This window comes from Paenibacillus sp. 1_12 (assembly GCF_900114475.1).
Taxonomy (GTDB): Bacteria; Bacillota; Bacilli; order Paenibacillales; family NBRC-103111; genus Paenibacillus_S.
The window spans coordinates 634,386-831,770 of the sequence record NZ_FOTE01000002.1; the positions used below are offsets into that span (position 1 = coordinate 634,386).

General features: G+C 43.6%; 146 protein-coding genes, 3 pseudogenes and 1 other annotated feature (1 of these 150 cut by a window edge). Of the genes and pseudogenes, 36 read left to right on the forward strand and 113 right to left on the reverse strand.

Features of this window, described 5'->3' with window-relative positions; genetic code table 11:
- Positions 1–655, forward strand: the 3' portion of a protein-coding gene (locus tag BM210_RS06785) for an AraC family transcriptional regulator (protein WP_177237668.1). The gene continues 182 nt to the left of window position 1, outside the view; only the last 655 of its 837 coding nucleotides appear in the window; the start codon falls outside the window, past its left edge; its stop codon occupies positions 653–655.
- 89 nt (positions 656–744) lie between these two features.
- Here BM210_RS06785 and BM210_RS06790 read toward each other — a convergent pair whose 3' ends face one another.
- The 8 genes from BM210_RS06790 to BM210_RS06825 all read right to left on the reverse strand — a co-directional run bounded on the left by BM210_RS06790 (position 745) and on the right by BM210_RS06825 (position 9,839).
- A complete protein-coding gene (locus tag BM210_RS06790) occupies positions 745–1,572 on the reverse strand; it encodes a sugar phosphate isomerase/epimerase family protein (protein ID WP_091165918.1) in 828 nt (275 codons plus the stop codon).
- 23 nt (positions 1,573–1,595) lie between these two features.
- Positions 1,596–2,786, reverse strand: a complete 1,191-nt coding sequence (locus tag BM210_RS06795) for a Gfo/Idh/MocA family protein (RefSeq protein ID WP_177237669.1) — start codon at positions 2,784–2,786, stop codon at positions 1,596–1,598.
- Between the two features lie 137 nt (positions 2,787–2,923).
- Positions 2,924–3,703, reverse strand: coding sequence for a phytanoyl-CoA dioxygenase family protein (locus BM210_RS06800; RefSeq protein ID WP_256223289.1), 780 nt, complete (start codon positions 3,701–3,703; stop codon positions 2,924–2,926).
- A gap of 82 nt (positions 3,704–3,785) precedes the next feature.
- Positions 3,786–4,667 carry a carbohydrate ABC transporter permease gene (locus BM210_RS06805; RefSeq protein WP_091165922.1) on the reverse strand — a complete coding sequence of 294 codons (882 nt, stop codon included), beginning with the start codon at positions 4,665–4,667 and terminating at the stop codon, positions 3,786–3,788.
- Positions 4,668–4,678: 11 nt separating this feature from the next.
- Complete coding sequence (locus tag BM210_RS06810; protein WP_091165925.1) at positions 4,679–5,653, reverse strand: ABC transporter permease; 975 nt, start codon at positions 5,651–5,653, stop codon at positions 4,679–4,681.
- Between the two features lie 147 nt (positions 5,654–5,800).
- Entirely contained in the window at positions 5,801–7,474 is a 1,674-nt protein-coding gene (locus tag BM210_RS06815; protein ID WP_177237670.1) for a type 2 periplasmic-binding domain-containing protein, read from the reverse strand.
- A 37-nt stretch (positions 7,475–7,511) separates the two neighbouring features.
- Positions 7,512–8,669 carry a Gfo/Idh/MocA family protein gene (locus BM210_RS06820; RefSeq protein ID WP_177237671.1) on the reverse strand — a complete coding sequence of 386 codons (1,158 nt, stop codon included), beginning with the start codon at positions 8,667–8,669 and terminating at the stop codon, positions 7,512–7,514.
- 288 nt (positions 8,670–8,957) lie between these two features.
- Entirely contained in the window at positions 8,958–9,839 is an 882-nt protein-coding gene (locus BM210_RS06825) for an AraC family transcriptional regulator (protein ID WP_143101003.1), read from the reverse strand.
- A 180-nt stretch (positions 9,840–10,019) separates the two neighbouring features.
- On the opposite strand from BM210_RS06825, the gene BM210_RS06830 reads away from it, so the two are divergent.
- Together BM210_RS06830 and BM210_RS06835 are read left to right on the forward strand one after the other, a co-directional pair.
- The gene (locus BM210_RS06830; protein WP_091165933.1) at positions 10,020–10,865 is read left to right on the forward strand and encodes an AraC family transcriptional regulator; all 846 of its coding nucleotides are present in this window, start codon (positions 10,020–10,022) and stop codon (positions 10,863–10,865) included.
- Positions 10,866–10,890: 25 nt separating this feature from the next.
- Positions 10,891–11,694, forward strand: a complete 804-nt coding sequence (locus BM210_RS06835) for a sugar phosphate isomerase/epimerase family protein (protein WP_091165937.1) — start codon at positions 10,891–10,893, stop codon at positions 11,692–11,694.
- Between the two features lie 80 nt (positions 11,695–11,774).
- On the opposite strand, the gene BM210_RS06840 is transcribed toward BM210_RS06835, so the two are convergent.
- The 13 genes from BM210_RS06840 to BM210_RS06900 all read right to left on the reverse strand — a co-directional run bounded on the left by BM210_RS06840 (position 11,775) and on the right by BM210_RS06900 (position 29,333).
- A complete protein-coding gene (locus BM210_RS06840; RefSeq protein ID WP_091165939.1) occupies positions 11,775–12,674 on the reverse strand; it encodes a helix-turn-helix domain-containing protein in 900 nt (299 codons plus the stop codon).
- A 42-nt stretch (positions 12,675–12,716) separates the two neighbouring features.
- On the reverse strand, positions 12,717–13,610 hold the full coding sequence (locus tag BM210_RS06845; RefSeq protein WP_177237672.1) for an NAD(P)-dependent oxidoreductase: 894 nt from the start codon (positions 13,608–13,610) through the stop codon (positions 12,717–12,719).
- Positions 13,611–13,847: 237 nt separating this feature from the next.
- Complete coding sequence (locus tag BM210_RS06850) at positions 13,848–15,131, reverse strand: glycoside hydrolase family 18 protein (RefSeq protein WP_091165943.1); 1,284 nt, start codon at positions 15,129–15,131, stop codon at positions 13,848–13,850.
- 101 nt (positions 15,132–15,232) lie between these two features.
- Complete coding sequence (locus BM210_RS06855; protein WP_091165946.1) at positions 15,233–16,366, reverse strand: hypothetical protein; 1,134 nt, start codon at positions 16,364–16,366, stop codon at positions 15,233–15,235.
- Between the two features lie 40 nt (positions 16,367–16,406).
- Entirely contained in the window at positions 16,407–18,689 is a 2,283-nt protein-coding gene (locus BM210_RS06860) for a helix-turn-helix domain-containing protein (RefSeq protein WP_177237673.1), read from the reverse strand.
- A 34-nt stretch (positions 18,690–18,723) separates the two neighbouring features.
- Positions 18,724–20,277: an extracellular solute-binding protein gene (locus BM210_RS06865; protein WP_091165950.1), complete on the reverse strand. Its 1,554-nt coding sequence runs from the start codon at positions 20,275–20,277 to the stop codon at positions 18,724–18,726.
- A 66-nt stretch (positions 20,278–20,343) separates the two neighbouring features.
- A complete protein-coding gene (locus BM210_RS06870) occupies positions 20,344–21,225 on the reverse strand; it encodes a carbohydrate ABC transporter permease (RefSeq protein ID WP_091165951.1) in 882 nt (293 codons plus the stop codon).
- 28 nt (positions 21,226–21,253) lie between these two features.
- Positions 21,254–22,186, reverse strand: coding sequence for an ABC transporter permease (locus BM210_RS06875; protein WP_256223329.1), 933 nt, complete (start codon positions 22,184–22,186; stop codon positions 21,254–21,256).
- A gap of 365 nt (positions 22,187–22,551) precedes the next feature.
- Complete coding sequence (locus BM210_RS06880; protein ID WP_091165953.1) at positions 22,552–23,823, reverse strand: rhamnogalacturonan lyase family protein; 1,272 nt, start codon at positions 23,821–23,823, stop codon at positions 22,552–22,554.
- A 10-nt stretch (positions 23,824–23,833) separates the two neighbouring features.
- Positions 23,834–24,715, reverse strand: a complete 882-nt coding sequence (locus BM210_RS06885) for a carbohydrate ABC transporter permease (RefSeq protein WP_091165954.1) — start codon at positions 24,713–24,715, stop codon at positions 23,834–23,836.
- A 19-nt stretch (positions 24,716–24,734) separates the two neighbouring features.
- Positions 24,735–25,679: an ABC transporter permease gene (locus BM210_RS06890; protein WP_256223330.1), complete on the reverse strand. Its 945-nt coding sequence runs from the start codon at positions 25,677–25,679 to the stop codon at positions 24,735–24,737.
- 49 nt (positions 25,680–25,728) lie between these two features.
- Positions 25,729–28,080: an AraC family transcriptional regulator gene (locus BM210_RS06895; RefSeq protein ID WP_256223292.1), complete on the reverse strand. Its 2,352-nt coding sequence runs from the start codon at positions 28,078–28,080 to the stop codon at positions 25,729–25,731.
- 98 nt (positions 28,081–28,178) lie between these two features.
- On the reverse strand, positions 28,179–29,333 hold the full coding sequence (locus tag BM210_RS06900) for an oligogalacturonate lyase family protein (RefSeq protein ID WP_256223293.1): 1,155 nt from the start codon (positions 29,331–29,333) through the stop codon (positions 28,179–28,181).
- A 251-nt stretch (positions 29,334–29,584) separates the two neighbouring features.
- On the opposite strand from BM210_RS06900, the gene BM210_RS06905 reads away from it, so the two are divergent.
- Positions 29,585–31,111, forward strand: a complete 1,527-nt coding sequence (locus tag BM210_RS06905; RefSeq protein WP_091165959.1) for an extracellular solute-binding protein — start codon at positions 29,585–29,587, stop codon at positions 31,109–31,111.
- 97 nt (positions 31,112–31,208) lie between these two features.
- Here the strand turns inward: BM210_RS06905 and BM210_RS06910 are convergent, their stop codons facing one another.
- The 15 genes from BM210_RS06910 to BM210_RS06980 all read right to left on the reverse strand — a co-directional run bounded on the left by BM210_RS06910 (position 31,209) and on the right by BM210_RS06980 (position 51,582).
- The gene (locus tag BM210_RS06910) at positions 31,209–32,066 is read right to left on the reverse strand and encodes a carbohydrate ABC transporter permease (RefSeq protein ID WP_256223294.1); all 858 of its coding nucleotides are present in this window, start codon (positions 32,064–32,066) and stop codon (positions 31,209–31,211) included.
- Positions 32,067–32,080: 14 nt separating this feature from the next.
- Complete coding sequence (locus tag BM210_RS06915; RefSeq protein WP_091165961.1) at positions 32,081–32,968, reverse strand: carbohydrate ABC transporter permease; 888 nt, start codon at positions 32,966–32,968, stop codon at positions 32,081–32,083.
- A 138-nt stretch (positions 32,969–33,106) separates the two neighbouring features.
- A complete protein-coding gene (locus BM210_RS06920; protein ID WP_091165962.1) occupies positions 33,107–34,453 on the reverse strand; it encodes an ABC transporter substrate-binding protein in 1,347 nt (448 codons plus the stop codon).
- A 155-nt stretch (positions 34,454–34,608) separates the two neighbouring features.
- Positions 34,609–35,811, reverse strand: coding sequence for a response regulator transcription factor (locus tag BM210_RS06925; protein WP_091165964.1), 1,203 nt, complete (start codon positions 35,809–35,811; stop codon positions 34,609–34,611).
- The gene (locus BM210_RS06930; RefSeq protein WP_091165965.1) at positions 35,793–37,493 is read right to left on the reverse strand and encodes a cache domain-containing sensor histidine kinase; all 1,701 of its coding nucleotides are present in this window, start codon (positions 37,491–37,493) and stop codon (positions 35,793–35,795) included. The genes BM210_RS06925 and BM210_RS06930 overlap by 19 nt, the downstream gene beginning before the upstream one ends.
- Positions 37,494–37,649: 156 nt before the next feature.
- Positions 37,650–40,649: a glycoside hydrolase family 2 TIM barrel-domain containing protein gene (locus BM210_RS06935; protein WP_371263438.1), complete on the reverse strand. Its 3,000-nt coding sequence runs from the start codon at positions 40,647–40,649 to the stop codon at positions 37,650–37,652.
- A gap of 251 nt (positions 40,650–40,900) precedes the next feature.
- Positions 40,901–43,042 (reverse strand): alpha-amylase family protein, encoded by a 2,142-nt coding sequence (locus BM210_RS06940; RefSeq protein WP_091165968.1) that lies wholly within the window; start codon positions 43,040–43,042, stop codon positions 40,901–40,903.
- Between the two features lie 28 nt (positions 43,043–43,070).
- Positions 43,071–44,117, reverse strand: coding sequence for a hypothetical protein (locus tag BM210_RS06945; protein ID WP_091165970.1), 1,047 nt, complete (start codon positions 44,115–44,117; stop codon positions 43,071–43,073).
- Positions 44,092–44,946: an aldo/keto reductase gene (locus BM210_RS06950; protein WP_177237674.1), complete on the reverse strand. Its 855-nt coding sequence runs from the start codon at positions 44,944–44,946 to the stop codon at positions 44,092–44,094. The genes BM210_RS06945 and BM210_RS06950 overlap by 26 nt, the downstream gene beginning before the upstream one ends.
- 29 nt (positions 44,947–44,975) lie before the next feature.
- Positions 44,976–45,968 (reverse strand): Gfo/Idh/MocA family protein, encoded by a 993-nt coding sequence (locus BM210_RS06955; protein WP_091165972.1) that lies wholly within the window; start codon positions 45,966–45,968, stop codon positions 44,976–44,978.
- 12 nt (positions 45,969–45,980) lie between these two features.
- A complete protein-coding gene (locus BM210_RS06960; protein WP_256223297.1) occupies positions 45,981–46,736 on the reverse strand; it encodes a carbohydrate ABC transporter permease in 756 nt (251 codons plus the stop codon).
- Positions 46,737–46,835: 99 nt separating this feature from the next.
- Positions 46,836–47,714 carry a carbohydrate ABC transporter permease gene (locus tag BM210_RS06965; protein ID WP_256223298.1) on the reverse strand — a complete coding sequence of 293 codons (879 nt, stop codon included), beginning with the start codon at positions 47,712–47,714 and terminating at the stop codon, positions 46,836–46,838.
- An 18-nt stretch (positions 47,715–47,732) separates the two neighbouring features.
- On the reverse strand, positions 47,733–49,064 hold the full coding sequence (locus BM210_RS06970; protein ID WP_091165975.1) for an ABC transporter substrate-binding protein: 1,332 nt from the start codon (positions 49,062–49,064) through the stop codon (positions 47,733–47,735).
- Positions 49,065–49,090: 26 nt separating this feature from the next.
- Positions 49,091–50,431 (reverse strand): ABC transporter substrate-binding protein, encoded by a 1,341-nt coding sequence (locus tag BM210_RS06975; RefSeq protein ID WP_177237675.1) that lies wholly within the window; start codon positions 50,429–50,431, stop codon positions 49,091–49,093.
- Between the two features lie 59 nt (positions 50,432–50,490).
- Positions 50,491–51,582: a mandelate racemase/muconate lactonizing enzyme family protein gene (locus tag BM210_RS06980; RefSeq protein WP_091165977.1), complete on the reverse strand. Its 1,092-nt coding sequence runs from the start codon at positions 51,580–51,582 to the stop codon at positions 50,491–50,493.
- Positions 51,583–51,791: 209 nt separating this feature from the next.
- Between BM210_RS06980 and BM210_RS06985 the strand changes: the two genes are divergently transcribed.
- Together BM210_RS06985 and BM210_RS06990 are read left to right on the forward strand one after the other, a co-directional pair.
- Positions 51,792–53,600, forward strand: coding sequence for a sensor histidine kinase (locus tag BM210_RS06985; RefSeq protein ID WP_091165978.1), 1,809 nt, complete (start codon positions 51,792–51,794; stop codon positions 53,598–53,600).
- A complete protein-coding gene (locus BM210_RS06990; protein ID WP_091165979.1) occupies positions 53,581–55,197 on the forward strand; it encodes a response regulator in 1,617 nt (538 codons plus the stop codon). The genes BM210_RS06985 and BM210_RS06990 overlap by 20 nt, the downstream gene beginning before the upstream one ends.
- Before the next feature lie 58 nt (positions 55,198–55,255).
- On the opposite strand, the gene BM210_RS06995 is transcribed toward BM210_RS06990, so the two are convergent.
- The 8 genes from BM210_RS06995 to BM210_RS07030 all read right to left on the reverse strand — a co-directional run bounded on the left by BM210_RS06995 (position 55,256) and on the right by BM210_RS07030 (position 72,479).
- Positions 55,256–56,236, reverse strand: coding sequence for a 2-hydroxyacid dehydrogenase (locus BM210_RS06995; RefSeq protein ID WP_091165980.1), 981 nt, complete (start codon positions 56,234–56,236; stop codon positions 55,256–55,258).
- A gap of 57 nt (positions 56,237–56,293) precedes the next feature.
- Positions 56,294–57,499, reverse strand: coding sequence for a hydroxyacid-oxoacid transhydrogenase (locus tag BM210_RS07000; RefSeq protein ID WP_091165981.1), 1,206 nt, complete (start codon positions 57,497–57,499; stop codon positions 56,294–56,296).
- Positions 57,500–57,520: 21 nt separating this feature from the next.
- Positions 57,521–58,957 carry an aldehyde dehydrogenase family protein gene (locus tag BM210_RS07005; protein ID WP_091165982.1) on the reverse strand — a complete coding sequence of 479 codons (1,437 nt, stop codon included), beginning with the start codon at positions 58,955–58,957 and terminating at the stop codon, positions 57,521–57,523.
- Positions 58,958–58,994: 37 nt separating this feature from the next.
- A complete protein-coding gene (locus BM210_RS07010; protein WP_091165983.1) occupies positions 58,995–59,666 on the reverse strand; it encodes a GntR family transcriptional regulator in 672 nt (223 codons plus the stop codon).
- Between the two features lie 418 nt (positions 59,667–60,084).
- Positions 60,085–60,624 carry a glutathione peroxidase gene (locus BM210_RS07015; protein WP_091165984.1) on the reverse strand — a complete coding sequence of 180 codons (540 nt, stop codon included), beginning with the start codon at positions 60,622–60,624 and terminating at the stop codon, positions 60,085–60,087.
- Between the two features lie 3 nt (positions 60,625–60,627).
- Positions 60,628–61,077, reverse strand: coding sequence for a MarR family winged helix-turn-helix transcriptional regulator (locus BM210_RS07020; RefSeq protein ID WP_091165985.1), 450 nt, complete (start codon positions 61,075–61,077; stop codon positions 60,628–60,630).
- Between the two features lie 103 nt (positions 61,078–61,180).
- Positions 61,181–62,866: a glutamine--tRNA ligase/YqeY domain fusion protein gene (locus tag BM210_RS07025; RefSeq protein WP_091165986.1), complete on the reverse strand. Its 1,686-nt coding sequence runs from the start codon at positions 62,864–62,866 to the stop codon at positions 61,181–61,183.
- A gap of 68 nt (positions 62,867–62,934) precedes the next feature.
- Positions 62,935–63,188 (reverse strand) — a binding site (T-box leader).
- A gap of 216 nt (positions 63,189–63,404) precedes the next feature.
- Positions 63,405–72,479: an S-layer homology domain-containing protein gene (locus BM210_RS07030; RefSeq protein ID WP_177237676.1), complete on the reverse strand. Its 9,075-nt coding sequence runs from the start codon at positions 72,477–72,479 to the stop codon at positions 63,405–63,407.
- A 437-nt stretch (positions 72,480–72,916) separates the two neighbouring features.
- Between BM210_RS07030 and BM210_RS07035 the strand changes: the two genes are divergently transcribed.
- Positions 72,917–74,605: a methyl-accepting chemotaxis protein gene (locus tag BM210_RS07035; RefSeq protein ID WP_177237677.1), complete on the forward strand. Its 1,689-nt coding sequence runs from the start codon at positions 72,917–72,919 to the stop codon at positions 74,603–74,605.
- 30 nt (positions 74,606–74,635) lie between these two features.
- On the opposite strand, the gene BM210_RS07040 is transcribed toward BM210_RS07035, so the two are convergent.
- The 7 genes from BM210_RS07040 to BM210_RS07070 form a co-directional block, all read right to left on the reverse strand.
- Entirely contained in the window at positions 74,636–75,508 is an 873-nt protein-coding gene (locus BM210_RS07040; protein ID WP_091165989.1) for a cupredoxin domain-containing protein, read from the reverse strand.
- Between the two features lie 30 nt (positions 75,509–75,538).
- On the reverse strand, positions 75,539–76,489 hold the full coding sequence (locus BM210_RS07045) for a TIGR03943 family putative permease subunit (protein WP_091165990.1): 951 nt from the start codon (positions 76,487–76,489) through the stop codon (positions 75,539–75,541).
- 36 nt (positions 76,490–76,525) lie between these two features.
- On the reverse strand, positions 76,526–77,596 hold the full coding sequence (locus BM210_RS07050; RefSeq protein WP_256223301.1) for a permease: 1,071 nt from the start codon (positions 77,594–77,596) through the stop codon (positions 76,526–76,528).
- 15 nt (positions 77,597–77,611) lie between these two features.
- Entirely contained in the window at positions 77,612–78,826 is a 1,215-nt protein-coding gene (locus tag BM210_RS07055; RefSeq protein ID WP_091165991.1) for a HupE/UreJ family protein, read from the reverse strand.
- Positions 78,827–79,003: 177 nt separating this feature from the next.
- Positions 79,004–80,098, reverse strand: a complete 1,095-nt coding sequence (locus tag BM210_RS07060) for a Ger(x)C family spore germination protein (protein WP_091165992.1) — start codon at positions 80,096–80,098, stop codon at positions 79,004–79,006.
- On the reverse strand, positions 80,095–81,156 hold the full coding sequence (locus BM210_RS07065; protein WP_091165993.1) for a GerAB/ArcD/ProY family transporter: 1,062 nt from the start codon (positions 81,154–81,156) through the stop codon (positions 80,095–80,097). The genes BM210_RS07060 and BM210_RS07065 overlap by 4 nt, the downstream gene beginning before the upstream one ends.
- Positions 81,149–82,480 (reverse strand): spore germination protein, encoded by a 1,332-nt coding sequence (locus tag BM210_RS07070; RefSeq protein ID WP_091165994.1) that lies wholly within the window; start codon positions 82,478–82,480, stop codon positions 81,149–81,151. The genes BM210_RS07065 and BM210_RS07070 overlap by 8 nt, the downstream gene beginning before the upstream one ends.
- 263 nt (positions 82,481–82,743) lie before the next feature.
- Here BM210_RS07070 and BM210_RS07075 point away from each other — a divergent pair, with 263 nt between their 5' ends.
- Genes BM210_RS07075 through BM210_RS07090 form a run of 4 tightly spaced genes read left to right on the forward strand, consistent with a single transcriptional unit; the run spans position 82,744 to position 86,664 of the window.
- The gene (locus tag BM210_RS07075; protein WP_091165995.1) at positions 82,744–83,406 is read left to right on the forward strand and encodes a helix-turn-helix transcriptional regulator; all 663 of its coding nucleotides are present in this window, start codon (positions 82,744–82,746) and stop codon (positions 83,404–83,406) included.
- Entirely contained in the window at positions 83,403–84,536 is a 1,134-nt protein-coding gene (locus BM210_RS07080; RefSeq protein WP_091165996.1) for an alanine racemase, read from the forward strand. Before BM210_RS07075 ends, BM210_RS07080 begins: the two co-directional genes overlap by 4 nt.
- 31 nt (positions 84,537–84,567) lie before the next feature.
- The gene (locus tag BM210_RS07085; RefSeq protein WP_091165997.1) at positions 84,568–86,175 is read left to right on the forward strand and encodes an N-acyl-D-amino-acid deacylase family protein; all 1,608 of its coding nucleotides are present in this window, start codon (positions 84,568–84,570) and stop codon (positions 86,173–86,175) included.
- A gap of 24 nt (positions 86,176–86,199) precedes the next feature.
- Positions 86,200–86,664: a RidA family protein gene (locus BM210_RS07090; protein ID WP_091165998.1), complete on the forward strand. Its 465-nt coding sequence runs from the start codon at positions 86,200–86,202 to the stop codon at positions 86,662–86,664.
- Positions 86,665–86,728: 64 nt separating this feature from the next.
- On the opposite strand, the gene BM210_RS07095 is transcribed toward BM210_RS07090, so the two are convergent.
- Positions 86,729–88,081, reverse strand: coding sequence for an NAD(P)/FAD-dependent oxidoreductase (locus tag BM210_RS07095; RefSeq protein ID WP_091165999.1), 1,353 nt, complete (start codon positions 88,079–88,081; stop codon positions 86,729–86,731).
- Positions 88,082–88,332: 251 nt separating this feature from the next.
- On the opposite strand from BM210_RS07095, the gene BM210_RS07100 reads away from it, so the two are divergent.
- Positions 88,333–89,055, forward strand: a complete 723-nt coding sequence (locus tag BM210_RS07100) for an MBL fold metallo-hydrolase (protein WP_091166000.1) — start codon at positions 88,333–88,335, stop codon at positions 89,053–89,055.
- Positions 89,056–89,171: 116 nt separating this feature from the next.
- Here BM210_RS07100 and BM210_RS34675 read toward each other — a convergent pair whose 3' ends face one another.
- The 7 genes from BM210_RS34675 to zwf form a co-directional block, all read right to left on the reverse strand.
- On the reverse strand, positions 89,172–89,330 hold the full coding sequence (locus BM210_RS34675; protein ID WP_177237678.1) for a hypothetical protein: 159 nt from the start codon (positions 89,328–89,330) through the stop codon (positions 89,172–89,174).
- 237 nt (positions 89,331–89,567) lie between these two features.
- The gene (locus BM210_RS34230) at positions 89,568–89,756 is read right to left on the reverse strand and encodes a dockerin type I domain-containing protein (RefSeq protein WP_177237692.1); all 189 of its coding nucleotides are present in this window, start codon (positions 89,754–89,756) and stop codon (positions 89,568–89,570) included.
- 3 nt (positions 89,757–89,759) lie between these two features.
- Positions 89,760–89,969: an FIVAR domain-containing protein gene (locus BM210_RS34680; RefSeq protein WP_091166001.1), complete on the reverse strand. Its 210-nt coding sequence runs from the start codon at positions 89,967–89,969 to the stop codon at positions 89,760–89,762.
- Positions 89,970–90,336: 367 nt separating this feature from the next.
- Positions 90,337–91,677, reverse strand: a complete 1,341-nt coding sequence (locus BM210_RS07110; protein WP_091166002.1) for a glucose-6-phosphate isomerase — start codon at positions 91,675–91,677, stop codon at positions 90,337–90,339.
- Between the two features lie 42 nt (positions 91,678–91,719).
- Positions 91,720–92,388 (reverse strand): fructose-6-phosphate aldolase, encoded by a 669-nt coding sequence (gene fsa / locus BM210_RS07115; protein ID WP_091166003.1) that lies wholly within the window; start codon positions 92,386–92,388, stop codon positions 91,720–91,722.
- 103 nt (positions 92,389–92,491) lie between these two features.
- Complete coding sequence (gene tkt, locus BM210_RS07120) at positions 92,492–94,486, reverse strand: transketolase (protein WP_091166004.1); 1,995 nt, start codon at positions 94,484–94,486, stop codon at positions 92,492–92,494.
- A complete protein-coding gene (gene zwf / locus BM210_RS07125) occupies positions 94,464–95,990 on the reverse strand; it encodes a glucose-6-phosphate dehydrogenase (RefSeq protein WP_091166005.1) in 1,527 nt (508 codons plus the stop codon). The genes tkt and zwf overlap by 23 nt, the downstream gene beginning before the upstream one ends.
- A 124-nt stretch (positions 95,991–96,114) precedes the next feature.
- Between zwf and BM210_RS07130 the strand changes: the two genes are divergently transcribed.
- The 3 genes from BM210_RS07130 (at position 96,115) to BM210_RS07140 (ending at position 99,749) form a co-directional block, all read left to right on the forward strand.
- Positions 96,115–96,990 carry a LysR family transcriptional regulator gene (locus BM210_RS07130; RefSeq protein WP_091166006.1) on the forward strand — a complete coding sequence of 292 codons (876 nt, stop codon included), beginning with the start codon at positions 96,115–96,117 and terminating at the stop codon, positions 96,988–96,990.
- A 324-nt stretch (positions 96,991–97,314) separates the two neighbouring features.
- Complete coding sequence (locus tag BM210_RS07135) at positions 97,315–97,857, forward strand: DUF302 domain-containing protein (RefSeq protein WP_091166007.1); 543 nt, start codon at positions 97,315–97,317, stop codon at positions 97,855–97,857.
- A 173-nt stretch (positions 97,858–98,030) separates the two neighbouring features.
- The gene (locus tag BM210_RS07140) at positions 98,031–99,749 is read left to right on the forward strand and encodes an alpha-keto acid decarboxylase family protein (RefSeq protein ID WP_091166008.1); all 1,719 of its coding nucleotides are present in this window, start codon (positions 98,031–98,033) and stop codon (positions 99,747–99,749) included.
- 204 nt (positions 99,750–99,953) lie between these two features.
- Here BM210_RS07140 and BM210_RS07145 read toward each other — a convergent pair whose 3' ends face one another.
- Together BM210_RS07145 and BM210_RS07150 are read right to left on the reverse strand one after the other, a co-directional pair.
- On the reverse strand, positions 99,954–100,880 hold the full coding sequence (locus BM210_RS07145; RefSeq protein WP_091166009.1) for a phosphotransferase family protein: 927 nt from the start codon (positions 100,878–100,880) through the stop codon (positions 99,954–99,956).
- Positions 100,881–100,978: 98 nt separating this feature from the next.
- A complete protein-coding gene (locus BM210_RS07150) occupies positions 100,979–101,917 on the reverse strand; it encodes an AraC family transcriptional regulator (RefSeq protein ID WP_091166010.1) in 939 nt (312 codons plus the stop codon).
- 232 nt (positions 101,918–102,149) lie between these two features.
- On the opposite strand from BM210_RS07150, the gene BM210_RS07155 reads away from it, so the two are divergent.
- A complete protein-coding gene (locus BM210_RS07155; protein WP_091166011.1) occupies positions 102,150–103,175 on the forward strand; it encodes an aldo/keto reductase in 1,026 nt (341 codons plus the stop codon).
- An 8-nt stretch (positions 103,176–103,183) separates the two neighbouring features.
- Here the strand turns inward: BM210_RS07155 and BM210_RS07160 are convergent, their stop codons facing one another.
- From BM210_RS07160 to melA, 10 genes are all read right to left on the reverse strand, one after another.
- Positions 103,184–103,705, reverse strand: coding sequence for a P-loop nucleotide/nucleoside kinase family protein (locus tag BM210_RS07160; protein ID WP_177237680.1), 522 nt, complete (start codon positions 103,703–103,705; stop codon positions 103,184–103,186).
- A 219-nt stretch (positions 103,706–103,924) separates the two neighbouring features.
- Positions 103,925–105,415: a glycoside hydrolase family protein gene (locus BM210_RS07165; RefSeq protein WP_177237681.1), complete on the reverse strand. Its 1,491-nt coding sequence runs from the start codon at positions 105,413–105,415 to the stop codon at positions 103,925–103,927.
- 235 nt (positions 105,416–105,650) lie between these two features.
- The gene (locus BM210_RS07170) at positions 105,651–107,312 is read right to left on the reverse strand and encodes a type 2 periplasmic-binding domain-containing protein (protein ID WP_091166014.1); all 1,662 of its coding nucleotides are present in this window, start codon (positions 107,310–107,312) and stop codon (positions 105,651–105,653) included.
- A 52-nt stretch (positions 107,313–107,364) separates the two neighbouring features.
- Entirely contained in the window at positions 107,365–108,240 is an 876-nt protein-coding gene (locus tag BM210_RS07175; protein ID WP_091166015.1) for a carbohydrate ABC transporter permease, read from the reverse strand.
- A gap of 15 nt (positions 108,241–108,255) precedes the next feature.
- On the reverse strand, positions 108,256–109,110 hold the full coding sequence (locus BM210_RS07180) for an ABC transporter permease (protein WP_091166183.1): 855 nt from the start codon (positions 109,108–109,110) through the stop codon (positions 108,256–108,258).
- Between the two features lie 299 nt (positions 109,111–109,409).
- Positions 109,410–111,641, reverse strand: coding sequence for a helix-turn-helix domain-containing protein (locus BM210_RS07185; RefSeq protein WP_091166016.1), 2,232 nt, complete (start codon positions 111,639–111,641; stop codon positions 109,410–109,412).
- 214 nt (positions 111,642–111,855) lie between these two features.
- Complete coding sequence (locus tag BM210_RS07190; RefSeq protein ID WP_091166017.1) at positions 111,856–114,990, reverse strand: beta-galactosidase, LacZ type; 3,135 nt, start codon at positions 114,988–114,990, stop codon at positions 111,856–111,858.
- A gap of 319 nt (positions 114,991–115,309) precedes the next feature.
- Positions 115,310–115,441 carry an RICIN domain-containing protein gene (locus tag BM210_RS36180; protein ID WP_218184897.1) on the reverse strand — a complete coding sequence of 44 codons (132 nt, stop codon included), beginning with the start codon at positions 115,439–115,441 and terminating at the stop codon, positions 115,310–115,312.
- Complete coding sequence (locus BM210_RS07195) at positions 115,441–117,012, reverse strand: glycosyl hydrolase family 28 protein (protein WP_091166018.1); 1,572 nt, start codon at positions 117,010–117,012, stop codon at positions 115,441–115,443. The genes BM210_RS36180 and BM210_RS07195 overlap by 1 nt, the downstream gene beginning before the upstream one ends.
- Before the next feature lie 496 nt (positions 117,013–117,508).
- Positions 117,509–118,825, reverse strand: a complete 1,317-nt coding sequence (melA, locus tag BM210_RS07200; protein WP_091166019.1) for an alpha-galactosidase — start codon at positions 118,823–118,825, stop codon at positions 117,509–117,511.
- Positions 118,826–118,969: 144 nt separating this feature from the next.
- On the opposite strand from melA, the gene BM210_RS07205 reads away from it, so the two are divergent.
- On the forward strand, positions 118,970–119,803 hold the full coding sequence (locus tag BM210_RS07205; protein WP_218184898.1) for an AraC family transcriptional regulator: 834 nt from the start codon (positions 118,970–118,972) through the stop codon (positions 119,801–119,803).
- Positions 119,804–119,859: 56 nt separating this feature from the next.
- On the opposite strand, the gene mgrA (BM210_RS07210) is transcribed toward BM210_RS07205, so the two are convergent.
- The 18 genes and pseudogenes from mgrA (BM210_RS07210) to BM210_RS07295 form a co-directional block, all read right to left on the reverse strand.
- Positions 119,860–120,849, reverse strand: coding sequence for an L-glyceraldehyde 3-phosphate reductase (gene mgrA, locus BM210_RS07210; protein ID WP_091166021.1), 990 nt, complete (start codon positions 120,847–120,849; stop codon positions 119,860–119,862).
- 33 nt (positions 120,850–120,882) lie between these two features.
- Complete coding sequence (locus BM210_RS07215; protein ID WP_091166023.1) at positions 120,883–122,022, reverse strand: DUF6807 domain-containing protein; 1,140 nt, start codon at positions 122,020–122,022, stop codon at positions 120,883–120,885.
- A gap of 40 nt (positions 122,023–122,062) precedes the next feature.
- Positions 122,063–123,154 carry a Gfo/Idh/MocA family protein gene (locus tag BM210_RS07220; protein WP_091166024.1) on the reverse strand — a complete coding sequence of 364 codons (1,092 nt, stop codon included), beginning with the start codon at positions 123,152–123,154 and terminating at the stop codon, positions 122,063–122,065.
- Between the two features lie 36 nt (positions 123,155–123,190).
- A pseudogene (gene mgrA, locus BM210_RS07225) lies at positions 123,191–124,180 on the reverse strand (L-glyceraldehyde 3-phosphate reductase).
- 23 nt (positions 124,181–124,203) lie between these two features.
- A complete protein-coding gene (locus BM210_RS07230; RefSeq protein ID WP_091166026.1) occupies positions 124,204–126,246 on the reverse strand; it encodes a hypothetical protein in 2,043 nt (680 codons plus the stop codon).
- Positions 126,247–126,303: 57 nt separating this feature from the next.
- Positions 126,304–128,091: a sensor histidine kinase gene (locus BM210_RS07235; protein WP_091166028.1), complete on the reverse strand. Its 1,788-nt coding sequence runs from the start codon at positions 128,089–128,091 to the stop codon at positions 126,304–126,306.
- Positions 128,078–129,526 carry a response regulator transcription factor gene (locus BM210_RS07240; protein WP_091166029.1) on the reverse strand — a complete coding sequence of 483 codons (1,449 nt, stop codon included), beginning with the start codon at positions 129,524–129,526 and terminating at the stop codon, positions 128,078–128,080. Before BM210_RS07240 ends, BM210_RS07235 begins: the two co-directional genes overlap by 14 nt.
- A gap of 145 nt (positions 129,527–129,671) precedes the next feature.
- Positions 129,672–131,372: a type 2 periplasmic-binding domain-containing protein gene (locus tag BM210_RS07245; RefSeq protein ID WP_091166031.1), complete on the reverse strand. Its 1,701-nt coding sequence runs from the start codon at positions 131,370–131,372 to the stop codon at positions 129,672–129,674.
- A 159-nt stretch (positions 131,373–131,531) separates the two neighbouring features.
- Complete coding sequence (locus tag BM210_RS07250; protein ID WP_091166032.1) at positions 131,532–132,416, reverse strand: carbohydrate ABC transporter permease; 885 nt, start codon at positions 132,414–132,416, stop codon at positions 131,532–131,534.
- Positions 132,417–132,459: 43 nt separating this feature from the next.
- Positions 132,460–133,377, reverse strand: coding sequence for an ABC transporter permease (locus tag BM210_RS07255; RefSeq protein WP_256223308.1), 918 nt, complete (start codon positions 133,375–133,377; stop codon positions 132,460–132,462).
- Positions 133,378–133,857: 480 nt separating this feature from the next.
- Positions 133,858–134,577, reverse strand: a complete 720-nt coding sequence (locus BM210_RS07260; protein WP_091166034.1) for an amino acid ABC transporter permease — start codon at positions 134,575–134,577, stop codon at positions 133,858–133,860.
- Between the two features lie 12 nt (positions 134,578–134,589).
- Positions 134,590–135,291 carry an amino acid ABC transporter permease gene (locus tag BM210_RS07265; protein WP_091166035.1) on the reverse strand — a complete coding sequence of 234 codons (702 nt, stop codon included), beginning with the start codon at positions 135,289–135,291 and terminating at the stop codon, positions 134,590–134,592.
- Positions 135,292–135,315: 24 nt separating this feature from the next.
- Positions 135,316–136,191, reverse strand: a complete 876-nt coding sequence (locus BM210_RS07270; RefSeq protein ID WP_091166038.1) for a transporter substrate-binding domain-containing protein — start codon at positions 136,189–136,191, stop codon at positions 135,316–135,318.
- 28 nt (positions 136,192–136,219) lie between these two features.
- A complete protein-coding gene (locus BM210_RS07275) occupies positions 136,220–136,972 on the reverse strand; it encodes an amino acid ABC transporter ATP-binding protein (protein ID WP_091166040.1) in 753 nt (250 codons plus the stop codon).
- 46 nt (positions 136,973–137,018) lie between these two features.
- Positions 137,019–138,317 (reverse strand): LLM class flavin-dependent oxidoreductase, encoded by a 1,299-nt coding sequence (locus BM210_RS07280; protein ID WP_256223333.1) that lies wholly within the window; start codon positions 138,315–138,317, stop codon positions 137,019–137,021.
- 53 nt (positions 138,318–138,370) lie between these two features.
- On the reverse strand, positions 138,371–139,348 hold the full coding sequence (locus BM210_RS07285) for an MBL fold metallo-hydrolase (RefSeq protein WP_091166043.1): 978 nt from the start codon (positions 139,346–139,348) through the stop codon (positions 138,371–138,373).
- Between the two features lie 13 nt (positions 139,349–139,361).
- Positions 139,362–140,561, reverse strand: a complete 1,200-nt coding sequence (locus tag BM210_RS07290; RefSeq protein ID WP_091166044.1) for an aminotransferase-like domain-containing protein — start codon at positions 140,559–140,561, stop codon at positions 139,362–139,364.
- A 13-nt stretch (positions 140,562–140,574) separates the two neighbouring features.
- Positions 140,575–140,847: a YciI family protein gene (locus tag BM210_RS07295; protein WP_091166046.1), complete on the reverse strand. Its 273-nt coding sequence runs from the start codon at positions 140,845–140,847 to the stop codon at positions 140,575–140,577.
- 521 nt (positions 140,848–141,368) lie between these two features.
- Between BM210_RS07295 and BM210_RS07300 the strand changes: the two genes are divergently transcribed.
- The 3 genes and pseudogenes from BM210_RS07300 to BM210_RS07310 form a co-directional block, all read left to right on the forward strand.
- Complete coding sequence (locus BM210_RS07300; protein ID WP_091166047.1) at positions 141,369–141,746, forward strand: BlaI/MecI/CopY family transcriptional regulator; 378 nt, start codon at positions 141,369–141,371, stop codon at positions 141,744–141,746.
- Positions 141,743–143,947 carry a M56 family metallopeptidase gene (locus BM210_RS07305; protein ID WP_091166049.1) on the forward strand — a complete coding sequence of 735 codons (2,205 nt, stop codon included), beginning with the start codon at positions 141,743–141,745 and terminating at the stop codon, positions 143,945–143,947. The genes BM210_RS07300 and BM210_RS07305 overlap by 4 nt, the downstream gene beginning before the upstream one ends.
- Positions 143,948–144,019: 72 nt before the next feature.
- Positions 144,020–144,415: pseudogene (locus tag BM210_RS07310) on the forward strand (YdeI family protein); the annotation flags it as partial.
- Between the two features lie 114 nt (positions 144,416–144,529).
- On the opposite strand, the gene BM210_RS07315 reads toward BM210_RS07310, so the two are convergent.
- The 5 genes from BM210_RS07315 to BM210_RS07335 form a co-directional block, all read right to left on the reverse strand.
- A complete protein-coding gene (locus BM210_RS07315; protein ID WP_091166052.1) occupies positions 144,530–145,351 on the reverse strand; it encodes a carbohydrate ABC transporter permease in 822 nt (273 codons plus the stop codon).
- On the reverse strand, positions 145,351–146,217 hold the full coding sequence (locus BM210_RS07320; RefSeq protein ID WP_091166054.1) for a carbohydrate ABC transporter permease: 867 nt from the start codon (positions 146,215–146,217) through the stop codon (positions 145,351–145,353). Before BM210_RS07320 ends, BM210_RS07315 begins: the two co-directional genes overlap by 1 nt.
- Before the next feature lie 70 nt (positions 146,218–146,287).
- Positions 146,288–147,550, reverse strand: a complete 1,263-nt coding sequence (locus tag BM210_RS07325) for an ABC transporter substrate-binding protein (protein WP_177237684.1) — start codon at positions 147,548–147,550, stop codon at positions 146,288–146,290.
- 222 nt (positions 147,551–147,772) lie between these two features.
- Positions 147,773–148,783 (reverse strand): LacI family DNA-binding transcriptional regulator, encoded by a 1,011-nt coding sequence (locus tag BM210_RS07330; protein ID WP_091166058.1) that lies wholly within the window; start codon positions 148,781–148,783, stop codon positions 147,773–147,775.
- Between the two features lie 620 nt (positions 148,784–149,403).
- Positions 149,404–150,189 (reverse strand): alpha/beta hydrolase family protein, encoded by a 786-nt coding sequence (locus BM210_RS07335; RefSeq protein ID WP_091166059.1) that lies wholly within the window; start codon positions 150,187–150,189, stop codon positions 149,404–149,406.
- Positions 150,190–150,555: 366 nt separating this feature from the next.
- On the opposite strand from BM210_RS07335, the gene BM210_RS07340 reads away from it, so the two are divergent.
- Positions 150,556–151,179, forward strand: a complete 624-nt coding sequence (locus tag BM210_RS07340) for a nitroreductase family protein (protein ID WP_091166060.1) — start codon at positions 150,556–150,558, stop codon at positions 151,177–151,179.
- A 618-nt stretch (positions 151,180–151,797) separates the two neighbouring features.
- Here BM210_RS07340 and BM210_RS07345 read toward each other — a convergent pair.
- On the reverse strand, positions 151,798–152,286 hold the full coding sequence (locus tag BM210_RS07345; protein ID WP_177237685.1) for an NUDIX domain-containing protein: 489 nt from the start codon (positions 152,284–152,286) through the stop codon (positions 151,798–151,800).
- 451 nt (positions 152,287–152,737) lie between these two features.
- Here BM210_RS07345 and BM210_RS07350 point away from each other — a divergent pair, with 451 nt between their 5' ends.
- From BM210_RS07350 to BM210_RS07375, 6 genes are all read left to right on the forward strand, one after another.
- A complete protein-coding gene (locus BM210_RS07350) occupies positions 152,738–153,622 on the forward strand; it encodes a PEP/pyruvate-binding domain-containing protein (RefSeq protein ID WP_256223312.1) in 885 nt (294 codons plus the stop codon).
- Between the two features lie 46 nt (positions 153,623–153,668).
- Positions 153,669–155,297, forward strand: a complete 1,629-nt coding sequence (locus tag BM210_RS07355) for a PEP-utilizing enzyme (RefSeq protein WP_091166064.1) — start codon at positions 153,669–153,671, stop codon at positions 155,295–155,297.
- Positions 155,281–156,609, forward strand: coding sequence for an MFS transporter (locus tag BM210_RS07360; RefSeq protein ID WP_256223314.1), 1,329 nt, complete (start codon positions 155,281–155,283; stop codon positions 156,607–156,609). Before BM210_RS07355 ends, BM210_RS07360 begins: the two co-directional genes overlap by 17 nt.
- Before the next feature lie 643 nt (positions 156,610–157,252).
- Positions 157,253–157,660 carry a cytochrome-c oxidase gene (locus tag BM210_RS07365; protein WP_091166065.1) on the forward strand — a complete coding sequence of 136 codons (408 nt, stop codon included), beginning with the start codon at positions 157,253–157,255 and terminating at the stop codon, positions 157,658–157,660.
- Between the two features lie 420 nt (positions 157,661–158,080).
- On the forward strand, positions 158,081–161,113 hold the full coding sequence (locus tag BM210_RS07370; RefSeq protein WP_091166067.1) for an ATP-binding protein: 3,033 nt from the start codon (positions 158,081–158,083) through the stop codon (positions 161,111–161,113).
- Between the two features lie 29 nt (positions 161,114–161,142).
- Positions 161,143–162,279, forward strand: a complete 1,137-nt coding sequence (locus tag BM210_RS07375) for a response regulator (RefSeq protein WP_091166068.1) — start codon at positions 161,143–161,145, stop codon at positions 162,277–162,279.
- 234 nt (positions 162,280–162,513) lie between these two features.
- Here the strand turns inward: BM210_RS07375 and BM210_RS07380 are convergent, their stop codons facing one another.
- The 4 genes from BM210_RS07380 to BM210_RS07395 all read right to left on the reverse strand — a co-directional run bounded on the left by BM210_RS07380 (position 162,514) and on the right by BM210_RS07395 (position 164,905).
- Positions 162,514–162,762 (reverse strand): 2OG-Fe(II) oxygenase, encoded by a 249-nt coding sequence (locus tag BM210_RS07380; protein ID WP_256223316.1) that lies wholly within the window; start codon positions 162,760–162,762, stop codon positions 162,514–162,516.
- Between the two features lie 13 nt (positions 162,763–162,775).
- The gene (gene htpX, locus BM210_RS07385) at positions 162,776–163,672 is read right to left on the reverse strand and encodes a zinc metalloprotease HtpX (RefSeq protein ID WP_091166070.1); all 897 of its coding nucleotides are present in this window, start codon (positions 163,670–163,672) and stop codon (positions 162,776–162,778) included.
- 17 nt (positions 163,673–163,689) lie between these two features.
- Positions 163,690–164,235, reverse strand: a complete 546-nt coding sequence (locus tag BM210_RS07390) for a LemA family protein (protein WP_091166072.1) — start codon at positions 164,233–164,235, stop codon at positions 163,690–163,692.
- 304 nt (positions 164,236–164,539) lie between these two features.
- Positions 164,540–164,905, reverse strand: a complete 366-nt coding sequence (locus BM210_RS07395) for a hypothetical protein (RefSeq protein ID WP_091166073.1) — start codon at positions 164,903–164,905, stop codon at positions 164,540–164,542.
- A gap of 387 nt (positions 164,906–165,292) precedes the next feature.
- Between BM210_RS07395 and BM210_RS07400 the strand changes: the two genes are divergently transcribed.
- Positions 165,293–165,973: a DUF421 domain-containing protein gene (locus BM210_RS07400; RefSeq protein ID WP_091166074.1), complete on the forward strand. Its 681-nt coding sequence runs from the start codon at positions 165,293–165,295 to the stop codon at positions 165,971–165,973.
- 240 nt (positions 165,974–166,213) lie between these two features.
- On the opposite strand, the gene BM210_RS07405 is transcribed toward BM210_RS07400, so the two are convergent.
- From BM210_RS07405 to BM210_RS07430, 6 genes are all read right to left on the reverse strand, one after another.
- Positions 166,214–167,653: an FAD-linked oxidase C-terminal domain-containing protein gene (locus tag BM210_RS07405; protein ID WP_091166075.1), complete on the reverse strand. Its 1,440-nt coding sequence runs from the start codon at positions 167,651–167,653 to the stop codon at positions 166,214–166,216.
- Positions 167,654–167,668: 15 nt separating this feature from the next.
- Positions 167,669–169,054: a (Fe-S)-binding protein gene (locus BM210_RS07410; protein WP_091166077.1), complete on the reverse strand. Its 1,386-nt coding sequence runs from the start codon at positions 169,052–169,054 to the stop codon at positions 167,669–167,671.
- Between the two features lies 1 nt (position 169,055).
- Positions 169,056–170,426 carry an FAD-binding oxidoreductase gene (locus tag BM210_RS07415; protein WP_091166079.1) on the reverse strand — a complete coding sequence of 457 codons (1,371 nt, stop codon included), beginning with the start codon at positions 170,424–170,426 and terminating at the stop codon, positions 169,056–169,058.
- Positions 170,427–170,481: 55 nt separating this feature from the next.
- A complete protein-coding gene (locus BM210_RS07420) occupies positions 170,482–171,393 on the reverse strand; it encodes a hypothetical protein (RefSeq protein WP_091166080.1) in 912 nt (303 codons plus the stop codon).
- Between the two features lie 294 nt (positions 171,394–171,687).
- Positions 171,688–173,700: an alpha-amylase family protein gene (locus BM210_RS07425; RefSeq protein ID WP_091166082.1), complete on the reverse strand. Its 2,013-nt coding sequence runs from the start codon at positions 173,698–173,700 to the stop codon at positions 171,688–171,690.
- Positions 173,701–173,788: 88 nt separating this feature from the next.
- Positions 173,789–175,375 (reverse strand): extracellular solute-binding protein, encoded by a 1,587-nt coding sequence (locus BM210_RS07430; RefSeq protein ID WP_091166083.1) that lies wholly within the window; start codon positions 175,373–175,375, stop codon positions 173,789–173,791.
- A 196-nt stretch (positions 175,376–175,571) separates the two neighbouring features.
- On the opposite strand from BM210_RS07430, the gene BM210_RS07435 reads away from it, so the two are divergent.
- The 8 genes from BM210_RS07435 (at position 175,572) to BM210_RS07470 (ending at position 186,421) form a co-directional block, all read left to right on the forward strand.
- Entirely contained in the window at positions 175,572–177,797 is a 2,226-nt protein-coding gene (locus tag BM210_RS07435; RefSeq protein WP_091166085.1) for a helix-turn-helix domain-containing protein, read from the forward strand.
- A gap of 30 nt (positions 177,798–177,827) precedes the next feature.
- A complete protein-coding gene (locus BM210_RS07440) occupies positions 177,828–178,796 on the forward strand; it encodes an ABC transporter permease (protein WP_091166086.1) in 969 nt (322 codons plus the stop codon).
- A gap of 27 nt (positions 178,797–178,823) precedes the next feature.
- On the forward strand, positions 178,824–179,702 hold the full coding sequence (locus BM210_RS07445) for a carbohydrate ABC transporter permease (RefSeq protein ID WP_091166089.1): 879 nt from the start codon (positions 178,824–178,826) through the stop codon (positions 179,700–179,702).
- A 57-nt stretch (positions 179,703–179,759) separates the two neighbouring features.
- Positions 179,760–180,755: a D-2-hydroxyacid dehydrogenase gene (locus tag BM210_RS07450; RefSeq protein WP_091166090.1), complete on the forward strand. Its 996-nt coding sequence runs from the start codon at positions 179,760–179,762 to the stop codon at positions 180,753–180,755.
- Between the two features lie 31 nt (positions 180,756–180,786).
- The gene (locus BM210_RS07455; RefSeq protein ID WP_091166092.1) at positions 180,787–182,832 is read left to right on the forward strand and encodes an alpha-amylase family protein; all 2,046 of its coding nucleotides are present in this window, start codon (positions 180,787–180,789) and stop codon (positions 182,830–182,832) included.
- A 66-nt stretch (positions 182,833–182,898) separates the two neighbouring features.
- Positions 182,899–184,467 (forward strand): type 2 periplasmic-binding domain-containing protein, encoded by a 1,569-nt coding sequence (locus BM210_RS07460; RefSeq protein ID WP_091166093.1) that lies wholly within the window; start codon positions 182,899–182,901, stop codon positions 184,465–184,467.
- Positions 184,468–184,581: 114 nt separating this feature from the next.
- A complete protein-coding gene (locus BM210_RS07465; RefSeq protein WP_091166095.1) occupies positions 184,582–185,505 on the forward strand; it encodes an ABC transporter permease in 924 nt (307 codons plus the stop codon).
- A 43-nt stretch (positions 185,506–185,548) separates the two neighbouring features.
- Positions 185,549–186,421, forward strand: coding sequence for a carbohydrate ABC transporter permease (locus BM210_RS07470; protein ID WP_091166097.1), 873 nt, complete (start codon positions 185,549–185,551; stop codon positions 186,419–186,421).
- Between the two features lie 150 nt (positions 186,422–186,571).
- Here BM210_RS07470 and BM210_RS07475 read toward each other — a convergent pair whose 3' ends face one another.
- The 8 genes and pseudogenes from BM210_RS07475 to BM210_RS07510 form a co-directional block, all read right to left on the reverse strand.
- The gene (locus BM210_RS07475) at positions 186,572–189,295 is read right to left on the reverse strand and encodes a hypothetical protein (protein ID WP_143101006.1); all 2,724 of its coding nucleotides are present in this window, start codon (positions 189,293–189,295) and stop codon (positions 186,572–186,574) included.
- A gap of 75 nt (positions 189,296–189,370) precedes the next feature.
- On the reverse strand, positions 189,371–189,766 hold the full coding sequence (locus tag BM210_RS07480; RefSeq protein WP_177237686.1) for a Rieske (2Fe-2S) protein: 396 nt from the start codon (positions 189,764–189,766) through the stop codon (positions 189,371–189,373).
- A gap of 18 nt (positions 189,767–189,784) precedes the next feature.
- A complete protein-coding gene (locus BM210_RS07485) occupies positions 189,785–190,834 on the reverse strand; it encodes an amidohydrolase family protein (protein ID WP_091166190.1) in 1,050 nt (349 codons plus the stop codon).
- 98 nt (positions 190,835–190,932) lie between these two features.
- Positions 190,933–193,587 carry a hypothetical protein gene (locus BM210_RS07490; RefSeq protein WP_091166100.1) on the reverse strand — a complete coding sequence of 885 codons (2,655 nt, stop codon included), beginning with the start codon at positions 193,585–193,587 and terminating at the stop codon, positions 190,933–190,935.
- A gap of 31 nt (positions 193,588–193,618) precedes the next feature.
- Complete coding sequence (locus BM210_RS07495) at positions 193,619–194,449, reverse strand: carbohydrate ABC transporter permease (RefSeq protein ID WP_091166101.1); 831 nt, start codon at positions 194,447–194,449, stop codon at positions 193,619–193,621.
- Between the two features lie 20 nt (positions 194,450–194,469).
- The gene (locus BM210_RS07500; protein WP_091166103.1) at positions 194,470–195,411 is read right to left on the reverse strand and encodes a carbohydrate ABC transporter permease; all 942 of its coding nucleotides are present in this window, start codon (positions 195,409–195,411) and stop codon (positions 194,470–194,472) included.
- 22 nt (positions 195,412–195,433) lie between these two features.
- A complete protein-coding gene (locus tag BM210_RS07505; protein WP_177237687.1) occupies positions 195,434–196,813 on the reverse strand; it encodes an ABC transporter substrate-binding protein in 1,380 nt (459 codons plus the stop codon).
- Between the two features lie 317 nt (positions 196,814–197,130).
- Positions 197,131–197,385, reverse strand: a pseudogene (locus BM210_RS07510) (group II intron reverse transcriptase/maturase); the annotation flags it as partial.

A 197,385-nucleotide genomic window follows, 5' to 3' on the forward strand; every position in this document is an offset into this window, starting at 1 on the left:
GACCTGTGGAGGCATAACTGTAGAGCTTGGGGAGAGTGATGCCTTTTGCTTATTTCCTGGGAAATCCTATGTCTATCAAGCGATACCGGACTCTGCAAAAGAACTGCAAATGGTTTGGATCGCACTGGATGGCCCACAGGTCTCCTTATTACTACTGGAATTGGGTTTAAAGGATGCATCGTTTCATCTTAAGCGTGCGCTGGACCATCGAGTGTGGGCGACAATCAGACAGTTCATCCTGTATTTTCAGAAAGGCAAGACCGATCCTATGCGCGAGCAAAGTCTCTTGTACGAGCTGCTGTGGAAAATCAAGCAAAACACCGACATCCAGCGAGCCTCGCCAAAGCGCCATTGGGTTGCAGAGGTCAAACAATATTTGGAGCTGCATTGTACTGAAAATATTAAGATTGACCATATTGCGCGGCATGTAGGTGTGCATCGGTCACATTTGTATACGGCTTTTATGAAGGAGTTTGATTGTTCCCCTATGCAGTATTTACAAAGGCTGCGCTTGGAAAAAGGTGCCCAACTTCTCAAACATACTGGTCTTTCAGTGACAGAGGCTGCCCTGTCCCTTGGATATCCTGATTTGTTCTCCTTCACCCGTGCTTTTACAAAGATGTATGGGATATCTCCCAAGGGTTACCGGGGATAAATAGAAATGATCTTAGATGCACGTAAAAAAACAGGCTCTCTCTCGAATAGTTCGAGCTGAGAGCCTGCTTGAGTCCATTTATCGATATGCTATTCCCAATCCTGATCTACCTTTTCGAGTAAACCTTTTAATGCACGGATAGCAGTTATGACGCGTTCTGAATCACTTGCTTCGGGCAAATAAGGCTTTAAATGAGGCTCAACCGATAGGAAACCATCATACTGGCGTTCCTTTAATTTTACGAGCAATTCCTCAAGTTGACCTTCACCGACTCCCGCCGGTACGAATTGACGCGGCTCCTGTACAGCATCCTTGATATGAACATAGTCCGTATAGGGAGAAATCTTGGGATAAGCATCCCGCATCGGCTGAACATTGTTCATGACGTAATTTCCGGGGTCAAATGCGGCACGCATGTGCTTGGAATCGCAATGAGCAAGAATGTCCAGGCAGCAGTCGTCGGTCGAACCGTACAAATTGCTATCATTCTCCAGGATCAGAATCACGCCGCTACGGCTGGCGGCCTCTGTCAGCTGCTTTAGCCTGTGCAAGACTTCGTCACGATATGCCTCAACGCTCCCGCCTTCCGGCAGCCGATATGAAAAAATACGAATATACGGAGTTTCAAAAAATTGTGCCGCATATGTAGCCTTATCAAGAGCCTCAAGCTGTGGTTCAAAAGGGTCCGTTATTAAATATTTACCGATTGGTGAAGCAATCGACGAAATACGGAAACCACGCTTTTGTAAAACAGCTTGAATTTGATTTAGCTCATCCTCATTCAGCTCAAGCACATTTTTGCCCCATACTCCGCGCAATTCCAAATATTTCATACCTTCCTGCTCAAGAACATCCAACTGTTCATCTAAATCGGAGCTTATTTCATCTGCAAAACAAGTAAGCTTTACTTTACTCACAGAAGCGTCCCCTCTCCAATACCTTAATGGCTTCCAAAAGATTTGGTCATATCTTCATCAGGTGCTAGACTTACAGCCACTTTTTTAACGAATCTTGAACTGGCAATCAATTCCTTGAGCTTGGCTTCAAAGGCATCGGCATCAATGGGAACTTGAACCGTTTGTTTTTGGAACGAAGAAAGCATAATACCGTTCGCTAATGTTAATGCACCTATGCCCTCAACACCGTGAGCGATAAGCTCTCCGGTACCGTTAAGCAGCCGTTCGACAAATTTGGTTGTCACCACTTGATGTCCGGAAGGCTCGTTGATATCAACCTCAATCTCTATGCGCTCAACTTCCATTTTGCTGAACTTTTGTTCCGTTTCATTGGAATATTTCAGCATGGACATTGGATTCTTGTAAAGAACGAGCTTGCCTTCCTCCAGTACGAGCTTACCGTTCTCGCCAATAATTTCCATTCTGTTCGTTCCCGGCAGCTCAGCTGTAGTCACAATCAAATGTCCGATCATGCCATTTTGATGTTCAAAATAAGCCGTTACCTCATCTTCTACTTCGATATCATGATATTTGCCGATATGCGCATGTCCGGTAATACTAGCAGGTACCCCGAACAACCATTGATACACATCAAGCGTATGCGGACACTGGTTCGTCAAAATACCACCGCCTTCGCCTGCCCAGGTTGCACGCCAATCTCCACTGTTGTAATATGCCTGCGAACGGAACCATGCCGTATGTATCCAGGTTGCACGCGTTAGCTTACCGAGTTGGCCGCTTTCTACAATGCTTTTCACTTTACGGTAAAAAGGCAGGGTGCGCTCTTGAAACATGATTGCGAATTCCAAATTCGGATGCTGCTTTTTGGCGTTTTCGTAAGCATCGACCATACGCTTGGCATCATTAAGATGAACAGCGATCGGTTTTTCGCACATGACATGAACTCCGCGTGCAAAAGCATCCAAGGCAACGGTCGGGTGGTCATAATGCGGTACTGCAATAATGACGGCATCCAACCCCGATTGCTCCAGCAAATCTTTGTAATTGTAATAAGCTTTCGTATTCAGATCCTTAGCATATGAGTCCGCTTTCTCCTGAATAAGATCGCAAACACCTGCTATGTGAACATTGCTCATCTCCTTCAATATTTTGGCATGCGTGGAACCGATGTTACCAAGCCCTACTAATCCTATACTTATTTTCCGTTCGCTCATATCATCCATCTCCTCATTTATCTGTGATATTAGATTCTTCCTAATTGTAAAGGGTAGCAAATGCAACTTCCTCGTAATTTTTGATGAAAAAGTAGGATTTATTGACTTAACTCATGATGCATTTGCGTTGTCCACTATTACACGTCCACTAATTTCCCTTCATAATTATAATTTCTGAATAACGGATTGATACCATGGAGCATCAGCCCCTGCCCCCAATTTACATGTGTATCCTTTGTCGGCAGATCCTCGGGATCACGAACCTGAACAAGTACATTTCTGCGAGTTCGGTCACTTCGATTAATCGGCGATCCATGTATCGTTAAATAATTGAAAAATAATACATCACCCGCTTCAGCTAAACAGGGAATTCCGCTTTCAATCGGATATTCCTTATGGTTCAGATAGTAGCTTCCTACGTGCGGCAATGGGCCTTGTTTATGGGAGCCGGGTATCACATATACACAACCGTTTTCTACATTGGTTTCATCCAGATGGATGCTGGCCAGCATCATGCTGTGCTTGGTGTGCGGAAAATACGGATAGTCCTGATGCATAGGGAAGGCAGCACCCTTTTCGGGTGGTTTGACCATCATTTTGGTATGATGCAGTTGGACATTATCACCGATCAGCTTGGCGAATATACCGACCAGCTTCAATTGTGTGATCATTTGAGTAAATTGGGCATCATGGTACTGCACATCATGAAAGCCTTTAAGCACAAGCTTCTTTAATTGTTCCGGCGGCAGGTAATCTCCTCGCCAAGCGTGACTCCTGTCAAATTTGGAGGCGGCCGCACGCTTCAGGAAGGCTTCCACAGATTCCTGAAACCTTTCAACTTCTTCAGTGTTATATACACCCTTTACCAGTAAGTAACCATTGTCATGATAAAACTGCACTTGGTCCGCAGTAATCAAGGTTAACTCCTCTTTTCCATGATCATTTGGTATATCCGCTTCGAGCAGTATTCCTTTCCTACACCACATCATATGTTAATGACTATCCCTTCACCGCTCCTATCATAACCCCCTTCGTAAAGTATTTTTGCATAAAGGGATAAACGGCAATGATCGGTAAAGTGGCTATAATAATCGTGCAATATTTTACAATTTCGCTGACTGCCTCTTTGTCATTGCCACTGGAACCTGTGATCATACTGTCGGTGCTGCTGTTTATCAAAATCTCACGTAAAAACAGCTGCAAAGGATACGCATCTCTATTTCGCAAATAAATCATAGCGCTAAACCACGAATTCCAATGCGCCACCGCATAAAATAAAATCATAACCGAAATCACGGCTTGCGATAATGGCAGGACAATTTTAAACAAGATCGTGATATCGTTGGCACCATCAATTCTCGCGGATTCCTCCAGACTTTCTGGGATTGCTGCGAAAGAGGTTCTCATAATAATTAAATTATAGGTACTGATTGCTCCCGGCAAAATGAGTGCCCACATGGTATCAAACATGCCAAGGCTTCTCACTAATAAATAGTTAGGAATCAGACCTCCACTAAAAAACAACGTGAACACAATGATCATCATCATCGGATCGCGGAGCATGACTCCTTTCCTGGATAATACATAGGCTCCAAGAGCGGTCATAAAGACATTAATAATTGTTCCCACGACTACATAAATGATGGTATTCGTATAACCCGTTATAATATTAGGATTTTTAAAAACACTGATATAACCGTCAATATTAAATCCCAAAGGCCAGAGCAGTATACCGGAATGACTGGCTAGCGAAGACGGATTACTTAATGAGGCAAAAGCAACATACAGAAATGGATATAACGTGATTAAAGTCAGGAATAGCAAAAAACTAATATTAAAAAAACCGAATATGATTTCTGCTTTGCTTCTCTTTACAATCATTGTATCCACCCCTACCAAAGACTGGTTTCGTTCACTTTTTTGCTGACTTTGTTCGTAATGACGAGAAGCACAAAATTGATAACCGAGTTAAATAAACCTACGGCAGCACTGAAGCTATAGTTCGCTTCCAAAATCCCTTTTCGGTACACATAGGTTGAAATAACATCCGACGTCTCATAGGTGATCGGATTGTATAAAAGAAATATTTTATCAAATCCAACATTCATCATACTGCCCATTCTCAAAATAAAAAGAATAATAATCGTCGGCATAATTCCTGGCAGCGTAACATGGAGCATTTGCTTAAACCGTCCCGCCCCGTCAATTGTCGCTGCTTCATACAGATCCTGGTCAATTCCGGCTAATGCAGCCAAATAGATGATAGATCCCCATCCTACCTCCTGCCAAATATTAGAGCTCACATAAATCGTTCTAAATAATTCAGGTTTAAGCAGCATGGTTATTCTTTCCATTCCCATAAAAGCCAGCAGATCATTAATGATACCGTTTCTTGCAGTGAAATCTACGATCAGACCGCACAATACCAGAACAGAAATAAAATGCGGCAAATAAGTAACCGATTGTACAAACCTCTTAAGCGCATTTTTTCTCACTTCATTTAATAACAGCGCTAAAATGATAGGTGCCGGGAATCCAAATATAATATTATATACACTGATTAAAAGCGTATTGGTTAATATCCTCCCGAAATATACATCCTTAAAAAAATCATTAAAATGCTGCATGCCCACCCAAGAGCTTCCCAAAATTCCCCTCATAGGGGAAAAATCTTTAAAGGCGATGGATGCACCATACATGGGGACATATTGAAAAATAATATAATAGGCCATAACCGGCAATGCCATCATATAAATCATTCGGTTTTTATATATATCTCTTTTAAGTCTGTGCATAAAACCGGTTTGTTTCTTCGTCTGATAAGCACTTCCGGAAAGTGCCGCGTCACCAACCTTAATCTGATCCATAGTTCCCTCCCATTGGTAACAGTCCTTCAACAGATATAAGAGCTTCAAAGAGGAATTCAAGGCTGCCTTTGTTATCACATGCAAGGAGGGGCCGGCAAATGCCGACACCCCTGGACATTGCTAATTAAAATGGGTCAAAGGTAAAGCTTATTTTCTTGCCACATATCTTTCATATGCAGCCTGCTGAATTTTGATGGCGTCTTCGACTCCCATGCCCTTCAAAGTCTTTATATAGTTATCAAACTCACTAATAGGGGTCTGACCCATAACCATCTTAAGGAATTGTTCATCCTTATAAGTATTGACCGCAGACATTACGGATGCCATTTTGGTCGATTCCTCAACGGTTGGTGTTACGGGAGGCATGATTCTATCGTACGAACCTGCTTTCCATAAGCCGATAATTTGCTGTTGTTCAGGTAACGACATGCGTTGGTGCCAGATCTCAGGTGTCATGACATACGCTAAGCCGCCAGAACCTCTAGAATATTTGGATAATGCTTCATCAATAGACAAACCCTTTGGATTATTGGTGATCTCAGGGAGCAATTGAGGAGAGCCATTCACCATCTTATAGCTTTCGCCTTCGATACCAAACGTATTGAGCAATGCTCCTTCAGGACTATAGCCGTAGTCCAACCACATCGCTGCTTCCTTGGCATACTTACTTTTGGCGGATATAGCTACCCCAATGCCATTAGCAACCTTGATTTCATCTGCATTAAAATTGTAGGATTTGGTCCCTTTGACGTATGGCGGAACCGTTCCCAATAATTTTACAGAAGGGTCCTTGGCTTTCATCAATTGAACAAATCTGCCAAAGGTTCCCGATGTAGCCCCCGTCCAGGCTCCTGCACGGTTACCCGTTACCTTGGTATCGAATTGTTTGGCGTCTGTTAATCCAAAATCAGGGTCAATCAACCCTTCTTTATACCACTTGGCTAACGTCGTAAGCGCTTCCTTATATTCAGGAGTATAAGGTCCAAATTTAACGGTATCCCCATCGTGATAAAAACCGTAATTGATCCCCCAAGCCCTTACCCAGTTCTGTAAATCCCCTGCTCCTTTAGGCGCCAGAGGAATCTCGTCATTTTTGCCGCTGCCGCTAGGATTTTTCGTTTTAAAAGCGGTTAACACCTCATACCAGTCATCAATCGTTTCAGGCGACTTTAATTTCAGCTTTTCCAGCCAATCCTGACGTATTTGCCAGCCAAAGGTCTGGAACGCAGGATTGGGGTTCGGGTTTACCTTGGCGAACTGATCCGGCGACTGTGCCTCAGGGAATACATAGAGCGTGCCGTCGTCTGTACGAAGTTGTTTATTCGCTTTGGGGTCGGAACTCATAAATTTCTTGAGATTGGGTGAATATTTATCTACCAAATCATTGAGCGGCAGGATGATGCCATCCTTGATAGCCTTATTAGGACCACCGTTAAAATCATTGATCCAGTTATAATAAATCAGATCAGGCAAGTCGCCTGACGCTATCATCAGATTGAACTGTTCTTTGATTGCCGCCGCGTCCATAGATGCAGGATGAATAAAATCGATATGTATGCCGGTTCTTTTTTCCAATTCTTTGAACTGTGCGATTTCATTATAATTTTTCATTGTTGCCGCTACCTTGGGATCCATGGAGACAAACATTTTTAAAGTAATAGGTTTACTTACAATAGGAAGTGGGATTGACGATATAGCTTCCTCGTTTTTTGACGGCGAATTCGTTGGCTGCGTTGCACTCGAAGTACAGCCTGCTAACAGGCTTGTGAGTAATGCAAAAGACATGACATAAGCTGACGTCTTACCGAGTTTACGATTCATTGATAAATCCCCCCATACATTTTTGAAATGCCCTAACCTAACCCTTGGAATAGCTGATATCCATAGCCGCATCTTTATTAACCGTCTTTTCATATTTAGAGCTTCTAATCAGTTCTTCAAGCTTCTTCTCATATTCGTCTGCATCTATAGGAAGCTTGATGGTTTGGTCGTTAAACGAAGAAAGTAGTATCGCATTGGCAATCGTCAGTCCGTTAATACCCTCAGGTCCATGTGCGACAAGCTCCCCTCCGCCATTCAATATGGCTTCAATAAATTTGTCTGTAACCACTTTATGCCCTGAAGACGCATTCACATGGACAGGAATTTCGGTGTACCAATTTTCAACATTCCCCATCCTGCTTTGAGATTCTTTGATAAAACGAAGCATGGACTCGCGAGTTCTATAAAAAACAATTTTTTCATCCTCAAAGATTAATTTTCCGTACTCTCCCACAATCTCCATACGGTTTGATCCAGGAGTTTCTGCGGTGGTTACTATAAAATGTCCAACCATTCCATTCTCATGCTCAAAGTAAGCCGTCACTTCATCCTCGACTTCGATATCATGATATTTGCCAATATGAGCAAAACCATTGATGCGCGCCGGCATTCCAAATAACCACTGGTAGAGATCAAGATTATGCGGGCATTGGTTTGTCAGAATCCCACCTCCTTCTCCAGCCCAGGTTGCACGCCATTCGCCACTATCGAAGTAAAGCTGGGATCTGAACCATTTTGTATTTATCCATGTCGCCCTTATTAATTTCCCCAGCTCGCCTCCATCAAGGATATCTTTTATTTTTCGGTGTAAGGGGTATGTCCTTTCTTGAAACATGATACCAAACATAAGATTCGGTTGAAGTTCCTTTGCTAACTCATAAGCAGCAATGGTTTTCTTGGCATCATTGACATGAACAGCAATAGGTTTTTCACATAGAACATGGATTCCTTTATTAAACGCAGCAATTGATATCGGTGTATGATCGTAATGAGGAACTGCTATTAATACCGCCTCAATACCAGATTTTTCAAAAAGCTCTGTATGATTGTAATAAGCTTGTGAATGATATAAAGCTGCAGCTTTGTCTGCCTTTTCCTTTACAACATCACAAATGGCGGTAACTTCGACATTCTCCATCTGACTCAGGTACTTAAGATGACTGCTGCCCATTCCACCTACACCAATTAAACCCAATTTCACCTTACCCCTTGTACTCATACATTAACCCTCCATGTATAGTGACCTGAAGAAAAACGAAAGCGCATACAAAAAATTAAGGCATCCTTTACAGATAAGGGAGCTTAAGGATAAACCTCCTTACACTGCTATTCTAAAATATTATGAAACATATATCATAGTTTTTTGTGATTAAAATATTGTTTTTTGTGCACTTTGAGACCTCATAAAAAAATGCAGCCATCTCCTTAAGAGACTGACTGCATTTTATTGGTTAGCTTCATTGTGGATTCCACAGCAAGCGGGTTATCCCAGAACATTTTTTTGATAATCCCGTGGTAATATCCCTACTTTTTTCTTGAACATCCGTAAAAAACTAGTGTAATCGTTGAATCCGCTGACCATACAAGCCTCAGTCACACTGCTGCCCTCTGCAAGTAATTTTTTGGCCAAGGAAATACGTTTATAGATGATGTATTCATGAATGGTGTTTCCGGTATACTTTTTAAAAAGCTTGATCAAGTAATATTTGTTTATAAAAAACTGTTTTTCCAATTGGTCTAGACTAAGATCCTCGCCCAAATGCATTTCAATATAGTCCAGAACGGGAGACAGTTTATGATGCAAATCAAGCCCTTGATCTGTAATCTTCTGCTCTTGAAATAGACGGTTGATATGCACCATGATTTCCATAAAACAACTCATTTTCATAACGGCGTTTCCTAAGGAAGGATGGTTTTTTAAAGCATCATATTTCATAAATAAACTGAGTAAAGCTGCTGAATCATTGCTGGTTAGAGAGAGCTTATTTTTTTTACCTATGGGTCTGTCATAAAAGCAGGATAAAGGATTAAAATCCTCCGTTTGATATTGGGCAGCAATTTGGGGATCAAATTCAATGGTAATTCGCTCATACATCACATCTGACGAAAAAGACGGTTTATGAATTTCGTGTTGATTCGTAATTATCAAATCGCCGAATTGCAGTGGATACACGGTTTTTTCCACAAAATATTTGACATCCCCTTGAAGGAGAAAATAAATTTCACAGCCTTGATGCAGATGAAAATCGACACTGTGGCTTTTCCGCTGCACATGTAAAAATTTGATATAATGATCGATTTGGTCTAAATAAGTAATAGGCAGTACAATCCCTCCATGAATCATCAATTTAGTCCATATTTTCATCAAAAATTACAATGAAATTGCATTTCTTATATAATACTCTATTCTTATCATGAAAGTCATACGTACCGCAACCACGAATCAAGGAGGCGATATCTCATCTCAACGGTAGAATCCGTCTAGCAAAGATAATTGTTAATTTCGGCCTAAAACATTTGTGTAAGATAAAGTGAGGTCATATGGATGAACTTAGCCTATGGAAATATCGATGAATGCATTCGTTATGAGCATAAACTCTTAAATCCTAACCCATATAATGTTAACTTTCATTTGCATGAAGAGTTTGAAATTTACTTTTTAATCTCAGGTGATGTGAATTACTTCGTTGAAAAAAGTATGTACCCTTTAAAGTACGGCGATATCATGATTACCAATAATCAGGAAATCCATAAACCGGCTTTTCGAAATGATAGATTATATGAAAGAATAACGCTACAATTTGCACCGCACATCGTCCGAGCTTTCAATTCGCCACGGCTTGATCTTCTGAACTGCTTTCTCAACAAACCGAAGGGTCAACAAAACAAGATTTCTCTTAGACCGAGTCAAACTAAAGAAATACTGCGGCTATTTCATCAAATGGAGAATCTTAAGAACGATGCTGGCTATGAAATTTTAAAGCTGAATTATCTCGTTGAAATACTGGTCTTGATTAATATTGTATTTATGGATGTTAATCGCTCCGACAGCGTTTCTACAATGCCTGAATTATTAATTTCATTGCTGGACTATATCGATATGAATTTGGACAAAGATCTTACCCTTGACTCTCTCTCCAAAAAGTTTTATGTGGATCGATTTTATATGGGAAGAATTTTCAAAAAAAATATCGGCAGCAACATTCATGAATATATTTTGTTTAAACGAATATCCAAAGCAAAAGAAATTCTTACTGAAGGCTATAACGTTACCGATACGTGTGAAAGATGTGGATTTAATGATTACTCCAATTTCTTGAAAATGTTTAAACGAACCGTTGGTATTTCTCCTGGAAAATACAAGGGTAACATGCAAAGTAATGTTCTATAAATTTGATATATGAGGAGAACAACCGATGAAAATAGCATTTCAAACACTGGCAAGCCCGAATTGGAGCTGGGAGGAAACTCTGAATGCAGCCTCACAGCTTGGCTACGACGGTATTGAATTAAGAGGCGTGGAGGGCGAGATGTACCTTTCCCGGGCGCGTCCGTTTTTGCCTGAACATATAGAGCAGACTCAGTTGGATTTGAAACAAAAGGGATTGGAAATTTGCTGTCTGGATACTTCCTGCTCCTTTCACAATGAGGAGAAATACCGGGCTGCCATTCAAGAAGGCAAGGATTGTATCGATCTTGCTATAAAGCTCCAATCACCGTACATCCGGGTATTTGGAGATATCATTCCGGAAGCGTCTTCTGAAGCGGAAATTATACAACAAATTTCTGCCGGGCTGACTGAACTGGGACGTCATGCTGAAGGAACCGGCGTTACCGTCCTATTGGAAACTCACGGAGATATTAACAATCATCGCATCATCAAAGAAATTATGGAGCGAACGGACAGCAGCAGTGTTGGAGTCCTATGGGACTTTGAGCATCCTTATTTGCATGGAGAAGAGCCTGAAATTACATATAGCGAGCTTGCTCCTTTTATCAAGCATACCCATGTTAAGGACGCGATTAAAAGCGTTGACGGTAAAAAGCTTTGTCTAATCGGAGACGGTGATGTGCCTGTCCCGAGAATTGTCAGCATTCTTAAGGAGAATGGCTACGACGGCTGGTTGTCGCTGGAATACGAGAAAAAATGGGCCCCCTATTTGGAGGAACCCGAGGTTTCACTGCCTGCTTATATCTCTTATATCAAAAAGCTTGTCTAGCATACAACGCCAAAGTCCGGTTGCTTCCCTGTTGGGAGAACCGGACTTTTTTCATCCATAATTGAAACATCTATCCAGCACTACTTGTTATTCAAATGTGTCCGGTAAAAAGCGCGACGAAACTCCGTGGGCGTCATCTGCTGATGCTTGCGAAATACTTTCATAAAATATTTCTCATCATCAAATCCTAACCGCTGAGCAATTTCTTTAATGGTAAGATCAGTCCGACCCAGCTCGTCCTTCGCACGGTCAACCTTAACCTTTTGAATATATTCCTGCATGTTCATGCCCATTTCCTTTTTAAACAAACGAGACAAGTAATCCGGATTGTAATTGAACTCGCGTGCGGCATCATCAACCGATATGGGTTCGACTGCATGAATCCGAATCCACTCCAGCACATTCATCATCCGTTGATGCTTCGACGTCATTTCCCCTTGAGGGCTCGCATAAGCAGCCATCGACTGCTGTGACAGCTCAATTAATAAAGAAGTCAGCATGTAGTCGGCTCCCTGCCGGGTGTAATAGCGAGATTCCACAATGTGCAGCAGCTGACGGAACAAAATGCCTGCTTTATCCACCTCATGGGGTTTAAAAAATGCCGGCAGCAGCACGAATGGCATGGCTCCATCCAGATAAGGATTATGCTTGTAACGTGCAAGTTCTGCCTCCGCTTGCTTCTCATCCATGAACTCCATGTTCTGTTCGGAACATTGAAAATGAAGCCAGTAAAAAGAAACCTGCGGGTCCGAATATGCATAACCCCAGTGGGTCTGCTCTGGCAAAAGCAGCAAGACACTGCCTGGGGTTACCTCAAACTTGTCATCTTCCTGCTGAATATAAGCGGTATCGCGCAGTCCCAGAATGATTTCAAAACTGTTCATGGAACGCTTTCCGTGAATCCACGGATAACCGGCAGTGAAATGTCCGGCAGATATGAATTCTATCGGCTTTTCGATCGCTGCTTTCCAATAATACATAGTCGGTTTTTTCCACCTATCCAGAAAACTTATCTGATATCACTACACTTGCTTGCTCCCGCTTTTGCCCCAGTCTTCATAGCATTTGACAATTGCACTCATATCTTCATCGCCATATCCGTCATTGCAAGCCATTTGAAAGAGTTCCTTGACAGCTGATAAAGCAGGAACTGGAAGATCAAACGATTCCGCCAATCCGCGGGCGAGCTTCAAATCCTTCAGCATCAATCTTGTCATAAATTGCGGTGAGAAGTCGCCGCTAAGTATTTTGGGTCCTTTCATCTCAGCCATGCCACTACGTGCTCCACCACCCGCTACAACCTCAAGAAACAAAGACGGATCAATGCCAGCTTGGCGAACGAGCGATATACTTTCAGAAAGTCCTGCCAGTGTAATGGCAACAAGTGCGTTATTGGCAAGTTTGGTTTGCGAGCCTGTCCCCTGTGCTCCCATATGGACCGCTTTTTTCCCCATAGCTGTGAATAGAGGCAGACAGCTCTCGAATAGCTGTTTATCCCCTCCAACGATAAATGTCAACTGCGCTTCTTTAGCTTGAGGCTCGCTGCCCGTAACCGGTGCATCCAGCATCTGTGCGCCAATTTCTGATAAGTGGGCAGCCAACTGTAAGCTGGTTTCTGGAGAAATCGTGCTGCAATCGATAAAGGTCCGAGCACCAGGCTGCTGCTGGAGCGCCGGAACAATCCCGCCTTCACCCAAATAAACTTCTTTTACTGCACGGTCATCTGAGATCATCGTGATCACGATGTCCGCTCCTAGGGCCGCTTCACCTGGGGAGTCGACAACGCGGACAGATGGACCGAGACCTTCTGTTTTTCGCCGATCTCTATTGTAAACGCTTAATTTATATCCGGCCTTTAATAAATTTACTGCCATGTGCCGCCCCATCGTTCCCAAACCTACAAATGCTATGTCCACTTGATTGCCTCCCTGAATGCTAGTATGATTACCCATTTATTATAACGCAAACTTACCGCATCGCAAAAACATAATTACGGAGTGGCTATACGACTCTGAAGGAATGGAGCCAAATCATGAGAATTAGTTATCCAATATAGATAAATTCAACATTAATAAGCCTGCCAATAAGGCAGGCCAACTTTTAGGTAATATTCATAACTTCAGCGAATTGAAGCAGATCAGACGTGGGTACCGTTATTTTTTAATAACATTAAAGTTATCCTCAATGAGCAGCCAGTTCTGAGGAAAGCTTAATCCGAGCTTCCAATAGCTGATGCCTCGAAGGTTTAATTCTTTTAATAAATCAAATTTGGCTTGAATGGATCTTGCATCCTCAAACCATACGATGTGGGTTTTACCATTATCGTCCCAATATGTGAAATGCGGAGCCTGCGCAGCATAATCGTACTGAATGGCAGCTTGCCGCTCACGAGCCAAATCGATAGCTTCCTGCGGACTTAAAGCCCTTGCATATGCTCCACCGGCCACAAAAGGCAAGGTCCAGTCATATCCGTAGAGGTTTTGTCCCATCATGATCTTGGAAGCAGGTATTTCCGTTAGCGCATATTCCAATACTTGCCGTACTGGACCGATCGGGGATACGGCCATGGCTGGACCACCGCTGTATCCCCATTCGTAGGTCATAATGATAACAAAGTCGGCAATTTCTCCATGCGCCTTGTAATCATGGGCCGTGTACCATGCGCCAGTTTGCGCTGCGCTGGTTTTGGGCACAAGTGCCGTCGACATCAAGAACCCCTGTTGATGAATGATGTCCGCTGCTTTACGCAAGAAACGATTATAGGCCTCTCTATCCTGGGGTCGCAAATGCTCCATATCAAAATGAATATCTTTGAAATCAAGTCGCTTGGCCGTCTGGATAATCTCTTTCATTAAGGTATCCTGCAGCTGCTCGTCATTTAACAAGGCGGCTCCAAGCTCTGCACTGAATTGTTGTTCCAAATTGGTTACAACCATCATAAGGGTCACGTTGTTATTTCCAGCTACCGTCTGGAGACCACCCAGAGGAGGAGCTTTCAAAGTGCCATCGCGTTGGATGCGAAAGCTAAAGGGTGCAAGGTAGGTGAGATGAGGCGCTGCTTCCTGGGCTGCATGGATCAGTGGGGGTGCAACGGTTTCACCGCGGGGCTCGATGTAAGCATTGACCTCGATATTCTTGCGCGGCCTTGGTGGAATATATAACCTCAGGCCGACGTTTAGTGGCTGGTTTAAAGTTAATCCATTTACCGATGCCAGCTCCTGCGGGGATACCCTGAATTTATGAGCAATGGTATACAGGCTATCGCCACTCTCTACCCAATAATATTGACCTTGAATCGGGATCACTAATGCCTGTCCCACCACCAACGATTTAGCCGGTGAAAGCTCATTTGCAGCCGCAATGCTTTGAATACTCACACCATAAGCCTCTGAAAGCTGATAGAGCGTCTGGCCTGGCCTCACCACCTGGATCTGCATGACGTCCCCCCTTAAACCTTCCTTATTAAACGTATATTCAACTTCATCCAATAATTGTTCGTTTATAAAAAAAATATTTGGTCCATGATCTGAACACAGCCTTATGAAGTTCTCTCTATAAGTTCAGCTACCGGTACCAAAGCAAAATCGAGGCCGCCCCTGACGGTGGTCGTATAGGCAATATATTCGTCATCTAATATAAATTGTGGGTGCGGGTGGGCATGAAAGAACGCACGTTTGGTCACCTCAGGCGGTGCAGGCATGCTGCTGGCTATAGCGACCTCCTTCTTTGTTACCGTATTGAAGAAAGATACAAGGACTGGTCTCTGGTCCCATTGATAGGTGCCGATATCTCCGACAAGATATTTGTCATCTGTAGATGCGTGTGAGTGGCACGTACCATTCGGCCAAATATTTGTATGTTCCCCGGTTGCCAGATTGTAGTATTCCGTACCATGATCATAGTCCACAAACCAAATGCCTTTGCCGTCCTTAGCCCACCATTCATGGCTGTGTCTGTGCATATTTTTGCCTGAGTCATCCGCAAATAACGGCTGTGCTTTCTCACCTTTGCGGATAAGCCATATCCGGTTCACATAATCGAAATGTTCGCCCGTTTTAATATCGTCCCAATGATCTTGACAGAGCATCATAACAGCAGGATCGACAGGACTGAATTGGGCATGTTTGAAGCAAATAGGAAAAGATTTCCATATATCCAATTTGCCAGTTGCGATCTCCATGGCGCATAAATGCCAAGTGTCCCCCGCAATCAAATCGAGGTTGAGGTATTTGCCATCAGCAGAGCGTGTGAGATGTGTCGTAATTCTGCGGATGCTGCTGCCAAATATAGATTTTGGAAAAAAGCCTAGCAATTGCGGTTTATCTTCCGCTTCAGGACCTCTCCTATAAATGTTTGAATCCACAGCCCAATATACCTCGCCCGTAACCGGATCGATCCAAGGGGCTTCTGATATAAAACGTGTCTCCGGGTAAATTCGAACTTCCTGTGTGGACATATCCACGATCCCCATACACTGGCCGGGTGAGGGAGGATACGCTGCATAAAACCAAACATAACGGCCATCTGACGTTACATTGTTATTAGTAAAATAGAACGCTTGCTGGAATGGTGCACTGCGTTCATTAAGAATGTAGCTGGTTACACCCGACTCCGGGTCGACCCAAGGAACAAAAAGCTTCGACTGCTCCGGTTTACAAAACGAATTACTCAAATCGAGCACCATCCTTATCGTTTTTTACTTTAGTCTGTAATTATCGTTGAGGGATCTTTTTACTCTCTTCCCGGTATTGACCAGGTGTCATTTCTTCAAATTTTCGAAAAGAGCGGATAAAGTTCTGAGCATTGGTATATCTAAGCTTCTCTGCAATCTCACTAATTTTCCATTCGGTATCTCTTAGCCAGGTTTTGGCGATTCCCATCCGATATTGAAATAAATAGTCACTGAAATTGCTCCCGGTCTCTTTACGGAATACTTTCTTAATATAATCGGGGTGATAGTTCAGACGATCCGCGCACGATTCCAGCGAAATATCCTTATCAAAGTCATGATGAATCAACAACAGCATTTGATTTGATATTTTTTTATAATGAAATCTGGTTCGTTCTTCAATAAAATGCATCGTTGGCATTACGATGGTATTACGTGCCCAGGATGCTACTTCATGTGACGTCTTTAACACGAAGGTATCTTCAAATAAGGTCCTCTGAGCTATATATAAAGTTTCATACAACTCCGAGGATTCATCTACTTCCTTCATAAAATCGATAATAAGTCGTACCATGAACATCTGGACTTCACGGTGTGACAGTTTTTCGTTCATTAATTCCGTCATCAGCTGATGGAAATATTCCTTGACAAGCGAAGCATCTGATAACTTAACAGCATCCATCAATTTTTTCACCGTTTCTTCTGGAAAGCGTACTTGGTTCAATCGACTTGGCTGCACCTGCTCAATAAATAGAATAGACGCTTCCCCAAAAGTGATGCGGTACTTTAAAGCCTCCTCCGCTTCCTCTAGTGCCTTCGGGATATTCTGGAAGGAATCATAAGTTCGACTGATCCCAATACTGACTTTCAGTGAAAGATACTGAAGGATATGATGTTGGATTTCCTCCGCCAGCTCGACCAACACTTTTTTCATTTTTTCTTCATTGGAAGCATCGATACCAATTATTGTCACTTGAGATGAGTTGTAAAGTATAGGTTTCAAACCATATTCTTGTGGCACTAGCTCGGTTACGATATTATTAATGGCAAACATCAACAAATCCAAATCTGATTCACGAAAGCGTGTATCTTCAATTGAATCCGTTTGCAGAGATAATACGGCGAACCGCTCCCACCGAGGGTACCCTAACCACGAAAGTTTTTGCTCCAGCGAAGCGGCATTCATATCTCCCTGCAGCAATTTAAAAACAAACAGTTCCTGCAATTGTGGAAGCTGCCCCTTTAATTCATTCTTCATTTGTGTTTGACTATTCGTTAATTTGCCGAAGCGGTCGATCATTTCTTCGAACTCATCACGAGTGCCGTGACGGGGGTCTGTATGAGATGCAACGGACTGGTATAGCCTTCGTATCGGAGAATACATCGTCTGGGAGCCTTGCAACGACAATAAGAACGTTGTAAAGCTGATCACCAGTGTAGCTATCAAGGTAAACCATCCGATATCATTAGAATCCTTAGTAATCTCATTGATCGCTATGTCCGATACATAAAGCCATCCATTGTATGTCGATTTACGCAGAATGATCATATGTTTATTCTGATTGTTAGTTAAGGTAAACGTACCTTCAAGTATATCTCCTGCCTGTTCAATAGGACTGATATCCACAAGATCGGAAAGCTTTTTGCCCAACATCTGAGCATCTTGATGTGCCAGTATCGTATAATCCGTATCTAATATCATTACGTTTCCAAGATCGGTTCCGCCCGAGATAAGACGGCTGAATTCGTAGGCAGGAATGCGAACAACCATCATTCCGATTGCAGGAGTTAAATTAATAGGCAGCTTCTTAACTAGACTGACATCATAAGCCGTTTGTAAGGGATCGTTTTTTTGTTTCAGCCACTCGGAACCAGGCACCATTCTCTTGTAGGTTGAAAGTAAATCGGAATTCATCATTTCATTTAACTCATATAATCCATTGTTTTTGATCAGCCAATTTTGATTAAAATTCATTAACTGGATATCTTGAACACCCAGATCCGGCTGCTGCAATTGATTCATGCTTTGTTGAAGGGCTTGAAACAAATCGATGCGAAATCCTTCTCTTGGCTGACTTAATGATTCAAAAACATGATTGGATGTGATAAAGGTGCTCATTGCCCGATCAACCGATATCAAAATATATTCGACTTTTAGCTGGCTTTGCTTCAAAACTTGCATACTGCTTTCATTCACTTTCTTTTGAATCGCAGTAGAGGACTTCCAGTAGGAGGATATGCCCAGGACAATCACAGGAATGGTTCCCAGAAGGATGCTGTACAGCAATAGCCGCTTCCAATATGAGGTTGGTGCTTTGATCGCCATGAGCATATTCTCCCTTCTCATAGATGACAGGATATCATTTTTTTGTTTTATCGTAAGCCGCACTCATCTCTTCGATGACTTTATTGCCGCCTTCATTGCGCCACTGTTCAATCGCTTTCATCCAACCGCTCTCATCGAGCTGTCCCATAATAAATTTGGTTCGTGCATCCGATATTATTTTGTCCAGACTTTGTCCCTTTTGCGAGTTTGTTTCGGATATCAAGGCTTCTGCAGGATTGGCTACTACGATCTTACTGCCCTCATCCACCAACTGCAAGTACTTAATGCTAAGTGGGGAATCCTTATCTGTCATCACAGGATCCGTTTCTTTGATATAAGAAATATCGTAAGCAAATACGTCAGCTTTCAAGTTGTTCCATGCCGTTGAATCAATGAGCCGTTTGGCCTTGCCATTTTCCAAGTCCCAATGCTTGCCTTTAATTCCGTAGAAAGCAAGGTCCGTTCCTTCCTGAGAAGCCAATTTATCGAAAGCGGCGAGTATTTGTTTCAATTCGGCCTCCGTTTTTACGGTGCTCTTAGGAAACATATAGGCTCCATAGTACCCGGGGTCCGAATTTATACGCTCCCCTTTAGGACCGCTAATACGATTTTGAATATCGAGCACAGCACTAGGCGTTAATTTATAAAGATCCGCATGCTTATTCTGGGAATCGCCAATGTTGCCGATATACATGCCTGCTTTACCTTTGTTTATATTTTCGAACATCTGATTGTTATTCGCTACCCCGAAATCCTGATTGATCAGCTTTTCATCAAATAATTTTTTATAAAATTTCATAGTCTCGAAGTATTCCTTCGTTAAAAAGTCAGGTGAAAGCTTATTATCCTTCACCTCCCACTTGTTGGGCGCCCCATGCCAAGAGGACATAGTGAGAAAGCTTAAGTCTGAATTGAGAAACAAACCGATGGTATCGTTCTTACCGTTCTTATCCGGATCGCCCTGCGTAAATGCTTTAAGGGTATTGTACAATTCGTCAAGGGATTTGGGAACTTGCAACCCGAGATTATCCAGCCAATCTTTGCGGAAGACGATTCCTCCCCTTGTCAAAGGCCGGCTGCGGTATAAGCCGTACGTTTTGCCATCAATCGAGCTGTTACTCAGTGCAATTGGATTCGCTTTATTCAAATTCGGATAATCTTTCAGCAATGGACCGATCTCCCAAAAGGCTCCCGAATGCACTGAATTTACAATAATAGGCGCCTTCATATCAAGAGCCAGCAATGCTTTAGGCATATTATTGGCAGCAATCGTCGTATTTAACTTGTCATTGTACGCGGCCGATGGCACCCATATTGTGTTGAACTTAACATTCATCAACCTCTGATATTCGACAATCAACTCATTATCTGGCTTTGGAGGCTCAGCTCCGAAATATACGGTAAGTACACTTAGATCTAGTGGACCTTTAGCAGCTGCTGTTGGATTCGACTTCTGATCCGTTGGAGCTGCAGATTGAGGAGTTCCGGCACTGCAGCCTGCAAGCAAGCCTACACCCATTACGGCTATACATCCTGAAGCGATAGAGCGTTTCCATAACTTACTTGTGGTGTTTGCCCCTAATTTCATTCGATTAACCTCCCAATGATTATCATCATTTTACTATATCAAAAAGTCAATTTTCAGCAAAGACAATCAACCTTTAACCGAACCCAATAAAACCCCTTTGGCAAAATGCTTTTGCAGAAACGGATAGACGATTAGAATCGGAACCGTGGCAACGACAATCACAGCCATTTTGATCGTTTGCACAGGGGGAAGAACAAAGTTAGGATCTATATTGGCAGCATCGCCGATTCCCCCCTGAGCCATAATGACGATTTGACGAAGCAGAACTTGTATCGGCCATTTACTGGAGTCGTTCATATAAATGAGCGCCTGAAAGTAGCTGTTCCAGTGACCGACCGCGTAAAATAACGAAAATGTTGCCAGCGCAGGAGTGGACAGCGGCAGAACGATCCGAAAAAAAATGCCAACATCGCTGCAGCCGTCAATTTTGGCAGACTCCTCCAAACCCTCCGGCAGCTGCTGAAAAAAGTTTTTGAGAATGATTAGATTGAACGCGCTAATGAGTCCGGGTATGATAAGGGCCCAAATCGTATCCAGCATATAGAATTGCTTCACGACCAAAAACGTTGGAATTAATCCGCCGTTAAACAATATCGTAAATACAATCATCAGCATGAAAGCGCGTCTGCCAAATAGTGTCTGCTTGGCGAGTGGATAAGCCATAAGTGAAGTGAAGAACAGGTTCATAAGTGTACCCAGAATGGTTAAATAGACAGTGAATAAGAGACTGTGAACCAGCGTACCGGTTGAGAAAATATAGCGGTATGCTTCCCATGAGAATACAGTAGGAAATAAGACCACCCCTCTCCTGGTTAGTTCTTCTGATGTCGTAATCGAGCCAGCTACGATATAAATAAACGGCAGGACCGTTATTAACGAAAATACGGTGAGCAGCGTATAATTGATACCGTCAAACACACGGCTGCCCAAGCTTTTATCCTGTACCATACAAATCGCCTCCTCATATGATGTCTTGTCAGTATATGCCTTCTTCGCCGGACAGCTTGGCTGCATAGTTGGCGGCCATGACAAGAATGAGGCCGATCACAGACTTAAATAAACCGACAGCCGTTGAATAGCTGAATTGTCCCTGGAGAATCCCTGAGGTATATACATACGTATCAAACACTTCGCCAATGTTGCGGTTCATGGCATTCAACATAAGGAAAATTTGCTCGAATCCGTTATCCAGGAAGTTGCCCAACCTTAAAATCAATAAAATGATAATCGTACTGCGAATCGCGGGCAATGTAATATGCCATAGTTGTCTCCAACGCCCTGCTCCGTCGATGCGTGCAGCTTCATAAAGCTGAGGATCAACGCCCGCCAGAGCGGCCAGGAAAATAATCGTTCCCCATCCTGTCTCTTTCCAAATCACCTGAGAGGTAATCATACTTCGAAACAAATCCTCGTTCATCAGGAAATTAATTTCCTTCCCGCCCAAGCTGATGATGAAATTGTTCACGATCCCCCCTTCTGTTGTAAACAAAATGTAGGCCATACCGACCACCACCACCCACGAAAAGAAATGAGGGATATAGATCAGCGTTTGCACAAAACGCTTAAACACTTCCTTGCGAAGCTCATTCAACATTAAAGCAATAATGATCGGCATCGGGAAAAAAAATACAAGATTGTACATGGCTAAGATCAACGTATTGCGAAACAGGAGCCAAAAGGACGTCTCATGAAAGAAACGTGTAAAATGCTGAAATCCAACCCACTCACTTTGCATAATCCCCAGGAATGGCTGATAATTTTTAAACGCAATCAGCAACCCCCACATGGGGAAATATTTCATAGTAACAAAATACAGCGCGCCTGGAAGAAGCATGAAGTACAACCATCGATCCCGGTAGATCATCTGTTTGGAAGGCCAAAATTTCGCTGCGTTCACATTGGGTCTCATTGCTCTTTGCTGCACAGCATCGTTCCCTTTCAAATTTCCCACCCCTTCTTGTTTGTTGCTGAATTCATCATAGGTGATGTCCAAATAACTATAAATAATCATCTAAGAGTTACCTCTATGCCAACTGACTTACTCGCTGCCTATTCTTTTTTTGTCAGGAATAATCAATGCAGGGGAATAAATGATCATTATAGGGTAAGGTATCCTTATTCCTTTAACAATCTATTTCCTACGAGCTCCTTGTTGCAATATCAAAAAGGACAGACGAATGATTGCATTCGACCTGCCCTTTTTAATCTTATGAAAGACTTCGATACCTGCGATTCAAAGGAACATACCGCTCCTAGACACTTGAGAATATGGTTTTAATAACATTCTATTTCCCCGCCTGGATAAAGCGTGGAACTATACAACCTTTTGCTTTGTGCCAGTGCCTTGCCTGATGCTGATGCGGACAGATCGATCATCTGGTTAGAGAAGATCGAGGCCGCATCATTATCATAAATGATGACCTGCTCCTGGTCTCCACCAAGCAAATCCGCATGGGTGACATACCCATCAACCGGAAACGTAACTACCGCATTCATATAACCGTCGTATAAAGTTGGAAATACCCCGCCGCCTCTGCGATAAGCTAATATATAATCCAACGGACCCTCATCCCAATTATGCAGTGTCTCGATGATCGTCAGCCATCCACTAGTTGTACGTTCTTCCTTCCAAATCTCTTGACCTCCCGCATCCAAAAGAAACATGCCGTCCTTGCCTTCAATCTGCTTAGCTGGATTACCACGAATAATACGATCCAAACCCGCTACCTGTAGTCCAGGCAGGTCCTCGCGAAATTTCCCCAGTGCCACATGCTGCGATTCGATCGATCCGTTATAGCGCCACAGCTCTTTCCCATACCGATTGTACATCACCGTTACGCTGCCTCCGATCACCAGCTCCGGCTTGCCGTCACCATTCACATCTCCGGTGAATATGCAGTCCGCATGATCCTCCAAATCATGACAGGACCAGAGGAGGTTTCCGTTATGATCCAACATATCGTACCCTGCCATCACCTCGTCGTAGCCATCTTTATTCCAATCATATACCCATGGAAAATGACCAGGATTCCCCTGATGCGTCCATAATAGGTTAAAATTTTGATCCAATGCCCACAAACGCGAATATCGGTCTTTTAAAATGATGTCGCTCGGTCGTTCACGCCCTGAAACGTTGGTAATGATAATGCAATCATGGGCTTCGGGAGAGGGCAGGTCATACGTTTTTTTGACTATACCGCTGCAACCGTCAAGGATAAGAAACTTATCGTCCATCACACATAAAACCTCCAACTGTCCGTCGCCGTCCAAATCGTAGATTTGCGCCGGATAATCAGCTCCCGGTCCGCCTGCCTCCGGATGTGGGGTTCCTTTTTGCCATAACAGATTTCCTTGAAGGTCAAAAGCTGTCAAGCACTGCACTTGATGGGGAATATATCGAACATCCTTGCGATTGCCTGGCTGAACTAGCAGAAGCTCCATTCGACCGTCTCCGTCCAAATCGCCGAGCAGCATTTTACAACGTGGACCTGCCGCGCTAATATCCACTTTACCTGCTAAATTAGATAACGACTCGTTTGCATTCATGAATAATCCCCTATCCTTTCAAGGCTCCTATTAATACACCCTTGGCAAAATGTTTTTGTAGAAAAGGATAAACCAGCATAATCGGCACGGTTCCCACAATAATGACCGCCATTTTAATAGACTGATCAGGAGGTTTCACAAAATTCGGATCCATATCTACCGTGCTGCCTATAGTTCCTTGTGATAATAGTACGATCTGACGCAATACGACCTGCAGAGGCCATTTGGTATTGTCGTCCAGGTAGATCATCGCACTGAAGAAGTCGTTCCAATGCCCAACTGCATAAAACAAAGCAAATGTCGCCATGATCGGCTTAGATAATGGCAGAACGATGCGCCACAATACACCCAAGTCACTGCATCCGTCGATTCGCGCCGATTCCAGCAGTTCAACCGGCAGCTCCTGAAAGAATGTTTTTACGATAATCATGTTAAAGGCGCTGATGGCTCCGGGAAGCATGACGGCCCAGTACGTATTCAACAGCCCTAATTCCTTAACCACTAAATAGGAGGGAATCAGCCCGCCGCTGAACAGCATTGAGAAGATGACTAAGTTCATGACCAAATTTCTTCCTGCAAGATAATTACGGGACAGCGCATAAGCCATAGTAAAAGTGAAAAACAGATTGACTCCTGTACCGATGACCGTAATGTAGATGGAAACAAAAATACTTCTGTACAGCATGTTTGTCGTAAAAATATAGCGGTATGAGTCCAATGAAATCGTCTTAGGTATCAACAAAAGCGGCCTGGCCATTAATTCGGCATCTGTAGCAAAAGAACCGCCGATAATATATAAAAAAGGAACAAATGCACAAAGAGAGAATAAACCGAGAAACAAAATATTGGCTGTATCAAACATTTTACCACTTAGGCTGTTGGTAATCTTCATCGAAATCCCCCCTTTTCATCTAAAATAACCCGGAATGTCCCGCGCGTTTTGCCAGTAAATTAGAGCTTACGATAAGGATGACACCCACCACGGATTTGAAAAGCCCGACAGCCGTACTATAGCTGAATGCACCTTGCGTGATACCCATAAAATACACATACGTATCGAATACATCAGCGACACTTCGATTTAACGCGTTGCTCATTAAAAGAATTTGCTCGAAGCCGCGGTCCATGAAATGCCCCATTCGTAGAATCAACAAGACAATCACGGTGCTTCGAATTGCCGGTAAAGTAATGTGCCACAATTGGCGCAGCCTGCCTGCGCCGTCAACTGTAGCCGCTTCGTACTGGTCGAGATCCACACCTGCCAAGGCAGCCAGAAAAATGATCGTTCCCCAACCGCATTCCTTCCAAATTGTCTGCGTGATGATCAGAGGGCGGAACCATTCCTCGCTTGCCAGAAAATCGATTTTAAGTCCCGTCAGTTGTTTGATTAATGCGCTCACGAGGCCGCTCTCTGGAGATAACATCAAGTAGGTGATACTAACGACGATAACCATCGAAATAAAATGAGGGATGTAAATCAAGGTTTGAACCAGTCTTTTATAGATCGATATCCGCACCTCATTCAGCAGCAAAGCCAAAAGAATCGGAGCAGGAAAAAAGAATACGAGGTCATACACAGCGAGCAGCGATGTATTCTTCAATAGTCTGAAAAAATCGGGATTTTGTAAAAAAACGACGAAATTATCCATACCTACCCATTGACTCTTAAAAAATCCGAGAAATGGCTGATAATTTTTAAAGGCAATCAGTACGCCCCACATAGGCAAATATTTAAATACGAGAAAATACAGCAAGCCGGGCATTAAAAGCAGGTACAGCCACTTGTCCCGCTTCATCCTCGTAAGCAGACTGGTTTGATTGCGTGCCTTTCGCAGTGGTCGAACTGTTTCTTCCATTAATGCTCTTTCCATGGCTAACACATCCTTTCGTGACCTTAATGCACAATTATTGGTTTTTGCTTATTTCCCGGTAATGGGTTGGCGTTACACCTTCTTGTTTCTTAAATATCCGGTTGAAATAGCTATGCTGGTAGCCTACTCTCTCCGCCACCTCATTAATTTTCCATTCAGTATCGCTGAGCAGCTCCTTGGCTTTTTCCAAACGCAGCTCGGTTAAATAATCGATAAAATTTTTGCCGACCACCCTTTTAAAGGTTCTGCTTAAATAATATGAATTCGTTCCAAATTGTTCCGCGCATTGATCAAGCGATAATTCGGTCATGTATTGCTCCTGCATATAAATCATCAGGCGTTCTACCATTCTTTTGTTCTCGTAGTCTGAACGCGCTTCCATTTCTCGAATATAAGGTTGAATTACTTTTAGATCAAACCATTTCGACATCTGATCTGGCTCTCGTATTTGCGACAATTCATCAAACATATTTAAATCCTTGTAGATACGGCCCGGATTCACCCCTGAGAGCATGATTGCATGATGAATACTTCCCAATAGGGTAAGCATCGCAGTCTGCACGTCAATTTCCAGAGCATTATTCTCTTGCAGCGCTTTCAAAAATGCCTTGACCGCAACTACCGCTTCCTCCTGCTCGCCTGTACGCATCTTTTGAATAATTTCTCTCTCCAATTGGAACGGATAGCGAAGCTCATAGGACACCTCGGTTTCCCCCAGTTGCTCTAAATCGATCATTTGGTTCTGATTCTCAAATTTACGGTAGCTTAAAGCTTGTATTGCTTGTTCAAAACTATCTGGAATGGACGCAATGGAGCTGCTGGATCGACTGATCGCCACCACGACCTGCATCTTTAGAATAAGGTTGATAGCTTGCGTAATTTCCTCCGTGAACTCGCGAAGATTTTGCGTATACGGATGATCTTCCGATGCAACCACCAGCATCCCAATGGTCATATCATGAAAATTAATCAGATCGGCCTGTTCAAACCGCTTTAACGAAAACTCTTGAATGATATTGGCTGCAACAAAAGTAACCAATCCCTCGTCCCCCTGAGAGAATCTGCCCTCAAGATTCGAAAAACCTGTTAAATGAATGTAGACCGTGAGGAACTGATGTTGATCCACCGTCCATCCAAAGTGCTCCATTCTGTCGATCAATTCCTGCTCGGAATAAGAATATAGGTACCCCCGAAATAATTGCAGCAGAAAGCTCTCTTTCATATGAGGAAGCTGTTCCTCCAGCTTATTTTGCAATGCCTTACTTTCCCGCGTTAGATGATGCCAGTTCGTCTCAATAATTCCAAACTCATCATTTTCCTGATCACCCGCAGCCGTATCTGATGAGAACAATCGCACCAACCGGTCTACGGGGGAATGAATACGTTTGGACGCAATCCAGGACAGCAGACCTACTAGAATCAACAATAACAGGCTGACACCCATGAGTAATTTGGATAAAAAAATAACAGGTGCCGTAATAGCATCGACAGGTACCGCCGATACGTAAGTCCAGGCTTCGCCAATTCTTGATAGATTGCCGTAAGAAACCGCGTACGTATCTTTTCCCCATTTATACAGAAAAGACCCATGACCTACAGGAAGGCTGCGCACCTTCTCTTTTAATGCACCCTCAAACTTCATCGATTCAGGGGAATTGTTCGCAGACACGAATATATTTCCGTTATGCTCCAGCAGAAAGGTTTCCCCTTGATCATAAGGAGTCAACGTCTGTAGTAAGTTGATGATCTTGTCACGGTTCAAATGAACGATCAGGGCTCCGAAGGGCTCTGGACTCCCGCCGTATAATTTGTGAACCAAAGTCAGATCGACATTGGCTGAAGTTGGCTCTTCGATAGGCGTCTGGATCCAATTGGTCCAGAAAAATTCCTTTACAGGACTAAGATTTTTTACATAAGGAAGAATGGCTTCCTGGTTCAACAGCAAATTATATTCCGGGTTAAACACAACAGGCTTAGGACGTTGAAGGTAAAGCTCAACCTTCTTGGCCAGTGGATGAGAGCCCTGCATCACCATCAACGTTTTGCTAATATCCCAGGCCTGCTGGTACGCCGAATTGAAATTAACATCCTTGAGATCACCATTAAACTTGGGATCGAAGGCCCAATGTGCCAACGACAGTTCTAAATAAGCAAATTGATCATCAACATTTTGTGCTCGCTTCTCAATCTGGCTGGCATGAAGCTGGTGCAATTCCCGTTCGATTCGTGTATCTCCTACCCAATATAGGATGAAACCGCTGATCATCCCAGGTAAGCTGGATACAGCCAAGATCCAAGCCAAACTTCTCCAATAAAATCTCCCTTTCTTTTTCCCCCATGATCCCAAGTATTCCCGGGAAACGATTGAATGAATGGACTTTAACATCCTGATCCTCCCTTCCGTTTAGGCCTCGTATATGTAGCATCCAATCTGGAAGTTCAGTGAAAAAGCCCCGCTCCGCTGTCGCGTCATGATTCCAACACTTATGGATTCATGAAATTCGGCAGCACCCTCGCATCCTCTGGGATATCCAATACATACAGGTTACCGTAACCATTCTTATCGCTTGTAAAAAGCAGCTTGGAACCATCAGGACTGAATCTGGGGTGAGCATGAACGTCTTGTGAATGAAAGCTGCAGCGGTGCTCACATAAAATTTTAGGCTGCGAGAAGCCGTTCTCCTCTTTTTTCCAATAAATCATAAGCGTAAGCGGCGCCCGGCCATCGACAACGACCTGTGAGAAATCGTTGGAATGGGCATGCCAGTTTCTGAAATTAAACTCTACTTCTTCGAGACCCGTATTATCGCTGTTGATTTTTCCGATGAATCCGGTACCATCCGCACGAAACCCGTGGAACCCAATGGTTAGTCCGTCCTCCATCCAATATTCGTGGCCCACCTTTTCCAAGGGCTCAGTGCGCTCCCGAATTTTCCATGTTCGTCCTGTATCCATATCACATCCCCAAATTCGGTGGTCCACCAGCTCCCAAGGACCTTCATGACAATAAGTCAAAAGCTGGGGTTGTGTCTGTGAAGTATTAATGTGCCCTACCCAATTCCGTTCCTCAAACACGACGTTCATTTCCCCGTCTTTCGTGGAGACCCGGATAATTTGGGAGAAAGGCTGCGCTTCCATAATCTCCCGGTGGCCGACATAGCCGTTCCCGAGATCAATGCGAATCCGATGCGATAAGTTTTCCGATAGTACAGTAATAACATGTTTCCCATCCGCCGTACAGCTAAGCTGTCCCAGATGAAACCCATTTGGCCCTTCATATAGAACCGTTTCTTCCAATGTAATTAAATCCAGTTTGGTTATCCGGTTGGCACGTTGATAATAGGCTTCCGTTCCACTCGGATTTAAACATACGTTTAACCCCTGACGTCCAGTCAGGTCTGTCAATTGAATAATCTCTCCGGACTCAACATGGACGCTATATAAATTGGTCGCATTATTTCTGTCGGAAATAAACAATACCCTTTGTCCCTCATCAAACCAACCATTATCTGTAAAGTATAAATGATGGCTATGGCTCGCATAATCTGTCAGCTGTTTAATAGGAACTCCCGATATGGGATCTTGGTATCTCCTCATCTCTGCTGCCCAAATCGCTCCTTTATTTCCTTGGTTCATCATGTAGTCCTCCTCATCATTTGCTTGATGTGCTGACTCCAATATATACATCTACGATCTTTCATACAATTGTATTTTTTTGTTTGTCCGCAATTCACCTTAGAACATTTTTGCAATCTTTCCACATTTCTGAGTTTCGACCTATTCTTTGCCTACAAAATTGTTCGATTGCCCGTAAAGGCCCCAAGTCTCTATAATAAGGTTCGTAAGCAGCAAGCAATAATCATAGTCATATTTGAAAAGGTGGGAAGCGTATGAAAAAACAAAAAAACAAAATGTTCTCCGCTCTGCTTGTTCTAACAACTGTTAGCATCTTCACAGCTGCGTGCAGCACGAAAGATGCCACCCCAGCCCAAACCATGCAGCCTGACAATACGAGTGCAAAAACTCCATTAAAGCTCTCTATGATGCTGCCGGGCTACTCAACCCAGCTGCCGGAAAAGAACAATTCGATTCTGACCAAATTAACGGAAGCGACCAATGTGGAGGTAACTCCGGTTTGGGTTCCATCCACGTCTTACGAGGACAAATTTAATATCACCTTGGCATCCGGTCAAATGCCGGAGGTTATGGTAGCGTTAACAAAATCGTCAACCTTCATTAACGCTGCTCGCAACGGCGCTTTCTGGGAAGTGGGTCCTTATTTAAAAGATTATCCGAACCTAAGCCAAGTCAATCCAATCGTTTTGGACAATATCTCGGTTGATGGGAAAATTTACGGTATTTACCGATCCAGAGCGCTCGGCCGCAACGGTATTGCTTATCGGAAGGATTGGCTGGAAAAAGTCGGCCTGCAGCCGCCCAAAACCATCGACGATTTCTATAACATGCTCAAAGCGTTCAAAACCAAAGACCCTGACGGGAATAATGCTACCGGTCTATTGCTCACTAAAAATAATGGGGCATTGGATATTATGCAAACGTGGTTTGGCGTACCGAATCAATGGGGTCAAGACGCGAGCGGTAAGCTAGTCCCCGCACATATGACGCCTGAATATATGAATGCGCTTCAATTTTTCAAGAAGCTGTACAGTGAGCAATTGATTAATCAAGACTTCCCGATTACAGATCCGGCCAAAGCCGAGGAATTTATGGGGAACGGTGTAGCGGGAGTATCTGTCGGGGTTACGGACACCGCACAAAGAATCGAGGAAAAAATTTGGACAGTTCGTCCAGAATTAAAAAACGTGAGTGTAATGGAGCCTCTCGGGGCAATTGAAGGCCCCGCCGGAATAAGGGTGCTGCCGACAGATGGCTATGCGGGTATGCTGCTTATTTCCAAAACCTCAGTCAAAACGGAAGGTGATTTAAGAAAAGTATTAACCTTTCTGGATAGATTGAATGATAAGGACATGCAAATTTTATTGTATAATGGCATAGAAAATCGTCATTTTACGATGGACAAAAGCGGAGGCGTCATAGGATCTCCCGATGCCAACATCACCGCGGAATTCGCCAGCTTAAATCAAATGTTAATGTTTATTCCGGAAGACCGCAATTTGCTGCCTGTACAAACACCAACCCGTAAAAAAGTAGCTGAAGTTCAAAAGGCTAACATCAAGCAAGTGATCGGTAACCCTGCGGCCTCGTTCATATCCAGTGTATATGCTCAAAAAGGACCTCAATTGGATAGTATTATCAATGATATTCGAATTAAATTCATCGTCGGCAAAACAGATGAGAATGGTTTCAAACAGGCTATTGAGCTATGGCGGAAGAGCGGCGGAGACGATTATATAAAGGAAATGAATGATCTATACGCGGCTAAAGCCAAAAAATAACTTTTCTACAAATGAATCAAACCTAAAGGTGGAGGTTACCCTGGATTGGGTATCCTCCACCTCTCTATGGGATCAACTCAACATTCGCCGATATCGATTATCCTTTGACAGATCCTTCAGTCAATCCGGAAATCAGCTGCTTTTGAAAAACGAGTACGACAATAAGCAGTGGTAAGACGCTAATAACCGAAGCAGCCATGATCAAGTGATACGGTGTATAATTGCTGTCTTCAAGTGCTTTGATGGCTACGGCAAGTGTTAAGTTCTCTTTGGATCTAAGAATAACGACCGGCCACAAAAAATTGTTCCACTGCTTAACGAACAAGATAATGCCCAAAGCTGCAAAAGCCGATTTCAAATTAGGCAGCACCACTTTTCTGAACAACGTAAATTCAGAGCACCCATCAATCCGTGCCGCTTCCAGCATCTCATCCGGCAGTGAACGACAGTATTGTCGCATAAAGAAAATACCAAACGCATTGGCAAGGTCGGGAAGAATGACGCCCCAAATATTATCAATTAAATGGAGCTGCTTGTAGATCACAAACAGCGGTACCATTGTCGCTTCATGAGGGATCATTAATGAAGCTAATACAAAAACGAACAAAATTTGTTTTCCACGGAATTCGTATTTGGCAAACGCATAACCACCTAAGCTGCACAGGAACAGCGTTGCAACAGTAAAGGTCGTGGAGAGCAGCACGCTGTTCCACGTAATGATGCCAAAGCTTCTTTTCGCAAACAGCTCCCCGAAATTTTCCCAATGCAAGGTTGCGGGAATCCATATGGGAGGATTAACAAATATTTCACTTACTGCTTTTAATGAAGAACTAAGCAGCCAAAAAAATGGAAATAACATAATGGCGGAAACAACAGTCATGATAATAAACATAAGAATTGTGTTTAATTCATTTTTACGATTCCAGCTGTAACTCTGTTTAGCCGAGGTCTGCACGTCCTTCTCCCCCCTTATCCATTTTTGTCATCAAACAGGCGTAATTGAACTAACGAGACCAGCATCATGAGAATAAAGAAACATACGGCAATCGAAGAGGCATAACCGAAGTTGAAATTTTGAAAGCTCTCGTTATACAGCATCAAAACAGGAGTTAACGTGGAGTTCAAAGGGCCACCCTTAGTTAAAATGAACGGTTCGGTAAACAATGAAAATGTGCCAATCGTGGACAAAATCGTACAAAAAAGTAAAATCCGTTTAACCAGAGGAATGGTGATCAGAAAGAAGCTTTGAATTTTGGTGGCGCCATCGACATATGCGGCCTCATACAAATCCTTGGGGATGCTTTGCAGTCCTGTGATCAGCAGCAGCATATTGTAGCCGAGCCACCGATACAAAACCATCATTGCGACAGTAAACCGAGCCCAGCTCGGTGATTCCAGCCACGGAATGTGGTTATCCACCCAACCCAAATTCATAAGCAGCGAATTCATAAGTCCATCCTGCGTGTTGAATATCAAAACAAATACGAAGGATACGGCAACAACCGATACAAAATTCGGGACGAACAACGCCATACGGAAAAACCCTTTGCCGACCATCCAGTTGGCATTAAGCAGACTGGCAAAAACAAGCGCCAAAAAAAGCATGATAGGCACGTAAATCACGTAGATGACAGCACTGTTCCATAAAGACAACCAGAAATGGTTATCATGCATTAAAGTCGTATAATTTTGCAATCCAATAAACGACTTCACTTTAGAACCGTTCCAATCCGTGAGGCTTATATAAAAGGAATAAATAATCGGATATAAAGAGAACAGGATAAATAACAAAAAGTATGGCGATACGTAGAAATAAGGAGCGAGTCGAAACTGCCACTTCCAGCTTGTGGTTCTCATAGCTTTCCTCCTAAAAGTTTTGCATAGCAAAACAAAAGGGGGCATCATCCCCATCGAACTCATGCTGATTCACATTCGTTCGAATGAACATGACTCTCCCTCAGTGGTTCCTGTCGATATTGAATAGTTATTTTGTACTTACTTTCTTTTCGTCTTTTGTCTAAGCTCGTCAGCCATGCTTTTTAAAGCTTTGTCGGAAGGTGTATTGTTTAAAAAGATTTGCGCCCAAACGTCCGTCATCATTTTATTGGCTAATGGAAAATCAGAAGTGTAAGCAAGCGGGAACGTCTGTTTTAACGACTCTGCATACATTTTCAGGACTGGCTGGTTGTTGAAATAGGCGGATGGCGCGTCCATATCCGAACTGCTGTACACCGTGTTCAGTGCTGGGAACAATCCTGCTTTTGTCATCATTTTTGCTTGAGAACTGTCCTTACCCAGCATAAATTCGATGAATTTCCATGCTTCCTCAGGATTCTTGGAATTTTTGTTGATAGCCATGTTGGAGCCGCCTTGGTTGGCACTCACATATTTATCATCCTTGGACCATTTAGGCATCATAGCAACGGACCATTTTCCCTTATCTCCAGGAGCATACTGCTGCTCGATGGTCGCATCATGCCAAGAGCCTCCGACCACGGTAGCAAATTTACCCTCTTTGATTGCATTACCCCAAGGGTCAGTATTAGCGCGAGCATCAAATACGAGCCCTTCTTTTTGCATTTTGACCAGAAAATCAGCTACTTCTTTTATCTGAGGCGAATCTACGGATACATTGCCCTGCTTATCGAAGTACCACAAACCGCGCTGCCACATCATGGATTCGAATACACGGTTGCTCGAATTTGTTTTCGAGTCTCCATACATCAGAACACCGGTTTTTTCTTTAATCAGCTTCGCCGCTTCATAGTAATCGTTCCAGGTCTGGATTTTTTGTGAAACTTCCTTTGGATCCGTAGGAAGGCCTGCTTTTGCAAACACATCATTTCTATAAAACATCACAACAGGGCCGCTATCCCACGGCATTGCATAGATTTTATTGTCCTTTGTCGCATCTTCCCATTTGTATGCATTCATTTTGTCCTTATAAGGCTGAACGCGGGAAGTTATATCCAGCAAGGAATCAATTTGCACCATTTGAGAAAGATTGGTAGATTCCAATGAAACAATATCCGGTACAGCATCTCCGGTGTTGGAAGCGATCAAATACTTTTGATACAAGTCCGATGACTTCATCAACTGAAATTCAACCTCAATATTCGGGTATTGCTTCTTAAATTCTTCCATGTTCAAATCAATACCGGTTTTGGCTGATTCCCATATCCAAACGACCAGCTTCGTTTTTTTACCCGTATCTGCAGCTTTGGCGGCTTCACCGGGCTTTGCGGATTCTGCATTATTGCTGCTTGAATTGGAACATGCACTGGCCATGATAGAGAAAAACATGCAGAGGACCAGCAGTAACGACCAACTTTTCTTTTTCATTTTTCATTACCCTCCTTATTTTGTTCTTCTTTATCATAGTTGGTCTGAAAGTGCTTTCAAACTGACGTTCGTTTGATTATAGTGTACTATTTTTGAAAAATAAAAAAACACTCCTGACGTTCAGGAGGTTGTCGTAATCTTGTTCCATCATTTCGTTATTTTGTTTGATGTCGGTATAGACTGGGAGTTTGAGCGACGCATTTTTTAAACCATTTGGAAAAATATTTGGCATCCTGAATGCCCACCTGCTCGGCTATTTCATCCGTTCGAAGATCGGTCAGACGCAGTAAATCTTTGGCCCGTTTGAGTTTACGGTCAGAAATAAATGTGATCAGGCTGCAGCCTACCTCTTCTTTGAATATCGTGCTGAAATAGCTTCTGCTGACGCCTATACGGTTAGCCAGATCGGCAGCCCGAATATCCAAATGCAAATGCTGATCGATAAAATCAATCGCCCTAAGCACATCATCCTTATGAATCCCGTTGCGTAATTCGATTTGCGTCTCGATTTGCCGAAGTCGATGCATTTTTTCAGTCGCCATCATCCAGCCCGACGCATCCTGGATATTCCCCTCGCTTCTCCAATGCAGCCAAGGCTTGTTCAATTTCATGGCTAGCAAATCATTTTTGCAAGCATTCAAAAGATCTGAACCACAAAACAAAAACAACGAGTCCCGTCCATTTTTTAGAAAAAGGATGCCCTCATCGTATACAATTGGAAAGGTTTGAATCACTTCCTCCAGTAAATTCAAATCTTTCTCGTCTTCATCATCAGCTTTGTTCATAAACAGATGGAATACATGTCCCCCGGAAACCGTCCATTTCCAATCCGTGTCCAAATGCTGTTTCAATTGAGCAGCGGCCGATTGTTTCTTTTCCATTAACCATGTTTGCAAAAGGTTATCTCTGCTGTCTTGATCTTTTTGCGTCAGGACAGAAGCGTGTTCTTGTTGGTGAAGAACCAATTCCTGACGTATTTTTGCCAAGCTTTCGTCCATCTGTGCATCATCAAAATTGGTTTTTACTATGTAATCGGAAATACCGAGTTGAATACCTTGCTTGGCAAAGCTAAAATCGCGGTGACAGCTCAAAAACAGTATCTTAGTCTCCGGATGAATCTTCAGGATTCGTTTGGCCAACTCGATTCCGTCCATCTCAGGCATCACTATATCGGTAATGACAATGTGCGGCCGATGCTTCTGGAATGACTCCCAACCAAGTAAACCGTTTGCAGAGTCGGCAACGACCGTCATCTGATGTTTTCCCCAATCCACGGTCATGCGCAGACCTTGTCTGACCAACTGTTCATCATCAACAATCATCACTTTTAAAACCGTGTCTACAGCAATTTCGGCCATGTGATCATCATCCTCGTTCCTTTCATTCTCTCTGATTCAATGTTCATCCTGTACTGTAAATCAAAATGCAGCTTAAATCGTTCGTCGACATTCCGCAAACCTAACCCGCCCTGCTTATCGGGAATTTTGTGACCGCTTCGGATATATTCCAGATGCTGTGGTTTAATGCCCAAACCGTCATCGGTAAGCTCCATGCAAATGTTCTGCCGTAAGGAAGTTATCGTAAGCTGCAATTGACCCCTACCATCTGTAAAAGCATGAAAAAAGATGTTTTCTAACAAGGGTTGAAGCACCATTCGAGGTATTAGGCAGTGCTCCAGCTCAGGCTCCACACTCAATACAACGTTGAAAACATCTCCATATCTGTACCGTTGAATTTCCAGAAAATGCTGTGCCACTTCAAGCTCCATTTTAAGCGGTACAAGCGACTGCTTAAAATTAAAGCTTGCCTCCAACACGGCTACTAAATGCACGAGCATATTTTGTATATCCGGCTGGTGGGCTAATCTCGCCTTCCACTGAATGCTGTTTAATGTATTGAATAGCAGATGAGGATTAATTTGATAATGGAGCGCTCTCAATTCAGCTTCACTTTTAAGTTTTTCTTTAAGGCTGATTTCGTGTACGGACTGTTTGATTTGTTCTGTCATCCGATTGAAGGCATCTCCCAGATATCCCAGCTCATCGGAGGTCGTAATCGGGGTTTGAACGGAAAGATCCCCTTGACCGAATCTCTTGATCGATTTAGCTAATTCTTTAATGGGCCTAGTAAACCGCGAAGAAAATATACCCGCCATAACCACAACCAATACAAGCGCAAGTAAAGAAACAAGCAACGAATATTTCAAAATGACACTGGAAGATTCATAAAATTGCTTATACGGCAATCTGGCTTCAATGATCCACCCATTCGTATCCAACTGATCCGACCATATGATATCGTTATCAGCAAATGAATAATCAGTAGAGGTTTGTAGCAAGACACCTCTGTTTTGATCAAGAATTTGCAGATGCGCTTTCAAATCGTGTTCAAAATTGCGAAATAACCCTAGGATTGAATCCGCTTTCATTTCGATTAAAATATGACTTCCTTCCGGTAGCCTGAATTGTTTTTGTATAGGTACAACTAAACTAATGACATAATTTACGGATGTGGACGAGTAATAGTCAGGATGATGAATAATAATCTTATTGCGTTTAATAGTAGGCTCCGATACATTATTCCATAAATTGGAATTCATAAGCTTCTGAGCATTAATCAAATCGTTCCCATAGATTTTCCCTGATTTTGTAACGATATTTACGCTTATGATATCCGAATTTGTATAAGATGCGAGCAGTCTTTTCAGATCTCTTTCATCTGTATATTGGCTGTAAGTCTGAATATCCTCATCCTCGATTACAATAGGTGTAGAAGTCAAATAAGCCAATATATTTCCAGTGATATTTTCCATTTGCTTTAAGTTGGTGTCCAGATGAAGCCTAAGCTGTTGTACGGCGTATAAGCCATAGTTCCCAAATTGTGAATTCACAACCTGGGATGACTTATTATAAGAAAAATAACCAAGAGTGATTAAAGGCAAAATTGCCACGATCAATAAAAAAATAATCAGCCTGGCTTGTACACTTTTGGATAATTGAAACCGGTAAGGGAGCTTTTCAGACGAAAATCGGTATTTCATACTTCACCTGCTTTAAGATCATGAATAGTTATAATGTAGTATAACGATTTATGTTTGTTGATTCCACTCTTAGTTTATTACATAAGGTTCATTTTCTAACAAATAGGGGTGATTCCCCCCAAGCTAATTGCTCAGGGAACATCACCACACCATTGTTTATTCATCCTCTTTGAAAATAGGCTTGATTCTAATTTCGAATTTGAACTCCTTTTCATCCAAACGATAAGGTTCCAGAAGCTCTGGTCCGCAGGAATTGGAGCCTACACCGCTTATCTTGTAATCAAGGTGAACTATCGTTTCTTGTCGTCTGACAAGCTCATAGTCATGGGCGGCCCTGGTAAGATCCTCTGGTGTATAATGCGCGGCATGAATAGAGAAATCATCCGAACCTGAGAATTTCAACCCCATTCCCTGTTCGTTGGACACGATTGCCCACTCGGTTCCATAACGCGATCCGTTCTCCTGAGGCATAATATAGTTTTCGAACATCTCGTCAACCGTCAGGAGATATTTCCCTTTTTTCACACTTTGACGTTTGTCGATGTAACTCTCATGCGGCCCCAGCCCGAAATACTCCACCTCTTCTGTTCCTTGAGGCATAGTAAGCTGCAGCCCGAAACGTGGAAGAAACACAAGACTTTCTCTTACAGTGATGTCTACTTGCAGTGAAATTTCACCTGTGCCATCTACTTTCCAGAGGGCAACGCCATGCAGAATAGGAATTTTAATATATCCACCTAAGGAAAATTTGACCTCGATCTCCACCGATGTATCCGTTTGGTTCGTGATCTCAGAGCTGTACACATGCATAGTCGCTCTGTCATAGCCCTCTTCCATCCAGCTGTGTTTAATCTTACGATCGTTATCGGTTGGAGCCCGCCAAATGTTAAATTTAACCGGAGAATCGATCATATCCAATCCATGCTTGGTTACCTTAATAAACACACCGTTGTACATGTCGAATATATGCTTGAAATCAAATCCCTCAATGCTCAACTGATGCCCACTACTGTTCACATGAATGGCCGGTATGGATTGAGCCTTATGCTCCTGCAGCCTATGGACGGGGAGCTCGAACTGACCAAAGCAAATTTCATGACCTGCTTCAGCCCATCGGGTATCCCACTTGGACCTGCAAGAAACCGTTAGGAAATAACGACTATGGGATTGTGAAGGTATCGCATAAGGTATGCTCACCTGTTGGGCAGTATGAGGTAAAGCATGAAGCTGGATCGGCTCTCCTTGATCCATAAGTTGTCCGTCCTTCTCGATCTTCCAAGTCAATTCCATATGGGATAAAATGGTAAAATCGAACAAATTCGTTACGGTTATCGCGCCTTTGCTCAGATCCTCGGCTTCAATACGGATCGGCGCAATGACCTGCTTTAATTCCAACAGCCCTGTATGTGGTTTCCGGTCTGGACCAACAAGACCGTCTATGCAAAAGTTGCCATCGTTAGGCTGATCTCCGAAATCGCCCCCGTAAGCAAAATATTGTGTGCCATTGGCGGACTGAGTCTTGATTCCATGATCAGACCACTCCCAAACACAACCGCCCATCAGCTTTGGATACTTGTAAATGATATCCCAATAATCCTTCAGATCTCCAGGTCCATTTCCCATGGCATGGCTGTATTCGCATAAAAACATCGGTTTCGTGCTGTTCTCATCTTTGGCATAATTCTCAATGTATGCAGGCGAAGAATACATCCGACTTTCTACATCGATGACCTCTGTGTTGGGGCTTCCTTTATGTCGCGGGTCTACGCCTTCATAGTGAATCGGTCGTGACGTGTCCCTGCCTTTAATCCATCTTGCCATCGCCATATGATTCATATCGTATCCAGACTCATTACCGAGGGACCACATCACGATGGAAGGATGGTTTTTGTCCCTTTCCACCATTCGGATAGCCCGCTCCAGAAAAGCATGCTCCCAATCCGGATTCCGGGTTAGCATATGATAATCGCCTGCATGCAGTACGCCATGGCATTCCAGGTCTGCTTCATCAATCAGGTAAAAACCATATGCATTGCATAAATCCAGAAAACGCGGATCGTTAGGATAATGAGAGGCTCGAATCGTATTCACGTTGTGACGCTTCATAAGCACAAGGTCCTTGATCATATGGTTAATTGGAATCGTTTGCCCAAGCACAGGATGTGAATCATGGCGGTTGACACCTTTTAGCTTCACAGCAGTCCCATTTATCCTAAACACGCCGTCTTTAATTTCAACTTTTCTAAAACCTACCTTGAATAGGAGCACTTCATCCCCGCTGTAAATATAAAGACTGTATAAATAAGGATTTTCTGCATTCCAAAGAACGGGCTCCAGAACCTCAAATTCCAGGCTTCCCTTACGGTCAATCATTGCTTTTCCTTCGTGTACAACGTCACCCTTGGCATTTCTTAACTGCGCATTAATCTCCAAAGGGCTCGTAGTTTGTAACTCACATCTGAATACAGCCTTTTGGCAATCATCCGATAGCTCCTGCTTGTTGAATACATCCACAATGTGATTCTGATCTCTTGCAAGTAAATAAACGTCTCTGAAAATACCAGAAAACCTCCAGAGATCCTGATCCTCTATATAGGTGCCGTCACACCACTTTAATACCATTACGGCCATTCGGTTCTTACCGCTTTGGATATAAGGGGAAATGTTGAACTCCGCTGGTACCCTGCTGCCTTGGCTGTAGCCTACAAATTCGCCATTGATCCAGAGATAAAAGCAGGAGTTGACTCCCTCGAACACGACATATTTTTCTTTTCCCTTCCAATTTTCAGAAATATTAAACTCCCTGACATACAACCCAGCTGGATTCTCATTAGGCACAAATGGAGGATCACAGGGAAATGGATAATTTACGTTCGTATATTGCAGTTGATCATACCCTTTTACCTGCCAGCAGGACGGAACCGTCAAATCGTCCCAAGCGCTTACATCCGTTGCAACGTCATAAAAGCCATTTTCAACATCCTTGACGCTGGATTGATATTGGAACTTCCATCGTCCGTTCAAGGTTTGGTAATAAGGGGAACGTCCACGTTTTCCGCTCAAAGCCGCTTCCGCTTCACCATAGGGAATATAGTAGGCTCTGGGAGCTTCCCTGTTTACCTGTAAAATTTTAAGATCTTCCCAGTATCGGGTCACATTAATCAATGGAATCGCCCCTAACGTTAATTAAGCTGCCAACAGTAGCCAGCTCCGTTTCATGCATGATCATTTTAAATCGATGCCAACGATATTGGAACCGACAGATGTTTGGAATAAGTGTATTTTTTAACAATCATGCTGAGCATACAAAGGCCATCTGATCGCTTTTCACTTTAGTTGGCTGTTGCACAGTTCAGAAGAAAAATCCCATCCCCATACATGCATAGGGACGGGATGAGAAGGAATGCCTATACCTCAAAGACGACAACGTCGTAATCCTTTAAAGTTTCCACGGTAACCTGACTTAAATCATTGCTTTTCCTAATCTCCAATGACTCTCCAGTAGATAATAAATAAGCTTTGACAACAGACGGCTCCTTGATGCCTACGGATAAGCCATGTAGAGGAACAAGTTCATTGAAAACCCTTCTACCACCCGTCAAGTTAATGAGATGCACCATGATCTTGTTACCCTTTTTTCTAAGAGAAACTTCACAGGTAACGGGTGCGGAAACTACAATAGGAACCTCTCCATGCATCGACCACAAAACAGCATTGACCAACAGCTGCTTCAAATCCGGGATACCCGTCTGCCAGAACAACCGGTCGATTCGGTGGGGAAAATACACTGTCCGTCCCTTCGTGTCATTTTCTGACAAAACCGCCATCGCTGCCCCAGTATCCGGTTCAACCGTATACGATAATCCCTCCGGAAACACTCGGAACGGCGCAGATAAGGTCAGTGGTACTACCGTCCGGTCTATGCTCACTTTGATTGTGCAGTAGTCATAAGCAATAGGCACAACACTCGTTTCTTCCAGTCCTTGAACGAGTGGATGTGTGCTGTCCTGAATGTTCATGTAGGCCTGCATGACTTCCCCAGTATGCTTTCCATTGACTTGGAGAGTGACTCCGTTGTATTCGGCTTGGAACACATCTTTCAGCAAAAAGTCGTTCCGTTTAGCCCCATCCAAATCGAACAAAGAAGTTTCACCCGTAGCGATAACGCCTCCGCCTCTCGCGGAGTAGCGACGAATCGCTTCGGCTTCCTGCTCGCCCATGCATGCCATGGACGGGAGAATAACCGTCTTATATTTATTCAACATTTCATCCGAGAGCGTTTGCGTAGAAATAATATCGAACGGGATGTGCGCTTCCAGAAGCGATTGCTCTACTCCGCGAATACATTCAACATAATGGTCGTGGCTATCGTGATTGCCCGGCTCGTAGAAGTTCAGCGTATCCGCTGAATAGATGATCGCTATGTTGGCAGCCGATACGTCCCCATCATAATAATCATTGTGCTTGTCATGGAATTCGAACAATTCCTTCATAGCGATAAAACCTCTTGGATCTTCATGTACCTTTGGCGGCCCTCCCGATAAATTCACCATCGGCATAGCGCCGTTGGCGGCGATTTGGGCCAGGTATACCTTTTGCTCGACAGGTGTCATCGCGCTCCTTCTCCACGGCCATGCCATGAAGTAGGATACGACAACCCAAATCGGTTTGTCCGTAACAGAGGACATATACCTTGCTTCTTCACCTGTCCAGCGGAGTGATTGCCACTGGGCTTGGCCGGACGCATCCAGCTTAAACCGAGTCTGAGCCTCCACTTGTATGGCGCTTTGATAGTTGGACATTTGTTCCACATCGAGTGAAGATCCTACCGTCCACTCGGGGTCGCCAAAGCAGACGCTGTTCCCGAATACAGGCATGTCGGGATCGACGCTTTTAACTACATCCATCAAATACTTGACACAAGCCGTCGTCTTCTTCAATTTCCAACGTGTAAATTGGGTCCAAACGGGACTCGTCCTGTCCTTAGCCGTTGGCAGGTCCAAGCCTGTGGATTCCTTAAAGTCTGTCCGGCAGTTGCGGCAGTAGCAAATTCCCGACGATTTAAAGCCGTAGCTCGCGCCTCCGAATTTGATTCCGTCTACATCGTACTTCTCGATGATTTCTCTTACGATTTGGACGGCATAGTCCTTTTGGTAGCCTCCGAGAGGACAGCTTACATAGAAACCGTCCGTAGACTCATACAGATTGCCGTTGCCATCAACCGAGCACCAATGCGGATTTTGCAAAGCAGCCTTTTTCGGTAAAATTCCCAGATCAATCATAGCAACCGCTTTGATGCCGTAGCGATGCGCGGCCTCAACAATCTCACCTGTGACATCTTTACCGTTTAAGTAAGGACTTTCTCTTTGCAGATCCAAATTTGTCGGATAGGTGCTTACGTAACCTCCAGCAAAAAAACTGAAGAACGATACATGCATCTCATGGAAATCCTTTGCCATCTGTTCAGCATCATAATTGTCGCAATCGATATCCCGGATAGTAAGATGGATGCCTCTTCCTCGTTTATTGAACCAATCTGTTTTACTCAAATGATTCACCTCAGCTTCAAAATAGTAGCTAGTAATTTTCCTTTAACAAGGCCCCAAGCAAGCTTTTGAAAAACTCATTAAATGGCCGTTCTGCGGCAAAATCCTCCGATTCCAGGTAACGCTCCAACAGCCGATAGTATAAATCGCCCGGAAGATCCAGTGTCGTATTCTGAATCAATGGAACCGTACGGTTCCTGATTCCTGCAAACTGCGATTGCAACCACTCTGGAATGGCAACATTTCCGGTTGGGGGTGCGGGCGTCTCGAACAGCAGCCTCTGCGCGTTCCCCGACCAAAAGGCTTGAAGGCGGGGATATACGGTCCCTGGAAGCAAATCCGATAACCATGAAGCACATTGGGAATACGTTTCATTGCGCCACAGATATACCGGAAATTCACTTCCCCACACGATACGGTCCCAACCGCAATGGGCAATGACGAATTCTACCCAGGTTAAGTAATCGGGATGAGGGTACGGCTCCGTGGTTCCATTGCCTCCTTGTCTGGACAATATGGCATAAAACCGCGGATGCTGAAGCAGCTCCAGGCAGCTGCTATCCAGCTTGTTCCTTTCACGCCAGCTGAAGCTGGTATTCAAAAAATGCGGCGCGGCGATAAAGGAATCAGGGTAGCGGGACAACCACGCTAAATAAAACTCTGCTGCCTCGGAGCTCCCTACAGGGTTGAGCGCGTAAATGCACCTTCCCTGATCGCCAAGCAGCTCCATGATGCCTGGGGTCGCCAAGCATTCCTCATAAGACAAGCGCATGCCGATAACGCCAGCTTCAACCTGAGTGCGGGTTAATTCCAAGCGCTGTTCGGCATCGGCTCCGAAGGGTATGCCCACTCCACGAATGCGATCGGGACGTTCTCTCATAGCTTGGAACAAGCTTTCCAGATCGGGAACTAAAGGGCCCAAAACAACGACCGCACGGGAAATACGGTAAGTATCCAAGGTGTGAAAAATATTCCGGACGGAACCGAACCTCGGTGTGCCGATATGCATGTACGCATCGATCTTATCCAGTGCTCCCTCGTTCAAATCGACATTAGCGGTAGTAGGTGAATAAGTCACGCAAATCCATCCTTCCGGATACATGCTCGCAAATTGCAGCGTTTTTCCTGACTTCCTCAGCGGTCCGCATCCCGATTAAGGCTACATCCACATAAGGATTGGACAATACGAACTGGATTAAAGCTTCTGTATAATCAAATGTATTGTGAGGGTTCGCCACTTGCATCCAACGGCTAAATAATCCCGAAGTTGTGGTGCGCATGACGGCAATGCCCATCCCTGCCTTCTCCGCTTCCAATATGCTGCCGAACGGCCTATTTGCATCGTAGGCATGCTGCATGAACAAATTGTAGCAAATTTGCATCATATCAAATTGTCCGCTTTGGATGAATTCGTATACGGCAGCATTATTGTCTTCGCTCGTGAAACCGATAAAACGGACTAACCCTTCCGCCTTCAATTGAAGCATTTGCTCCAGCATCCCCCCCTGAAGAATGGTGCGGACAGCATCATCGGTATAGCTGGTGCCATGAATTTGTAGAAAGTCGAGCTGGTCTGTTTGTAATCGAATCAAGCTGTTCTCGACGGAACGACGCAGCTCATCTGCTCCGCAAATCCCCGATTTACTGGCGAGGAATACGTTGGATCTATGGCCTTGTAGTGCATAGCCCAACATTTCTTCACTTTTTCCATTGCCATAACCCGGGGCCGTATCGAAATAGTTAATGCCTGCCAATAAAGCGGCGTCGATCGCGTTCAAGATTTGATTTCGATCTGTCTCGGCGTCAGGATCATAAGACTGCAGGTAATTTTTTAACCCTGCCGGTGCACCGCCAAAGCCAATACGGCTAACCGAAACGCCTGTCTTTCCGAAAGTACCATATTCCACTCCTATACACTCCTTATCTCCACTAGCCGTTATGAGCTTTGCAGCAAATCATTAAATTGATGAATCAACCTGATCGTTTTCATCGTATCTTCCATATGGACAACTGGCTCATTCCGTTCGGCTGCGGCTCGAATAAACTCTTTTAATTCCAGATCATAGCCTAAATAAGTAAAGCTTGTATGCAGGCCGTGATTGACATTCCAAATTAATGTATTGCCTTCACCTCTTAAAGATGCATGTTCATAACCACCATTCATTTGTCCGGGCCGGTTGTACTCGATATTTTTCAAATTATCGACAATCACATTACGTTCGCTGCCGATTAACTCCACCCGCTCCACAGGAATGGTCATATCCTGAACAGAAGCCGATTGAATATTTCCAATCGTTCCGAGCTCAGTAACGAACGTAATGTTGTAGCCAAATCGCCTGTTATCCAGCTCAAAATGCTCCGCATGTGTGATCCGCATATCTCCCAAGAAAAATCGGGCAAGATCCAGATGGTTGACAATATGATTGAATATAAACGAAGCTTGCGAGCCATAGGGAGATGCATGATATTTGGCTTGATACATATGCACCCCGCCAAATTCGGGAAGCTTAACAATATCCTTGGCCATTAGATAGGTAGTGGCAAAACGCCGATTAAACCCGACCATCGCATAACATTGTGTCTGTTTTTGAAGCTCCGCCAATTCTTCTGCTTGCGCCACGGTGCTACAAGGTGTTTTTTCAATGAATACATACGTTCCAGAAAGCATCGCCAGCTTGGCAACCTCATAATGCGTTTGCGCATCAACGGAACAGATGACAGCGTCCAGCTGTTGTTCTTGCAGCATAATCCGATAATCGGTATAGCTCCTTGGAATGAAAAACTTCTTTTCGACTAAGGAAATCCGCTCCGGGTTAAGATCACATACGGCGACAATTTCCACTGGCAGCACCAACAAACGCAATATCAAATTGCCAACCATATGACCACCAAGACCGACAAGCCCGATTTTAACTGTTTTTTGCGCCATTTCTTCCTCCTGTTATTTAATTCCAGACGTAGCAATTCCCTCAACCAAATATTTTTGAAAGAAGACGAAGATGGTGAACAAGGGAATCAAAGACAACATCGACATCGCAAACAGCTGACCGTATTCCGACTTGCCCTCTCCTGAAGAAATAAACAAACTAAGTCCTAAGGTGGCCGTAAACTCCTTAACTTCACTGATATAGATCAACGGGCCAAAAAAATCATTCCACGTATAAATGAATGTAAATATGGTCGTGGTTACCAAAGCCGGAAGCGATAAAGGTAAAATCAATCTCCAATAAATTTGAAATTTACCACAGCCGTCTACCGTAGCGGCATGATCGAGCTCCTTGGGCAAGCCCCTCATGAATTGGACCATCAAAAAAATATAGAAGGGGTCCAGTGCAAAAAAACGCGGAACAAGCAGCGGATAATACGTATTTATCCAGCCAAGCTCTTTAAACAAAATATATTGTGGAATAATTTGCACATGATGCGGCAGCATGATGGTTAACAGCATAATAGCGAACCAGAATTTGCGCAGCGGAAACTCCATCCTTGCAAAAGGGTAAGCGGCAAGTGAGCAGCTTATTAAATTACCTAAGATGGAAACCACTGCGATAAACAAGGAGTTCGTAAAAAATGTACCGAAGGAGGTTCCAGAGAACCCGATCCAGCCTTTTATATAATTGATGATAGTTACTTGCTTGGGCCATAAGCTCAGGTCTTGGAAAATAAGATCCTGGGGCTTAAACGAACTGCTTAGCATCCATAAAAACGGATACAGCATCCCAAATGAGCAAATGATGATAATTGTGTGATATAAGTAACGATTGAGTCCCCTTGAAGAGCTAATGGTCTGTCCCTCCTATTCCATGTAATGTACCCATCGTCTGGATGACCAGAAGGTAACCGCTGAAAAAAGCGCGATGAGCAGCAATAAAATCCATGCCATGGCTGACGCCGTACCCATCTGGTAATTTTGAAAACCTTGTTGGTACAAATAAAGCGTATAAAACAAGGTAGAATTGACAGGCCCGCCGTTGCCTCCGCTAATAATATACGCTGGTGTGAACGCTTGGAAGGAACCGATCAATTGCATAATCAGATTAAACAGAATAACGGGAGTAAGCAGCGGCAGTGTCACTTGAAAAAAGCTTTGTCTCCTGCCCGCTCCATCGATTTCTGCGGCCTCATACAATTCTTTAGGTATTTGCTTCAAGCCTGCCAAAAAAATAACCATAGGCGAGCCAAACTGCCATACCTTAAGAATGATTATGGTAATTAACGCTGTGCTCGGATTTGCAATCCAACTTGTACCGGCTACTCCGAACCATTCCAGCCCTTGATTGATTAAGCCGTCGCTGCCAAAGATTTGCCTCCACAGCAGCGCAACGGATACACTGCCGCCAATAAGAGATGGAATGTAGTAGATACCTCTATATACATTGACAGCTTTGCTTACGCTATAATTCAAAACAATCGCTAGTGTCAAAGCGAATATAAGCTCCATCGGCACACCAAATAATACATAGGTCAAGGTTACCTGAAGGGACTGAAAAAAACGTTTATCCGTAAATATATTATGGAAATTTTCCATCCCGCTCCATACTGGCGGATTGAGCATATCATAGGACGTAAAGGACAGATACAAGGATGCGGCAATGGGAAATAAGCTGAACACAAAAAGCCCGATTAACCATGGCGTTAAAAACAAATAAGCGGCTCCATAATCTTTTAGCTTCATTTCATTCCCCTTCATTCATTATTTCTTTAATATTTTCTGCGCTTCCACAAAGAAATCATCGACCGCTTGACTGACTGACTTTTGCTTAAAACCAATCGCTTCATTCGCGGTGCTGATTAACTTATTAACGGCATTGCTGCCAGTAGGATAAGCAACAGTAGGTAGCGCATTTTTGCTGACCGCTATTTGAAATTCATTTACTTTCTTTAAGGATGGATCTATAAATGGCTCAATGTCCTTCATAATTTTCGTTGAGCCTACAGGACCGTACAGCTCGCCAAACACTTTAGCCGCCTCCAGGTCGTTCACGAACAGATTAATAATTTCAGCCGTTTCCTTCGCAACCTTGGATTTGACGTAGATCGAAGAGTAAACACCCGCCAGCAAATCAAATTCGGTACCACCCTTGGTCGTCGGTACTCTCACAATACCCAACTCATCCTTCATGACATCCTGAAACAATTTCATGCGGTTGGAGGAACTCATCGTTGCAGCCACTTTTCCTGATGCCAGTATGCCCTCTACCTCGTTTTTGCCTGCATATTCAGCCGACACATCCGCAGGCGGTATCCCACCCTTCTGGCGCATCGTATCCCAGATGGTAAACCAATCGATCATATCGGCTTTCTCAAAGCCAAGGCTGCCATCCTCTTTATACAAATCTTTGCCTCTTTGCTTAAAGAAGGCCTGCATGAGGTTGCTTGTGCCTCCCATATCCTCGCTGCCCCAGACCGTTTTACCAAGAGCATCATGGATGGCAATCATCGATCTGGAATAGTCCTCCCAGGTCCAATCAAAGCTTGGCTCGCTAACACCCGCTTTCTTAAACATAGCCTTATTGTAATAGCTGGCTTTAATCGAATTGCCCTGAGAGACTGAATACAGCTTGCCGTTGACTTTTCCACTATCCACTATAGTAGGGTTAAAGCTTTTGATATCAATGACCCCTTGATCAACAAAAGGCTGAAGATCCAGCAGCTGATTGCGTTTGGCAAAATCATTAATATTGTCCAGCGTAAATACCATCAGATCCGGCGCATTGCCACCAGCCACTTGGGTGTTCAATTTGTTCCAATATTCAGCAGAAGAGGCGAATTCCCGAATAATTTTGATATGCGGAAGCTTCTTTTGAATGATGTCAAACGTGTCGTTATATACTTTCGTGCGGTTAGCATCTCCATACCAACTGACGCGTACTTCCTTAACAGCGGCTGGTGTTTCCTTCGTGTCCTTTTTTTCGTTTGCAGTCGGAGCCGGAGCTGTTTCTGCCTTCGGCAAGCTGCTGCCAGAGCATCCTGCAGACATCAAGGTCAAGCAAATAGCCAAAGAAGTGATCCATAGCTTTTTCATTCAACATGTCCCCTTTGATTCCGTTATTACTTCTTCAATATTTTTTGAGCTTCAGTAAAGAAGTCATCCACCGATTGAGCGACCGTTTTTTGTTTGAAAGCAACGGCGTCATTTTCAGTGCTAAGGAGCTTATTCACAGCGTTGCTTCCAGTCGGATAGGGAACGGTAGGCAGCACGTTTTTACTGACGGTTACTTGGAAATCATTAACCTTTTTCATGAGAGGATCAATACTCGGTTCAAGCTCTTTCATCACTTTACTGGAGCCAACAGGGCCATATAGAAGACCAAACGCCTTGGCAGCTTCCGAGTCATTTGCAAATGCGTCAATAATTCGGGCCGTTTCCTTCGGAAACTTCGACTTGGTGTAAATCCCCATATACACACCTGCCAGAAGATCAAATTGGGTTCCGCCTTTGACATTGGGGACGCGTACCATCCCGAGTTCATCCTTCATTACATTTTGAAACAATTTCAGGCGGTTGGAAGCACTCATCGATACAGCTACCTTACCAGCGGCCAATATGCTTTCCACTTCGTTTTTACCTTTATATTCCGCCGAAATATCCGCTGGTGGAATTCCACCTTGTTGTCTCATATTGTCCCAAAGTGTAAACCATTCAATCATATCTGATTTTTCAAAGCCCAGGCTGCCGTCTTCTTTATACAGATCCTTGTTTTTCTGTTTCAGAAAAGTCTGAAATACATTGTTGACCCCTGCCAAATCCTCGCTTCCCCAAACATTTTTGCCAAGAGAAGTATGGATCGCTATCATGGCTTTGGAGAAGTCGTCCCAGGTCCAATTCAGATCCGGTTCGCTGACTCCCGCCTTTTTAAACAAGTCTTTGTTATAGTAGCTTCCGAGTATGGAATTCCCTTGTGAAACCGTATACAGTTTACCGTCTACTTTACCACTGTTCACGATGGCGGGATTAAAATCATTCAAGTGAATAATTCCTTGGTCTGCAAACGGCTGAAGGTCCAACAGTTGGCCTCTTTTGGCAAAATCATAAAGTGTATCCAAGGTGAAAATCATCAAATCCGGGGCATTGCCGCCGGCCACCTGCGTGTTCAGCTTGGTCCAATATTCGCCCGAAGCAGCGAACTCCCTTACGAGCTTTAGATCCGGTAATTTCTTTTGGATAATATCAAAGGTGTCATTATAAATCTTCGTGCGATTCGCGTCTCCATACCAGCTTACCCGCACTTCTGTTACCTTCCCGCTGTCTTTTGACGTTGTGGTCGTTCCGGTTGCTCCAGGTAATCCAGTACTTGCTTCATTTGCTTTCGGCGCTGTGCCGCTGCCCGTACAGCCTACCGAAACAAGGCCCAAGCATACCGTCATCATCACGGTAAAAATCTTTTTCATATTAACACCCTTTCGCTTCATAATAATTGTGAAATACTCTATCCCTATTCCGTATCCAATTAGTCTATCTGACTGATCTTATAGTCTGCTTTTTCCAACCATTGAGGATTGATCGTGACTCCCCAGCCAGGGCCATCAGGAATGGCTACTTTACCATCCTTTACTTCAAGAACAGGATCAAATAAATTAACCGCCCACGGATCATGCTCAATGGTATATTCCATAAACGGACCGGCATTATCGATTGCGCCCAGCATATGCAGTGTGAATACGAGCGTCATCGTTAAATTTGCATTGTGAGGTGTGCACAGTAAACCGGCTTTGTCTGCCATCTTGGCTACTCTCAATGCTCTGGATAGTCCCCCCACATAAGAAATATTCGGTTGAACGATATCAACAGCGCGCATCTGAACCATCCGGTTCCAGTGGGATATGCAGGTGTCCTGTTCCCCTCCTGATACTCGTATATCCAGGGCCTGCGCCACTTCCGCTGTCCATTCCAGCTCTGGAAAAGGACACGGCTCCTCAAAATGCCAGAAATTAAGCTGCTCCAGCATACGTCCCACCTCAATGGCTCTCTTAGGTGTAAAGGCGCTATTTGCATCGGCGTGCAGTACGGTCTTGTCCCCAACAGCACGACGTACCGTCGAAATCAGTTCTTCCGTACGACCTGGCCATTGATCGACATCATTGCCAAAAACCTTTCCCACTCTCATTTTAAAAGCACGAAAACCATGTTTATCTTGTAGACGGATCATTCTTTCCGCCTCATCCTTGGGGGTAATGTCTCTGCGCATGCTTGAGCCGTAGGCATCAATGGTCTTGCGGGTTCCGCCTAAAAGCTGACATACGCTTTTCCCTTCCACTTTTCCTTTAAGATCCCATAACGCCGTATCCAGCCCTCCGATCGCTCGAGTTGTAAATGCACCTGGGAATTTGTATTCCTTTAAAAAACAACGCTCGACCAGTCCTTCAATATCAAGGGGATCGCTTCCGAGCGCGATAGGGGCAATCTGCTGATGCAGGGCAAGCGTAGAAATATTCGCGTTCCAGGCCGAAATCTGCCCGTATCCTTCCTGTCCTTCATCTGTACGAAGCCTTACAAAGCTGACCTCTTTCGTTGAAAATGTTTCAATACTTTTAATTTTCATGGTCTCATTCCCTTCGTATGTACCGGATTTACATTTTTACTATACAACATAAAAAACAGGCTGAAACTATGCTTATGTATCCTAAACTAGCACAAAATCGGATAAGATCGACTCCACCTGTTGCATGTAAGTTGATCCCCTCTTACAATGAAAGTGAGTTGAAAGATCCGAACGAATGATCCATTATCAACAAGAAGGAAGGATTCCAAATGAAATTTTTTCAAATCCGTTTGAAGCCTTTACTTTTCATGCTTCTAATTCTTTTATGCAGTTTTTTTATACTAAGCGTGAGTTTATTGAATTATCAAATCATCTCTAAGATTATTACTCGTGAACTTGGGGGCGCTAAGCTGGAGCTTCTGTATAACTACCAATCGCGGATTATGAATCTGGTTGAGAACATGGAAAGTACGGCATTAAATATTTCCATCCATGAAAAGCTCAGAGAAGCTCTGGAAAATGATTATTCCAATACGTATCAATATTTCACCATGCGCACAGATTTGGAGGATTGGTTAAATGGGATCATTTACTCCAACTCCAAAATCAGCAGTATCCATGTGTACAGTGACAAATTCATACCACGCCCCAAGGTTGGCAGCCACCTTCAAACGCTGGAGAGCATTCCTTGGAAAAAGGAATTAAAACGGCTAGACTCCTTCAACTCCATCTGGATCGAATCCCACACGGAATCCGATAAAAGCAATTCGCCCAACAAAAAGCAAGTATTGACCTATGTTACGCACATCTATAATCGCAGTGGAGAATCCATCGGTTATGTAGAACTGAATATGAATGTAGAATTACTGCAAAATGTGATACGTTCAGATACAAATAAGGATATGGGAGATCAGATGTTCCTTTTGTTGGACACCGAGGGAAGATTAATGACCGAGCTGAATCCTTTGCAAAATGAATACAAGCTGGATCAAGGGGATTGGACGCGAATCGTAGAGCTGTCACATCAATTAGATCGAGGTATTTTCCAAATCAATCTCGGCAAGAGGCAATCCCTTTATATCAATTTCCCGAATAAATATTCAAATTGGGGGATCGTAGAGATTATACCGTTTGATAATATGTACCAAATTCTGTTTGAGTTCCGCCATTACGTGATGCTTGTCGGCATCTCCGGCTTGCTCCTTATTTTTATCGTTGCTACCTTCTTGTCAGGACGTTTGATCTCTCCTATTGGAAATATATTGATGGGGTTTAAAAATATCGAAGCCGAAATTTATTCATCACCGAAAAAACAGCATTTTATATTTGAATTCAATCAGCTTCATATTAGCTTTAACAGGATGGCCGAGAAACTGAAGGAAAATATCAACAACCTTCATCATGAACACGCTTTAAAACGCGAGGCGGAGCTTCGTGCTTTGCAAAATCAAATTAATCCGCACTTTTTATACAATACGTTGGATATTATCAATTGCATGGCGGCTGAAAAAGGAATTGACGAAATCAGTCTTGTAGCCAATCGACTGGCCAGCCTGTTCCGAATCGGTCTGAACAAAGGGTACACCTTTGTAACGCTGCGGGAAGAATTGGAGCATTGTCTGGCTTATGTGGATATCCAACTCATTCGGTTTCCAGAGAAGTTTTCTTATGCGGAATCGGTGGATGCTGATCTGAAACGATGCTTAATACCCAAGGTTATTTTGCAGCCTTTTATCGAAAACTCTATTAAACACGGATTCATAGGATGGGCTGGTGAACGAGATTCCCAAATTCGCATTTATACACAAATAACAAGTCTTACTCATTATCAAATTATTATTGAAGACAATGGGCGCGGATTACACCTCCAATCAGACAGCGAAGAATGGAAACCCGGGATGTTGTCCAGCGGATATGGCGCTAAAAATGTCGATGAGCGAATTCGTTTGCATTTTGGTTCTGCCTTTGGTGTCGAGATGCGTAATCTTGCTTCCCAAGGAACTCAAGTGATCATCAACCTCCCGATTGTTTATTCTACCGACGAAAGGAACATTGTCCATGAAAGCTCTGCTAGTTGACGACGAAAGATTCAGCATTAATGCCCTTAAAAAAACGATTCCATGGGCTGATCTGGGAATTGATTCTTTGATCACAGCTGAGGATGGGCTGGATGGCTGGCAGCAATATCAATCTCATCATCCCGACCTGGTGCTAACTGATGTCAGCATGCCCAATCTGAACGGTCTGGAGCTGGTCAAAAAAATAAGGGAGGTGAACTCCCAAATCCCGATCATCATTCTTAGCGGATACGATGAATTCGACTACGCCAAAGAGGCTGTTCAATTAAAAGTATCTCATTATTTTTTGAAGCCAATCGTCCACTCCGAGATCATCCCTGTCATTCGACAAGTGCTGGAGGAATTCGTATTGGCCAAAAATCACAATCAATACTTCCAAGCTACACAAAAACAGCTGCAAGACGCTCTGCCTGTTCTAAGAGAACAGTTTATATTCGATATTGTGAGTGGTAAGGTCAAGCAGGGTGATGAGCTTCGGCAGAAATTGGACTTTTTCAATATCAATGCGGATATTACTCATGGCGGTATTATCATGACTCTGGAGCTGCACCGTTTGAACAATGAAAAAACATTTTCCGAGCACGATTGGTATTTATACAAATACGCTGTATCCAATATTGCACAAGAAGTTATTGCACAATACGGAAATGGGGGATATGTCGTAAGGTATGTTGATGACCGGCTGCCTCTGCTGATTTTTGGAAAAGAGGCTGCAGAAGTACGCACCAGGGCTTCCACTATCGCCTCGACCATTATAAAAAATATTGCTTTCTACTTGGAAATTCCATCCAATATCGGTCTTGGCGCCTATTCCGTGGATTTTAACCATTATGTGCAATCGCATAAACAATCCAAGCATGCCTTATTGACAAGCACGATGGTCGGTTTTGAACAAATATCCCACTTCGAAGATGTTGAAATGCATCCTCTTGGTTTCGAATCTTTTAGCGTGGAAGAAATTGAGGGTATCGTTCAAGCTATTCTCAAAGGGAATAAGCATGATGTTCTGAATGCCTGGAAGCCGCTCGAAAACCGTCTTGCCCATTCTCTTGACCAGTCCATATCTTATCTGCAAATGATTTGTTCGGGATTCCTGATCGGCATTATTTTGAAAATTGTTGAAGAAACTGAACGCGCTGCCGAGCTGCAATCGTTCATTCATTTACAGGATATTTATAATGTGCAAACGAAAGAACTGCTCATCGTTTCGATAAAAGAAAGGCTGCTTTGCCTATACGACTATTTGGATTCGAATCAAAGCGAGCATAAGTATATCGAAATGATCAAGCAGTATGTGGAAATGAATTATCATAACGATTTAACAGTCCATGATATCTCCAAACATCTCCATCTGTCCCGCACCTATATAAGCAAGCTGTTTAAACGGGAAACCGGGGACAGCATTACCGGATATATTATTAAATTTCGGATTCGCTTAGCTAAAAAAATGATGGAGAAACAGCCGGATTTATTGATTTATGAAATTAGCTCCAAAGTCGGCTATACGGATCAAAATTACTTTTGCCGTGTGTTTAAAAGCGTCACCGGACTCAAACCTTCCGAATACATGATCAAGGACAAAAGAAAATCAAAATAGCCGCCTTGTGGGCGGCTCTCTGTATAGTTACAATAACTTCTTCAACGCAGTTGGCTATTCAAGAACCCCTATTATAGACATCAGGGTTTACCGTATGAATTAATTTCGCACCACTTAGTCCCAACCGTATATTTTGGGCAGTCATTTCCGCCATTTCCATTCGGGTTGCTATGGTTGCGCTTCCGATATGCGGCAGTACGACCACGTTATCAAGAGCGATTAATGGATGGTTCGCATGAATCGGTTCGACTTCAAACACATCCAAACCGGCTCCCCAAATTTGCCGTTCCTTCAAAGCAGAGCATAGCGCTGATTCGTCTATATTGCTTCCTCGGGATGTGTTAATTAAAATAGCAGTCGGCTTCATTAAGGAAAGCTCTCTTTCCCCGATCATTCTGCGTGTTTCAGGCGTGGCTGGCGCCAGCATTACGACAAAGTCAGAGGCTTGAAGCAAATCGTTAAGCGTGCAGTATTCGACGCCCAGCTCCTGTTCAACATCCTCTCTTCGTCTTCGGTTATGATATAAAACCTTCATGCCAAATCCGGACGCCCTTCTCGCTACACCTTTTCCAATCGCTCCCATACCGATAATCCCCATTGTAGAGTTATATACATTTTGCCCGGTTAAAAGCATCGGACCCCAGCCTCTCCAGCTGCCTTCCTTTATGTAGTCCATAGCTTCTACCACTTTTCGCGCAGTTGCAAGCAGGAGAGCAAAGGTCAAATCCGCTACCGCTTCCGAAAGCACATCAGGCGTATGGCCGACGCAGATCCCCCTTGCCGTGGCTTCGTCGATATCAATATTGTCATATCCAACTGCCATTGTGCTGATCACCTTCAGGTTAGGAGCTGCTTGAAGCAGTTGTTTATCTATTCGATCAGATACATTCGTAAATAAAGCGTCGGCATCCTTGACTTGTTCCAGCAGAAGCTCATAGGGAATCGGCTCATTGTCTTCCTGCCACATATAAACATTGTAATCATTTTCCAACATCTGTTTAATGCTCTCTGGTATACGCCTAGTTATAACAACCTTCATGAAATCCTCTCCCTAAACTAATAGTTCGTGTTCAAAAGGGGACTTTTTGAACAACCTCTAATAGGCTTTTTCAAGCAGCTCAATGAAACCGTTAAGGGTTGCTGTACGTGGATTGTTGCGAATTAATCGATCGATTTTCAGGGCCTTTTCGGCAATTTCTGGAAGCTGCTCCTTCGTGATTCCGATAGAGCTAAGCCGCGTGGGCAATCCGATTTGCTGCAGCATATCCATAATATGCGCGACGACAGCTTGGGTCGCATCCACTGAAGATTGGTGGCTGGAAGCAGGAATCAGCAGGGCTTGAGACAACCTTCTTATTTTATCTTCCATCGTACGGGCATTAAAGTCTATGACGTAGGGAAGCAGAAGTCCTGTGACCTCACCATGAGGCGACTTGGCTATCCCTCCGATCGGATAAGCCAATGCATGGGCAGCAGCTGTGCCCGCATTGGAAAAGGCTAATCCTGCCAATAAGCTGCCTAGCAGCATGTTGGAGCGAGCTTCCAGATTGGTCCCTTGCTGGACTGCGGTAATCAGGTTTTTGGAAATAAGCTCAATCGCCTGCAATGCTAAGGTGTCACTAATCGGAGCTGAGCCCTGGAATAAAATCTCACCCTCTGCCTGGATATATTTAAAATCCTTGGCAAGGTATGCTTCAATGGCATGTGCTAAAGCATCGATCCCCGAGCAAGCTGTCACATATGGCGGAAGCTGGAGTGTCAATTCAGGGTCCAGCAGGGCAACTGCCGGTCTCAAATAGTTGTTCGAGATGCCCACTTTAATATTATTATCGGTATCTGTTACTACAGCTACCGATGTAACTTCAGAACCCGTGCCAGCTGTAGTAGGAATGGCAATCAAGGGGGCAATTGGCGAAGGAATCGCATTCTCGCCAAAATAATCCTGTGGCCGCCCACCATGCGCCACTAACAAGGCAACAACCTTAGCCAGATCAATACTGCTGCCTCCACCAAGCCCGATAATCACATCCGCATTGATTTGCGACTTCGCATATTCGTAGCATTCCAGGACAACGGAAATCGGCGGCTCAGGAATCGTAGCGTCAAACACCTTTACATTAAAATTGCCTTTTTCCAAAATACTCAGCACCAGGCTTAACATGCCGGACTGTTCGATTCCTTTATCGGTAATGAGGAATATATGCTGAGCCTTCATGCTTGTCAGCAACTCGCCCAGCTTATGGATTGCCCCGTTTCCGAATATTATTTTCCCTGATGGGAAAAAGCTCCATGTATCTCTCATATCCTGATCATCCCTTTTCCGCTAGATGTCAAAAACAACAAGCTTTTCATTGGTCATTTCCTGAATAGCGTACCTTGGACCCTCTTTGCCATAACCGCTGTCCTTGACACCGCCGTAAGGCATAATATCCGCTCTAAAGGTGGACACATCGTTAATAATAACACCGCCGAATTCCAGTTCCCTTGCTGCCCTGAAGGCCAACTGAAGATCGGAAGTAAAAATGCCTGCCTGAAGCCCATAATTCGAATCATTCGCTGCAAGGAATGCCTCATTAATATCGCTATAGGAAGTAATGCAGATCACCGGTGCAAAAACCTCCTGACACATCACCTTCATGGAAGCTAAGGTATTGGTTAAAATGGTCGGGACAAGAACCGCGCCTGTACGTTGACCGCCATGCGCAATTGTCGCTCCCTGCTGTACGGCCTCTTGAATCCACTGTTCTGCCCGCTCCGCTTCCTTGACGGAAATCATCGGGCCAATATCGGTTGCTTCCAGCTCCGGGTCTCCTACCAGAAGACTCGATGCCACCTCTATGGACTTGTCGACAAAAGCGGCATAGACATCTTCATGCACATAAATTCTTTGTACGGAGATGCACGCCTGACCTGCATTCACGAACCCCCTTCTCACACATAGCTCAGCAGCTTTGGCCAAGTCAGGTGCGTCTTTATGAACGATATTCGGCGAGTTGCTTCCGAGCTCCAAAGTCACCTTACGGATACCAGACGATGCTTTAATCTGCTTCCCTACCTCCGTACTTCCGGTAAAGGTGTACATAGAAATACGTGCATCCTCCATCAAATACTGCCCGATTTCTCTTCCCGGACCATTCACCACATTTAAAAAACCAGGTGGAAGACCAGCCTCCAGCAAGATTTCTGCCATTTTTGCAGCGATTTGCGGCGTCACGCCTGCCGGTTTAAGAATCACGGTGTTACCTGCAGCAAGGGCCGGCGCAACTTTGTGAGCTACCAGATTAAAAGGAAAATTGAAAGGCGTAATTGCACACAGGACACCAACAGGAACACGCAAAGTAAAGGCCATTTTATTCTCGCTGCCCGGCTGTCCTTGAATGGGCACCTCATGCCCCTGCAGTCTTTTCGCCTCTTCAGCAGAAGCAATGAAGGTTTGGATCCCCCGCTCAATCTCCATAAGGGCGTCCTTCAGAACCTTGCCCCCTTCCCGAACAATCGTCAGGGCAAGCTCCTTTTTACGTTGCTTGAACAAATCGGCTGCTTTCATCAAAATCTCATACCTTTGATAAGGTGTCAATTTAGCTGTCTTAAAGGTTTCTGCAGCATTCCCTATGGCATCGCTTACATCTTCTCGGGATGATTTGGTCACCTTCGCAATCACATCACCTGTATACTTATTGAAAACATCAAAGGTTTCCGTACCGGTTACCCATTGTCCGTTAATCAAATTACCCAACACTTCATCTGTTTGCTTGGACATTCTTAAACCCCTCCAGAATGATAATAGTAAAGTCAGTTCAACTTTCTGTATTCTTATCCAGCTTTTGCAATAGTCGATTTTTTGCATCCCGAATGTGGTTAGTCACGACTTCCTCAGCCCGGTATATATCTCGGAATTTTATCGCCTCCACAATGTCAAAATGCTCGGCAGCAGCCTCTCGTTGATCCACCTCACCTCGTACATGATAAAAGCGTGCAATGTGCAGATGACAATGCATTCCTCCGTAAGCGTCAGTAAGAAAGGAGTTTCCTGCTGCATGCACTAGCGTTAAGTGGAATCGGTGATCCAATTGATTAAATTCGAGAACCTCTTTGTAAGAAGAGCCCATTTTAATCGAAGAAATTTGATCATTTAGTCGGAATAATTCGTCTACAATATGCGTGTAATTCGAACGGATGACACAACGTATCGCATGCGTTTCTATTAAAATTCTAGCTTCAAGCATTTCCATCAACCTCTGGTCATCCAGTATTCCACTAACTCGATATCCTTTATTAGGCTCAAAAATAACCAGCTTCTCGGAATGGAAACGTGATAATACTTCCCTTAATGGAATAGGACTAATATTTAACTCCTTCGACAAAACATCAATATTGATCTTTTGTCCAGGCGATAGCTTCCACTCAAAAATCCGTTCCTTTATCAGATTATAAATATCCTCTTTGGCAACTCCCTTTTCTTTATTCATTCAATTCGACCTTTCTTGTCCGAGTAACCTCAATGGAATCCTGCTTAAAGTAAAGTATTTATAGTTAAACAATAAATTATCGTATATGATTTGTCAATAATTAAGTGTAATTATTTGTTAACTATTTAACGATATTTTTAATTTAACCTGTGAACAGAGTGAATTAATGAAGTGTTATAGTAAAGATATACAAATAACATATTAATTATTTTCAAAAATCATATATGATTAATATAGAATCAACCTCTTTTCTCAGCTACACCAAAGCTCCGGATCATATATGAAATAGACAGCTTACACAGGAAGTTCGATCCGTAAAATAACTACACATCTTAAATAGACCCATACGTTTGTGCCGAGCTAGGATTAAAAAAAGGCAGTTCGAATAATATTCGAACTGCCCTCTCTGAGGCTAAAGTTAAAGCAGTGCTTCAATGGCGGATGTCATATCCGAAGGCGACACCGTTGATTCAAAGCGCTGGACAGGATTACCTTCTTGATTAATAAGGAATTTCGTGAAATTCCATTTGATGTCGTTGCCCTCAATCGTACCCGCTTTAGTCAGCATGTTGTGCATCATTTTGCCAGTGCCATCGCTTTGGTCAAAGCCCTCAAACGGCAGAGATTCCGTCAAATAAGTGAACAATGGATGCTTGTTATCGCCCAATACATCGATTTTGTAAAAGAGCGGAAACGTAACGCCATAGTTGATCTGGCAGAAGGTGTCGATCTCTTCGTTCGTGCCTGGCTCTTGACCTCCGAATTGATCGCAGGGAAAGCCAAGGATGACAAGCCCTTGATCACTGTATGTTTCGTGCAGTTTTTGCAGTTCGGAATATTGCGGTGTAAATCCGCATTTGCTTGCGGTGTTCACAATCAGCAGAACCTTGCCTTTATATTGATCCAGCTGCACTTCTTGACCTCGAATGTTGGTTGCGGAAAACGAATGAACTCCCATAGTTTATTCCTCCTGTTTAATTTGATGGACCTGCTCAAGCAATTCGGTAATACGTTTCTTCAGTGAGACGACTTCTTCCGGAGCCATCCCGACTTGACAAAATACACGTTCAGGCACCTCGTACGCTTGTTCCTTAAGAGTTAGCCCCTGTTCTGTCAACCGGATGATGACATTGCGCTCGTCCCGAGGGTCACGGTTTCGACGAAGCAATTCCATGCCCTCCAACTTTTTCAGCAACGGTGTCAGGGTGCCTGAATCCAAATACAACCGGCTGCCCAGCTCCTTAACTGTTATGACATCCTGCTCCCAAAGCACCAAAAGCACAATGTATTGGGTGTACGTGAGTCCCAGCTTATCCAGTACCGGCCTGTATAGCCTTGTCATTTCTCTTGAAAACGCGTAGACTGCAAAGCAAAATTGATTATCCAGCTTCAATATTTCGTTCCTGTTCATAATCATCTCTTTTCATTTAATTAAATTGTATACAATTTAATTTCATAAAATCAATTTACCTTATCCTCAAGGAAATGTCAACTCGTATATATGCATATAAACCTCATCTTTTATTCCACGTGTCTTTCAACGGCACGATACGGTTAAATACAAGCTTGTCGCCCGTTGTTAGCTTGCTATCCACACAAAAATACCCATGACGAAAAAATTGAAATTTTTGTTCCGGTCGGGCATGTTGAACAAAAGGTTCCATCCAACCATTTTTTACGATAACAAGCGAATCTGGATTGATCGCATCCGTCCAGTCTCCACTGTCCTCCTTCGGATTGTCCTTCTCCAACAGCAGCTTCTCATACAAATAAATATCAGACTTATTCGCATGAGCCGATGAGACCCAATGGATCGTGCCTTTCACCTTACGCCCCGTATATCCTGTGCCGCTCTTCGTAATTGGGTCATAGGTACAACGAAGCTCGATAATTTCTTCTGTATCCGGGTCCTTTATTACTTCTTCGCATCTTATGAAATACGCACCCTTCAGCCTTACCTCAGTATTCAGGCTTAACCGGTGAAAGCCTTTGGGCGGATGCTCCATAAAATCTTCTCGCTCGATATAGATGACTTTGGAAAAAGGAACCTCTCTTTTCCCAAGCGCTTCGTTTTCACTGTTGTTTTCAATCATTAGAAGCTCCATGTCATCCTCCGGGTAGTTGGTAATAACGACTTTTAAAGGCTGCAAAACCGCCATGACGCTAATCGTTTGTGCTTTTAGATCCTGCCTGAGGGAATGGTCCAACATTGCGATATCTACCGTGCTTTGGGTTCGGATACTGCCTATTTCCTCAATGAAGCTGCGGATGCTTTCCGGCGTATAGCCCCTTCTTCTTAAGCCGCGAAGCGTAGGGAGCCTAGGATCATCCCATCCGTCTACATAACCGCCTTCTACCAGCTGCCTCAAAAACCGTTTGCTCGTCACAACACCTGTTAAGCTCAATCGGCCGAACTCCCTTTGCCGCGGAGGCTCTGGAAGCTCAAGCTCCTTGAGGACCCAGTCATACAAGGGCCTGTGATCTTTGAATTCAATTGAGCATAAGGAATAGGTGATACCTTCAATTGCATCTTGAATAGGATGGGCAAAATCATACATCGGATAGATGCACCAGTCTTTTCCCGTTCTATAATGCTCAGCATGGATAATTCGATAAATAATTGGATCACGCAGGTTTACATTAGGGGAGCCCATATCGATTTTGGCGCGAACAACCTTGGAGGCGGTCGGATAGTCGCCATTCTTCATTTTAGTAATAAGCTCTATATTTTCTTCCACTGATCGATTTCTATAAGGGCTGTTCCTGCCCCGTTCCGTCAAGGTCCCCCGATAATCCGTTACTTGCTCCGGCGTCAAATCACATACATAAGCCTTCCCAAACTTGATCAAGGTAACTGCGGCGTTATATATTTCGTCCGAATAGTCCGAGCCATAGTAGATATGGTTTCCCGGATCGTAACCGAGCCACTTGATATCCTCGATAATCGCGTTCACATACTCGATATCCTCCTTAAGGGGATTCGTGTCGTCAAAGCGTAAATGAAACGTTCCGTTAAACCTTTGGGCGATTGTATAGTTTGTGTGTATCGCATAGGCGCTTCCAATATGAAGATAACCATTGGGCTCGGGAGGAAATCGCGTGCACATGTCTCGTCCAAATGCGCTCGCCTCAAGCTCCTCACTAATCAGCTTAAATAAAAAGTTATCGCTTTCAGTTTGATGCTCCTTCTCGTTATTCAATGTCGACTCCTCCTAATGAACGTAATAAGTGGTCATACAAAAAAAACTTCACCTCCAAGACCTCAAGTCTTGGGGACGAAATTTTCGTGGTACCACCCCAGGTTCATTAATATGTCGCCATATTAACCTCTTCAAGTACGGCATTGCAGGCAATGCTTATACTCTAGCTCTATAACGGGAGCTCCCGTCACGTCATCCCTGTTAAAGGTTCCGACATGCTGCTCAGAGGCTTGGTTCGGGGATAAGCTCTTTACCCCTTTTCAGCTGCCGGGGCTCTCTGTGCAAGAACATTGTTCCCTACTCTTCTCATCATTGCGTTGAAATATTACTTATATGATAACAAATCATTCCCATTTATGTAAATGAGTATTCTTTACGAGTCAAAATAACCTTACCTGTTCCTATAGCCTTGTCGCATATAAGACTCTAGGCCTGCGATTCTAATTCCATACTGGAGTTAGAAGTCACAGGCCTAGACTTTTCATACATGCTCGTGGCCGTCAAGTTAAATTGGGACAGCTACCTTATTACGATCCATTTATTTCTTAATAGCTTTTAGAATAACGGTTGCTGCTTCAGCTCGTGTAGCATTTTCTTTTGGATTGAATGTTCCACTTGGGTAACCATTAACCAGATCGCTTGCTGCTGCAGTGGCCACTTCCATTTTGGCCCACTCGGAGATATCCAAGCTGTCCTTAAATGCGACTCCGCTCGTCACTGCTGGCAGCTTAGCCGCGCGGACAATCATGGCAGCCATTTGCTCACGGGTAATCAAGTCATCAGGTCCAAAGGAATTATCGCTATAGCCCGTAATGATCCCATGGGCAGCCGCGGTTTGGATTGCCTTTGTCGCCCAATGATTCGCAGTGTCCGCAAACGTCTTCCCGCTCTTTTCCTCAAGGTGGAACGCTTTTACTATGACGATAGCAAATTCGGCACGGCTAATCTTTTTATCTGGACCAAAGGTTCCATTAGGATAGCCGTCGATTGCGCCTGCTGTAATCAGTCCCCGTATACTATTTTCTGCCCAGTGACCTCTAATATCGCTGAGATCCACAGAAGCAGGTGTGGGCTCCGGTACTGTTGTTGGTGCAGCAGCCTCTTGATTATCAGTTGAGAAAACAGCAAACTTTGTAAAATGATTTACAGAATTAGTTACGACTGCATTTAAGATATCAACTTGAGGATTATCCAATGAAGTCCATTTTTTGGTTGTTTCATCGAACCAGTAAATTGATATTTTTGATTTCGCTAGATCAACATTTGTCTTATCGAACGGTATTGTAATTGATAAAGACTTAGTGAAATCATTTTCTTTGTCTTTCTTAATCTCATAGATGTCGCTAATCAATTTCATAGATGCATCCGCAGTTAAATCTGCAAATTTGGTTATATTATCTATGGTTACCATAAAATCAGTATTGAGAGCATCTACGGGAATTACGATCTTAACACCATTGATGGTGACCGTTCCACCAACAGATGGAGAGATTATAGCTGTGTTACTAACTGAATTGCTGCTACTGCTATTATCCGAGTTATTTCTAGGTGGAGTGATAGGAAGAACTGCGACATCCGTATAGCTGGCAAATTTGGTGAAATGCTTCGTCCAAATGACCAGATCGTTGCCTACATTAATTGTACCTTCGCCACCTGCTGCAAGTTTATCAGCCACTTCTTGAGTATCTGCGGTTATTTCATTTGTAATCGTTACAAAGACTCCATCCCTTACAAATCCAGCTAATTTACCCGCTTGGTTAGGTATTAGGAGCCTTACCGCTTTGTCAAAGGTTAAGGTTAGATCTGGTACTCCAACCTCGATAACTGCACTAACATTTCCGTTAGTTACAGTAACACTATTATTTGCCTGAAGCTCTGGCAATTTAATGGTTCCATCCCACGCAGCGGGTGCGGAAATGGACACTCCTGAAGGAATGAAGACATTAATCTCACCTATTGAAGTGGTTGCTCTCGCTTCCACCAAAGGCAGTGTAGCTTGTTTCGTATCTCCTGTTGTAGTAGGTGCAACTTGTATACTGCCAGTAGTTACCCCTGTTGGAACGATTAAACTCACAGGCTCAGTAGTAACTTGTATCGGCGTATCGGTTACCGTTTGGACAATAACTCTTTTTATGAGTACTGTATATGATTTTCTAGCTGTCGCATCCTTTGCCGTTACTGTAACCGTGATTGTATTTAATCCTTCTGACAAAACGATTTGTTTGCTGCTTGCTGCATCTCCGTTAATTTCCAGCGTAGCGCTTGAATCAACTGCGTCTGCCGTAACGGTTACGTTGTTTACACTATTTCCGACACTCAGCGTATAATCCGTTTTATCCTCAGAGAAATTAATCATCATACCGCTTAATTGCAGCGACTTCAAGTTAACGTTCGCCGCTGTTGGCGCTGACGGGGTTTTCGCCGGAACGATAACCGTAATGCTAGACGTATCTGCTGTCGAGCTGTCCGACATTCTTGTTACTGTAAATACGAGATTTACGCTCGTATCTGTCTCAGGTGGCGTAATCGTACTGTTCGTCGCGATGATGCCTGTTGGGCTCGAAGATTTAATCGCGATCGTATAACCGCTCTCTACGACTGGCAGCGTTAAGCTTGTCGCATCCTTCGCAGGTGCTGCTACCGTTGCGATCCCAGCTGCTACCTCTGCCGCTGTTCGCGCTGACGGGGTTTTCGCCGGAACGATAACCGTAATACTAGCAGTATCCGCCGTGGAGCTGTCCGACATTCTAGTTACTGTAAATACGAGATTTACGCTCGTATCTGTCTCAGATGGTGTGATTGCACCATTCGTCGCGATGATGCCTGTTAGGCTCGAAGATTTAATCGCGATCGTATAACCGCTTGGTACGACTGGAAGCGTTATGCTTGTTTCATCCTTCGCAGGTGCTGCTACCCTTGTAATCCCAGCCGCTACCTCTGCTGCTGTTGGCGCTGACGGGGTTTTCGCCGGAACGATAACCGTAATACTAGCAGTATCCGCCGTGGAGCTGTCCGACATTCTAGTTACTGTAAATACGAGATTTACGCTCGTATCTGTCTCAAGTGGCGTAATCGTACCGTTCGTCGCGATGATGCCTGTTGGGCTCGAAGATTTAATCGCGATCGTATAACCGCTTGGTACGACTGGAAGCGTTAAGCTTGTCGCATCCTTCGAAGGTGCCGCTACCCTTGTAATCCCAGCCGCTACCTCTGCTGCTGTTGGCGCTGTGAGCGTTGAAGCTTTTAACTCCCTCGTATCTCTCACTCGAATACGTTGACCATCGGCATATTTACCAGCAAGTCCAACCGCTTCAAGCGTGTCTCCAATTTGAAGCTTCGGAATAGGACCTGTTTGATTGATAATATACCCGTCTGCAAAAACTAATGCTTCTCCCGAACCATCATTAACCAAATAAGAATTATCATCCGGAATCGCTGTAACCTTCCCTGTCACTTTAAGTAATTGACCCTGGTTAGCTTCAGCATATGCATCTTGCGTGCTGACAGCTTTAGGTTCGACAGGAACTCCTGGAGAGGTATTGATTTTAACTATACTATTATCAAATTTATCAAACTCCAGCTCTGTATTATTCTCGAATATTTTAATGTGTCCATATATTCGAACGGTGTCTCCGACTACCAGACTGCCGGCTGGCACTTCGTTAAATGCCATGATTCCGCCTGTTTCATCCTGAACATAAACGGCGTCATAAAATGCTGTGGTCGTCACTTTTCCTTGAATAACGGCTTCCGTTCCTTCTGCCTTAGTACGAGCCTCACCAATAGGGCTCACTTTGGGTTCAAGGTGCGCTAACCAATTGATCGCGTTAAGCGCGAATGGATCGTTACCCTTCGGATTATACGTTTGATCCATTTGCTTATCATTGAAAATATTCATGCCTGTAACTATGACCCGGCTATTCCCAATGGTTTCAGAAGCGATTAACGGTATTTTCGATCCGCCGGATATGGAATCCAAAGCAGGACCATTTTTCCCATTAGAAGTGAATACACTGTAAGAAACGGTATCAGCTTTTACACTTGTCGTATCCTGGAATGTCGATTCATTCCCTTTTACGAGAACCGTAACCGAACTGCTGTCCGTAAGTGCAACTTTATTTCCTGCCCCGCCTTTCCCCGCTAAGCTTGCTCCACTGTAATATTCAATCGTAGGAACAAAATCCGTCAAATAATTATTTACAGGTGTTGGATGCAAACGGACGGAAAAATTAGAAGTCAAAGGAGTGCCCCAGAAGTTTCCTTCCTTGGTTTCATCAAATACGCCATCATTATTCACTTGAATGCTGGATCCGATTCCGGCCAACAAACTGTTTGCATTTTGATTTGAACCGCCGAAATTACTTTTTTCTGTAAGTAATAACGACCCGCCATTAGACATGTACTTATTAATTGCCGTGATTTCATTCGTCGTGTAGGCAGAAGCAGGATGTGTAACCATCAATATGTTCACACTACTTAATACTTGATCCGTAATCAGTGCCTTATTTTCGAGTATGGTATATCCTTGCTTTCTCATCATCACCGTAAATAATTTCAGATTATCTTTATAAGTGCCTGCATCTAATGTAGTATTCTCATTTTGATGGGTGGCATCAATTAAGATGATCTTACCGAGCGGTGCTTTAATTGTAAATTGTTGTTCAAATTTATTGCTCCCGAGATCATGCCCGTCTTTGGCCTCAAGCACAATAATAACCTTATGGTCTCCAGCGGTTGGATTAGACCATGTCACACTCGCAGAGCCTGAAGTATTAGCCGGAAGCGAATCTATCGTCGCATCTCCAATGTAATGCTGGGAATCCATGCTGTCGTAATAAAAATGAGCAACCAAATTGCTAACGTTAATACTTCCTTGATTGCTGATTCCTGCTTTTAAGTCAGCAGGGACTCCACCAATAATGGCTCCGTCAACTGCATTAATATTACTGACTTGTACAGCTAAATCTTGAGCCATAGACCAGATCGGGGCAGAATAAATGCGATCCCCGTCTTTTTGTGTAACTTTCACTACAAACCATTGTTGGCCGCCCATGACGGTAAAGCTTGGGTTCCAATTAAATGAAGTTGAGTCGGTGGTTGGCGTATAGCTATCTACAACTCTTCCACCATTCGTGATCAGTTCAACCTTTGAGATATTATCGTTGGACTTTGTTTTTAGATAACTGTATTTAGGATCTGCAGAAGATTCCAATACAGGGTCACTGCCGGTTATGTTAAAGTCCAATGTTTTGCTATCCACTGTCGAACCCATGTAATAGCCGCTTGCCAAAACATCCAGCTTAAAGTTAGGGTCCTCTGACATGTAAACACGCATTTTTTTCATAGCATCGAGCAGTGATTCCTGACTCAGATCATTAGCTACGATCACAGTACGATTTTTGGTTTGTCCCCAAGTTGCATCGTGATTGTCCTCGCCATAAGTTGGAGCCACATGCCAACCTAGATCAAGCGCGTTAAAAAACTTATCTTGAGCATTTGCATAAGAGTACTTGCCTGATCCGTTGCCTACTTCAAGCATCGTGAACAGCTTGTCTACCTTTTTATCGTAAGGAATAAAGTTTGCAAACGCATTTGCAGACATCGCCGGATGATTGAATTGGGCAACGATATTGTCATACGTCAAAACCCAGCTGTAATAATTTTTAAGATCTTGATACGTTCCGCCCTCTTCTACACGATCGATAAAGTTGTTAGTTCCGAACACATTGGAATGTCCCCATGTTGTTGAAGTCATTTCAAATGCCGGAAAAACTACAAAACTCCCGTTCTTCGTATACCGATTGGCCAAATCCTTAGTCAACTGCCAATTCGATCCGCCTGTTCGTTCTTTCATTCCGTTATGATCGACGGAATCTTTGCCGACAAGACTGGAATCAATATCGTGTGAATGATCGGAAAATGCAAACCAATCATATTCATATTTTTCCGCTGCTTTTAAAGCATCTTCTGGTGCTCCATCAGCGTCATGCGAAATATTGGTATGATTATGAGTCGTTCCCCGGTAATGGTTTCCTCCGGTAAATCTTTGTAATACTTGAAAGCTCCAAGAATACGTCGAAGCATTACCCAGTTTATCTTTGGCTGACACCACAACCGTGTGTATGCCTACAGCCAAATCTTGATCTGCGGTCAAAGTTAACTTGATCATTGTTTCAGAAATGACCGCTTTGGAAGTAAAATCATTTCCGTCGATCTTCATACTGACGGATGCCGTGTTAACACCGTTAGGGTCATCCAACGTTACAGAAATCACAGGGTGTCCCGTATCTACACTATCACCATTAGCAGGTGATGCATTCGCATACTCAGGTCCATCCTTGTCCTCCACAACATCAATGCTGATCGGAGCGTTAACGTCCCCGGAAGATAGTGTCTTTCCGTTCCCCTTGGCTTCAATGTAGTATAACAATTTGTTGTCAGGCACATTGGCTTGCGGTATTTTGCCGTTGTAATTGATTCCGTCTGCGGAACTCATGATAATCGGGCTAAAAGTCAGATCTGCTGTTCCTTTGTAATATAGGGTGATAGAATCCGCATTTTTAGCCTTAGCAGTAAATGAAACATCGATTCCAGTATAAGCTTTCGTCAATGGAGTATGAGTAAACTGCAATTCTCCTTTTATATCGGAAAGTGATCTTGGAAGTACATAATATCCGGTTGTAAAAGGAGATACACTTTTGGATTGACCGACGATGCCCTTAAAAGTATAACTATCGCCTTGCTCAATCACTCCTTTACTTACATCAATACCGGAAGTTCCCAATATACGTATAATAGACAAATTTCCTGTATCATCGGAGATGGATACGTCATAGTCTGGACCAGAAGCAGGTATGTTTGTAACTGTTCCTGAGATCGAAACTAGCTTGCCTTCCAGCGGTTCCGCTGTTGCGTAGCTATTTAACGAATTCAAACCGATTGCAAGAGGCTCGGGCATCTGATCCGGACCTACATAAGTAATCGTAGTCGGAACAAATCTAGTCATACCGGCAGTAAATACAACGCGCCCCTCGATTCTGAATTTGTTACCAGCCTGGATTGCGACCGTTGGAGCTTTGCCATCAATAATGTTGATCCCGCCAGTTGCATCTTGCAGATAAAAATGAGTCTTTTCGGATCCAAGTGCATTATTATTCGAAGTCGCAACACCTTCAATGGTAGCCGTATATCCCAAGTTCAATGGAAAACCCTTTACATCATTTGTGCGTAATTGATCAATAGGTGTAATCCCGACTGGATAACCTGTCACATCGACTCGGGAATAATTGCTTTCCATCGGTGTCGGTTCAGACGAATCCGTATGAGTCAAGTATATCGACTGATTATTGCCAGGATTGGAAAAGCTCAACGTGAACGATCCATTCGCAGCCGCAGTAGCTTGTTGAACGTTGGTAACTGTTCCACCCGTGTACAAATACGCTTTAACGGTAGAAGATCCTGGGACTGCATTCGCTTCACCCAAGACGGATGCCGTTCCGCCAGCTTGACTAAAGGTAATCTTCGTCGAGTCAGGAGTAAGCATGAATTTAGAGTTATGGATGATGACTTCGTCAGGCTTGGCAGGGCTCGACGGAGCGTTCATCACGAAATCCTTGGATGGGTCTTTCGTAAACCATCCGTTACCTAAGCCAAACGCGATCCTCGGGTCGGAGCCTGCATTTGTTTTACGCAGGAGGACCCCGCCTCCGACACCGGAGTTAAAGAAAGGAGAACCCCAGTGATCCGTTTTCGTTGCGAAACTAGCTGTAGTTCCATTGCCGAAAGTCACAATATCCATCGCTTTGGTATCATCCTGGCTGCTTAATCCTGTTACTGAATTAGCAAGCGTAAGAATACCTCCTGCAGAACCACTGGGATTCAGAGTGGTGGTTAGATCCGCTGTTACAGGAAGATCAAGGCCGCAAGCGATGCTTTTTCCTGCATCGTCTTTACAGGAAGAGCCGTTAGCCCCGGTCACCAAATAATATCCATGAGCCTTGATAACACCGCTCAATTTGTTACCTGCTCCAAAGCTGGTGCCAGTTGCCGAGGTATAAATAAGAGCCCATTCATTATTAAAATTAATATCTTGATTTGTCGTATTGTACAGCTCAAAAAACTTCGTTTTGTAGAAGGCTCCGCTGTTACCGCCATTCACATATAGCTGACTCAGCACTACGTCACCAGGTGAATAAGTTGCTCCTGGAACGGATGAGTTAACCGTAGTTTTATCGCTTTCGATTTTGCCGGTTTCTTTGGCAGTTACGTATACGGAAGTTTTGCCTCCTGGATTCGAGACGGTCAGATTAAACGAACCGTTTGCTGTCGCTGTCGCCGTGCCTGCCACTGAATTATCATCGAAATAAACGGTAATCTGCGCATTATTCGCAGCAGCTCCAGCAGACCCAATCACCGATGTAGAATTGGTAAATGCGATCTTGTTTGCATCCGGCTTCAACGTTTTGGGAATCGAAACGCTCACTTTATCGCTTTCGTCTCTGCCGCTTGCCGTCGCTGACACGAAAGCGGATGTTTGATGAGCAGCGTTGCTGATCGTCAAATTGAAGGATCCGTCATTTTGGGCAGTCGTTGTACCTGCAGGCGTATTGTCGGGTAAATAAACTTTCACCGCAGCAAGTCCATAAACGGCCCCTGCAACACCTTTAATTGTTGTGAAATCATCGATAAACGTGATTTTGCTTGCGTCTGGGTTGCTCGTTTTGGGAATAGCTCCAAAATCTACAGAAACTTTACTACTTTCGGTTTTTCCGCTCTCCAGAGACGTTATATACACTTTACGTTCTGAATTGGGATTATTAATGGTCAAATTGAAAGCACCGTTTGTGTCCGCTGTTCCCATACCTGCTACCGAATTATCGGCCAGATAAACCTTCACGTCAGCACCGCCATATACGGCTCCACTAACACTTGAAACGTGTGTCAACGTGTCAAATGCGATTTTATTCGCATCAGGTGCGGTACTTTGACTTTGGCCGATCTTCACGCCATTGATGACGATGTCGGCGATTCTGCTGGTACCTGAACTACCAGTCGCTGTACCACTACTAATAGGAACAGTTGAATAATTAAACCATCGAATATAGACATCAGTTTTATCATCCACTGCACTAGGCAATACAAGATTGTTCGGACCCAATGCAAGCGTTCCAGTTACTGCATATGACCCATTTGGAACATCGGTGAATGTAATACCATCCGTACTGTATTGAATCTTAAATTCTTTCGGACCTGTTGGAGCTCCCATATGCTTAGAGGAAAGAGTTAGTTGGGAGTAATCTTTTGTGCTGATTTGCGCCTGCCAATAGCCCCCGGCTACTTGCCAATTAGCAGTATAAATTGATGGGCTCGAGTATGTAACTGCACGCGCACCACTTACAGTAAGCTTCCCATTAGTCCGGTTAGCATTAGTACCACTAGTCGCAGGGATTGATACAGGGTCCGCAGCGTTCGCTGAAAAGGTCCATCCCGCAACCGTCTCTGGTGCAGCATAGGTCTTCTGAACTAAAGTGTTTGGAAAAATTATCGTTACTAACATCATGACAATCAACGTAAGGCTATACCATCTTTTATTTTTGTTAATAAAACCTGACATTCTTTGCACCTCCATTTAGCTTTGAAAAAAGTAAAACATGATTAGACTTATCTTTTTCAATTAAAACCATCGTCTAAGCTCCTAACAATCTGCAAACATTATATGCTAGTATTCATACCATTTTTTAACTATACGTCACTATTTTCCCCCTAAAATGAAGACTGTCCTATCGCCAGAGCTGCTGCTTTTTCCTTTCTAAGAAGTGTTTATCATGTCTGCTTGACCAATATAACAGCCGTTTGTAAAAAGAATGTTTTTGCAATGTTAAGTTTTTTTATTGTTCTTGTAATCTCTAATATTTGGCTTTCAGAATATTCCCTGTATCCACCATGCACGATTTAGCTAAATAATTGTTTATATCGAGGAATCTTGTAAAAAAATACAGCTTGTGTTAATGTCGGAATATGTCAGATATTATTTATGAGAAGAGGTGGCGTATGCGGTTTACAATTAGTAACAAAATGATAACTGGTTTCATAGTGATCGCGCTCCTGCTTGGATTGGTTAGCGCTTTTTCGCATTATTATTTACAGAAGGTCGACGATTCTTATTTAGATCTTGTAAATAGACGAACGAAAATCTTATCCAATTCAAAAGATATGAGATCAAGCACTCTGCAGCAAATGAGCAGTTTACGAGATTATCTATTAACTCAAAGCCAAGACGGATTGAATAGATATACTCAAGCAAATGCGAACCTAACGGAACAGATTACCGCCACTGTAAATATGGTAAAGCGTGATACAGACAAAACCGACTTAAACAAATTAAATACACTTAATCAACAACTTAAGAAAAGTGCTGACCAAGTGGCTACACTGGCTGTAACAAATAAGGAAGCAGCAGTAAAGTTGGCCAGTTCTGAAACTATTCTGATTGGTCGTGAAATGGAAACTCTGGCAAATCAAATTGCAGAAAACCAACAGAAATTAGTGGATGAAGGCAGCGCAGAAAATTCGTTAATGGTTGAATCCGTCAAAAGAACTGTTTTGATTATTAGTGTGTTCTCATTCATACTCGCGATTGTAATAGGCTATTTGATTTCTAGGATCATTTCCAAACCGATTGTATTTATAGCGAATGCGGCCAAACAAATAGCTTCAGGCGACCTCACACTTAAAGAGATTAAGGTGAAGAATCGGGATGAAGTCGGAGAATTGGCTGATTCCTTTAACCAAATGGTTACTAATCTTCGAAGTTTAATACTTCAAGTTCGAACTAGTGCCGAAAATGTGACGGCTTCCTCGGAAGAATTGACATCAAGTGCCCATCAGACCCATATTGCTGCTGAACAAATTGCTACTGCCATCCAGGAGGTTGCCGCCGGGGCAGACAAGCAAGTCCAAAGTGTAACGGAAAGCGTGCATGCCGTAAATGAAATGTCAGCTAGCGCTCAGCAAATTTCTATTCATGCTCAAAGTGTATCTTTTACTACATCTGAGGCTGCGGAAAAGTCGTTAGAAGGCAAACAGGCTATTCAAAAGGTAATTCATCAAATGAATTTTATACATCAAACCATCGAGAATTTATCAGGAATCATCAAAGGATTGAGTGATCGTTCTCAGGATATTGAAGAGATTGTCGAAATAATAACGGGGATTGCAGCCCGGACTAATATACTAGCTTTAAATGCATCGATTGAAGCAGCACGCGCAGGAGAGCAGGGTAAGGGATTTGCGGTTGTAGCGAGCGAAATACGGAAACTAGCCGAACAATCCTCCCATTCCTCGCAACAGATTGCTAACTTGATATCAACAATTCAACAAGAAACACATCAGGCTGCACAATCGATGGAAGCTGGGAGCAAAGAGGTAAATGAAGGCATGCTTGTCGTACATATAGCCGGAACCTCGTTCGAGCATATTGAACAATCAGTACTTAAAGTAGTAACCCAAATACAAGAGGTATCAGCGGCTGCAGAGCAAATGTCTGCCAGTACGGAACAAGTGGGTAACTCCATGAATTACATTTCCAAAATTGTCGAGGAATCTACTACAGAGATTCGACATGTATCGGCTTCAACGGAAGAACAGCTAGCTTCCATGGAAGAGGTTTTCTCCTCTGCCTCCTCCATGACCGAAATGTCTGAACAATTACAAAATCAAATCGTTAGATTTACGTTATAATGGCACCTACTACATACAGTGATGAACTCGTTACTTTTTCTGAGTAACGGTAAAACTTCCTTTGTATTCCCCCGATCCGAGCATAAATTCATATTTTCCGGGTTGGGGGTCATCGAGAAGAAATGAATTTTTCCCATTTTTTAATACCATGTCAATCTTTAAATCCTTGGAAACCAGCTTCAAACCGTTGCCTGTGTTGGAGTTTACATTGAAAATTACCTTGATCATCGTATTCGCCTTAAATTCAGTATTTTTAGGATTGAATCCAGCAGCGGTCACATCAATTATTGCTACCTGCAGATCGTTCTCTTCATCCATTGCGGTAACTTGGCTTTGTTTTTGACCTATTTGACCAATCACTATGTTATTTGAGTTAACGATAACACCTCCGAGCATAAGGCAAACTACCGAAGCAAGAAAAATAGTCGGGATATAAGAGTGTTGTCCAACTGCCTTAGTAGAGGTAATCTCCTGGGATTGCACCTTGTTGATTTGGCGGTCAAACACGCTCAGCAGCAAATAAATACAGACGATATAACCCAAATCCGTAATCATAATGGCACTGGCAGAGATGAATATCATAACGCCTGCAACAATACCGATAATTGCCCCCACAAATCCGGACAAAATTCCATTGACCACATCAAGCTTACGAAATGGTTTACCTGTGAGAAACCCGACTGCGATCGCAAACAATCCACTCATAACAGTGCTTGGGACGATCTGATATTCTAACGTTTGAGCGGACAAAATGCCGATGAATGCGCTGGAGAGGGCAACCATTGACATGCTGCTCAGCTTTCCGGCTGCACTTGTGATGAATCCCTTGTAGCGATGGATACGAACAATACAATATCCCGTTATGAGAAGAACGATGAATAAACTTCCAATGCTAAGCAGCAAAATAAACACCTCTTTATTTGTTAGCGAACGTTATAGTTTCGAAGCAAAATTCCAATCGGGATAAACATAAGGAACGCTTGGCTCTGCTGCGGCTTCCACTTTTTCTACCATGATTTTGATTACGGTTTGTCCATTGTATTGTGTTTTCCCTACTTTTCCGGTAACTGTGACCCATGAATCATTGGCCAAAGTGTTGGAATCTGGCGCTTCCGCGATAATTCCATAAGGAGATATATCGGCTATGCAATGGGTCATCCCCATTCTCCCGACAATAATTTGATTACCCGGTAAACCCGCTTCCCGATATACAAAACCTTTGATGCTAATCTCTTTGTTTTGGAAATTGTCCGCAAAGGTATTTAAAGCACGCAGTTTTTCAATAAACCACTCATCCTTCATTTCGATCAATGGCTGCTTGTAAATGAAAATGCCCAATCTTGCGTAATCCTGATCGTATACATTGGCTTTAAACAATTGCTTCAATGAAGGATCTTCGTTGCCGCCCAGTTCTACCATGTCACCTGAAGCAGGACGGTTCTGGATCGTGTAACCACCCAAATTCATACCCTTTTTATCGACCATAGAGCTGGCAATCGCTTTATTGGGCAAGCACGCCCCAAGAACAAGCGGAATAATAAATAAGCCGTAGATAACGACATTTTTCCATAAAGACTCTTCGATTGCGTGAGTATGATGATGCCCGAAAGCATGATCATGTGAAGGGTCTGATTCCTGATGATCGTGACCACACCCACACGAAATGGTTTGCTCCTTCAGGGATAGAAAAGCAATATAAAATTGAAACCCGGCAGTAATAAAAAGTACAATATCGGCACATTTTACGTAAATGACTAACTGTGGAACGATAAACTGAAGAATTTCACCCGACAATAACAAATACGCGGTATAAACGGCAAACCCGGTTAAAATCGCCGCTCTCAAGAAATGATGCACATGGATAGAGCTAATTTGTATACGCATACTGTCACCTTTCCTTGCGTTGAATAAAGGAACCGATTAATTCAAAATCCAATGAAGCACTAATGTACTTGCAAAAACAAACACAAATACTAGACAACCGAGTATAACGACAAATCTGGTTTTAAAAACAGCCAGCATCATCAAAAGCCCTTTTAAATTAAGCATCGGACCAAACACCATAAATCCGACCAGAGAGCTATTGGAGAATGTAGTTTGGAAAGATTGCGCCACAAAGGCGTCCGCTGTTGAACAAAGCGATAAAATAAAACCAAGTCCCATCATGATGAGGTGGGAACTTATGAAGTTTTCCCCCATTGATGCCAAGCCGTTTTGTGAAATGAAAACCTGCAGCAGCCCGACTAACATGGAACCAAATACCAAGTATTTGCCCATCTCAAAAAATTCACTTATGGTGTGGCTCATCACTTCCAGAAGCTTATTTCCTACAGGATGACTGTGGCTATGTTCTTTATGAGAATGTGGTTGCGCTGCTGGCTCAATGCTATTTCGTTCCTGGTCATGACCATGATTCGTGAGCAGCGTGTTCTTCAACTGATTCGGATTGACAAACCGATAAATAATAAGCCCAACGATGAGCGCCACAACAATCGCTACCCCCATACGGCTATAAGCAACTACTGGTTGATTGCGGAAGGCGGTTAGTGTTGATAAAAAAACGATAGGGTTCAGAATCGGTCCTACCAGTATAAATGTGGAAGCCACATACAAGGGCATGCCTTTTTTAATTAAATTGCGAATCGCAGGAACCATCCCGCATTCGCATATCGGGAAAATAATGCCAAGTACGCCTGCGGTCACGATCCCAAGGAACGGATTTTTGGGAATTAATCTCCTGATGGTACGTTCCGACACAAATACCTGCAGCAGGGCCGAAACGAACACGCCGATCAAAATAAACGGCAAAGCTTCGATAATAATGCTGATCAGCGTCATTTTAAAAACCTGCAGCTTGGAATTACTTAGTATAGCTCCAAAGTCTTTTAGTGTGGCAAGGTATAAGATCAATACGATTATTAAACAGACAATAATAAGCAAATTGCTGTTGGATTTCACAGGTGCATTCTTATGTGTAGATATGTTACGCAACGTATTCCCCTTCTTCTATGTTAAGATTCGTTCAGCCAACCAAATGCCTCCTAAAATAAAAGCAACCGAGGATATTGCGATAACCGCTCCTCTGGAATGGCTCCAATTTTGCATACGAGCGAGTAAAGGTAAACAGATAATGACGATTACAAGCTGTACAACTTCGATCCCGATGTTAAAACTGGCCAAATCGATTGCCAGCTCACTTGTAGGGATATTCATCTCCTTGAGAATATCGGCGAAGCCCATGCCATGGATCAAACCGAACAGGAACGTTAATATCCAACGGTTGTTCACATTTTTGCGGAATATGTTTTCCAGAGCGACATAACAGATGCTAAAAGCAATCGCAGGCTCCACGAACTGAGGCGATACATCAAGCCAGCCTAAAACAGATAACGTCAATGTCAAGCTATGGGCTATAGTGAAGGCGGTAATCACCTGCGCAAATTTCTTGAAGCTTTGTCTGGCGATAAGGAGCGCTAACAAAAACAATAAGTGGTCATAACCTGTAAGAATGTGATTAATGCCAAGCTTAAAAAATGACAACCAACCCGAGATCATCTCGGATGAATTCGTTGTCACATCCTGGGATTGCTTATCTGTGTCAGTACTGGTATTGCCCTGTGTCTTCAGGTCATCTTGTAATCCGGCATATGCGCTGTCCGAAAGCATCATGGACCACGTACGGTTTTTGCCTGATAGAGCTGAAGTGCTCTTTTGAGTTCCATAATGAATAGTAAGCAGATTCACATAATTGGTTTTAGTGTCAGTTTCATATAAACGATCTGTGAGAGTTACAGCCTGAGAGGCCAATACAGCGGGGTACACTACATTCAGTGTAAGTTGTGTGGCTTCCCCTTGTCGATTAAGTGTTATATAGTTCGTGCGCAGCCATGTCTGCGGTTCGCCGTTTATTTTTAAAGTAACGTTTTCCTTAATGACCGATTCAATCTGGTTCTGTACCGCTTTAAATTCTTCAGGATCCAGCATTCCGTTGTGATTCACATCACCATCAGTTAATTCGATAACCGACAATTCATCAATTACATAGGTCATTTCAGTCTGAGATTTTGTGAAATTTAAAGTTGTGTAACTTGCACTGTATGCGTGAGCCTGCACCGTTTGGGTGTTTGAAAAAATGAGTACGAAACCAAACAGCAAACAGTACAAATAAACATACAATCTTCGAAAAATTAATGATTTGGATTTGGCTTTCAGTCTGTACATAGATGTCCCTCCTGTTTATACACTTACTAGAATACTAGTTTAGTATAGCGACCAATTGTAAAATGAAAGATACGTTTTGATTAACGTAGAGTAAACGCACAAAAAAAGAACAGCAGCGGATGGAAATACCCTTGCCATTCTCCAGAATTGGTTTGTTTTGATGTTCGTGGATCCTCGTCAACTACCGGGGTTTGACTTCATTTTATTCGAAGATTTGAAATAAATATTGTTAAGAATCGTGATATCCACTGTGATTTCATGCTTCATATGCGGAAACCACTGGTTTTTCCAGTCTTTCATCTGACTCGGCGTCATGATTCTTCGAAAATATTGTCCGATGCCAAGGGAATCGGCTTTATAGGAATGCAGTCTTTGAATCAGCTTATCTCCTTTTTTTTCAATTTCTTCTTTGAGCAATTTGGCAATAACTTCGTCGGGTAAATTCTCCTTGTTCTCTGAAATCACCACGTCCAATTTCATCCGGCTTTTCATGCTTGGACCTGAAACTGTCCATTTGACCTTATGGCTAATGGATGCTTTCTTAATCAAGACACTGCTATTCTTCGCAACCTCTATCGTGCCTCCTGTGTACTTTCTTCGAAATGTATTGTAAATTACGTTTTCGTCCGGGGAAATTTCACCCACCATTTTATCCTTTCGCATAATCGCAGAGCCTTCAAAGTTATAGAGGGTGTCGGTTCCCTTACTGAGAATCGGTATAACCATATCCTGTGTATAAGAATTCGTATCTCGAAACGCTTCCCATAAACGAAGAATTGTAATATCGGGAGTCCACCCCGCCTGTTCACTGAAAAAATCATACGAGGACAGCTCCGGATTGGATTGGATTTTGTGGTGCATCGTCTGTTCGAAATCCCCTCTCACAATACCTACTAATCCTTTTACCGAAATATCGTTTGCCTGTATCCCATAATTGACAATGTCTTTGATATCTTTTTTCGTCAACTTTTCACATATTAGAAATAACCTTAAATGCAGCAGATCAACACTTTTTTCAGACTTCATACGGATTTCATCTATGGCTTTGTTAATCGTTTGCGCCTCACCCTCTAAATATTGAGAACCTTTCTTCTGAGGACTCGGAATCTGCAAAATAATTTTGTAGGGCTGATCTTCATTTTTACAAATCCCCATGACAACTGGCATGAGTCTTTTATTAATATCTTTGGTGTCCCAGCAGCTAGTGAGCATTCCCAAGCAGCCCAGACAGCACAGGAAGAGTCCGATACGGATGACGAAGCGAGGTATCACGCGGAATCCCTCCTATATTTTAAACTCATAATCCAAACCGTCAGCGGAATTACAATGATACTGTACAAACAAAAGATGGTATTCCATGCATTCATTGTATCCAGCCATTCCGTATTGACGATCATCGCACTAAGGACATAAGAAGCTATGCTTAATACAATGACTGCCCATCCTCTTTTTCGAAAAAAAAACAGCTTCTGCATGAGAGTTGTCATGATCCAAAATGACACTGCTGCTTCCACCATGGAAATAGCTATCGTAGAAATAATAAAAAAAGTAGGCAGCCAATCAAAGATAACCCATTCCATATCGACTGTATCCGAAGTTAACACGACGGGATAACGCAAATAAATAATGGATTCGGGTCCAAAAATGAGCAAGGGTACGTAAACGGCACATAGTGCAAAAAAGAAAAGCACCATTAAGACCATGATGGTATAGCGGATGCTTAACTTCATTTTGAGACCAATCATCCCAAGAAACAAAAAGCCGGAATGAGCGAAAAGCGCCGAATAGAATTCCGTTTTTGTAAAAAAAGTCATTCGTGCATCGAACAAAGGGAAAACTTGATGGAAATCAAAATTTTTAATGCTGCTCATTAAAGAAAACAAAATTAGAGGTACAGCGAAAATAGACACGACTACTGCACCTCGAGCAATAGATTGAATGCCTTTCCAGGCTACGTAGAATGGGATCGCATAAAGCAGCAGCAGAAACAACATGGGGGTTTTGGGCAGCAGCACGACATTAATCGAATCAAGCTCCATACGATGGACTATGCTGAAGTTCATAAATAGAAAAATAAAATACGGAATAAGGAGAACCCTTGCTACCCATCTTCCCGATATTCCAGTGAAAATGTCAATAATGTCCTTACATGGAAACATTGATATTCCTTTCAGATACACGCCTACAAAAAGTGCCTCTATCAAAAAACCGACCAGTATAGGTTCCCAACTGCCTTTATTTGCTGCTTCGATGATATTCACCGGATACATATAAAAAAACAAAGAAAGATGGACCAGAAAAAATAAAATGAAAACCAAATTTTTATTCATTAGATTCCCCTCTTTTTGCGGTAAAGCTTAAATAAGGGATTGAAAAGGTAGAAATGCTTCCCAAATAGAAGCACAGCAGTACGAGGGACGACATTAAACCTAATATTCCATAAAAAGCACTGAAAATAATAGCTACATATTTATACAATCGAATCGAAAGCGTATTTATATATGTACCCAATGAAAAATGTGCAATGGTTGTAGCCGCCACAATGATAATCAAAAAATTACTCATCAGTCTGGCCTGTACTACAGCTTCTCCCAGAATAATCCCGCCTACCATCGTGATCGTTGGACCGATACTTTTGGGAAGCCGAATACTCGCTTCTATGACCATTTCAATGATGATCAGCATGAGCAGGACTTCAATTAATACCGGATAAGGAACACCTTCCCTTGAATCTGTAATAGACACCGCCAGTTGAATTCTCAACAGCTCGGGATTTACGGCATTGAGGACCACATACAAGCCAGGCATGGAGATCGCTACTAACAATGCAATAAAACGTATGATTCGGTATAGAATCATAAACGGAAGCGGTTGATCTTGATCGGTCTTCACCGCCCAGAAATCCGTCACAATAGCTGGAAACGAAATCGCAAACGGAAAATGATCCAATAGGATCACGACTCGGCCATCCTGCAGGTAGCGCTTCGTCGCTACCGGAAGCTCAGAAGTTACATAGGTTGGAACTAGGCTGAAGCGAGGCTGCTTTAATGCTTTCAACAAAAGCTGAATATCGGAAATGTCCATCATTTTATTCTCATTTAAGCAATCCAAAATGAGCTTAACCATCTTCGGATTGGCCTGATCTTGTAGATAAAGAACCGACAAATCACGCGGATAATCACTCCCTAAGGAATGTGATTGAACAACTAAGTCTTTTGATCTCAGTTGATTGCGAATCAAACCTACGTTCATATTCATATCTTCCGTAAAAGCATCCATTGAGGTTTGGATGGGATTCTCGTTTTGAGGTTCCCCGATGCTTCTAGCGTTTTGAGGGTGTACGGGTTTGAATACGATATTCCCTATTCCATCCTGATCAAAAATAATCAGCATACCCCGCAATACGGATTGGATAAGCTCATCCAAAGACAGATTCACTCTGGCATTATAGGTCAAGGCCATATATGGAATCGGATCGATGTCATCTTCAGCTTGACTCAGTTGATTAACTATCAAATCCATCGTATTTTTAAAGTTAACTAATGATTGCAAATAACAAATATGTACTATTTTCTTGTTCAATATCGTTTCCGTGTAAATGAAATCGCCACTGCTCTCGAATATTTGCTTTAGTTGTATACAAGATACTGTCATGATCCCACCTCACCTATATATTGTGTTTTTTTCCATTTTTTTATTCACGACGAATAAGGCTAACTACCCAAATGGGCCTCAATTAGACGAAAGTTCAATCTATACGATTAGCGGCAGCAGTTCAAAATCAAGCAAGCAATCTAAATCATACTTTTTTTTATTCTAACTAAATTTATGTTTGAATTTTTTTTTGTTTGTGTTACTATTTTTGCAGGTGCTGCTTTTACATGAGTTACTTTTACATAAGGAGACCTTGATGAATAATGGAGTCTATTCGTGAAGATTTTGAGTTCTTTAGTGATTTGATTAAAGGTATTGCCGCTCAATTCGGGGATCAGTGCGAGGTCGTGCTGCATGATTTGACCGGAGATTATGAAAGCACCATCGTGGCCATTGAGAATGGTCATATAACCGGAAGGAAGGTCGGCGATCCCGGTACAAACCTGGGGTTGGAAATTTTGCGAGGCAGCCAAGTCAATGGAAATCGCTTTAATTACATTACACAAACCAAAGACGGCCGCATCCTTCGTTCTACTTCGTTGTACAAAAAAAACAGTGCAGGCACAACGATTGCAGCCATATGCATCAATTATGATGTGACCGATCTGATGATGGCTAAGCGAACGCTGGATTCGTTAACGACAGGTGGACAACAAGTAGATGTCAAAGAATCATTCGTCAGCAATGTGAGCGACCTGCTCGACGCACTGCTTCAGGAAGCCCAGGAGCAGGTCGGTAAACCTGTAGCCGCGATGACGAAAGAGGACAAAATGAGAATGATTCAGCTGCTGGACCAAAAGGGTGCTTTCCTGGTAAAGAAAAGCGGCGAGAAAATATGCAGCTATTTGAACATCTCCAAGTACACGCTTTACAGCTATCTGGAAGAAAGCAAATCTCAAGCTGAGAGGAATGAGGAGCAGGAATGAGCGAGGAAGCAAGCAAATCCATCGTAAACAACGAACCACAGACACCTTTTATTAGGATTGATAAGGCGATTATGGAGCGTAACATTCACAATATGGCCGAGGTTGCCCGCAGCAATCAGATTCAGCTTCGTCCCCATGCCAAAACACATAAATTGCCCTGGGTTGCTCATCAGCAGCTGAATGCCGGAGCTATTGGTATTACAGTAGCCAAAGTGTCTGAGGCTGAGGTCATGGCACAGCATGGGATTACGAATATTTTTATTGCTTATCCACTCGTCACGACTGATAAAATCGAACGCGCAATTCGACTAAGTAAACAAATCACATTGATTACAGCCGTAGACAGCCTAGTGGGTGCTGAACAAATGAACGAAGCAGCTGGACGCAGCGGGCATCAGCTTCAAGTCAGACTGGAGATCGACACCGGGCTGCGTCGGACGGGTGTACTGTATGATCAAGCACCGGAGCTGGCTGCTCGTATCCATAGCTTGGAGCATCTGCGGTTAACGGGGATTTACACGTTCCGTGGAGCGATTTACAACCAGAAGCCAACACTCGATTTGCAAACCGCAGGTGAGGACGAAGGCCAAATTATGGCCGATTTGGCTGCGCGGCTGCGTGCGAACGGCATTCCAATCGTCGATGTGAGTGTCGGCTCAACTCCAACAGGCATGTATGCAGCAGCCGTGAAGGGCGTAACCGAAATCCGTCCGGGAACCTATGTGTATCAAGACCGCATGCAAGCGAAGTTGGGCGTATGCAGCTTAGAAGATTGCGCTGGCAGTGTCTGGGTGACCGTCGTAAGTAGACCATCTGCGGATCTGGCTGTCGTCGACGGAGGCAGCAAAACTTTTGCCACTGATGTACAGCCTAATATCGAACCCCTGATGCTTCAAGGCTTCGGCCACATCGATGGCTTGGACGATGCCGTGCTGGAGCGGCTCTCTGAGGAACACGGTATGCTTCGCCTGGGTCCTAACTCGCAAAATGCCAACCTGCAGGTCGGCAGCCGACTGCGGATCATCCCAAACCATATTTGCAGCACTGTTAATCTGCATAATAAAGTGTTTTTCAGCGATGGCGCAGCCTTGCAGGAAATGACCGTGCTCGGGCGCGGGATGCTGGAATAGCCGCCGAATCTGATTATAAGGAGACGTTACTATGCTTGATCTCATATTGAAAAACGGTCGCATTGTGGATGGAACAGGAAATCCTTGGTTTCTAGGCGATATCGGCATTAAAGATGGACTGATTGCCGCAGTCGGTAGACTTGATCAAGAAGCACACAGCACGATCGATGTCCATAAGCAGGTCATCTCTCCCGGATTTATTGACGGTCACTGCCATTCCGATCTGATGATACTGGATCATCCCCATAGCGAAATCAAAATCCGGCAAGGTGTGACAACTGAGGTGGTCGGCAACTGCGGACTCGCCCCTGCCCCGTTTTTCCAACAGAATGCTGACCTGCTGCAAAGCTACGTCCAGCCTGTGCTTGGAAAAACCTCATGGGAATGGCCATGGGAAACCGTTCCCCAATATATGGATACACTCGCGTGTTCTGCTCCTTCGGAGAATATTGCTACATATGTCGCACATGGCTCATTGCGGATTGCCGTCATGGGCTTCGCCAAGCGCGATGCTACAGGGCAAGAGCTGCAGCTAATGAAGCAACTGCTTGAGGAAGGGCTTAAGGCCGGAGCTATCGGCTTCTCTATCGGACTGCTCTATGCTCCCGGCAGCTATACCTCCAAGGAGGAGGTTGCTGAGTTGTGCTCTGTTTTGCCCAAGTACAATGGGTTGTTCTCGACCCATATTCGCGGCGAAGGCAATAATTTGATCCCATCCGTTAAAGAAGTGATCTGGATTGCCGAGAAAACGGGCGTTTCCCTGCATATCAGTCACTTGAAAGCAGCGGGCAAGCGCAACTGGGGTAAGATTATGGAAGCGATGGAGCTGATTGAGCAGGCTCGTGCACGTGGACTTGACGTCACCTGCGATGTGTATCCGTATAACGCAGGCTCCACTACGTTAACGACTGTGCTCCCGCCATGGTCACTTGAAGGCGGCATAACCCGCGCTTTGGAGGTATGCCGAGACCCAGGTATGCGCAAACGTATTCGTGAGGAGCTAGGGCGCGAGCATGAGGATTGGGACAATCTGGTCTGCTCCACTGGCTGGCAAAGCATCTTCCTGTCAGCTGTTCATAACGAGAAGAACAAGCAGCTTGAAGGCAAGCATATGGAGGAAATTAGTGAAATAAGAGGCCTGCACCCCGTAGATTGCATGCTTGATTTACTGCTCGAGGAGGATGGGCGAATTTCGATTGTGTATTTTCACATGGCTGACGATGATGTGAAGCAAGTCGTTTGCTATGAACGGTCTCTCATCGCTTCCGACAGCCTGACGTGTGAAACCGGCAAGCCGCACCCGCGACTCTACGGCACCTTCCCAAGAGTATTTGCCAAATATGTGCGGGATGAAAAGGTATTGACTCTCGAGCAGGCAGTGCGTAAGCTTACTTCCTTCCCCGTGCAGCGCTTCAAGCTTGGCAAACGCGGCTTACTTGTGCCTGGATACGCAGCGGATTTGGCTGTGTTCGATCCGGACATCATCCAGGATCATGCCACCTTTGAAGACCCAAGGCAATATCCTGATGGGATTTCACAGGTTATCGTAAACGGCAAGCCAACCTTTGACCGCGGTCAGCATACGCACGCAAGAGATGGACAATTAATTCGAGCGCAGCACTGCTGCTTTCATCATTAATTTATATTTATGGAGGTCATTACAATGGCAAAGATTGAACAAAGATTACTGGAGCTTGGTATCATTCTCCCCCCGTCACCTGAACCACGATTTACTTATGTTCCCTGCGTTCAAACCGGAAACCTGATCTATTTGTCCGGTCAAGACTGCCGCATTAACGGCAAGCTGATGTACGAGGGCAAGCTGGGCAAGGATCTTACTGTAGAGCAAGGACAAGAAGCAGCCCGTCAGACGATTATCAATTGCCTGGCCGTAATGAAAGGGTATCTGGGTGATTTGGATCGTGTCGTACAAATTGTAAAAATGCTAGGTCTTGTCAACAGCGCACCAGGCTTCGCCGACCAGCCTTATGTAATGAACGGCGCGTCCAATTTACTGGTCGATGTATTTGGCGAAAGCGGCAAGCATGCAAGATCGGCTATCGGAACGAACGAGCTGCCCTTTCATACACCGGTCGAAATTGAAATCATTGCGGAAATACGCGATTGATAGGAGTAGGCTTCATTTTATTTGCTGCATCCTTTCATTTTGCATGTGCATGACTTTGTTGCTGTTAAAGTGTCTTTTCTTGGAGTAGGCTCTTGCCAACATGAATTCCGCTAGCAGCTGCTTGAGATAGAGAATGTGTTATGCCAGAGCAATCCCCGATCACATAGAGATGACTAACCTCCGTCTCAAATCGGGTATCCGTCTTGATTCTAGGCGAATAGAACTTTCCATCCAAGGCATAGAGCAGAGTATCCTCATCAATGGGTTGCTCCAATAGCTTTTCCAAAGAATCGAAAAAAAGTTGAACGGATTGAATGTAGAGATCAGGAACCTCCTGCCTTAAGCTGCCATAGTCAGCGGATAATGTGGGTGTAACTCTATTGTGAGACATCGTAGTAGCCGAGGTTGCCCTATTTTCCTGTAAATCTCCAAACCGCTGCGCCAAAATCCGATCTCCACCTTGATTAATGGCGCCGATTATGGAATGAACGTATTGGTTGGCTTCCTGTAGGGTTGAGAAATATCTCGGTACAAACAAAGTAAAATTCAGATTAGAAGACCCGTTTACCTGTTCCCGATAATTTTGGCCATCTGCCATGACCAGCCCGTCCTGATACTTACGGATAATTCTTCCCTTCGGATTCATACAGTACGTAGTAGCCGTAAAGCCTTCTCCAACATATTGCAGCTTCGTTTCAAATGAATCCTGAAGGATAGAATCGAGCTGATTACCAGGCATCTCTACACGAATACCGAGATCTACTCTTGTGAGATTTTGAAGGATACCTAAGGAAGCACATTGATCAGACAACCACTCGTTTCCGCTGCGGCCCGTTGCTAGAATGACTTTTTTTGAAAATATAGACTTGCTGTCGCCTGAAATGATTAATTCAAAATAATCGTCCTTTTTATGAATCCGACTCACTTCGGTTTGAAATCTAAAATCCATTGTAGTCTTTAATCGTTCGAACATTCGCTGCAGCACAGACTCCGACAGTCGAGTTCCCAGATGCCGAACTTTGGTGGAGAGAATCTCAAAACCAGCCTTTTTGGCCTTACGAACAAGGGAAGGATTTTCTGTGCTGTACATCACTGCTTGATCGCCGCCGTACTGACATAATGTATGATCTACCTCTTCCATCAGCTTAAGAGCGAAGTCATATCCCACCTTAGATTCAAGGTCACCTCCAAAATCATTGGTATAGTTATACTTCCCTTCAGACTTACCTAGTCCACCAAAACCTACATATTTGGCACAGGAATCACAATGACAACTTTCACCCCGATCTAAGGGACAGTCCCGTTCCTCCAAGCGTTTCCCAATGTCAATCATCAAGATGCGAAGATCCTTCTGTATCAAGGTGTGGGCAGCGAAGATTCCACTAACCCCGGCTCCAATAATTGTTATGTCGTACATAGCCGTCCCCCCTTTTTGTTTTATTTAATTTATAAGAATCCACATTGTATGGCCAACGGTCCCTTTCATTGAACACACTCAGTTTCTAACTTTAACAAATCGTTCTCATCTTAAGCAACATACGTTTTATGAAAGTCGGCGATCCATTCCAATTTGGAAAAGTATGCTACAATTATGGTAACGAAAGTATCGATGTTATATGTCAAAAAAGTACGTTCCATTCCAATTAACCAAAAGGAGATGCTAGTTGTATGCAGCTAATGAAACGTATTTACCAATTAAGTGGTGAGCCATATGGGCTTCATCCTAATGTGTATGCTGTATTGGGTGACGACGCGGTTGTACTTATTGATTGTGGAACGAACCATGTCGATCTCAAGGTTATAGACCAGAACCTACTAGAATGGGGGTTATCCGAATATCCGGTGAGCCAGCTTTTGCTTACGCATTCACATTTTGATCATAGTGGAAATGCTCATATTTTTAGTAAACGAGGTAGTGAGATTGTAGCAGGCTGTAGCGATGCCGAGGGAATTGAATGTGGTGACGAGCGGATTACATACTATTCCTACAATGATACATACATTACGTGCAAGGTCGACCGAAAAGTAAGCGAAGGTGATGTGATCCAAGCCGCCGGGTTGGAGTTTGAAGTCCTGCATGTTCCGGGGCATTCCCGCGGATCTATGGCTTATAGGCTGCGCATCGACGGCAAGACTGTTTTATTTACAGGGGATGCACTGATGGCAGGCCCTAATGGGAAGGCTAAATTGGGTGTGGCAGTAGGAGCGGATTACGATCCGGCACTCTATCTGGAATCGTTAAAACGTCTATCCCGAGTTGAAGCGGATGCTGTTCTGGGTGGACATTTTCACCCCTGCTTACGCAATGCTAATTTCTTATTGAAAAACGGTTATCGCACGGGTCTGTTTGAACTTCGAACTCTTACCACGCCAATCACCCCACATGTTTAAATAAAGAGTTGTGTACATATCTTATCCGTTCAAACGTTGAAAGGACAGACGAATTAAATTCGGCCTGTCCTCTCCTGTATAATTTCAGTATAAAGAACTCAACATTTTTCCGTTTGTTACTTCACGATTCCTCCAGAAACCAGTGGTACTTCTCCAAGTGCCCAGCTAATCATAAAATAAATAAACGGTGAGAAAATAACTATCCCCGTGAGAAGAATAAAAAGACCAAGTCCACTAAATTCCTTTTTCGATTCGGTATTTTTTGATAGTTCCATAGATCATACCCCGTTTCATTAATTATTAACTTTAGTTACTTATACGAATGATTATAGGTTGTTTAGTTGGATACGTATGTGATATACATCACTGTCGAGTGTTGTCACGCTTCATCCAACCCGCTGTTTCCAGTTGATGAACATCAAGCACTGATTCATTGTAAGAAAAACAAAAATACGGAAGAAGGCATTTTTGCCTTCCTCCGTATTCTTATTTAATAGGTGTCGTTTAACTTATTATTGAATCATACTCGCCAACTTAGCGAGGTCATTGATATCGATGATGCCATCGTGATTAAGATCCGCTATTTGGTATGTATTCCAGTTTGGATCGGCAGAGGTCTTTCCATAATACTTCGCCATAATGGCCAAGTCACCAATGCTGATCTTACCGTCTCCGTTCAAATCTCCCTCGATCCTTGAAATTTTCTAGGCGATGAATGTTTGCAAGGCTGCACTCAAATTCGTCTTGGCTTCATCCACTTGCTGTTGGGTGGACGTCATGTTGTTGGCCACCGCTTTAGCACTGTTAATAGCTGTCAGCAGCGTCGCTTTTGATCCTATCGGATAGTTGCCTACGTTAGTTCCTTCCACCGCCGTATCATGTTCGTTCTGGGCACTGGCAATAAGAACGTTCAAAGCTGCTTGGTCAACAACGATAATTTGTATGCTGCGGGAAACGTCGGTTAGTTGTGTTTCTACTCCATCCCCATTGGCGATAACCGTATTGGATAAGCTGATCGTTGTCGCCGCTGACGCAGCAATTGATTTGGCACGTAATAGGACTAGTAATCCACTAAATCCTCATCTGTGTTGTCGAATTTTTGACGATATAAACACAAATTAGGTAAAGAAAAACTGGCTATCACCGTCGATCATGGCAACATCGTAATCATAGCTAATTTCTACACAAAAAGGGCAGCACCCCAATGGAGTGCTGGCCCGATTCTTTGAATTGTTCGATCACGACGCCGATTTGTTGATTACTCAAGGCGTACAGCCACCTTCAAGATTTAGATAAACGTTGTAGAAGCTGCTCTCTTTGCTCTTCGTAGCCAGGTTTGCCTAACAACGCGAACATGTTGGTTTTATAAGCTTCTACTCCCGGCTGATCGAACGGATTGACACCAAGAAGTAATCCGCTGATTCCGCATGCCTTCTCAAAAAAGTATACCAGTTCGCCATATGAATATTCATTCAGCTCATCCATCTCGACCAGCAGATTCGGCACACCGCCGTCAACATGAGCAATCACTGTGCCTTGAGCAGCCTTTTTATTCACTTCATCCATCGTCATACCTGCAATGAAGTTTAATCCGTCCAAATTGCCTTCATCTTCCTGAAGCGTAATCTCCACACGCGGTTTCTTCACGGTAACGACCGTCTCGATCAGATCACGGCGACCTTCTTGAACGTATTGCCCCATCGAATGCAAGTCTGTCGTAAAATCAACGGCAGCCGGGAATAGTCCCTTTTGGTCTTTCCCTTCGCTTTCCCCGAACAACTGCTTCCACCATTCCGATACAAAATGGAGAGACGGCTCGTAGTTAACCAATAATTCAATCGACTTCCCTTTGCGATACAAAGCATTTCGCACAGCCGCGTATTGATAGCTCTCATTTGTGGAAAGATCGTCATTATTGTACTTCTGAGCTGCAGCTGCGGCACCTGCCATCATTTGGTCAATATCAAGACCCGCGGCGGCTATTGGAAGCAGCCCAACTGCGGTAAGTACGGAATAACGTCCACCTACATCGTCAGGAATGACAAACGTTTCATAGCCTTCTTCGTCAGCGAGCTGCTTCAAAGCGCCATGCGCACGATCCGTCGTAGCAAAAATACGTTCTCTAGCTCCTGCTTTGCCGTATTTTTTCTCCATGTAGTCGCGTAGTACGCGGAAAGCAATCGCAGGCTCCGTCGTCGTTCCCGATTTGGAAATCACATTAACGGAAATGTTCTTCCCATCAAGCAGCTCCAACAAATGAGTCAAGTAGGTGGAGCTTAATTGATGCCCGGCGAAATAAATTTGTGTTTTTCCGTCCATCTGGTTATGGAAGGTGTGCGACAAGGCTTCGATCGCAGACCTCGCACCTAAGTACGAGCCGCCGATTCCGATGACGATCAGTGCATCGGAATGGCTGCGAATTCGCTCTGCCGCTTGTTTGATTCTTGCGAATTCCTCTTGGTCGTAGTTGAGAGGCAAATCCACCCAGCCCACATAATCAGATCCTGGGCCTTCTTTGGCGTGAAGCATGCGATGAGCTTCTTTAACGAAGGGGCTGAAGTAATCAACCTCGTGTTTCTGCATAAAGGTTAACGCGTTGGAATAATCGAATGAAATTGTCATTTGAAAGCCACTCCTTTTAACCTGTGTTAGACAAAATGCAACTTACTGTTGGACTGTTTTCTTCCAATCGGCAGCGAATTTGTCCATGCCTTGATCCGTTAAAGGATGTTTGGAAATTTGTTCGATGACTGAAAAAGGAACGGTTGCGATATGCGCGCCAGCCATAGCCACGCGTGTAACATGATCCGGATGACGGACAGATGCCGCAATGATTTGTGCATCCAGGTTATGCGTACGGAACAATTCAGCGATTTTCGTGACAAGTAAAACGCCGTCTTCCGAGATATCATCCAAGCGGCCTAGGAACGGGGAGACATAAGTCGCGCCAGCGCGAGCAGCCAAAAGTGCTTGGTTCACGGTGAAGATCAGTGTAACGTTAGTTTTTACACCCTTCTTCGTCAAGTAACGGCAAGCTTCTAAGCCTGCTAACGTCATCGGAAGCTTAATGGTGATGTTTTTGTCATTGTTGTTGATTTTGATCAGTTCATTCGCTTGGGCGATCATATCATCAGCTGTTTCTGCTTCAGGCGTTACTTCGGCCGAAACGGATTCAACCTCAGGTACTTCGCGTAAAATTTCAGCGATGCGATCCTCGAATTTCACGCCTTCTTTGGCTACCAAGGATGGGTTTGTGGTAACACCGGACAAGATTCCTACTTTATAAGCCTTTTTGATATCTACCAGATTCGCAGTGTCGATAAAAAATTTCATTGTTATTTCCTCCGTTTTTATAATTATTATTTTTTTGTATAAACTACTTAACCTTGCAAAACATTCTGACTATGCAATAGCTTTTGTTCTTATTTCTAGCGTTTTACTTCAGTAATTCTTTTGTCAAACGAACCACATTATCTACAGAGAAGCCAAAGTATTCCATAACCTCAACACCTGGTCCTGAAGCTCCGAATGTATCGATGGACAATATATTGCCGTTAGGTCCCGTGTAACGCTCCCAACCGAGCGAGATACCGGCTTCGATAGCTAGACGCTTCGTGACGGCAGCAGGTAGTACCGACTCCTTATAAGCTTCGGATTGACGGTTGAACAGCTCACGGCTCGGCATGGCAACTACGCGTACAGAGATATGATCCTTCTCGAGCTCAGCTTTGGCGTTCACGGCCAAGGAAACTTCGGAACCAGTTGCGATCAGGATAACATCCGGTTGACTGTTACTTTCCGTCAGGACATAGGCTCCTTTGGCTACCGCATCGACATTGCCTTTGGTTGCATCATATATAGGCAGGTTCTGTCTGCTCAACACCAGGGCTACCGGACCTTCATTTTGCTGTAAGGCATAAGCCCATGCGCTTGCCGTCTCATTGGCATCGCTTGGACGAATGACCGTAAGTCCAGGAATGGTGCGCAGCGCAGCCAAGTGCTCAACAGGCTCGTGAGTTGGTCCATCTTCGCCAACAGCCACTGAATCATGGGTAAATACGTAAGTAACAGGCAGCTTCTGCAGTGCAGCCAATCGAATCGACGGGCGTAGATAATCACTGAACACGAAGAATGTACTTACGAATGGTTTTACACCACCGTGCAGCGCCATACCGTTGCCTGCAGCGCCCATTGCATGCTCGCGGACACCGAAGTAGATATTGCGTCCAGCATAGGATTCAACAGCAAATACCTGCTCTCCGCTAATATCGGTCATCGTCGAATGGGACAAGTCCGCGCTGCCGCCAAAAATCGAAGGCACGGATTTAACGAAATGATTGATCGCTTGACCGCTTGCTACGCGCGTTGAAATCGTCTTAGAAGAATCGAAGGTAAGGATGTCCGCAGCATCGATTTTGACGGAACCTCCGATGATTTGTTCAAGCTCAGTACCAAGCTCTGGATGCTGTGCTTTATAGGATAAAATCAGTTCGTTCCACGCTGCTTCTTTGGCCGCGCCATTTTGTTTAAGCTCTGCAAAATGAGCTTTGACTTCAGCCGGAACTGTGAATTCTTCTTCATACTTCCAGCCATAAGCTTCCTTGGTTGCCTTTGCTTCTTCTTTGCCAAGCGGATTGCCATGCGCTTTATTCGTTCCTGCTACTTTGCTTCCATAACCGATAATCGTCCGGATTTCGATAATCGTCGGCTGGGAATCATTAAGCTTGGCTGTTTCGATTGCTTTAGCAATTTGCTCAATGTCGTTGCCGTCTTCCACTCTTAAATAATGCCAATGTGCGGATTCTGCTCTTTTTTGGATATTCTCTCCGAAGGAAAGATTGAGATCTCCGTCCAAGGAGATGTCGTTGGAATCGTACAATACAATTAATTTGTCCAGTTTCATATGTCCCGCCATGGACATAGCCTCGTAAGAGATTCCTTCCATCAAGCAGCCATCACCGACAAGCGCATAAGTGTAATGATCGACGACAGGGAACCCGCTTTGGTTGAATTTCGAAGCCAGATGCGCTTCAGCCATCGCCATACCTACTGCCATCGCAATACCTTGCCCAAGAGGACCCGTTGTTGCATCTACGCCATCCGTGTGGCCAAATTCAGGATGTCCTGGCGTCAGGCTGTTCAGCTTGCGGAACTGCTTCAAATCTTCTATAGAAACGTTATAACCAGACAAATGCAGAAGGCTGTACAGCAAAGCCGAGCCGTGGCCTGCGGATAATACGAAACGATCGCGATTGAACCATTTTGCATGGGCAGGATTGTGATTCAGTAGTTTGCCCCATAGTGCATACGCCATAGGCGCAGCTCCCATTGGCAGCCCAGGATGACCGGAATTGGCCGCGTTAGTCGCGTCAATCGATAACGTACGGATCGTATCGACAGCGAGTTGATCAATTGTTTGTGTGGTAGGCATATTGTTCTCCTTTTATGGATTCGATTTCTTGTTCCGACTTGTCATCGAACCACCAATGATAGCCATCCTGTGACAGCAGCTCATCGGACTCGACTGGTCCGTAGGTGCCAGCTGCATAGTGATGAAGTGGCACTAGGTTCTCTTCGTATGCATCTAAGATAGGTTGAACCCATTGCCATGACAACTCGACTTCGTCCCAATGCGCGAAGAACGTAGAATCTCCGTGCAAAGCGTCGCCAATCAAATTCTCGTAAGCCTCGGGCACATCATCTTGACTCTCATGAAAGTCGATATGCATGGGCTTGAACTTCCCTTTTTCCAAAGGATCTCTTGTATTTAATTGGAGCGAAATTCCTTCGTGGGGATTGATTTCAAATACGAGAAGATTAGGCATTTTATTATCATGATTTGCTCCAGACTGCTTTAACGGTTCTTTGAACTCGATCACGATTCTCGTCGATTTGTCCTTCATTCTTTTGCCAGTTCGGATGTAAAAAGGAACGCCCCGCCAAAAATAATCATCAATTTGAAGCTTAACTGCGATAAATGTGTCATTTTTTGAGGTTGTGGCAATATTGGGTTCGGATGTATATCCGACCACCGATTTCCCTTGGATCGTTCCTGCTCCGTACTGCCCGCGGACAACATGGGATCTAACATCCTCTTTTTGCAGCTTCTCCAGGGAATCCATCACCAGCTTCTTTTTAAAACGGACATTCTCTGAAGTACTGTTGTTCGGGAGGTGGATCGTCAGCATCATGAGCAATTGCAGCATATGGTTTTGGAACATGTCTCTAACAGCACCAACATGATCGTAATAGCCAGCTCGTTCTTCAACTCCGACGATTTCGTTCGCGGTTATTTGAACGTTAGCAATGTAACGGCTGCTCCATAATGCTTGAAGGACAGGATTGTTCTGCTGCAGAACCGCAAGATTCTGTACCATCGGCTTGCCGAGATAATGATCAACTCGAAAAATTTCATCTTCTTTAAAAGCTTTGCTCAGATTCGTATTCAAATCCCGAGCCGATTGCAAGTCATGGCCGAAAGGCTTTTCGATCACCAAACGCTTCCAGCCATTTGCGGAACCAAGTCCGCTTTCATTGATGTTCGCCGTAATCGTTTCAAAAAATTCAGGTCCTACGGACAAATAAAACATACGATTCGGCACTGTAGCACGTTGCTCTTCTTCCTGCTGTTCAATCAGCTGCAGCAGCTTCTGGTAATCTTCTTTACGGCTCACATCGAGAACACTATAGCGGAATGCACGTAAGAAGCTTTTCACCATAACGGGATCTTTCGCTTCGCGTCTGGCAAACATAAGGATAGATTGCTCGACATTTGCTTGAAAGGCTTCATCCGATAATTCTCTTCTACCAAGACCGATCACGGAGAAGGACTGCGGCAGTTTCTGATCGATGAACAAATTATATATGGCAGGGTAAATTTTTCTTTTGGCCAAATCCCCCGTGGCTCCAAATAAGACAAACGTGGTAGCTTCCATTCTTCTTCTCCTTCCTGCAGAGCCTTTTTGGTTAGCACTGGTTTCTATTTCCTAAATCCACTATAATACGAATATCACCTATACAGGTAATTAATATATTTTACAGGAGATATAGACCACGTCTATGATCAATTACGAACTTTACAAGGTTTTCTATTGGGCCGCGAAGACCGGAAGCTTATCTAGTGCCGCCAAGTCGTTGTACCTCACCCAGCCAAGCGTCAGCCACGCCATCAAACAACTAGAAGAAAGCTTCGGTATCACCTTGTTTTATCGCAATTCCAAAGGTGTTTCCTTAACGCAAGAGGGCGTCACTCTCTATTCGTATATCGAGAAGTCGCAGATCCTAATCTCTTTGGCAGAAGAAAAGATGGCGGCGCTTAAAAATCTGGACAGCGGCGAGCTGCGGATCGGTGGCAGCGATTCGTTGTTCAAGCACTACTTGCTTCCTTTTCTGGAAAGTTATCATCAGAAGTATCCCGGCATCAAATTGCATCTGAATCATGGGACGACGCCAGAAACCATCGCATTTTTGAAAGAGGGAAAAATCGATTTGGGTGTCGTTCGTATGCCCATTGTCGATTCCCAGCTTGAAGTGATGATGGGCATTCAGCTGCAGGATTGCTTTGTAGCGGGGGCTCATTATGCTGATCTTAAGGACCAAGTACTCTCACTGGAATCGCTGCTTCAGTATCCCATCATCCTATTCTCACGTAATAGCCGGGTACGGATGGCCATCACGGAACTATTTCAAAGCTACGGTTATCAGATCAAACCTGAAATTGAAGTCGGAAGCGTGGATCTTCTTATCGAATTTGCGCGAAAAGGCCTCGGAATCTCTTACATAACCAAAGAATTCATTTCCAAGGAACTGGAAGAGGGTTCACTCTTTGAAATTCAATTAGATCTCAAGATGCCACCTTCCCAAGTGGGATTCATGATTATGCGTGATATGCCGCTTTCCAATGCGGCAAGCAAGTTTATTGAGCTCGTGAAATAGCATCCAAGTGTAAGCTTGCAAGTAACAAACAAAAAGCATCCGCTGCCCTGTTGAAACAGGCTGGGATGCTCTTCTTTTTTTGCCATTCATTCTATCCTCGTTCTATAAGCTCCGCAATTATTTGACTGAAAGTGAATTTGTCACAAGTATGAGAGAAAATCACTAGTCCTTCAAACGTCGTGCTTCAACGATCATTACGATTCAATATAACTGCTCGTTAGTTAATATAAAGGCGGTTGCCTCTAGTCCCTACATCGTTCTTGCAGATCATACCAAGGAATACAATGTTGGTAATGTATGATCAACAGGGAGGATTCCGATACAATGGCAAACAGCCCTTTTATTCCTTACAAAATGGTTTCGTGGCTAACGACCGTCCGCGAAGATATACCTTCAGGGTTGAGCTATGAAGCGCTCGTGACTGCGTTCGAGCGTGAAATGGGGCATTGGAATCAGAACGCTGAAACCGCGCTCGTTAAAGAGCATGCTTCCTGGGAAAAGGTACAGCAAGCATTCGCACAAATGGCTGGCCCCCACGGGTTAATGATCTTCTTCAAAATCGACCAAGGCCGGCTGGTCTCGCTCCATAACGGCATAAAAAAATGCGTTTTATATATCATCGGTAATGGGGTCGTAGCCGAACCGATCCTCACGATCGATATAAGAGCCAGTTTGTTTGTGCCGTTCCGGGTATCTCTTTATGATAACGGTAATCCCACTGGGGCCATAATTAGCTACGAGCGACCCTCGTCTTTTTTAGCGACATTGAATCATCCAGCCTTGTACCCTTACGGTTCTTTGCTCGATCATCGAATGAATTGTGTCGTGCAGCGTATTTTAAGGAACAATCAGAATCAAACACCTTAAAAAAGCAATATCTTTTGAAGTCGAAATAATGTCATCATTAAGTACTGTCTTTTTCTTTCCTTTTAGGACACACAGAACACTAGCATATCGAACATCCCTTAGTGAATAACCAGTTCAATGAAAAGGGTATCTTATACAAGGACAGATTTAAAAAGATAGGGAGTGAGCAAGAGATGGGAACCTTAACAGTGGTGGGAAGCTCTAACCCGCAAACTGAAACAGCTCAAAAAACACTTGGCCAGTATTTGTTCGATTGCCTGAAGCTGGAGGGTATTACCGAAATTTTCGGCGTTGCCGGAGACTATAATTTTACACTATTGGATACGCTGGAGCGATATAACGGCGTCCGGTTTATTAGTGGACGGAACGAATTGAACTCAGGTTATGCGGCGGATGGCTACGCAAGAATTAAAGGTCTGTCCGCTCTTATTACGACTTTCGGGGTCGGGGAGCTCAGTGCCTGCAATGCAATAGCGGGAGCTTACAGCGAGCATGTGCCGCTGATTCACATCGTGGGTGCGCCTCCCGATAAGGATCAAAAGGAACACAAGCTGATGCACCACACTCTCATGAATGGAAATTTTGACGTCTTCCACAAAGTGTATGAACTGATTACGGCTTATACCGCGGTACTGACGCCGGAAAACGCCGAGATTGAAATTCCTGCCGCCATTCGCATTGCGAAGGAAAAGAAAAAGCCGGTATACCTGGTTGTGGCTGATGATTTAGTGACCAAGCCGATCATTGCCAGGAAAGAGTCGATACCGCCGCGTCCAACGTCCAATCTGAAAACCCTTCAGGCAGCAACGGAACATGTCCGCCAGCTGCTGGAGCGTGCCCACCGGCCGGTCATTCTGGTTGATGTCAAAACAATGCGGTTCGGCCTAGAAAAAGCGGTTCGGCAGTTCGCCGATGCCATGAACGCACCTGTTGCGACAATGATGTTCGGAAAGGGGGCATTCGACGAAACCCATCCGAATTATATTGGGATGTATGGAGGCTCTTTCGGAAGTTCTGAAGTCCAAACCACGGTAGAAAATGCAGACTGTGTCATTGCGGTAGGCATGGTATGGGCGGACAATAACACCGGAAACTTCACCGCGAAGCTGAACCCACTAGTGACAGTCGATATTCAACCGGAAATGGTCAAGATCGCAGAAGCCGAATATCCGAATGTGTTCGCAGTCGACATGCTGCTTGCTGTGCAAAAGGTTGGTCACAAAGGCCATGGTTTAGCGGGAAAAGCAACATTCCCGTACGACCAAATAACCGGCAGTACTGATGAGCCACTAACTGCGGCCATTTATTATCCTCGTTTTCAGCAGATGCTCAAAGAAGGGGATATCGTGATTGCCGAGACCGGTACGTTGTACAACGGGATGGCGCAGGTGAAACTACCGCTCAATGTAACGTATATTGCTCAGGGAGGCTGGGAGTCCATCGGTTATGCCACACCCTCAGCATACGGTGCCAGTATCGCTGCCCCGAACCGACGGGTGTTGTTATTTACAGGTGACGGCTCCTTGCAGTTGACAGCCCAAGAGATCAGCTCCATGCTCTATTATGAATGCAAGCCCATTATCTTCGTCTTGAACAACGATGGGTATACGATCGAAAAATATTTAAATGTGAAAACAGAGGATCAGCAATATAACAAAATTCCGCGCTGGTCATATACCAAGCTGGCTGAAGCTTTTGGAGGCGATGCGTTTGCCGTGACTGTCCGGACCTATGGAGAGCTTGACCAGGCTATAACCCAAGCTGATAAGGAACGTGCCGGAAGACTCTGTATCATTGAAATGATCGCCGCGGATCCTATGGACGCACCCGAAAATATGCGCCGGATGCGCAACTATTTGGAGATGCAGGAGAAGCAGCGAAGCCAGAAATAGAATCAGCTGGACTCTTTCCTTTGTCTGGAGAAATCCCTCATCTTAATAATCACGATCAACAAAAACAGCGTTGCTGCAGCAACGCTTCTGTATCCCTTCGATGACAAATTCATCACTCAAGTACATCCGTGATTGAATCGCAACATAATCCCCGTCGACTAAAGTGCGCTTAAATGCTTACAGTTGCCAATTTCCTTTAAATGATCAAGTGTCCAAATTGAGAAGAAAATTACGTGTACTGTAATAGGCATCGTTCCACCCCATTTTTGCATAGAAACGAAGTCCATCCATCCCCTTAAAATAATAGGCTCCAATTAATCTCTCTTTGAAATCCGGGATAATAATTCCAACTTTTTCTTGGTAGTCTTGATAAGCATGAATTACTTCACGCCCTTCCATGTGTCTATCGAGAATTGCGAGATCGACAAGAAAATCGCCGTATGCAAAGTTGCCATCAATGACACCGGTTATACGTGAGCCGTCGGACAAAATATTCCATTGGTGAAAATCCCCATGAATAAAGTAACGGTGGGGTTCATTGTAGGACGAGTAAGCCATTAAACGTTTGTAGCATTCATCAAATACATCTTTTTCTAAACAAGAACTCTGAAATAAGTCATACCAATTCTCCCAGAAGTTCCCCGTCTGATCCTCAGCAAATGATGTAACCAAATAGTCCTTCCATGTTTGAAATGTTCCGTCACCATTAGGCCCGACCCATCCATATCCGCTTGTTAGCCCGAGATCTACATGGTTTAGACGTGTCAATATCCTTATAAGCTCTGGGAGTTGGTGGGTTTGCTGCTCAGCTGAGAAATCCGCTAGATTACAGCCATCAATCCGTTCCATTATGGAGTATGCTAGATGTCCGACTTTCCCTTGTCCAAGGCATCTTGGAAACGGTATCCCCTGGTTACATAGCAATTCCGAAATATAATGTTCTGTTTTATACGCTCCCTCCATGTCACTGAATTTAATCACGTATCCTTTTCCTTCATTGCTGAAGGAGAAAACAGTGCTCAAGTTACCGCCCACCAGTGGCGTTATCTCTACCACTTTTGAACCGAGATGAGTCCTTAATACTGCCTCTTCCTCACTTATGTCCAAGCTTGGTTTTTCATATGCAGTCATGGCTCACACTCCCCTCGTTTTGTTACAAGAGCCCTGAATATAAACATTTAACATCATGTATTGCGCTTGATTAATTTGTACCCTGCGGAAACTGCAGGTCACAGCTTTCTCAGGGGTTCATGCTCGGCCAACTGCTCGCCCTCATGGCGGGAACGGATATACTGCACGGGCGACAGCCCGAACAGCCTCTTATACTCACGGCTAAACTGCGTCGAGCTTTGGTAGCCCGTACGCAGCGCCGTTTCCGTTACATTGGCACCGTCAAGCAAAAGCCTACGCGCTTCCTGAAGACGAAGTTGCTTCTGGTACTGCAAGGGAGCCATGGCCGTCACTTCTTTAAATTTATAATGCAGGCTGGAGATGCTCATATTCCCCAGTTCAGCCAGCTCTTCAATCGTAATGGCACTGTCAAAGTTATGGGTGATCCAGTCGATTACCTTGCTGATTCCGGAAGCCTCCTGATGCCATAACATGTTGTAATAAAAGCGTGAGCCTTCCTCACCATCCAGCAGCCAGTAGATGATTTCCCGTTTTACTGCTGGCGCGAGGTATTTGGCCGCCTTGGGGTCTTGTGAAAGCCGCAGCAGCTTTTCGAAGCCCTCCAATACCTCAAGCTTGGGTTTGCCGACAAAAATACCCGTGTGAGGCCCGTCCTCCAGTTGGAGCTTCAGACCAGCTTCAGTTGCGACTGCGGCCACCTCACCGGGGGACAATTCGATCCGCAGCGCCAAATATGGCGCATCTGCCGCGGCCTCCAATATCTGGCCAGTAACCGGCAAACTTAAGCTTGTAGCGAGAAAATTCCCCCGCTTGTACTCGATTATGTCTTCTCCAAACTGCAAGCGTGTCTTCCCTTGCAAAATAATGCAGAGAGATGGTTTCAATGGCCCCTTTGACATTAATGTCGGGCTGTTTACTTTCAAGATATCAAGAAAAGGAACAGCCGCCTGCAGTCTGTTTGAATTTATAGGTATTTGTAAGCAAAGGTTCAATAACCGATCCAGAAGCTCCTGTATATTCACCTGGTTAATGTGCATGGCGTCTGTTCCTTTTTATTTGTAGTGTGCTCTTAGGCAATATTTAAACATATACCGGCTGGGAAAACAATTCGCTTTGGATAATCAGGCAGATATTCCGTATGATCGAACTATCTTTCAAGGAGAGAAAGACAGATAATTACGGATGTACCGGACAGTCGCATACAGCGTTCGCGAAGTGAGCGCTATCGTCATGGTATAGAATATCACGTATCTAAGGAGGCAATTTATAATGAAATATAAACAACTTGGAAATACAGGACTTTTAGTTTCGCAGCTTGCTCTAGGGACGATGACGTTCTCCAGTGGAAAGGGTTTTAATAGTATTATCGGTTCAATTGGACAAGAAGAGGCAGATCAGATGATACGGAAGAGTGTGGATATCGGGATCAACTTCTATGATACCGCTGATATTTATGGAGATGGTGAAAGTGAAATTACGCTTGGACAATCCTTCCGTAACCTTGGCATTGCAAGAAAGGATGTTGTGATTGCTACCAAAGCAGCTGGTAGGTCTGGCAAAGGACGTAACGATGTCGGCGCTTCAAGAGGACACATCATGGATGCAGTGGAAGGAAGCTTGAAGCGGCTGCAAACCGATTACATCGATTTGTATCAGATTCATGCCGATGATTTCCTGACGCCGGTTGAAGAAACCTTGGGCGCTCTGGATGATCTGGTATCACAAGGCAAAGTTCGGTACATTGGTGTATCGAACTGGCAAGCCTGGAAGATTGCCGACGCACTTGGTATTTCTGAGCGCAAGAATCTAGCCCGCTTTGAAACGCTGCAGGCGTATTATTCGCTTGCCAGCCGGGATTTAGAGCGGGAGCTGGCACCTATGATGGAGGCGAAGAAAATGGGACTCCTGGTGTGGGGTCCGCTTGCCGGCGGTCTGCTATCGGGGCGGTATGACCGGCACAATCAGAAAGCAGAGGATTCGCGCCGCTCGGCGGCTGATTTCCCGCTTGTGGATAAGGAACGTGCCTGGAATATTATTGATGTGCTTAGGCCGATTGCGGAAGCGCACGGAACGAATTCTGCTACTGTTGCCCTCGCCTGGCTGCTGACGAGACCCGTCGTAACCTCCGTTCTGGTTGGAGCAAAGCGGCTTGAACAACTGGAGGCTAATCTGGAAGCAGCGGAGCTGGAGCTGACGGATGATGAAATTCGCCGTCTTGACGAAGTGAGCGCACTGCCGCCGGAATATCCGGGCTGGATGGTTGAATTCCAGAAGCGAGACCGCCTGGAGCCTTAAGAGTCGCCTTAAGCATTCTGATTGATGTACTTGGTGACGTTACTAATAATTGAATCAAGTTCATCGGTCGTATCAACTACTAATTCGCCCTCTAACGGTTTAATGCTTAGATCTTTATAATATTGTTTTAATTCAATAAAATCGGTAATCAATTGGTTAGGCATAGGATTAACCTTTCTTTTGTTAAAGCGATCGGCCCAAATTTTTTCATTAGAGCAGATACAAAGTATGGATTTCAAGAAATAGTTATGTTCTTTTAACCAATCACTAAACCTCGTCACGTCTTCTTCTTGGTTAAAAGGGAAATCCAGAATAAAACGTCCATTCATTTTCTTGTTCGATTCTAGAATTCTGAATAAGATTCCATATGAAACCTTGTTCCTTTGATCATGAATATCGTTATAACTAGCTACCACATCATAAAAGTCATCTTTTCGAATAATAGGGATATTAAGTTGGGAACTTAATAGATCTGATATAGTCGTCTTTCCTACACCTGGACGCCCTCTGAATAAAATGATATCGGACAATATAATTCCACCTATCTCTATCATATAACCATAATATACCACCCATTGGTTTAGCTTGCTATTCTAGAATGCTTTAGCAATTAAAAATGCAGCTATAAATCGCCACGAAAACTAAAGGTACGGCCCCAAAAATTTGAGGAGCTGTACCTTTTCTCATGGAAAGTCAATATTTGATAGAGAGCTTGGAAACGTCGGTGGGTTTTATGGAAATAACGGCTTTCAAAAAGTGCTTGAAGTAGCTGTCACAGTTATCCCGGCTGCATAGCTGCCCTCCATTATCCGTCCGTCGGAGATATTCGTTATGGCATCTCCGCACATGCATAGATCGGTAAACGTTACATTTGTTACAGCATTCGTGTCACTTGAGCCATAGATATGTATGGGGTTAAAAGCTAATTTATCGAATAAAGTGCTTTCTATATTTACATTCGTTATGGGTGCTGTTTTCGCTTCTATTTCTATAGGAATACTTTTACCCATGGAAGTAAATACAAAGCTTTCCACTCTTGTATTTACAAAATGTATATCGTCCATCAACTGATTCCCCGAAGTTGCTTCTACCACGATTCCACGCCGTGCCTGAACGACGTCGTTATCTTCAAACCATACATCATACATAGGGCTCAACGACTGCAAACCTGCTTTGAGACCAGCACAAGACGAAAATACAATATTGTTCTTGAAATGTATGTTATACATGGCAAAGTCCATTATAGTCGATTTAGCACACAGGGCATCATCTACGGTCATGACAAAGTTTTTTTCCGCTATGGCATTCCTTGTTCCACATAGATCTATACCGTCATTCATGATTTTATACTGGTCTGCATTTTTGTGATTGATAATCTTGACATTTCTTACCGTAAATCCATCGCCACCTTGAATACCGTTAATTGTCCACGTTGTTGAGTCCTTTATGATGATGCCTTCTATCGTTACATGATTGGAAAAGTTACCTACAATAACGTTTCTTCTGTATCCGAGATAGGTTGATGATGCACGGTCCTTATCCATAATCTCTATACCACTGGCGTCCAACACACCGCGCCCCAGTATTTTGGCATTGGGTGCATGGTCTATCCTTATCATGGGTTCAATAAATATTTTACCCTCCCCACTGATAGTAGAATCATAAAGGGTTCTGTCCGGATTTGACTTTAGGACTGCCCCTCCCTGTAGGTAAAGGGTGACATTGCTCTTTATGTAGAGAATATCCTTAACTTTATATACACCTACAGGTACATACACGATTCCTCCGCCTGCGGCAGATGCATCATCAATTGCTTGCTGTATGATACGGGTAACATCGCTCGTCCAAGTGTTGTCTGCATGATAAGGAGAGTTTATTATATTATAAATACCTGTCCCGGAGGATGCCGGAGCATGGCTTTCCAAAGGGTCCGCCAGAACAACGAGCTTCTCCAGGCTATTAATCTGTATAACCAAATAGCATGGCTTTTCGGAATTACTGTCAATAGAAAAAGTCAATTGATTCCCGCTTACTGTCCCCGTAATCCCCAAACTGTGCGGGCTTATATCATAGCTTGTGATGGGCTGGCTTGCCGTGACCGTTAGTATGGATGTACCCGAGTAGGAAAAATGAGCATAATGGTAGTCCAAAAAATTTTCAACAAAGACAGTGGTGTCGTCTACATGTAAATGAAAAGCCGAGCTTGCTGTAGTATAAGCGGGTTTAGTGTAAGTAATCATGGTTGCCACACATCTCCTATTTATATTTAATATTTTTCTTAAGAAACAAACTATATAAGATGAACTAAACATCATAACAGCAGAGAGGCGCTGCGAAAGCAGACCCTTCTTCCAGTCGCTGTTCAGCCAGATTCTTTCGATTCTTAGCCCCCAAATAAAGCCGGTTGCACCCTTGACGTGGTGAGAACCGGATTATTTTCTGTCCAAAATACCTTAGCGTTGTAAATCTGCGTTTTTACTTCTGATCCCACATCTTAACGGCATTTTTTGTAGTCACGACCGTATCCTTGTTCTCCTGATACCATTTGGCCATGTACTCGTCCAGTTTCGGCCCTCCATTCTTCGCCCACACCGCCTTGGCATCCTCGAATGCCTGATCGATAGTGTAAGCCTTCCCTCCGATAATCGCCTTGTCCCAAATTGTCGCAAGATCTTTTTGAAGGCTGACGCGAATAAGGCTTAAATCATCGGAAACCACAGGATAACTGAGAAGAGGTTGTACAAACTCCCGATTGGGATCAATATAATCCTTTCTAGCCTGCAGCACCAAATCCTTAAATGATTTTTGAATAGGGTCCGCAGGATTAAGGAATGTCTCCGCGAAGGAGCATTTTGAATTCGGAACACCAGGCCCAAATGAAAGCATAGATAAATCTGAAGTGGTTTGTCCTCTCTCCTTTGTGTTTTTCTCTTGATCTATCGGAATCGCACAGCCGTTGGCATCCGGCTTATAATGAACATTTTCAAAACCGTCCTGTAACACGCTGGATGCTTCCGCTCCAACGAGAAAATCGACGTATTTCATTACAGCGACTGGATCCTTCGCTAGGATATTGATCGCTGCCCCGCCGGCATTAAACGGTGCAGCTATAATAGGATTTAATTTACCGAACGGTGTTTCGGGATAAGCCAGTGCAATTACTTCTGCCGTAGGAACATTTTTCTTCAGTGCCTGGAAGGCGGCAAGTGAGGCTGTATTATTTAAATTCCCGTTCAGCGTGTAAATGCCCAGTCTCCCGGAAATCCAATCTTGTTTTACTTTATCTGGCTTATTGACTAGAAAATCTTTATCAACCGCACCTGCATCGAACAATTTCTTTTTAAAATCAGCGGCAGCTTTAGTCGTTTCCAATCTTTTCACTAATTGTCCATTATAAACCGTATAACCGAACTGGCTATTCCAATCATTAAACATTTTATTGATTTGATCGGCCGCATCGCTTCCTTGAATGTTAATGCCATAGGTGTCCTTTTTTCCGTTCCCATCAGGATCCTGATCAGCAAAAGCTATGGCTACCTTTAGCCAATCATCGACTGTTTTTGGCACCTCCAGTTTTAATTTATCCAGCCAGTCTTTTCGTATGAGAATGGTGTCATTAATTCCCCCGTTCTGCACGGTTTTAAACATGTACATTTTGCCGTCGCTTGCTGTTGCCAGCTTCTTCATATCCGGATATTTTTGCAGCCACTGTTTGTATGTAGTGCTGTGTTTTTCGATCAAATCATCTAGCGGCATGAGCTGCTTGGTATTGTACCAATCCAGTAAATTTTGAGCTGTATATTCAAAAATTAAATCAGGGGCGCTTCCTGAAGCAAACAGCACGTTATATTTATCCTTTTGTTTCGAAGCATCACGTGCTACCGGAACAAACGTAACCTCGGCTGGGGCTTTTTCGTTAATCCATTTGGTCCACCGGTTATTGTCAACAGTTCCTTCTTCTTGCGGCACCGCATTGCGTTCAAAAACTGAGGATGTGATTTTCGGCTTCGCAACCGGACCAGTAGTAGTACTATTTTTATCATTATTTTGTGGTGTAGAACAACCTGCTAGTATCGTTGTTAAAGTCAAAGCTGTAATTACGCTTACAATCGCAGGCTTGCCAGTTAATTTGTTCATTCCAATACCTCCATAAATTTAATAATAATGGTTTTGCGAACTGTTGACTTACCTACCCTTTTACTGCACCAATCATAATACCTTTAACAAAATATTTTTGTATGAACGGATACACGAGTAATGGGGGGATCATTAAAATAATGACTCCGGCGGAACGAACCGATTCGGGTGTAATCAGATCGGCCAGCTGGGGTTCATTGGATGTCGCCTCTGCCAAGGCCGCTTGGTTTTGAATCATTTGCTGAACAAGAACGGTCAAATTATATTTTTTGGCATTCGTAATGTATAGCAGGATATTTTGAAACATGTTCCAATAATGAACGCCGTAGAACAAAACCAGCGTGGCCATGACTGGAATGGACAAGGGCAGAATAATGCCTCCGAGCAGCCGCCATTCACTGCATCCGTCCATACGAGCGGCTTCAACCAACTCTTCGGGGATATTTTCAAAAAACGTTTTCATCAGTAACATATTAAATGAGCTGACGAGTGAGGGCAGCCACAGCGCCCAGTAACTGTTCATCAAACCCAACGATTTCAGGAGCAGATACATAGGGATGATACCGCCACTGAACAGCAAAGTGAACACAATCGCAAGGCTGAAAAACCGTCTAGCGTAAAAATATCGCCTTGATAACGGATAAGCGGCTAATATGGTCATTAGCATACTCAAGGTTACCCCAACCAAGGTAATGGTCATGCTGTTTGTAAGCGCCCCGATCAGACGCGTTCCTTTAAATAGCGAATCGTAGGATCCGAATGTGAAATTGACGGGTAAAAAGGAAACCATACCAGACATGACCGCATGATTGTCGCTTAACGAGAGCGCGAGTGTATGAATGAGGGGGATGATACAGCTCAATCCGGCCACCGCAAGGACGATATAGTTCAAGGAGTAAAAGATCTTTTCTCCGGTACTGATTTTCATATGTATGGTTACTCCTTACCATAAGTTTTGTTTGAACCGTTTGGCGACCGAGTTGGCTGATAGCACGAGTATTAATCCGACTACAGATTCGAACAGGCCAAGCGCCGCCGTTAAACTGAACTGTCCGCTTTGAAGACCGACCTTGTAAATGTAGGTACTGATGACTTCTGAAACAGCACTTACCGTGGAGTTTTGCATAATATACACATGGTCGAACCCTACCTCTAGTATTCTCCCCATCGACAGAATCAGCAAAATGAAAATGGTAGGACGGATGCCGGGCAGCGTTATATGCCATACCTGCCTCCACTTGTTGGCGCCGTCCATGCTGGCTGCTTCGTACAATGAGCTGTCGATTGCAGTCAATGCGGCTATATAAATAATGGCGCTATAGCCTGCATCTCTCCAAATCCCCGATCCAACAAAAACGGCAATCCACGAATTTTCTCTATACAGGAACGGAAAGGGCTCCCCAAAAAGATAAGTAATGACATGATTGATCGCGCCCGTCTGCATCGAGAACATCGTCGTAATCATCCCACCGACAATAATCCAGGACAGGAAATGTGGAATGTAAAGCATTGTTTGGACACTTCGTTTAAACCAGCTCTTCCTTACTTCGTTCAGTAGAATAGCAATCACTATAGGAAAAGGGAAACTGACGAAAACTTGCAGCACACTTAATACTAACGTGTTTTTGATGACTGAAATTGTTTGTGAGCTGTGAAAAATCGTTTGAAAATGCTTGAAGCCCACCCAGGTGCTGCCCCAAAAACCATCGTGAAAATTGTAATTTTTAAAAGCAATGACCAGGCCGAACATCGGAACATACTTGAAAATGATGTAATACAAAATGACAGGTATAAACATAATTAACAAGGGTACGTTTTGGATAAATTTTCTTCGTCTTATTAACCGATTACTGTGGGCCCTGGTATAACTGCTATCCGAACGAACCGAAACCTCCCTCACTTCATCACTCCTCAAACTTATTTTGCTTTACGCTCTTACACAGTAAACCTAAGCCGCTAAACGGTCAATAAACCGTTTTCATTCTATAGATAGCATTCCTAAAACGCCCTTACCTCAGGCAAAAAGAGCCCTTTGAATCTCTTTGCAGGTTCAAAGGGCTCTTCATATACAGATTTCCGAAATAGATCGATTTCCACTCAAGCCTTATTTTTACGGTAGTCCCCTGGTGTTTGTCCGACGTATTTTTTAAATACCCTGATAAAAGAAATAGAATGCGTGTATCCTACCTTCACAGCAATATCCTGTACCGGATCCATCGTTTCCAGCAGCAAACTCTTGGCCTTCTCGACACGCACTTTGGTAACGTAATCAATAAATTTTTCGCCAAATTCTTCTTTAAATAATAAACTTAAATATTTCGCATTCACTTGAACCGTTTCACTTAATAACATCAGGGAAAGATCCGGATTGCCATAGTTCTGCTCAATATAAGTTTGAAGTCCCCTTATCAGCTTATGATTATTTTTCCGTTCTTTCAAAGCACGGATGGCCTGTTCGAAATCGGTTAAACCTTGATACATGCGACTTAGAATTTCCTGCGCCGAATGATTCGAGGACAGCATCAATTCCAGCTTGGGAGCGACTTCCTTATTCCAATACTCCCTTATGTCGGAGGAAAGCTGATTGATCTCTTCGTTCAGATGATAAATCACATATTCCAACATGTTTTTAATATGATCGGAAGTGAATAAATTGGTCGTCAGATGCATCCTCAATTGCTCAAATTGGCTATGCCATGACGGATCGTCCAAGCGGTACAACTGGGAAATCGTGCGTACCGTATTCAAATAAGGGAGAATTTTCCCCTGCTTGCGGCCTGCAATATCCCAAATCCCGATAATACGATCATGACCCATGCTTGATTTATACTTTAGAGACTCCTGTGCGTCTGCATAGGATTGCGGAATTTCGTCCATCTGCTCGCAAGAACTCCCAATGCCGATCGTTACGGTAAAGGCAACATTGTGCTTAAGCCATTCTATGTTGCGTTCGCACAATCGAACGACCTGCTCCTGGCTCTCCATGTCCGCACCTTGAAATATGATGCCTAATTGCATCGGATCCAGCCACTCCGACCATTGACAAATACCTGCTTCAGCCGATATTTCCTTAATGACATTTTGCAGCAAATATTTAAGCAGAGCCTGATCCCTCTGCGAATACTTGCTTATAAATTCTTGTTGCTTGTCAATTTCAAAAATACTTACAAACAACGAAACATTGTCTAACTGCAAACCCTGTCTCTGCCACTCTTCTTTTAATTCTTCCAAATCGGATTGGCTGTCGCCGTTCATTAATTGCCGGAACTGATGCTGACGGCGTAAAATCATACTTTCTTCATGCTGCTTTTCAAACAATAGCGATTGATCGATGATTCGATCTAAAGCGGTTTCCAAAAATTGAAGCTCATCCTTTCCACGATCACCTTGATGCTGCATCCGCTTGTGCAAAAGATAAGCATTGATTTTATCATTTATCGATTGGATCGGCGCATAATTACGTCTGACCACATACACAATCCAACCCATGCCCAATATGGTTAAAACAATACCGGCTGCAATAGAAACATAAGTAAACACAATTGCGGTATCCAGCATTTCTTCGTTAGCTGTGCCTACTGAAATTTTCCACTGTGTATAATTGGACACCTCTTCCGCAGAGTAAGAAGTCGATAACCTCTCTTTGCCGTTATCCACCCCTTGCCCGTAAATGCTTTGTCCTTCTTGACTCATCAACTCCACTTTACTGAATTCTGTCTTAGTCAGTCCGTTCAAAAATTTGGCAATCGTACTGACCCTTATATTAATGACCAATATCCCTTGACTGTTATCAAACGGAACCGGCTTTACCAATGATATAACGTTGTAAGACGAATCATTTTGATATGTATCCTTATAGGAGCGGAGGTTCGTCCAATGTACGGGCAAACCATTTTGCCGCACGCTCGTAATAAAATCTTTATCTCCAAACCTATCCAACGGAATCTTATATCCAGGAGTGAAGACCGTTCCATCCTTATTCCGAATTAAGTAAGCGGTATCAATAAAAGGGGAGGCCTCGGTAAATTCCGTGAGCTTGTTCACGATTTCCTTGGAATAAAGGTCCGGGAAATTGGAATCGGAAGCCGTACCGAAATATTTTAAAAGCGGATTAGTAATCAATTCTTTGGCAATCATTCCTTCCACATCCTGAAGGTTGCTGTCTACCATTTTCATGATGTAACTGGCGAGAGCGGCATTTGCGTTTGAAATAGCCCTTTGGGTAAGCTCACCTACCGATAAGTAAAACAACAAGCTTATCACAACCGTAAATACAAAAAAGACCGGAAGGAACGAAATCATTTGTCGATATAACCATTTGTTCTTCATATATGTATCTCTTCCCCTTTGTAGCTTATAACATCAAGTAAAGGGATCGCGCCTAGACACAATCGGCTGACAAGTATTTATCCTTAATAAGATACGCAGTTCATAAGGCGGCTGATATAGGAATCGAGTTTACTTGTTACTTCCCGCCAATTTCACAATAAGAAGCCCCGCATTCGGCGCAGAACCGAACTGAGGGGCTTTGTAATTACGGGTGTTAGCGTACCTGCGGCACACGCTTGGCAAGCTGTGCAGGTGAACCCGACCCAGAGGTTATCGGCGTTAGGCAGACCCTGAAGCAAAAACCTTCCGCTTTCAGCAAATACTGAGGGAGCACTCCAGGACCGCAGCTGGCACTGCCGATGCCGTTCTGCGCAAGATCAAGATGCAGGAAGACGCGGTCGCGTTCCTTCAACTCATACGTATGCTGCGCCCTCTCGAGATCCTCGCTCGTATAGCGTCGAGCCGTAAACTCGAACTGCGGCGAACCTGTCGCCAGCAGACCCGCTCCCAGCTCATTCGTCAACGCGAGCCAGCGCGTATCGACGCGGTTGCCATTTTCCTGCGGTACGATGTATTCGGTGAACAGCTCGCGCACGGTTTTCCGGTAGATGCCGAACCTTGCGGCCTGCTTCGAGTCAGCGTACGCTTCGCCAGGGCCTCTGCCGTACCATTCAGCCCGCTCATAATCGTTCGGCAGCGCCAACCGCAGCCCGATGCGGGGAAGCGTCTCCGGAGCGCCGTTACCATCAATCGATCCGTTCACGTCGACCATCACGTCGCCATTGGCATAAATCGTGTAGGTATACAGCGTGTCCACCGACCATTTTAGAATCGGCGGCGCCACACGTACCCTGCAGGTGACCGTTACGACCGTTCCGCTGCCATTACAGCACCAGTCCACGCTCATCACGCGGTGCTGCAGCCAATGCAGCCCACAATTTTTCCATACGACCGTTGCTCGTTTGTCATCTTCGATAGATGTCCTCCAGTCACCGATCGGTCGCATATCGTTGTCCGTCGGAGCGCGCCACAGATCGAGCCTAGGTCCTTCCTCAAGCAGACGGACGCCGGCGTGTCTCCAGTCTGCGATAACGCCGTATACACAATCGAACTGAAGCTCAAAATCGCCGCCTCGCACCTCCAGCATCACGCCATTCTCCGTCACGGACAACGGTGCGAAGGCGGACAGTTCAAGGGTAGGTTTCTGCTCCGATTTGTTCAGGAGTTCGAACTGGGCCCACGCAACCTCGAAGCCTGCTTCGGCCCAAGTCTTATCGGTGGCAAGCAGGAGGCTGACATTCAACCAGTAATCGGTTGCCGGCTGCAGCCGATCTGGCAGCGCATAGTTGATGTTCACGGTGCCCGTACAACCCGGCGCGATATCGGGCAGCTCGCTTTTGCCCGAGCATAGGACTTTTCCGTCTGCCATTACATTCCATACAAGATTCAGATGATCCAGATGCAGAAAATCGTATCGATTCGTAAGCTTCAACTGCCCAGCCTGCAAATCCAACGCTTCGATTACAACCGGCTCGATCACCTTTTTTAATTCCAACAATCCCGGAGATGGCACACGGTCCGGGTTAACGAGACCGTCGATGACGAAATTCGAATCGTTCGGGTGGTCGTCAAAATCGCCGCCGTAGGCGAAGAATTCCACACCGTCAGCCGTCCACTGCCGGATACCTTGATCGATCCATTCCCACACGAAGCCGCCCTGCAGCCGCTTATAGGCATAGAAGACGTCCCAATATTCCTTCAAGCCGCCCGGACCGTTGCCCATTGCATGCGCATATTCGCAAATGATGTGGGGCTTGCCGAGATCTTCACGCTGGCCAAGCTCGTGCAACTGCCAAATCCTGTTGTACATCGTGCTGAATACGTCGGCGGTCACGGCCTCCCTATCTTCCGCGTAGTGCACCAGACGTGTGGGGTCGTGCTCCTTGGCCCAGCGGTACATCGCCGCGTGATTACAACCGTAGTACGATTCATTGCCAAGCGACCAGAAGATGATAGAGGGATGATTCTTGTCGCGCTCGATCATCCGTTCGATCCGGTCTAGATAGGCAGCCTCCCAATCGGGGTCATCGCTTAATTGATTGGAGTTGTCTGTCTTACGGAAGCCGTGGCACTCCAGATCGGCCTCGTCAATGACGTAAAGGCCGTATTCGTCACACAGATCATAGAAACGCGGATCGTTCGGATAATGCGAGGTACGGACAGCGTTAATATTGTGCTGCTTCATCAGCAGCACGTCCTTTCGCATCCATTCAATCGGTACGCTTCTCCCAAGGTCGGGGTGATGATCGTGCCGGTTGACACCCTTGAACATAATCGGCATCCCGTTTACGAGCAGCAAGCCACCCTTCAGCTCCACGTAGCGGAAGCCAACGCGCACTGTCGTTACCTGCGTGGTATCGCCAATTACCCGGATCAACAGCTTGTATAAGTACGGGTCTTCGGCAGACCATTTCCTAGGGTTGACGACTGGAAGCGTAAACACTGTGGTGTGATCCTGCGTCAGTTCAACACTCGTTATGGTTTCCTCTGCATTGCCGCCTTCTACCGGCCCTCCGCATGCATCGAGCAGCTGCAACTCAACCCGCACGGCTTGGGCTGCTGCGTTCACGCTGCGCAAGCGCAATCTGACCCCGAGAGTGGCATCACGGTAGTCCGTATCGAGCAGCGTCCGAACCGTATAATCGTATAAGTGAGTTTGTGGCGCAGCTGTCAAATAAACGTCGCGGAAAATACCGCTTAGCCACCACATGTCCTGATCCTCGAGATACGAGCCGTCCGACCACTGCATGACACGAACCGCAAGGACGTTCGTCCCATCGCGGACAAGGTCGGTGATATCGAACTGCGCCGGCATGCGGCTGCCCTTGCTGAAGCCCGCTTCCCGTCCGTTTACCCAAACGAAGAATGCGCTGTCTACGCCTTCAAAATGCAGCGTAATGCGCTGTCCGTTCCAGCCAGCCGGAACCGTAAATTCACGGCGATAGGAACCGGTCGGATTATCGGTCGGCACAAGTGGTGGTACAATCGGGAACGGGTAAACGACGTTCGAGTAATGCGGTTGGCCGTAGCCGTGCATTTGCCAACAGGAAGGCACAGGAAGGTCATCCCAGCTGCTTGCGTCGAAGGCTTCTTGGTGGAAGCTCGACGGGGCGTGAGCAGGAGTCGGGGCATAGTTAAATTTCCAATTTCCATTTAACGGCACATAGTATGGGGATAACTCCCGTTCACCGCATAGAGCGCTTTCGTCATCGCCGAATGGAATGAATGCAGCTCTTGCCGGCAGCCGGTTCCGCTGCAGCAGCCTGTGATTTTCCCAGTCGTTCATCATATTCAATCAAACACTCCTATCCAAAATAAAAATCCCATATTTATAAATATGTAGATCGCTTCAGACCCTTTAAATAGCAAATCATATCCTGGGGTGAATGCCGCTATCTTCAAGCAGCCGCCCAGCTTTGATTGAATACGCATATTGTTTGCAATTATATTTACTATCCTACTGTATAGAAGCAGCAAGAAAAATGGATTAATTTCGTTTCTTTTATGTCCTATAATCGGTTACCTCTGCCTTTAACATGAACTGTATTCATGCAAAAGAGATGCCAAAGGCATCCCCTTCATAACCAACGCTTCATTAAACTTGTCGTCTACTGCGAGAATAACTGCCATTTCTGATTGGCTCCGCCATTATCTGTCCACTGAATGAGCCCAGCCCCATCTGCCGTCGAGCCACCGTTAACATCCTGAGATTGCGATGCTAATCTTGTATTTAGTGACATTAGTGAAAACTAATATTGGACGTGTTTGCACCTATATCAATTAACCCCTGGGAAGCGCTAGTGATCTTATTACCGTTCATCTTCAAATCGGTGATAGTTACATTGGAAACCTTGCTGGAGCTGTCGTAACCTTGAATGAAGGAATGAAAATTGTTGATATTCTCAAAGCTAACGCGGGTCAGTTCTATATTGCTGACGGGGCCAACCTCGCTACCGCTATATTTGGCCGTCCAGATGAGGATCGGAGCCGTCCTAAATTGGCCGGAAGTCCCATTATTATGGATCTTTTCCGTACGGATGTCGATAAAATGAATACCGTCCCATACGCCATTTCCTTGGTCATGATCCACACTGACGCCCCGATAGCCCTGAATCACGTCAATATTTTGAAACCAAATATCACTAACTGATGCATTTCCTTGCATGCCTACCTTGGTACCTGCAGATTCGGTAAAAGCAACCGAATTCTTGAATACGACATCCGTCATCGATTCTTCCGATGATGATTTTGCATCGTATACATCATCGCCGGTATAGGCGAAGCATTGATCCACAACAGCGTGGGAAGTATTGACGAGATCAAAGCCATCTCCATGGATCCAGTTGACGTTATTTATAATCTTTACATTTTTGATGTTGACATTAGTAGCATCTTGAATTCTAAAGTTCCAGGTTGTTCCATCTCTCAGGGTGATACCCTCGAAAGTCAGGTTATTCGGTTTTGTTCCTCCACCACTTTTGGAAGAAGAGATGATGTTCTCACGGTTCGGCCCGCTATCGCCTGTTGTAAGCGTAGACCCATTGGAGTCGATCATACCTCTACCTTTGATAGCTACATTCGATTTCCCTACGATGCGGATGTTGGCTGCGGGAAAATTGTCCCCGGAGAAATCATAATCGCTTAACGTCGATGATCCGCGAAGTACCGCACCAGCAGCTAAATATAGCGTGACGTTACTTTTCATCTCAAGTTGAGAGAACTTATAAATACCCTCTGGGAAATAAACCGTGCCGCCGCCGGAACGAGCGTTGGCATCATTGATAGCTTGTTGGATTTTGGACGTCATCAGATTGCCGCCCGTATTATCCACCGAATAATCATTGATGCTCTTTACGCTGCCGCCATTGGGTGATGGCCTGTCTGTTTCGATAGGGTCAGCCATGATAACAAGGTTCTCCAGGTTATTGATCTTGATCACTAAGTACCGCGATCCAGATTGGGGAAGGGAGAAGGTTAGATCCTTGCCGCTTTTAGTTGCCGAGATGCCGTAACTGTGAGGGCTGATATCGTAGGAAGTGATGTTATCTTTGGCTGTTACTTTGAATGTAGCCGTACCGGAATAAGCAAACTGGGCAAAGGAATAGTCAAACTGCCTGGCAACCCTGACAGTAGTCGAATCAACCCTCAAAGTGTAGTCCGAGCTTGTACCGAAGTGAGAAGGATAAGTCACTACGGTCGCAGCGGATGCAGGCTGGGCCATGTTAATAGAGAGACTTAAGATTAGGGCAGCAACAACGATCATTTTCACCAGCACATTTCCGATTCGCAAATTCACTTTACTAAAATGCATTAATATTTCGCCTCCTGTTTAATTGTAATCGCCTCACACTGATTCTCATATCCTTTCAAATAAGTTTCGTACAAGATAGATTAAATGGCACAACCTCCTCTCGTCTAAACGTTTGTATATGTGATTCTTCCTGTTTGCACGAAGACAGACCGGAAGATTGTCACCAGAAAATTCACTTCACAGACCGGCATCATTTTCAATTGATTGTGCGCCTACCTCGGACGAGCACATTAAACTGAATTTCACACGAATCTTTGCAAAGAAGATTCTGCGCAATCTATGCGCCCATTTGTTTGCGCTTACAAATTATTTCGTGTATACGGTAAGCAAGTTTGGCGGCTAAGTGGCGATAAGAAATTATGTAAAAGACCAAAGTGTCAAACAGGAGTATGTAAGGTAACACGAAGAGGCTATGGTGAAGTTCTAAAGCGAGCGAAGCGAGTAGGATAGATCCCCCGCAGCAAGCTGCGGGGAATATTCATTAAACAATATCTTTTTATAATTTAAACTGAGGCAGCCAATCTTTATTTTTTTCAAACATTTCATCTACCATTGATTTGATTTCATTAAGACTAAGCACTGCAGAAGTAAGTGGATCAAAACATATGGAGTGGAATACTTTTCTTGGATCCCCTTCAATCGCAGCTTCTACAGCTAGTTCTTCACATCTGGCATTCGTATTAATTAATAAAGCAAGTTGAGCAGGCAATGGTCCCACATGCATGGGATCAATCCCACGTTTTGAAGCGAGTACCGGAACCTCAACACAGCAACCTTCAGGCAAATTATCAATTAATCCAAAGTTTCTAACATTTCCATTAAACTCAAATAAGGTTCCATCCCCGATAGTTGCATTAAAAATGTAAGCAGCATATTCAGGTCCTCTTTCAAGGTCAATTTTATCTTTTTGTAACCACGCGTCTATTTCTGCTTTCCAAGAATGTTCTTTTTTCAAATACGACTCCAGAATGAATGCATGTTTTCCTGGGTTCGAACCTGTTCCATCTATACAATATTTCTCAATTAAATCAGGTCTTTTCCTAAACCATGGATTGTATTCTGAATTATGTCCACTTGATTCGGTTACATAATAGTCAAGATTAAAAAACATTTCATTTCTTACGATCTCGATATTATAGATCTCAGGGTTCTTCAAAGCTTCTCTTATAAGTGGATAAGCGTCTTTACCGTTCCATTTATACTCAAGATAGAAAGCTTGGTGGTTAATTCCCGCGCATTTGTATGTGATTTCATCCATAGGTGCGCCAATCCATTTAGCTAGCTTCCCTGCTGTTCCTTGAACACTGTGGCATAAACCTGTAACTTTTACTTTACTCATTCCCTGCATCGCTCTACAAAGCATAGCCATAGGATTGGTATAATTTAAAAATATAGCATCAGGACAGTATTTTTCGATATCCTTACAAATATCAAGCATGACAGGGATGGTTCTAAGCGCTCTAAAAACTCCAGCTGGACCTCTTGTATCACCACAATTGATATCCACACCATATTTCATTGGAATTTCAACATCATGTCTCCAGACGTTTACTCCACCGGCAAGAATCGTACATACAACACCATCTGCCCCTTCAAGTGCCTCAGCCCTACTCTTAGTTGCTATAACTTTTGCCGGATATTTCCCTTCCTCAATGATTCTATTTACTGCTTGGGTTATAGCAGTCAATCTCACATCGTCAATATCCATAAGTGCAATTGTACAATCCGATAATGCCGGAAATGTCAAAATGTCTTTTACTAGAGTCCTCGTAAACCCAAAACTCCCTGCTCCTATAAACGCAATTTTCTTCATATCATCGCTCCTTTTTTTGTTATTTAATCATTTATTGTCTCTCAATCTAAGTTTTATTATAAACTAGTAGGACTTTATTTAAATGGAGATATGCCATATAAACATGTTATAATGTCTTTAATCAAAAAAATAAAGGAGAGGGATATGGATAGACGACCAGAGAAGGTTATTGTAAATAGTTCAAGTTATATAGATTCAAATTTAGGTCTTACTCCATATTATTGGGGCTATCACACTTGTCCACCTGGTCATAAATACGGTCCAGCTACTAGAGATCATTATTTTATCCATTACATAATAAAAGGAAAGGGAATCTTTCAATTAAATAAAGAAACCTATTCTCTAACAGAAGGCCAAGGTTTTTTGATATGTCCAAATGATATTGCCTACTATAGAGCTGACGATAATGACCCTTGGGTATATACTTTTTGGGGTTTTAACGGAATTGATGCATTACAATATTTAAATCGCGCCAACTTAAATCATTCAAATCCTATATTCACGCATCATTATGATGACCAATTTTCAGAAATAATAAATAAAATGATAAATCTTAAAGATAGGATACAAAGTCGTGATGTTATGTTTACCGGCTTATTATTTCAGCTTCTTTCCATATTAATTGAAGATTCTAACAATGAAATCAAATCTGAATATACAAAAGATTTATATGTAAAAAAAGCTATAGACTACATTCACAGAAATTATTCAAACAAAACAAGTATTCATGAAATCGCAAATTTTGTTGGACTGGATAGGAAATACCTCTCAACTATTTTCAAAAGTGTTTCAGGTATCTCCCCTCAAGAGTATTTAGTCAAATACAGAATAAATAAAGCTTGTGAGTTAATGGCGAACAACGCGTTGACAATAGGAGATATTGCACGGAGTATAGGTTATACGGACCCGTTTCTGTTTTCTAAAGTATTCAAGAAGATAAAGGGTTGTTCGCCAAGAGACTTTAAAAACTCTTTGTAAACAGTCCTAATCGTACCTATAGAGGAGAAAAAAGGGGATTGCATGAAGCAGCTCCCCTATTTCAATATTTCCTCAATTCTCAGCAGCTCTTCCTGGCTGAAATCCAGGTTGTTCAATGCTGCAACGTTGTCTTCAATCTGGCTTACCTTGCTTGCCCCTATAAGAGCCGAGGTTACACGTCCTTCTCTAAGCACCCAAGCTATGACCATTTGAGAGAGGCTTTGATCGCGCTCTAATGCGATGCTGTTTAAACGTTTGATCTTGGACATTACCTCATCCGTGATGGATTGGACACTCAAAGATCGACTTGAGCCTGCAGCCCTCGAATCCGAAGGAATTCCGGTAAGGTAGCGGTTGGTCAGCAGTCCCTTGGCTAAAGGTGAAAAGGCAATGGAACCTATTCCTTCCTCTTTCAATACATCCTGCAGCCCGTTTTCTATCCATCTTTCAAACATAGAGTACTTGGGTTGGTGGATCAGACATGGGGTACCCAGATCTTTCAAAATGGTAGAAGCCTTTTGGGTTTGGTCGGCGCTGTAATTGGATAGTCCAACATACAAGGCTTTTCCCTGCCTTACGGCCAAATCCAGGGCATGCATCGTTTCTTCCATTGGTGTTTCGGGGTCTGGCCTGTGTGAATAGAAAATGTCAACATAATCAAGTCCCATACGCTTAAGGCTCTGGTCAAGGCTGGAAACTATGTGCTTCTTTGAGCCCCCGTCTCCATAGGGGCCTTCCCACATCCTATTGCCTGCTTTGGTTGATATGATCAATTCATCACGGTAAGCGGCAAAGTTCGCTTGTAGGATTCTGCCGAAATTCTCTTCTGCTGATCCTGAAGGCGGACCGTAATTGTTGGCTAAGTCAAAGTGGGTAATTCCAAGGTCGAATGCTCGGCGCAGCATTTCGCACTGGGTTTCCAATGCATTTACGCCTCCATAATTTTGCCATAGGCCTAGGGAAATTGCAGGCAGTTTGAGACCCGAGTTTCCACACCTGTTATACTTCATACTGGAATATCTTTCTTTTTCAGGCATATAGCTCATAAAATAACCCCCATCTCTTATTGATTATAGTGATCACACGAGGGTGATTATTTCCACCTGAGGAGGATGAAGGTAGTCCTGATATTTGTTAGCGACACTGCCCGCTCGGGTATCCCCTTCATGGAAATATACCCGATATTGATATCGTACCGTTTCCTTTGGCTTGATTAATTTGCCGCCGTTAAAGTAGAAATTGTTGGCAGCAAGCAAGCCGTAGTTGCGAATATGCCAATAGGTCGGAAATTGTTCATTGTCCGGATGGTCAAATGCGGCAATCCCCAGTGTATGTCCTCCCACTTCACCGAAGTAATCACACCATTCTGCACGTTTCCCCCAACACTCAGCTTCGCTGACAGATCCGTATGAGTTCACCATAGAACCTCCATTATTTACCTTCATAGATTCCGCTACACGGATGCCAAGCGGGCCGGCTTCTTTGGTAGCACCAAATTCTACCTGGCCGTAGCTTGCAGTAAACACTACATCCAAATCTATGATTCGTTCGCCCGCTGGTGTGTTGTATACAGTGATGGTACGAACTTCATCGATTTGCGGCTTTTTATTAAAACTCGTCCATACATTGTGTGATGTAATGACACCGCATACGGGTCCGTCAGTCACTTCAGCAAATTTTTGATGAAGCTGTCTGCCGTGCTGTTCCGCAGGTTCATTCCACATGTCAATTCCATTCACATCGCCGATAGCCAGCCAAAGTGAGCGGTGATGCTTGTGTTCCTTAGTTTCGAAATCGAGCCGGGTATAGCTCTCACCATAAGGTCCGATCATGGGTCCAAGATATGGCTTTGCGATGGAGGTATCATAGACGTAGGAGGTAAAATAGCTGCCGCCGACAAACACATCAATTTTCTGCGAAACTTCATGGATGAATTCCACACCGGAAGCCGTCATCTTTTGCCAAACTGCTCCGGATTCAATATTATACGTACGACATTCGCCTTTTGCTAGATGCTCGACTACGAAATGAATATGGTAGTAATCGCCGACCTCTCTTACTTGTACTGCGGTAACGCCGCCCTGTTCGTCCTTCATAACTAAAGAATTCAAGGCAGCACCTTGTAACAAAGCATTATTTTTATCCAATTGGAACACAACTGGACAATAATTACGGTCATGATTGCCTGCATTTACTTTAATTTGAAAAGATACCGACATGCTGTTTCACCCTCTTTTTAGAATAGAAGCCCTCTGGGGATTAACTCCTTGACAATGTTTTGGATTTGACCAACGGAAGGAACACTTCCTTACCCGTCCGTGCGGACTCATAAATGGCAAGAATAATTTCAACAGCTGCATAACCTTCTTTCCCTTGGATCATAGGCGGACGATTTTCTTGCACGGCAAAAATCATGTCCTGTATTTGCCCGGCATGTCCAGTTGTGGAAATTGCAGTAGGATCAGCGCTGCCGCTCATCTTCTCTTGCTTTCCATATTCACTTAGCACCTGAGCTTCTTCTATTCTTTCCGCGTCATCAGCGAGCTTGTATGTTTCAATATTTGAGTTGCTTGCATATATGGTTCCTGTAGTGCCATGAACTTGTAAAAGAGTCTCAAGGCCCGGATATGCGCAAGTTGTACCAATAAAAGTGCTGATCGCCCCGTTTTCGAAATGGATGACCGCTACTGCGGTGTCTTCGGTCTCGATGTTGTGATTGAAGGCTGCAGCTTTGGCAAAAACACTCTTGACAGGCCCCATCATCCACTGCATCAAGTCAATGGTATGTACGGATTGGTTCATGATGGCTCCGCCGCCATCCATCGCCCACGTTCCTCTCCATCCCCCGTTTTTTGCATAATATTCGTCGTTACGGAACCATTTCACATGAAAATTAGCCGTAATTAGCTTACCAAGTCTGCCGCTATCAATCGTTTCTTTAATTTTTTTGTTGCCGGGGCTCAAACGGTTTTGAAAAACACAACCTACATACTTCCCAGCTTTTTCAGCTGCAGCTAAAATGTCGTTGATCTTATCCAATTGGATTTCGAGAGGCTTCTCCACTAAGACATGCTTGCCTGCCTCCAACGCCTTTATGGCATCATCACGATGCATACCACTCGGTGTACATACACTCACAACATCGATGTCCGGCCGGTTTAACAGCAGTTCATAGCTAGTGTAACGGTTCTCCGGCGAAATGTTAAATTCATCACCTACACGATTGAGAACGCCTTCATCAAGGTCACAAATAGCAACAAATTCGCAACCCTTCGCTTTCACAGCACTCCTTACATGTGATTTACCAACACCCAATCCGACAACTGCATAGCCTACTTCATGATGAGTCATCCTGTTTTCCTTCTTTCGTTAAGTTTTTTTATATCCTCATTTCAATATTTCTTCAATTCTCAGCAGCTCCTCCTGGCTGAAATCCAGGTTGTTCAATGCTGCAACGTTGTCTTCTATCTGGCTTACCTTGCTTGCTCCTATAAGAGCCGTGGTTATGCGTCCTTCTCTAAGCACCCAAGCAATAGCCATTTGGGCGAGGCTTTGACCGCGCTCTAACGCCATGCTGTTTAAACGTTTGATCTTGGCCATTATCCCATCTGTGATGGCCTGGGCATTCAAAAACGGACTTGAACCTGCAGCCCTTGAATCGGAAGGAATTCCAGTAAGGTAGCGGTTGGTCAGCAGCCCCTTGGCTAAAGAGGAAAAGGCTATGGAACCTATTCCTTCCTCTTTCAGTACATCCAGCAGTCCGTTTTCTATCGATCTTTCAAACATAGAGTACTTGGGCTGGTGGATAAGACATGGTGTACCAAGAGCCTTCAAAATGACAGAAGCCTTTTGTGTCTGCTCGGCGCTATAATTGGATAGTCCTACATACAAAGCTTTTCATTGTCTTACTGCCAAATCCAGTGCACCCATCGTTTCTTCCAGTGGTGTTTCCGGGTCTGGCCTGTGTGAATAGAAAATGTCAACATAATCAAGTCCCATACGCTTAAGGCTCTGGTCTAGGCTGGAAATCATATACTTCTTTGAACACCAGTCTCCATAGGGGCCTTCCCACATCGTATACCCTGCTTTGGTTGATATAACCCATTCATCACGGTAAGCCATGAAGTCTTTTTTTAGGATTCTGCCGAAATTCTCTTCTGCTGACCCTGGAGGCGGACCGTAATTGTTAGCCAGGTCGAAGTGGGTAATTCCAAGATCGAAAGCTCGGTGCAGCATTTCACGTTGGTTTTCAAACGCATCTACACCTCCGTAATTATGCCATAAGCCTAGGGAAATAGCAGGCAGTTTGAGACCCGAGCTTCCACACCTGTTATATTTCATACTGGAATATCTTTCTTTTTCAGGCATATAACTCATTCCAATCCTCCGTCTTTTAATGATTATAGAAGTCCAGCTGTCTTACAAACACCATGGTAGGCTAATTCATGATAATAGGTACTATTCATGTCACAATTTAGTCTCCACTTGATATCGGTAATCAAAGCATAAGCATTTTTGGCCTGCTCCTGATCATGATCCCGAAGCAGCGTTACTTCCTTTTCACATCTTTTCATGCAATCCGTAAGAAGTTCATACCTATTTTCCGACTTGGTCATCATTAATAACCTATACCTAAAAAACATCTCAGTATGAACTTTAAACACTTTAACTGCTTGTATTTGATAGTCCATACATTTCTTTAGAATAGTATAGTCCTCTTCTGACAGATCATTCTTACATTGTTCCAGTATTTCACTCATTTTTTGAACATTTTGAATGGCAAGTTCCTTTTCATCCAATAGGAGTGTAAGATTTTCTTCACTAGGTTCTAAAATCCATTTTCTTTCCTTACAAGCCGTATTATAGGTATGTTCCATATATTGCAGCTGCCACTCATATCTTTCTATAGAGCCAATAAAAGAGGAGTGGAAATTATTCACTATGGATTCATTTGCATATTGGGCTTGTTCTGCTACTTTTTCTGACAATACAAAAAATTCCAGCATTTCATCAGGGAATCCGCTTTTCTTACACATTCTCCATACATCATCCAGTTTTATATTCATATCCCAACAGGTTTTGAAAAAAACATCATATTTAATAGACTGTAATCCCGTTAAAACTGCATAATCTCCAACAAATTTGGTGTATGGTCCCAATGAATAACCACGTATCCTACACATATAACCACTTATTCCCTTTTCGTAATAATACCTCATTCTATCGGGTATAAATTGAAGCGCGCAGGTGACCCATCCGCTCCAATCCCCTCTATATTCGCCTCCAAGATCAAACTCTACCCATTCCCTGCCCGGTGAAAGCCTGCCTGGGAGCGTCGCCGGAGAATGAAAACGATAAAAATCCTCAACCTGCATTTTACTTCTTGAGTCACACCGCTCAGGTAATTTACCCAAAATATCTTCATATATTTTTTCACAATCTGGATGATGGGTAAAACTAGAACAAATGATCCGTCCATCACTTCTTCCTGCTTCATCCATTGCCTCAAGGGCTTTATCATACATCGCAAGGAAAAGCTCTCCTATAGACCTTTTATCTGTGTCAGGACGATAACATTGCCATATTTCCATGGCCTCTCCTGTCCACAGTTCAATACCGGAAAGTGAAGGGAAGTCCTCCATGACCTCTTTGATTTTGGATTTGTAGAAATTCCAGGTATCTTCATTGTCTAATCTTAGTGCGAATAAACCATTTTTTGGATTTCGATAAAACAGTTCAGGGTATACCTTCAGCAGCTCTTCGGGTATATTGAACTCGGTGCAGGAAAGGTAAAAGTCCATTCCCCAATTTTTTGCCTCATTAATGATTTTACCCAAGCACTCTTTTGCAAGCTTAATCTTTCCAGATTGATCCTCTCTTTGTAGTCTGGCGAAATACCTGAAATCAAGAAATGCATACCAGCTCTTACTGATCCAATTATCAATCCACATCAGATGATTGATTCTTTTTCTTGCCAGAAGTTTGATCAGTTTGATATTCTCATCGATATTTTCCGTTGTTGTCAAAGAAGGCCCCCAATGTCTCTCGACACCTCTTTTTTTGATATCTGGCGTACTGGTCATATTTAATTGGGGTAACCGCACTTCATGATCCTGGATGTACGTCTGATCGAGAATTTCACATATTCCATATAAAATTGCCTTTTCACTTGCACCAGATAGATAGATATGATAATTTCCATCTTCAAAACCAGTATGAATAACAAATGTTTGTTCATTTTGGCCTTCCACTACTACAGGCTCGATGATTCGAATTCGGTTACCTCCACTATGATTCACTTTTAGCTGGAGATTTTGAATATGATACATATCTCTCCATTCGTCTATTAACAAACTAACGGCATTTTGCGTAATGATGCCACTGTTATAGCAAATCTCCAAACTCACATTACACATACCATTTTTTGTTATAAATAAATCCATATTTCAGATTCTCCTACCTGTCCTATTAAGTCTGAGTAACTACATTTCAACTGTATCTTAAGGTTCAATAACGGGTAGCCTTATGGTAACTTTGGTTCCCACAAATGCTTCGCTAACGATATCCAGACCATATTCCGGACCAAATTGCAGCTTGATTCTCTTATTAATATTTCCAAGTCCAATGCTTTGTTTATCAGTTCCAAATAGTTCCATATTTTCATCATCTCTAATACTTTTTAGTAATTCTGATAACTGCTCTTCATTCATCCCTACCCCATTATCCTCTATATCCATTTGCAAATAGCCGCTCTCTGATATGAATCCTTGAATCAACAGCCGTCCTTCCCCGTTTTTCATCTCCAATCCATGGTACATAGCATTTTCCACAATAGGTTGAAGTACCATTTTCAAAGTTTTATTCTCGAGTATTGACTCTTCAATATGGATCACGGTCTCAAATTTGCCATTATACCGGATGTCCATAATTAACAAATAGTCCTTAATACAGCTCATTTCGTCTTTGATACTCACCATGTCTTCCCCTTTTATACTATATCTAAATATTCTTGACATAGCCGAGGATATACTGACTACCTCCATCACATTATAGGCTAAACCAATATTGCTCAGGCAGTTCAAAGTATTATAAAGAAAATGAGGATTAATTTGACTTTGCAGAGCCGACAATTCAGCTTGTTTTTTCGATAGCTTGGCTTCATAGAGGGAAGTTTGATCCTCAACTATTTTACTAGTCATTGCCTCGACCTTATCTAACATTTGATTAATATTAGTAGCTATGATACCCACTTCGTTTTTTGACGAGATTCTTAATCTTTGTTTGATATTACGCTCACCAATTTGGGATAAGAATCTCACGATCAACATGACCGGACGCGTGGTATTATATATGAAACCGCTGCCTATAACAGTCAACAACACAATCATAATGATACCTAACCAGATTCCGAAGGAGACGATAGGCTTCATATCACTAGTTAGCTCTGCAATAGGAATAACACTGATTACCTTCCAATCTGTGCTTTCAATTTTTTTATATTGGACGATGGATTTTTGTCCCTCATAAAGAATTTCATCTTTTACCGTACTGCTTATTCCTTCCTGCCAAAAAATCTCCTCATAGAAGTCTCCTGCTTTAAGACCTTTATTGCTAACGATAACCCGATTTTCTGAATCAAGAATTAAAAAAAGTGAATTGTTAGTTAATTCTGCTGTATTTACTAATTTCTCTAACTCCCTAGTATCTAAAAGAAAAATACAGCTTCCGATTTTTGAATAACCACCAGTCATATCCAAAGAAGAAAATATAGGAGAAATATAGGAATAATAGTAGAAAGCATCACTGCTGTCTCTTACAATAGAAGAAAACACAGCCTTTTTAAACTCACTGCTTTGAAAATTATACATTTTTCCCAGACTTTTCAATATATCATTATTATAATGGAGGGAGTCTGAAATTTGCCTGTCTTTATTATTTAATAGAACAATACTATAAATATTTTGATTGGAAGATCTTGCATTAGTAAAAATTTCAGACACGAAGTCTTTTAAATCTGCATTCCTAATGATGTTGTCCGACACCAAAAGTTCCTGCACGTATTTGCTATAACTAATGGTAATTGAATCTCTTTCAACACTTTTTGCAATCGTATCCACATTTAGCGCTACCTGTCCCATGAGACCCTCTGCATACTTAGCAGCACGCTCACGAGTTAGTGAATTGAATAAAACACTATACATGCTCTGCAACAGGATCATCATAATCAGTGCTATCAATATAAGCAGTGATATTTGGTGTTTCAGCCTCAGATTATTAATTAAGCGCATTCAAATCTCCGCTCGTTTTACGATATTTGGAAGGTGTACACCCTAAATTTCGTTTAAACACCTTATTAAAATAAAAATAATCACTATAACCGACACTCTTACATACATCTGCTATGGATAAGGTACTATTTTGAAGCAGTTCACAAGCCTTTTTCATTCTCAAATCAGTCATATACTGTGAAAACGTCATGCCTGTAACCTTTCTAAACAGCTCACAACAATAGCTTATATTAATAAAAAATCGATTGGACAATTCCTTTAAAAACAGTTCCTCTTGATAGTGCTTATGGGTATAAAGCAATAGTTCTTTAAATTTATTATTGGCATCTCCAGGTTGATCGGGTTCAAGAAAGGAAAGCAGTTCAAATAAATATTCACTTAGCGTTTCTAAATTCATGAACTTTTCTTTAATCTCAATATAGTCTAGCAGCTCAAAGTCCATTAATCCGCTGCCTTTTTCACTATTTCCTGAAGTCTGCATAACCATTTCATTCCATAAAAGCACAGCATCTTCAATCCCCAAACGGTTTGCTATAAAAAAAGCTGTCATCCCTGATGTAATACCCTTCAGGTTCTTGTACTGAGCTCGTTCTAATGCTTCTGTTATCTGCTCAGCAAATTGTTTGACAAGCCTTTTGTTGCTCTTTCTATATTGTGAAATTGTCATTGACGTATTTACAAAACAATCATTACTAGCGATATCAGAAGTCTTTAAGAGCATGGCTAAATGGTCAGCCCCATCACTGGATAAACTAATCCCTGCCCTGTCGAGTAAACTTTCCTTTGCAGTAAGACTACTATAAATCAACGCGCTTTTATCTTCATCACTATTAATAATAAAAACACATTTTTGGGGGCCTAATTTCAAGGCAGTGAATTGTGCTTTATTCCCTAAATCAAATAAAACCACATCATCATATTCAGAGCTTTTAAAATACACCGTTACAACCTGATATCTGGAGTATGGGTTATGGTGCAGCTTGGTTTTCAAAAGTGACTGATGATCCCTGCTTTCTTCCAGCAAGGAAATGTAAAAACCTAAATCAGCTGTGCTGCGCTTGTTTTCCAGCTTTCTATATAGCTTTTCAAGCATTTCCTCCGCCTTTACCAAATCCAGAGGCTTTAATTGATAATCCATCGCACCTTCCTGCATCGCATGCTGCACATAGGAGAATTCTGCAAACCCGCTAATCACAATAAAATCAGCTTCTACCCCTTTTGCTCTCGTTTTTTGCATCAACTCTATACCTGAGATTTCAGGCATCCTGATATCTGTAAACACGACATCAGGTCGTTCTTTACAAATAACTTCCAATGCTTTGGCAGGTTCTGTCGTTTCGCAAATAATTCTAAATCTGTTGTGACTACGCTCTAATAATTTTCGAATTCCTATTAAAGCCCAAGGTTCATCATCAACAATGACCACACGATACATACAGCATCACCCACATTTCTAACGTTAGTATCTCAGGCTAACTATGACGTAGAAGAACCTAATCTTCAAATATTGTGTGTAAAGGGAACTCTTTATCGTACGACAAAGAGTTCCCTTTTTCAGTTCTTCTTTCAATATTATCCATTTATTTTATTTTAGAATTTTTCTTCGCAGAAGGCAACAATTCTGGTGTAAGTTTTAATTTTTCAAAATCTTCTGGAGATAACATCGTGGCTTTATTTTTTTGATAGTAATCATTGTAAAAAGCATCGACATCTTCGCCGCCAGCTTTCTTCCAAGCATCTTTAGCATCTGCAATAGCTTTCTCCGCAGTCATACTTGGTGTTGCAAGAGCTTTTAATAGAAGGTCATCTACTGCCTTTCCTCCATTTGTTTTCTTCAAGAAGTTATCAGAGGAAAGTGCCGGCATGCTTTGTTGCCATTTTCTTGGATCAATCGCACCAGGTTTATTGACAACTTGTGCCATCCTAAAAAACAAGTCTCCAAACTCTTGCAATACGGGGTCATTCGATTTTAAATACTGGTTATAATACTCATTTGCTAAAGGAGCATAGTTTGTAGAACCACCAGTTCCTAAAGCATTTCTTATAATGCTGTAATCTGAGGCATAGTCATATTCAACTTTATTCTTCTCCGGATCTACTACAACAACCGTACCTTCTGCATCTCTCTTTTTATAAACGCCATCAGGTCCATAAGTCAAATAATCCGAAACTTTAGGGTCATTTAACCAATTAATGTATCTGACCGCAGCATCAACATCTTTTGTACTTGCATTAATAAAAGCTGCATTGCCTGGACCCCCATTTATATATCCTGTAAAACTACCATACTTGGTAGCAGGCATTTCAAATGTATCCAGTTTTCCATTTGGATTATTCTTTTTGAAATTAGCAAAAGTTGGTGAATTAATTGAACTAAATTTTCCTGTAGCAAAGATTCCTATCTTTCCATTGGTGAAATCTGCTAGCGATTTATCGCCTTTGTCAAGTAAGAAGTCTGGATCTACAAGCTTTGCATCTACAAGTTGTTTTGAATACTTAAGCCAATCTTGCATTCTATCCCATACAAATGTCAGCTTGCCATCGACCACCGCATATTTTTCAGGATTGGCAAAACCAAACATGTGAGAAAGCCATCTTTGTGCATCAGTACTTAAGGATATTCCATAGGTATCATTTTTACCATTTCCATCGGGATCCTGCTCAGTAAATGCCTTTGCTACAGCAAATAATTCTTCAGGAGTCTTTGGCATTTGAAGATTTAATTTTTCCAGCCAATCTGTCCGGATGACCACAGCATGATTGGGTGCAACATTGGTTACCGTTCCTATTGTGTAAATCTTCCCGTTTACAGTTGTTAACTTTCTAAGTGCTGGATATTTATCCAAAATCATTTTATAATTAGGCATTTTGGCCAGCAAATCGTCTGTTATTTCTAAAGCTTGACCTTTTGATATGAATGGTAGGACCTCTTCATAGCTCGATACAACATCAGGACCCTCTCCAGATGCAAAAAGCATGTTCATTCTCTGTGTGGCTTCTGTTCTAGGCACCACTATAAACTTAACTTCTTCAAGCGGAGAATTTTCTTGAATCCATTTGGTCCAACGGTTATTTTCATAGGTGCCTTCTGAAGAAGGAATCGTTCCACGATCATAAACCATAACCGTAATTTTACCTTTTTTCGCTTTAGGATCGTTGGCATTGCTTGCACTGCCCACCTTTTTAGGTTCGTCTTGTTTAGAGCTGCATCCTGCAAGTCCAATAGAAACTGACATTACTAACGTTAATCCAACCGCAATTGCTTGAAAAGATTTGTTCATACTCTGTTGCCTCCCTTTTATGTTTATAATCACATCGAAAGTTCAAATCGCTTCCGATATCTATGTTTCAGACTGCGATATTTCTGCCGCAGCCCTTACATTTCCCAAATCATTAAAACGTTTTCATAAGACTGAAATATAATCGTCAATGTGTTTTTCTTAGCCCTTTACCGACCCGAGCGTAACACCTTTCACAAAATATTTTTGCAGGAATGGGTAAACGATGAGCATGGGTATGATCAATATAACAACACCGGCAGACTTAACCGATTCAGATATGACACTGCTTGCACCAGGTATCGCTCTTAGTTCAGTATTATTATCAACATTGATTTGGTTTATTTGGAAAACCATCTGTTGAATAAGCACGGGTAAAGTATAACCCTTGGAATCATTGATAAACATTAGCACTTTTAAAAACGAATTCCAATAAGTAACCCCGTAAAAGAGACACAAAGTAGCAAGGACAGCTTTTGAAAGCGGAAGATACATCTGAAGTAAGATTCTGAATTCGGAACAACCATCTATTCTAGCTGCTTCATCCAACTCTTCTGATATGTTTTCAAAAAAAGACTTCATGACTAACATATTAAATGGGCTAATTAGTGTCGTTAACCAAATGGACCAATACGAATTCATTAATCCAAGTGATTTTACCAGTAGGTACGTAGGTATCAAACCGCCACTAAACAGCATGGTGAAGACTACAAAAAACGTTATTTTTTTTCTGGCAAACAATTTCCTTTTCGATAACGGATATGCACATAATATCGTAAAAATCATACTAAGAGCAGTCCCAGCCCCCGTCACAACGATACTATTCATAACATATTTAAATAAATTAGTTGATACGATCAAGACTTGATAAGCTGCGGGTGTAAAATCAACCGGCCATAAATATACCTTGCCTGCTTCAATAGCTGCACCACTACTTAATGAAGTAGCAACAATATATAGGAGTGGAAGTAAACACGTTAACGATATTAAAAAAAGCACAATGTTATTCGTGAAATAAAATGCTTTTTCTCCAGTCGATATTTTCAATTATCTGTCTCTCTCCCTCATATGTCGAGTTTGTAAAGTGTGTTTAAAATAACGCATTCCCTGACATTTTAGCTAATTTATTAGCCAAAAGTACAAGCAACAAACTGATCACAGAATCGAACAACCCCATTGCGGTTGTCACGCTGAATTCCCCTGTGCGAATACCAACTTCATAAATAAATGTGGACACTACCTCAGATATGTTTTTGGTTACTGGATTTTGCAGAACATAAATTCGATCAAAGCCCACTTCCATAATCTTACCCGTAGCTAAAATAAACGTTAGTATAATCGTAGGATACAAACAAGGAATAGTTACCTTCGTAATTTGCTGCCACTTGTTAGCTCCATCTACTTTTGCAGCTTCGTAATACGTGGGATCTATACCCGATAATGCAGCTAAGTAGATGATGGCATTAAAACCACTATCTTTCCATATGCCACTTCCTAAAAATATGGACATCCATGCCGTGGGATTAAATAAAAACTGGTAGGGCTGCCCGCCCAATGATTCAATAATAAAGTTAATAGGACCATGTTTAACGGAGAAAACGCTAACAATAATACCACCAACGATTACCCAGGAAAAAAAATGAGGCAAATAAAGAACGGTTTGTGTTAATTTTTTATACCATTTCATTCTTAGTTCATTTAGCAGTATAGCTAAAATAATGGGGAACGGAAATGATACTAATACGGTAAGCAAACTAATGACAAACGTATTTCTAATAATTTCCAGTGTCTGCTTCTGTGCAAATATCAATTTGAAATTCCTAAGACCTACCCACTCACTCCCAAGAATTCCTTGAATAAATCTGTAATCTTTAAAGGCAATCACCGATCCAAGCATAGGAACATAAGCGAAAATAATAAAATACAGAAGTGGCAATAGCAACATTGCATACAAGGGTATATTTTGTTTAATCATTATTCTTCTGTGCATTCTTTCACTACTAGTCAATTTGTTTTACCTCCTGCTGCTTTAAATTCTGACTTTCGTTATTGATTTTATTTTCAACTCCCTTCCTTATATATAAAGTACATTTCAATTTAATCTATTTTCTCAAATATTGTTCATATATGGTATTGACTTTACTACCAAATATCATTTGATGTTGTTATTGTATTACATAAGTTCACGAAGAAAAATGTATTAATTTCGTTTCTTTTATGTAATATGTTCGTTAATGAAAACCCTCCTGCGATAGAAGAAATGACTTTCAGATCAAAAAAAAGCAGCTACGTTACGTAGCCGCGGACACCTCTGTATAGACGTCAGTATTCTGTGTGGAAAATGACATATGTTTCGTATGCGAGGACAACCTCATGTTTACTTAGATTGGGATAAAATGTAAAAAAACCTTGATATACAAGGCTTTTCACGAATCGCATATGTTTGTGTGTGGTGTATGGACTCCAATTTGTCAGTGCTTTTACACGCTTACCCTCTAGAAACAGCGCGATGTTTTTTCTGATTTGAAAAATATTTTTCTAAATATACAAATAACTGTTCAAATGCTAATATCAAAATCCAATAAACAATCGCAATGAGCACATACATCTCCAAGTAGCGATAAGTAGAACCAGCTTCCATCTTGGCAACTGCCATAATATCAATTACTTTTATCGTAAAAGCAAGTGACGTTTGCTTAAATAAAGAAATAAACAAATTTGCAAAATTCGGAATTGCGCTTACTAATGCTTGAGGAATAAAAATACGAATCAGCGCTTGTGGTAATGTCATCCCGACTGATAATGCAGCTTCCATTTGATTGTAGTCCACTGCACGAAGTGCGGAATACCAAACCTCTGCCTGGTATGCTGCTGTATACAGTGAAAAAATGAGAAGCGCAATAAACATCTTGTTAAACTCGGTAGGAAAAAATGTAACTGCAAAAGACTCATTTAAATGCGCAAATATATCCGGTAATCCAAAATAAACGAGGTACATTTGAACAAGCAAGGGTACGCCTCGGAAAATAGAAATGTACGCTGTGGCTAGTTGTGATAATACTGGTATTTTATAAGAGCGAACAATAGACAGTAAAAAGCCAATAATAAATCCAATAGCTGCCGATTCCAACACCAATAGCAACGTTCTTGGTATTGCATCAATAATTAATGGCAACTTGCTCAACATATAATCCCAATCTAGTAACATATTGAATCACCCCTATGCCTTTCTAGCCATAATCTTATATTTCCGTTCCGTACGATTTTGATAGATGGCAAGCAAACGGCCAAATAACATCGAACAAAACCAATAGATAAACGATACAGCTAAATATGTTTCAATCAGGGTTATCCCATATTTTCGTTGGGTTAATATTTGAGCTTGACCCATTAAGTCAACAACACCAACTGTAAACACCAAAGACGATTCTTTAAAAATCGTAATCGCATTATTCCCAATAACCGGAGCTGAAATACGAAGCATTTGTGGAATAATAATGCGTCGCAACGATTGGAAATACGACATTCCGACGGCACTCGCTGCCTCATACTGTGATTTCGGTATGGCTAAATAGGCAGATCGAATCACTTCTGACATAACAGCTCCACAATGCAATCCAAAAGCGATCACTGCAAACGTAAAATTACTCCATGAATTAATTTGGATGCCTACTTGAAGCAATAGCTTTGGTAATCCGTAAAAAATTAAAAATAATTGTACGATACCAGGTGTACAGCGCATAAAAGAAATATACACAACAATTAATTGAGAAAGCACTGGGATTCGAAAAATCCGAATCAGCGCCAAAACAAATCCCAGTAAAGTACCCCCAACTAATGCCATTCCCGTAAAGGATAACGTAAGGGGCAGTTTTGGAAGGAGCTTCCAAAACGCATCGATGACTTCTGCCAAATTAATCAATTGGTTGCCCCTCCGTTCAAAAAATTATTTAAATTTATATTGATCGTTCACGTCTTTAAGAGATTTGAACATGTTCACGCTAAACCATTTTTCAGAAAGTGCTGGCAATGTACCGTCTTCAATCATTGCTTTTGTTACTTCGTCAATCCGTGCTGCTAGATCTTTTTTCTCTTTGTTAAATAATACCCAAATCGGTTCTTTTGTTACATAAGCTGCTACTTTCAAAGGCAATTTCAATTGCTTATTTACGTTGTCAAATACGGTTGTATTTGTTAAAAACGCGTCATATTTACCGCTTGCTACCCATTGAACAGACTCTGCATCTGTTACTGCGTCGATATCTTCTGCAATAATAGGTGTGGCAGCATTTTTCTTGTTGTAATCAACGACCAACGTACGCAATCCAGTGGATGGGCTCATCGGAGTTAATTTTTTTCCTTTCATATCATCCAAGCTATGAATATCATCACGATCTTTTTTAACGATCAAAGAGTTCAAAGAATAACCATATTCTTGTGCACTGAACAAATATTTTGCTTCGCGTTCTGGGTTACGGTAGTAGAAGTTTGCTGCGAAATCATATTTACCAGTCTCTACACCAACGAGCATAGCTTCACGAGCGATTTCTTCATATTCGAACTTATATTCTTTGAGACGATCATCCAACAATTTCAAATACTCAACCGTGTACCCATCCATTACATTCTTGTCATTTAAAAAACTGAATGGAGGATTTGGTACTGCATTTCGTGCTACTTTAACCACAGTTACCTTTGCAGCAGCAGTTTCGCCGCCGCCTGTTGAAGGCGCTCCACTAGTGTTTTTGTTGGAACTAGAGCCGCATGCAGTTAACGCCAAAGCCGATGCAAGGATAACTGCTATAAAAGAAAACTTTTTCATTTCTCATACACCCTTTTCTATTAATTAATCAAATATTATATGTCCATTCTGAAATGCGACTACTAATAAACTCTTTGGTCCGCTGTTGCTGCGGATTAAAGAAAAGCTGCTTCGGTTCAGCTTGTTCTACGATGTTCCCTTTTTCCATAAAAACAACATGTGTAGAAATATCTCGAGCAAAACTCAATTCGTGCGTAACGATAATCATCGTTACCCCTTCTTGAGCTATTTTTTTGATGACATCCAGCACTTCTCCAACCAGTTCGGGATCTAATGCAGACGTTGGTTCATCGAATAAAATAACTTCTGGATCTAAAGCGAGTGCTCTCGCGATACCGACACGTTGTTGTTGTCCACCAGATAATTGAGATGGATAATGATCTGCTTTGTTTGCCAAGCCAACCTTTTCAAGTAGAGCCAAGCTTTTTTCTTTCGCTTCCTTTCTATTCATTTTCTTGACCACAATCAAACCTTCCATCACATTTTCCAGTGTATTTTTGTTGGCAAATAAGTTATACGACTGAAATACCATCGCTGTTTTTCTACGTAATTTCAAAATATCTTTGCGGGATAATTTCTCGGTATTGACTGATAGATCACCGATTTTAATCGCTCCCTTATTGGGTCTTTCCAACAAATTAATACATCTTAAAAGTGTTGTTTTTCCTGATCCACTTGGACCGAGAATCGAAATAACATCACCTCGATTGACCTGCAATGAAATTCCTTTCAACACTTCTTCCGAACCGAACTTTTTATGGATATTATCTAACTGAAGCATTTCTCCACCCCCAATTCTCGATGCTCAATCGATATCAGTGATCCTATCAAGATTTAGCATAACGATTAGGAACAAAATCTAGTCCCAAGTTTCCACGCAATGTTGTAGATTCATATTCTTCTCTAAACAATCCGCGTTCACGCAAAATCGGTAATACAAGGTCAATGAACTCACGTGTTCCTTCATTATATGGAGGCCATACGAAGAAACCGTCACATGCTCTACCCTCAAACCATTTTTGCATGCGATCTGCAATTTGTTCAGGAGTTCCTACAAACTCGGATTTTGGTGAACCATAACGGAATGCAGCTTGTCGAAGGGTTAGGCCTAATTCTTTTGCTGCTTTTTTAATACGATTTGCCATGTAGCTATAACCTTCATTTCCTTCATCTTGCAAATCAGGGAAAGGTGCATCTGGATCAAGTTTAAACAAATCCACATTTTTAAAGAACAGCTTTAGCTCTGTTAACGCTTCTTCATATGTGATATAAGAAAGAACTTCAGCAAATTTCGCTTTTGCTTCTTCTTCTGTTCTACCAATTACCGGATTCAAGCCAGCAAAGACTAGAATATCATCTTCATCACGACCCACTTTTACAACACGAGCTTTTAAATCTTCAAAGAATGTATGTGCCTCTTCATATGAAATTGGAGTTGTATATACACCTTCCGCATACTCCGCCGCGAATTTTTTACCTGCTTCAGATTGACCTGCTTGAAAAATCACGGGTTGTCCTTGTGGCGAACGATTGATGTTTAATGGACCACGAACTTTGAAAAACTCACCTTCATAGTTCAAAGCGTGTAATTTATTTTTGTCATAAAAGACATTGTTTTCTTTGTCATATACGAAAGCATCATCTTCCCATGAATCCCATAAGCCTTGCACAACATCCAAGTGCTCTTTAGCACGTTGGTATCGTTCTGCATGACCATAGTGTACATCACGGCTAAAATTTAAAGATGCTCCGCCTAAAGCTGTAGAAACAACGTTCCAACCAGCACGACCACCACTAATTTTATCGATCGTCATAAATTGACGTGCAACGTTAAAAGGCTCTGAATATGAAGTCGATAGTGTGGAGACTAGACCAATATTTTTGGTAATAGAAGCTAGTGCCGCAAGCAAAGTTATTGGCTCAAATTGATTCAATGACTTTGGAGCACTATGCTCATCAAAGTACAAGCGATCAGAGAAAAATACGAAATCAAATTTAGCTGCCTCTGCTTCTTGAACTTGACGGACATGCTCTTCAAAGTTTACATTGCCGTCCGATGGTACGTTGGGATGACGCCAAGATGTACGATAATGTCCAATACCGAATACACGAGCACCTAATTTCATTTGTTTATTACGTTTGTTAGTCACTGCTTTCTCCTCCATCCTATACAGTACGATCACACTTTTCTATATTTCACAATTCCATTTTGTTCTGTTTGTTCGATTAATCCTTCAGACAAAGCATAACGAACTCGAGATAATGTTTCTGTAAAATGAAATCGTTTTTGAATCAAAGCAGGTACAGGTTCAAATACGCCGTAATACGCTTCGTAAGCTGTTTTCCATTCTTCCGTTGTAAATTGATCCACCACTTTTTGTTGACGCTCAGCATTCAACTCCTTTAATTGCTCTAACCGCTCACCAAAATGTGCAAAGGGTTGATGATGACCAGGAAACGCCAATTGTACGGAATACGGCTTTAATTTATCTAACGATTGGATAAAACTATGAATTGGATTAGGATCAAACTCGTCTGACACATAACATGTATCTGGCAAGCTATCAGGCATCACTTGGTCACCTACAAAGATCACTTGTAAATCTTTACTGTACAATGCACTGTGACCAGCAGCATGACCCGGAATATGCAATACCTCGAACGTTGCATCTCCGATTTGTATCGTTTCGCCTTCATCCAAGGTGGTCAGTGTCGGATGTGGAAGCACTTGCTGCACATTTTTTTTCAAAAGTTCTCCTAACTGCTCAATCAAGTCTTCTGGAAGTCCATTCTTTTGATAGGTTTCTAAGAATAATGAAACTAGTGGCCTACCTTCTCCCCATAACCCTTCAATTTGTTTTTTCGCAATGGTAGATACGTAAACAGGTGCATGAGAATGCTGTTGAAACCAACCAGCAAGACCATAATGATCAGGATGATGATGCGTTACTATAATTTTACGAATTTGATCCCATGTAAATCTGATATCTTTACTGATTTCATGCCACAAAGCAATAATTGCTTCTGTGTTAAATCCAGGATCGATTAACGTGTATCCATTCCCATCGGGTAACAAATAACTGTTCATCCAAGGAGGGTTACCCATGGGGAGGCGAATTTGATATATCCCATGCGGATGCAGCGTATAGTGACTCATTTTATCCTCCACCTCAATCCTTAGTAATATCTTTTAATTGTTGGTACGCCTCATACAAACGCTGGATGCCAACCGCAATTCTTTCCTTAGAACAATACGTAAAACACAATCGAATTGTACTTCTTCCTTCGCGATTTGCATAAAAGGCACTACCATTCAGAATACTAACACCATGTTGTTCTGCAATCTGCGTTAGTTGAATGACATCGGTCAGTTGCTTAAAACGAACACTCAAGAAAAATCCACCCTGTGGTACTTGGACTTCTATAAGATCTCCAAATGTATTTACAAGCGCATCCACCATCGTATCTCTTTGATCCTTATAATGTGCATTAACACCATCCAAATACGCTTGAAAATCGTTGTTCTGCAAATAAGTAGATACGATCTCCTGCATGTATGGATTCGTTTGCGAACCACTCATAAATTGCTGCACAAATTTCAGTAATACTGGAGGAACGACTGCCCATCCTAAGCGAACACCAGGACCGATAATTTTAGAGAACGTCCCGATATGTATCACATGTTCTGGAGCAAATGTATGAATGGCAGGAAGATACTTGTTTGTATAGTTCAACTCAAGATACGCATCGTCTTCCAAAATATAAAATCCATACGTTTTCGCCAAATCAGCCAATTGTTTTCTGCGTTCTACAGACAAACAAACCCCCGTTGGATTTTGATAATTCGGCATCACATACAACAATTTAGGCAATGCCTCACCTGCTTGCACTCTTCTCTCCAATTCCACTTGCAAGGGTTCAATCAAAATACCGTTCGAATCGATTTCAAAGGGTCGAATTATAGTGGCACCCGCAAGACCAAACATACGAGTAGCACCAAAGAAAGTAGGATTTTCGACCCAAACTTCATCGTCTACATTACATAGAATACGCGCCATGACTTCGATCGCTTGCGCAGCACCAATCGTAATTTTGATTTGTTCAACTGGCACTTGAATCCCAATTTTATCCAGACGGCCACTTACCCAGCTTGGCAAATATGAAATTGCCGGGCCACCGAAATAATGAAGTGCATTCTTTCCTTGCTCGAACGTAGCTTGTTTTGCTGCCTCGGCGAGCTCTTGAATCGGAAACAAATCTGAATAGGGAAACCCAAATGATAAATGGACTTGATCCGGATTATCATTTTTCGTGCCACCCAATGTTCTAGTATTTTGCAAAAAGCGATTATATATAAAAGATTCGATCATGTTTATCGCTCTCCTAAATTTCAGGTCCCCATTTCGCTACCCATTCATGAACTTTAAATTCACGAACACCATGAATTGCGAAAGGAGAACGAGATAAAATGTCTTCTACTTCAGCTTGAGACTCGCCACGGAATATAATCAATCCTAAGGAACCATCCGCAAATTTGCCGTTTGCAATAATTGTTCCTTGATCGCGTAAATCATCCAAATACTTCATATGATCCGAAAAATATTGGTCTTTTTTTGAATTGTCCAATTCAGTTACAAATACAGCAAAGCTCGCCATTTCCCATCTCTCCTATTAATAATATTATTTCAAGTGGATTACTATGAATTAAAAATAGTATAGTATATGAAAATCACTTTTGCAATAAATTATTCGTGAAATTTCGACATTTTTCTTATTTTAAAGACGGAATGGGCAATATAGTTGGCCCATGAATAGAGAAGTCTGTTCACAAAATGATTAGCAAAATTACAATAAACGCTGATGTTTCAATAGAAATCAATTACGACTTCCAAAACACAATTAAAAAATACTAAATAATATATTGAGTCATTCAACAACAGAGTAGACAGACGAATTATATTCGGCAAAAATAAGCACTCTGCATTATGAAGACGACCATGGGAATTTTGCGACCTAGTGAACATAAAAGACAAGTATGACTACCCATACGTTGAATCATGTACGACTACGCGCAATAATGTGAGTTCACTTTCGACTTGACTTGTTACGTTTACGCTTGTAAACTATAATTAACGTTTACAGACGTAAACAATAATTATTGAAAAAAGGTGAAATCGATGCACGAGTCCCCCCACATTACAGAAGCCGAAAGCGAAATCATGAAGCTCCTCTGGCAACAAGAGCCCTTGTCCGCTAACGAGATTATTTCGAAGTTAACGCAGCAGATGCAATGGTCGGATCAGACAATCAAAACGTTCCTGAACCGATTACATAAGAAAAAGGCAATTCGATTCGAAAAGTCAGGTAGGAACTACTTGTACTATCCGCTAGTTTCGCACGATGAATTTTTAAAGGCTGAGAATCGATCTTTTCTGAACAGGATTTATAATGGGGCTGTCGGAATGCTGTGCGCAAAATTTATCCAAGAAGAGCAGCTTTCCAAGGAAGATATTGAAGAGCTTCAACAAATTTTGGAGAACAAGAAGAAATCATGAAGCTCCTAGAAACAATGTTTTCACTCTTGTTAACCGCGTCACTGGCATCGACGGTAATCCTGTTGTTGGTACTTCTGATTCGAAAACTGTTCAATAAGCATCTTAGCCCGAGAGTCGTTCATATATTGTGGTTTCTTGTATTGATTAAGCTGTTAGTTCCCATCGCTCCGCAGAGCGCTATCAGCTTGTTTAATCTGCTGCCGCAAGCTATGCAGGTTGAATGGAATTCAAATCAGAAGAATATGTCTCCCAATTATTCTTCCGATTCCGATTCCAGTACAATACGACCATTAAAAAATAACGAAGAAAACATATTGCTTTCCGAATCCATCCCTAACCGGACGGAGCAAACAGCCTCTGCTATCGTATCACCGTCCCCTCAAAATCAGGGCTATGAGAAAAATCAGCATGGACTAACTTGGCTAACGATCGCGTTACTTATCTGGTTTGGCGGGGTTCTATTTTTAGGCGGATATTACCTGTTTAGCGCTCTGATATTCAGAACAAGGGTTGGGGAATCCCGTAAGCTCGACAACCAAGAGATACTTACCGTTCTTGAAGCGTGCAAGAAGAAACTGAACATTAGAAGGCAGATTCACACCTATGAAACCAACCATCTTCGTAGCCCTTGTCTCTATGGCTTATGGAAGCCGAGAATTTATTTGCCCGAAGATATCGTCACGATCGCCGATTCAAGTCAGCTAACGCACATCCTGATGCATGAACTGACTCATTTCAAGCGCAAGGATTTATGGTGTAATTTCCTGTGGATGCTTTCCGTTGCCATGCATTGGTATAATCCTTTGGTTTGGCTGGCCGCGAGGAAGATGAAAGCCGACCAGGAGGTGGCCTGCGACGCGAGCGTTCTTGAAGTGCTGGGCGAGCGTGAAGCTTCGTCCTACGGCATGACCCTGCTCATGCTGTCGCGGTTATTTTCCCGAGGCACCTCGTCCCGGGTTAACCTATCCTATTTTGGAGACAACAAGAATGAAACGAAACGGAGAATCATGATGATCACCAAGTTCAAGAAGGGCTCGTACAAGCTATCCGCCGCAGCCATTCTCTTTGTTCTTGCCTTGAGCGTCATCCTGCTTACCAATGCGTCGGATAGCGAGTCAGATGTTACTACTCCAGCAGCAAACTCCAAGGGGGCACTTCCTTCCATATACAACGACTCGTTCATATGGTTTAATAGTCTCGATCGGGCACTCGATTTTCCGAAATATACCTTTAAAGTAGTTGACTACCTTCCTGAAGGTTATCAGATGAGGGATGTGTTATATTCTAAAAGTTTCACCAGATCCAACGACGCTGACCTTATTGATGTAACATCCATTACTTTTGTATCTAACTTTGGAAATAGAAATGAAAACACCATAACGGTGAGTACTGCTATCGGCAACGGCAATTTGTTGGAGCACAATCAATTGCTGGGAGCTCACTATCCCCAAGGGACAAACGAGACTCCTGAATATCAGCAGGAATTTGTTACGATTGGCAATGTCAAAGGCACTTTATTCACAGATACGAGGCGCTACAAGCAAAGGCCAGAAACGGGCAAGAGTTTCTACTGGCAGGATGACAGTGTATGGTACGCTATCGATTACTACAGCGAGTATATGTCGCAAGAAGAGTTAGCGAAAATGGTGGAATCCTTTGTTTTACCGCAGCAAGTTCAGCATGTCCGCTACGACGGAGCGGGAAACTCATTTCCTCTTTATGATGAGACGGATTTGATTGCAGCGAAGAATATTCTCGGCTTCAAGGTGAAGATCCCGCTCAACTTGAACGACACTGAGGTTGCGTTGAGGGACTTGACCATGTTGAGGGGGAATGATCAGAACACGGGGTACTCGTTTAGGCAAACCGAGGATGCTCTGTGGAGTACCTATAACGCACCGGTCGATTCCAATAATCGGCATGACCTGCTCATGCTTTACCAGAGCAAAGCTCCACTATTCGATGCAGCCAAGCTCTCGTTCTCTCGAAAGATAGAGATTAACGGCGTCGAAATGTCGGCATATGCCGACAAGGATCACGTCTACTTTGAACCTAGCCATGACGGCAACGGAAGAAAATTATTGAGTCTAACCTATTACTTGTGGAAGCAGGACGGTATTTATTATATTGCCGTTTTCAATGGCATGGACAAGTACCAGGAAGAATACCTGAAAGCTTTAGTTATGGCTCCCCTGCAATAGATTTACGACCGGTTAATTCGAAACCTCTCTCACCATGGATGGGGGAGGTTTATTATCCTACCTGTACTTGCAATTAGCAAGAAAATATCTGAAACCGAACTGGCGCAGAGACTGTCTCCTAGAAGCAAAAAAAGTTCATGGACTGAATTAAATAAAGAACGTGTCCGCCGCCTCGAAAAGTTGGGGTTAATGAGAGATGAAGGAAGAAAGGTACTTCCTAATATGGACTACGATTCTTTTAAAATAGATAGCGTTATAGAGCAAAGGCTACAAGAGGAAAGGCAAGTATATGAGAATTTTTTGGCATTTCCCGTTCTTTATAAAAGAGTTCGAATCGACACAATACAAAGTAATAAAAATCAGCTAGAAGTATTTAAGAGCAGATTAGACAAATTTATAATCAACACTAAAGAAAATAAAATGTACGGTCAATGGCATGATCATGGACGTCTTCTAGATTACCAATAAACCAAGAAGATAACTAAGAGGCCTCTCAGAAAACGCTGAGGGGCCTCGAGCATACAATTGTGGTCTAAATGAGATCAAGAAATCATTTTATATTCTGTCCTATTCCATTGCTTTTTACTTCACAGCACCTTGAGTAATTCCTTTAATAATCCATTTTTGCGCAATCAGATATACGATAACCATCGGGGCGAGAGCAAGCAGATAAGACGCAAACGCCAAGTTAAAATTCGTGCTAAATTGACCTTGAAATACATACTGCGCAAGAGGCAGCGTATATGATTCCGGCTTACCCAAAATAATGAGCGGCAGCATAAAATCATTCCACGTCGACAAGCAGCTTAAAATGGCGATGGTGGCATTAATCGGTGCAAGCAACGGAAAGATTACGCGCCAGAAGGTTCCATAGGTCGAAGCTCCGTCAACCGTAGCAGCCTCTTCCAATTCAATCGGTATCGTACGGATATAGCCAACATAGACAAAAATGTTAAAAGAGAGCCCATATACGATATAGAGGATAATCAATCCCGGGATGTTGTTCATATGCAAATCCGTTGTAAGCTTTACAATCGGAAGCATAATAATTTGGAAAGGAATAAACATCGCACTGATGAAATAAAAATACAAGCTTTTAAAAAACCTACTATTCATATTCCGCGCTATCGCATAGGAAACGAGCGAATTGGTCAGGAGAATAAAACCAACCGAACATGCTGTGATAACAAAGCTGTTCTTGAAAGCCGAGAAAAAATTAGTCGCCTCAATGGCATTCGTGAAGTTCTCAAAGTGTAATCCCGTCGGTAGTGAAAAAATCGATTTCGCCATTTCCTCTGGATTCTTGAGTGCGATAGCAACCGCCATATATAAAGGGAACAAAATCAGTAAAGATCCGAGAGCGATCAAACCCGTGATGACCCAGTTCGTGGATTGTTTTGTCATTATGCACCCATCTCCCGTTTTTGCAAAAATTTAAGCTGTATGACGGAGATAACCACAATCACGATAAAGTAAATAACCGCATTCGCGGATTGGTAGGCAAATTCTCCACCTTGGAAGCCACCTTGATAAATCAAGTATGCAATGGACTGTGTCGCGCGACCAGGTCCGCCTCCCGTCAATGCAACGATCTGGTCAAATACCATGAGGGAGCCCTTCATAGCCAGTACCATATTGATCGTGAAGAAGGAAGAAATCATGGGAAATGTGATTTTCCAGAACGTCTGCCATTTACCCGCTCCGTCCAAATTGGATGCTTCATAGATATCTTGTGGAATCGTTTGAAGTCCGGATATATATAGAATCGTGTTAAAAGCAATTCCTTGCCATACAGCTACGATAACAATTCCGATCCAAGCCCATTGTTCATTGCCAAGAATGTTGGTAGACAGAAACTCACTTCCAAGTTTCTCTCCCCACGTCGGAACAATATTGGCAAAAATATAGTTGAAAATATAACCTACAATAAGTACCCCAAGCACGTTAGGAAGGAAGTAAATACCCCGGAAAAAATTACGGAATTTAATACGTGAATTTAAACCCAATGCAATGAGCAAACTTATCACATTGATTAAAATAGTTACAACAATAGCATATTTAAAAGTGAACAAATACGAGTTAATGACATTGTCATCTTGAAAGAGGCTAATAAAGTTTTTGAAGCCGACAAAGTCGTACCCTTCACTGAATCCGTCCCAATTCGTAAAGGCGTAATAAATACCTTGTAAAGCAGGAAAGGTATGAAAAGCAAAAAATAAGAGCAACGCTGGTATAGCCATGCTGAAATACGCCGCTTTTTTTGAAACCATGGTGATCCTCCTTTAATAAATAGGGAGAGAGCGCCTTTCGGCGCCCTTCTTCTTCAGATTGCGGCGGCACTTACTTGCGGCTAGCAACTTTATCCCATTCGGTATCAAATTGTTTGACATAAGCATCAATATCTTTTTTCTGGAGGTAGCTTTGGATAATGGTGTCCGCTTTTACAGCACCAGGGATGTAGTGATCGGAGAAGTCTTCAATAGAACCGCTCGCAAACGAAGCGTTTAGACCTTGTACGCTTGCATCGGTTTGGTTCACGTTTTTAACGGCAGAGAAAGCTTTTTGCTCATCGATGTAGATTTGAACGTTCTCAGGTTTCAGCATGAATTCAATGAATTTCTTAGCTTCTTCGGCATGCTTGCTATTTTTAGAAATAGTCAGTAGTGTATCAACGCCGGACATCACTTTATTTTTGGATGGGTCGTTCGTAGCAGCAAATGGGAACACGCCTAAATCTATGCTCGGATTTGCTTTTATAATTTCTGGAATAGCCCATACGCCTTGCAGGTACATCGCTGATTCGCCCTTAGCGAAAGCGGCATTGCCATCATTGTAGCCCTTGCCCATCATATCCTTTTGACCAAAATCCAGAAGCTTTAATTGCTTCTCAGCTACTTCACGGAATTCTGGGCTGTCAAATTTAACAGAGCCTTTAGATCTTTTATCATAAAAATCAAGGCCAACAATGTTGGTCGACAAGGAGTTAAACGGGACTAACAAGGTCCACGAGTCTTTAATTGTCAGATAAAACGGCGTTTTGCCCGCATCCTTGACTTTTTGTGCCGTAGCGATCATTTCATCCCAAGTTTTAGGAACGCTTAAGCCTAGTTCTTTAAATATGGTCTTGTTGTAAATAACACCGCTGGCATTCGCTGTAAAAGGAATCGCATATAGTTGATCGGTACTTGTCAGCCTCTTCAACATGTCGATGTAGGAAGGCTGAATATTGGCTATAAGAGGGTCATTCGAAAAGTCAGCAAATAAGCCGCTTTTGGATAACTGAGCGAACGTATCATTGGCTCCAAGACCCATGACATCAGGTATGTCCTTTTTGGCTACACGCGTTTTCAATACAGTTTCCGCATCTGGCGGGTTAACTTGAGTCACTACGATGTTCGGATTTGCATCGTTAAACTTTTTAATTAGTGCATCGAAGGAAGCTTTAGCTTCAGTCTTATTTTGGAAAAACTCCAGTTTCACTTTTTCCCCTTTTGCTGCTGCCGTATTAGAAGAAGCTTCACTGTTCGTATTTCCGCCTCCGCAACCTGCAATTACCGAAAGTGCAAGGACGCTTGTAAAAATAGTTGTAGCTGTTTTTTTCATCGTGGTGACCTCCATTTTATAAAAGAAATATTGGTGAGACTGATTCTTATAAGTAGTAAACGTTTAACCTAATGAGGTAAAAAAAACCATGCAAATCGCTTAATATCACCACCCTTAAATGAGTAAACCATGGTTATTCCATCTATTACAAGGTCTTTTTTACTGGAAAAACATATTTTTCGGGTTAAACGTTTACTAAATTTCCCCAAAAAGAAGCCCTTTTCAGGGCTTGGATCGCACTGTTTGTCTTTCCACTAGATGATGACTTACAATACTGCTCGACACTTGCGTTGAACCTTCTTCGATTAGAGTAATTAATTTTTCCGATGCCATGCGCCCCATCATTGTCAATGGCTGATGAATGGTAGTCAGCGGCGGATAGATCATTCTTGCTAATTTTAAATCGTCGTAACCTATGATCGAGAGATCATCGGGAATCTTAAGTCCGTGTTCCATAGCCACACTCATTGCACCTATAGCCATCTCATCGCTTGCTGCAAACAAAGCTGTAAAAGGAGGCGCTTCTGCCAGCAGCTTTTTCATTGCTTTCCTGCTGCCCTCAAGTACAAAATCACCGTATGCTACTCGCGATTCGGTATATTCAATTCCATTGTCGGCCAATGCCTGACGGTACCCATCCAAACGTGGGAAGCCCGCTATCTGATCCTTAAGCGTACCGCTAATCATTGCGATTTCCCGATGACCCTTCTGAATCAGATAATCTGTCGCATGATAAGCCGCTTGACGATCATCTACCTTAACATAAGGTATCATATATTTCGGAGTCATCGTATTTACAAGTATGACTGGAACTCTCATTTCCTTAATCGCTTGATAGTACTCATCCTTAAGCACTTCACTCGTGAAGACAATACCATCTACCTGCTTCTCTCGGAGGACCTGTAAGTACTTCATAGTCCGCTTGCCTTCTTCAGCGGTGTTGCACACAATTACACTGAACCCTTTTTCTTGAGCAATTTCCTCAATACCATGAAGAATATCAGATGAGAAGCTGCTGGACACATCCGGAAACAGGACACCGATCGTCTGGGTCCTTTTATTAACGAGCCCTCTTGCAATCGCATTAGGTTGATACCCCAGCTCTTCCACCGCCCGCATGACCTTTTGTTTAGTCATATTTGAATAACCGGCGAGGTTATGAAGCACTCGGGAAACCGTAGCGACAGAAACATCAGCTGCCTTGGCCACATCTTTTATTGTCGGAGGATTCATAACATCAATTACCTTCTTTACATGACATCATTTAGTTACGTAAACGTTTAAGTAATCCTAGGATATCCTCCTGATCATAGTTTGTCAAACATTTTTCGAATCGCTTACACATAGCATCGGGGTGCCGCTATAAGAGGCTGTAATGTGACCTCGTTGTGTTCCTTATCCGTGCCGATGCTATAAGAAAGAATCTTTGAGCCTATATAAGATGGACTAAACATCATGACAGCAAAGAGGCGCTTCGAAAGCAGACCCCTCTTCCAATCGCTGTTGCAGCTAGATTCTTTGTATTCTTAACCCCATAGAGGTAAGCATCCGTCTGCAAAGGCGAACACTTCGTTTCTCCAGAAGGGTCCGCTTTCTCCGCACGGGCTGTGTGTTTCTTTGGTTCATCTTAGATAGACTAAGTAAGCAAATTTAGACATCGAGGAAAAGCTCCCCAATTCCTAAGCTATTAGCTGGAATAGCGTGAAAAAGGCAGCCGTTTATTGGTACCGGCTGCCTACGTTTATTTATTGAACTCTTGTCCTTTAGAGGAAGCTCATCTGTCAAAAGTTAACTTTCAAAATATAGGAATAAGATACCCCATTTTACCGGCATTCAACACAAACTGATCGAGGTTATTGCGGATAGGAATCTAATTTTGTTATGAAGCTATGCGTAACTTCTAATGCTTCCTCCAGATACGGGGTTGTGTGATGAAATGGATGCTCTCCTCCAAAAAAATGATCCGCATCGCGTATGCTGACATAGGTTTGATTGGGAGCTGCTTCCTTCAACAGCCGCTGCCCCTCAAGCAAAGCTTCCCGATCCTTGTTTCCTTGGATAATAAGCACTGGTGACGTAAGAGAAGCAAGAAGACGAGCTGTGTCGAATCTCTGCTTGTTATGCTCCACATCATCATTAATAAAGGGGTTCGGGTTTCCAGCAACTGCTTTAGGAGGAGGTCCGCCGTTCCAGGCAATAACAGCGCTAATATATGAATGCTCGGCGGCAAAGATGATGTTGCTTCCGCCTGCCCTACTGTGCCCAAGCAGGGTGATACGGTCTATATCGGCTTGCTCGGCTAATGGCAGCTTATGCTCTCTTAGATTAGCGAGTATAGCCCCCAAATCAGATAATTCTCTGGACACTGTGCTCAGTCTTTGAACGGAAACCTCATCGGCTCCACTGTTCTGGGCACCCACACGTGAAAAGTCAAAATGAACTACGTAGAATCCGCGTTCTGCAAACCACGCTGTGACATAAGGCCAGAATCCCCAATCTTTATATCCTCTAAACCCGTGGCTGATTACCAAAACCGGTTTTGCGATCTGTTCCTCAACAAGCGTAGCTTCTCCTCGAATAAATAATTCGTTTTCCAGATTAATCCGAAAATCCTTCTTCACAACAAGCGCATTTCCCAAATAGCTCACTCCTTCTTTTAAATCATTTAGATATAAAATAAAAAAAGACATTCTTTATGAAAAGAGAATGTCTCCGTTTAAACGGTGTCCACACATGCTATGGAATACCAAAAGTTTTTTAAAATAGGATCAAAATTCATTATTCCTATATGATTAATAAGAATATAACAATCCTTTGAGGAACTGTCAATTAAATATTTCCATTGACATTTATAATTACGATTGATAGTATTAAATTATTATTCACATGTGTTTACTGTGATTTTAATTTGATACACAGCAGTCGACCGTATTTTCGGAGACATCCTTTTTACAGGAGGTCTCTTTTTTTATTACATGGAATGAGAGAAAGGGCTGGGATCCAATATGACAGCAAATACGACTACCTATTTATTTACAGAAAGCATTTTACCAGAAGTTGACGCTACCCGTAAGGCTGATTACCCGGTTTATCCTTTGTTTTTAAATCGCTGGTCCTCGCGTTCTTATGAAACTCGTAATGTGCCGGACGATGTGCTGTATACAATTCTGGAGGCTGCCCGTTGGGCTCCATCGTCGAGTAATTTGCAGCCATGGCGTTTTATTGTCGCCAGGACACCAGAGCAGCGGAAACGATTTGAGGAGTTTATCAGACCGAACAACAGACTTTGGACTGACTTTGCCCCGGTGCTTCTATTATTGGCCTCTGATAAGCTTCGAGCTGATGGAGAGCCGAATCGTTCGCATGCCTTTGATACTGGGGCTGCTTGGGCGTCTATTGCTTTGCAGGCACGAATACTGGGTCTGACGACGCGTGCTGTGGGTGGCTATGATAAAGACAAGGCCCGTGTTGTTTTGGATGTTCCGGATGAAATCGAACTGCATGCGGTGATTGCACTTGGCTATCCTGGAACGAAGGAAGCACTTCATGAGAGCTTTCAGGATAAAGAACAACCGAATGGCCGTAGGCCCTTGAGTGAAAGTATTGTAGATGGGAAGTTTAATCAATAATCAGATGCAAAAAGCCTGGCCGTTCAACGAGTGCCATTGAAAAAAAGTATAATCCCCTCAATATATGAGGTTTTTAACTTCCGTATATTCAACTTGACAGTAAAGGTATTCAATAGTATGTTTCCAAAAAAATATGAATCCAATTCTAATAGTTGTAATTAATTCTTCCGGACAACCGGAGACCTGGCTTCGAGCCAAGTCTCCTTTTTTTTATCACCTATTCATCAAAAATCTTAATGAGATGAGTTCAATCATGGGAAAACAATGCACGTAAAAAATCCATTTAAATATCTTTTTGTCCGGAACCGGCCATCACGAAACTTCCTCGGCGAGGAGTCAAGGTCTGGAACTCTGTGCCCGTCTTGGTGAACTTTCGTTAGCCTATATAAAATGAACTAAACATTATGCCAGCAAAGAGCCGCTGCGAAAGCAGACCCCTCTTCCAATCGCTGTTGCAGCCAGATTCTTTCGATTCTTAGCCTCATAGAGGTAAGAATCCGTCTGCAAAGGCGAACACTTCGTTTCTCCAGAAGGATCCGCTTTCTACGCTCGGTGTGTGTGTTTCTTTGGTTCATCTTATATAGTTTTTGAAAAACTGTTTGTATAACACTTCAGGCATTACAAGGAGGTGTAAACATCATACTTAATGTATTTATTATTCGTTTGGATAGGGTTCTCAACTTTACTTAACCCAGAGTTTGGTAATGTGTTTGTGTATGTACGCAATATTTCCTGTGTTAAACTTATAACTTGTGAATCTTTAAGTACTTCATCAACGGGTCTAAACTGAACTTCTGAAATCTCTGAGCCATCAGCAAGTAAGTCACCAGATATCAATTCCATCTCAAAGATGAAATATATACCTAGCTCCAATCCGTTTTGAAGCTCTTTAGTTCCCGTTCTAACACCAACAAGCCTTTTAGGTCGAGCTACAATCCCTGATTCTTCTTTTACTTCCCTTATTGCTGCTTCTTCAAATGTTTCCCCTTCTTCAACAAATCCTCCTGGTATCATCCAGTAATCCTTATTTGCACCATATGCAATCTTCACAAGCAACACTTTGTTGTCTTTAACGATTAATCCCCCAGCAGAACAAGCAACTCTCATATACATCACTCCCATTCCATTTAATGGTATAATACCACGAAAGTTTTATTCATATTAAATATTGATATTCTATCTATATAAGATGAACTAAACATCATGCCAGCAAAGAGGCGCTGCGAAAGCAGACCCCTCTTCCAATCGCTGTTGCAGCCAGATTCTTTCGATTCTTAGCCTCATAGCTTGGCGCGAAATGACGATCTCAGGCGATTGCGCGTGCAAGAGAAATGAAGCTATTGGATTAAGTAGGATAGATAGATGATAAGCCAACAAATGGGACGGAAAGATGCCCCATTGTTGGTTTATTTTTTTGCGAGAAACTAACTTTCGTTAGTGTTCATAATTGTCAAGTAGGATATATACTTAATGCACTTTAAATTACTTTTATTAAGAAATTGTAAATATAAATTGAAAGGGGGTATCTTCATCTCTAATGTATACGGTGACGCTTAACATGGCTGGCCATGAACATATTCAAACAGTTGGATCGAAAGCGCTGCAGCTTGCAAAATTGACAGGACAAAGCGTTAAAGTCCCAGGTGGTTTCGTTATTACCTCGAATGCGTTGGAACGTTTTCTGGAAGCAAACGATCTGCGAACCCCCGAGCTCATAGGGGATTTTGAAAGTAAGCTAATCGAAGCACGGCTGCCAGAGGATGTTTATGACGAAGTAGCAGCATCCTTCGAGTCCATGCGTGGCCAGTCTGCGAGTGGGATGATGGCTGTGGCGGTGCGTTCCTCGTCCTCGGCGGAGGATCTGGAGGAGGCCTCATTTGCGGGGCAGTACGAGACGATTTTAAATGTAACTGACCTGACGCACTTGCTGAATAGCCTGAAACGTTGCTGGGCCTCTCTCTTTTCAGCAAGGGTTCGGGATTACGCGCAGCAAAAAAATGTGAGTTCCGATATGGGCAGCTTTCCTATGGGCGTATTGGTGCAGCAGATGGTGCAAGCGGACGTATCGGGCGTAATTTTCAGCTTGAATCCTGTGACGCACAATGAAGACGAGATCATCATTAATGCAAGCTACGGCTTGGGCGAGGCGATCGTTTCCGGTCTGGTCACACCCGATTCTTATGTCATAGGCAAAACCGACGGGCACATAGAAAAAGAGTTGGGATTGAAGGAAGTTAAAATCGTAGCAGCCGACAAAGGGACGGTGGAACTCACAACAACGGAAGAGGAGCAAAATCGCTTCTGTCTATCCGACGAACATGTCGCCGAGTTGGCGGAGCAGACACGTAAAATTGAAGTTTTCTACGGGATGCCCGTTGACATTGAGTTTGCTATAAAAGACGGACATATTTACATTTTACAGGCAAGACCGGTTACTACGTAACTATAGTCTGGCAAAAACACACCTAAACTGGAGGGCAAGCTACAATATGGCTATTACAGAAACGTTTCGAAGTGATCTTATGCTACATGAGGAAGATATCAAACAGGGGTTTTGGGTCCAGGACGACGTTCACCTGTCGCATGCGCTGACGCCGTTGTTCGCCTCATTTATGGTTCCGGCGGTGACGGAAGGCACAAAGGTGGCTTTCGAAAATCTGAAGATGCCTTTGTCCCAATTTCGTTATAAACTGGCAGATGGTCGAATTTATCAGTATACCGTTCCATATCCAGGCGACCTGCAGGAGCGATTGGAGGAGCATAAGAAAACCATTGGGGCGATCCTTCCACTGTTGAATCAGCACCTGAGAAACTATGTGGATCAAGAGTTTTTGCCGTTCTACCGGAGTCTGGACGAAGACAGCAAGCGTGCTTTAACAGTTGGGGAAGCGAAAGAGAAACTGCTTGGATTGTTCGATTTCTACCGCAGGGCCTGGCAACTGCACTTTGAGATTATCCTTCCGCGTACCGCCTTTATAGCCTTGGAGCAAATGTACGGCCAACTAACGGGAAGAGCAGATTCAGCAGTCGTATACGATATGCTAGCGGGGGTCATGAACAAATCGCTCGAAACCGACAGAGAGCTGTGGAAGCTATCAGATTGGGCTAAGCAGTCTCCGGTACTGGTGGCCGCTTTTGCCGAGGAAGCGACAGAAATGGGCTACAAGGTGCGTATCGAACAAACTGAGGAAGGCCTCGCACTGCTGAAACGCCTTCAGGATGTTTTGGAGATATATGGGCAACGCTCAACCAATTCTCACGAGTTTAACGATGAAATTTGGGCCGAGAACCCGGAATACGCGCTGCGCATTATCGCAAGGTACATCAAGAAGGATTATGACTTCGACCTTGAATTTGCGGAGACCGTGCGGCAGAGAGAAGCCAAGGCGGAGGAAGTGATCGCAGGCCTCCCGGAAATGGAATTGAAGCAGACCTTCGTTATGATGTATCAATGGGCTTTGGATAGTTGGGGACTGGATGAGGACCATCATTTCTACATCGATGCCATGCTTCCTGCTAAATCACGGCTATTTTTGTTGAATGTAGGCAGGTTACTGGTGGACCAGGGGGTCATGGAAGACAAAGGTGATATTTTCTTCCTCTATCTCGATGAGCTCTTGGCTATGCTGTCCAATCCGACACCGCTGCATGCTCAGATTGGACAAAGAAAAGCGGAATATGAAGAGAACAAACTGAAGCAGCCGACACCTTTCTACGGGACACCGCCCGAAGCGCCGATGGATCCGGCTCTGGAGCGAATCTTCGGCGGAAAGCCGCCCGAAATTCAGGAGCAGACGTTTACCGGTTATGCTGCTTCCCAAGGATCCTATACAGGTACGGTTAAAGTAGTCCGCGTTCCGGAGGACTTTTCCAAGGTTCAGCAGGGAGATGTACTGGTCTGCAAGACGACGACCCCACCATGGACGGTGCTGTTCTCCATTGTGGGAGCAATTGTGACTGATGCTGGCGGAATTTTATCTCATGCGGGTACGGTGGCCAGGGAATATAAGCTTCCGGCCGTTGTGGGCTCGAAGGTTGCGACGTCTCTGCTGAAGGATGACGACATAGTTACGGTGGACGGTACCAAGGGAGTGGTCCATTTTGGACAGCAGTCCTAGTTATCGGCTCAGCCTGCTGTCCATCTTGACGGGAACGTTTCTAGTTCCCGTCAATTCCACAATGATCGCTGTGGGGCTGCCGACGATAGCTGGCGCGCTGGACGTCAGTCTGGCGCAAGCCTCGTGGGTAATTACGATTTACCTCATCGTCATGGCAGCTATTCAGCCCATTGCAGGTAAAATGGGCGATTTGTACGGCAAGCGGACAATGTTTCTGCTGGGCATGATGCTCTTTCTTATCGCTTCAGCGGCATGCATGTTTTCCTTCAGTCTGCTGTGGCTTATCATGTTCCGGGCGGTACAGGCGCTTGGTGGTGCAATAGCAACTCCGAACGCAACCGCCTTGATACGCGACGTCGTTCCCAAAGAAAGGCTGGGTAAGGCGTTCGGAACGTTCGGCCTGTTGATGGGCCTCGGGGCCGCGATTGGGCCACTGGTCGGTTCCATACTGATCGGTGGAATAGGATGGACATCGATATTTTGGATCAACATCCCGTTCGCCCTCCTTAGCCTCGTGATGGCTTGGGTTTATCTTCCACGCACACTCCCAAGGAGCGGCGATGCGACCCTTGATATATTGGGGGCGGTTTATATGGCTGCTGGCTTTACCTTGCTGACCCTGATTGTGACACATCGCGAGTTTTTCAGCGCGTGGACCGCTGCCGAACTGGCGCTCATCACGATGCTTTTCATTCATCGGGAAAGGCGTTTCAAGGCGCCCTTGATCCAATTTTCACTCTTCAGGAACCGAATGTTCAGCAGCGCAAATATAGCTATCCTGTTAAGTAACGCGATCATGTACAGCACTATTCTGGTTGTACCCGTACTGCTACAGACGGTCTATCATTATTCCGTGCAGACGGTGGGGATGCTGCTGTTTGTATTCTCCCTGTCCATGTCTGCCTGTTCCTGGATCGGCGGATCGCTGACTGAGCGGCTCGGAAAAAGGCTTCTCGTGCTGCTGTCCTTTGCGGTCTCAGCGACAGCTCTGCTTGGTTACTTAGGCATTTACGTCTACCCGAATATCTCTTATATAGCGGCCGTTTTACTGGTCGGCGGGATCGGTTCGGGTATCGGTACGCCGTCCATGCAGGCCGCTTCGCTGCAAGCGGTATCGAAGGATATGTCGGGCCTTGCCGCGGGCATCTTTTCCACTTCCCGCTATATCGGCGGCATGGCGGCTTCCGTGATGGTCAGCGTGATGCTCGATTTTCATGTGCTGTTTTACTGCCTGCTTATTGTGGCTGCGGTGGGTCTGCCTCTGTCTGGTGGCCTGACGGAACGGACTGGCAGCTCGGCGAAGGCCGATTAGGAATGGCCAATAGCCGGCTGAGAACCATTCAAATTGTTTGCTACCACTTCGTATTACCTCCTTGTGAAATAAAAAAAGAACTGACGTAATAAGCGTAGCTCTTCATACCCACGCTTTTTTTTGTTTGAACGCAAAAAAAATCAGACCTATAGTACGGGATTTGAACAGATTCACATTACCCGCTTTGCCTGCTGCTGCATGTTGATTACGCGTCTGCATCAATATGCGAATTATCTAAGTATTTCAAAGCTCCGAAACTAATAACCACAGCATCAGCTTGTCTTACAAATGGTATATATTTCGCAGCCTTTGCACTGCATTCTAATTTCATAAGAACAGTAATACAATGATTTTGATATTCCATAAAAATATCAAAAAGATCTTATATGTTGGTATTTATCATTAAAAAAGGAGGTGATTATTGTGTCAAATGAACATGACAAGCCCATATATTATGACGGGAGTGATCTCCATAAACTACCAAAAGGAGACCCTAGTCATGATAAAATTGTATTTCTACCCATTGCTCAATCGGACCTGATTCAGTTCCCCGTATTTCCGTATGAACTTGAAAAGTAATGTACAAATTTTTCTCATTCATGATATTGCAGGTTAAGAATAGTCATTTTGAGGAGGTACGTCAATGGGAGCTACACTTATTAAAATCGCATCCATTTATTTTGTTGTAGGTGTCTGTTTCGGCATGTTTATGTCGATTACTCACAAATTTGAATTCGCTTCGGTTCATGCTCATATCAATCTTGTTGGTTGGGTTTCGCTTGCATTAGCTGGTTTGGTCTATAGTGTTTTTCCAAAAGCAGCGGACTCCCGATTAGGTAAATTTCATTTTTGGCTACATAATATCGGACTTCCTATCATGATGATCAGCTTATTTCTTTTAGTTAGCGGTGTTCCTAATACTGAACCTATAGTTGCCGTTGGGGGTACTGTAACCGCTATTGCTGTCGTATTATTTATGCTTAACGTTATCCTTAATGTCCATGCAACTAAAGAACAAGCGATTATTCATAATAAAACTACCTCTTTGTAATCATCGGACACCTCATCTTGATCTTCATCATGCTTTAGCCTATACGGGATAAAAAAGTCGGATACTCAACCTAAGGGTAGGAGTCGTCGGCTTTTTTGCTGTGATGCTGCAGGCGAACACTTCGTTTCTCCAGAAAGGTCCGCTTTCTCCGCTCGGGCTGTGTATTTCTTTTGGATCCCTCGAATAAATGAACCCGGAAGTATTTCCATATCCTATTTTAAAGGGTGCTCTTCACTGACTTATTGGTTTACATTGATCAAACCGGATTCCATACGTTAAAATAACAATACAATTTCTTCTGTATGGTGGATGAGATAACTTGGTTTAAGTTTTGTTAAGCGATTTTTATGTGATGATTGATAGAATAGAGGCCAAAGGCACGGAAAAACTGTCTACAACAATAGGAAAGGGGTTTCTTCGGTGCTTATCATATGGAAGGATCACTTTCTTCAGGGGATTTTTGCACTCACTCTGATCATCTTGCTGGTTGCACTGCAGCAGATAACCGGGGCTCGGGAGACACCCGCAGCAGAACATGGCGTGCTCGATTTGCGCGGCTGGGATCTTACAAAAACAGGGATTTTTTCATTGGATGGAGAGTGGGAATTTTATCCACATCAACTTCTGTCGCCTGCTGAGATTCATAATGCTCAGCTAAAGTCAGTGATGATTCACGTGCCTGGTAATTGGGAGAATGAGAAAATCAATAAAGGCACCAAAATGAGCGGCAAAGGCTACGGGACATATAGGCTGGTCATTCGGAACATACCTATTGATCAAACACTGGCGATTTCCAAACGGTATATCCGGTTTTCCGATGCTCTGTATGTTGACGGTAAGCTGCTTGGACAGTCTGGGATACCCGGAATCTCTCTCGAAACCTACGAGCCTCGCAACGTGCCGTATACCGTCTATTTCAGGAGTGATGCGGCAGAAATCGAAATTGTGCTGCAAGCAGCGAATTTTGATTTTCGAAGTGGGGGAATTTTCAGTTCTATAGAATTCGGTCTGGGTCCGCATATGGAAAATAAGAAAATCTTTCAGACTGGTCTCGAGCTGGTGGTCATGGGATTCCTTCTCCTCTTCGGATTACTGTTCTTATACTTGTTCTTTCACCTTCACCGTGACATACTCCAACTGTTGCACGCTTTTTTCTTTTTCAGTTTTGCTGTGATCGTGTTTACGAACGGGGAGCGAATGCTGCTGCAAATGTTTCCGGATCTGTCTTTCGAGCTTGCCTTTAAGATCAAATACATCTCTGTGTACATCATGCCTATGCTTGTCTTTTTGATTATTTCAAAGATTGTTACGAATCGAAGGATGCGAATAGGGCTGATGGTCATAAGCTCCTTTCATGCCTTATATTGTCTCTTGATCGCGATAACTCCTTTTAGATTCTATTCGAACGGACAAGAAAGCTTTTATGTCATGAGCCTGTTAACCTTTGTTGCAGCCTCTGCCTTCTTGTTTCATCAGTATGCTTCTGGGAAATATGGTTCAATCACCAAGCCTCAGTTCCAGCTGCTGATCGCATCCGTGTGGACATTATTTCTTTCAAGCATGCTTACGATCTTAAACACTTGGAATTTGATAAGCATAGCTCTGTCGAATATGACCGTGCTGTTTATTCTGATGGCGTTTGCTTTACTGCTTGTGTACCAATATGTTCGCGCCTATGATTCCATGCAGCAGCTTACCCGCAAGCTCCAAATTGCCGACCGGATGAAGGATGAGTTTCTGCTTCTTACCTCACATGAGCTGAATTCGCCTCTTCACAGCATCATTCACTTGTCCCGATCACTTCTTGAAACACCGGTGCGTAGGCCGAACGAGGCTGAGATTCGGGAAAAGCTACAAATTATTAGGAACACTGCTTACCGGATGTCCAACCTGGTGAATGACCTGATCGATATTTCGCGGTTTAAGGACGGTAGTTTGAAGATCATTCCTGGCATGGTTGATCTCGTGTCTTGCATCTCCGTGGTGATCGATGTGTTCGGTTTCCTGGCAACTGCGAAAGGGATCGTCCTCGAGCGTAGGATTGAACCGGAGGCTAGATATGTCATCGCGGATGAAAGCCGATTGCTGCAAGTTCTCTATAACCTCGTTTATCATATAATCGGTCTTCAGAACAACGGGGAGATCTTATTCGAATGTCGGCAGGATAACGGCTGCGTCCAGATAATGATCCGACACGATGCCCGCAGAGTGGTGTTGACACATAACGAGATGAAGGAATCTTCTACTTCCATGGACGTACACAGCGTGGCCGCAGGATTGTCCATTGCTACCGAACTCGTTAAATTAATGGGTGGCAAGCTTGTAATCAACGATAGTGTAGGAACGATGCAGATTGCTCTGCCTTCCGCAGCTCTCGAAGATACAGAAGCCGCTGCAACGGCTTTTCAGGAAGAAGGCCCATTGAAAGCTGGTTCGGACCTCGAAGACTTGTTAGGTAGTCCTTCGGCGACCATTTTGATCGCGACAACCGACTTGGTCGACATGGAGCAGTTGAACAGTCTTCTTACCACGGAAGGTTTTCGGGTGGCATTTGCCAGCTCCGATGTGGAAGTGCAAACAGCCATAACACAACGTGGAAGACTCGATCTGATCATTTTGGACGTTATGCTTCCATCCGTAACCGGCTTTGAAGTGTGCAAGCGAATCCGGCTCGATTTCAGCCAAGCTGAGCTGCCCGTATTATTTGTTAACACTCGCAGCACACCAGTGGATATTGAATCCTGCATCGCAGCAGGCGGCAATGATTTCATTACCCGTCCGCTTGATGCGGGGGAAATCCTAGTCAGAGTTCATACACTCCTTGGCATGAAACGGCTTGTTAAGGAAGCAGCTGACAATGAAATGGCGTTCCTCCGATCGCAGATTAAGCCGCACTTTTTGTATAACGCGTTGGGCACTATTATGTCATTGTGCTATACAGACGGCCCAAGGGCTGGCGAGCTGCTTGGAAGCTTCAGCCGCTATTTACGCATTCTTTTCCATCTGGATAATTCGGAGGAAACCATTCCGCTAAGCAAAGAAATGGAGCTCGTTCTGGCATATGTCGAGATTGAGCAGGAGCGCTTCGGCAAGCGGCTAAAAGTAGAGTTTGATGTGGACGAATCGCTCTACCACTGCAAGGTCATGCCGCTCATCATTGAGCCGTTAGTAGAGAATGCAATTCGCCACGGAGTCTCCAGAAAGGTAAACGGAGGCACCGTCCGATTGACGATCAGAGAGCACGAAGATTTGGTGAAAGTTGTTGTAGAGGATGACGGAGTTGGCATGACACAGGAGCAAGTAAGCTCATTGTTCGTGCGAAGATCTCAGGGACAAGGCATCGGCCTAAAAAATATGGCTAGGCGGCTAAAGCATCTGAACGGACAAACACCCATAATCAATAGTACGCTTGGCCATGGTACGAAGGTGACGATCATGTTTCCATATCAATAAACGAACATTAAGAAAGGGAGTGCGATACTATGCTGCAAGCGTATTTGGTAGACGACGAGCTTCATTCGCTGAATATGCTGGAAATATTCCTCGTTCGAACGGGAAAAGTTAACATCGCTGGGCGCTCAGCCAACGGTTTCGAAGCCATTAACGCCCTCCGGCACATTCGTCCGCATGTTTGGTTTCTAGATATCGAAATGCCGGGGATGACCGGACTTGAACTCGCTGAAAAGATACATGAGGTGGACCCAGATGCTGTAATCGTGTTTACGACGGCCTACGATCAGTATGCAATTGCGGCTTTCGAACTTGCGGCAATCGATTACATCCTGAAGCCCATTGAGTTCGGGCGCTTATCTAAAACAATCGAAAGACTGTCGAAAGATACAGCGTGGAGGCTTTCCTCCGAGCCTTCTTCCAATGACCCTGAAAGCTTCGGAGAACTGATCGTCCGTATGCTCGGAACATTTCATGTCGCCTCGATAAACGGTAAAAGTATGCATTGGCGGACGGCCAAGGAAAAGGAGCTTTTCGCGTACCTGCTGCTGCATGTCAAGAGTCCAAGTGCGCTACACCGTGACCAAATCATAGAACAGTTGTGGCCTGACGAACCGTATGAGAAGGCAAAAACTTATTTGCACACCTGCGTCAGTCTTTTAAGGAAGAACCTTCGGAAAATAGGTATAGAAAACATAGTAGCGTACGAGAAAGAACATTATATACTGGATACAGACCGAATCAGTGTGGACGCACACCAATTCATGTCGGGACTCCTCGGTTGGCATAATAGTACAGATGTTTCGATTGCAGAGATGGAACAAATGCTGCAGCTTTATCAGGGCGAGCTTCTCGCAAGCGAGGATTATTTCTGGGCCATGGAACTGTCTCAACAGTTGGAGAATACAACCGTGAAATGGCTGCTCAAGCTTTCCAAACAGTACCTTGCACAAGAAAACGGCAAAAAGGCAGCAGAAGCGGCAGAGCGTGCAAGCAGCCAGTCGCCGTATGATGAAGAAGCTTATCGACTCACGATGCAGGCGTATCTGTTCATGGGGAAGCACGATTATGTGTTACGCACTTATCGGCAGCTTGAGGAACGTCTGGGAGAGTTGAACATTCAACCCTCCGCTATCACTCGACAGTTGTATGAGCAGATTGAGATATGATCAAGAGGACATCACTGATGATGGGCGAAAACTGCAGATATACAGTTTGCATGAAAAAATTCATTAAGCGTTTACTAACTAACTCTTGACTAAAATCTTTTAATATTTGAATGAAATATATAGATATTAAATTGATCGCTCTGTCCATCTTAACTTTAGTACCCTTCTCGAATTCTCTGTTTACGCATCCATTGAGTAGCAACCCATTTTCCAACGCGGATAACAGGTTCACCACTATGCAGCGTTAGTTCGTTCGAAATAAACAGCAGAACCTTTAACTGGTTTAACAATAATCCCTAAGTTTGGAAATGTTGTTTTTCCTCTTTTTTCTACTTCATTTAAGTACATGACTAATGTACTTATTCGATTATTATGACTAGAAGGGTTATTGGGTCCAAAAGAACCATAATGTTCTTTAAATTCTTGTCCAGGTTCATAATGTAAATCTTGTAGTCCTTCTGCATGTGCAATTTGTACATGCATTAAATCTGCTTACCTACATCTGCTCCAAACGCTCAATACGGCTTTCCATCGACGGGTGAGTTGCAAATAAGCTGGCTTTTCCCTTACGATCTCGGCTAAAAGGATTAGCGAAATACATCGAAGCAGTCGCATCTTTCGCGCGTTGGACTTGTTCCGTATCGTGACTGATTTTAATAAGCGCATGTTTTAAACCAGCAGGATTCCTAGTAAATTCAACAGCAGAGGCATCCGCTAAATACTCACGGTTACGCGAGACTGCAAGCTGCACGAAATGCGCTGCAAGAGGTGCTAATATGATAAATACCAAAGCGATAATCATGATAACTGGATTTCCGCCTTTTTGATTATCCCGATTATTTCCTCTACCACTACGATAGAAGAGCATTCGTGACCCGATATCCGCTATGATGGCAATCACGCCAACGAGCGCAATACAAATAGTCATCAACCGAATATCATAATTGCGGATATGCGATAATTCGTGAGCGACTACGCCCTCCAGCTCTTCTCGGTTTAATTTCGCGAGCAGTCCAGTTGTAAAAGCAACTGCACCTTTCTCTGGCTTAATCCCCGTAGCAAAAGCATTCGGTGCCGGGTCGTCAACCATATAAACTCTAGGCATAGGGATGTGAGCGGCAAGCGAAAGTTCCTCAATGATATTAAACAACATCGGATTATCCGCTTTTTGTATTTCCGTTGCACCGGACATACTCAAGACTTGCATAGTCGCCGATAGATAGGTAATAGGAACATAAAAAACCAAAACAATCGCTGCCAGCACGATACCGAAAATGTAATCACCGTCTACCAAATATCCAACCGCCCAACCGACTAACAAAACTAACAAACTGAATAAAAGAATAAGAAAAACCGTTTTACGTTTGTTTTGCTCAATTTGCCGATAAAGCATACGGAATCTTAACCCCCTTAAAAGGTCACCTTAGGTGCTTCACGTTCAACATCAGGAGTGATTAACAGCTGTTCAGGTCCGAATCCGAACATTCCGGCGAGCAGATTTGTGGGAAAAGACTCGCGTCTGATGTTATAGTCGGCAACAGTTTTATTATAGAGCTGCCTCGAATAGGCGACTTTGTTCTCAGTTGAAGTTAGCTCCTCTTGCAAGGATAAAAAGTTTTGGTTGGCTTTTAATTCAGGATAAGCCTCCGATAACGAAAATATCGATTTCAGTGCGCCAGCCAGTTGGTTATCCGCTTCTATACGTTCCTGCGGACTGCCGCTCAAAAGCTGATTTCTAGCAGAAATAACTCGTTCTAATGTTTCCTTTTCATGTGACGCATAACCTTTAACGGTTTCCACTAAATTGGGAATCAAATCATGTCGACGCTTCAATTGAACGTCAATTTGGCTCCACGATTCTTTAACCCAATTTCGCAATTTAACTAATCCGTTGTAAGCAGCAATAGCGTAAAGCACAATCAGCACGACTATAACCAAGGTAATAATTAATGACACTGTACATTCTTCCTTTCAAAATTATATTTGAAATGCATGGGAATCCATAGATGATTATTACCATATGTATATTGTACCAAACTTAAGGATGTAGTTATAATGATAGTGGATTTCCAGGTGGAAAGACCTCTAAGGTACCGGCAGCAGTCACTTCAGACGGGGTCATATTAGTATCCACCAACCGACAAGCTTCTTCACTGGATATATGCACTTTTAGTTAAGCGAGAGTCCTTCCACTACTTAGCTTAGATACCATAGTTCTTATCCGAATGAAAAACCTTCCAATGTTCAAAAGGAAGGTTCTTTAGTATGTCCTTTTTTCAGTATAATGCAACCCCAACTGCTTCGATAATGGGTCGATGGAGATTTCGGGCGCAGGCAGCTTGTAGTTTCCGTTAGGCGTTTGGATTGTCAGCACGGCCTGCTTGTTTTCCAACGATTTAACCGCGTCCCCAGTCAAAATTAGCGTCACTTTGTCCGCGCTTGCCGTCACGGGAATGACAATCTCCGGTTTGTTTCCAACTTTGGTAAGCTGCGCATCCAATTGGAACGCATCCAACGTCACTGAAAACACAGTTCTTTCGCCCTCTTTGGACACGGCAGATACAGCGATTTGTTCAAGCTCCTTTCCTTCAACTAAAATTCGGAACTGTGTCGTATTGTTGGACATACCACCTGAGCTACCACTCGATGAAGATGGGATACCTGATGAATTGGAGTTATCGTCTGATAAATAGCTTCCACGCGTCACCGTGATCGTGTAAGTCTTCGTGGTGCCGTCTGTAATCTGACAAATCTACTCCTCCCATCGAAAATCCTATCGTTATCAGTTTGCTCTTCCTATCGAATTAACTATGGAAGGTAATGAATAATAGCACAGCACCTGTTTGAATAATTCAATAACTCCCATAATATTCCTGCATTAACACCAAGCTTTAACAAGATCACACTTAACAATAATTCAGCCCCCAAATGGAATATCTGTCCCTATTTTTTCTGACCTGTAGTATATGCCTTATTTTAGGTAATAATATTACATATATTGGAGGTCATAAACATGTCAATTATCGAAATTTTGCTTCGTGCAATCATTTCATTTGTTGGTTTAGTATTTTGGGCACGTATTATTGGAAAGAAATTAATATCCCATTTAACTTTTTTTGACTTTGTTGCTGGAGTCACGTTTGGTTCTATTGGGGGAAACCTCATTTTCAATCCAAGTGTATCCCTGCTTGTTGGTGTAATCGGCTTAACTATGTTTTCAATTCTTGTTCTTCTTTCCGATTATATTTCTTTAAAAAGTTTTATTGGAAGAAAGTTATTAGACAGTGAACCTCAGATCATCATCAGAGAAGGTCAAATCTTGATGGAAAACATGAAGAGAGTACGTCTAACTATCGATGAACTTCTAATGTTATTAAGGAAGAAAGATGCTTTTTATATAGATGAAATAGACTTTGCATTTATGGAAACCGATGGAACGCTATCCATCATGAAGAAAACTAACAGCATGTCCATCACCCGCGCAGATATGAATATCAAAGGTCATTCACGCGGAATTCCCCATGCATGTATTATTGACGGTAAAATTATAGAAGAGAATTTAAAAAATATTCAGAAAGACTCACAATGGATGAAAATATGGCTGAAAGAAAACAATGTGAAGCTTGAACATGTTTTATTAGCTCAAATCGATCAACAAGATGGTGTCTTTATCAATCTAAAAACAAATATGTAAAATTGATTTAAATAAGCAGGCAGTACAAAAAGATAAATTTTTTTATTTAATGGAATGGATTCCGTCGGATCATTCCCCAAGATGTTGTCAAGATTTAGCTGAAAAGCTTAGCTTGCCAATTCATTTAGGTTATGCACAAAAGCCACAGGAATTCGCTCAAACTTTAGAACAATTATTTGTTTAGTGTAAAATGAAATAACCGGTTGCTCAGGCAACCGGTTACGGAAGGCTCTATTTGGATTAGGAATTTGCATACGCGACTTTAGGCTGCTTCAATTCGACGCATCGAGCCGGTTTAGGGAATATCTTCCCGGGATTGCACAGATTATCAGGATTGAAAACGTCCCGTATTCGGATCTGCGCTTCCATTTCCTCTTCAGTAAAAATGAACCGCATATCCTCCATTTTTTCTACGCCGACTCCATGCTCACCGGTGATGGACCCGCCTACATCGGCACAGACCTTTAAAACCTCCGAGCCAGCTTGGATCGCACGCTGCGTCTCTCCGTCCATTTTGGAATTGTAGAGAATTAACGGATGCAGATTTCCGTCGCCCGCATGAAACACGTTTGCAATACGAAGGTTGTATTTTCGGCTGACCTCCCCGATTCTGCTAAGCACTTCAGGCAGCTTACTGCGGGGGATAACACCATCCTGTACTAGATAGTCAGGGGAAATGGTACCCATAGCGCCGAATGCCGTCTTGCGGTTCGCCCACCAGCGTGCCCGTTCCTCCGGATTTTTCGCTTGACGCACTTCACGAACCCTGTATCTACGGCACACTTCGATGACATGGTCAATTTGTTCCTGCAATCCCGCGGCGATACCATCCACCTCAACAATCAATACAGCCCCCAGATCACGAGGATACCCAACCGGGTAGTTTCCCGATTCCACCCCTTCAATGGCAGTCCGATCCATCATCTCCAAAGCTGCCGGAACGATTCCGGCGGCAATGATATCAGAAACGGCTTGACTTGCGTCATCAACTTCATCATACAAGGCAAGTACGGTAAGGATACCTTCGGGTTTCTTAAGAATACGCACCGTAATTTCAGTTACGATACCCATCGTGCCTTCGGACCCAGTAATAAATCCTAGCAGATCATAACCCGGAGCATCCGGAACGCCCCCGATCTGTACAATTTCTCCGTCGGGCAAAACTAATTCTAAACCGATAACATGGTTAGTGGTGACGCCGTATTTCAGGCAGTGCGCGCCTCCTGCATTCTCGCCCACATTGCCTCCAATCGTGCACGCGGCTTGACTGGACGGGTCAGGAGCATAGTAATAGCCTTTAGAGGAAATGGAGTTGGATAGCTTGAGATTAATGAAGCCCGGCTGTACCACAGCCCTCTTGTTAAGGTAATCCACATCAATAAGCTTGTTCATGCGGACTAAACTAATAATGACCTCACCGTTCAAAGCCGTTGCGCCGCCACTTAACCCCGTTCCTGCTCCTCTTGGAAGATATGGAATCCGGTTTTGGTACAAAATCTGGACCACTTCGGAAACTTCCTGTGTGGATTTAGGAAAAACCACAAGGGAAGGCACTCCTTTATGAACGGTGTATCCATCGCATTCATAGGCAAGAAGATCCTCGTAGCGGTGCAGGACAGCACGCGGACCAACAATTTGCTCGAATCGCTTGATTATAGATGCTTTTGTCTGCGAATCCATTGGGCAACTCCCTCCTTAAGACACTTCGGAACGTCCGACTTTGTCTGGTTGCTTCGATAACTTAACTCCCTGCTCCCGATAAGCCCAGTCCAAAAGCTGCACCGTGTGGAGGATTTGTTCGGATCGGTCATGACGCACAACGCCGACCATAAATTGCATCATGCAGCCCGGATTTCCCATAACCACAGCATCGCAGCCGCTTGGAAGGTCGGCCATTTTACGATCAAGCAGCTCTCCGGCCATCTCCGGATGCGTCAGATTGTAGATTCCGGCACTTCCGCAGCAGCGGTCAGAATCCGGCAGCGGAACGAGCTTGATGCCCGAAACGGATTCAAGCAGTCTCCGAGGCTCTACGCGAATACCCTGAGCATGGGCCAGATGACAAGCGTCGTGATAAGTGATGGTCATATCAAGCTCGCCCTTTGGCGGAATTAATCCAAGTTTGTCGAGGAAACTAGATACGTCAATAGTCTTTTCAGCAAAAAGGTGTGCCTTTCCCGCGTATTCCGGGTCCGATTTTAACAATTCTCCATATTCCTTCAAGGTGGACCCGCATCCTGCGGCGTTAATAATAACCGCGTCGATTTCCTCGGATAGGAAAGTATCAATGTTTTGCTTGGCCAACTGCTTAGCCATATCTCTGTCACCGGCATGTACGTGCAAAGCACCGCAGCAGGACTGGTTCTGGGGAATCCAGACCTCGCAGCCGTTATGACGAAGCACGTTGATGGTCGCTTCATTAATATCCGCGAATACTGCATCCATCACACAACCGGTAAGCACTGCGACTCTCGCTCTCTTAGTTCCGATTGGAGCCAGCAGTTCTTCGACTCTTCCCAAAACAGGCTTGGCTTTTAGATCAGGAAGCGCGCGTTCCATTTCCTGCAGATGCTTAGGTAGGATACGGAGCAGACTGGTCCCTCTTGCCAAATACCTTAGACCTGAACGTTGATAGAACCTCGTAAGGAATGATAGTATCCTCATTCTGGAGGCATAAGGAAAAAGTCCGCGTAAAAAGAGCTTGTTGATGAATCCCGAAAAGCCGGAGGGTGGGTCCGCTTTGTAAAGCTGTCCGCGTGCTTCCTCTACCAATGCGCCTACTTGTACACCCGATGGGCATGCCGTTTCACAAGCGCGGCAATCCAGGCAAGTATTGACAGGGTCTGCGAAAAAATCATTCAATTCCAGCTTCCCCTCCGCGACCGACTTGATCAAATATACTCTTCCGCGCGGCGAGTGGGCTTCGAGCCCCGTCTGCTGGTAAGTCGGACAAGCTTCCAGGCACATTCCGCAATGTACGCATTCGGAAAATTTGGCGGGATCCGGTGAGTCTTCCCAAACATAATTCGATTTCGGAAACATTATTTTTTCCGGGGTTATGGTTTTCGAGTGGTTTGACATGTTATAATCCTCCCATAATTCGGCTAGGATTTAGTATTTCATTCGGATCGATTGTCATCTTGATCCCTCGCATAATTTTTTGATCAGCGGTAGTCTCGTCCCAAATTGACATCTGATTGCGAATCGAACCGGGAGCGAAGTCTACAACAGTCCTCACACCAATATTTCTCATATCGCTTTGCATATTACGGATCCAAGTGGTGAGGCTCCTGTAAAGGTCTGCTTTATCTTCTCCTGCCGTTTTTACCGTCGCCCTAGCGATTCCACTTAAAGCTCCGCCACTAAATTTCAAGGATAAACCATACTGTGCAGCCCTCGCTTCGGCGGCCTCATACATCGCCTGCACATCGGTAAGCTTGCCCATCATCTTCATTGAGACTACCGATTCGCCGTCTTCCATAAGGTTAGAATTAGGCAGGATGTTCCGTAACACAGAAAGTGCGGACTCAAATTCCTCGGCTCCGCGAAGCTCTGACATTACCGTAGCCCCTAACTCCTGACATAGCTGCTGAACATGGCGAAATTGCTCATCAACCGAAGGCCATACATCAGCAAATCCAAGAAGGACGGCAGGTCCCTGCGTTTCGATTCCGATTAATTTGACGGTCTCTTTGTTCACCCATTCAAATACACATGGCTCAAGATGAGAATCCAACAGTATATTCTGGAAGGTTCGCAGCGTCTCGACATGGGCATTCCCTATAATCATCAGACACTGTCCCGCCGGAATAGGCCTGATTTTAAAAGTAAATTCGGTATGTACACCCAATGTACCCATTGATCCGATAAAGAGCTTATTCATATCGTAGCCTGCGACATTTTTCACTACCTTAGCTCCTGTACGGATGACTTGGCCATTCGGATAAACAATCCGGGAAGCGATGAGAAAATCACGAACGGAGCCATAACCGGCCCGACGGGGTCCCGAAGCACCGGAATTAACGATGCCTCCAATCGTCGATTGATCGTCCCATGCTGCATCCAACGGTAAAAACTGTCCGGCTGCTTTCAACGTCGCCTGTAGTTCCCGCAGAGTGGTGCCGGCAAGGACAGTAACCATTAAGTCGCCGGCTGAATGCTCCAGCACACCGGACATGGCTTTCAGGGAGAGCACCAAATCAATCGATTTAGCGGATTGACCATACGCATCTTTCGTGCCTCCTCCTTGAGGAGCAACCGATAACCGGTGCTCATCAGCAAAGCAAAGTATTTCAGCAACCTGCTTTTCGTTTTCTGGCAGCGCTTTCAGACGAGCGTTTATACGGTATTCCGAACGGTTACTGTCACCCGGTAAGATATTATTTCCACCGACTATCCGTTTCAAAGTTGAACTGATTTGTCCGTTTTCCAACTTAGCTTTGGTGCTATCCATTTGATAACCCTCCAAGTGCTTTTCAGATAAGTATTCCCTTAATAATGAGCATTCGTCAGCAATTGGGCCAAATCGTCTGATTGAGCTGCAAAATCCTCCAAGCTTCGAGGAGGGTACGTTTTCCGTTTGCAATTACAGAATGCGGGGATTCGTAGTCCATCGTTTTTACATTTAAAGAAAGCACACCTTGATTGCCTTCCCCTATGTAATCGAATTTATAAAGATTCCGTAAAAAATGCAACAGCTGGTCTGCATGAACAGCAGTGAACTGATTTCTTTGATGTGGCGTCTTACCCATTAATTGATTGTATCGACCTATCTTGCAGCAGTTTCCCATTCGGGAGTAGAGCAAATGTTTTTTTATATATTTCATATTCTTATCATTCATCTCGTAATTGACTGGTAGATGATCTAGATCGATCAAAAAACCAAATTGATCTTGCTCTATTCTAGGAAATTTTCCGGTAACACTATGAGACACTGTTGAAAAAGGAGGCCGATAAGCTACCTTCATAGTTCCTTTCAAAGCTGCATGACGATAGATTTCTTTAAAAGATTCATTTAAAGCTCGGACAGCGTGTTCATGAAAAAAGGCTTCAGAAATAAAATCATCCGAAATAGTAAATATTTCAGCATTCATCTCATAAGCCTCGTCAACTGCTTCTTTTATCATTTGTATGGCTGAATGCCTTTCGTGTTCAATAACACTCCCTAGATTGAGCGGTTTTGTTAATCGTTGCGGTATAGCATTAAAACAAACCATCATTCCGCCGCTCAACAAAGTTTGCTTGACTTCCGTCCGTTCGTTTGAATCATGAATGGATGTAATTTCTATTGCATCAAAGAAATGGTCACTCACGATGTCCGTTATCGATTCCAAAGTGCCTCCGGATTTCGAACCTGCTAAAGGAAATGCCGTATGATGAACAATTCCAATTTTCATATAAAGATGAATGTCCTCTTTCAATTTGCAACAACTCCTGAAAGTAATACTGGCATTTTTTCCGCTGCGGGAGCAAGCTTAAAATCTCCAATGGATTACTTACAATTCCAACATGATAATCGATTATATTTTCATTGTCCCTCTTTTTATTATTAGGTATCGCCCTCTTTTGTTCATTATTATGAACATTGTTCAATATGGGATATTAAGAATATATTCCCATAATGATAAGATTATGTCAATGTAAAAAAGTGTACCCGACTGCCGATTGTTGAAATTCAACAACATCATGTGGTCGGATACACCCTACCTTATGGGTTAGAGCGAAATCTTAATCGCATCGAACAATCCCAGCTTGCTTAGCTTAATCGTAAGCTGGCCATCGCGGTATTCATGCTCACAATCGCTTCCGTTAATTAAGCTTACAACGGATTGTGGGGCCTCGGCAGCCGGAAAGGTCACTTCTAGATCAGAAAGTGTAACCGGTTCATAAAAGGTAGCCCCGAAATGCCCGGTTCCATTCACCAGATGAAGCAGTGTGGAGTTACGGCCCTTCTGTTCAAACAACGTAGCCTCGACCATCGGCGGGAGATTTCCTTGAATAGGCTTTAATCCAGCCACATGCTCAAGTAGATCAGCCACGAATTCAATAGTATTCGTATAGCCTTGTCTATGGAACAGCTCACCCGGTTTCCACGGAATAAATATGCCGAGCCCCTTGCCGTATGCACTTACAGTAAACCCGGGATGATCGGTAACCTGAGTATAGTAGCAGCGCTCCGGTGGTCCGAACATATGAGGTGGAATCATTTTAAAGAAGGCTTCCGTCTGATCGTTGTACTCAGCGAATACGTAATGACTGTCCAAATAAATCAGATCACTGACCGGGAAGCGTGTAAATTGGTCTTTATGATCCACTTTGAAATATACCGAACGATTGTCCTCACGCACGGAGCTAATTTTATCAATGCCTAAGCTTTTTAACGGCGGAGTATTTCTGGCAATATAAGCTTCATTGGTGAAGCCACTGCGACATACCGAAATAACGACTCCCCCTGCGTGTGTGAACGCATCCAATCTAGCGGTAAATTCATCGCTAAGCGGCTGGTAATCGGGAACAATAATCGCCTTATATTTATCCCAAGAAAGATTCAATGCATTCTGAACGACTAAGGTATCGAAAACATAATGATTTTCCGTCAAGAAGCGGAACCAGCCACGGTATTCGGCTTGATTGGCTGAAGGCCCGTTCAATAAAGCAATCGTTGAATTGGAGCTGATATTCAGGTACTCCTCGCCATGCTCCGCGTGATAATGGAAGATTTCCTTGATCCCTTCATACCCGGATTTATCCTCTTTATTATCAAGACGTCCCATTATGTAGTAATCCAGACCTCCTCCATTCGCAAGATTTTGAGCCAAACGCAGCTTCTGCTGGAACGGTGAAACCGAAACATGCCTATGATAATAGTCGGGGAAATCGACCGTTGTGTTACTGGATACCATCTCAGGATAAGAACTTACCGCCCATTTGGTATTGTCGGATGCGCTATACTGCCAATGAGGCAGCGGACGATCCAAGGCCGTGTTGGACTCCTGCCGAATCATGCCCTCCTTTAATTCAAAATTATTGGCGATGCATATATCGGGACGTACCCCTAGAATCACCTGATGCATTTTAACCGCATAATCCTTCAGCGTTTTTTGTTTAAAGATCATATATTTTTGAAACAGCGGATCACTTGCATCCTCAACCTTTGGTAGCGGAGCGTCGAACATCTCGGCAAATCCCCGTTTGCAGCTGTCGCAGTGGCATATGCCATAATACCGGTAGCTGTAATCCTTTACTTGGTATCCGCCCATGTTAAAGAAGATACCGTCAAAATCGTGTGTCGTTATCGCTTCTTTAATTATTTGTGGAGCATAATGCTGTTGGTAATCTCCGTTCAAGCAAACGTGTACATCGCCGTTATAATCAATAATCTCACCCTTCTGACTGACATAGGCCCATTCGGGATGAGTTTCATAGATCGGCCGACGGACCTTGGAAAAGTCGGTTCTGGCAAAAACTTTAATATCTGCTTTATGGCAAGCGGCAATAATATCCTTCAAGCTGTCACCCGTTAAATATGGACTTTGAAAATGAAACGGCAGACTCGTCGGATAGCTGGCAATAATGCCTGCTGCATTGATCATCACAACATTAGCTTTGAATTCCTGTAGATCTGCAACAAATTGCTCGGCGTTAATGTCTAGCATATCGATCTCACGTAAATTCGTTTGAATTTCGCGCCATGGCCGATTGATCCACCATTTTTGTTGCTCACCCATATAAGCTTCGCCTCCGAATAAAAGTTATCATCCATGTATTAACTCCATCTAAGCGCCCATCCTATAGGAAGGGTTTAGCAGGGAAGTCTCATTTCCCAAACGTTTCTTTATAATCCTTAGCAAATTCTTGGTAAGACTTCTTAATGTTCGGATCATCGTTGATTTTTTTCACGTAAGCCTTATATTCATCCATGGAGATTTGGCCAACTATGGCTTTTACTGACATCGAGGTCCATTCCTGCTGAAATTTAGGCCAAGTGGCAATCCACGTACTCGAGTCAATAACGCTGAATGGACTAATAACACCCTTCGTCAAGTAACCCTGCGATTCAACCAGCTTGATTTTCGCATCGTTATATTCCTTTGGAGCTACCGGTGTGACTATTTTTCCAAACTTATCAAAGAATAAGGTAATAGGCTGCCACGGTGAGGTAGAACCCACTTCTTTCTTATGCAGATCCGTTAAGACGATTTCACCGTTTACCTTGTTATAATGAATACCTTCAATACCGTTGACCGAAAAATCGTAATATTCTTTGCTGTTTGTCAGTTCGAAGAAATCCAAGATTCGCCTGACTTTTTCTTCGGGAACCTTTTTCGAAATAAGAAAAGCTCCGTCCACTCCAGTCGAATAGCGAACAGCATATCCATTGAGTCCTTGAAGAGGAGGAACGGTATCTACAATAGCTTCAGGCTGTACTTTCTTAATCGTGCTCATAAACGAATAATCCCAACGAAAGCTTTCATTAATCAATGACGCAGCTTTACCGGCTTCAAAGAGCTCAACCGCCTGTGTAGGCTTCATAACTGCGAATTCCTTGGCCAGCACCCCATCTGAATAAAGATCCCTCAGCCAGGCGATCATATCGGCATACTGCGGAGTCAATTGCTCATAAATAAGTCCGCCATCCGGATCAAAGGTAGGTTTTCCCATGCCGAAGGCATCGCCAAATCCGCCGGCGCTTCCAGAAAACAGGCTAGCCTTGGATACAAGCCCTATCGTATCCTTCTTGCCATTGCCGTCAATATCGGCATCCACAATCTTTTTCAGAGCGATGCGGTATTCGTCCATAGTCTGCGGCATCGGGATACCCAACTTATCCAACCAATCCTTTCGAATTTTTGGACCACCGGACAGCTGTGGACGATTTTTGGGAATTGCATAATTTTTACCGATAATACGGCTGGTAATCCAGGAATCAGGAGCTGAATAATTTTTCAAATTCGGGTATTTGCTGAAATCACCCAGAATCGGCGTGAGATCCCAAAATGCCCCATTCCTGACCGCATTAACTACTGGCGGGTGTTTGAGGTTATTAATTACAAGGACTTCGGGAATATTTCCTGAGGCAAGAATCAGGTTTAATTTGGTCGTATAGTCGCCGTCAGGGATCCATTCAATGTTTAATTTGGTATTGGTTCGTTTCATAAACTCTTTCCAATAGGAGTTTTCCATATTGGGCGCTTCCTCGAACAAGCGCGCTGTCATTTGAATCTCCAGCGGGCTGGCTGGCTTCGTTTCAGGCGACTTACTGCTTGGCGGTTCTATTGGATTTGTCGGTATAGCCGTATTTGGACTGCCGCTGCAGCCTGCCAAGAGAAGCAGAGCCAGCGCGGAACTAATGGCTACCTTCATTGTCGGTCCACGCATACGTTTTGGATAATTTAGCCCCATTCGTTCATCCCCTCATTAATTAAATGTGTCAAGCATAACCTCATAGTAAACCGGAGGGGGCAGGCACTCAATAGACAAATTTTACGTTGTTGCAAGGATATCCTCATCACTGTAAGCACTTTCACTAATATCAAATATTGTCTATATCTGCCCACTCCATATCTTGTTATATTGATTGTACGGGAGATGATAGCTAATGAATATTCGGGATGTTCATGGAATGAAAGCTACTTATTTCTACCGATTTATTTGGTTTGGTTGCCTCTCGGTATGCGTGCCAATTATGTTGGCGGGTTTTGTGTATTACCAGTTCTCAATGAAAGGAGGAATTGAAAGTATTCAATCCGATAACCAGACATCACTAACCATGGTCGAGCAGTTTACAGAAAAGGTGATGCGCGACGTTGTTGACCGGTCATTTCATTTAGCGTTTGATTCCATGATCACGGATTCCTTCAATCTTCCAGATTATCAAACCAATTACGTGGCCCAAATGGAGCTGTTGAATAAAATATCACTAGAAAAATATCAGAACAATCTGATTGGAAATATTTATTATTATAACAATAACGCTCAGCTTGTATTGTCTACCGAAGCAGGTCACCAGCAAAAAGCAGATTTCAAGTATAAAAAAGATATCGAACAGCTGGAAAAAAACAATCAGCAGGGTCAATGGATTTATTTGCTCGAAAGCAAGCTTAATGGATATATTTCCTTTGCTATGAAGCTCCCAACGCTTTCCTCGGGGGAATCGCAAGGCTTGCTGGTTATACAAGTCGATGTCAGCCAGATTAAAAAATATGTTGCCGATGTATCCATGCTGGCCAAAACCGAGTCTATTATTGCTATTGACGAGCAGCACAGAGTACTTTTTCAAATTCAGAAAGACAGTGACACCCATTCCTACTTTAATGAAGCAGTCATACAGACGATCCTATCCGATCAACGCAAGAAAGACAGCTTCAAAGCTGAGGACTCCCACGGAGAACCACTCTATTACTCGTACATAAAGTCCACATCCGGCAATATTTACATATCGGTAAATCCCAATCAGGCTATTGCAAAAGAACTGGGATGGATCCGATGGATGACTATTTCCGCTGTGCTTGTACTGCTATCGGTCGGCATTTTGCTTACTGTCATTACCTTAAAACGAGCCTATAATCCGATTGGGCAATTGGTGGAGCATCTCCATATAGAGAAAAAGACGCTGGGCGAGCAGCTTGACCGCTCGATTCCGCCGCTTATGGAAAGGCTGCTGCAGCAGTGGCTTGCAGGCAATTACATCCACAGTCCGACGCTGTATGATGAATGCCGCAAATACGGAATTCCTGTGGATCATACCTATGTAGTCGTATTGCTGGTCAAGGTTGAAAAGCTGTTTAAAGAAGAGCGCTTTCGCCCAGAAGATAAGCCCATGATTACTTTCGCAGTAACCAATGTTATGGGAGAACTGCTTTCCAGCCACCCAACACTTCGAGGTAACGTTCTTCATGACCATCAGGGTCAAGGAACCGCGATTCTATATTTTGACAAGAACGCTTCTCTGAATTCGAACATCAATGAAACGAAGCAGTTTGCCGAATCGGTACGTGCTGCACTACTTAAGTATTTAAAGCTTCAGGTATCTGTTGGAATTGGGCGGTTTTATCCTCACATTGCGGATATTCGGGTGTCATACCGGGAATCCAAGCTCTCTCTGCAATATCGCTTATATAAAGAGGATGAGTCTGTCTTATATATTGCTGACTTGGAAAGTACACAGAAGCTGCTTCCATTCAGCTATCCACGCGCAATTGAAAGCTCTATTGTCGAGTCGCTTGCATTGGGTGATCTTATACAGGCGAAGTCATCTATGGAGGAATTTACTCATTCGTTGCAGCCGTCTGAATCTTACGCAATCAGCTCTCAAAGCTATCATATGCTGTTGGCTGCAATAATCGCTTCCATTGAGCACAAGGGCGGCGGTATACCTGATATGCTCGAATATGACCTTTTCGACCAGCTCAGAGTTCGGGAAACCCGGGCAGAAATGCGTGATTGGTTTAGTGAGTATCTGTTTCCTCTATATGAAAAAATCGCCAACGAAAACTACAATACTTCAGGCAAAATAATCGCTCAAAAAGTACGAAGGTATATTGTCGATAATGTATCTCGGGAAATTTCATTGGCGGAATGTGCCGATTTGTTTCATATTACACCCGCTTACCTGAGCCGTCTGTTCAAAAAAGAGTTCGGAGAATCGTTTATTGACTATGTAACGGAGTGTAAAATGAACGAAGCCCGGAGATTGTTAACAGCCACTGATCAAAATATTAGCCAAATTGCCGAGGCTGTCGGTTATTCGCATCGGACCTTTAATCGTGTTTTTCAGCGTCTGTTAAAAACATCGCCCAGCAATTACAGAACCAACTACCGGTAATTTGGTCTGTGGGATGAAAGGAGAAACACCATGAACCTGGAACAATCGACCAAACCATCGGGACTATCCTTCCCTTGCTCTTCGTCAACCCATAACAGAAAGGTTTGGCAGCGTCTGGTCACCGGACGGTATGTGTATATGCTGATCCTACCAGGTTTTATTTATTTCGCTATTTTCAAATTTTTACCCATGTGGGGTGTGCTCATCGCTTTTCAGAATTACAACCCATTTGTCGGAATAAGCGGAAGTGAATGGGTTGGATTTGAGCATTTTTCGAATTTATTTCTCGATAAGCACTTTTATATTTTATTGCGGAATACGCTGCTCATTAACTTGATGAGCTTGATCTTCTTTTTTCCGTTACCAATTCTTTTATCAGTTATGCTAAACGAAGTCAGACATGAGTGGTTTATGAAGCTAAATCAATCTATCGTATATATGCCGCATTTTCTGTCTTGGGTTGTCGTAGCAAGTATGACCTTTTTCACGCTATCCGTCGATGTTGGTTTTATTAACAAGCTATTGATTTCGCTTGGAATGGATTCGATTTCATTTTTATCGGAGCCTAAATTTTTTTGGGGCATCCTGACTTTGCAAAACATCTGGAAGGAAACCGGCTGGGGCACGATCATTTTCCTTGCAGCGGTTGCTGGTGTGGACCCGCAGCGGTATGAGGCGGCAGTCGTTGATGGAGCCGGGAGATTGAGGCAAATCTGGCATATTACGCTGCCCGCTATCCGGCCGACAATCGTGATTCTGCTTATTTTGCGGTTGGGGCATATGGCGGACGTTGGCTTTGAGCAGGTCCTGCTTATGATGAACCCCCTTGTGAATGATGTCGCAGACGTATTTGACACCTACGTATATTATCGGGGGATTCAGCAGGGTGATATCAGTATTGGCACCGCAGTAGGCATGTTCAAGGGAGTTGTGGGACTCATTCTCGTACTCATCTCCAATTATGTGGTCAAGAAACTCGGGCATGAGGGTATTTATTAGCAGCATCCGTATAGGGAGGAAGAACCCATGAGTTTTATTCACCAAAAATCAATGACGGTTGGCGATTGGCTCAATTATAGTCTACTAGGACTGATTGCTATTGTGAGTTTGTTTCCTTTTTTGTATGTGCTCAGCCTTTCGTTAACGGACCCTTCAACCTATACGCCATTGAAATTTTATCTACTTCCTGATAAGTGGTCTCTGGCCTCCTATGCGTATATTTTAACGACTGACAGCTTTGGCAATTCATTGAAAAGCACTGCATTTATTACGGTTGTAGGTACCGTACTCAACATTATCATTACGTTCACGATGGCATACGGTTTAACCAAAAAATGGGTGATGGGCCGTAATTTTTTCCTAGGCACTGTAATCTTTACACTCTTTTTCAACGCTGGGGTCATTCCTAATTATATCTTAGTTAAAGAAATGGGCCTGCTGAACTCCTATTGGTCATTGATTTGGCCCAGCCTTACCAGCGCTTGGAGTCTGATTGTTGTTAAGAGCTTTATGGAGTCGATTCACCCAGAATTGGAGGATTCGGCCAAAATTGACGGCTGTACAGATATAGGCGTATTCCTAAGAATTATCATCCCCCTTTCCCTTCCGGCAATCGCCGCATTTACACTATTTTTCGCAGTCCAGCATTGGAATACGTACTTCAATGCTCTCATTTATATATCGGATACAAAGAAATGGACGCTTCAGGTATTAATCAAACAGTTGGTTATTGAAGCTGATGCTTCTGGAGTAGGTCAGCAAGGCAGCTCTGATGAGGTTCTCGTCCCACAGGAAACAATCCGTATGGCTTCAATTGTATTAGCGATGTTACCTATTCTAGCCGTGTATCCGTTCCTGCAAAAATATTTTGCCAAAGGCGTCATGCTCGGATCTGTTAAAGGCTAGTCATGCAGCCGGGCTTTATCATATGGATTGCTAATAAACCAATTAAGGAGTGGAAAGATGACAAGTACAAGGGAAATTAAGAACGTTCTGGTAACAGTAGAATACACAGAGAGTCAAATGGCCCGACTTAAGGAAGCTTTATCTCCGGCCAATATCATTCATCTCAATACAAAGGATGCTACCGGCATCGAAGAGGCTCTCAAGATAGCCGATGTTGCGCTGCTTCATGGAGATTTGGATGATCGCTTTCTAAATGCCACCAACCTTCGTTGGATTCATTGCGACCATGCCGGTCTTAATAAGTCAGCTCGTCCAGAGGTATTCGAGAAGGGGATGATCGTAACCAGCTCCGCAGGTCGCTCGGGACCCGTGCTCGCAGAACACGTCATGTATTTTTCGTTGGCACTTACTTATCAATTCACCTCTTTCTATGCTGCCCAGCAAGTCCATCAGTGGGGAATTCCCGGTCAAAACAATCTGCGGGGCTTGTATGGAAAGACGATGGGAATTCTCGGCTTGGGAAATACAGGTAAAGAGCTTGCTTTGCGGGCGAAAGCGTTCAATATGCGGGTTCTGGGCTACCGCCGCAGCGTAAGCGAAATTCCGGAACATGTTGACAAGCTCTTCTGCGCAGACCGCGGTGATACACTTGATGAGCTTTTGCGTGAAAGTGATATCGTTGCTCTGGTGCTGCCTCTTTCGAACGAAACTCACCATTTGATTGGTAAAAGAGAGCTTGAATTAATGAAGCCCTCCGCTTTCTTGGTTAATCTTGCCCGAGGTGCTGTTGTAGATGAGAATGCACTGCTGTTGGCTCTTCGTGAAGGAACTATTGCCGGGGCGGGTCTTGATACATTTTCAGTCGAACCGCTTCCAGCAGACAGCCCATTATGGGATGCTCCCCATACGCTGATTACTCCACACTGTACGCCTGCAGTTCCTGACAGAAACGGGCGCTCGCTTGAATTCATCCGTCACAATATTCACGCCTATCGTACGGGAGGAGCTATGGTTAATCAATTGTCGGAAAGAGATGTTTACACGAAAGGCTAGGCTTTAAATAATAAAAAGGAGACAGGATGCAATGAAAATAAACAAGTGGTGGCTTGAAAAGCCGATGCGTTTAATTCAAACCAATCTTCGGGAAATTGATGTGCTGTCAGATCCCGATGAGTTTGTAAACAGCTTGAAGCCATTTTCGGCGGATGTGCTTTTATTAAATGTTGGCGGTATCGTGGCCAATTATCCTACGGAGCTCGATTTTCAATATCGCAATCCCCTTCTCGTCAACGACTTTGTCGGGGAAATCCTCGAACGTGTTCATGCCAATGGCATGCGGTTGATTGCCCGGTTTGACTTCAGCAGATTGAACGAAGCCATTGCTTTGAAGCATCCCGAATGGTTGTATAAAAGCGTCAAAGGCGAAACCATCAATTATAACGGTCAAGTACACACTGCATTTAACGGATGGTACCAGCAGGAAGGTTCGATCCAGATCATGACGGAGGCCGTCAAAAAATATCCGATTGATGGTGTATTCATCAATATGCATGGTTATGTCATTCATGATTACAGCTACAATCATTACGGGATTTGTCAATCCGACAGCGATCAGGCCCGTTTTCAACAATTATTTGGTCATCCTCAGCTGCCTCTGACAGCGGATAGCCTTGATCCCGTTTATCGAGATTATGAAAAGTTCAAGCAGCAAACGGTAGCCGAATTATTCAGGAGACGCGCCCAAGCGGTGAAAGACATAAATCCCAACGTTGCAATTTGCAATTATACTCCCGAGGGTACGGATATTTTCAGGATGGAATCCAACACCGGCATCGACCGTCAGCTTCCTGAATTTAATTACTCAGCCTCTCATCATGTCAACATGGTGATGAGCTCCTGGGAGCACATGGCGGTCAGTAATTCTGCGGTTCATTTTGTCGATTTTGCCATGCGCCATTCCGCCGTCTCTGCACACCATACCTCCGCCAGATTAGCGCAAGATTTAATCCATGGCGGATGGTTGGACTTTTATGTAATTGGAACCTTAAATAATCAGGATGACCGCTTGTGCATGGAATCCGTTAAGGAATTGTATGGCTTTCACCGGGATAACGAGCGTCATTATACCAACATCACATCACTCTCCGATGTATGCCTTATCTTCCCGCAAAACAGCAGCTATTACGGAAGTATTAAAGAGTTTCAGGGACTATTCCGAATCCTTTCGGAGCAGCACATTTTATTTGATGTCATTCACGACAGCATTCTGGAGGAACCATCGGCCTTGGATAAGCTGAGCCCATATCAAGCCGTACTGCTGCCGGATGCCCGCAATTTGAGCGGGACCGCATGCAGCGTACTGGACAGCTATGTGCAATCCGGGGGCAAGCTGCTAGCAACCGGTGGCTCCTCAACCTGCGACGAGAAAGGGACACCTTTCCAGAAATACCGTTTGGCATCGCTGGGTGTGGACCGTATAGAGCAGACCTACCCGCGCCAGCAGGGTACCTATTTCCGCATTAAACCGGAGGATAAAGAGCGACTGCAAGGCTTTGAGGATTTGGACATCATGTACTTGTATGATGAATTTTTTCAAGCTCGCTGTAAGGCACAATGCACGAGTTTTCTGAGGTACATCCCTCCCTGCATGTTCGGTCCTCCGGAAAAATGCTACTATACCATCGTTACCGATATACCGGGGCTTATCCACCATTCCTATGGCAAGGGCAGCACAGCCCTCATCCCCTGGACGATCGGCAAGCATTATGAGAAGCTGAGCAATCATGCTCACTCCAAACTGGTGCTCAGCGCCTTGATTGATCTGCTTCAGGTAGAGCGAAGTCTACTTGTCAATACTTATCCAACGGTCGAGGTAGCCTCTCACCTTAAGAAAGAGGACGGCAGCACCCTGATTCATCTGGTAAATTTAAGCGGACAATTGGGTACCGCCTTCCACCCTCCGATTCCTATTCAATCTATAGAGATTGAACTTGCTGTTGAACGGAAGCCTAGCAGCATCTATACCTTGAAATCAAAACGGTTATTAGATTTCACGGTATTGTCCGGGCAATCTGTCACTTTCAAGCTGCCAGAGCTGCAGTTGTTCGAAACGATTGTGATCGAATATTAAACCAAGCGATCACAGTTTTTACTGGTTCTGAACACCAATTCCCAATTTATCGGAGGTGTATTGTCCATGTCCCTTTCAAGCGAGGTGTTGGCGATGACCCAAAAATGGGCCAAATTCAGCCTGCCGTTATTTCTTAGCCTTCTGGTATTAAACGGCTGCAGCAGCGGAGCAAGCGACAGCGCAGGTCCCAGCACGGGAACAATAGAGACGAAAGGAACAGTTGCAGCGGACAAAAAAGATGCAGGTCCCTTATCCATTGATATGATGACGAGTTTTACAAATACCATACCCAAACTGGATAACGCTTTTTATACCGAATTGCAAAGGCTTACGAATACTAAGCTGAATATTACTTTCGTCCTAGATGGGAACGATTACAATGCCAAGTTGGATCTGGTGCTTGCCTCTGGAGACCTCCCAGAAGTTCTGAAGGCTGATTACACCCGCCCCACATTGGTCAATGCCATTAAAGACGGAGCCTTTTGGGATCTGACTCCTTTTCTTGGCGATTTCTCCAAATATCCGAATTTACGCGATAAAATGATACCTGGTTCTTGGAGCTACGTTAAATATGACGGAAAAACTATGGGTATTCCGCGAAGCAGAGCTCAAATCGACAATACGATTATGTTCCGAAAGGATTGGCTGGAAAAAGCAAATATTCCTGTGCCTAAAACTGTCGATGAGTTTAAAGATGCGCTAAAAGCTATTGTGAAAAGCAACCCAGCTGGCGGCAACGGTACAATTGGTTATGACATTGCTGATGCTACCGGCTCCCCTTCCCTGAACGCTGCCTTCGGCGTGCCTAATCCAACTTACGATGCGGAAGGCGGTCTGATGTACTCCTACTTAAATCCGCAGTTTACTAAGCTGGTTGAATGGTTCCGTGGACTTTATGCAGAAGGGCTGATTGCTAAAGAATTTTCCGCTCTGACCGTTACACAACAAAAAGATTTGTTCAGCTCGGGTCGGGCATTCGCCTATGATGCCAGCGCTTACTACAGCTTCGTTTATACGGATAATGTGAAGAAAACCCAGCCTGATGGTAATGTAGTGTCGTTTCAGCCGTTAAAAGGACCTGGAGGCGACGGAGCCATGCTCGATATCGGGACCCGTGGCGGCATGTATATTAGCAAGAAGGTGCCTCAGGAAAAGGTGACCAAAATATTGGATTTCTTTGAAAAAACCGCTACACAGGAAATTACCGATCTTGGCTATTATGGCAAGGAGGGTGTTCATTACAATAATGTGAATGGCGAGAAGGTTTTGACCGATCTGGGTAAACAAGAAATTACCGTTGACAGTATCGCTGCCATGACGCCCGCTTATTCCAAATGGGGAAAAGTAGCTTATGCCGGAGTCTCAAAGGCTGCTAACGAAGCGAAACAGAAAGAAATGGAAATTTACGGTCAAATAGGCAAAACCGACGTATTTGGGTATTTATATTCCCCTACATGGGTCGATGTATGGCCTACCTATGAAGCTGAATTGAAAAGTATGAGAATTAAAGCGGTTGTCGGCCAAATCACGATGGATCAATACAAGCAATTTGTGGATAAGGTAAATACCGATCCGAAAATAAAGAAAGCCTATCAGGAATTCGCCAAGGATTATAAATCACGTACGAATAAATAATCGCGGAATTTCAGGCAATATCAATTAAATCTCAGTAAAGGCTGGGCATTCGGGAGCCTCAGGATATCCTAATTGCCCAACCCTTCTTCTTATGGTTTGGAAGGGAGACATAATATGGCGCGAATAATGCCAACTAACAAACGCTGGGCCAGAATAAAAAGAAATCGCTACATATACCTGCTGATGTCGGCGGGAGTCATCTATTTTTTTCTCTTTAAATTTTTGCCTATATGGGGTTTACTGCTATCGTTTCAGGACTACAGCCCCTTCAAAGGTTTCTTTGGGAGCAGCTGGGTCGGATTCAAGCACTTTTCCAATTTATTTCAAAGCGAGCAATTTTATATGATGGGCAGAAATACGTTCCTTATCAGCATATTCAACCTCGTTTTTTATTTTCCTGTGCCTATTGTTCTGGCATTGATGCTTAATGAAGTTAGACATGAATGGTTCAAAAAAATAAATCAGTCGATCGTCTATCTCCCCCATTTTTTATCTTGGGTCATCCTGGTCAGTCTTACTTTCTTTGTATTCTCTTCGGATATCGGCATCATCAATAAACTAGTCGTTGCTTCCGGGAACCAGCCCATTCTATTCCTCTCCGAGCCTAAGTTTTTCTGGATATTGCTGACATTGCAAAATATATGGAAGGATGCCGGTTGGGGAACGATTATTTTTCTTGCAGCTATCGCCGGAGTCGACCCTGCCCGCTATGAAGCTGCCGTAATTGACGGAGCGAGCCGGTGGCGGCAAATCTACCATATTACACTGCCCGCTATTCGTCCCACCATTATCATTTTATTAATTCTCCGGTTTGGGAACATGGCGGATGTCGGGTTCGAACAAGTGTTATTAATGATGAACCCTCTAGTCACTTCCGTTGCAGATGTATTTGATACCTACTCGTATATGCAGGGTATTGTAGGCGGCAAAATCAGCGTTGGTATAGCCGTAGGGATGTTCAAAGGGATTGTCGGACTCATTCTGGTAGTCACTGCTAATCAAATCGTAAAAAAATTGGGATATGAGGGGATTTACTAGCTTGTACATTGATTGATTATTCATAACGAAGAAGGTGGCATGAATGAGTTTCGTTTACAGAAAAAGGCTGACGGCAGCGGATTGGATTAATTACAGTGCCCTGATTTCGTTATCCTTGATTTGTATGTTCCCGTTTATTTATATTTTCAGCGTTTCATTCACGGACCCTGCTGTTTACGTTCCTTTACAATTTTATCTGTTCCCACCCAAGTGGTCCCTAGATGCTTATAAATATATTTTGTCGACACAAAGTTTTTTGAATTCCATTAAGAGCACTTTTTTTATTACAGTAGTGGGTACCATTCTACAGGTAATCGTCACATTTACTTTGGCCTACGGCCTTACAAGAAAGGATCTCGATGGGAGAAAGCTCGTCTTGGGCTTCGTCATCTTTACGCTGGTGTTTCATGCAGGCATCGTTCCGAACTATCTGGTTGTGAAAAGTCTTGGACTGCTTAACTCGTATTGGTCTCTGATCTGGCCTAATTTGACCAATGCGTGGACGCTAATTGTTGTAAAAAGCTTTTTGGATTCGCTGCCTCCTGAGCTGGAGGAATCTGCACAAATTGATGGAAGCAATGACGTGGGCATATTTTTCAAAATTGTTATTCCCCTTTCGATGCCTGCCATTGCCGCCTTCACTTTATTTTTTGCAGTTTCGCAATGGAATATTTATTTTAATGCCTTGATCTATATATCCGATGCCAACAAGTGGACATTGCAGGTGCTGATCAAAGCGCTTGTCCTGGATTCCACGCCCCTCGGTGCTTCCGGGACGGCTGCAGATGGAATTCCGCCCTTAGAAACAGTCCGTATGGCCGCAGTAACATTTGCGATGGCGCCTATACTTATTGTATATCCCTTTCTGCAAAAGTATTTTGCTAAAGGCGTTATGCTTGGCTCCATAAAGGGATAGGAATAGAAAATATGAGCAGCGTTGCAGACAAAAAAAGCCGTTAAACCAAAATTACTGTGGTTTTAGCGGCTTTATCTGTTTCCGAAGTTACTTCGCTTATTCCGCAGATCTCCCCAGATAAGAAACGTCATCTTTCCACCCGTACCTGCCTCAGGTCGTACTTTGCCTACATTGAAGTAAATAATACGGCTGGTTGGACAGGTTTTTTTCAAACCCTGGAACCATCCACGCATCACCATTTCCATTTCTAACTTCAAAAAAATACTCAATACAATATGGCGAATTAGTGTACGATGCGGGGATCATGGCTTCGAAGCCTTGTTCCTGCTGATCCATTTCAAGGGTGATATATGACTCGGCTTGATTGACATGACGAAAATGTAGTTGTACTTGTAGCTCCGATAAAGCGCCAGTTAACATCAAATGCACAGCAATAGGCTGCCCTTTGATAAAGGACTCGGCTGGTGAATGCAAGCTATGAGGACGATCTCCTTTCTGGATAGGGGCCAGCATATCTCCCAGAGTACGACCCCCAACGGATTCCTTTACACGAATCTGATTATATATCCGTTCAATGACCAATATATCCTCTTCGATTTCCCCTAACCGATCTGACCAATGCCCACGTGAATAATGAGCGAGCCCGAAAGTAAGATCTTCTTTATAGATTCCTTTAGAAACGCCAACAACATGCTTCCAAGCCTCTCGGGCCTCATGATAATATGCTAATGCATCCTTTAACAAAGTGGCATCCCCGGCTCTTTCGAACAACGCATAAGCGACCCCAGCACGAAATTTTTGCAAGAAAAACCGACCGATTCCTACCATGATCTGTACATCCACAGCCAATCGGCGGAACCCTGGAGCGTACTGGTCATGAATCCTACCCAACGACTCTGCCAAAAAACCTTCGGCCTGATTGGCAAGATGCTCCAAAAAATCGGCGATTTCCAATGGGGAATATTTCCCTTTACGTTTTCCTTGAATAACATCGTCTGCGAATTCGTTAACACCGTAAAACAGTTCCGGATCAAGGGGACTGACAGAACCAAAGGTATGAGGAGAAGGTGTGTCAAAATCGTAATTATATGGATAACCGTAATTTATGTATGGATTTTCGATGGGTTCACCACTTCTGTATAACGGCATATTGGTATACATTTCGGGCCAATACACATTATTGGCTACGGACGGTGCGTGGACAACAAGGATCAAAGGTAAAATGCGGCTGGCATAAGACAACGACTCTTCACATGCTTCCGCAGCGTCTTGAAACTCTGACCGAAGATACCTCCTCCAAGAGTCCGGATCAGCCTCTGGATTGTAAGACAACCTTCCCAGCAAGCGGTACGTATACGAAAATTTACTCCAATCCCGAATCCCTAACCGCAAATGTTCGTCCTCGTACAATTCACGCTCGCCCGGACTTCCAGATCCCTTCCGGCCTTTAAAGGAAAGAGGATCGAACCATTCCATTCCCAATGACCCGCAGAAGCCCGCACTTCGACCGTAGGCGGCCGCCATCTCCGGATCGCCCCATGTCAAAATTCTTTGGGTTCCCGGCCATACGCGGTGGACGATCCCGTACTTTCGGTCGTCACGATAATAGTCGGCAAATCCATAACGAGTGTAGCTTCGCTTGGACGTGACATCCATTCCGCCATGCTTCAGATTAGGGTTTCCAATACTAAAATGAGCAGACTTATCACTTTCTCCCAGTCGCTTAGGATGAAATTCCCTTTCGCGTATGGATACTTGATGATACGGGAGCCCCATATGTTCTCCCCAATACTTCGTCGATAATACGACAGGCATCCCTGTAGCCAAGGCGATATCGATCAATTCATCATTTACGCCCTTTGCATGAAAGTCTACTTCAATAATGCGTCCGGACTGATTAATTCCTTCAACGACAATTCTCCAGAAATCGTGTGTCGGCTCGGGCACCCCGCCTTCAAAATGAACCCTAACGGTTATCCCCTCGATGTTTGGACAGGTTTGAAGCAGAAGCTTCAATGCATCTCGGCAATAAGCCGCATGGTTTGAAACATCCAGACCTTCGATTTTATATTTCGTATTCGTGTTATTGGGGCCATAATCGTAAGCGTGATTCCACAACCCCAAACGAAATTGAAGTCCTCTCCGTTTTGCCTGTTCGCCGATGTACTGTAACATCTTGAAGTTGTTTTCTCTTTCTTCAACGGAAAGTCCGTCAACCTTTACTGAATAACCCGGAACCGAGAGTAAATAGGGATAAATGAAACAAAAGTAAGGATCCTCAACAATTTTGTCGATCAAATAATCATAACCGACTCCCGTGCCAAGTGTAATTCGGTTAAACCGCTGGGTTGCCAGTTCTGTAAGATATTCCTCCCAGAAACTATGGTCGTAAAACCATGCCTTGTCCTCCGCTTCACTGCTGAACAAACGGGTCACGCTTCGAACTGAATTTCTTGGTTTATCCATGGAGGATTGGACCGACCTAAGAGCATCCAGTGGGTTGGTAGCGTACTTGGCGATGTCTACCAATTCCAATATGGCATAAATCAGGCCTCGGACATCACTTCCAACCACGGCTAATTCATTTCCGGTCACACCTCGTAAAATCCCGAATGCCTCAGGCACATCTGGAATTTCTATCCCTTGTTCTCGGGCCATACCCCTGGCAATGGAGGAACCCCTCCCGGTGACAATGATCCGCAGTTTTGCTTTCTGGTCTGCATCCAGCTTATCCGAGTAGACGACTGTCAGATCTTTTGACTGCAAAATCTTCGACAAATGCCCAACGACCCAATCACATTCCGCTTGCGCGGTTACTTCGTCGCTAATATCCCGCACGATCCAAATATCAGAAATCGCTTTGTCAGTCATCATAGCACCTCTCAAAGATTTCTACCGTTCTTCGGGCCAGTTCTCCCGAAGTAGACTAGAATTCATCCTACCCGACTCTTATGCGTACAGAACGACCAAACCGTCTTCTACGGTGACGGAGTATGTTTCAAGACTCTCCTCTAATGGCTCTATGGTTACATCGTACTTTTTAACTAAACACTGATGAGGGTTAAATAACGATTTCCCAGTCGTCACGTCAAACTCCCATCCGTGCCAAGGACATGCTAGAATCTCGCCTTCCCGTCCATACCGATAACTTCCCGGTTGAGACGGTAAGGTCGTCCCAGTCAGTCTTCCTACACATAATGGCGCTCCTTGATGGGGACAGCTATTCCGTAAAGCGAAGTATCCGCCGTTTGCGTTGAACACTCCAATGGACCTGCCACCGACTTGAACGATTTTTCGTTCGCCCGGCTGCATCTCGGTTGTTTTGCATACAACGAATCGTTCCATGATCAAGAACTCCTTTACTCAAAGATTATAAAATTCTTTTGCGTTTTCGAAGAAGATACGTCGGTGGAGTTCATCCGGCAGCTTCGGAAAAGCTCTTCTTGGCGAGTCAAAGTCCCAGTGCGGATAATCACTAGCAAACATCAAGATATGCTTGGCATCCATCGCCTCCAACATGGCCAACAAATATTTATCATCATCCGGACGTTCGAGCGGCTGACTCGTTATGCGGACATGATCCCGCAAAAATTCGCTTGGACGTTTTTCAAGCCAGGGCACCTCATATCTCAGCCCCTTGTATTCTGCATCCAACCTCCACATCAATGGCGGCAGCCAAGATACTCCGCCTTCCGTTAATACGATCTTGAAATTTGGATATTTAACAAATACACCTTCGGTAAGAAAACTAACCAAATGAGCTTGGAAAGCAAGAGACAAACAGGTATGAAACTCAATGTACCGGGTAGGATGGCCTGGAGTAGGCTGATGATTAATGCCCATTCCATCTGTACCGGGATGGATGGCAAGCGGGAAACCATGTTTTTCACACGCTTCGTAAATTGGATAGTATTGCCGTTGACCAAAAGGTGCAGTTGCACCGGAATCGGTCATGACTTGCACGAAATGAGGGTGTCCGGCCCATCGTTCAATTTCTTTGGCTGCCCCGATGGGATCCTGAGTGGCAATGTACAGCGATCCTTTGAATACACCATCATGATTATATTTATCCAGCCACGTATCTGCTAGCCAATCATTATAGGCTGAAGCTACTGCGGAAGCCATATCAGGATCCGGCAGATTGTTAAGCATCGCACGAGGCAATAGAATAGCATAATCGATACCGTATTCATTAATAAGCTGCTCTCGTAAAAAATCGGGATCCGTTCCTGCTCCCCCACCGTTGGGCGGCGTCGCATCCTTACGGTTACCCTGTATATTGCCATAGGCTCGAGTTAGAGGCCGGTACCAGTCACGCCAAGGCTGCGGCAAATACTTATTTAACTCTTCTCTGGATTTTGGATATACATGTACATCACAGTCGATAATTCCTTTTTTTACTTTATACTCCATTGCGGTCACTCGAATTCCTCCTTAAGTTGAATTAACAGGTTCCGTATTCGTTAAAGACTTCGCAGCATAATCGTACTGCGAAGTTCTTCTAACTTGAATTATAGGCTTTGGACGAAATAATACGGCTGATTCGAAATGTCCTCATTCAGGCCTGGATAGTTCCGAGCTCCGCCATCGCTTTCAATGACCTCGAAGAAATAAAGAATCCCAAACGGCGAATTTGTGTACTCTCCTGGTATTGCAGCAAAGAATGACACTCCGTTCCTATTCATGTTTGAAACGCAATAATGCTCGCCCTGATTGGTATGCCGATAATGCAGCTTTACCTTCAGACTATCGTAAGCTCCCGGCAACTCCAACTGCAGCTTGATCTCTTCTCCCTTAGAGAAATGTGTGGGAGACTCATGAACAAACAGCTGTCTGCGATCAACAGGGTTCGTTGCAAGAAGTTTGATCGCCGCCTGCAGCTTACCAGTATCGACCGTCCTGTTTGCGCTCGAGCGGGCCTGTTGCAATTTGAGTTCCATTGCTCGGATATCAGCTTCGATAGCCGGCAAACGGTCTGCCCAATGTCCTCTTACCGGTTTAGTATAGCCAAACGTAATATCCGGTTTATAAATATTTTGTGAGATCGAAACAACCTTCACCCAATGTTCCTTTGCCAAATTATAAAGATCTAAGGCCCGCTCCAGCTGAGCAATATCCCCAGTCCGTTCGAACAAGGCGAAGCTCAATGCAGCACGTAATTTATTGGCAAAGAAATGACCGATATGAATCAGCATATTCACATCAATAGTGAACCGGCGAAAATTCGGAGCCTGTGAATCCTCGGCATGGTGTATTGCTCTGAACAAATAGTGTGCAGCCGTTTCGGCAAATGATTCCAGCCGCTCCGCTGTCTCCAGAGGGGAATATTTCCCTTGACGGAAGCCTTGGGTAATATCATCGGCAAAATCGTCAACACGGTAAAACAACGCAGTATCTAGCGGACTAGCGGCTCCAAACGTACCCGGCTTCGGAGAATCGAATTTAAACGGCGAGGGCAAATCTGTATCGGCAATTGGCTGGTTAGTCTGGATTTCAGGCCAATACACCACGTTAGCGGCCGAGGGGCAGTACGCTGCAGTAAGCAGAGGCAATATCCGGCTGGCATGAGAAAGAGCTTGCTCGTAATCCTCCGCCGCCTTGCCGAACTCGGAGCGCAAATATCTCCGCCAAACCGCAGGCTCCGCATCGGGGTTATATAGCAAACGTCCCCACAATCGGTAGGTATATTTGTACTTAAGCCAGTCCCGATTAGGCAGTTGCATCTCCTCGGAGAGATAAGGCTCCCGTCCGCCCGGCGAACCGGAGCCTTTACGGCCTTTAAAGGTCAGCGGCTCGCATAACTCGATCCCTTGAGTGCCGCTGAAATGGGAAAACCGCCCATATCCTGAAGCAAGCGCCGGATCACCCCACAGTAGTAGCTTCTGTGTACCAGGCCATAACCGAAACAGAATGCCGATTTTCCGATCATCCTGCAGATAATCCGCGTAACCGTACCGCGTAAATCGGCGCGACCAAGCAGTGATCGATTGCATTTGCATCGTCTGGTTAACTGGCAGAGAAAACTCGTTATCTCGAATACCGGCCTGGTGATAGCTGGGGCCCATATGCTCAGCCCAGTACTTCGGGGAGATGAAGATAGGCTGATTCGTGCCAAGTGCGATCTGCACCAATTCGTCATTAATGCCCTTAGCATGCATATCGATTTCGACACGGCGGCCGACGTCTTTCGTTCCTTCCAGGGCAATACGCCAAAACTCATAAGCCGGTTCGGGAATGCCACCCTCGTAGTGGACTCTGAAGGTCAGACCGTCGATTGCCGGAAACTCCTTAAGCAGCTTGCGGATGGCGTCACGGCAATAGGATGCGTGGTTCGTCTCATCAATATTGGCAATCGTGTAATTCATATTCGGACTATCGGTGTAGATGTAGGAGTGATTCCAAAGTCCAAGTTGAAAATGCATACCTCGGCGTTTGGTCTCATTTCCGATATAGCCGAGGATCTCCCAATTCCACTGTCTTTCCTCCTTGGGCAGTTCAATAACCTTAACGTCATAGCCGGGTACGTCAAATAAGAACGGGTACGCAAAGCAAAAATAGTTGTCGTGCACGTCCGGATCGTGACCGTAATCGTAGCCCATCCCTAAAGAAAGCGTGAATCGGTTAAAGCGCTGCATGGCCAGTTCCGTCAAATATTCATCCCAGAACGATTTGTCGTAAAACCAAGGCTTATCCTCTGGTTCACAGGCGAATAAACGGGTCACGCTGCGTATTTCATTGGCCGGACGGTCGGTTAACGTTTCCGTACCAAGCAGCTCCCCAACAATATCGCCAATAGCGTGCTTTATTCTATCTGCCAGCTCCAAAATGGCATACACGAGCCCGCGGTCGTCAGGGGCGGTCAACAGAATCTGTCCCTGGGAGACAAGGATAGCTAAGGATTCGGCTTCCACAGGCAAAGCCACCCCTAGATCGTCCCCTATGGCAACCGCAAGCGGCGAGTCGTTGCCGGAAATAACAATTCTTAGTTTGGCGGTTGTGCTTTCCGCCGCCCCTTTTTCAATTCCGACTGTCACTTTGCGGGTTTCCAGCGCCTCAATTAAGGTTTGCTCGGCCCAGTTGACGGATTCATTCGCTGCGAGCAGAGTTTGGTTATCGCGTACAACAATAACGTCAGGCGCCAAGTTTGATCGGAATACATTTGACATGGGACTTCCCCCTTAACTATTTTCATGTCGATTACCCTTTTAAGCCTGAAGTAGCAATTCCTTCAATAAAGTATTTTTGCAAACTCAAAAACACTAAAAATATCGGCATAAGCGATAGCACCGAGGCCGCCATAATTGCGCCGTAATTCGTCTGCTCTTCGCTTTGAAACTGCAAAAGTCCGAGCGGAATGGTATATAACGTTTTATTACTTAAGAATACCAGCGCGTTCTCGTAGTTGTTCCAGGAGCCCACAAAAGAAAAAATAACTAGTGTGGAGATTACCGGCAAAGATAACGGAATAATGATTCTCCAGAAAATTCTAAAATGGCGACACCCGTCCATTTTGGCGGCCTCAATTAGCTCATCCGGAATCGTAGCAATAAACTGTCTAAACAAAAAGGTGCCAAATGCGCTGAAAATACCTGGAAGCATCAGTGCCCAGAGGCTATTGTACAGACCCATCAATCTATATAGAACAAACCTTGGAACCAAGAGCATCTGGTGCGGAAACATTAATGTAGCGATATACAAAATAAAAGCCGCCTCTTTGCCTTTGAACTTGATTTTCGCAAAAGCATACCCAGCTAAAGCACTGGTAATGACCTCCCCGACAACACTGATAACTGAAACTTTGACGGAGTTGAGGAAGTAGGTTTGAAAACGCGCGAACCATACGGTCACATAATTCTCAAAAATAATTTTTTTGGGTATCCATCTGATCGGAAACTCAAAGACATCTGCGGTGGGCTTAAAAGAGGCGGACAACATCCAAATAAATGGCAAAATGGTCACAATGGAAAGCACAAGCATAATAACGGTCAGAATCGTTTTCTGGGTTAATTTCAAGTATTTCGCATTCATCGTGTTCCTTCTCTCTTGCTCTAATTTATGTGCGAGTCTTTATTGGAAAATTTCCATTGCAGCGCAGTAAAGATAAATACCATCACGAAAAGCACCCAGCCTATCGCATTCGCATATCCAATTTTGTTATACATAAACGCCGATTTATAAATGTAATAGACAAGTACCGATGTAGACGTCCCGGGTCCTCCCTGCGTCATAACATTCACTTGTGTGAAAACTTGAAAAGACCCTATGATGGAGATAATCGTTACGAAAAACAAGGTTGGTGACAGCATGGGTATTGTAATCTTAAAAAATTTACTAAGCGGGCCCGCTCCATCGATATCCGCCGATTCATATAACGAACCTGGCACACTCTGCAACCCGGCCAATAAAATAATGGCGTTGTATCCAACTGCCTGCCAAACGCTCATTATGATAATAGAGGGAAGAGCCCATTGGGACGAAGATAACCACCCCGGAGGATTTTCGATCCCAATGGCTCTCAGGACCATATTGATCGGACCGAAGGTAGGCATGTACAGGATGCTCCAAACTACAGAGATCGCGACCATAGATGCAATATTGGGCAAATAAAAGCCTAACCTCACCAAGCTTTTAAAAAAGATCTTGTCGTTTAAAATCACTGCAAGGATCAAGGCCAAAAAAACGGAGCACGGGACAGTGATGGCTGCAAATACTATGGTATTCACTAAAGATTTGATAAAAATAACGTCCGTCCACAAATTCACATAATTTTTTAGTCCTACAAACTTGATTCCTTTTAAGCCGGAAACTAAATTCCAATCGCTAAAGCTGAAAATCAGAGAAATAATAATGGGAACCAATTTAAATATGACATAGCCAATCAAATTAAGAGAAAGAAACAGCCAACCTGCAATATTTTCTTGTAAAATGTCTTTTCTGATCTTTCTCTTTGGTCTAACCGCTATCGAAGAACTTTTCTTTGCCAATTCCATCAGGCATTCCTCCACAGCTCTTCTATTTGCTTGCCTTTTTGATTAAATCGTCGGACTGCTTTTTCAACTTGGCAATCGCCTCTGCTGGTGTTTCATTCCCCATTAAGCACGACGTAATTTCAGACTTCATCAAATCCATGATTTCGGCCTTTGCCGTATTGATTGTCGTAAGATATGGCGTTAGGGATAATTTATTGTTTATGAATGTTTTCATTCCGGTCGTCTGTTCAAAATGCGGGTAGTCAAAAATAATTTTACCGACCTTTTCTTTTACCGAAGGATCCATGGATGAAAGATTTGCAGGAGTCATTGCTTTGGATTGAGCGAAAATTTCAGGCGCCTCCAAACAATAAAATTTAAGGAAAGTCCACGCCGCCTGCTTATTGGGCGCGCTTGCCGGGATGCTGTAATCGCTAATATAATAAATATTGCTTAGGCTGTCACCGCTTGTTACTTTCGGCAGATTGGCAACTCCATAATCAAATTTGGTAAAACCATACGAATCTTGTGAACTGTATTTGACAATGAAGGATGGCTGGATATACATGGCCGCTTTGCCTTGCATGAAAATAGCGTGAGGATTGGTGTCGATCTTTAACGCCTTATATTCAGAAATAGGCCACGCCGATTTATCTTTCATTTCCATATCATAAAAAAATTGCAGAGATTTTAAGAAGGCGGGATGATCCCAATTCGATTCCTGACCATTGTTTTTATAAATATAGTTAAGACCTAGCTGTTGAGCGGCAGAAAAAGCCCATTGGCCTGTGTAATCTGGAAGAAATCCGTATATCTTATTGGCCCCGCTGCCTGACGTCAACTTGAGTGCCGCAGCTCTGAGGTCATCCCATGTCCAGTCATCAGTAGGATAGGGCACTCCGGCCTTGTCAAACATAGCTTTATTATAGTAAAGACCATAGGTAGCCATGCTGTAAGGAAGAGCATAGTGTTTGCCGTTTACAGTTTCCAAATCATTGATCGAGCTTCCGAAGATTTTAGTATAGTCCATATTATCCGCCTGCAGGAAACCATCCAAAGACTCGTACATTCCGCTGCTTGCCCTGATCCTCATATCATCTACGGACGCTTGCGGTATGACATCAATAGGTTCCCCTGAGGTCAAAAGGGAATTAGCGGTTGCGGGGGCTGAATCAGCCATTTTAGTATATTTAACTTTGATGTTCGGATATTTCTTTTCAAAAGCCTCAAAAAAAGGCATCATACTTTCCTCAACCGTCCAGCTGTAGACATTAAGAGTCGTTATTCCTGCCGTTGTCTCGGAAGTCTTTGTAGCCATTGTCTCACTATCGCTTCCGCATCCTGAAGCTAATATCGTGCTGGCAATAATCGTCGCCGGCAATAAACAACCTCTTACACTTTTTACATTGTAGCTTTTTACCATACATCTCACTCCCCCATTAAGATCATTGTAAAACGATTTATACATCATTATAAAATACGGAAGAATGGGTTAAAATGCGATTTCTTAGGCGATTCATTGTTTTATCTTACATTTAAAGTAACCTTGCCATTCGCGAGCTTACTTTTAAAAAAAACAGAATTGATGACTTTGTCTTTATTTATAATCATTTGTACTTACTTACACTTTCTTATCCACATGAACAATAAAGTAGGGGAACCACTCTCATGGCTCCCCCCTTATCGAACCGCACGTGCCCTACTAAGGCATACGGCTCACCAACGTGATTCAACTTGAATTTAATATGTAGCTAATCTCTGGGCATACTGCATTTTCCGAACGCGCTCAGGAGTGTAATATTCTTGTCCGCGTTCTTTCATTTTTGCTAATCTACTAGCACTTTTCGCTTTCTGTTTATCCTTCATATACTGGGTATAATTTTCTAATGTGTATCCATATTGCGCTTCATAGTAGAGCCAGAAAGCTGGAATTAGACCAATCCTGACGAAAAATTCGTTGTTCCACTTTGTTGTCATTGCATATCCTTTTCTTTG

What these genes read in the sequence shown, in the direction of transcription:
- BM210_RS06795 (WP_177237669.1), bottom strand. Translation starts at nt 2,786, where the DNA reads ATGAGCGAACGGAAAATAAGTATAGGATTAGTAGGGCTTGGTAACATC.
- BM210_RS06805 (WP_091165922.1), bottom strand. Translation starts at nt 4,667, where the DNA reads ATGATTGTAAAGAGAAGCAAAGCAGAAATCATATTCGGTTTTTTTAAT.
- BM210_RS06810 (WP_091165925.1), bottom strand. Translation starts at nt 5,653, where the DNA reads ATGGATCAGATTAAGGTTGGTGACGCGGCACTTTCCGGAAGTGCTTAT.
- BM210_RS06815 (WP_177237670.1), bottom strand. Translation starts at nt 7,474, where the DNA reads ATGAATCGTAAACTCGGTAAGACGTCAGCTTATGTCATGTCTTTTGCA.
- BM210_RS06825 (WP_143101003.1), bottom strand. Translation starts at nt 9,839, where the DNA reads ATGAAAATATGGACTAAATTGATGATTCATGGAGGGATTGTACTGCCT.
- BM210_RS06830 (WP_091165933.1), top strand. Translation starts at nt 10,020, where the DNA reads ATGAACTTAGCCTATGGAAATATCGATGAATGCATTCGTTATGAGCAT.
- BM210_RS06835 (WP_091165937.1), top strand. Translation starts at nt 10,891, where the DNA reads ATGAAAATAGCATTTCAAACACTGGCAAGCCCGAATTGGAGCTGGGAG.
- BM210_RS06840 (WP_091165939.1), bottom strand. Translation starts at nt 12,674, where the DNA reads ATGTATTATTGGAAAGCAGCGATCGAAAAGCCGATAGAATTCATATCT.
- BM210_RS06850 (WP_091165943.1), bottom strand. Translation starts at nt 15,131, where the DNA reads ATGCAGATCCAGGTGGTGAGGCCAGGCCAGACGCTCTATCAGCTTTCA.
- BM210_RS06860 (WP_177237673.1), bottom strand. Translation starts at nt 18,689, where the DNA reads ATGGCGATCAAAGCACCAACCTCATATTGGAAGCGGCTATTGCTGTAC.
- BM210_RS06865 (WP_091165950.1), bottom strand. Translation starts at nt 20,277, where the DNA reads ATGAAATTAGGGGCAAACACCACAAGTAAGTTATGGAAACGCTCTATC.
- BM210_RS06870 (WP_091165951.1), bottom strand. Translation starts at nt 21,225, where the DNA reads ATGGTACAGGATAAAAGCTTGGGCAGCCGTGTGTTTGACGGTATCAAT.
- BM210_RS06875 (WP_256223329.1), bottom strand. Translation starts at nt 22,186, where the DNA reads ATGAGACCCAATGTGAACGCAGCGAAATTTTGGCCTTCCAAACAGATG.
- BM210_RS06880 (WP_091165953.1), bottom strand. Translation starts at nt 23,823, where the DNA reads ATGAATGCAAACGAGTCGTTATCTAATTTAGCAGGTAAAGTGGATATT.
- BM210_RS06885 (WP_091165954.1), bottom strand. Translation starts at nt 24,715, where the DNA reads ATGAAGATTACCAACAGCCTAAGTGGTAAAATGTTTGATACAGCCAAT.
- BM210_RS06890 (WP_256223330.1), bottom strand. Translation starts at nt 25,679, where the DNA reads ATGGAAGAAACAGTTCGACCACTGCGAAAGGCACGCAATCAAACCAGT.
- BM210_RS06895 (WP_256223292.1), bottom strand. Translation starts at nt 28,080, where the DNA reads ATGTTAAAGTCCATTCATTCAATCGTTTCCCGGGAATACTTGGGATCA.
- BM210_RS06900 (WP_256223293.1), bottom strand. Translation starts at nt 29,333, where the DNA reads ATGATGAACCAAGGAAATAAAGGAGCGATTTGGGCAGCAGAGATGAGG.
- BM210_RS06905 (WP_091165959.1), top strand. Translation starts at nt 29,585, where the DNA reads ATGAAAAAACAAAAAAACAAAATGTTCTCCGCTCTGCTTGTTCTAACA.
- BM210_RS06915 (WP_091165961.1), bottom strand. Translation starts at nt 32,968, where the DNA reads ATGAGAACCACAAGCTGGAAGTGGCAGTTTCGACTCGCTCCTTATTTC.
- BM210_RS06920 (WP_091165962.1), bottom strand. Translation starts at nt 34,453, where the DNA reads ATGAAAAAGAAAAGTTGGTCGTTACTGCTGGTCCTCTGCATGTTTTTC.
- BM210_RS06925 (WP_091165964.1), bottom strand. Translation starts at nt 35,811, where the DNA reads ATGGCCGAAATTGCTGTAGACACGGTTTTAAAAGTGATGATTGTTGAT.
- BM210_RS06930 (WP_091165965.1), bottom strand. Translation starts at nt 37,493, where the DNA reads ATGAAATACCGATTTTCGTCTGAAAAGCTCCCTTACCGGTTTCAATTA.
- BM210_RS06955 (WP_091165972.1), bottom strand. Translation starts at nt 45,968, where the DNA reads ATGGCGCAAAAAACAGTTAAAATCGGGCTTGTCGGTCTTGGTGGTCAT.
- BM210_RS06960 (WP_256223297.1), bottom strand. Translation starts at nt 46,736, where the DNA reads ATGCTAAGCAGTTCGTTTAAGCCCCAGGATCTTATTTTCCAAGACCTG.
- BM210_RS06965 (WP_256223298.1), bottom strand. Translation starts at nt 47,714, where the DNA reads ATGAAGCTAAAAGATTATGGAGCCGCTTATTTGTTTTTAACGCCATGG.
- BM210_RS06970 (WP_091165975.1), bottom strand. Translation starts at nt 49,064, where the DNA reads ATGAAAAAGCTATGGATCACTTCTTTGGCTATTTGCTTGACCTTGATG.
- BM210_RS06975 (WP_177237675.1), bottom strand. Translation starts at nt 50,431, where the DNA reads ATGAAAAAGATTTTTACCGTGATGATGACGGTATGCTTGGGCCTTGTT.
- BM210_RS06980 (WP_091165977.1), bottom strand. Translation starts at nt 51,582, where the DNA reads ATGAAAATTAAAAGTATTGAAACATTTTCAACGAAAGAGGTCAGCTTT.
- BM210_RS06985 (WP_091165978.1), top strand. Translation starts at nt 51,792, where the DNA reads ATGAAATTTTTTCAAATCCGTTTGAAGCCTTTACTTTTCATGCTTCTA.
- BM210_RS06990 (WP_091165979.1), top strand. Translation starts at nt 53,581, where the DNA reads ATGAAAGCTCTGCTAGTTGACGACGAAAGATTCAGCATTAATGCCCTT.
- BM210_RS06995 (WP_091165980.1), bottom strand. Translation starts at nt 56,236, where the DNA reads ATGAAGGTTGTTATAACTAGGCGTATACCAGAGAGCATTAAACAGATG.
- BM210_RS07000 (WP_091165981.1), bottom strand. Translation starts at nt 57,499, where the DNA reads ATGAGAGATACATGGAGCTTTTTCCCATCAGGGAAAATAATATTCGGA.
- BM210_RS07005 (WP_091165982.1), bottom strand. Translation starts at nt 58,957, where the DNA reads ATGTCCAAGCAAACAGATGAAGTGTTGGGTAATTTGATTAACGGACAA.
- BM210_RS07010 (WP_091165983.1), bottom strand. Translation starts at nt 59,666, where the DNA reads ATGAATAAAGAAAAGGGAGTTGCCAAAGAGGATATTTATAATCTGATA.
- BM210_RS07015 (WP_091165984.1), bottom strand. Translation starts at nt 60,624, where the DNA reads ATGGGAGTTCATTCGTTTTCCGCAACCAACATTCGAGGTCAAGAAGTG.
- BM210_RS07020 (WP_091165985.1), bottom strand. Translation starts at nt 61,077, where the DNA reads ATGAACAGGAACGAAATATTGAAGCTGGATAATCAATTTTGCTTTGCA.
- BM210_RS07030 (WP_177237676.1), bottom strand. Translation starts at nt 72,479, where the DNA reads ATGTCAGGTTTTATTAACAAAAATAAAAGATGGTATAGCCTTACGTTG.
- BM210_RS07035 (WP_177237677.1), top strand. Translation starts at nt 72,917, where the DNA reads ATGCGGTTTACAATTAGTAACAAAATGATAACTGGTTTCATAGTGATC.
- BM210_RS07045 (WP_091165990.1), bottom strand. Translation starts at nt 76,489, where the DNA reads ATGCGTATACAAATTAGCTCTATCCATGTGCATCATTTCTTGAGAGCG.
- BM210_RS07055 (WP_091165991.1), bottom strand. Translation starts at nt 78,826, where the DNA reads ATGTACAGACTGAAAGCCAAATCCAAATCATTAATTTTTCGAAGATTG.
- BM210_RS07065 (WP_091165993.1), bottom strand. Translation starts at nt 81,156, where the DNA reads ATGAATAAAAATTTGGTTTTCATTTTATTTTTTCTGGTCCATCTTTCT.
- BM210_RS07070 (WP_091165994.1), bottom strand. Translation starts at nt 82,480, where the DNA reads ATGACAGTATCTTGTATACAACTAAAGCAAATATTCGAGAGCAGTGGC.
- BM210_RS07075 (WP_091165995.1), top strand. Translation starts at nt 82,744, where the DNA reads ATGGAGTCTATTCGTGAAGATTTTGAGTTCTTTAGTGATTTGATTAAA.
- BM210_RS07080 (WP_091165996.1), top strand. Translation starts at nt 83,403, where the DNA reads ATGAGCGAGGAAGCAAGCAAATCCATCGTAAACAACGAACCACAGACA.
- BM210_RS07085 (WP_091165997.1), top strand. Translation starts at nt 84,568, where the DNA reads ATGCTTGATCTCATATTGAAAAACGGTCGCATTGTGGATGGAACAGGA.
- BM210_RS07090 (WP_091165998.1), top strand. Translation starts at nt 86,200, where the DNA reads ATGGCAAAGATTGAACAAAGATTACTGGAGCTTGGTATCATTCTCCCC.
- BM210_RS07095 (WP_091165999.1), bottom strand. Translation starts at nt 88,081, where the DNA reads ATGTACGACATAACAATTATTGGAGCCGGGGTTAGTGGAATCTTCGCT.
- BM210_RS07100 (WP_091166000.1), top strand. Translation starts at nt 88,333, where the DNA reads ATGCAGCTAATGAAACGTATTTACCAATTAAGTGGTGAGCCATATGGG.
- BM210_RS34675 (WP_177237678.1), bottom strand. Translation starts at nt 89,330, where the DNA reads ATGGAACTATCAAAAAATACCGAATCGAAAAAGGAATTTAGTGGACTT.
- BM210_RS07110 (WP_091166002.1), bottom strand. Translation starts at nt 91,677, where the DNA reads ATGACAATTTCATTCGATTATTCCAACGCGTTAACCTTTATGCAGAAA.
- fsa (WP_091166003.1), bottom strand. Translation starts at nt 92,388, where the DNA reads ATGAAATTTTTTATCGACACTGCGAATCTGGTAGATATCAAAAAGGCT.
- tkt (WP_091166004.1), bottom strand. Translation starts at nt 94,486, where the DNA reads ATGCCTACCACACAAACAATTGATCAACTCGCTGTCGATACGATCCGT.
- zwf (WP_091166005.1), bottom strand. Translation starts at nt 95,990, where the DNA reads ATGGAAGCTACCACGTTTGTCTTATTTGGAGCCACGGGGGATTTGGCC.
- BM210_RS07130 (WP_091166006.1), top strand. Translation starts at nt 96,115, where the DNA reads ATGATCAATTACGAACTTTACAAGGTTTTCTATTGGGCCGCGAAGACC.
- BM210_RS07135 (WP_091166007.1), top strand. Translation starts at nt 97,315, where the DNA reads ATGGCAAACAGCCCTTTTATTCCTTACAAAATGGTTTCGTGGCTAACG.
- BM210_RS07140 (WP_091166008.1), top strand. Translation starts at nt 98,031, where the DNA reads ATGGGAACCTTAACAGTGGTGGGAAGCTCTAACCCGCAAACTGAAACA.
- BM210_RS07145 (WP_091166009.1), bottom strand. Translation starts at nt 100,880, where the DNA reads ATGACTGCATATGAAAAACCAAGCTTGGACATAAGTGAGGAAGAGGCA.
- BM210_RS07150 (WP_091166010.1), bottom strand. Translation starts at nt 101,917, where the DNA reads ATGCACATTAACCAGGTGAATATACAGGAGCTTCTGGATCGGTTATTG.
- BM210_RS07155 (WP_091166011.1), top strand. Translation starts at nt 102,150, where the DNA reads ATGAAATATAAACAACTTGGAAATACAGGACTTTTAGTTTCGCAGCTT.
- BM210_RS07165 (WP_177237681.1), bottom strand. Translation starts at nt 105,415, where the DNA reads ATGATTACTTACACTAAACCCGCTTATACTACAGCAAGCTCGGCTTTT.
- BM210_RS07170 (WP_091166014.1), bottom strand. Translation starts at nt 107,312, where the DNA reads ATGAACAAATTAACTGGCAAGCCTGCGATTGTAAGCGTAATTACAGCT.
- BM210_RS07175 (WP_091166015.1), bottom strand. Translation starts at nt 108,240, where the DNA reads ATGAAAATCAGTACCGGAGAAAAGATCTTTTACTCCTTGAACTATATC.
- BM210_RS07180 (WP_091166183.1), bottom strand. Translation starts at nt 109,110, where the DNA reads ATGTTTATACCTGTCATTTTGTATTACATCATTTTCAAGTATGTTCCG.
- BM210_RS07185 (WP_091166016.1), bottom strand. Translation starts at nt 111,641, where the DNA reads ATGAAGAACAAATGGTTATATCGACAAATGATTTCGTTCCTTCCGGTC.
- BM210_RS07190 (WP_091166017.1), bottom strand. Translation starts at nt 114,990, where the DNA reads ATGATGAACGACTGGGAAAATCACAGGCTGCTGCAGCGGAACCGGCTG.
- BM210_RS36180 (WP_218184897.1), bottom strand. Translation starts at nt 115,441, where the DNA reads ATGTCACTAAATACAAGATTAGCATCGCAATCTCAGGATGTTAACGGT.
- BM210_RS07195 (WP_091166018.1), bottom strand. Translation starts at nt 117,012, where the DNA reads ATGCATTTTAGTAAAGTGAATTTGCGAATCGGAAATGTGCTGGTGAAA.
- melA (WP_091166019.1), bottom strand. Translation starts at nt 118,825, where the DNA reads ATGAAGAAAATTGCGTTTATAGGAGCAGGGAGTTTTGGGTTTACGAGG.
- BM210_RS07205 (WP_218184898.1), top strand. Translation starts at nt 118,970, where the DNA reads ATGGATAGACGACCAGAGAAGGTTATTGTAAATAGTTCAAGTTATATA.
- mgrA (WP_091166021.1), bottom strand. Translation starts at nt 120,849, where the DNA reads ATGAGCTATATGCCTGAAAAAGAAAGATATTCCAGTATGAAGTATAAC.
- BM210_RS07215 (WP_091166023.1), bottom strand. Translation starts at nt 122,022, where the DNA reads ATGTCGGTATCTTTTCAAATTAAAGTAAATGCAGGCAATCATGACCGT.
- BM210_RS07220 (WP_091166024.1), bottom strand. Translation starts at nt 123,154, where the DNA reads ATGACTCATCATGAAGTAGGCTATGCAGTTGTCGGATTGGGTGTTGGT.
- BM210_RS07230 (WP_091166026.1), bottom strand. Translation starts at nt 126,246, where the DNA reads ATGGATTTATTTATAACAAAAAATGGTATGTGTAATGTGAGTTTGGAG.
- BM210_RS07235 (WP_091166028.1), bottom strand. Translation starts at nt 128,091, where the DNA reads ATGCGCTTAATTAATAATCTGAGGCTGAAACACCAAATATCACTGCTT.
- BM210_RS07240 (WP_091166029.1), bottom strand. Translation starts at nt 129,526, where the DNA reads ATGTATCGTGTGGTCATTGTTGATGATGAACCTTGGGCTTTAATAGGA.
- BM210_RS07245 (WP_091166031.1), bottom strand. Translation starts at nt 131,372, where the DNA reads ATGAACAAATCTTTTCAAGCAATTGCGGTTGGATTAACGTTAGTAATG.
- BM210_RS07260 (WP_091166034.1), bottom strand. Translation starts at nt 134,577, where the DNA reads ATGTTACTAGATTGGGATTATATGTTGAGCAAGTTGCCATTAATTATT.
- BM210_RS07270 (WP_091166038.1), bottom strand. Translation starts at nt 136,191, where the DNA reads ATGAAAAAGTTTTCTTTTATAGCAGTTATCCTTGCATCGGCTTTGGCG.
- BM210_RS07275 (WP_091166040.1), bottom strand. Translation starts at nt 136,972, where the DNA reads ATGCTTCAGTTAGATAATATCCATAAAAAGTTCGGTTCGGAAGAAGTG.
- BM210_RS07280 (WP_256223333.1), bottom strand. Translation starts at nt 138,317, where the DNA reads ATGAAATTAGGTGCTCGTGTATTCGGTATTGGACATTATCGTACATCT.
- BM210_RS07285 (WP_091166043.1), bottom strand. Translation starts at nt 139,348, where the DNA reads ATGAGTCACTATACGCTGCATCCGCATGGGATATATCAAATTCGCCTC.
- BM210_RS07290 (WP_091166044.1), bottom strand. Translation starts at nt 140,561, where the DNA reads ATGATCGAATCTTTTATATATAATCGCTTTTTGCAAAATACTAGAACA.
- BM210_RS07295 (WP_091166046.1), bottom strand. Translation starts at nt 140,847, where the DNA reads ATGGCGAGCTTTGCTGTATTTGTAACTGAATTGGACAATTCAAAAAAA.
- BM210_RS07300 (WP_091166047.1), top strand. Translation starts at nt 141,369, where the DNA reads ATGCACGAGTCCCCCCACATTACAGAAGCCGAAAGCGAAATCATGAAG.
- BM210_RS07305 (WP_091166049.1), top strand. Translation starts at nt 141,743, where the DNA reads ATGAAGCTCCTAGAAACAATGTTTTCACTCTTGTTAACCGCGTCACTG.
- BM210_RS07315 (WP_091166052.1), bottom strand. Translation starts at nt 145,351, where the DNA reads ATGACAAAACAATCCACGAACTGGGTCATCACGGGTTTGATCGCTCTC.
- BM210_RS07320 (WP_091166054.1), bottom strand. Translation starts at nt 146,217, where the DNA reads ATGGTTTCAAAAAAAGCGGCGTATTTCAGCATGGCTATACCAGCGTTG.
- BM210_RS07325 (WP_177237684.1), bottom strand. Translation starts at nt 147,550, where the DNA reads ATGAAAAAAACAGCTACAACTATTTTTACAAGCGTCCTTGCACTTTCG.
- BM210_RS07330 (WP_091166058.1), bottom strand. Translation starts at nt 148,783, where the DNA reads ATGAATCCTCCGACAATAAAAGATGTGGCCAAGGCAGCTGATGTTTCT.
- BM210_RS07340 (WP_091166060.1), top strand. Translation starts at nt 150,556, where the DNA reads ATGACAGCAAATACGACTACCTATTTATTTACAGAAAGCATTTTACCA.
- BM210_RS07345 (WP_177237685.1), bottom strand. Translation starts at nt 152,286, where the DNA reads ATGAGAGTTGCTTGTTCTGCTGGGGGATTAATCGTTAAAGACAACAAA.
- BM210_RS07350 (WP_256223312.1), top strand. Translation starts at nt 152,738, where the DNA reads ATGGCTGGCCATGAACATATTCAAACAGTTGGATCGAAAGCGCTGCAG.
- BM210_RS07355 (WP_091166064.1), top strand. Translation starts at nt 153,669, where the DNA reads ATGGCTATTACAGAAACGTTTCGAAGTGATCTTATGCTACATGAGGAA.
- BM210_RS07365 (WP_091166065.1), top strand. Translation starts at nt 157,253, where the DNA reads ATGGGAGCTACACTTATTAAAATCGCATCCATTTATTTTGTTGTAGGT.
- BM210_RS07375 (WP_091166068.1), top strand. Translation starts at nt 161,143, where the DNA reads ATGCTGCAAGCGTATTTGGTAGACGACGAGCTTCATTCGCTGAATATG.
- BM210_RS07380 (WP_256223316.1), bottom strand. Translation starts at nt 162,762, where the DNA reads ATGCATGTACAAATTGCACATGCAGAAGGACTACAAGATTTACATTAT.
- htpX (WP_091166070.1), bottom strand. Translation starts at nt 163,672, where the DNA reads ATGCTTTATCGGCAAATTGAGCAAAACAAACGTAAAACGGTTTTTCTT.
- BM210_RS07395 (WP_091166073.1), bottom strand. Translation starts at nt 164,905, where the DNA reads ATGTCCAACAATACGACACAGTTCCGAATTTTAGTTGAAGGAAAGGAG.
- BM210_RS07400 (WP_091166074.1), top strand. Translation starts at nt 165,293, where the DNA reads ATGTCAATTATCGAAATTTTGCTTCGTGCAATCATTTCATTTGTTGGT.
- BM210_RS07405 (WP_091166075.1), bottom strand. Translation starts at nt 167,653, where the DNA reads ATGGATTCGCAGACAAAAGCATCTATAATCAAGCGATTCGAGCAAATT.
- BM210_RS07410 (WP_091166077.1), bottom strand. Translation starts at nt 169,054, where the DNA reads ATGTCAAACCACTCGAAAACCATAACCCCGGAAAAAATAATGTTTCCG.
- BM210_RS07415 (WP_091166079.1), bottom strand. Translation starts at nt 170,426, where the DNA reads ATGGATAGCACCAAAGCTAAGTTGGAAAACGGACAAATCAGTTCAACT.
- BM210_RS07425 (WP_091166082.1), bottom strand. Translation starts at nt 173,700, where the DNA reads ATGGGTGAGCAACAAAAATGGTGGATCAATCGGCCATGGCGCGAAATT.
- BM210_RS07430 (WP_091166083.1), bottom strand. Translation starts at nt 175,375, where the DNA reads ATGGGGCTAAATTATCCAAAACGTATGCGTGGACCGACAATGAAGGTA.
- BM210_RS07435 (WP_091166085.1), top strand. Translation starts at nt 175,572, where the DNA reads ATGAATATTCGGGATGTTCATGGAATGAAAGCTACTTATTTCTACCGA.
- BM210_RS07440 (WP_091166086.1), top strand. Translation starts at nt 177,828, where the DNA reads ATGAACCTGGAACAATCGACCAAACCATCGGGACTATCCTTCCCTTGC.
- BM210_RS07445 (WP_091166089.1), top strand. Translation starts at nt 178,824, where the DNA reads ATGAGTTTTATTCACCAAAAATCAATGACGGTTGGCGATTGGCTCAAT.
- BM210_RS07450 (WP_091166090.1), top strand. Translation starts at nt 179,760, where the DNA reads ATGACAAGTACAAGGGAAATTAAGAACGTTCTGGTAACAGTAGAATAC.
- BM210_RS07455 (WP_091166092.1), top strand. Translation starts at nt 180,787, where the DNA reads ATGAAAATAAACAAGTGGTGGCTTGAAAAGCCGATGCGTTTAATTCAA.
- BM210_RS07460 (WP_091166093.1), top strand. Translation starts at nt 182,899, where the DNA reads ATGTCCCTTTCAAGCGAGGTGTTGGCGATGACCCAAAAATGGGCCAAA.
- BM210_RS07465 (WP_091166095.1), top strand. Translation starts at nt 184,582, where the DNA reads ATGGCGCGAATAATGCCAACTAACAAACGCTGGGCCAGAATAAAAAGA.
- BM210_RS07470 (WP_091166097.1), top strand. Translation starts at nt 185,549, where the DNA reads ATGAGTTTCGTTTACAGAAAAAGGCTGACGGCAGCGGATTGGATTAAT.
- BM210_RS07475 (WP_143101006.1), bottom strand. Translation starts at nt 189,295, where the DNA reads ATGATGACTGACAAAGCGATTTCTGATATTTGGATCGTGCGGGATATT.
- BM210_RS07480 (WP_177237686.1), bottom strand. Translation starts at nt 189,766, where the DNA reads ATGGAACGATTCGTTGTATGCAAAACAACCGAGATGCAGCCGGGCGAA.
- BM210_RS07485 (WP_091166190.1), bottom strand. Translation starts at nt 190,834, where the DNA reads ATGGAGTATAAAGTAAAAAAAGGAATTATCGACTGTGATGTACATGTA.
- BM210_RS07490 (WP_091166100.1), bottom strand. Translation starts at nt 193,587, where the DNA reads ATGTCAAATGTATTCCGATCAAACTTGGCGCCTGACGTTATTGTTGTA.
- BM210_RS07495 (WP_091166101.1), bottom strand. Translation starts at nt 194,449, where the DNA reads ATGAATGCGAAATACTTGAAATTAACCCAGAAAACGATTCTGACCGTT.
- BM210_RS07500 (WP_091166103.1), bottom strand. Translation starts at nt 195,411, where the DNA reads ATGGAATTGGCAAAGAAAAGTTCTTCGATAGCGGTTAGACCAAAGAGA.
- BM210_RS07505 (WP_177237687.1), bottom strand. Translation starts at nt 196,813, where the DNA reads ATGGTAAAAAGCTACAATGTAAAAAGTGTAAGAGGTTGTTTATTGCCG.